This window comes from Pseudomonas sp. GW821-FHT02H06, from assembly GCF_059421525.1.
Genome location: NZ_JBWKVD010000001.1, coordinates 57,395 through 285,843, shown reverse-complemented (window position 1 = coordinate 285,843; position 228,449 = coordinate 57,395). Strand labels below are relative to the sequence as shown.

General features: G+C 60.2%; 212 protein-coding genes, 4 tRNA genes, 5 pseudogenes and 1 riboswitch (1 of these 222 cut by a window edge). Of the genes and pseudogenes, 131 read left to right on the top strand and 90 right to left on the bottom strand.

The genetic code is table 11. The annotated features are described in order from the left end of the window. Positions 1-913, top strand: partial view of an ATP-binding protein gene (locus tag AC07VF_RS01385; RefSeq protein WP_495008804.1) — the 3' portion only. 728 nt of this gene lie to the left of the window's left edge; the window shows 913 of its 1,641 coding nt (coding positions 729-1,641); its start codon lies beyond the left edge, outside the window; it ends in the stop codon at positions 911-913. Further along, the gene (fhuF, locus tag AC07VF_RS01380; RefSeq protein ID WP_495008805.1) at positions 871-1,644 is read left to right on the top strand and encodes a siderophore-iron reductase FhuF; all 774 of its coding nucleotides are present in this window, start codon (positions 871-873) and stop codon (positions 1,642-1,644) included. Before AC07VF_RS01385 ends, fhuF begins: the two co-directional genes overlap by 43 nt. On the opposite strand, the gene AC07VF_RS01375 is transcribed toward fhuF, so the two are convergent. Next, positions 1,595-2,320 (bottom strand): 4'-phosphopantetheinyl transferase family protein, encoded by a 726-nt coding sequence (locus AC07VF_RS01375; protein ID WP_197983905.1) that lies wholly within the window; start codon positions 2,318-2,320, stop codon positions 1,595-1,597. The two genes, fhuF and AC07VF_RS01375, sit on opposite strands and share 50 nt — an antisense overlap. A gap of 858 nt (positions 2,321-3,178) precedes the next feature. On the opposite strand from AC07VF_RS01375, the gene AC07VF_RS01370 reads away from it, so the two are divergent. The 5 genes from AC07VF_RS01370 to AC07VF_RS01350 all read left to right on the top strand — a co-directional run bounded on the left by AC07VF_RS01370 (position 3,179) and on the right by AC07VF_RS01350 (position 8,703). Continuing rightward, entirely contained in the window at positions 3,179-3,607 is a 429-nt protein-coding gene (locus tag AC07VF_RS01370; RefSeq protein ID WP_192172932.1) for a hypothetical protein, read from the top strand. Positions 3,608-3,746: 139 nt separating this feature from the next. After that, the gene (locus tag AC07VF_RS01365; protein ID WP_495008806.1) at positions 3,747-4,424 is read left to right on the top strand and encodes a response regulator; all 678 of its coding nucleotides are present in this window, start codon (positions 3,747-3,749) and stop codon (positions 4,422-4,424) included. Continuing rightward, positions 4,421-5,764, top strand: coding sequence for an ATP-binding protein (locus tag AC07VF_RS01360; protein WP_423574663.1), 1,344 nt, complete (start codon positions 4,421-4,423; stop codon positions 5,762-5,764). The genes AC07VF_RS01365 and AC07VF_RS01360 overlap by 4 nt, the downstream gene beginning before the upstream one ends. A gap of 298 nt (positions 5,765-6,062) precedes the next feature. Continuing rightward, positions 6,063-7,400: a dicarboxylate/amino acid:cation symporter gene (locus AC07VF_RS01355; RefSeq protein WP_192172930.1), complete on the top strand. Its 1,338-nt coding sequence runs from the start codon at positions 6,063-6,065 to the stop codon at positions 7,398-7,400. Between the two features lie 121 nt (positions 7,401-7,521). Beyond that, the gene (locus tag AC07VF_RS01350) at positions 7,522-8,703 is read left to right on the top strand and encodes a CaiB/BaiF CoA transferase family protein (RefSeq protein ID WP_192172929.1); all 1,182 of its coding nucleotides are present in this window, start codon (positions 7,522-7,524) and stop codon (positions 8,701-8,703) included. 328 nt (positions 8,704-9,031) lie between these two features. On the opposite strand, the gene AC07VF_RS01345 is transcribed toward AC07VF_RS01350, so the two are convergent. Both AC07VF_RS01345 and AC07VF_RS01340 read right to left on the bottom strand, forming a co-directional pair. Then, positions 9,032-9,526, bottom strand: a complete 495-nt coding sequence (locus AC07VF_RS01345) for a SprT family zinc-dependent metalloprotease (protein WP_192172928.1) — start codon at positions 9,524-9,526, stop codon at positions 9,032-9,034. Between the two features lie 83 nt (positions 9,527-9,609). Then, the gene (locus AC07VF_RS01340) at positions 9,610-10,212 is read right to left on the bottom strand and encodes a Yip1 family protein (RefSeq protein WP_192172927.1); all 603 of its coding nucleotides are present in this window, start codon (positions 10,210-10,212) and stop codon (positions 9,610-9,612) included. A gap of 316 nt (positions 10,213-10,528) precedes the next feature. Between AC07VF_RS01340 and ttcA the strand changes: the two genes are divergently transcribed. Next, the gene (gene ttcA, locus AC07VF_RS01335; protein ID WP_192172926.1) at positions 10,529-11,353 is read left to right on the top strand and encodes a tRNA 2-thiocytidine(32) synthetase TtcA; all 825 of its coding nucleotides are present in this window, start codon (positions 10,529-10,531) and stop codon (positions 11,351-11,353) included. A gap of 214 nt (positions 11,354-11,567) precedes the next feature. On the opposite strand, the gene AC07VF_RS01330 is transcribed toward ttcA, so the two are convergent. The 16 genes from AC07VF_RS01330 to arsC form a co-directional block, all read right to left on the bottom strand. Continuing rightward, positions 11,568-12,485, bottom strand: coding sequence for a dihydrodipicolinate synthase family protein (locus tag AC07VF_RS01330; protein ID WP_192172925.1), 918 nt, complete (start codon positions 12,483-12,485; stop codon positions 11,568-11,570). Positions 12,486-12,737: 252 nt separating this feature from the next. Then, positions 12,738-13,775 carry a trans-3-hydroxy-L-proline dehydratase gene (locus AC07VF_RS01325; protein WP_495008807.1) on the bottom strand — a complete coding sequence of 346 codons (1,038 nt, stop codon included), beginning with the start codon at positions 13,773-13,775 and terminating at the stop codon, positions 12,738-12,740. 224 nt (positions 13,776-13,999) lie between these two features. Beyond that, positions 14,000-14,722 carry an amino acid ABC transporter ATP-binding protein gene (locus tag AC07VF_RS01320; RefSeq protein WP_065992809.1) on the bottom strand — a complete coding sequence of 241 codons (723 nt, stop codon included), beginning with the start codon at positions 14,720-14,722 and terminating at the stop codon, positions 14,000-14,002. After that, positions 14,715-15,365 carry an amino acid ABC transporter permease gene (locus tag AC07VF_RS01315; RefSeq protein WP_108120509.1) on the bottom strand — a complete coding sequence of 217 codons (651 nt, stop codon included), beginning with the start codon at positions 15,363-15,365 and terminating at the stop codon, positions 14,715-14,717. The genes AC07VF_RS01320 and AC07VF_RS01315 overlap by 8 nt, the downstream gene beginning before the upstream one ends. Positions 15,366-15,375: 10 nt before the next feature. Next, complete coding sequence (locus AC07VF_RS01310) at positions 15,376-16,041, bottom strand: amino acid ABC transporter permease (protein WP_192172923.1); 666 nt, start codon at positions 16,039-16,041, stop codon at positions 15,376-15,378. Beyond that, complete coding sequence (lhpI, locus tag AC07VF_RS01305; protein WP_192172922.1) at positions 16,034-17,806, bottom strand: cis-3-hydroxy-L-proline dehydratase; 1,773 nt, start codon at positions 17,804-17,806, stop codon at positions 16,034-16,036. Before lhpI ends, AC07VF_RS01310 begins: the two co-directional genes overlap by 8 nt. Before the next feature lie 188 nt (positions 17,807-17,994). Continuing rightward, positions 17,995-18,807, bottom strand: a complete 813-nt coding sequence (locus AC07VF_RS01300; protein ID WP_192172921.1) for an ABC transporter substrate-binding protein — start codon at positions 18,805-18,807, stop codon at positions 17,995-17,997. Between the two features lie 380 nt (positions 18,808-19,187). Continuing rightward, positions 19,188-19,940, bottom strand: coding sequence for an AraC family transcriptional regulator (locus AC07VF_RS01295; protein ID WP_192172920.1), 753 nt, complete (start codon positions 19,938-19,940; stop codon positions 19,188-19,190). A gap of 281 nt (positions 19,941-20,221) precedes the next feature. Further along, on the bottom strand, positions 20,222-21,502 hold the full coding sequence (locus tag AC07VF_RS01290; RefSeq protein ID WP_495008808.1) for an FAD-dependent oxidoreductase: 1,281 nt from the start codon (positions 21,500-21,502) through the stop codon (positions 20,222-20,224). Further along, on the bottom strand, positions 21,499-21,735 hold the full coding sequence (locus tag AC07VF_RS01285) for a (2Fe-2S)-binding protein (RefSeq protein ID WP_065992824.1): 237 nt from the start codon (positions 21,733-21,735) through the stop codon (positions 21,499-21,501). The genes AC07VF_RS01290 and AC07VF_RS01285 overlap by 4 nt, the downstream gene beginning before the upstream one ends. After that, positions 21,728-22,864 carry an NAD(P)/FAD-dependent oxidoreductase gene (locus AC07VF_RS01280; RefSeq protein ID WP_342345374.1) on the bottom strand — a complete coding sequence of 379 codons (1,137 nt, stop codon included), beginning with the start codon at positions 22,862-22,864 and terminating at the stop codon, positions 21,728-21,730. The genes AC07VF_RS01285 and AC07VF_RS01280 overlap by 8 nt, the downstream gene beginning before the upstream one ends. Further along, positions 22,861-23,811 (bottom strand): 4-hydroxyproline epimerase, encoded by a 951-nt coding sequence (locus AC07VF_RS01275; protein WP_495008809.1) that lies wholly within the window; start codon positions 23,809-23,811, stop codon positions 22,861-22,863. Before AC07VF_RS01275 ends, AC07VF_RS01280 begins: the two co-directional genes overlap by 4 nt. Positions 23,812-24,380: 569 nt before the next feature. After that, positions 24,381-25,064 (bottom strand): GntR family transcriptional regulator, encoded by a 684-nt coding sequence (locus AC07VF_RS01270; RefSeq protein WP_065992829.1) that lies wholly within the window; start codon positions 25,062-25,064, stop codon positions 24,381-24,383. Positions 25,065-25,154: 90 nt separating this feature from the next. Continuing rightward, entirely contained in the window at positions 25,155-25,826 is a 672-nt protein-coding gene (locus AC07VF_RS01265; protein WP_495008810.1) for a DNA-3-methyladenine glycosylase I, read from the bottom strand. Between the two features lie 146 nt (positions 25,827-25,972). Beyond that, the gene (wrbA, locus tag AC07VF_RS01260) at positions 25,973-26,578 is read right to left on the bottom strand and encodes an NAD(P)H:quinone oxidoreductase (protein ID WP_346630652.1); all 606 of its coding nucleotides are present in this window, start codon (positions 26,576-26,578) and stop codon (positions 25,973-25,975) included. Further along, positions 26,575-26,928, bottom strand: coding sequence for an arsenate reductase (glutaredoxin) (arsC, locus tag AC07VF_RS01255; protein ID WP_346630651.1), 354 nt, complete (start codon positions 26,926-26,928; stop codon positions 26,575-26,577). The genes wrbA and arsC overlap by 4 nt, the downstream gene beginning before the upstream one ends. Positions 26,929-27,063: 135 nt before the next feature. On the opposite strand from arsC, the gene AC07VF_RS01250 reads away from it, so the two are divergent. Then, positions 27,064-27,531: a TlpA family protein disulfide reductase gene (locus tag AC07VF_RS01250; RefSeq protein WP_346630650.1), complete on the top strand. Its 468-nt coding sequence runs from the start codon at positions 27,064-27,066 to the stop codon at positions 27,529-27,531. A gap of 49 nt (positions 27,532-27,580) precedes the next feature. On the opposite strand, the gene AC07VF_RS01245 is transcribed toward AC07VF_RS01250, so the two are convergent. Then, positions 27,581-28,093 (bottom strand): GNAT family N-acetyltransferase, encoded by a 513-nt coding sequence (locus AC07VF_RS01245; RefSeq protein WP_192172913.1) that lies wholly within the window; start codon positions 28,091-28,093, stop codon positions 27,581-27,583. A 359-nt stretch (positions 28,094-28,452) separates the two neighbouring features. Between AC07VF_RS01245 and AC07VF_RS01240 the strand changes: the two genes are divergently transcribed. Beyond that, complete coding sequence (locus tag AC07VF_RS01240) at positions 28,453-29,343, top strand: TIR domain-containing protein (protein WP_192172912.1); 891 nt, start codon at positions 28,453-28,455, stop codon at positions 29,341-29,343. A 636-nt stretch (positions 29,344-29,979) separates the two neighbouring features. Here the strand turns inward: AC07VF_RS01240 and AC07VF_RS01235 are convergent. Together AC07VF_RS01235 and AC07VF_RS01230 are read right to left on the bottom strand one after the other, a co-directional pair. Further along, entirely contained in the window at positions 29,980-30,582 is a 603-nt protein-coding gene (locus AC07VF_RS01235) for a hypothetical protein (RefSeq protein ID WP_192172911.1), read from the bottom strand. 174 nt (positions 30,583-30,756) lie between these two features. Then, complete coding sequence (locus tag AC07VF_RS01230) at positions 30,757-31,677, bottom strand: hypothetical protein (protein ID WP_346630646.1); 921 nt, start codon at positions 31,675-31,677, stop codon at positions 30,757-30,759. 331 nt (positions 31,678-32,008) lie between these two features. On the opposite strand from AC07VF_RS01230, the gene AC07VF_RS01225 reads away from it, so the two are divergent. The 4 genes and pseudogenes from AC07VF_RS01225 to AC07VF_RS01210 all read left to right on the top strand — a co-directional run bounded on the left by AC07VF_RS01225 (position 32,009) and on the right by AC07VF_RS01210 (position 36,722). Next, positions 32,009-33,118, top strand: coding sequence for a DUF3182 family protein (locus tag AC07VF_RS01225; protein WP_495008811.1), 1,110 nt, complete (start codon positions 32,009-32,011; stop codon positions 33,116-33,118). Next, entirely contained in the window at positions 33,102-33,872 is a 771-nt protein-coding gene (locus AC07VF_RS01220) for an alpha/beta hydrolase family protein (protein ID WP_192172908.1), read from the top strand. The genes AC07VF_RS01225 and AC07VF_RS01220 overlap by 17 nt, the downstream gene beginning before the upstream one ends. Positions 33,873-34,519: 647 nt before the next feature. Continuing rightward, a pseudogene (locus AC07VF_RS01215) lies at positions 34,520-35,358 on the top strand (alcohol dehydrogenase catalytic domain-containing protein); the annotation flags it as partial. A 224-nt stretch (positions 35,359-35,582) separates the two neighbouring features. Beyond that, complete coding sequence (locus tag AC07VF_RS01210) at positions 35,583-36,722, top strand: glutathione-independent formaldehyde dehydrogenase (protein ID WP_192172907.1); 1,140 nt, start codon at positions 35,583-35,585, stop codon at positions 36,720-36,722. A 453-nt stretch (positions 36,723-37,175) separates the two neighbouring features. Here AC07VF_RS01210 and AC07VF_RS01205 read toward each other — a convergent pair whose 3' ends face one another. Next, positions 37,176-38,276, bottom strand: coding sequence for a low temperature requirement protein A (locus tag AC07VF_RS01205; RefSeq protein ID WP_495008812.1), 1,101 nt, complete (start codon positions 38,274-38,276; stop codon positions 37,176-37,178). 821 nt (positions 38,277-39,097) lie between these two features. On the opposite strand from AC07VF_RS01205, the gene AC07VF_RS01200 reads away from it, so the two are divergent. The 6 genes from AC07VF_RS01200 (at position 39,098) to AC07VF_RS01175 (ending at position 47,066) form a co-directional block, all read left to right on the top strand. Then, the gene (locus AC07VF_RS01200) at positions 39,098-41,308 is read left to right on the top strand and encodes an EAL domain-containing protein (RefSeq protein ID WP_192172906.1); all 2,211 of its coding nucleotides are present in this window, start codon (positions 39,098-39,100) and stop codon (positions 41,306-41,308) included. A 264-nt stretch (positions 41,309-41,572) separates the two neighbouring features. Continuing rightward, the gene (locus AC07VF_RS01195; RefSeq protein WP_062383845.1) at positions 41,573-41,875 is read left to right on the top strand and encodes a putative quinol monooxygenase; all 303 of its coding nucleotides are present in this window, start codon (positions 41,573-41,575) and stop codon (positions 41,873-41,875) included. 365 nt (positions 41,876-42,240) lie between these two features. Beyond that, positions 42,241-42,786 carry a redoxin domain-containing protein gene (locus AC07VF_RS01190; RefSeq protein WP_192172905.1) on the top strand — a complete coding sequence of 182 codons (546 nt, stop codon included), beginning with the start codon at positions 42,241-42,243 and terminating at the stop codon, positions 42,784-42,786. Positions 42,787-42,794: 8 nt separating this feature from the next. Further along, a complete protein-coding gene (locus tag AC07VF_RS01185; RefSeq protein WP_065991699.1) occupies positions 42,795-43,334 on the top strand; it encodes a DsbA family protein in 540 nt (179 codons plus the stop codon). Positions 43,335-43,612: 278 nt separating this feature from the next. Next, entirely contained in the window at positions 43,613-46,372 is a 2,760-nt protein-coding gene (locus AC07VF_RS01180) for an ATP-dependent Clp protease ATP-binding subunit (RefSeq protein WP_495008913.1), read from the top strand. Between the two features lie 130 nt (positions 46,373-46,502). Next, on the top strand, positions 46,503-47,066 hold the full coding sequence (locus tag AC07VF_RS01175; protein WP_495008813.1) for a hypothetical protein: 564 nt from the start codon (positions 46,503-46,505) through the stop codon (positions 47,064-47,066). On the opposite strand, the gene AC07VF_RS01170 is transcribed toward AC07VF_RS01175, so the two are convergent. Next, a complete protein-coding gene (locus AC07VF_RS01170; protein WP_192172903.1) occupies positions 46,999-47,982 on the bottom strand; it encodes an LLM class oxidoreductase in 984 nt (327 codons plus the stop codon). The two genes, AC07VF_RS01175 and AC07VF_RS01170, sit on opposite strands and share 68 nt — an antisense overlap. Before the next feature lie 283 nt (positions 47,983-48,265). Between AC07VF_RS01170 and AC07VF_RS01165 the strand changes: the two genes are divergently transcribed. Both AC07VF_RS01165 and AC07VF_RS01160 read left to right on the top strand, forming a co-directional pair. Further along, entirely contained in the window at positions 48,266-48,421 is a 156-nt protein-coding gene (locus AC07VF_RS01165) for a hypothetical protein (protein WP_192172902.1), read from the top strand. Positions 48,422-48,630: 209 nt separating this feature from the next. Further along, a complete protein-coding gene (locus tag AC07VF_RS01160) occupies positions 48,631-49,122 on the top strand; it encodes a phosphate-starvation-inducible PsiE family protein (protein WP_495008814.1) in 492 nt (163 codons plus the stop codon). A 96-nt stretch (positions 49,123-49,218) separates the two neighbouring features. Here the strand turns inward: AC07VF_RS01160 and AC07VF_RS01155 are convergent, their stop codons facing one another. Then, positions 49,219-50,079 (bottom strand): LysR family transcriptional regulator, encoded by an 861-nt coding sequence (locus tag AC07VF_RS01155; RefSeq protein WP_192172900.1) that lies wholly within the window; start codon positions 50,077-50,079, stop codon positions 49,219-49,221. A 202-nt stretch (positions 50,080-50,281) separates the two neighbouring features. Here AC07VF_RS01155 and gloA point away from each other — a divergent pair, with 202 nt between their 5' ends. Beyond that, entirely contained in the window at positions 50,282-50,677 is a 396-nt protein-coding gene (gloA, locus tag AC07VF_RS01150) for a lactoylglutathione lyase (RefSeq protein ID WP_282371301.1), read from the top strand. Positions 50,678-51,451: 774 nt separating this feature from the next. Here the strand turns inward: gloA and AC07VF_RS01145 are convergent. Then, the gene (locus AC07VF_RS01145) at positions 51,452-52,339 is read right to left on the bottom strand and encodes a LysR substrate-binding domain-containing protein (RefSeq protein ID WP_192172898.1); all 888 of its coding nucleotides are present in this window, start codon (positions 52,337-52,339) and stop codon (positions 51,452-51,454) included. Positions 52,340-52,441: 102 nt separating this feature from the next. Between AC07VF_RS01145 and AC07VF_RS01140 the strand changes: the two genes are divergently transcribed. The 3 genes from AC07VF_RS01140 to AC07VF_RS01130 all read left to right on the top strand — a co-directional run bounded on the left by AC07VF_RS01140 (position 52,442) and on the right by AC07VF_RS01130 (position 54,993). Further along, positions 52,442-53,440 carry a zinc-dependent alcohol dehydrogenase family protein gene (locus tag AC07VF_RS01140; RefSeq protein WP_282371303.1) on the top strand — a complete coding sequence of 333 codons (999 nt, stop codon included), beginning with the start codon at positions 52,442-52,444 and terminating at the stop codon, positions 53,438-53,440. A gap of 229 nt (positions 53,441-53,669) precedes the next feature. Continuing rightward, complete coding sequence (locus AC07VF_RS01135) at positions 53,670-53,963, top strand: putative quinol monooxygenase (protein ID WP_495008815.1); 294 nt, start codon at positions 53,670-53,672, stop codon at positions 53,961-53,963. Between the two features lie 10 nt (positions 53,964-53,973). Then, positions 53,974-54,993 (top strand): zinc-binding alcohol dehydrogenase family protein, encoded by a 1,020-nt coding sequence (locus AC07VF_RS01130; protein WP_495008816.1) that lies wholly within the window; start codon positions 53,974-53,976, stop codon positions 54,991-54,993. A gap of 439 nt (positions 54,994-55,432) precedes the next feature. Here AC07VF_RS01130 and AC07VF_RS01125 read toward each other — a convergent pair whose 3' ends face one another. Further along, the gene (locus tag AC07VF_RS01125; RefSeq protein WP_495008817.1) at positions 55,433-56,467 is read right to left on the bottom strand and encodes a LysR family transcriptional regulator; all 1,035 of its coding nucleotides are present in this window, start codon (positions 56,465-56,467) and stop codon (positions 55,433-55,435) included. Between the two features lie 140 nt (positions 56,468-56,607). Between AC07VF_RS01125 and AC07VF_RS01120 the strand changes: the two genes are divergently transcribed. From AC07VF_RS01120 to AC07VF_RS01095, 6 genes are all read left to right on the top strand, one after another. After that, positions 56,608-57,342, top strand: coding sequence for an SDR family NAD(P)-dependent oxidoreductase (locus AC07VF_RS01120; RefSeq protein WP_192172893.1), 735 nt, complete (start codon positions 56,608-56,610; stop codon positions 57,340-57,342). Between the two features lie 82 nt (positions 57,343-57,424). Next, complete coding sequence (locus AC07VF_RS01115; protein WP_192172892.1) at positions 57,425-58,192, top strand: SDR family NAD(P)-dependent oxidoreductase; 768 nt, start codon at positions 57,425-57,427, stop codon at positions 58,190-58,192. A gap of 93 nt (positions 58,193-58,285) precedes the next feature. Further along, a complete protein-coding gene (locus AC07VF_RS01110) occupies positions 58,286-58,885 on the top strand; it encodes an NADPH-dependent F420 reductase (RefSeq protein WP_192172891.1) in 600 nt (199 codons plus the stop codon). Between the two features lie 82 nt (positions 58,886-58,967). After that, a complete protein-coding gene (locus AC07VF_RS01105; RefSeq protein WP_133776318.1) occupies positions 58,968-59,381 on the top strand; it encodes a nuclear transport factor 2 family protein in 414 nt (137 codons plus the stop codon). 56 nt (positions 59,382-59,437) lie between these two features. Beyond that, positions 59,438-59,671, top strand: coding sequence for a hypothetical protein (locus AC07VF_RS01100; RefSeq protein ID WP_197983860.1), 234 nt, complete (start codon positions 59,438-59,440; stop codon positions 59,669-59,671). A 24-nt stretch (positions 59,672-59,695) separates the two neighbouring features. Next, entirely contained in the window at positions 59,696-60,070 is a 375-nt protein-coding gene (locus tag AC07VF_RS01095) for a hypothetical protein (RefSeq protein WP_282371307.1), read from the top strand. Between the two features lie 178 nt (positions 60,071-60,248). Here AC07VF_RS01095 and AC07VF_RS01090 read toward each other — a convergent pair whose 3' ends face one another. After that, positions 60,249-61,148, bottom strand: coding sequence for a LysR family transcriptional regulator (locus AC07VF_RS01090; RefSeq protein WP_346630708.1), 900 nt, complete (start codon positions 61,146-61,148; stop codon positions 60,249-60,251). Positions 61,149-61,258: 110 nt separating this feature from the next. On the opposite strand from AC07VF_RS01090, the gene AC07VF_RS01085 reads away from it, so the two are divergent. Then, positions 61,259-62,434 (top strand): saccharopine dehydrogenase family protein, encoded by a 1,176-nt coding sequence (locus tag AC07VF_RS01085; protein WP_495008818.1) that lies wholly within the window; start codon positions 61,259-61,261, stop codon positions 62,432-62,434. 96 nt (positions 62,435-62,530) lie between these two features. Further along, a complete protein-coding gene (locus tag AC07VF_RS01080) occupies positions 62,531-63,529 on the top strand; it encodes an NAD(P)H-quinone oxidoreductase (RefSeq protein WP_192172889.1) in 999 nt (332 codons plus the stop codon). 197 nt (positions 63,530-63,726) lie between these two features. Here the strand turns inward: AC07VF_RS01080 and AC07VF_RS01075 are convergent, their stop codons facing one another. Continuing rightward, on the bottom strand, positions 63,727-64,803 hold the full coding sequence (locus AC07VF_RS01075) for an RES family NAD+ phosphorylase (RefSeq protein WP_495008819.1): 1,077 nt from the start codon (positions 64,801-64,803) through the stop codon (positions 63,727-63,729). Between the two features lie 314 nt (positions 64,804-65,117). Continuing rightward, the gene (locus tag AC07VF_RS01070) at positions 65,118-66,530 is read right to left on the bottom strand and encodes a PIN domain-containing protein (RefSeq protein WP_495008820.1); all 1,413 of its coding nucleotides are present in this window, start codon (positions 66,528-66,530) and stop codon (positions 65,118-65,120) included. Positions 66,531-67,034: 504 nt separating this feature from the next. On the opposite strand from AC07VF_RS01070, the gene tnpA reads away from it, so the two are divergent. The 9 genes and pseudogenes from tnpA to AC07VF_RS01025 form a co-directional block, all read left to right on the top strand. Continuing rightward, on the top strand, positions 67,035-67,358 hold the full coding sequence (gene tnpA, locus AC07VF_RS01065) for an IS66-like element accessory protein TnpA (RefSeq protein WP_197983856.1): 324 nt from the start codon (positions 67,035-67,037) through the stop codon (positions 67,356-67,358). A gap of 74 nt (positions 67,359-67,432) precedes the next feature. Beyond that, positions 67,433-67,690 (top strand): IS66 family insertion sequence element accessory protein TnpB, encoded by a 258-nt coding sequence (gene tnpB / locus AC07VF_RS01060; RefSeq protein WP_495008821.1) that lies wholly within the window; start codon positions 67,433-67,435, stop codon positions 67,688-67,690. Positions 67,691-67,750: 60 nt separating this feature from the next. Further along, positions 67,751-69,273 (top strand): annotated as a pseudogene (gene tnpC / locus AC07VF_RS01055) (IS66 family transposase). 119 nt (positions 69,274-69,392) lie between these two features. Continuing rightward, positions 69,393-69,962 carry a nucleotidyltransferase family protein gene (locus tag AC07VF_RS01050; protein WP_495008822.1) on the top strand — a complete coding sequence of 190 codons (570 nt, stop codon included), beginning with the start codon at positions 69,393-69,395 and terminating at the stop codon, positions 69,960-69,962. A gap of 20 nt (positions 69,963-69,982) precedes the next feature. Next, positions 69,983-70,453 (top strand): bifunctional diaminohydroxyphosphoribosylaminopyrimidine deaminase/5-amino-6-(5-phosphoribosylamino)uracil reductase RibD, encoded by a 471-nt coding sequence (locus AC07VF_RS01045; RefSeq protein WP_192172957.1) that lies wholly within the window; start codon positions 69,983-69,985, stop codon positions 70,451-70,453. A gap of 173 nt (positions 70,454-70,626) precedes the next feature. Next, positions 70,627-71,139 (top strand): hypothetical protein, encoded by a 513-nt coding sequence (locus AC07VF_RS01040; protein WP_192172883.1) that lies wholly within the window; start codon positions 70,627-70,629, stop codon positions 71,137-71,139. 7 nt (positions 71,140-71,146) lie between these two features. Then, positions 71,147-71,587 (top strand): DUF421 domain-containing protein, encoded by a 441-nt coding sequence (locus AC07VF_RS01035; RefSeq protein ID WP_192172882.1) that lies wholly within the window; start codon positions 71,147-71,149, stop codon positions 71,585-71,587. A gap of 229 nt (positions 71,588-71,816) precedes the next feature. Beyond that, positions 71,817-72,878 (top strand): annotated as a pseudogene (locus AC07VF_RS01030) (PAS domain-containing protein); the annotation flags it as partial. Between the two features lie 48 nt (positions 72,879-72,926). Then, positions 72,927-73,163 (top strand): annotated as a pseudogene (locus AC07VF_RS01025) (methyl-accepting chemotaxis protein); the annotation flags it as partial. 112 nt (positions 73,164-73,275) lie between these two features. Here the strand turns inward: AC07VF_RS01025 and AC07VF_RS01020 are convergent. Continuing rightward, complete coding sequence (locus tag AC07VF_RS01020) at positions 73,276-73,659, bottom strand: response regulator (RefSeq protein WP_192172880.1); 384 nt, start codon at positions 73,657-73,659, stop codon at positions 73,276-73,278. Positions 73,660-73,900: 241 nt separating this feature from the next. Between AC07VF_RS01020 and AC07VF_RS01015 the strand changes: the two genes are divergently transcribed. Further along, positions 73,901-75,712 (top strand): ABC transporter ATP-binding protein, encoded by a 1,812-nt coding sequence (locus tag AC07VF_RS01015; protein ID WP_495008823.1) that lies wholly within the window; start codon positions 73,901-73,903, stop codon positions 75,710-75,712. A gap of 100 nt (positions 75,713-75,812) precedes the next feature. Here the strand turns inward: AC07VF_RS01015 and AC07VF_RS01010 are convergent, their stop codons facing one another. Next, positions 75,813-76,379, bottom strand: coding sequence for a tautomerase family protein (locus tag AC07VF_RS01010; protein ID WP_342345373.1), 567 nt, complete (start codon positions 76,377-76,379; stop codon positions 75,813-75,815). Between the two features lie 90 nt (positions 76,380-76,469). On the opposite strand from AC07VF_RS01010, the gene AC07VF_RS01005 reads away from it, so the two are divergent. Continuing rightward, positions 76,470-77,513 carry an MsnO8 family LLM class oxidoreductase gene (locus AC07VF_RS01005; protein ID WP_192172878.1) on the top strand — a complete coding sequence of 348 codons (1,044 nt, stop codon included), beginning with the start codon at positions 76,470-76,472 and terminating at the stop codon, positions 77,511-77,513. Between the two features lie 2 nt (positions 77,514-77,515). Next, on the top strand, positions 77,516-78,637 hold the full coding sequence (locus AC07VF_RS01000; protein WP_192172877.1) for an alkene reductase: 1,122 nt from the start codon (positions 77,516-77,518) through the stop codon (positions 78,635-78,637). A 143-nt stretch (positions 78,638-78,780) separates the two neighbouring features. On the opposite strand, the gene AC07VF_RS00995 is transcribed toward AC07VF_RS01000, so the two are convergent. Next, positions 78,781-79,749 carry an AraC family transcriptional regulator gene (locus AC07VF_RS00995; RefSeq protein WP_495008824.1) on the bottom strand — a complete coding sequence of 323 codons (969 nt, stop codon included), beginning with the start codon at positions 79,747-79,749 and terminating at the stop codon, positions 78,781-78,783. A 103-nt stretch (positions 79,750-79,852) separates the two neighbouring features. Between AC07VF_RS00995 and AC07VF_RS00990 the strand changes: the two genes are divergently transcribed. The 4 genes from AC07VF_RS00990 (at position 79,853) to AC07VF_RS00975 (ending at position 84,696) form a co-directional block, all read left to right on the top strand. Beyond that, positions 79,853-81,103, top strand: coding sequence for an MFS transporter (locus AC07VF_RS00990; RefSeq protein WP_495008825.1), 1,251 nt, complete (start codon positions 79,853-79,855; stop codon positions 81,101-81,103). Positions 81,104-81,312: 209 nt separating this feature from the next. Further along, positions 81,313-82,440 (top strand): acyltransferase family protein, encoded by a 1,128-nt coding sequence (locus tag AC07VF_RS00985; RefSeq protein ID WP_495008826.1) that lies wholly within the window; start codon positions 81,313-81,315, stop codon positions 82,438-82,440. A 160-nt stretch (positions 82,441-82,600) separates the two neighbouring features. After that, the gene (gene katB / locus AC07VF_RS00980) at positions 82,601-84,076 is read left to right on the top strand and encodes a catalase KatB (protein ID WP_495008914.1); all 1,476 of its coding nucleotides are present in this window, start codon (positions 82,601-82,603) and stop codon (positions 84,074-84,076) included. 53 nt (positions 84,077-84,129) lie between these two features. Further along, positions 84,130-84,696, top strand: a complete 567-nt coding sequence (locus tag AC07VF_RS00975; RefSeq protein WP_495008827.1) for an ankyrin repeat domain-containing protein — start codon at positions 84,130-84,132, stop codon at positions 84,694-84,696. Between the two features lie 147 nt (positions 84,697-84,843). On the opposite strand, the gene AC07VF_RS00970 is transcribed toward AC07VF_RS00975, so the two are convergent. The 3 genes and pseudogenes from AC07VF_RS00970 to AC07VF_RS00960 all read right to left on the bottom strand — a co-directional run. Further along, positions 84,844-85,320 (bottom strand): NUDIX domain-containing protein, encoded by a 477-nt coding sequence (locus AC07VF_RS00970; protein ID WP_495008828.1) that lies wholly within the window; start codon positions 85,318-85,320, stop codon positions 84,844-84,846. 153 nt (positions 85,321-85,473) lie between these two features. Next, positions 85,474-85,908 carry a GNAT family N-acetyltransferase gene (locus AC07VF_RS00965; RefSeq protein ID WP_495008829.1) on the bottom strand — a complete coding sequence of 145 codons (435 nt, stop codon included), beginning with the start codon at positions 85,906-85,908 and terminating at the stop codon, positions 85,474-85,476. A 177-nt stretch (positions 85,909-86,085) separates the two neighbouring features. After that, a pseudogene (locus tag AC07VF_RS00960) lies at positions 86,086-86,316 on the bottom strand (META domain-containing protein); the annotation flags it as partial. Between the two features lie 425 nt (positions 86,317-86,741). Here AC07VF_RS00960 and AC07VF_RS00955 point away from each other — a divergent pair. Further along, on the top strand, positions 86,742-88,061 hold the full coding sequence (locus AC07VF_RS00955; RefSeq protein WP_495008830.1) for an AAA family ATPase: 1,320 nt from the start codon (positions 86,742-86,744) through the stop codon (positions 88,059-88,061). Positions 88,062-88,066: 5 nt separating this feature from the next. After that, positions 88,067-88,855 (top strand): HNH endonuclease, encoded by a 789-nt coding sequence (locus tag AC07VF_RS00950; protein ID WP_495008831.1) that lies wholly within the window; start codon positions 88,067-88,069, stop codon positions 88,853-88,855. Positions 88,856-89,672: 817 nt separating this feature from the next. On the opposite strand, the gene AC07VF_RS00945 is transcribed toward AC07VF_RS00950, so the two are convergent. The 4 genes from AC07VF_RS00945 to AC07VF_RS00930 all read right to left on the bottom strand — a co-directional run bounded on the left by AC07VF_RS00945 (position 89,673) and on the right by AC07VF_RS00930 (position 94,516). Then, the gene (locus AC07VF_RS00945) at positions 89,673-90,077 is read right to left on the bottom strand and encodes an META domain-containing protein (RefSeq protein WP_495008832.1); all 405 of its coding nucleotides are present in this window, start codon (positions 90,075-90,077) and stop codon (positions 89,673-89,675) included. Next, on the bottom strand, positions 90,074-90,511 hold the full coding sequence (locus AC07VF_RS00940; RefSeq protein WP_065992852.1) for a hypothetical protein: 438 nt from the start codon (positions 90,509-90,511) through the stop codon (positions 90,074-90,076). The genes AC07VF_RS00945 and AC07VF_RS00940 overlap by 4 nt, the downstream gene beginning before the upstream one ends. 85 nt (positions 90,512-90,596) lie before the next feature. Beyond that, a complete protein-coding gene (locus AC07VF_RS00935; RefSeq protein WP_495008833.1) occupies positions 90,597-91,583 on the bottom strand; it encodes a 2-hydroxyacid dehydrogenase in 987 nt (328 codons plus the stop codon). A 179-nt stretch (positions 91,584-91,762) separates the two neighbouring features. Continuing rightward, entirely contained in the window at positions 91,763-94,516 is a 2,754-nt protein-coding gene (locus AC07VF_RS00930; protein ID WP_192172955.1) for a response regulator, read from the bottom strand. A 442-nt stretch (positions 94,517-94,958) separates the two neighbouring features. Between AC07VF_RS00930 and AC07VF_RS00925 the strand changes: the two genes are divergently transcribed. The 7 genes from AC07VF_RS00925 to AC07VF_RS00895 all read left to right on the top strand — a co-directional run bounded on the left by AC07VF_RS00925 (position 94,959) and on the right by AC07VF_RS00895 (position 103,570). Beyond that, entirely contained in the window at positions 94,959-95,705 is a 747-nt protein-coding gene (locus AC07VF_RS00925; RefSeq protein ID WP_495008834.1) for a response regulator transcription factor, read from the top strand. Positions 95,706-95,713: 8 nt separating this feature from the next. Further along, the gene (locus AC07VF_RS00920; RefSeq protein WP_495008835.1) at positions 95,714-97,090 is read left to right on the top strand and encodes a sensor histidine kinase; all 1,377 of its coding nucleotides are present in this window, start codon (positions 95,714-95,716) and stop codon (positions 97,088-97,090) included. A gap of 227 nt (positions 97,091-97,317) precedes the next feature. Continuing rightward, entirely contained in the window at positions 97,318-98,220 is a 903-nt protein-coding gene (gene cysM, locus AC07VF_RS00915) for a cysteine synthase CysM (protein ID WP_495008836.1), read from the top strand. Continuing rightward, positions 98,220-99,575, top strand: a complete 1,356-nt coding sequence (rlmD, locus tag AC07VF_RS00910; protein WP_495008837.1) for a 23S rRNA (uracil(1939)-C(5))-methyltransferase RlmD — start codon at positions 98,220-98,222, stop codon at positions 99,573-99,575. The genes cysM and rlmD overlap by 1 nt, the downstream gene beginning before the upstream one ends. Before the next feature lie 156 nt (positions 99,576-99,731). Next, positions 99,732-101,975 carry a GTP diphosphokinase gene (relA, locus tag AC07VF_RS00905; RefSeq protein WP_192172862.1) on the top strand — a complete coding sequence of 748 codons (2,244 nt, stop codon included), beginning with the start codon at positions 99,732-99,734 and terminating at the stop codon, positions 101,973-101,975. 192 nt (positions 101,976-102,167) lie between these two features. After that, positions 102,168-103,001, top strand: a complete 834-nt coding sequence (mazG, locus tag AC07VF_RS00900; protein WP_192172861.1) for a nucleoside triphosphate pyrophosphohydrolase — start codon at positions 102,168-102,170, stop codon at positions 102,999-103,001. Between the two features lie 26 nt (positions 103,002-103,027). After that, entirely contained in the window at positions 103,028-103,570 is a 543-nt protein-coding gene (locus AC07VF_RS00895; protein WP_074890960.1) for a DUF2058 domain-containing protein, read from the top strand. Between the two features lie 73 nt (positions 103,571-103,643). On the opposite strand, the gene AC07VF_RS00890 is transcribed toward AC07VF_RS00895, so the two are convergent. The 4 genes from AC07VF_RS00890 to purM form a co-directional block, all read right to left on the bottom strand. Next, complete coding sequence (locus AC07VF_RS00890; RefSeq protein WP_122535701.1) at positions 103,644-103,832, bottom strand: hypothetical protein; 189 nt, start codon at positions 103,830-103,832, stop codon at positions 103,644-103,646. A gap of 282 nt (positions 103,833-104,114) precedes the next feature. Then, entirely contained in the window at positions 104,115-104,831 is a 717-nt protein-coding gene (locus tag AC07VF_RS00885) for a DUF3108 domain-containing protein (RefSeq protein WP_192172860.1), read from the bottom strand. A gap of 8 nt (positions 104,832-104,839) precedes the next feature. Further along, the gene (purN, locus tag AC07VF_RS00880; protein ID WP_192172954.1) at positions 104,840-105,490 is read right to left on the bottom strand and encodes a phosphoribosylglycinamide formyltransferase; all 651 of its coding nucleotides are present in this window, start codon (positions 105,488-105,490) and stop codon (positions 104,840-104,842) included. An 8-nt stretch (positions 105,491-105,498) separates the two neighbouring features. Further along, positions 105,499-106,557, bottom strand: a complete 1,059-nt coding sequence (purM, locus tag AC07VF_RS00875) for a phosphoribosylformylglycinamidine cyclo-ligase (protein ID WP_192172859.1) — start codon at positions 106,555-106,557, stop codon at positions 105,499-105,501. Positions 106,558-106,888: 331 nt separating this feature from the next. Here purM and AC07VF_RS00870 point away from each other — a divergent pair, with 331 nt between their 5' ends. The 18 genes from AC07VF_RS00870 to AC07VF_RS00785 all read left to right on the top strand — a co-directional run bounded on the left by AC07VF_RS00870 (position 106,889) and on the right by AC07VF_RS00785 (position 123,268). Beyond that, on the top strand, positions 106,889-107,950 hold the full coding sequence (locus tag AC07VF_RS00870; protein WP_192172953.1) for a DUF2066 domain-containing protein: 1,062 nt from the start codon (positions 106,889-106,891) through the stop codon (positions 107,948-107,950). Between the two features lie 54 nt (positions 107,951-108,004). Beyond that, positions 108,005-109,078 (top strand): AI-2E family transporter, encoded by a 1,074-nt coding sequence (locus AC07VF_RS00865; protein WP_192172858.1) that lies wholly within the window; start codon positions 108,005-108,007, stop codon positions 109,076-109,078. Positions 109,079-109,294: 216 nt separating this feature from the next. Beyond that, positions 109,295-109,999, top strand: a complete 705-nt coding sequence (gene hda, locus AC07VF_RS00860) for a DnaA regulatory inactivator Hda (protein WP_074890952.1) — start codon at positions 109,295-109,297, stop codon at positions 109,997-109,999. Between the two features lie 8 nt (positions 110,000-110,007). Continuing rightward, a complete protein-coding gene (locus AC07VF_RS00855) occupies positions 110,008-110,781 on the top strand; it encodes an NAD-dependent deacylase (protein WP_192172857.1) in 774 nt (257 codons plus the stop codon). A gap of 66 nt (positions 110,782-110,847) precedes the next feature. Next, complete coding sequence (locus tag AC07VF_RS00850) at positions 110,848-111,537, top strand: C40 family peptidase (protein ID WP_192172856.1); 690 nt, start codon at positions 110,848-110,850, stop codon at positions 111,535-111,537. A gap of 87 nt (positions 111,538-111,624) precedes the next feature. Then, positions 111,625-112,161: a C40 family peptidase gene (locus AC07VF_RS00845; RefSeq protein ID WP_192172855.1), complete on the top strand. Its 537-nt coding sequence runs from the start codon at positions 111,625-111,627 to the stop codon at positions 112,159-112,161. Positions 112,162-112,285: 124 nt separating this feature from the next. Further along, a riboswitch (cobalamin riboswitch) is annotated at positions 112,286-112,511 on the top strand. A 107-nt stretch (positions 112,512-112,618) separates the two neighbouring features. Beyond that, positions 112,619-113,230 (top strand): cob(I)yrinic acid a,c-diamide adenosyltransferase, encoded by a 612-nt coding sequence (gene cobO, locus AC07VF_RS00840; RefSeq protein WP_192172854.1) that lies wholly within the window; start codon positions 112,619-112,621, stop codon positions 113,228-113,230. Further along, on the top strand, positions 113,227-114,528 hold the full coding sequence (locus AC07VF_RS00835; protein WP_192172853.1) for a cobyrinic acid a,c-diamide synthase CobB: 1,302 nt from the start codon (positions 113,227-113,229) through the stop codon (positions 114,526-114,528). Before cobO ends, AC07VF_RS00835 begins: the two co-directional genes overlap by 4 nt. A gap of 165 nt (positions 114,529-114,693) precedes the next feature. Continuing rightward, positions 114,694-115,344, top strand: coding sequence for a 5,6-dimethylbenzimidazole synthase (bluB, locus tag AC07VF_RS00830; protein WP_192172852.1), 651 nt, complete (start codon positions 114,694-114,696; stop codon positions 115,342-115,344). Further along, positions 115,341-116,249 carry an adenosylcobinamide-phosphate synthase CbiB gene (cbiB, locus tag AC07VF_RS00825; RefSeq protein WP_495008838.1) on the top strand — a complete coding sequence of 303 codons (909 nt, stop codon included), beginning with the start codon at positions 115,341-115,343 and terminating at the stop codon, positions 116,247-116,249. The genes bluB and cbiB overlap by 4 nt, the downstream gene beginning before the upstream one ends. Beyond that, positions 116,242-117,246, top strand: a complete 1,005-nt coding sequence (cobD, locus tag AC07VF_RS00820; protein ID WP_495008839.1) for a threonine-phosphate decarboxylase CobD — start codon at positions 116,242-116,244, stop codon at positions 117,244-117,246. The genes cbiB and cobD overlap by 8 nt, the downstream gene beginning before the upstream one ends. After that, a complete protein-coding gene (locus tag AC07VF_RS00815) occupies positions 117,243-118,712 on the top strand; it encodes a cobyric acid synthase (RefSeq protein WP_495008840.1) in 1,470 nt (489 codons plus the stop codon). Before cobD ends, AC07VF_RS00815 begins: the two co-directional genes overlap by 4 nt. Then, the gene (gene cobU / locus AC07VF_RS00810) at positions 118,712-119,233 is read left to right on the top strand and encodes a bifunctional adenosylcobinamide kinase/adenosylcobinamide-phosphate guanylyltransferase (RefSeq protein WP_282367577.1); all 522 of its coding nucleotides are present in this window, start codon (positions 118,712-118,714) and stop codon (positions 119,231-119,233) included. The genes AC07VF_RS00815 and cobU overlap by 1 nt, the downstream gene beginning before the upstream one ends. Further along, positions 119,230-120,282, top strand: a complete 1,053-nt coding sequence (cobT, locus tag AC07VF_RS00805; RefSeq protein WP_495008841.1) for a nicotinate-nucleotide--dimethylbenzimidazole phosphoribosyltransferase — start codon at positions 119,230-119,232, stop codon at positions 120,280-120,282. The genes cobU and cobT overlap by 4 nt, the downstream gene beginning before the upstream one ends. Beyond that, positions 120,279-120,851 carry an alpha-ribazole phosphatase family protein gene (gene cobC / locus AC07VF_RS00800; protein WP_495008842.1) on the top strand — a complete coding sequence of 191 codons (573 nt, stop codon included), beginning with the start codon at positions 120,279-120,281 and terminating at the stop codon, positions 120,849-120,851. Before cobT ends, cobC begins: the two co-directional genes overlap by 4 nt. Further along, positions 120,852-121,589: an adenosylcobinamide-GDP ribazoletransferase gene (locus AC07VF_RS00795; RefSeq protein WP_495008843.1), complete on the top strand. Its 738-nt coding sequence runs from the start codon at positions 120,852-120,854 to the stop codon at positions 121,587-121,589. A gap of 86 nt (positions 121,590-121,675) precedes the next feature. Beyond that, the gene (locus AC07VF_RS00790) at positions 121,676-122,623 is read left to right on the top strand and encodes a GlxA family transcriptional regulator (RefSeq protein ID WP_346630616.1); all 948 of its coding nucleotides are present in this window, start codon (positions 121,676-121,678) and stop codon (positions 122,621-122,623) included. Positions 122,624-122,716: 93 nt separating this feature from the next. Beyond that, positions 122,717-123,268 (top strand): glutathione peroxidase, encoded by a 552-nt coding sequence (locus AC07VF_RS00785; RefSeq protein WP_192172843.1) that lies wholly within the window; start codon positions 122,717-122,719, stop codon positions 123,266-123,268. A 110-nt stretch (positions 123,269-123,378) separates the two neighbouring features. On the opposite strand, the gene AC07VF_RS00780 is transcribed toward AC07VF_RS00785, so the two are convergent. The 3 genes from AC07VF_RS00780 to AC07VF_RS00770 all read right to left on the bottom strand — a co-directional run bounded on the left by AC07VF_RS00780 (position 123,379) and on the right by AC07VF_RS00770 (position 125,817). Beyond that, positions 123,379-124,671 (bottom strand): OmpP1/FadL family transporter, encoded by a 1,293-nt coding sequence (locus tag AC07VF_RS00780; protein WP_495008844.1) that lies wholly within the window; start codon positions 124,669-124,671, stop codon positions 123,379-123,381. A 138-nt stretch (positions 124,672-124,809) separates the two neighbouring features. Continuing rightward, entirely contained in the window at positions 124,810-125,301 is a 492-nt protein-coding gene (locus tag AC07VF_RS00775) for a hypothetical protein (RefSeq protein ID WP_495008845.1), read from the bottom strand. 291 nt (positions 125,302-125,592) lie between these two features. Further along, positions 125,593-125,817, bottom strand: coding sequence for a hypothetical protein (locus tag AC07VF_RS00770; RefSeq protein WP_122535677.1), 225 nt, complete (start codon positions 125,815-125,817; stop codon positions 125,593-125,595). Positions 125,818-126,896: 1,079 nt separating this feature from the next. On the opposite strand from AC07VF_RS00770, the gene AC07VF_RS00765 reads away from it, so the two are divergent. The 3 genes from AC07VF_RS00765 (at position 126,897) to AC07VF_RS00755 (ending at position 130,384) form a co-directional block, all read left to right on the top strand. Then, positions 126,897-128,261, top strand: coding sequence for a DNA recombination protein RmuC (locus AC07VF_RS00765; RefSeq protein WP_282367612.1), 1,365 nt, complete (start codon positions 126,897-126,899; stop codon positions 128,259-128,261). Positions 128,262-128,624: 363 nt separating this feature from the next. Further along, positions 128,625-130,076: an NCS1 family nucleobase:cation symporter-1 gene (locus AC07VF_RS00760; RefSeq protein WP_495008846.1), complete on the top strand. Its 1,452-nt coding sequence runs from the start codon at positions 128,625-128,627 to the stop codon at positions 130,074-130,076. A 182-nt stretch (positions 130,077-130,258) separates the two neighbouring features. After that, positions 130,259-130,384, top strand: a complete 126-nt coding sequence (locus AC07VF_RS00755) for a PA1414 family protein (protein ID WP_122535674.1) — start codon at positions 130,259-130,261, stop codon at positions 130,382-130,384. A 125-nt stretch (positions 130,385-130,509) separates the two neighbouring features. On the opposite strand, the gene AC07VF_RS00750 is transcribed toward AC07VF_RS00755, so the two are convergent. Together AC07VF_RS00750 and speB are read right to left on the bottom strand one after the other, a co-directional pair. Further along, on the bottom strand, positions 130,510-130,800 hold the full coding sequence (locus AC07VF_RS00750) for a hypothetical protein (protein WP_495008847.1): 291 nt from the start codon (positions 130,798-130,800) through the stop codon (positions 130,510-130,512). A 352-nt stretch (positions 130,801-131,152) separates the two neighbouring features. Continuing rightward, a complete protein-coding gene (speB, locus tag AC07VF_RS00745) occupies positions 131,153-132,103 on the bottom strand; it encodes an agmatinase (RefSeq protein WP_495008848.1) in 951 nt (316 codons plus the stop codon). A gap of 166 nt (positions 132,104-132,269) precedes the next feature. On the opposite strand from speB, the gene AC07VF_RS00740 reads away from it, so the two are divergent. Further along, positions 132,270-133,163: a LysR family transcriptional regulator gene (locus tag AC07VF_RS00740; protein ID WP_423572862.1), complete on the top strand. Its 894-nt coding sequence runs from the start codon at positions 132,270-132,272 to the stop codon at positions 133,161-133,163. A 10-nt stretch (positions 133,164-133,173) separates the two neighbouring features. Continuing rightward, positions 133,174-133,764, top strand: coding sequence for a tRNA-uridine aminocarboxypropyltransferase (locus AC07VF_RS00735; protein WP_495008849.1), 591 nt, complete (start codon positions 133,174-133,176; stop codon positions 133,762-133,764). A gap of 12 nt (positions 133,765-133,776) precedes the next feature. Here AC07VF_RS00735 and AC07VF_RS00730 read toward each other — a convergent pair whose 3' ends face one another. The 3 genes from AC07VF_RS00730 to AC07VF_RS00720 form a co-directional block, all read right to left on the bottom strand. Next, on the bottom strand, positions 133,777-133,998 hold the full coding sequence (locus tag AC07VF_RS00730) for a DUF6316 family protein (RefSeq protein ID WP_495008850.1): 222 nt from the start codon (positions 133,996-133,998) through the stop codon (positions 133,777-133,779). Positions 133,999-134,151: 153 nt separating this feature from the next. Continuing rightward, the gene (locus AC07VF_RS00725) at positions 134,152-134,766 is read right to left on the bottom strand and encodes an NAD(P)H-dependent oxidoreductase (protein WP_346630611.1); all 615 of its coding nucleotides are present in this window, start codon (positions 134,764-134,766) and stop codon (positions 134,152-134,154) included. Next, entirely contained in the window at positions 134,759-136,153 is a 1,395-nt protein-coding gene (locus tag AC07VF_RS00720) for a class II fumarate hydratase (RefSeq protein WP_282367543.1), read from the bottom strand. The genes AC07VF_RS00725 and AC07VF_RS00720 overlap by 8 nt, the downstream gene beginning before the upstream one ends. 261 nt (positions 136,154-136,414) lie before the next feature. On the opposite strand from AC07VF_RS00720, the gene AC07VF_RS00715 reads away from it, so the two are divergent. Both AC07VF_RS00715 and AC07VF_RS00710 read left to right on the top strand, forming a co-directional pair. Then, complete coding sequence (locus AC07VF_RS00715; protein ID WP_065992947.1) at positions 136,415-136,951, top strand: DUF2059 domain-containing protein; 537 nt, start codon at positions 136,415-136,417, stop codon at positions 136,949-136,951. A gap of 12 nt (positions 136,952-136,963) precedes the next feature. Further along, positions 136,964-137,260: a BolA family protein gene (locus AC07VF_RS00710; RefSeq protein WP_495008851.1), complete on the top strand. Its 297-nt coding sequence runs from the start codon at positions 136,964-136,966 to the stop codon at positions 137,258-137,260. Between the two features lie 51 nt (positions 137,261-137,311). Here the strand turns inward: AC07VF_RS00710 and AC07VF_RS00705 are convergent, their stop codons facing one another. The 3 genes from AC07VF_RS00705 to AC07VF_RS00695 form a co-directional block, all read right to left on the bottom strand. Continuing rightward, positions 137,312-137,875: a TetR/AcrR family transcriptional regulator gene (locus AC07VF_RS00705; protein WP_495008852.1), complete on the bottom strand. Its 564-nt coding sequence runs from the start codon at positions 137,873-137,875 to the stop codon at positions 137,312-137,314. Positions 137,876-137,980: 105 nt separating this feature from the next. Next, the gene (locus AC07VF_RS00700) at positions 137,981-138,682 is read right to left on the bottom strand and encodes a glutathione S-transferase family protein (protein WP_495008853.1); all 702 of its coding nucleotides are present in this window, start codon (positions 138,680-138,682) and stop codon (positions 137,981-137,983) included. Positions 138,683-138,815: 133 nt separating this feature from the next. Next, positions 138,816-139,442 (bottom strand): FMN-dependent NADH-azoreductase, encoded by a 627-nt coding sequence (locus tag AC07VF_RS00695; protein ID WP_495008854.1) that lies wholly within the window; start codon positions 139,440-139,442, stop codon positions 138,816-138,818. A 224-nt stretch (positions 139,443-139,666) separates the two neighbouring features. Between AC07VF_RS00695 and trhO the strand changes: the two genes are divergently transcribed. From trhO to AC07VF_RS00670, 5 genes are all read left to right on the top strand, one after another. Continuing rightward, positions 139,667-140,638, top strand: coding sequence for an oxygen-dependent tRNA uridine(34) hydroxylase TrhO (trhO, locus tag AC07VF_RS00690; protein ID WP_346626519.1), 972 nt, complete (start codon positions 139,667-139,669; stop codon positions 140,636-140,638). A 36-nt stretch (positions 140,639-140,674) separates the two neighbouring features. Beyond that, positions 140,675-141,277, top strand: a complete 603-nt coding sequence (locus AC07VF_RS00685) for a DsbA family protein (RefSeq protein ID WP_192172951.1) — start codon at positions 140,675-140,677, stop codon at positions 141,275-141,277. 43 nt (positions 141,278-141,320) lie between these two features. Continuing rightward, positions 141,321-143,111: an ABC transporter ATP-binding protein gene (locus AC07VF_RS00680; RefSeq protein WP_495008915.1), complete on the top strand. Its 1,791-nt coding sequence runs from the start codon at positions 141,321-141,323 to the stop codon at positions 143,109-143,111. A gap of 265 nt (positions 143,112-143,376) precedes the next feature. Beyond that, entirely contained in the window at positions 143,377-145,842 is a 2,466-nt protein-coding gene (locus tag AC07VF_RS00675; protein ID WP_346626521.1) for an EAL domain-containing protein, read from the top strand. Between the two features lie 35 nt (positions 145,843-145,877). Next, entirely contained in the window at positions 145,878-146,675 is a 798-nt protein-coding gene (locus AC07VF_RS00670; RefSeq protein ID WP_282367526.1) for an iron-containing redox enzyme family protein, read from the top strand. A gap of 4 nt (positions 146,676-146,679) precedes the next feature. Here AC07VF_RS00670 and AC07VF_RS00665 read toward each other — a convergent pair whose 3' ends face one another. From AC07VF_RS00665 to AC07VF_RS00645, 5 genes are all read right to left on the bottom strand, one after another. Continuing rightward, positions 146,680-147,606, bottom strand: coding sequence for a GGDEF domain-containing protein (locus AC07VF_RS00665; protein WP_282367524.1), 927 nt, complete (start codon positions 147,604-147,606; stop codon positions 146,680-146,682). Positions 147,607-147,892: 286 nt separating this feature from the next. After that, complete coding sequence (locus AC07VF_RS00660) at positions 147,893-148,639, bottom strand: YciK family oxidoreductase (RefSeq protein WP_495008855.1); 747 nt, start codon at positions 148,637-148,639, stop codon at positions 147,893-147,895. A 58-nt stretch (positions 148,640-148,697) separates the two neighbouring features. After that, the gene (gene mupP, locus AC07VF_RS00655; protein WP_495008856.1) at positions 148,698-149,369 is read right to left on the bottom strand and encodes an N-acetylmuramic acid 6-phosphate phosphatase MupP; all 672 of its coding nucleotides are present in this window, start codon (positions 149,367-149,369) and stop codon (positions 148,698-148,700) included. A 3-nt stretch (positions 149,370-149,372) separates the two neighbouring features. After that, positions 149,373-150,071 (bottom strand): bifunctional 2-polyprenyl-6-hydroxyphenol methylase/3-demethylubiquinol 3-O-methyltransferase UbiG, encoded by a 699-nt coding sequence (gene ubiG / locus AC07VF_RS00650; protein WP_192172823.1) that lies wholly within the window; start codon positions 150,069-150,071, stop codon positions 149,373-149,375. 67 nt (positions 150,072-150,138) lie between these two features. Further along, positions 150,139-151,470, bottom strand: coding sequence for a TRZ/ATZ family hydrolase (locus AC07VF_RS00645; RefSeq protein WP_495008857.1), 1,332 nt, complete (start codon positions 151,468-151,470; stop codon positions 150,139-150,141). 163 nt (positions 151,471-151,633) lie between these two features. Here AC07VF_RS00645 and mtnA point away from each other — a divergent pair, with 163 nt between their 5' ends. The 17 genes from mtnA (at position 151,634) to fabF (ending at position 173,521) form a co-directional block, all read left to right on the top strand. Continuing rightward, entirely contained in the window at positions 151,634-152,710 is a 1,077-nt protein-coding gene (mtnA, locus tag AC07VF_RS00640) for an S-methyl-5-thioribose-1-phosphate isomerase (protein WP_495008858.1), read from the top strand. Positions 152,711-153,015: 305 nt separating this feature from the next. Further along, on the top strand, positions 153,016-155,811 hold the full coding sequence (gyrA, locus tag AC07VF_RS00635; RefSeq protein ID WP_495008859.1) for a DNA gyrase subunit A: 2,796 nt from the start codon (positions 153,016-153,018) through the stop codon (positions 155,809-155,811). Between the two features lie 258 nt (positions 155,812-156,069). Then, positions 156,070-157,155: a 3-phosphoserine/phosphohydroxythreonine transaminase gene (gene serC, locus AC07VF_RS00630; protein WP_192172819.1), complete on the top strand. Its 1,086-nt coding sequence runs from the start codon at positions 156,070-156,072 to the stop codon at positions 157,153-157,155. Next, positions 157,155-158,249, top strand: a complete 1,095-nt coding sequence (gene pheA, locus AC07VF_RS00625) for a prephenate dehydratase (RefSeq protein ID WP_192172818.1) — start codon at positions 157,155-157,157, stop codon at positions 158,247-158,249. Before serC ends, pheA begins: the two co-directional genes overlap by 1 nt. 54 nt (positions 158,250-158,303) lie before the next feature. Further along, on the top strand, positions 158,304-159,416 hold the full coding sequence (hisC, locus tag AC07VF_RS00620; protein WP_495008860.1) for a histidinol-phosphate transaminase: 1,113 nt from the start codon (positions 158,304-158,306) through the stop codon (positions 159,414-159,416). Positions 159,417-159,444: 28 nt separating this feature from the next. Further along, complete coding sequence (locus AC07VF_RS00615) at positions 159,445-161,652, top strand: bifunctional prephenate dehydrogenase/3-phosphoshikimate 1-carboxyvinyltransferase (RefSeq protein WP_495008916.1); 2,208 nt, start codon at positions 159,445-159,447, stop codon at positions 161,650-161,652. Next, a complete protein-coding gene (gene cmk, locus AC07VF_RS00610; RefSeq protein ID WP_065992981.1) occupies positions 161,649-162,338 on the top strand; it encodes a (d)CMP kinase in 690 nt (229 codons plus the stop codon). Before AC07VF_RS00615 ends, cmk begins: the two co-directional genes overlap by 4 nt. Positions 162,339-162,459: 121 nt before the next feature. Beyond that, positions 162,460-164,151, top strand: a complete 1,692-nt coding sequence (gene rpsA, locus AC07VF_RS00605) for a 30S ribosomal protein S1 (RefSeq protein ID WP_065992985.1) — start codon at positions 162,460-162,462, stop codon at positions 164,149-164,151. A gap of 201 nt (positions 164,152-164,352) precedes the next feature. Beyond that, on the top strand, positions 164,353-164,652 hold the full coding sequence (ihfB, locus tag AC07VF_RS00600) for an integration host factor subunit beta (protein ID WP_037011901.1): 300 nt from the start codon (positions 164,353-164,355) through the stop codon (positions 164,650-164,652). A gap of 17 nt (positions 164,653-164,669) precedes the next feature. After that, the gene (locus AC07VF_RS00595) at positions 164,670-164,909 is read left to right on the top strand and encodes a lipopolysaccharide assembly protein LapA domain-containing protein (RefSeq protein WP_192172815.1); all 240 of its coding nucleotides are present in this window, start codon (positions 164,670-164,672) and stop codon (positions 164,907-164,909) included. A gap of 196 nt (positions 164,910-165,105) precedes the next feature. Next, positions 165,106-166,479, top strand: coding sequence for a phosphohexomutase domain-containing protein (locus tag AC07VF_RS00590; RefSeq protein ID WP_495008861.1), 1,374 nt, complete (start codon positions 165,106-165,108; stop codon positions 166,477-166,479). A gap of 123 nt (positions 166,480-166,602) precedes the next feature. Next, positions 166,603-167,571 carry a UDP-glucose 4-epimerase family protein gene (locus AC07VF_RS00585; protein ID WP_495008862.1) on the top strand — a complete coding sequence of 323 codons (969 nt, stop codon included), beginning with the start codon at positions 166,603-166,605 and terminating at the stop codon, positions 167,569-167,571. Next, entirely contained in the window at positions 167,568-168,584 is a 1,017-nt protein-coding gene (locus AC07VF_RS00580) for an MraY family glycosyltransferase (RefSeq protein WP_495008863.1), read from the top strand. Before AC07VF_RS00585 ends, AC07VF_RS00580 begins: the two co-directional genes overlap by 4 nt. Before the next feature lie 109 nt (positions 168,585-168,693). Further along, positions 168,694-170,688, top strand: a complete 1,995-nt coding sequence (locus AC07VF_RS00575; RefSeq protein ID WP_407073233.1) for a polysaccharide biosynthesis protein — start codon at positions 168,694-168,696, stop codon at positions 170,686-170,688. A gap of 198 nt (positions 170,689-170,886) precedes the next feature. Then, positions 170,887-171,231 (top strand): ComEA family DNA-binding protein, encoded by a 345-nt coding sequence (locus AC07VF_RS00570; RefSeq protein ID WP_192172811.1) that lies wholly within the window; start codon positions 170,887-170,889, stop codon positions 171,229-171,231. A 171-nt stretch (positions 171,232-171,402) separates the two neighbouring features. Continuing rightward, positions 171,403-172,206, top strand: a complete 804-nt coding sequence (locus AC07VF_RS00565) for an SDR family NAD(P)-dependent oxidoreductase (RefSeq protein WP_495008864.1) — start codon at positions 171,403-171,405, stop codon at positions 172,204-172,206. Between the two features lie 40 nt (positions 172,207-172,246). Further along, positions 172,247-173,521 carry a beta-ketoacyl-ACP synthase II gene (gene fabF, locus AC07VF_RS00560; RefSeq protein ID WP_495008865.1) on the top strand — a complete coding sequence of 425 codons (1,275 nt, stop codon included), beginning with the start codon at positions 172,247-172,249 and terminating at the stop codon, positions 173,519-173,521. A 59-nt stretch (positions 173,522-173,580) separates the two neighbouring features. Here the strand turns inward: fabF and AC07VF_RS00555 are convergent, their stop codons facing one another. Together AC07VF_RS00555 and dsbG are read right to left on the bottom strand one after the other, a co-directional pair. Further along, positions 173,581-174,144 (bottom strand): TetR/AcrR family transcriptional regulator, encoded by a 564-nt coding sequence (locus AC07VF_RS00555; protein WP_495008866.1) that lies wholly within the window; start codon positions 174,142-174,144, stop codon positions 173,581-173,583. 140 nt (positions 174,145-174,284) lie between these two features. Next, a complete protein-coding gene (dsbG, locus tag AC07VF_RS00550) occupies positions 174,285-175,052 on the bottom strand; it encodes a thiol:disulfide interchange protein DsbG (protein WP_495008867.1) in 768 nt (255 codons plus the stop codon). Between the two features lie 201 nt (positions 175,053-175,253). Between dsbG and AC07VF_RS00545 the strand changes: the two genes are divergently transcribed. Continuing rightward, positions 175,254-175,937 carry a response regulator gene (locus tag AC07VF_RS00545; protein WP_282367483.1) on the top strand — a complete coding sequence of 228 codons (684 nt, stop codon included), beginning with the start codon at positions 175,254-175,256 and terminating at the stop codon, positions 175,935-175,937. Beyond that, on the top strand, positions 175,934-177,268 hold the full coding sequence (locus AC07VF_RS00540; RefSeq protein WP_346630590.1) for an ATP-binding protein: 1,335 nt from the start codon (positions 175,934-175,936) through the stop codon (positions 177,266-177,268). The genes AC07VF_RS00545 and AC07VF_RS00540 overlap by 4 nt, the downstream gene beginning before the upstream one ends. Positions 177,269-177,338: 70 nt before the next feature. Here AC07VF_RS00540 and AC07VF_RS00535 read toward each other — a convergent pair whose 3' ends face one another. Beyond that, positions 177,339-177,788, bottom strand: coding sequence for an SgcJ/EcaC family oxidoreductase (locus AC07VF_RS00535; protein ID WP_495008868.1), 450 nt, complete (start codon positions 177,786-177,788; stop codon positions 177,339-177,341). Between the two features lie 357 nt (positions 177,789-178,145). Between AC07VF_RS00535 and AC07VF_RS00530 the strand changes: the two genes are divergently transcribed. Continuing rightward, the gene (locus tag AC07VF_RS00530; protein ID WP_282367477.1) at positions 178,146-179,423 is read left to right on the top strand and encodes a serine/threonine transporter; all 1,278 of its coding nucleotides are present in this window, start codon (positions 178,146-178,148) and stop codon (positions 179,421-179,423) included. Between the two features lie 377 nt (positions 179,424-179,800). Next, on the top strand, positions 179,801-180,583 hold the full coding sequence (locus AC07VF_RS00525) for a DeoR/GlpR family DNA-binding transcription regulator (protein ID WP_495008869.1): 783 nt from the start codon (positions 179,801-179,803) through the stop codon (positions 180,581-180,583). On the opposite strand, the gene AC07VF_RS00520 is transcribed toward AC07VF_RS00525, so the two are convergent. The 4 genes from AC07VF_RS00520 to AC07VF_RS00505 all read right to left on the bottom strand — a co-directional run bounded on the left by AC07VF_RS00520 (position 180,561) and on the right by AC07VF_RS00505 (position 186,732). Continuing rightward, entirely contained in the window at positions 180,561-182,072 is a 1,512-nt protein-coding gene (locus tag AC07VF_RS00520; protein WP_495008870.1) for a sensor domain-containing diguanylate cyclase, read from the bottom strand. The genes AC07VF_RS00525 and AC07VF_RS00520 overlap by 23 nt on opposite strands. A 446-nt stretch (positions 182,073-182,518) precedes the next feature. Beyond that, positions 182,519-183,844 carry an MFS transporter gene (locus tag AC07VF_RS00515; RefSeq protein ID WP_495008871.1) on the bottom strand — a complete coding sequence of 442 codons (1,326 nt, stop codon included), beginning with the start codon at positions 183,842-183,844 and terminating at the stop codon, positions 182,519-182,521. A gap of 164 nt (positions 183,845-184,008) precedes the next feature. After that, positions 184,009-185,562, bottom strand: a complete 1,554-nt coding sequence (locus AC07VF_RS00510; RefSeq protein WP_495008872.1) for a UxaA family hydrolase — start codon at positions 185,560-185,562, stop codon at positions 184,009-184,011. A gap of 216 nt (positions 185,563-185,778) precedes the next feature. Then, positions 185,779-186,732 carry a LysR family transcriptional regulator gene (locus AC07VF_RS00505; protein ID WP_495008873.1) on the bottom strand — a complete coding sequence of 318 codons (954 nt, stop codon included), beginning with the start codon at positions 186,730-186,732 and terminating at the stop codon, positions 185,779-185,781. A gap of 121 nt (positions 186,733-186,853) precedes the next feature. On the opposite strand from AC07VF_RS00505, the gene AC07VF_RS00500 reads away from it, so the two are divergent. The 3 genes from AC07VF_RS00500 (at position 186,854) to AC07VF_RS00490 (ending at position 189,243) form a co-directional block, all read left to right on the top strand. After that, entirely contained in the window at positions 186,854-188,167 is a 1,314-nt protein-coding gene (locus tag AC07VF_RS00500) for an L-fuconate dehydratase (RefSeq protein ID WP_495008874.1), read from the top strand. A gap of 300 nt (positions 188,168-188,467) precedes the next feature. Continuing rightward, the gene (locus AC07VF_RS00495; protein ID WP_495008875.1) at positions 188,468-188,896 is read left to right on the top strand and encodes a YidH family protein; all 429 of its coding nucleotides are present in this window, start codon (positions 188,468-188,470) and stop codon (positions 188,894-188,896) included. 32 nt (positions 188,897-188,928) lie between these two features. Further along, positions 188,929-189,243: a DUF202 domain-containing protein gene (locus AC07VF_RS00490; RefSeq protein ID WP_423572803.1), complete on the top strand. Its 315-nt coding sequence runs from the start codon at positions 188,929-188,931 to the stop codon at positions 189,241-189,243. Positions 189,244-189,357: 114 nt separating this feature from the next. Here AC07VF_RS00490 and AC07VF_RS00485 read toward each other — a convergent pair whose 3' ends face one another. The 12 genes from AC07VF_RS00485 to AC07VF_RS00430 all read right to left on the bottom strand — a co-directional run bounded on the left by AC07VF_RS00485 (position 189,358) and on the right by AC07VF_RS00430 (position 200,739). After that, a complete protein-coding gene (locus AC07VF_RS00485; protein ID WP_495008877.1) occupies positions 189,358-190,953 on the bottom strand; it encodes a gamma-glutamyltransferase family protein in 1,596 nt (531 codons plus the stop codon). Between the two features lie 70 nt (positions 190,954-191,023). Continuing rightward, positions 191,024-191,932 carry an ABC transporter permease gene (locus AC07VF_RS00480; RefSeq protein ID WP_369306443.1) on the bottom strand — a complete coding sequence of 303 codons (909 nt, stop codon included), beginning with the start codon at positions 191,930-191,932 and terminating at the stop codon, positions 191,024-191,026. Continuing rightward, positions 191,932-192,876 carry an ABC transporter permease gene (locus tag AC07VF_RS00475; RefSeq protein WP_037011865.1) on the bottom strand — a complete coding sequence of 315 codons (945 nt, stop codon included), beginning with the start codon at positions 192,874-192,876 and terminating at the stop codon, positions 191,932-191,934. The genes AC07VF_RS00480 and AC07VF_RS00475 overlap by 1 nt, the downstream gene beginning before the upstream one ends. Before the next feature lie 43 nt (positions 192,877-192,919). Next, the gene (locus AC07VF_RS00470; RefSeq protein WP_495008878.1) at positions 192,920-194,419 is read right to left on the bottom strand and encodes an ABC transporter substrate-binding protein; all 1,500 of its coding nucleotides are present in this window, start codon (positions 194,417-194,419) and stop codon (positions 192,920-192,922) included. Then, a complete protein-coding gene (locus AC07VF_RS00465) occupies positions 194,416-195,549 on the bottom strand; it encodes an ABC transporter ATP-binding protein (RefSeq protein WP_495008879.1) in 1,134 nt (377 codons plus the stop codon). Before AC07VF_RS00465 ends, AC07VF_RS00470 begins: the two co-directional genes overlap by 4 nt. Next, a complete protein-coding gene (locus AC07VF_RS00460; RefSeq protein WP_495008880.1) occupies positions 195,546-196,550 on the bottom strand; it encodes an ABC transporter ATP-binding protein in 1,005 nt (334 codons plus the stop codon). The genes AC07VF_RS00465 and AC07VF_RS00460 overlap by 4 nt, the downstream gene beginning before the upstream one ends. Next, entirely contained in the window at positions 196,547-197,284 is a 738-nt protein-coding gene (locus AC07VF_RS00455) for a FadR/GntR family transcriptional regulator (RefSeq protein WP_065993032.1), read from the bottom strand. Before AC07VF_RS00455 ends, AC07VF_RS00460 begins: the two co-directional genes overlap by 4 nt. A gap of 331 nt (positions 197,285-197,615) precedes the next feature. Then, positions 197,616-198,419, bottom strand: a complete 804-nt coding sequence (gene dkgB / locus AC07VF_RS00450; protein ID WP_495008881.1) for a 2,5-didehydrogluconate reductase DkgB — start codon at positions 198,417-198,419, stop codon at positions 197,616-197,618. Between the two features lie 395 nt (positions 198,420-198,814). Then, positions 198,815-199,375, bottom strand: coding sequence for a DUF1003 domain-containing protein (locus AC07VF_RS00445; RefSeq protein ID WP_346626549.1), 561 nt, complete (start codon positions 199,373-199,375; stop codon positions 198,815-198,817). Positions 199,376-199,477: 102 nt separating this feature from the next. Beyond that, on the bottom strand, positions 199,478-199,684 hold the full coding sequence (locus AC07VF_RS00440; protein ID WP_065993044.1) for a hypothetical protein: 207 nt from the start codon (positions 199,682-199,684) through the stop codon (positions 199,478-199,480). 123 nt (positions 199,685-199,807) lie between these two features. Further along, on the bottom strand, positions 199,808-200,290 hold the full coding sequence (locus AC07VF_RS00435) for a GreA/GreB family elongation factor (protein WP_463582919.1): 483 nt from the start codon (positions 200,288-200,290) through the stop codon (positions 199,808-199,810). A gap of 53 nt (positions 200,291-200,343) precedes the next feature. Then, positions 200,344-200,739 carry a hypothetical protein gene (locus AC07VF_RS00430; protein ID WP_495008882.1) on the bottom strand — a complete coding sequence of 132 codons (396 nt, stop codon included), beginning with the start codon at positions 200,737-200,739 and terminating at the stop codon, positions 200,344-200,346. A 123-nt stretch (positions 200,740-200,862) separates the two neighbouring features. On the opposite strand from AC07VF_RS00430, the gene earP reads away from it, so the two are divergent. Together earP and AC07VF_RS00420 are read left to right on the top strand one after the other, a co-directional pair. After that, positions 200,863-202,008 (top strand): elongation factor P maturation arginine rhamnosyltransferase EarP, encoded by a 1,146-nt coding sequence (gene earP / locus AC07VF_RS00425; protein ID WP_495008883.1) that lies wholly within the window; start codon positions 200,863-200,865, stop codon positions 202,006-202,008. Positions 202,009-202,095: 87 nt separating this feature from the next. Next, positions 202,096-202,665, top strand: a complete 570-nt coding sequence (locus AC07VF_RS00420) for an elongation factor P (RefSeq protein ID WP_037011849.1) — start codon at positions 202,096-202,098, stop codon at positions 202,663-202,665. Between the two features lie 348 nt (positions 202,666-203,013). On the opposite strand, the gene AC07VF_RS00415 is transcribed toward AC07VF_RS00420, so the two are convergent. The 3 genes from AC07VF_RS00415 to AC07VF_RS00405 form a co-directional block, all read right to left on the bottom strand. After that, the gene (locus AC07VF_RS00415) at positions 203,014-204,033 is read right to left on the bottom strand and encodes an alpha/beta hydrolase (protein ID WP_346626552.1); all 1,020 of its coding nucleotides are present in this window, start codon (positions 204,031-204,033) and stop codon (positions 203,014-203,016) included. A 51-nt stretch (positions 204,034-204,084) separates the two neighbouring features. After that, the gene (locus AC07VF_RS00410; RefSeq protein WP_065993050.1) at positions 204,085-204,504 is read right to left on the bottom strand and encodes an organic hydroperoxide resistance protein; all 420 of its coding nucleotides are present in this window, start codon (positions 204,502-204,504) and stop codon (positions 204,085-204,087) included. Between the two features lie 155 nt (positions 204,505-204,659). Further along, positions 204,660-205,133 (bottom strand): MarR family winged helix-turn-helix transcriptional regulator, encoded by a 474-nt coding sequence (locus AC07VF_RS00405; protein ID WP_495008884.1) that lies wholly within the window; start codon positions 205,131-205,133, stop codon positions 204,660-204,662. A 236-nt stretch (positions 205,134-205,369) separates the two neighbouring features. On the opposite strand from AC07VF_RS00405, the gene AC07VF_RS00400 reads away from it, so the two are divergent. Next, positions 205,370-206,101 carry a sulfite exporter TauE/SafE family protein gene (locus AC07VF_RS00400; protein ID WP_495008917.1) on the top strand — a complete coding sequence of 244 codons (732 nt, stop codon included), beginning with the start codon at positions 205,370-205,372 and terminating at the stop codon, positions 206,099-206,101. 20 nt (positions 206,102-206,121) lie between these two features. Here AC07VF_RS00400 and AC07VF_RS00395 read toward each other — a convergent pair whose 3' ends face one another. Beyond that, complete coding sequence (locus tag AC07VF_RS00395) at positions 206,122-206,976, bottom strand: LysR substrate-binding domain-containing protein (RefSeq protein ID WP_065993052.1); 855 nt, start codon at positions 206,974-206,976, stop codon at positions 206,122-206,124. Positions 206,977-207,072: 96 nt separating this feature from the next. On the opposite strand from AC07VF_RS00395, the gene AC07VF_RS00390 reads away from it, so the two are divergent. Then, positions 207,073-207,306 (top strand): DUF1127 domain-containing protein, encoded by a 234-nt coding sequence (locus AC07VF_RS00390; RefSeq protein WP_495008885.1) that lies wholly within the window; start codon positions 207,073-207,075, stop codon positions 207,304-207,306. Between the two features lie 49 nt (positions 207,307-207,355). Further along, complete coding sequence (locus AC07VF_RS00385; RefSeq protein WP_495008886.1) at positions 207,356-208,603, top strand: winged helix-turn-helix domain-containing protein; 1,248 nt, start codon at positions 207,356-207,358, stop codon at positions 208,601-208,603. A gap of 237 nt (positions 208,604-208,840) precedes the next feature. Here AC07VF_RS00385 and AC07VF_RS00380 read toward each other — a convergent pair whose 3' ends face one another. After that, the gene (locus tag AC07VF_RS00380) at positions 208,841-210,187 is read right to left on the bottom strand and encodes a class II 3-deoxy-7-phosphoheptulonate synthase (RefSeq protein ID WP_282367418.1); all 1,347 of its coding nucleotides are present in this window, start codon (positions 210,185-210,187) and stop codon (positions 208,841-208,843) included. A 228-nt stretch (positions 210,188-210,415) separates the two neighbouring features. Between AC07VF_RS00380 and AC07VF_RS00375 the strand changes: the two genes are divergently transcribed. Then, positions 210,416-211,171 (top strand): spermidine synthase, encoded by a 756-nt coding sequence (locus AC07VF_RS00375; protein WP_192172778.1) that lies wholly within the window; start codon positions 210,416-210,418, stop codon positions 211,169-211,171. On the opposite strand, the gene AC07VF_RS00370 is transcribed toward AC07VF_RS00375, so the two are convergent. After that, positions 211,172-211,963 carry a crotonase/enoyl-CoA hydratase family protein gene (locus AC07VF_RS00370; RefSeq protein ID WP_495008887.1) on the bottom strand — a complete coding sequence of 264 codons (792 nt, stop codon included), beginning with the start codon at positions 211,961-211,963 and terminating at the stop codon, positions 211,172-211,174. Between the two features lie 416 nt (positions 211,964-212,379). On the opposite strand from AC07VF_RS00370, the gene AC07VF_RS00365 reads away from it, so the two are divergent. Further along, positions 212,380-214,056, top strand: coding sequence for a DEAD/DEAH box helicase (locus AC07VF_RS00365; protein ID WP_133776427.1), 1,677 nt, complete (start codon positions 212,380-212,382; stop codon positions 214,054-214,056). A 227-nt stretch (positions 214,057-214,283) separates the two neighbouring features. On the opposite strand, the gene AC07VF_RS00360 is transcribed toward AC07VF_RS00365, so the two are convergent. Continuing rightward, complete coding sequence (locus tag AC07VF_RS00360) at positions 214,284-215,051, bottom strand: DODA-type extradiol aromatic ring-opening family dioxygenase (RefSeq protein WP_346626556.1); 768 nt, start codon at positions 215,049-215,051, stop codon at positions 214,284-214,286. 105 nt (positions 215,052-215,156) lie between these two features. On the opposite strand from AC07VF_RS00360, the gene AC07VF_RS00355 reads away from it, so the two are divergent. Further along, the gene (locus AC07VF_RS00355; RefSeq protein ID WP_495008888.1) at positions 215,157-215,813 is read left to right on the top strand and encodes a thiopurine S-methyltransferase; all 657 of its coding nucleotides are present in this window, start codon (positions 215,157-215,159) and stop codon (positions 215,811-215,813) included. Between the two features lie 73 nt (positions 215,814-215,886). On the opposite strand, the gene htpX is transcribed toward AC07VF_RS00355, so the two are convergent. Then, positions 215,887-216,774: a protease HtpX gene (gene htpX / locus AC07VF_RS00350; RefSeq protein ID WP_037011815.1), complete on the bottom strand. Its 888-nt coding sequence runs from the start codon at positions 216,772-216,774 to the stop codon at positions 215,887-215,889. A 220-nt stretch (positions 216,775-216,994) separates the two neighbouring features. Beyond that, complete coding sequence (locus AC07VF_RS00345; protein WP_065993069.1) at positions 216,995-218,206, bottom strand: pyridoxal phosphate-dependent aminotransferase; 1,212 nt, start codon at positions 218,204-218,206, stop codon at positions 216,995-216,997. Between the two features lie 192 nt (positions 218,207-218,398). Between AC07VF_RS00345 and msrB the strand changes: the two genes are divergently transcribed. Further along, complete coding sequence (msrB, locus tag AC07VF_RS00340; protein WP_192172770.1) at positions 218,399-218,797, top strand: peptide-methionine (R)-S-oxide reductase MsrB; 399 nt, start codon at positions 218,399-218,401, stop codon at positions 218,795-218,797. Positions 218,798-218,881: 84 nt separating this feature from the next. Then, on the top strand, positions 218,882-219,382 hold the full coding sequence (locus AC07VF_RS00335; RefSeq protein WP_495008889.1) for a glutathione peroxidase: 501 nt from the start codon (positions 218,882-218,884) through the stop codon (positions 219,380-219,382). A 12-nt stretch (positions 219,383-219,394) separates the two neighbouring features. Here the strand turns inward: AC07VF_RS00335 and AC07VF_RS00330 are convergent, their stop codons facing one another. Then, a complete protein-coding gene (locus tag AC07VF_RS00330; RefSeq protein WP_495008890.1) occupies positions 219,395-221,713 on the bottom strand; it encodes a hybrid sensor histidine kinase/response regulator in 2,319 nt (772 codons plus the stop codon). Between the two features lie 86 nt (positions 221,714-221,799). Between AC07VF_RS00330 and AC07VF_RS00325 the strand changes: the two genes are divergently transcribed. Next, positions 221,800-222,693, top strand: coding sequence for an ATP-binding protein (locus AC07VF_RS00325; RefSeq protein ID WP_282367379.1), 894 nt, complete (start codon positions 221,800-221,802; stop codon positions 222,691-222,693). Then, on the top strand, positions 222,690-223,172 hold the full coding sequence (locus AC07VF_RS00320) for a GAF domain-containing protein (protein WP_282367377.1): 483 nt from the start codon (positions 222,690-222,692) through the stop codon (positions 223,170-223,172). The genes AC07VF_RS00325 and AC07VF_RS00320 overlap by 4 nt, the downstream gene beginning before the upstream one ends. A 48-nt stretch (positions 223,173-223,220) precedes the next feature. Here AC07VF_RS00320 and AC07VF_RS00315 read toward each other — a convergent pair whose 3' ends face one another. Next, on the bottom strand, positions 223,221-223,994 hold the full coding sequence (locus tag AC07VF_RS00315) for a hypothetical protein (RefSeq protein ID WP_192172765.1): 774 nt from the start codon (positions 223,992-223,994) through the stop codon (positions 223,221-223,223). A 264-nt stretch (positions 223,995-224,258) separates the two neighbouring features. On the opposite strand from AC07VF_RS00315, the gene AC07VF_RS00310 reads away from it, so the two are divergent. From AC07VF_RS00310 to AC07VF_RS00285, 6 genes are all read left to right on the top strand, one after another. Then, positions 224,259-224,334, top strand: a tRNA-Glu gene (locus tag AC07VF_RS00310). Positions 224,335-224,336: 2 nt separating this feature from the next. Next, positions 224,337-224,412, top strand: a tRNA-Gly gene (locus AC07VF_RS00305). A 103-nt stretch (positions 224,413-224,515) separates the two neighbouring features. Further along, positions 224,516-224,591: transfer RNA gene (locus AC07VF_RS00300), tRNA-Glu, on the top strand. A 3-nt stretch (positions 224,592-224,594) separates the two neighbouring features. Beyond that, positions 224,595-224,670, top strand: a tRNA-Gly gene (locus AC07VF_RS00295). A gap of 239 nt (positions 224,671-224,909) precedes the next feature. Beyond that, positions 224,910-225,911: an ABC transporter substrate-binding protein gene (locus tag AC07VF_RS00290; protein WP_442969437.1), complete on the top strand. Its 1,002-nt coding sequence runs from the start codon at positions 224,910-224,912 to the stop codon at positions 225,909-225,911. 48 nt (positions 225,912-225,959) lie between these two features. After that, entirely contained in the window at positions 225,960-228,248 is a 2,289-nt protein-coding gene (locus AC07VF_RS00285) for a molybdopterin guanine dinucleotide-containing S/N-oxide reductase (RefSeq protein WP_495008891.1), read from the top strand. Positions 228,249-228,449: the final 201 nt, after the last annotated feature.

Genomic DNA, 228,449 nt, shown 5'->3' with positions numbered 1-228,449 from the left:
CATCGCCTTTCTCGGTCTGTGCCTGATCGGCCTGGTGGTTTATTTGCTGGTGCGTCGGCTTGAACATCGGCTGCGCGGGCTGGAAGCGGCGGCCACGCAGATCGCCCAGGGCAGCCTGGAAACCCGCGTGCCCGCAGCGGGCGCGGATTCGGTCGGACGGCTGGCGTTGGCGTTTAACGGCATGGCCGAACACCTGCAGCGTTCGCTGATGATCCAGCGCGAACTGGTCCGCGCGGTGTCCCATGAGCTGCGCACGCCGGTGGCGCGGTTGCGTTTCGGGCTGGAAATGATCAACGACGCCACGACCCCCGAAGCGCGGCATAAATACATGGTCGGCATGGACAGCGATATCCAGGACCTCGACAAGCTGGTTGACGAGATGCTCACCTACGCGCGCCTGGAGCAGGGCGCGCCGACCCTGAATTTCCAGCGCATCGACCTTGACGCCCTGATCGAGCAGGTGATTGCCGAACTGGCGCCGCTGCGGCCGCACATCAGTGTCAGGCGTGGGGAGTGCGTTGATGCGCTGCATCGTGTCGGATCGGACTGCGAGCATTGGGTGGAGGCCGAGCCGCGTTACTTGCACCGGGCGCTGCAGAATCTGCTGAGCAACGCCATGCGCCACGCGGAGTCGGAGGTGCGGATTGGTTATGAACTGGGTGAGGAGCGCTGTCGCATCGACGTCGAAGATGACGGCCCCGGCGTGCCGGAAAGTGCCTGGGAGCGGATCTTCACGCCGTTCATGCGCCTGGACGACAGCCGCACCCGGGCGTCGGGCGGGCACGGTTTAGGGTTGTCGATTGTGCGCCGCATCATTCATTGGCACGGCGGGCGCGCGCTGATCGGGCGCAGTCAAACCCTCGGCGGCGCGTGTTTCAGCCTGGCGTGGCCCCGCCAGCAGGGGGAGGCGTGATGTTCGACGGGGCGCTGGCCGGGTTTGCTCGCACGGTGGTGGTCGATGAAACACGGGCTGTGCTGCCGTTGACCGAGCTGTTGCGGGATAAGGCTCTGGATCGCTTGCTGCTGAAGGTGTATGGGCCGGAGTTGGTAAGGGAGCAGTTGCCGGTGCTGGTGTCGCAGTGGATGAAGTACTACGCGATGCAGCTGATTCCGCCGGTGGTGGTGGCGAGTCTGGCCCATGGCATGGGGTGGCCGCTGGGGCTGGACCGGCTGAGTTTCGCCCTGCATGAACGGGGGTTTCTGGATGGGGTGAGGTTTGACGGGGCCGTGATGCAGGTGCCGTCTTCGGATAACCCGTTCGAGCGTTTTGCGCCGCTGTTGGGGAATCTTCAAGAGGTGATCGACCGCTTGAGTGCCTACGGTGACGTGCCGGCGGCCGTGCTGTGGGGCAACGCCGGGGATTATCTGGAAACCTGCTTGCGGCAGTTGTGCGCGGCGAGCGACGTTTCCGTAGTTGCGGGGTATGGCTTGTTGCGTGAAAGGCTGAGGCCGGATGGGCGGCGCAATCCGCTGTTCCAATCAGTTAGCTATATAGAAAGGGATGGGCAGACGGTTCGGCAGCGGCGCACGTGCTGCTGGAGTTATCGGGTGGAATGGGTGGGGCGGTGTGAGCATTGTCCGTTGGGCGCGGCCGTCAGCCCCGAATCGCCACCAGACTCAACAGCTGCCCGTCCTGCACGCTGAACTGCGCGTCCAGCTCCTTGCCGTTATGCCATTCCGCCGACAGATCAATTTTCAGCCGCAGCCGCGCGTTACCGTCGTCTGACCAATCCAGCAACTCGGCGTCCTCGAAATAGAAGCGCTTGAGCACGATGGGGTAGAGCGCCTTGAACAGGCTTTCTTTCAGGGAAAAGGTCAGGGTGACGACCTTGGCTGCTTGATGTTCGGGCCCGGCGTTCAGGCGCTGCATTTCCGCAGGCGTCAGAATCTCTCCAGCCAGGCGCACGGCGCGCTCGTTGCTCATCAGCTGTTCGACGTCCAGGCCCAATCCGCGCCAGTCCGTTTTGCGCGCGACGATCGCGGCGGCCCAGCCGGTGCTGTGTGTGATCGAACCGGTGATGTCCTGCGGCCAGATCGGCGCGCGGTCTTCGCCAATCAGGGGGACGTGGGTGCGGCCGTCCAACTGGCGCATCGCCTCCCGCGCGCACAGACGACCGGCGAGGAATTCCGTCTTTCGCTTGGCCACCGAGCGCTGAATGGAAGCGGGCGGCTCGATGAGACAGCGCTGAAAATCGCCGTCGATGAGCTTTTGCGGATCGAACCGACCGCTCACCAACACCACCTCCGCCAAGCTGTGCGGCAAGGGCCAGTGAGCGGTGAGGGCAGGGCAACAGTCGGGCAGTGTCGGGGATCGAGTCATGCCCGGCATTCTGCCGGAACCGCGGTGTTGGGCGCAAAACCGGTTTGCGGGCAGGCAAACCGTCTTCGCGAGCAAGCTCGCTCCCACAATGGCCTGCGTTGCCCGGGATTTCAGCGTCATGCGCAGAACTGCATTCCAGTGAATGCAAAATCAAAGGCGAGCACAAAACCTGTGGGAGTCAGCTTGCTGACGAATGAGGTGGGTCAGGCGGAGTGGATGGCACAGGCAGACCGCATTCGCGAGCAAGCTCACTCCCACAGGAGATGTGTGTTGCCCCGAGACTTCAGCGTCATGCATAGAACCTGTGGGAGTCAGCTTGCTGACGAATGCGGTGGGTCAGGCGAGGTGATGGCACAGGCAGGAAGCATTCGCGAGCAAGCTCACTCCTACAGTGGATCGGCGTTGGCCGGGGTTTCAGCGTCACGCAAAAAACTGCATTCCAGTGAATGCAAAATCCAAGGCGAGCACAGAACCTGTGGGAGTCAGCTTGCTGACGAATGCGGTGGGTCAGGCGAGGTGATGGCACAGGCATAAAGCATTCGCGAGCAAGCTCACTCCTACAGGAGATGTGTGTTGCCCCGAGACTTCAGCGTCATGCACAGAACCTGTGGGAGTCAGCTTGCTGACGAATGCGGTGGGTCAGGCGGAGTGGATGGCACAGGCAGACCGCATTCGCGAGCAAGCTCACTCCTACAGTGGATCGGCGTTGGCCGGGGTTTCAGCGTCATGCACAAAACCTGTGGGAGTCAGCTTGCTGACGAATGCTCTGGTCCAGTACATGTTCAGGAGGGGTTCAGCGCTGGCTGCGTATTCTCCAAACCGTACCCAACAAGGCGCCTGGCGCCGGAGGACCTGCTCATGCTGACGTTCAACAAGCTCTTTCTGGCGCTGGCGTTTCTTGGCAGCAGCGCGGCGGCGCAAGCGGCTGATGGCAACGCGGACGTGTCCCGCACCGATTTCGGCAAAAACACCGAACGCGCTGACCGCATCAACGGCCTGCGCCGCAGCCTTGCCAACAGCACCCAGGTCGGCAGCTGGAGCCAGGCGTTCAGCCAGCAACCTGTGGATCACCCCTACGCCACCGGCTACGGAAATCTCGCCGCACGCGTCAACGGCGTGAGCCTGCAAACGGCCAATCTTCCGACCGCTTACCATCCACAGGCGTCCTTGCCAGGCACAACTAGACTGTTCGACACCCGCTTACCGGTCCGCACCGTGCAGCAACCGCCTTCGCTGAGTCTGAGCGAGAGTCAGCACACCTATTTACCCGTCCACCACGTTTTATAAGCCAATTTTTTAAGCCGCCAGCCTGTTTTTCGCGGTGTCTGGATTGCACAATCGCTGCCGGGCTCGTCACACTGCACGCGCTCGGCAGCGTCGTTGAAACTCTTGAAAAAAGAGGGTTGCCTTTGCCTGGGAGAGCGTCATGAAATTGCTGGTTGTCGAAGATGAAGCCCTGCTGCGTCACCACCTGCAGACCCGTTTGACCGAAAGCGGTCACGTCGTCGAAGCGGTGGGCAACGCCGAGGAAGCGTTGTATCAGGCGGGCCAGTTCAACCACGATCTGGCGGTCATCGACCTGGGCCTGCCGGGTGTCGGCGGTCTCGACCTGATCCGTCAACTGCGCGTGCAGAACAAGGCGTTCCCGATCCTCATCCTGACCGCGCGCGGCAACTGGCAAGACAAAGTCGAAGGCCTGGCCGCCGGCGCCGACGACTACGTGGTCAAGCCGTTCCAGTTCGAAGAACTCGAAGCGCGCCTCAACGCCCTGCTGCGCCGTTCCAGCGGTTTCACCCACTCCACCATCGTTGCCGGCCCGCTGAGCCTGGACCTCAACCGCAAGCAGGCGTCCCTGGACGAACAACCGCTGGCGCTGACCGCCTACGAATACCGGATTCTCGAATACCTCATGCGCCACCACCAGCAAGTGGTGCCCAAGGAACGCCTGATGGAACAGCTGTACCCCGATGACGACGAGCGCGATCCGAACGTGATCGAAGTGCTGGTTGGTCGGCTGCGCCGCAAGCTCGATGGGCCTGCCGGTTTTAAACCGATCGACACCGTGCGCGGCCTGGGCTACCTGTTTACCGAGCGCTGTACATGATCCGTTCGCTGCGCCTGCGTCTGATGCTGGGCGCCGCGACCTTGGCCGTCATCTTCATGCTCCTCATGCTGCCGGCGCTGCAAAGCGCTTTCAGCCTGGCGCTGGAAAGCTCCATCGAAAAACGTCTGGCGTCCGACGTCACCACGCTGATCTCCGCCGCCCGTGTCGAAGACGACCACCTGCTGATGCCGTCGTTACTGCCCGGCGAGCAGTTCGCCCTGCCCGACAGCCGCTTGCTCGGCTACATCTATAACCGCGCCGGCAAACTGGTGTGGCGCTCCCGGGCCACCGAAGACGAGGCCATCGACTACCAGCCCCGCTACGACGGCCGCGGCAACGAATTCGCCAAGATCCGCCAACCCAACGGCGAAGAGTTCTTCGTCTACGACGTCGAAATCAAACTGCTCGGCGGACGCAACGCCGCCTACAGCATCGTCGCCCTGCAACCGGTGCGGGAATACCAGGAAACCATCTCCGGCCTGCGCGAAAAACTCTACCTGGGTTTCGGCGGCGCGCTGCTGGTCCTGTTGATTCTGCTGTGGGGCGGGCTGACCTGGGGTCTGCGTGCGCTGCGGGGCATGAGTCAGGAACTGGATCAGGTCGAGGCGGGCTCGCGGGAAAGTCTCAGCGAAGAACACCCCAGCGAACTGCTGCGCCTGACCGACTCCCTCAACCGCCTGCTGCGCAGCGAACGTGAGCAGCGCATTCGTTACCGCGACTCCCTCGACGATCTCGCCCACAGCCTGAAAACCCCGCTCGCGGTGCTGCAAGGCGTCAGCGAGCAGATCGCCAAACGGCCGGAGGACCTGGAGCAGGCGCGGATTCTGCAATCGCAGATCGAGCGCATGAGCCAGCAGATCAGCTATCAGTTGCAACGCGCCAGCCTGCGAAAAAGCGGGCTGGTGCGCTATCACGTGGCCCTCAAACCCGTGGTGCAGAGCCTGTGCAACACGCTGGAAAAGGTCTACCGCGACAAGCGCGTCAACGTGGTGCTCGACCTGCCGGACAATTGCCAGGTGCAGATGGAAGAGGGCGCCTTGCTGGAGATGCTCGGCAACCTGCTGGAAAACGCCTACCGCCTGTGTCTCGGCGAAGTGCGCGTGAGCTGGCGGTCATCGATGATGGGCGACGAGCTGTGCATCGAAGACGACGGCCCCGGCGTGCCGGAAGATCAGCGCGCACGGATTCTCGAACGCGGCGAGCGGCTGGACACGCAAAACCCGGGGCAGGGCATCGGTCTGGCGGTGGTCAAGGACATCATCGAAAGCTACGGCGCGCGGCTCACCCTGGGCGATTCGGAACTGGGCGGCGCGGCGTTCCGCATCCAGTTCGCCATTTAATTTCCGCCAATGGCACTCCCATCAAGGCGGATACCCGCCAGTGTGGCGGACGATTTGCCGGCAAACGGCGGAAAACCGCCACCCTCTTTCGGCCAACGGGTCTATCGTTAACCAGCCGGTTCACGGAATCCGGGCCTGTCACACGATTTAACAACTCTGGCACGGTGCTTGCGATGCACTGGGCAGAGGTCTGCCGCGCGCAGCTCGACAAAAACAAATCCCTCCGAGCAGGAGGGTTCGCACTTTAGGCGTCTCTGCAACCGGAATGTTGCAGACCGATGCTCTTGAGGAAACTGCAATGACGACTCGTCAGCCCATCTATAAATCCCTGTACGCCCAGGTGATCGTCGCGATCATCGTCGGTATCGCCCTCGGTCACTGGTACCCCGAAACTGCCGTAACGCTCAAACCGCTGGGTGACGGGTTCATCAAACTGATCAAAATGGTCATTGCACCGATCATCTTCTGCACCGTCGTCAGCGGCATCGCTGGCATGCAGAGCATGAAATCCGTGGGCAAGACCGGCGGCTACGCGCTGCTCTACTTCGAAATCGTTTCGACCATCTCGCTGATCATCGGCCTGATCGTGGTCAACGTCGTCCAGCCGGGCGCCGGCATGAACATCGACGTGTCCACCCTCGACGCTTCCAAGGTCGCGGCCTACGTGACCGCCGGTAAAGACCAGAGCATCGTCGGCTTCATCCTCAACGTCATCCCGAACACCATCGTCGGCGCGTTCGCCAACGGAGACATCCTGCAAGTGCTGATGTTCTCAGTGATTTTCGGTTTCGCCCTGCACCGCCTCGGCGCCTACGGCAAGCCGATCCTGGACTTCATCGATCGCTTCGCCCACATCATGTTCAACATCATCAACATGATCATGAAGCTCGCCCCGCTGGGCGCGCTGGGTGCCATGGCGTTCACCATCGGTGCCTATGGCGTCAGTTCGCTGGTGCAGCTCGGCCAACTGATGCTGTGCTTCTACATCACCTGCCTGCTGTTCGTGCTGGTGGTGCTCGGTGCCATCGCTCGCGCTCACGGCTTCAGCATCCTCAAGCTGATCAAGTACATCCGCGAAGAACTGTTGATCGTGCTGGGTACCTCGTCGTCCGAGTCGGCACTGCCACGCATGCTGATCAAGATGGAGCGTCTGGGCGCGAAGAAATCCGTTGTGGGTCTGGTGATCCCGACCGGTTACTCGTTCAACCTCGACGGTACCTCGATCTACCTGACCATGGCTGCGGTGTTCATCGCTCAGGCCACCAACACCCACATGGACATCACCCATCAGATCACCCTGTTGCTGGTGCTGCTGCTGTCGTCCAAAGGTGCGGCAGGCGTGACCGGTTCCGGCTTCATCGTACTGGCCGCCACCCTGTCTGCCGTCGGCACGCTGCCGGTCGCCGGTCTGGCGCTGATCCTGGGCATCGACCGCTTCATGTCCGAAGCCCGCGCCCTGACCAACCTGTGCGGTAACGCTGTGGCAACCCTGGTTGTCGCCAAGTGGGTCGGTGAGCTGGACGTTCCGCAGATGCAGTCCGAGCTGGCCTCCGGCGGTCGTGCCATCGACAACACCGCTCCTACCGACGACCTGGGTGTGGCCGAAACTGCGCCTACCCCTGTTGTACGTTCGTAAGCTGCGTTCGTAACACGCGTCAGCGGTAAGGGTTGTTGAAAAAGCCTGTCTTCGGACAGGCTTTTTTTATGGGCGAATCGCACCTACTCTGAGCCCCTTGCCGGCCATCAGAGAACGCCCCATGCACGGTCCGCTGTCATCGCTCAAAGTCCTCGATTTCTCGACATTGCTGCCCGGACCATTCGCTTCGCTGCTGCTGGCGGACATGGGCGCTGAGGTGTTGCGCATCGAATCACCGACCCGCCCGGATCTGCTGCGGGAATTGCCGCCCCATGACCACGGCGTTTCAGCCAGCCACGCCTACCTCAACCGCAACAAACGCAGCCTGGCGCTGGACCTCAAACAGCCTCAGGCCATCGAGGTGATCAAGCGACTGGTGGCGGATTACGACATCGTGCTGGAGCAGTTTCGGCCGGGCGTGATGGAGCGGCTGGGGATTGGCTATGAGGCGTTGAAGGCGATCAATCCGCGGCTGATCTACGTCGCCATCACCGGTTACGGCCAGACCGGGCCCTACCGTAATCGCGCCGGCCACGACATCAATTACATGGCCGTGGCAGGGCTGGCCAGCCACACCGGGCGCCAGGACGGCGGGCCGTTGCCCTTGGGCGTGCAGGTCGCGGATGTCGCCGGTGGTTCGTTGCATGGGGTCATCGGTTTGCTCGCGGCGGTGGTCGCGCGCCATCAAACCGGGCAGGGCCAGTACGTCGACGTCAGCATGACCGATTGCGCGTTCAGCCTGAATGCCCTGGCCGGCGCGGGGTATCTGGCGGCCGGCGTTGAGCCCGATCGGGAGACGCAGATGCTCAACGGCGGCAGCTTCTACGATTACTACCGCAGCCGCGACGGCAGGTGGTTTTCGGTGGGGGGCCTGGAGCCCGGTTTTCTCCACGGGATGTGTGCCGCGCTGGGACGACCGGAACTGGCGAGGCTTGGGCTCTCGTTTTTGCCCGACGAACAGGCCGTGCTCAAGCGTGAGCTGGAAATCGAGTTCGAGCGCCGCAGTTCCGATGAGCTGCAAGAACTGTTCGCCGGCATCGATGCCTGTGTCGAGCCGGTGCTGAGTTTCTCCGAAGCCACGCAGCACCCGCACATCCAGGCGCGCGAGATGCTGGCGCAGGTGCCCCGCGGTGACGGCAGCGCTCAACTGCAGATGGCCTGCCCGGTGAAGTTTTCAGAAGGACTGCCCGCGCCCCGGCACATCGGCGTGGCCGTCGGCGCGCATTCCGCGCAGGTGCTGGCTGAAGCGGGGTTCAGCGCGCAGGAGATTGAGTCGATGGGTGAGGCGGGGGTGTTTGGGTGAAATCTGAAGGCCGGGTCAATCGAATGCCCCGGCCTCTCGTGCGCAACCTCAGTGGCTTTAACAACGTCCCGAGTCCACTCCAATCCTGTGGGAGCAAGCTTGCTCGCGACGACTTGCTTGCAGCTCCTTGAGAAATTGCTGACTGCCCTGGCCCCTTCGTGAGCAAGCTCACTCCCACAAGTCCAGCGGCGTTACCAAGGTCCCGAGTCCACCCCGGTCACTCGTGCGCAACCTCAGTGGCTTTAACAAGGTCCCGAGTTCACTGCAACCCTGTGGGAGCGAGCTTGCTCGCGAAGACTTACTTGCAGCCACTTGAGAAAGCGGGGAGTCACTCCACCCGCGTCTCGCCGCTGAACACCAGAATCTCCCGGCAGCGTTTGCACAGGTAGCGCCGGCCTTTGCGCACCAGCTTGTGGCGCTGGGCGGTGAACGGGAAATCGCTCTCCGGGCACGGGCATCGGTAGATGTAGCGGGTCACGCTGCGGCGCTGGATTTCGTAGGTGTGACAGCGGTTGGGCGGGAGTTCGTAGACGCCGCGCATGATCAGCTGCCATTCCTCGCCGTGGGGCTGAATGGTGTCACCGAACAGTTGATGAGCAACGAGGTGCGCGACCTCGTGGGGGACGGTCTGGCGCAGGAAGTCCTCGCGGTTTTCCAGGTACAGCTGCGGATTGAAGCGCAGCATGTTCTCGTGCAGATGTGCCACGCCGGCCTTCTGACCGCGCAGTTTGACGCTCACGACCGGACGCTTGAAAGGGCGTTTGAAGAAGTCTTCGGCTTGCTGGTAGCAGGATTCGACGCGGGTGTTGAGTGGTTCGAGCATGCTTCATCGGTCTCCAGAGGAGGCGAGTATGCCGCAAAGCTTCTGTGCCGCCAAAACCCAAAGCGCCGAATGGTCACCGGGTACTAACTGGTGAATTCCGGACCGATCCCTACGCCCCACAGCACCACGGTAAACGCCATGATCGCCACCAACACCACCAGCCCGACCGCGAGCACCGAGCTTGAGAACATGAAGCCTTCGTCCGGGTGCACGCCCATGAACACCGGCAAACCGACGTACAGCAGGTACACCGTGTAGCAGACCGCCGCCAGCCCGACCATCATCCCCAGCCACATGTGCGGGTACAGCGCGGCCAGCCCGCCGAGGAACAACGGCGTCGCCGTGTAGGTCGCGAAGGCCACGCAGCGCGCCAGGCTGGGTGTCGCATCATAGGTGCGCGCCATCCAATGGATGAAGCCGCCCATGATGCCGACGCCGGCGAGCATGGCGATGTACGACATCAGCGCCATCCACACTGCGCTGTCGCTGGTCAGCATGACCGGCGGCCGGTCGCCGATCTGCCACCCCACCTGCGTCGTGCCGATGTACGCCGATACCGCCGGGATCGCCGCCAGGATCAGCGTGTGGGTGAAGTACATATGGCCGATGCTTTCTTCACCTTCGCCGCGTATCTGTTGCCATTCCTGATCGGGGTGGGTGAACAGCCCCAAGACGTGATGGATCATATCCGTTACTCCCGTGATGTGTGCCGCCGCTTCCCACGAAGCCCGACTGCAGATGCCGTCAAAACAAGGTCACAATCGATCAAGGGAAATGGCTGGGACCTCTCAGGTCAGTATAGAAAGCTGAGCACCCGTAAACCGGAGGCGTTAGAGCGATTGAGGCGTTCAAGGGCGCTGTTAATAGCGGTTGGCGATCAAGGGCCCTAGAAATCGACGGTGGTTCCACCCGCGACAGCCATTACCCGAGCCGGTCTTTTTGCGTAAAATGCCGACCCTTTCCCCACGTCTCTTCCCACCACAGCGAGCGGATACCAGCGCCATGGGCACCCTTTCAGTCAATCAGAACAAACTGCAGAAGCGTCTGCGTCGGCTCGCGGGCGAAGCGGTGGCCGACTACAACATGATTGAAGAGGGCGACAAGGTGATGGTCTGCCTGTCCGGCGGCAAAGACAGTTACACGCTGCTGGATGTGTTGCTGCATTTGCAGAAAGTCGCGCCGATCAAGTTCGACATCGTCGCGGTGAACATGGACCAGAAACAGCCGGGTTTCCCCGAGCACGTCCTGCCGGCGTACCTGGAGCAATTGGGCGTCGAGTACCACATCGTCGAGAAAGACACCTATTCGGTGGTCAAGGAGCTGGTGCCAGAGGGCCGGACCACGTGCTCGCTGTGTTCGCGCCTGCGTCGCGGCACGCTCTATACGTTTGCGGATGAAATCGGCGCGACCAAGATGGCCCTCGGTCACCACCGTGACGACATCGTCGAGACGTTTTTCCTGAACATGTTTTTCCAGGGCAGCATCAAGGCCATGCCGCCCAAGCTGCGCGCCGACGATGGCCGCAACGTGGTGATTCGTCCGCTGGCGTATTGCGCCGAGAAGGACATTCAGGCCTATTCGGACTTCAAGCAATTCCCGATCATCCCGTGCAACCTGTGCGGCTCCCAGGAAAACCTGCAGCGTCAGGTGGTCAAGGAGATGCTGCAGGAATGGGACCGCAAAACCCCCGGCCGCTCCGACATGATTTTCCGCAGCCTGCAGAACGTCCAGCCCTCGCAACTGGCGGACCGCAACCTGTTCGATTTCACCAACCTGCGCATCGACGAAACCGCTGCCTCGCGGTTTGTGAATGTGGTGAATGTGTAGAGCTCAGTCCGCATTGAGCCAGTGAAATCGCATTCCCGGCTAAAGCCGGTCCCACTAAACCGCGTTGAAACCGTGGAATCGCCTTCCCGGCTGAAACCCGGTCCCCGGCCGAATGCACGACCCTGTGGGACCGGCTTCAGCCGGGAAGAGGCCGGTTTGAACACCCCAGATATACGCCAAAACACGCGGATCGGCTCACCCAAAAAACGACCGATTACAACCCCACATCCGGCAACACCGGCTTGTTCGCCAACGCGGTCTTCATCAACTTCTCCACATATTCCCGATCACTGTCCGGCAGCGCCAGACGCGGTGGGCGGGTGAGGGCGCTGCCGCGTTCCATGATCGCTTCGCACAGCTTGATGCATTGCACCAGGTCCGGACGCGCATCCAGGTGCAGCAGCGGCATGAACCACTCATACAGCGCCATCGCCTCGGCAAAGCGCCCGGCCTTGGCCAGACGGAACAACGTCTCGCCCTCTTTCGGGAAGGCGTTGGACATCCCCGACACCCAGCCCACCGCGCCCACCGCAACGCTTTCCACCAACACATCATCAAGCCCGGCAAACAGCACGAAGCGATCGCCGACTTCGTTGCGCACGTCGATAAAGCGGTTGGTGTTGCCCGACGAATCCTTGAAACACACGATGGTGTCGCAGTCCGCCAGAGAGATGAGGATGTCCGGGGTCACGTCGTTCTTGTAGATCGGCGGGTTGTTGTAAACCATCATCGGCAGGTCGGTGGCGGCGGCCACGGTGCGGAAGTGGGTGGCGGTCTCGAAGGGCTTGGCCGAGTACACCAGCGCCGGCATCAGCATGATCCCGTCGGCACCGGCTTTCTGCACCTCTTTGGCGACGGCACTGGCATTGGCGCTGGTGAACTCGGCAATGCCGGAAATCACCGGCACGCGCCCGGCCGAGGCGTCTTTGGCGGCTTCCATCAGGCTGATCTTTTCGGCGACGCTCAACGAGGTGTTTTCCCCCACGGTCCCGCAGATCACCAGCCCCGACACGCCATCGCGCACCAAATTGGAAATGACCTTATGGGTGGCCTCCAGATTGAGGGAGAAATCGTCGTTGAATTGCGTAGTAACGGCAGGGAAGACCCCGCTCCAGGACACGGACTGGCTCATGATTGACTCCTGATTGGATAAAGGTATTTCGTATACGTTATTGTTTCCGCGGAGAACGCCCGGGTATTGGGTGTTTCGACGGCATCTCAGACTGCCTCGGTCCCCTGTAGGAGTGAGCTTGCTCGCGAATGCGGTGTATTTGTCACCACATCCATCGCAGACGTACCGCATTCGCGAGCAAGCTCGCTCCCACAGGATTTGCATGCGTCCAGCCAAATCGGCTGTGCAATCATTCGCAAACCGACGCAGCATCTACAGCTTCAACCCCACCGGCCAGGTATCACTCAACTTGTACCCCTCTGGCCACGGATCGCTCGGGTCGAGCATGTGCTGGTGCGTGCCGGTGATCCACGCCCGCCCGGACAGGCTCGGGATGATCGCCTTGCGCCCGGCCACCTCGGTCTCGCTCTGAATCCTGCAGTGAAACTCCGAGCCAATAATTGAACGCCCGATAAACCGGTCGCCCACCTTCAGCTGACCCTTTGCATGCAACACCGCCAGCCGTGCCGAACACCCGGTGCCGCACGGCGAGCGGTCTATTTTGCCGGGACGAATCACCACCGCGTTGGCCGCATGGGCCACGCCGCCGTCAAAACTCACCGGCGCTGCGATCTGGCAAAACGAAATGTGATTCCAGTCCTTGTTCAACGGATGGCTGAAACCCAGCTGCTCGTTGGCGGCCTTAGTGATTTTCAGGCCGGTGTCTACCAGGTCCTTCGCCTCATCAGCGGTCAACGAAAAGCCCAGCTTCACCGAATCGACGATGGCAAAACTGTCGCCGCCATAGGCGGTATCCACCTGAATAGACCCCAGCCCTGGCACCTCGATCCACACGTCCAGCTGATCGGCGAACGACGGGTGGTTGTGCACCTCGACGCTCATCACTTTGCCGTCGCGGCACTGGGCAATCGCTTCGATCAAACCGCCCGGCGCCTCCAGGATCAGACGTGTTTCCGGCTCGGTCATCGGCAGAATCCCGCTGTCCAGCAGCACCGTCGCCACGCACAGGGAGTTGGAGCCAGACATCGGCGGCACGTCGGCCGGTTCCATGATGATCCAGCCCATCTGCGCTTTCGGGTGCTTGGGCGGCACCAGCAGATTGACGTGACGGAACACCCCGCCGCGCGGCTCGTTGAGCATGAAATTGCGCAGCACGTTGTCCTTCTCGATCCAGCGCGACTGCTCCCATATCGTCTCCCCCGGCGGCGGCGCAACCCCGCCGACAATCACATCGCCCACCTCACCTTCGGCGTGACAACTGACCACATGAATCACTTTCGTTGAGCGCATGACCTAAGGCCCTCCTGTAAAAAAATACGTATCGATTTGCTTGGGCTCATCAGAAAATGAGGCGAGCCTTCGATCTCACTCACGCTGGATGACGTGTGGGAGTGAGCTTGCTCACGAAGGGGCCGGTACAGTCGCAACCTCTCTGGCGCCTGCAATGCAGTCCTCGCGAGCAAGCTCCTCCTACAGGTGGTGGTTTCCATGCACGCCCTCTTTAAGCCAACCCCCTAATTGATTGATCGCAAAAAATCCGCCGTCTCCGGCCGCTGCGGGTTGCCGATCACTTGGTCCGGCGTGCCGATCTCGTGCACCAGCCCGTTGCGGAAAAACGCCACGCGGTCGGACACGTCCCGGGCGAAGCGGATTTCGTGGGTCACCAGAATCATCGTCATGCCGTCCTCGGCCAGCATGCGCATGGTGTCCAGCACCTCGCCCACCAGTTGCGGATCGAGGGCCGACGTCGCTTCGTCGAACAGCATGTAATCCGGCGACATCGCCAGCGCCCGGGCTATCGCCATGCGCTGTTGCTGCCCACCCGACAACTTGCCGGGAAACACCTTGAGCTTGTCGCCCAGGCCCACATGGGTCAGTTGCTTGACCGCCAGCGCTTCGGCTTCGGCCTTGCTTTTGCCCAGCACGGTGCGCGGGGCGAGCATGACGTTTTCCAGCACTGTCAGATGGGGAAACGCGTTCCACTGCTGAAAGACGATGCCGATTTTCTGCCGCAGCTTGTTGATGTCCGTGCCCCGGGCATGCACCTCGGTGCCATCGACGCGAATGCTGCCGCTCTTGATCGATTCCAGCCCGTTGATGCACATCAGCAGCGTCGACTTGCCCGAGCCCGAACCGCCGATGATCGACACCACTTCGCCCTTGTTCACCTGCAGGCTCACGCCCTTGATGACCTCAAGCTCGCCGAATGACTTGTGCACGTTGTCGATCTCAATCATTTTCCTGCCACCTCGTTTCCAGCCGGGCGCCCAACCGGGCGACCACCAGACTCATGACGTAATAAATCAGGCCGGCGATGCACAGCACCAGCAGCGGCTCCTGAATGCGCGTGACGATGGTTTGCGAGGCGCGCAGCAGTTCGACGATGCCGATCCACATCACCAGCGCGGTGTCTTTCATCACCCCGAGCAGCAGGTTGATCCAGCCGGGAAACGCCACGCGGGTGGCCATCGGCATGACGATCTGGCGCAGGTCCTGCCAGTACGTCAGGCCCAGGGAGCGGCTGGCGCGGCGCAACGTAAGCGGCACCGACAGCACGCCGCTGCGCACGATCTCTGTGCAATAAGCGGTGACATACAGCCCCAGCACCACGCAGGCCACGGCGAAGGCGCTCCAGTTCAGGCCGACGATGCTTTTCAGCGCGTTGAACAGCACGAACTGAATCAGCAACGGCACGCTGCGGAACACGTCCAGCACCCATGCCAGCGGAATCGTGCTGCGCGGCAGGAGGGCGCGGGCCATGCCGCAGACCACCCCCGCCAGCGTGCCGATGAACATCGACACCACGGTCAGCAAAATCGTGACCCAGGCGCCCTGAAGCATGAATTGCAGGTCGTTCCAGGTGAACGTGCTCTCGAACATGCCCATCTCCTCAGTACCGGAACAGCCGCCAGGACAGCAGCCGGGCAACGGCCACGATCAGCTTGGCGATCAGGTAATAGAGCACCGCCGCAATGGCGAAGAATTCGAAGGTGCGGAAGGTCTTGACGTTGTAGTCCTGGGTCACGCCGGTGAGGTCGTTGTTCAGGCCGACGATCACCCCCATCGAGGTCATCAGCACGGCCCACACCATCTGGTTGGTCAGCGGATAGAAAACGATGCGCAGCAACTGCGGAATGACGATCAACCGGTACGCCTGTGGCGCGCTCATGCCCAGCGAACGGGCGGCGCGCAATTGCGTGTCGGGCACGGCCTTCAGACCACCGCGGAAGTTCTCCGCCAGATAGCCCGCGTTGTTGATCGTGATGCCGGCGAGCAACGCGGCCCACGAACTGATGTGCAGGCCGAACGAGCCCAGTCCGAAATACAGGATGTACACCTGAAACAGCGACGGCGTGTTGCGAGCAATGGAAATCCAGGTCGCGGCGAAACCGCGGAACAGAGGGTTCTTGCCCTGGCGCATAAACACCAGAAACAGCGCGATGGTCACGCCGAGGATCATCGACAGCGCCGCGGTTTCGAAGGTGACCCACGCGCCGCTGAGCATGTCGGGCAGGGCCTTGAACGCCGCGCGCCAGTGGAAGTTGTAATCAAACATCTGCGCTGACCTCCGCCTGGTGCGCCGCCATCAACCAGACCGGCAGGCGCCCACTGGCGACACCGGTGATCGCGCTGTCGACGCACTCGGCCAGGCTGGCGAAATGTACGCGACGCCCCACAAGGCCCGGTGCGTAGTGCGCGTATTTGCCGGAGTTGGTCATCAGGTTGCGCGCGGTCGGCGGAATCACCGGCTCGCCGAGCATGCACCAGCAGGTGTCGGTGACGAACTGCACGCCGAAGTTTTCGAGCGTCTCGACATAGCCGGCCTGCTGCGCGCGTTCCAGGGTGGCGCGGCCGCAGGTGATCACGATCGCCACGTTTTCATGCTTGCGCCGGCTGCCACACAGGTGCGCCAGCGTCGCGCATTCGCTCAGGGAAAAATGCGGGTTGCCCAGCGTCACGGCGTCCACTTCCGGTGTTTGCGCGCTGTTCAGCTCGCGCCAGCTGTGCAGCAGGTCCGCCGGGCTGACCCTCAGGGTTTTCTCCGGCGCATGCCCGTCCAGCGCCAGCTCGGCGGTGGTGGCTTCGGGGGTCACGCCGGCGATATGAAACATCGGCGCAGCGGACGTGGTGGCGAACGCCGCGCCGAAGGCCTTGAGGTCATCCAGCGTGGGCGCCTTGTGTTCGAGGCCGCAGATTACCGGGATCGTGGCGCCGCACTGCAGCCCGACGTGATAGCCGAGCAGCGGGTAGAAACTGTCGTCGAGGCCGTCCAGTGCGGGGACGTCGATGCGCAGGGTGGCCAGCCGTTGTTGGGTCAGGTGGCAGCCGATCTTCGGCGCGCGGCCGGTGAGGGCGATGCAGATGTCGAGGTAATCGGGGTACTTCAGGGTACGCGCGCCGATTACGCTGTTGGCGTAGACCACGGCGTTGGATTCGGCCCAGACGATTTGCTCGCCGAGCTCCGGGGCGCTGTCCAGCAGGTACGGCGCGCAGGTAAAACTCACCCGCGCGCCCATCTCCAGATAGGCATCGCCCAGCTGACTGGCCGGCTCGCCGAGGGCCGGATCGACGCCCAGTTCCCGCCAGCGGCGCTTGTCCACGGAGATGGAATTGAGGGTGGTGGGCACGCGGACTTTGCCGCCCCAGGCCACCAGTTGCCGGGCGAAACGCAGGCTGGCCGGGCCGGTGTAGATGCAGCCGTCGATGTGCGCCTGGGTGATGTCCAGCAGTTCGGTCGCGCCTTGCAGTTCGGCCATGCGCAGGATGATGCCCATCGCCACCTGCGCGGCTTTGCCGTAAGCGCCATCGAGAAAGCCCTGGTCGGTTTCGGTCAGGGCGATGGTGCTGATGGCGCGGCGGTCCGCCTGAAGTGGGTGATCGCGAAAAAGTGGAGGCGGAGGGCTGGAAAAGCCGCTCACGCGGTCATCTTCGACCCGCACGAAAGCGACGTCCCGCAGTGCCGCAAAACCCGCTTCGCCGAGGCTGATCACCGGAATCGAATGGCCAAACATCTGCTCGGCGATCAACACGCCGAGGGTGAGGATGTCTTCGACGCGCTCGAAGACCAGCGCGGCGGGGGCGTGGCCGTTGAGGATCAGTTCCAGCAACACGCTGCTGCCGGTACACGAACCGCGCCCGCTGGGAATGGCCAGCACGCGACCGTTGATGAACCGGCCGCTGAGGGGGTGATGGCGGTCGATCACTTCACCGGTAAACGGCTCGACCCCGCCCCAGAAACTCAGGCCCACGTCGGCGTACAGCAATTCGCCCTGAGCGCTGCCGGAAACGAGACAGCGCCCGTTCAACGAGACTTCAGACATCGTGGGCTCCTGAATGAATGACCCGGTTCCGGGATTCGATCGTTTCCGGTGATCGTTCCCATGCTCCGCGTGGTAACGCCGCTTGCGACGCTCCGCGTTTTGGCTTTTTGACGCGGAGCGTCTGGGGCTGCATTCCCACGCGGAGCGAGGGAACGATCATCGTGAGGCGTATTAACGATCAAGCAATCTCAGTAATAGACGCCCGGCACGGTCAGGTCGACCGGCTTGCCGCCCACCCACTTTTCATACAGCTCGGCATAGCGTCCCGAGCGCACTTGCTGGTTCACAAACAGGTTCAGGTAATGGATCAGCCCGTACTCGTTACGCTTGGCCGCAAGAGAAACGTAGTCGATGGTGTAGGGCGCGTTACCGGCAATCTTCAGGCCTTTGTATTTGCCGGATTTGATCGAGGCGGCGGCGACGGTGTTGGTGACCACGGACGCTTTGATGTGGCCCTGGGCGACGGCGAGGATGGTGTCGTTCTGGGTCTGGTAGGCGCGGAAACTGCCGCTGCCCCATTTCTTCTGATCCTTCTCCAGCGCGATCGCCTCGAACGTGCCGCTGGTGTTGCCGACATCCTTGCCCTTGAGGTCGTCGTAGCTGTTGATGCCGGCGTCGTCGCGGGTCAGCACCACCATCTGGAAGGCGAAATACGGGATGGTCATCGCCACCGTTTTTGCCCGCTCCAAGGTGTCCGAAGTCGACGCCACGATCACGTCAGCTCGCCCTGAAACCAGTGCAGGAATGCGGTCCGGAAACGGCGTTTCCACCACCTCGGCAGTCACGCCCAGCACCTTCGCAAGGTCGTTGCAGTAATCGACGTCAAACCCGACCGGGTTATTCTTGTCATCACGGGACCCCATCGGCGGGAAGTCCAGGGTCACGGCGCAGCGCAGTTTGCCGGAGTCGATGATGTCATCGAGCTTGTCGGCCAGCGCGGTGTTGATAAAAGAAGAGCTCATGACGGCGAGGAGGGCGACGGCGACAGCTTGGTTTTTCATAGAAGCCTCGGTGCGTGCAAAGGGGGAAACGGCCGGATAAGTAATTTCGTATACGATATTTGATATGCACGCAGCGTGCCTGTTTTGCCAGTACGGCGTGCAGGGCTTTGGATCAGCGGGCCGGGGTTTAGATGAGTGTTTTTAAGCGCGTGGGGCGGTGTTACATAAAGGAGCAAGAATGCGCGGCGTGCTTCATTGATGCACGTTGCCGTGCGGCAAAGATGCAGATTGCGCCGCACTGCAATCACCGTAGGACCGGCTTTAGCCGGGAACGCGTCATTCGGAACACTGCAAAATCAACGGTGCACACCCCGGCCTCTTCCCGGCTAAAGCCAGTCCTACAGAAGCACCGCGATCATCCAGGGAGGATGGCGGTGGATTCATATGCGCCGTTGCGAATCCCGATACTCACTCGGCGAAGCCCCGGTCATCGCCTTGAACTGGCGACTAAACGCACTGTGATCCGTATACCCACAGCGCAGGGCGATCTCGGTGATCGACAGGTCTTCCTGCAACAACCGCGACGCTTCACCCAGCCGCGCCTTGTGGATCATCTGCCGGGGCGTCAGCTGGAAGATGCGTTTGCAGTGCCGCTCCAGCTGGGCAATGGACAGCCCGGCAATGGCCGTCAGTTGCTCAAGGGTGATGGGCCGCGCGAAGTGCTCGCGAATGTACGCGTCGACCTCGACCAGCTTCTGATACGCCGGGTGGGTCGTCTGCAGAATTTGCAGATCCCGGGAGATACCCGCCAGCCCGATGATCGCGCCCTGACGGTCCCGCAAAGCGATCTTGTGGGTCAGACACCAAATCGGCTGATTGCCGTAATAAAGGTGCAGCTCCAGTTGATCGCTCAGTTGCCTGCCATCGGCCAGCACGCGGCGGTCCTGGGCGGTGTACAGCGGGCCGAAGCGGGCAGGGAACACTTCTTCAGCGGTCAGCCCGACGATCTGGCTTTTCTCCTTGAAACCACAACGCTGCACGAGCGTCTGGTTGACCAGCGCATAGCGCGCCTGGGCGTCCTTGACGAAGAACACGACACCCGGAATCGCATCGAACAGCGGCGCGACCAACGCCAGGCTGGCGAGCAGTTGTTCGAGATCGTGCAAGGGCGCGGCGGGGATGAGGTCGATCATGTTCACGGGCAGGACGGCCGGGCGGGAGATGGGATCGATGATGCGGGATGTTGGATGCGGCGGCTAGTCGAGGGGCGACTGGAGCCGCCGTAACAATAAATCAGTCCTCTTGGAACAGCGCTCTGAGTGCCGAGATCCCTGCAGACGAAAAAACTGTGGGAGCGAGCTTGCTCGCGAAGGGGCCGAGACATCCGCTGGATATTCCGCGTTCGAAACACCGTCTTTGTGAGCAATGTGGAGCGCCACCCCGTTCACTCACGCAATTTAATAAATCAGGCGCTTTAAACAGGGGCACCCTCGTCCAGACACGCCAGCGTCGAGATCCGCGCCGGGCTGAACGGCGGGCGCAACAACGGAGGTTCCCAGCCGAACAACGTCTGCGCCGCCGTCCCACAGATCCGCCCCTGACACGCGCCCATCCCGCAACGGGTGGCGAGTTTGGCCCCGGTCCAACTGCCATGATCCGCCAGGTCCGCGTATCGCACGTCTTCGCAACGGCAGACCAGCGTTTCCGGCATCGCCAGGTGTTTCAGCGCAGGATTGAGGCGGAACGCGGTGTTCAACCGGTCCGCAAAGCCCTGCCAGCGCTGCCGCTCAGCCCACAAGCCTCGCGCTTTTTCCCGTTCACCGACCGCCACCAGCCCGGCAATACGGCCTTTGACCAGTGCCAATTCGCTGCCGCCGAAACCGGTGCATTCACCCGCTGCGAAGTGATCAGCCAGACTGCTCACCTGCCAGTCGTCGACCACAATGGCCTGATCCCGCACGGTGCAGCCCAGTGCCTGGGCGATCTCGGTATTGGGCACCAGACTGAAACCGCAGGCCAGACGCTCGCAGGCCAGCTCTTCAATGGTGTCGCCCAGCTGAACGCGAACGCCTTCCAGCCGATCCGTGCCCAGCGCCGCCAGCACATGGGCCGAGGTTCGGTAGGCGGCACTGGCCAGCGTAATCGCTTGAATCGCCTTGTTCGGCCAGCGCCACAACCCGGCGGCAAATCCGGCGACAGCGCTCAAAGGCGCCTGCTCGGCAACGCGCACGACCTGGGCGCCACGCTTTTGCGCGGTCGCCGCCGATGCCAGCAACAGCGGGCCAGTCCCGGCAATCACGATGCGTTCGTCTGTCACCTGCAGGCCGCCTTTGATCAGCGCCTGCAAGCCGCCGGCGCCGGTGACCCCCGGCAGCGTCCAGCCCGGGAAGGGCAGCAACAGCTCCCGCGCGCCGGTGCACAGAATCAGCCGGTCGTAACTCAACGCCCAGCCGCGCTCGGCGTCTTCCAGCAGCAAGCGCTTCGGCCCCGCCAGCGCAACCACTTTGCAGCCGCTGTGCAGGCGAACGTTGCTGAAACCCTGCAACTGCCCGCGCATATCGTGAGCCTGTTTCGGCACCTCAGCGTTCGGGCCGTCGCGCCAGATCTGCCCGCCCGGCAGCGGGTTGTCGTCGAGCAGGGCGATGCTCAGCCCGCGAGGCGCCGCAGCCAGGGCCGCCGCCATGCCGGCCGGACCTGCGCCGATGATCAGCAGATCGACATGCTCGGTCGTTGTCGCGTTCACGGCCACGGTCATGGCTGAGTCTCGACGCGCATGCCGTCGCGGCAGATCGTCTGGCAGGCCAATCGGCGCAGGCCGTCGATGCTCACCCGGCATTCCTGGCAAATCCCCATGCCGCACAAGGGCGCGCGACGCTGGCCGCTGACCGACGTGCGGCTGCAGCGATCGCCGCTGGACATTAGTGCAGCGGCCACCGTGGTGCCTTGGGCGAAGCGAAAGGGCTGACCGTCGATGCTCAACTCAGGCATGGGCGCGGGCTCCGATAAAACGATGGGGCAAATACGGTTCAACGGCGAGGGGCGGCGGTGTGCGCAGCATTTGCGCGGCGAGCAGGCGGGCGGTACCGGTTGCCGTGGTGACGCCGAGGCCTTCGTGCCCGACCGCCAGCCACAGGCCGGGCTGATGCGGGTGCTGGCCGATCAGCGGCTGACCGTCGGGGCTGGCGGAGCGAAAGCCGGTCCAACTGCGAAGGCCGTTCATGTCGCCGAGGCCTGGGAGGAAATCCATCGCCCGGCGCAGCATCTGCCCGAGCATGGCCGCGTCGACCTCTGGATTATGGTTGTCGAACTGCCGTGATGAGCCGATGAACAATTGGCCGGTCGGGCGCTGCTGCACATTGAACGCCACCGAGGGGCCGTTGCCCTTGTGGGCGCTGGTGACGTAGCCCAGCTCGACCAGCGTGTGGGTGATCTGCGCGGGGTAACGGTCGGTGATCAACAGGTGGCCTTTCTTCGCCTGCAGCGGCAGGTCAGGGCACAGCTCGCGGGCGTAGATGCCGCTGGCAAGCACAACGGCGGGGGCTTGCAGCCATTCACCATTCGCCAGCCGGACACGGTTGCCCTGGACTTCCACGACTTCGGCCTGACGCTGAACCACTCGGGAAGACTGGCGCTGCAACAGCCAGCGCGCGGCATTAGGCGCGTACAGAATGCCGTCGCCGCTGACCTTCAAGGCGCCGAGCAGGCCGGATCGCAACGACGGCTCGGCTTCTGCCAGTTCGGCGCCGGACAGCAACTCGCAGGCCAGACCGTATTCGCTCAGCGCGGCCTGTTTGCGTTCGGCTTCGGCCATTTCTTCTTCGTTGCAGGCCAGCCAAAGGGTGCCGTTGGTGCGCATCGCGCAGTCGTCTGGCATCTGCGAAGCCAGCTCGCGCCAGGCCCTGACGGAATATTCCCCCAGCGCCAACTCGGCAGCACTGTGATCGAGAACAACCAAGTGACCCATCCCCGCAGCGGTCGCGGCGGGGCGCTGACAATCCAGCACCAGCACGTGCAAACCCTGGGACGCCAGCTCATCCGCGCACGCCGCGCCGACAATGCCGCCGCCAATGACGATCACATCCGCGGCATGGCCTTGCAGCGTGGGCGCATCGGTCACGAGCGAATGCCCCAGGCGAACGGGTCTTCGTCGTCCAGCAACAAAGTGGCTTCGGCGCTGATGTAAGCGCGGCCACGAATGGTCGGCACGATGCGGTCGCCCGTCTGCCGTTCACCGTGCTCCCAGACGAAATGGCCTTCGAACTGGCTGCCAATCACGCTGGCCTGCTGCCAAAGGGTGCCGGGTTGAAGTGTGCCGTCCGCCGCCAGGCACGCCAGTTTGGCGCTGGTGCCAGTGCCGCAGGGCGAGCGGTCGTAGGCTTTGCCGGGACAGAGCACAAAGTTGCGGCTGTCGGCGTGGTCGTCGTCGGCGAACAGCTCGATGTGGTCGATGACGCCGCCGTCTTCACCGCGAATGCCCTGGCTTTCCAGCGCCTGACGGACCTTCCAGGTGTAATCGGTAAGGGCGTCGAGGTTGTCGGCGGCGACGCTCAGGCCGTGGTCGGCGATCAGGAAAAACCAGTTGCCGCCCCAGGCGATGTCACCGGTCACGCTGCCCAGTTCGGGCACCTCGACGACGAAGTCCTTGCGGTAGCGGTACGAGGGCACATTGTCGACGCTGACCGAGCGGTCGTCGTGGAGCGTGGCCTGAACCGTGCCGACCGGGGTTTCAATGCGGTGCACGCCGGGGCCGATCTTGCCCAGATGCGCCAGCGACACCACCAGCCCGATGGTGCCGTGGCCGCACATGCCCAGGTAGCCGCTGTTGTTGAAAAAGATCACCCCGGCGCAGGATTCGGGATCCACCGGCTCACACAGCAGCGCGCCGACCAGCACATCGCTGCCGCGGGGTTCAAGCACCGTCGCCGCCCGCCAGTCATCGAACTCATCCGCGAGAAGCTGCCGCCGCTCGGCCATGCTCCCCCGGCCAAGCTCGGGAAACCCGTCGAGCACCAAACGCGTCGGCTCGCCGCCGGTGTGAGAATCGAGAATCTGGATGCGTTTCATGTATTCCCCTGTCGGACTGAGTCTGGAACTGGCTTCGACGATCCCTGCTGGGACCGCGTGCACCCGATGGAACTGGCTACAACGATCTCTAGTGGGACCGGCTTCAGCAGGGAAAGCGTTGGTCGTCACGCTGCAAGATTTATGGTGTTGACGCTGGTCTCTTCCCGGCTAAAGCCGGTCCCACAAGACTGCGTACACCCAATGGAACTGGCTACAACGATCCCTAGTGGGACCGGCTTCAGCCGGGAAGGCGTCGGTCGTCGCACTCGAGATTTATGGTGTTCACACTGGCCGCTTCCCGGCTAAAGCCGGTCCCACTAAAAGCATTGCGTACACCCCGACGTAACTGGCGATCACGATCCTTGTGGGACCGGCTTCAGCCGGGAAGGCGTCGGTCGCCACATCGGAGATTTATGGTGTTCACACTGGCCTCTTCCCGGCTAAAGCCGGTCCTACAGATCGCGGCGCGGAGCAACTTCACTATTGAGGCAAGAGTGCCGGGAACGACGGCCAAGGTCTTGACCGATTTCACCCGCCGCAATGACGAAATCGGCACAGCCGCCAGTCGATCAGATCTCGCTGAGCACCGCGTGGGGGAGGTGGGCGTAGAGGGTTCGGCAGACGCCGATGATGTGGTGTTCGATCAGTTCGGCGGCTTTGTCCACGTCACGATCGGCACAGGCCTTGAGGATCTCGCGGTGTTCCAGGTCGGCGCGCTCTTTGCCTTCTTCAAAGCTCATCTGCACCCGCAGATAGCGTTCGACCTTGTCGTGGATCGAGCGAATCATGTTCAGCAAAAACGGCCGTTGCGCCGCTTCATACAGACAGGTGTGAAATGCCCAGTTCAGCTCGGCCCAGCGCCCGATGTCGTCATCGCGCATGAATTCGTCACAGATGGCCCGGGCCCGATCCAGCTGAGCGGCGGTCATTCTCGGCACCGCGAGGCGGATGGCCTGCACCTCCAGCAGCACCCGCACTTCAAAGATCTGAGCCAGCTCCGGCTCGGAAATCCGCGTGACCACGGCGCCCTTGTTGCGCTGGAACTGCACCAGCCCTTCGGCTTCCAGACGTTTGAGCGCTTCACGCACCGGGATCTTGCTGACGTTGAACACGCGGGCAATGTCGTCCTGACGAATCGGCTCGTCCTCGGCGAACTGGCCTGAGATGATCGACTCGCGCAGGTATTTGGCAATCACCTCGGACGCGGAGGGCGCGACACCGAGGTTGGGGGCGTCAGGAAGAAGGAAGGGCACGCGAATGACTCAGCAGTAGGGGGCGGCGAATATTGTATACGACCTCCGATTTGTTACGCGCTGTGTCTTTTCACTCCACCGGCAAAACGATCAATGGTTGGCGGTGTAAGACAACATCATCGACAACTGACACATCGGCCGTCCGCTCTCGGCATGCCATTGGTTGAACGCCGCTTGCACCGCTGCCTGATCGCGCTGGCTGCTGGGCACGCGGTCGACGATCTTCTGCGCATTCAGCGCAGCGACCACGTCATGGCTGGGGATGAAGGTGTCCTTGCCGACCATGCGCAGGAAGCGCGGCGACGACAGCCCGCCCATCTGATTGCCGTGTTTGAACAGGTAACGCCACAGCCCGACGATATCGGTCACCGGCCATTCAGCGATGAAATTGCCGAAGCTGCCGTGTTCGTGGGCGATGTCGAGGATCAACTGGGCGTTGCGCGGCACGCTCTTGAGCTTGCCCAGGTGACGGATGATCCGCGCGTCCTGCATCAGGCGTTCCAGGTGATCGCCGCCCATCAGCGTGACCTTTTCCGGATCGAAGCCAAAGAACGCTTGCTCGAAGGCCGGCCATTTGGCGTCCACCAGGCTGTGTTTGAGGCCGGCACGAAAGACCCGCAGCGCCATGGTCGACAGGTAACGGTCGTCGCTGAGGGCTTTGAGTTTTTTAGTCGTAGCGGGGGGCGGCAGATGCGCCTCGAGGGCGGCGACGGAACCAAAGCGGTTGAGACAGTATTCATGGAGCCATTTGTAGTCTTGCATGCCCTCTCCAAAACAAAATTCATGTGCGCGATCGCTGACGTAGCGCATTTCCGAGCGCCGACGCAGAACCCCGGCAGGGGCTCTGTGTTTGACCCGGTTTGAGCAAGGGGTTCCAGCAATCGAGCGTGAGCAACGCCTTGAGCTGTCTAGCCCTGCGGCGGGTTAAGCAACAGCGCGGTTTTCGCCAGCCGCTGACCGAGCGAGCGGCACAGCGCGGTTTCGTGCTCATCCAGCGCGCGTTTGCCATCGGCACCGGCGTGATGACTGGCGCCATAAGGCGTGCCGCCGCCACGGGTTTCGATCAACGCCGCTTCGCTGTAGGGCAGGCCGCTGATCAGCATGCCGTGGTGCAGCAGGGGCAACAGCATCGACAGCAACGTGGTTTCCTGACCGCCGTGCAGGCTGGCGGTGGAGGTGAACACGCTGGCGGGTTTGCCCACCAGTGCGCCGGTCAGCCACAGGTTGCTGGTGCCGTCGAGAAAGTACTTCAGCGGCGCGGCCATATTCCCGAAGCGGGTCGGGCTGCCCAAGGCCAGGCCCGCACAGTTTTTCAGGTCATCCAGAGTGGCGTACAACGCGCCTGCGTCCGGAATGCTCGGCGCCACGGCTTCGCAGTCAGTGGACACCGCCGGCACCGTGCGCAGACGCGCTTCCACGCCGGTCATCTCGACACCACGGGCGATCTTCCGCGCCATCTCCGCGGTTGCGCCGTTACGGCTGTAAAACAGAACCAGAATGTAGGGCGCGCTCACGGCAGGATCTCCAGAATGTTTTCCGGCGGACGGCCAATCACGGCCTTGTCGCCGACGACGAGAATGGGGCGTTCGATCAACTTGGGATGGGCCGCCATGGCGGCGATCAGTTGCTCGTCGCTCAGGCTGGCGTCAGCCAGGTTCAGGGTTTTGTACTCATCCTCACCGGTGCGCAGCAGCCCGCGAGCACCGATGCCGAGCTTGCCCAGCAGGTCGCGCAGTTGCGCGGCGTCGGGCGGGGTTTCGAGGTAATGAATGATGGTCGGCGTCAGGCCGCGGGCTTCAAGCAATTCCAGCGTGCCGCGGGATTTGGTGCAACGCGGGTTGTGATAAAGCGTGAGATCGGTCATTTGCGGGTCGCATCTTGCCTGAGGTGGCGGCTATTCTACCTGCGTCACGGTAACGACCGGTAACACGCGGCGAGCGATGCGCAATCGGCGCAGCGTGCATCTGGAAAGAAAGAGCACCTAGAAGGAAACAGCATCATGGCAAGGCGATTGGCAGCGGCGGCAGCACTGATTGGAAGTCTGTTGCTCAGCGGGTGCGGCGTGGACCTCGGCACCGACCAGAATGGCGAGAAAGTCGCCAGCAGCCGCGTCGACAAGCACTGGCTGGTGGTCAATTACTGGGCCGAATGGTGCGGCCCTTGCCGGACCGAAATCCCCGAACTCAACACGCTGTCCGAGCAGGTGAAAGGGCAGAACGTCAGCGTGTTCGGCGTCAATTTCGACAACCTCCAGGGCGAAGACCTGAAGAGCGCCAGCAAGGCGCTGGGCATCACATTCACCGTACTGGCCCAAGACCCGGCCGAACAATTCGACCTGCCGAAAAGCGAAGCCCTGCCGGTAACCTACATCATCGACGACAAGGGCAAAGTGCGTGAGCAATTGATGGGCGAACAGACCGCGGCAGGGGTGATGCAGAAGCTGACGGAGTTGAAAGGGAAGGGCTGAGGCAGATCATGGGCGGTCAGCTTAATTGCGCAACGGCATTGCTCGCTGATTAACGCTCATCGGCCAGAAGTGCCCAGCGCTCGTGATCGCACCAGACCCCGGCGATCTGCAGGTATTTCGGGGAGAACCCCTCTTTCCGAAATCCGAGACGTTTGACCAGCGCGATTGAACGCACATTTTCAGGTTGAATATTGGCCTCGAGACGGTGAAGACCCAACTCTTCAAAGGCATACCTCGTCGTCAGTTCCACCGCCTGTGACATCCTTCCCGTCCCGGCAAACGAGACCATGCCCCAGTAGCTGAGATACGCGTTCTGAAATCCTTTATAGAAAATCTGGCTTAGGTTGGTCACTCCAACGATCTGACCCGATTCTGTATCGCGAGCCAGTAGGCCAACGCTCGCGCCTGTGATTTGAGCGGAGTACCACTCCTCGAAACCTGTGGCGGTTGTGAACGGCTGTACCCAGCGGCCGTGGTAGTCCCGGCTTTCTTGATTTGCGTGTAGGAGCTCGTCGAGATCGGTGCGCGTTACCCGGGCGAGCTTGACGTCTGATGTTTCCATAACAGCTCCTCGTTTCCTACTTTCCTGACCGCTTCTCTGGCTCACTAACGCCCATTCCAAAGAGGCTGCGTCCTGCGAACCTTGTGATTTCATGATGAAGACGAAACCGCACTGAGTCCAACCAGGCTAGAGCGTTGGTGTGCGCTGGCGGCCAATAGTGGGTTGTCACCAGCGTCCGCCATCGACCCAAAGCGGCCGGTGGTAACCGATGAAAAATATTCCCCAACGTTTCTGATCGCTCGAAAGCGCCCGTGTGGCGAATGCTTTGCTTCAGCTAGGCCGAGGACCGCGATATGCCAGCTGTGGCCTTTTCCTATATCTGATAATGTCCTTTATCAAATATAAAAGGATCTGCCGAAATGGCTCGAGCCAAGCCCCCAGCCAATACAAACGCCCCAAAATTACAACTCCCTCCGCAGGGCATAGAGCGGGGCATCACTCGGCTGGATGAATGCATCAGCGAGCTAGAGGCTTTTGATATTCAAACCTTGGGAAACGGCAGCTGCCCTGAATTGAAGGCGTTGGAGGTCAGTATCCAGAGCACTTTGGTTCGCTATTTTGGTGAGGATACGTCGGCTTACAAGCTGTATTCGGGCGCTACGGTGCTGGGCCATTTCCCGATGGTCTGGGCGATAGGAGGAGGGCACGCTCCGCCAGTGGATTATGTAACCCCCGTGCGTCGCAACATTTCCGAGGCGGTAGCGCTACTCAAACAAGCTCAGCGAGCATTGAAAGAAGATCTTGCTGAGCGTGGGCAGTCGATTGAAATCGGCTCCTCAGCCGAGAAAGCGGCGGTACTACCCTCTAATCGCGTTTTCGTCGTGCATGGCCATGATGAGGCTGCACTCCAGGGCCTTGCGCGGTTCCTCGAAAAGCTAGGATTGGAAGCCATTATTCTTAAGGAGCAACCTGATCAGGGCCGCACCATTATCGAGAAGTTTGAGGGAACCGCTGACGATATTGGTTTTGCGGTGGTGTTGTTAACGCCAGACGATCTAGGTGCGTCAGTGAAGGCTGAGACCCCGGACGCACGAGCGCGGCAGAACGTCATCTTTGAGCTGGGCTACTTTGCTGCAAAGCTCGGCCGAGGCCGTGTGTGCCTGTTGCGCAAAGGTCATGTGGAAATACCTTCAGACCTGTATGGGGTCATTTATTCCGACATGGATCCTGCGGATGGATGGAAAGCCAAACTAGTGGGTGAGCTCAAGGCCGCGAAACTGGACTTTGATGCCAACAGATTTTGGCAGTGAACAAGGTCGTTGCTGTTCCAGGCTGATTTACCCGCGTTGATTGCAGTAGTAGGTAAGTCAGCAGAAACCCGGTTTGTCGAGTTTTTCACGGCCAACATCCGCAATCCCAATACGCGGCGGGCCTATGTGCGGGCAACCAACGAATTCCGAAGCTGGTGCATAAGCGCGGGGGTTTAGATCTGCGCGCTGTGACGCCGTTGCATGTGGCGACTTGGATCAAGCTGCAGACGCAAGCGCTAGCTCCGCCTTCGGTGAAACAACGCCTAGCCCCGATGCGGCATTTGTTCGACCGGCTGGGGGGTGGGACAGATCGCTGCTCATAACCCTGCTACGTCTGTGCGTGGCCCCAGTCACCTTGGCGATATCGGCATCATGCTCTAGCGCATTGGTTGCGGCCCTTGGGTTATAGCTTCGTTGGCGCATGAAAATCCTAGCGATAAGGGCGATGGTGTCCGCTTAAAAAAAACGCGGACACCATCGCCCTTAATACTGGGGTTCGGTAGGTGACTTGGCCGGACGATTACTGTTAGGGCAGCTAACGGCCAAAAGTGGACATTTGTCAGGGGCTACAGAAGTCGTCAGGTGGATGATTTATTATTGCATCAGAAAAATAAAAAGGTGCGGAACAGCCGGCTTTTATGAGCGAAATACTCCGCCACTGCCATCGAATCTTACTAAGAGATCATGAATTCTAGCTAACTCATCAACTATTGGCTGGATCTCGTATCGTTCACCTAGCACTTGAAAAATTCCTTCCTTCAAGTAGTAAGCCCTGAATATATGATGGGGCACGCCTGAGTCTTCAGGCTCAGCAAGAATGAGGCTAGGGAAGATGAATCCAACTATCCCCTCTTGAAGATAAAGATCAAGCCGCTCGTCAAAGTGCTCAATCGAATTTCTTAACGCCCTATTCATTAGGGGGCTATCGCCTTTCACACCAAAGATCTTTGACAGATACTGCCCGCGATCTCTGTGAATGGTCTTTCCTTCCGCTCCCTTGACACCATCACGCGAAGGGGAAAAGTATCGCGATATCGCTCCAGATTGATTGATGAGGTTCTGCAAGCAGTCCAGCAATAAGTTCGTCTTCTCTTGCGGGTCAATCTCCTCAATCAAGATTTTTTCGATGATCTTTTCTGCGATACTGCACGACTGGAAGGCAGACGTGGTATTGAAGAGCATCGACTGAATATAGAACGCCTCGTATGGCTTCCAGATACTAAATTCCTCACCTTCCATTCATCACCCAAGATCATATTAGAAATTTAGCATCAATCTACCGAAGAATCGATCCTAGGATCGCTGCTGAATCTTTGAAAATCCATTTGTAGTTGCTTACAGTCGGTGGCGAACATTGCTAAGGACAATACACAATTCTGTTTTTTATCGGTAGAACTTCAGCTCACCAAGTTATTATCCTTTAAAGCTTTTCAAAAACTTAGTTTTGTACTTGCTAGGACTAGTGATAGCTTTGGACAGCTCCGTGCCGCTACCGATTCGTTTGAAGTAACTGATATCCCGATTCATGTGTTTATCCAAAACATCCCAGTCAGGCGCACTACCTAATGAGCGCGCGGAGAAATCGTTCTCCTCTAGCAATCCCAGCATTTCAGGATAGCGCTGTTTGTAGAAGTCCCATGCAGATAAGAACTTAGTGCGGACATGCGGCGCTGGATGATTACGCATCTGGATGTATATATCTTGGAGAAAACGAACCTCCCATGTGACATGGGGCGCAATATCCCCCATATGCATCTGGTAATTTTCGACAGGGAAGCGGCCGCCAGCATGTTCATTCAGTTTCTCTAATGAACGGTTGAGATAGACAAAAGAGAAATCTGCGTTGAAAGGCGCCAACCGGAAAAACCGATTGTGCCTTGCGCACTCCTGGTCCATGAACAAGCCAAGTGATGGGATATCCTTTTCAGCGAGATATGCTGATATCAAGGCAGTACCATAAAAACACTCAACGTGTTTCAGATCGTAGTGGGAGAAATCGCCGGCCACAAGGGCCGCACGGAAGTAGATATTTTGACCGGTAAGTCGGTGATGTAAGTCCTCGGCGAACTCGGTGAGATACCAGACGAGATACTCTCTGTCGGCGTCGTTGGAGGCTGGCTTAATATTGTAGACCAGAACTGTGTCTGAGAAGACTATGGTCTTGAAGCTGTTATGTGTGTGTACATTGAGACTATCTAGAATCGAATAAATACGCGCTACCTTCCTTGGTTCCTTGCGCACCATATCGGTAAACCCCAAAACATCTATATAAAGGAGAAAGCGGTCCGTCATACCAAAGTTCTCTGTTTTACCGGAAGCAGGCATCATCGCCATTTCTGCGCAGCTTTAATAGCCCTCGGCACCAGCCACCAGGCTCCGTAGCCCCAAAATCGGCCGAGGGCTGACCGCCTGAGTGACCGCTTAGGGTCGAAAGCAGCCCTTCGGTGGGCGTATCGTCGGTAGACAATCGGCTGGTCGCCCGCCATAGGGATCAGCTTTTTGTTCGAGGAAGGCGCACCTGCCCAAGTAACCGTTGGTGACCTTCACGTATCGGCCGTTGATCAGCAGCACTGAACCACTGCTTTGGTGGTCATTCCAACGTGCAACGTGACCTCAAACCGCCATTGCTCAGGCAGCTTGCCTGACCAGCGACCGGAGAATCCTGATGACACGATGCAGCAAAGCGGCCGTAGTCCTGCTTGAGGATGAACAGGCTCCCCCTGAGCATGAGCGCCAAGTTCATCGAAAGCTTGGGGAACGGATTGCCCAGGTGATGGGGATTCGCTTCTTGGAAATCGACGAAGCGGCCATGATTGACCCCCTCGCGCTTTATTACCTTCCTGCCCGCACCCTTATCGGCGATGACCGCCAGCGCGAGCTGGGTATTTACACACCCGACGACTTTTTTGGCGGTCTGGTGAGTCAGCCCTACATGGCCACTAAAGCCATCTCCCACCAGCTGCTTGATGGCGCAACGGCCCCGCCAGGCTGGGCAGCCGATTTCGCTCGGCTGGCACGCGATGCGCTGCTCAGGGGTTTTACTGTCTTCAGCGTTGACGATGCCTTACGCGCCGGCAGACGGCTGCTGGAAGACGGTCCGCTTCGGATAAAACCCGTACGCGCCACGGCAGGCCGCGGCCAGCGCGTGGTGAGTTCGCCAACGCAACTAGCAGAAGCATTGGACAATCTCGACAGCAGAGAGCTCGCCGTGTGGGGCCTCGTGCTGGAACAGAATCTGAGCTCGGTCACGACTTATAGCGTGGGTCAGGTAACGATTGCAGGGCTTACGGCCAGCTACTTCGGGACTCAACAACTGACCCACGACCACGCTGGCGAAGAGGTCTATGGCGGTTCGCAGCTGACAGTGGTGCGCGGCGGTTATAGGCATCTCCTCGCCATCGACATCGACCCAGTGGTCCGTACTGCGATTGATCTGGCACAACGCTACGAGGCCGCCGCCTTCCAGGCATTCATTGGTTTTATCGCATCCCGACGCAATTATGACGTGGTGCACGGACGTGATGTTCAGGGCCAATGGCGCACGGGTGTGCTTGAGCAGTCCTGGCGGGTGGGTGGCGCCAGCAGCGCCGAGGTCCTGGCATTGCAGGCATTTGCGGAAGACCCATCGTTGCATCAGGTGTACGCCAGTACCCACGAAGTTTTCGATAACCTGCCGATTCCCGACGACGCGGTGCTGTTTTATCAGAGCGATGATCGTGAAGTTGGACAGATCAGCAAATACGCACGGATCCATGACAATGGGTATTCAAAGTGAACCAATCGACATTCAGGTCGATGATGTCAGCATTTCCGGTACCGTTCTGACCCCCAGCGCGCACGTGCCGGGCATCCTTTTTGTACATGGCTGGGGCGGCAGTCAGGAACGCGACCTGGCGAGGGCTAGAAATATCACCGGTTTGGGTTGCGTGTGCCTGACATTCGACTTGCGAGGCCACGAAAAAACCTTCAATCAGCGCCAGAGCGTCACGCGAGAGCAGAACCTCAACGACCTGCTTGCGGCCTATGATCGCCTTGCCAGCCATCCTTTGGTGGACACTGCCGCCATTGCCGTGATTGGCAGCAGCTATGGAGGTTATCTGGCCACGCTGCTAACGCGACTGCGTGCTATCCGCTGGTTGGCGTTGCGAGTGCCTGCTCTGTATTGGGACGCCGAGTGGAACGTGCCCAAGCATGCCCTCGATCGCGAGGGCTTGGCACGCTACCGTCGCACCAGTCTGACGCCCACGGATAACCGCGCGCTGGCCGCATGTTCAGAGTTTGCGGGAGATGTGTTGCTGGTTGAATCCGACCAAGATGACTACGTGCCGCACGCCACCCTGATGAACTTTCGCTCAGCCTTCGTTAACGCGCATTCGTTAACTCATCGCATCATCGACGGCGCCGACCACGCGCTGAGCACCGATGCCGCTCAAAAAGCCTATAGCTCGATCCTCACCGCGTGGGTTGGAGAAATGGTAGTGGGTGACCGACTGATTAATTACCCCCATCACTCGCCTCGGTATTCTTAGGCGGTATTGGCCATGGACGGCCGATACGTTTGCCGGGCAGCACACTCTAAACGTGATGTGTAGAACGTGGGTGGCATTGGCTCTCGCCAAAGGTATGCAAGAAGTCAATCACGGCCCTTTCACCCATGGAAGTGTTTTTGGTCAAGGACGTGAACCCTGGGCAAAGGGCTGGAAGATTGTTGCGGTGGTGTCCCAGGTGATGCCTAATGCCGCCGATGATGGCCCGGTGGCCTGCTGTGTGCTGGCCGCAAAAAGCCCAAGCCCGCCCCAAATATCTCAGCGGCCGCCCTGGCCAAGGCTAACGAGGGACTAAGCCGTTGATGCGTTACGCATAACGGGTACTTATGTTTAGGTGCGGATGCGTGCCCGGGATAACCACTTGGGCAAAGTAGATTGTGTCGTAGCCGTTATTGGCTCGGCATAATGTGCCAGCATGTGCTGCACATATTCCATTAAGAAGCTAAGCACTCCGCTTATTAATTACGATGAGAAATAACTAAAGTAATCACGCAGCCGTTTGTCACGTTTTTGGGAGATCACCACGTATACAACTGGAACTTGCAACTGTTACGACTATTTTTATGCGGGGACGGCTCGTGCAATGAGGTTATCTCTTAATTGCTGCACGGCCCCATAGGAGGGCTACTATGAAAGCGTTACGCTGGCATGGAAAGAAAGACATCCGATGTGATGACCATTTACCTGACCCTGCGATAGAGGACCCACGTGACGCAATTATCAAAGTCACGTCATGCGCCATTTGCGGCTCGGACCTGCATCTTTATGGCGGTTTCATGCCCGGCATGAAGCATGGAGATATCATGGGCCACGAGTTCATGGGCGAAGTGGTCGAGGTGGGGTCTGCCAACAAGAAGCTAAAGATTGGCGATCGCGTGGTCGTGCCCTTTACGATTTGCTGCGGTGAATGCGATCAATGCCGCCGGGGTAATTTTTCTGTATGCGAGCGCAGCAACCGAAATAAGGACCTCGCCGCTAAGGCCTTCGGCCACACCACTGCTGGTTGTTCGGATATACCCATCTGACCGGCGGCTATCCTGGTGGCCAAGCCGAATACGTGCGCGTGCCTTATGCGGACTTCACGCCGGTTCTAATCCCGGACGGCCTTACCGATGAACAAGTACTTTTCCTCGGAGATATTTTCCCCACCGGCTGGCAGGCCGCCGTGCAATGCGATATTCAACCAACCGACACCGTGGCTATCTGGGGTGCAGGCCCTGTAGGCCAGTTCACGGTGCGCAGCGCGGTGATCCTCGGAGCTAAGCAGGTGGTGTGCATCGACAATGTGCCCGAGCGCCTTGCAATGGCCACGGCCGGTGGCGCCATCGCAATAAATTTTGATGAAGAAAGTGTGCTAGACCGCTTAGCCGAGCTTACGGGCGGTAAAGGGCTGGAGAAATGCATTGATGCGGTAGGCATGGAGTCCCACGCTACCCGTTCGTTTGACTCCGTCTACGATCGCGTGCGGCTATCGCAAAACGTTTCGCAGGGTGGGTGCACTGCACATTATATATATCGTATAAATGGAAGGCTCTGACTTAACGTGGAGCTGTAGATGCAGTGCTTGTGATCGCCGGTGGTCCGGATCGCCGCCGGTCCGGTAGTCACCCGAATCTTTGATCGAACGCAGGTACCGACCAGCCAGATATCTCGTAGCAGACGAATCCAATTCAGTTTGAACGGGAGAATATAATGAAAGCCATCGTGTACAACGGGCCACGCGACGTCAGCGTGCAAAACGTCCCCGACGCCAAGATCGAAAAGCCTACCGACGCAGTAGTGCGCGTTACCACCACCAATATCTGCGGCTCCGACTTGCATATGTACGAGGGCCGCACCTCCATGGAAACCGGTCGAGTCTTTGGTCACGAGAATCTCGGAGAAGTCATTGAGGTCGGTGTCGGCGTAGATCGCGTCAAGGTGGGTGATCGTGTCTGCCTGCCTTTTAACATCGGCTGCGGATTCTGCGAGAACTGCGAAAAAGGACTGACCGGTTTTTGCCTCACGGCCAATCCCGGCACTGCCGGTGCTGCTTATGGTTTTGCCGACATGGGCTCTTATCAGGGCGGCCAGGCTGAGCTGCTCCGGGTGCCCTATGCCGACTTCAACTGTCTGGTTCTGCCAGAAGATGCGCAGGAAAAAGAAAACGACTACGTGATGCTGTCGGACATTTTTCCTACCGGTTGGCATGCAACGGAGCTGGCCGGCCTGATGCCGGGCGAAAGCATTGCTATTTACGGCGCGGGGCCGGTGGGACTCATGGCTGCACATGCCGCGATGATCAAAGGCGCTTCGCAGGTGTTCGTAGTCGATAATCATCCGGATCGATTGAAGCTGGCGGCGCAGATTGGTGCCACGCCGATCAACTCGCTGGAAAGGGAAGCGGTCGACCAGATTCTCAACCTGACTCACGGCAAAGGTACTGATCGGGGCTGTGAATGTGTTGGGTATCAATGCTGTGACAAACACGGTCATGAAGCCAATCATCTGACCATGAACAACTTGGTGGCTTCGACCAAGGCCACTGGTGGTATTGGCGTCGTCGGGGTGTTCGTGCCTCAGGATCCAGGTGCACAGAATGAACTCGCCAAAGAAGGGAAGATGGCGTTCGACTTCGGTGCGTTCTGGTTCAAGGGTCAGCAGATTCGCACCGGGCAAGCCAATGTGAAGGCCTATAATCGTCGGCTCGCGGAGCTTATTCACCATGACCGCGCCAAACCTTCGCAAATCATTTCCCACAGCCTGAAACTGGCTGAAGGGCCTGATGCGTACAAGCATTTTGATGCGCGGGATGAGGGTTGGACTAAGGTCATTCTGAAGCCGGCAGCGTGATGGCCATCCTCATGGCTTGAGCCGACAATTTAGCGGCATTGTGGAGATGTCAGATGATGCGCACCGCATTGCCGCCTATTGCTTGCGGGCCCAGAAATCTATACAGCTGCCACTCACGATCCTTTGCGGGTACCGCTCATTGGATAAATTTATTCGATGAGCCGGTGCAGATTGTCCTCATGGCGCATCTCGGTGGTACGGTGGCGGGGCTCATCGCCGCTAGCTTTTCGGCAGGCAGTGGTCCCCTGATGCAACCGATTAGATTCGTTCGAATAGGCTCGGTCTGTGTGGTAGAACGCTTTCTGGCAAAGGAATCGATCGCCAGCGGGTGAACTGGGTTCAGGAGTAGGGATTGAACAACGCGCCAAAGACATCAGTTTAGCCGCTTGGAAGTTCAATCCCCTCTGCGGGGTGTCGCGGAACTCTCCCAAATCTCTGGTCAACAAGAATCACTCAACGATACCTGAAATTCAGCAAAACATAACTGATCATGGTTAACGTTAGACCGATCAATATGTATTCGACACGAGGCAGCCATATAAATGAGCCACCTAAAGAAAATACGATCAACGTGTTTTGAAGTATGTATTTCCTGATCTTAGGTACGGCTATGAAGTAGCCATATTGCTTGCCTACGAAAAATAAGACCATGCCGATGACTGACATAATTTGAAAATCGTGTATCGCAATGTCGTTCAAGATCGCATGTCTGATCAAGTTAGCGAGTAGGGCCAGCCCTAAAAACAGGAAAAGGTGCGAGTAGATCAAGGAATGCCCACTCATGCTGCTTTCATTTCTGCTCAGCAGGTAAAAGCTATCAAAATAGATCCACCATATACTACATGTCATGACAAATCCGGTAATTGCCGCCATTACATTATAAGGATTCCATTGAATGTCAGATAACCCTCCAGCAAGGCTGATCACTGACTCGCCCAATAAGATAAGGGTAAGCAAGCCTAGTCGTTCAACCAAATGGTCTGTATGCGCTGGCAGGGGTTTTAGTTTGCTCCAGGGGAAAACAGGAAGCAGAATATCAAGAAAAATTCCAATGTAAGCTACAATGTATCGAATCGGAGGGTCAAAAATAAGGGATGAAAGACTGATCGCTGAGCTTACCAAAAGGGCGAAGCCAAGCCTGGAGGCGTATTCGCTACGGCCGTCGACCGTATTGATGGTCGAGATGTACATGATGCTGATGATGGCACGTATACCCACATAGCAGACGATAACAAGCGGGTAGTATACTTCCAGTTCTTCCCCAATCCGTGCGGACAGCACAATGAGCAACAGCATTATAAATAATGTTGACAGACGGTGAAGATTACTGTCCGTGTCAAACCTGTTGGAGTAAATAGTGTGGCTTGACCAGATCCACCATAATGGAACGAAAAGCAGTAAGAAACTCCATATCTGCTCAGGTTCAAAGTGGCCTTGATGTAGATGCCCGAGCGTATGAGTCACCTTGCCAATAGTCACGACAAAAATCAGGTCAAAAAACAACTCTAACCAGGTGGCGTGTCGATTTTGTTCATGATACTTTAAAGATTTCATTCGCTGCTGGCTCCGCGTGCATCTAGAAGAGTCCATTGCCTGAACCTTGATAGATGGGTGATTAGGGCATGCTTAGCGGGATACAACGTGCCCGGCGGGATCACTCAATCCACTATCAGTGGATTCACAAAAGAAACGGGCCCTAATCTCAGCCTGAGCCTGAGTGTTTTAGGCAGCCAGACGTTCAAGTTTCGCGGGAAGAAGCATGAGGTAATCCTCCGTGTCTTCGCGGTATTGGATTGAGGGCCAAGTGTGTAGCAGAACGGTTGGATGCCCCTTGACTCACCAGTGACTATAGTCGTGTTTGGCACCTACCGTAGCCGTAGAACGAATTTTCGGCATCCGATACCACCAGCAGTTCGCGCACTTTTCTCGCTGCAGTTTTAGGCGACTTTTTTCAGTCGATGGTTTTTGCAGCTGTTTAGCTACCTAAGTCGAGGGTACTTCTGCATTCTGAAGGACAATCGCTGCCCGTTACGGCACCCAGAAATTGACCAGAGCCACGTCTCGAACGTGTGACGATCAGGTAAAAACCCTGGGCCAAGGTGAGGAAATTCGCGCACCTCTGCCTTGTTCATTCGATAGTGCGCTTCATGATGATCGTTCGGGCAGAGGGCGATCACATCGGCCGAATGGTCGTGGTCCGTTCACCGCCAAACGGCGTCAATCTGACACTGCTTTTTATGTCACCTCTGAGCCTTTCTTCAGCGGGGCGCCGCTGCCTACAGTGCGCGACCGACGCACTAGTGGACACTGATCGGCCGCCCATTATTTCTGGCTCTTTGTAGAGCGGACGACCTCGAGAGTCTTCAGGAACCACCATGAATACTCGTCCCGATTTTCACAGCAATACGTTCCCCGAGTCGCAACGTGACATTCTCGGCATGATCGCAAGCGACCAGCATCTGGACGAAATACTTTCCGCTATTTGCCAGATGCAAAACGCCCTAAGCCCCGATACGTTCTGTTCCATTCTCCTCACTGACGCCGAGGGTAAGCACTTGCTCAGCGGCGCAGCGCCCGGCCTGCCGGCCAAATACAGTGAGGCGATTCATGGAATGGCGATCGGTCCAACGGAAGGCACCTGCGGCACGGCAGCTTTCCGGCGCGAAATGGTGGTCACTGAAGACATCGCTCAAGATCCGAATTGGGAGCGTTTCCGCAGCCTGGCGCTTGGGCATAACTTGCATTCGTGCTGGTCGGTTCCTTTGCTCTCCCATGAAGGCAGCGTTCTGGGCACATTTGCCCTGTATCAGAATCGCACCCATACGCCAGACGAAGTACAGATTCAACAACTTGCGTGCGCGGCCCAACTGGCAGTCATCGCAATCCGCCATGAGCGTGACGGTCAGCGTCTGGAGGAGAGCGAGCAACGCTTTCGTTCACTGTTCACCTATAACCCCAACCCGGTGTTCGCGCTCGATCTGCTCGGCAACATCCAGAGTGTGAATCCCGCAGGCCTGAAGCTTAAGCCGCAGACTGCAACCCAGTTCATTGGCCATCACTTTTCCCGTCTGGTGCCTGAGGAAGACCTGATGCGGGTCAGTCGGCATTTTTCCGCAGCGCGCGCCGGAGCCCCTCAACGCTTCGAGGCACGGCTTCGAGACGAGAATGAAAAACTGTTGACCATGGACATTTCGAACCTGCCCATCATGGTCAACGGCGAGATCGTTGGTGTGTTTGGCATTGCCCGTGACATCAGCGATCAGAAGCATTTCGAGCGCCAGTTGAGTTTCAACGCCAGCCATGACCAACTGACCGGCTTGCTTAACCGTGTGTCGCTTGAAGACCAGCTTATTCTGGATTGTCACCTCAGTCGTCGGCGTAAGCGGCTGTTGGCGGTGATGTGCATAGATTTGGATGGTTTCAAATCCATCAATGATTCGATCGGCCACTACTTTGGCGATCAGGTGCTGGTCGAGGTAGCGCGACGCATGGCCGAGCAGGTTAGGCCCGGGGATACGATCGTGCGCATGGGCGGTGACGAATTCATCGTTCTGTTGCCGGACCTGCTGCGTGATGAAGACGTCGTGCCGGTGGCCGAGCGATTGATGGCCAGCATTGCCAGACCCTACTGCATCCAGGGCATCGACCTGCACGTAAGCGCAAGTGTCGGCATCACTCTGAGCGATGGTCACCTTGAGCAGCCGATGCAGTTGATCCAGCAGGCTGACATGGCTATGTACAAAGCCAAACAACAAGGGCGTAACAACTTTCAGTGGTACACCAGCGACCTGAATCAGCGAGTTTGCGAGCACGCCACGCTGCGCAATGACCTGCAAAAGGCTATCGAGACTCAGTCGTTACAGCTGCATTATCAACCGCAGATCGACGCACGCACCGGGCGTGTGGTCGGGATCGAAGCGTTGCTGCGCTGGGAGCATCCGGAAAAGGGATTTATCCCCCCAGCGGTATTTGTACCGGTGGCCGAGGACAGCGGTCAGATCATCGCGCTTAGCCTTTGGGTGCTCGATACGGCCTGCGCTCAGTTGCGCCTGCTGGACGAGCAGGGCATCACGGGCATCTCGATGGCCGTCAATATCTCACCGATGCATTTTCAGCGTGGCCATTTCGTGCAGTATGTCCAGGCCACGCTGGACAAACATGGTCTGCGAGGTGAACAACTGGAGCTGGAGATCACCGAGTCGCTGCTGTTGCACAACGCTGAACAGGCGATCGAGACGTTGCACCGGCTCAAGGCATTGGGGGTGCGGATTGCACTCGATGACTTCGGCACCGGTTTTTCCAGCCTCAGCTACCTCAAGCGTTTGCCGATCGACAAAATCAAGATCGACCGTTCGTTCATCCGGGAAATCGCTACCGATCATCACGATGCGGCGATCACCCAGGGCATTATTTCCATGGCCCACCACCTCAGCCTCATTGTAGTCGCCGAAGGCGTTGAAACGGCGTCCCAAATGGAATTCCTGAAAGGCAGTCGCTGCGATATTTTTCAGGGTTATCACTTCGCCAGACCGATGCCGTTTGCCGCCCTCGAAGAGTTCCTGAGCCATCCAGAGTTTCATCGCTGACCGGCCGTTCGGTTGTCAGCGTCTTGAACATCGGATGCTGAGGGAAAGGGCGCCGCTGTCGAGTAAATGGGCTGGGTGCAGCTAATGACGGGTGCGAGGCAGTCCGGCGTCTGCTTCTGGCCGTTTGCTCTGCCGGCGGAATGACTCGACGCTATCTCCCATCCCCACGACGCTGGAGCTTGCTGCCAAGTCGGCAAATATCCCGTTGGGCTTACTGGAAAGCATGGCGCATGATGACCAGGTCATAACAAGAGGACACACGTCATGGTCAACGTAGCGTTGTTCGTTCGTCTCGAAGCAAAACCCGGGAAAGAGAAAGAGGTTGAGAGCTTTTTAGTGAGTGGTCTTGCAATCGTGGCGGAGGAGCCAGCCACCACGGCCTGGTTCGCCATCCGCTTGGGACCTTCCACCTTTGGCATCTTTGACGCCTTCCCGGATGAAGCAGGCCGACAGGCTCATCTTTCGGGCAAGGTCGCCGCCGCGCTTATGGCAAAGGCTGCCGAGCTGTTTGCCGAACCGCCGTCAATCGAGAAGGTTGACGTCCTTGCGGCAAAGCTGCCCGGCTAGGCAAGCCCGACGAGGCATTCCAACCCGTCCCTGCCGCCGTTTGCCGCGTCAGGGACGCGGCTGAGTCTGGACGTTACCGCGGGTCTCTTTTCGCGGGGGAGGTGCCAACAGCGACTATAGTCATTGGTGCGTCAGATCAAATCAGCCGTTGTGCTGCCAACCTGGCCTCAACCCCATTCCGAGAAAGCACGGCGGATCGCCTCGTGCTCGTTGATGCGGACCATAACCCTCGCAGCCGAAGACACTCAGGCTTGTATCGAGGCCTCTTCGCCACTCTGAATCCCTTGACGGTGGATGGAGTTATCCCGCCGGGCGAGTTGTATCCGGCTGAGCAGAACCCACCCCCATCTATCAGGGCTCAAGCAATGAACACTTCAGCATTGGATGATGCAAAAGAAACGACCGACGGCCCGGTTCAAGAACCACTTCCAGCCGGCACTGTCGCCCCCGATTTCTCCCTGTACGCGACCCCCGATCAGCGGCTGTCCCTGCACGAGCTAAAGGGAAGTCCCGTAATATTGGCGTTCTATCCCGCTGACTGGAGCTCGGTGTGTGGCGACCAACTGACCTTGTACAACCAGGTGCTCCCCACATTCAGAGAGTACGGCGCGACGCTGCTGGGTATTTCCGTGGACAGCGCTTGGTGTCATCAGGCCTTCGTCAAAGACCGTGGTTTTCACTTCAGCCTGCTTGCCGATTTCGAGCCCAAAGGAGCGGTGGCGCGACAGTATGGCGCGTACGAATCCCACCTTGGAGTTTGTAAGCGGGCGTTGTTCGTGATTGACAAGGAGGGGGTGGTCGCCTGGAGTTACGTTTCACCGATGGCAATCAATCCTGGAGCGGACGGCATTCTGGATGCGCTGGATGCTCTGGCGGATTCCCCACACAGCACGCCCTCCAAAAACCAGTAGGTGATCACATGGCCACTCTCAAAGTCCCGGTAACTGCAAACGACCATCGCCAGGGAAGGGCGCATGCCAAGGTCACACTGGTGGAATATGGCGACTACGAATGCCCCTATTGCGGTTTGGCGTACTGGGTCGTCAAGAAGCTGCAGCAGCATTTTGGCGAGGATCTGTTGCTTGTTTTCCGCAACTTTCCACTAACCACTGCTCACCCGCATGCGCTGGGTGCAGCTGTCACCGCTGAATATGCCGGGAGTCGAGGATTCTTCTGGGAGGCCCACGACGAGTTGTATGAAAATCAGGATCGATTGGGCGTGCCGCTGTATGGCGCCATCGCACTGAGACACGGCCTTTCCAGCGATGAACTCGTTGTTGCCATGCAAACCGATATCTATCTGCCCAAAATACAATCCGATTTCAATGGCGGCGTACGTAGCGGGGTAAACGGCACGCCCGCGTTCTACATCGACGGGCTTCGCTATGACGGGCCTCCCGAGGTCACCGAGATGAGTCAGGCGATTGAGCTTTCCTCGATGCGTGGACTCAATCGCTAGCTAGCGCCTGGGTTGATAGCTAACGACAGGCTGTTTATTTACACGAAATGTCTGGTCGTCGTTCGTCGGTAATCAAGTAGCCGTGGCGCGCTTTCATGAGATCGCGACTATGTTGAACGGGTGGCATCGTTTCCCAAGGCTGCCATTCCCTCCCACCTCATCGTCTTGGCGACCAAGCTCAGCGTATTGCTGGTCTCATGCCCCTGTTTCCTGAGCATCGTTGAGGGCACGTAGATCCATCTGTATGAGTCCGTGTTATCCATTTTTGGAGACAACTCATCATGGCTACTCTCTGTGAAATATGTAACGCCAGACCCGCTGTCGCGCGAGTGACCGTGTCGCAAAATGGTCAGGCCAGAACCATGTCAGTTTGCGACCACGATTACCGTCAACTTTTACGCCATCAAAGCATGTTGAACCCCTTCGACTCTTTGCTGGGCGGTGGCGTGTCCCGCTTTTTCGACAGCATTGGCGGAGCGGCGGAACAGGGGGGGGATGACTTAAGGCTCTCTGCGCATGTGCCTCGCGAATCTGTCGATGCAACTGATGCATTCAGCTCCCAGACGCTGGAAATCCTGCAACGCGCTGGAGACAAAGCCCATGAGTTCAACCGCAGCGAGCTCGATACTGAGCATCTGTTGTATGTGCTTGCCGATACCGACGTAGGCACAGCGTTGCTCAAAGAATTGAAGCTTTCTGCGGACGACATCAAAGGCTACATCGATCAACACGCTCAAAGGGGCGCAGCGGAGGCGCAGGCTCCGGTGGATCAGATGAGCATCTCGCCTCGACTGAAGAAAGTGTTCAATTTTGCGTTCCAGGCATCTCGTGATTTAGGGCACTCGTATGTTGGCCCCGAGCATCTGTTGATCGGGCTTTCCTCGGTGCCCGAAAGCATTGCCGGAACGCTGCTCAAAAAATACGGCGTGACCCCTGAAGCTTTGCGGCAGAAGGTGGTCAAAGTGGTGGGTAAGGGGGCTGAGGACGGGAGAGTCGAGACCCCCACGGGAACACCGACACTCGACAAGTTCGGTCGCGACCTGACGTCATTGGCTCGTGAGGGCAAGCTGGATCCCGTATTGGGCCGCGCGCTGGAAATCGAAAACACCATTGAGGTGCTGGCCCGCCGGAGGAAGAACAATCCGGTCCTGATCGGCGAACCCGGGGTTGGCAAGACAGCCATCGTTGAGGGGCTTGCACAGCGCATAGTAAAGGGCGATGTCCCGGAAATTCTGCGTGGCAGACGGCTAGTTGAAGTCAATCTGAACTCAATGGTCGCGGGCTCCAAATACCGTGGTGAATTTGAGGAGCGCGCCAAGCAACTGCTCGATGAAGTGGCTGCAAAGAGCTCGGAGCTGATTCTGTTCATCGATGAGCTGCATACGATCGTTGGCGCGGGGCAGGGAGGTGAAGAGGGCGGCTTGGACATTGCCAACGTATTGAAACCCGCACTGGCACGCGGGGAGCTCAGTCTGATCGGTGCGACGACGCTCAATGAGTACCAAAAGCACATCGAAAAGGATGCGGCGCTCGAAAGACGTTTTCAGCCCGTCCTGATATCCGAGCCCACTGTAGAACAGACCATCATTATCCTGCGTGGGCTGCGCGATAAGCTTGAGGCGCACCATCAGGTGACGTTCGCCGACGAAGCATTCGTGGCAGCGGCGGAGCTGTCGGATCGTTACATTACCTCGCGCTTTCTGCCGGACAAGGCCATTGACCTGATCGACCAGGCTGCGGCCCGCGTGCGCATCAGCGCCTCGTCAAGGCCCGCTGGCATTCAGGAGCTGGAAGCAGAAATCACCCAGCTCAAACGCGAACAGGACTATTCATCGTCGCGAAAACGCTTTGATGAATCCAAAGGCTTCCAAGAGCGCATCGGTCAAAAACAAGCCCAGTTGGGAGAGGAGACAGAAGCCTGGGAGCGCAAGACGGGTTCCGAAACCCTCGAGGTGACCCTTGAGTCGATTGCCGAAGTACTCTCCCGTCTGACCGGTATTCCGGTAACCGAACTCACCCAGGAAGAGCGTCAGAAGCTGCTGAACATGGAAGACACTTTGCGTGATCGGCTGGTCGGGCAGGAAGACGCCGTGCTTGCGGTCAGCGATGCGGTTCGTTTGTCCCGCGCCGGCCTTGGACAGGCCAACAGACCTATTGCCACGTTTCTCTTTCTTGGTCCAACCGGCGTGGGCAAAACCGAATTGGCCAAAGCGTTGGCAGAGACGGTGTTTGGCGACGATCAATCGATCATTCGCATCGATATGTCGGAGTACATGGAGCGTCATGCGGTTGCCCGGTTGATCGGTGCGCCACCCGGTTATGTGGGATACGAAGAAGGTGGTCAGTTGACAGAGCGTGTCCGCCGCAAGCCCTACAGTGTGATTCTGCTCGACGAGATCGAGAAGGCGCATCCCGATGTGAGCAACGTATTGCTGCAGGTGTTCGACGATGGTCGTCTCACGGACGGCAAGGGACGTATTGTCGACTTCAGCAATACGATCATCATCGCCACCAGCAATCTGGGCTCACCCGTTATCATGGAGAATCTTGAGCGCCCGGAAGATGAACGCCTTACGGATAAAGCGTTACGTGATGAATTAATGGGAGTCTTGAAAGGGCATTTTCGTCCCGAATTCCTGAACCGTATTGATGACATCATCGTGTTCCATGCCCTTACCCGTGACAACATCAGATCGATTGTAGGCATTCAGCTTGATCGGGTCATTCGAACTGCGGCTGCCCAGAACATCACGGTGAAAGTGGCTGACACCCTCATTGATCATCTGGCGGATGTTGGTTATCAGCCCGAGTTTGGCGCGCGCGAGTTGAAACGTCAGATTCGCCAGACCGTCGAAACGTGGCTTGCGAAGGAAATGCTCGCTGGCAAGCTACAGGCCGGCGACAGCGTTGAGCTGGGTTACGACAAAGCGCGTAACGAAGTGCTCTTCAATAAGCTGGATGCGCCAAACGCCTCGGCAAACATGAGTCCGCCCGACCAGCCTGATGATCGCGTGTCTATCGCGGGGACAGGGACTTAGCTCAACGTGCTCCCGTCATTGGGTAGCAGGACTGTTGATGACGTCGTGCAATGAAGCACTGGATCCTCGGATGCCTGGACGAGCCCGGCAGACGAAGATGCGTTCTTGATGCAGGCTCAGGAGGTGCCTGATGCTGAAGCTTTTTTCGGGACTGACCACTTATCTTCCTCTCTGCATTACCGGTCCTGACGTGTCCGCCCCCCAGTTGGAGGCCGCCATAGAATCGTTTCGTGGCCTGCTGCTGGCGCTGTTCTTTCTCGGCGTCGACATGACGCTGGATCTGCAAGTGATGGCCAGAAACTGGACGCTCATCACCTCCGGCGTGCTGTCGCTGATGGCGGTCAAGGCGTTGTGTATATGGCGTCGCGCTTCGCTAAAAGCAGCCACAGCGACGCACTGCATCCCTCCATTGATGGCACAGGGCGGCGAATTTGCGTTTGTGCCATTGCGAAGCGCTCAAACTCAGAGTCATCAGTACCGAAGTCAACGCCAACATGACGGCTACCGTGGTGCTATCCATGGCGCTGGAACAGCGCCAGCCTGGCAGGCTTCGCTTTCGGGTGAAAGCAACTCATGGTCACCCAGCCGTAGATCACATCGGCCGGGCGTGGCGATGGTTGCGTGTATCAGTCCACTTCAGGACGCGGCTGTACTGCGAATTCCGGAACAATGTGAGTACCCAGCTCCTCAATGACATCCTCAGCAGGGCGCTTTCCGTATTTGAGATTCAGGATAACGTGGTCCACCCCGATCTCCTCAAGCGACTCCAGCAAAAACCGCAGATGGTAGCGTCCCAGTTTGAACCCTAAATGAATGCGGGTGGGCGGCGTGGATGGAGTCTCGTCGAGGTCGATATAAAGCGACTGAGCGAAGGGCTTATAGACGGCGCCACATTGCTTCATGACCTCACGTCGCCAGTCTTCAACGATCAGCCGCTGCATGTTCGGTATGCGTGGATAGTTGATCCATCCGAGGCTTTCGCGCGCGATCCAGTCCAGCGACTGGCGACTGTTTCCAGTCACCAGCATTGGAATGGATTGGGTTGTGGGTTTGGGAATCAAGTCAGCGCCCTGCATCTCACCACCGCTCCAGCGGATGGGTTCGAAGCTGGTGCTGTGGGCTTTCCTAATAACCTCGTAGTGCTCCCGAAAGAGCTCTCCACGCCTTTCGGGATCGACGCCGAAAGCTAAAAACTCCACCGGACGATCGCCGGAAGCCACCCCCAGAATCAAGCGACCTGCGCTCAGTTGATCGACGCTGGCAGATGCCTTGGCGGTATGCAGCGGATGGCGCAACGGTATGGCAATGGACGCAGTGCCAAGCGCAATCTCAGACGTATGCGCGGCCATGTAGCCCAGATAAACCCAAGGGTCGAACAGTTGGCCAACATCGCCGAAACCGGGATCCCGAAGAGGCACATCACGAAACCAGAGCGCGCAGAAACCCAACGCCTCCGCTCGTTTGGCCAAAGCGACCTGGTTGAGCATGCTGGGCATGTCCCCATCGAAAGCCTCCAAAGGGAAAAACAATCCAAGGCTCAAATGACCCTGAGTGAAGGTCCGGCTGAACCCTCGATGCTGCTGATAAGTAATGGTGCTCGGCCGATACATACTGATTTTCCTCAATGGGAGAACGTGAACAGCGGCCTCATTTCCAGAGGTGCTGCGGCATCGGTCGCTTGAGAACGACAGGTGGGGGAGTGCGTAAAACGTTTACCCGTTGTGCGGTAAATGTTGGTCGGGCGGGACGTATTAAGGAGCCAGTGGCTGGTGATACACGCGGGCAGGTCCAGATCGCGGCAAGCGGACAGTCAGAAGGGAATCTGATTGCCCCAGCCTTTGCCTCAACTGAGTAAAGGCGTGGGGTCATCCAACAAGCGTAGGCGGGTTTGCAATGAATCGCCATGCGGGTTGTGACGATGATTGCTACGCGTCGATGAACCAGCCGCGATCGCTGGCGGCGATACTGGCGCAGGGGATTGAGCGAGTTGAACAGATCACGCTCGCAATCATCGAGCGCAACGACAAGATCTCCATTATCAGCAACTAGAACCCAGACCAGCTCACGTCAACAGCCTGGGTTCACTGTTGCCGAGGCGGTCGGGCAGACTCCGATGCGGGTAGCGCATCGAGAGCACTGGGAATGATTCGGCCGTACCCCCGAAACTCTGCTTCACTCAACTATCTGGCGCGCTGGATCAGCGGCTACAGGCGAGCCATGCCGACAGCTGAAACCACACGTGCTGGAGCAAAAACCTAATGAAGAATCCGGACCCCTCAGCCCCACTGCCTCCGAGATCGACGTTGAAAAGCCTTCGTGTCCAGTGGTCACTGATGAACGCCTATGAGCGATTCGAGCAGATCATCGTGCTGGCGCTTGGCGTGATGATCTCGTGCGTCATCGTCATTGCTTTGTTCCAGCTCTATAGACGAGTGCTGCCGCTGGTGGTAGGCGGCGCGATTGATCCCTTGGATCACGGCGATTTCCAGTTACTGTTCGGTTCGATCTTCACTGTATTGATCGCCTTGGAGTTCAAGCACTCCATCATTCGTCCGGCGTTCAGGCACGGGAGCATCGTGCAGCTGCGAACAGTGATTCTTATCTCGCTCCTGGCCCTGAGTCGCAAATTCGTGATTCTTGATTCCGCTTCAACGCCCGCCGCCACTATCGCTGCATTGGGGTTTGCAACGCTGGTCTTGGGGATCATCTATTGGTCGTTCACAAAACGCGGCAGATTGCCTGAGGAATAAAAGGCCCAGCCCTATTTCGTTGGGGATTACGACCACGTCCCACCAAGAGACGCCGTCGGGGTTTGACGAGTTCGAATCGTTTAGACGTGGTTGCAATTAAACACCCAGACTGTCGATGACCTCGATGAAGTTTCTGATCAGGGGTGATTGCTGGTTCTTTCTCCAGACGAAATAGATATCGCTTGAATCCAGACTGGGCACCTGGTCAGCCTGAAACGTGTGCGCCTGACTGGCAAAACGATCCACGTAACTCTCTGGTATGCAGGCGAAACCTATCCCTTGCGCGATACAGGCGAAGATACTCGGATACGATTCGATTTCCAGAATAGCCCGAGGCTGGATACCGCTGCTTTCCAACCAGTTATCGACCTGTTGTCTGTAGTGACACGTGCGACCGAATACATATAGTTCGAGCCCCGACAAATCTTGGGGAGTGGGCGAGGAAAGAGCTTTGGGCACTACTCTGATCAAGCGCTCACGAAACGCTAGTCGGCTATCCAGCAAAGGATGCTGGATCGGGCCGTCAGTAAGAATCAAATCAAGCTCGCCATCCATCAAAAGTCGCTCAAGGAATAGCGAGTGCTCCGGGCGAATGTGAAGTTCTACCCCCGGCGCCTCAAGGCGATAACGTACGAGGCGCTCCGGTAGATGATTGGCCAGCGCTACATCTAGCGCTCCGACGCGAAGCACTCCCTGCATGGAATCGTTTGAGAACAACGAGCGCGTTTCAGCTGCCAGGTCAATGAGCTGTTTGGCTTTTCGGTATACCAACCTGCCCTCGGGAGTGACCAGCAATCGGTTATTTTCGCGATTGAACAAAACGACGCCGAGTTGAATTTCGAGCTCTCGCAGTCTGGCCGTGATGTTCGACGGTACACAATGCAGCGATGCGGCGGCTGCGGCTATCGTGCCGTGGTCGACGACAGCGCAAAAAAAGCCCAGCTGCGAAAGTTTCAAGAGAATCTCCTTTTGTGATGGCCTGGCTCACTTCTGATCACTTTTAGTGATTGGCTTTGCAGCTTAACATTGTCCCGTCAAATGCATCCAGCCTTAAACAGACTGGCTATTGGCTGAGCACCAGAGCTGAAATCGGGCTTACGATGAAAGTATTTTTAGAGATGTTGGCTATGCAATGGCCGACGCTGCCGCGGAGAAGTAGATGCGCATACTGCATACCATGTTGCGTGTAGTGAACCTGGACAAATCCATTCACTTCTACACGAGGCTGCTTGGCATGAGCCTCTTAAGACGCAAAGACTACCCAGAGGGCGAGTTCACACTGGCTTTCCTTGGTTATGGTCCGGAGACCGAGGCGGTCGCCCTGGAGCTGACGCATAATTGGGGACAAAACAGCTATGAGCTTGGTGATGCTTACGGGCATGTCGCTATCGAGGTTGAAGATGCAGACGCATTATGCAGCCGTGCTGCGATCATGGGATATCGCGTTCCGCGACCAGCAGGTGTTATGAAACATGGGCGTACGGTCATCGCGTTCATTGAGGACCCCAATGGATATAAGGTTGAGCTGATTCAAAAAGGTACGCAATTCGACTGAGCGAGCGCCGCGATCGCGCGATAAGGATCATTACCATATATCCACTCAACACCTCATTTGCATGAGGCTTGAAGTTTTAGGTGCATCATTGAATAAACTGATCCTCCACTGCCACATCTTCAAGCCGGTAACGAATCCTACCGCTTTAAAACAGCACCCTGACTGCCGATAAAAATATCAACTTCGCCGAAAACGCCGCATTAAAATGGCGGCGTATGGGCTCAAATAATCAGGATGCACTGGGTCGTTCGGAAACTCCTGTATGTTCTGATGCACGCGCGTATCTCTGATCCCCAAATTTGTCAGTGTCAGAAATCAATTACCCTTCATAATCCAACCTCTAATGCTATAACTGTCATTCAGGTCTCTTACGACGCGCACTGCGTCCCTCCCGTTTTTGTACGGGCCGATGACAACGAAGTTGTTTTCTCTGCGCGCCACTGACAATTGCATGTTCTTGATAGCTTTGGTTGCGCGATTTCGGCTGGGTGTATTCATCGCTATCTCGATGATCCATACGCCGATCAAGGACGTGGCGAGAGCAGTGTGTCCAACGGGAGGAACCACGTTTGCGCATGTCAAACAATGGCGTTGCAGTGTAATGAGCGACAATGGCCCTGTGCGAAAGAGGTGCCATTGAGGTTGGGTGTTTTTTTGCTAGCGATGAGTGCTAGGCATATACCGACGAGCGTAATCAGAACAGTGAGGGCGAGGGTCCATCTGGTCTTCTTACTCCATCCGGCAGGATTTATCGTGGCGGCACTGTCGCTTTCTTCAAACGGGGTGGGCCGCGACCCACTCTTTGAGATGAGCAACAAAGCTCAGGACAGTCGGAGCAATGTTTTCTCTTGAAGGGTAGACCGCATAAATTCCCACCGGCGGCTCAATGGCCCAGTCGGACAATGCCTCCACCAGAGCGCCTGAATCAAGATCATCTCGTACATGCCAGTCCATGAGCAGCGCTATTCCATGTCCATCTATCACCATCTGGCGAACCACTTCCCCAAGACTGGATGAAAACCGTTTGCGTATTTTGCAGGTTTTTTTGATGCCTCCCCGGGACATGGCCCAGCTGGAATCCTTACCAACGATCAGCCCGTCCAGCATGGCCAGTTCTTTTGGAGAGATAGGCATGCCCTGTTTTTCCCAATACTGGGGGGCGGCGCATATCAGACGTCGAGAGGCAGCAACTCTTTGCGCGATCAGGGACGAATCGGCCATCACGCCGTGCCGAATCGCAAGATCGGTACCATGGGCGGCCAGATCAACCAGTTGATCCGTTGGATGAAGATCGACGATGACGCCAGGGTAGCGTTTGAGATAACTGCTTACGACGCTCGATAAATAACCTTGGGCAAATGTCGCGGAAGCGGTTATGCGCAGATGACCGGTAATCTCGGTCTTCTGGAAAAATCCTCCCTCGGCCTTCTCGACGCTTTCGAGGATGCTCAGGGCATGCTGATAAAGCTTCTCACCGTCAGAAGTGGGGCTGAGTTTACGGGTGGTTCGGTTAAAAAGTCTCCGGCCCACGCTGTCTTCAAGGGCCAGAAGACGCTTACTTCCACCCGCAGCTGTCATCCCCAGCCGTTCGGAAGCCGCACGGATGGATCCCTCTTCAAAAACGGCAACAAACAAACGCAATTCATCGATGGAATCCAGCACTTATTACCAACCAACAGGACCGAAAGATTCAACAACTCTAACGTACTTATCCAATTTTATTGATGATAATTTGGTGGCCTATAGTTCCTCGGAGTTAAACCCTTGAAAGCCATTGTGATAAATCAGCATGGTAGCTCAGACCTTTTTGTCGAAATTCAGACGGACAATCCCCGCGCGCGAGCAGGTCATGTGATTGTCGATGTGCGGGCGACAAGCGTGAATCCAGTGGACACGAAAATTCGCCGTGGCAGCGAAGGTACGGCTGGTCTGACTTTCCCGGCCACTCTTCACATTGATGTTTCAGGGGTGGTCAGCTCCGTCGGTACTGGCGTGACTCGCTTCAACCCAGGCGATGAAGTCTATGGCTGTTTCGGCGGCATCGTGGGGATTCCCGGTGCGCTGGCAGATCAGATGGAGGTCGATGCCAATATGCTGGCGCTAAAACCCACGTCACTCTCTTTTGGCGAAGCAGCAAGCTTGCCGCTCGTGGCGATTACTGCATGGGAGGCGCTGATCGACCGTGCTTCGATCAAACCCAATGACAATGTCCTTGTACATGGTGGCACCGGCGGTGTAGGGCACATAGGGATTCAATTGGCCAAGGTTCTGGGAGCCAAGGTATCGACGACGGTTTCCACACCGGAAAAAGCGGAAATTGCCCGTCGGTTGGGCGCCGATGAAATTATTTTTTATAACGGCGAGACGCCTGAGGAATACAGTCAGCGAATCACTGGAGGAAAGGGATTCGATACGGTCTTCGATACCTTGGGCGGCGAGGTCTTACAGAACTCGCTGAAAGCCGCGAAGCTCAAGGGCCACGTCGTCTCGATCATCGGTTACGACACCTACGATCTGACCGAAATGCACTTCAAGGCATTGAGACTCGACCTGGTATTTATGGCTGTTTCGATCATTCATAACCAAGACCGCAAGCACCATGGCGAGATCCTGCAAAGACTGGCTGCCCTGGTTGATCGCGGCTTGGTCAAGCCACTGATCGATGAGCGCCATGATTTCACTGCTGCGGGCGTCAGTGCGGCACATGATCGCCTAGAGTCAGGTCGTGCCATTGGCAAAGTCGTCATTGAGCGAAAGGCTTAGTCACGCCGACACAGGATCGTGTGCACCGGGCCTAGAAGACAGTGACTCAGTCTTCCCCTGCGACGAGTTCATGTGTGTCGTGCCGATAACCTGGATCTCGACCAGGCCGCCATCTCGCAGCACCGCGGATTCAAATTGTTGGTCGCACGGCCGACGGCATGGATATCTTCGATACACCCGTGCCAGCCAATGCGCTCTCTCTTTATAACGCCCACAAGCAGGAGGTTTGATGACCACCCCTTTGACACTGATTGCCACTTTGACCGCCAAGGCCGGGTTTGAATCCGAACTCGAGGAGACGCTGCAGCGCCTGCAAGGCCCGAGCCGAGCCGAAGCGGATTGCATCCAGTACGATTTCCATCGTGATGCCGAGCAGGCTCGCACTTTCCACATGATCGAACAGTGGCGCACTGAAGCGGCGCTGACTGCTCACGAAGCGACACCGCATTTTCAGGCCGCGCTCCCTTTCATCGAGCGTGCTGCTGAAAAACTCACCATCACGAAAATGTATCGCATCTCCTGAGGTTCTTCGAATGAAAGCCATTGCACACTTCAAATGCCTGCCTATCGAACATCCCAACGCTTTGGTGGAGATCGATATACCCGAGCCAGTGACGAAGCCGCGCGACCTGCTCGTAGAGGTAAAGGCCGTATCGGTCAATCCTGTCGATACCAAGGTGCGACAGGGCTACGTACCGCACGAAGACGAAAGCCAGCCCCGTATCCTCGGATGGGACGCTACCGGTGTGGTCAAGTCGGTCGGCAGCGACGTGACGCTGTTCAAGCCTGGTGACAGGGTCTGGTACGCCGGATCGTTGATCCGCCCGGGCAGCAACAGTGAGCTGCAACTGGTGGACGAGCGTATCGTCGGTTCAATGCCCCAGTCGCTGGATTTCAGCCAGGCTGCGGCATTGCCACTGACTTCCCTGACCGCCTGGGAGTTACTCTTCGATCGCCTCGGTGTTGCAAGTGATACCACCGACCGGGGCGAAACGCTGCTCATCGTCGGCGCTGCGGGCGGGGTGGGTTCGATCCTGACTCAGTTGGCGCGTCAACTGACCGGACTAACAATCATCGGCACGGCTTCGCGCCCGGAAACCCAGGCTTGGGTCGCCGAGCTGGGTGCGCATCACGTCATCGACCATACCAAGCCACTCAGCGAAGAGCTCAAGCGCATTGGCATTGGACAAGTCAGCTATGTCGCAAGCTTGACCCAGACTGATCGGCACTACGAGCAAATCATCGAATCACTGAAGCCTCAGGGCAAGCTGGGCCTGATCGATGATCCGGCCACGCTTGACGCTGTACCGCTGAAGCGTAAGAGCCTGTCGTTGCACTGGGAGCTGATGTATACCCGCTCGCTTTACGAAACCGAGGACATGCAGGAGCAGCACAACATCCTCAACGAAATTGCGCGGCACGTTGATTCGGGTCTCTTGCGCACCACTCTCGGCGATAACTACGGACGCCTCAGCACAGAAAGTCTTCGTCGTGCCCATGCTCTACTGGAAAGCGGCAAGGCGAAAGGCAAGATCGTTCTGAAGGGCTTCTAAGAGGTACTACAGAAACGACTGGGTAATTTCCAGCTCCAGGTACCCATTGCGCAAACCGTGTTGCTTCAGGCGCTTGGACACGCACGGAAAGCATCGAAGCCCGAGACTGCCGGGCCGCGATCGGCCTCAAGCAACGCGATAAAGACCAAACACAGCGGAGCCATGGGGCCCTCCTCACAGACAGCTTTCGACCCATAGCGGCCTCTCGATCCCACCGCGTCGCAGACTCCGATGACCAATTCGTCGACCCTCGTCGCGGCGTTGTCCAGCAGTGTCGTTTGCTGAGGAATCAGATTCGCTGGTCTCCCACGGCAGGCAACCCATACGCGACGTCGAATGCGTTCCTCGCGCAGGGTAACTGGAATCGGCCTCACGCCAGCTTCCACGACCTCTTAGCTATCTCGCGGATACGACTGAACAACGTGCTGGGCTCATACAGCTAGACGGTCGTGCGCGATCTCTCGCCCTGACCGCGTGCGGCTGCCGGCCCTGACTCGGGCGCTGACTGAGATTGCATCCGGTGCCTATCTGCCGCTGCCGTCGCTGGGCTTCCATCGCGGCCGCAGGGCGGACCGTGCGCGGTATCGCCGTTCAACACCTCCAGGTAGCCCTCCTCGATATTCAGCCGCTCGACTAGAAAGTCGACGAAGGCACGCACTTTCGGTGACTGCACCTGACCGCGCGGGAACAGTGCATGCAGGTCGAGGTCCGTGCCACGCCAGCCGGTGAGCACGCGCTGCACCAGACCCTGCTCGACGAACGCCCGCACAAAGACGTCACTGGTCAGCATCAGGCCTTCTCCATCCATCATCACAGTGCGAAGGGCGCTCGGATCGCTGGCGATCACGACGGGGTCGACCGGGAACTCGCGCAGCTTGCCGTTTCCATCATCGAGGGTCCAGGCGAAGCCGTGGGCGCTTCGGTGATTGGTCTGCACGGTTGCCCGGTGGTTAATCAAATCGTCGGGATGCAGCGGCTCGCCGAAACGCTCGATGTAACCGGGGGTGGCGTAGATCGCGGTACGGAACACGGCGAGCTTGCGCGCCGCCACGTCGATTTCGCCGGCGATGATGTCGACCTGGTCGTTGCTCAGCAGCAGTTCCACGCGAACGTCCGGATGGCGTGCGTGGAATTCGCTGAGTAAGGGCGCGACCCAAGTGTTGCCCACCGGATGAGATGCAGTCACGCGCAGCCAGCCTCGCGGCCCGCTCTGCAACTCACTGACGGCGCTCTCCGCCTCGTCCAGGTCGCGCGCAATGCGCTGGCAATGCGCGAAATAGATGTTGCCCGCCTCGGTCAAGCCGAGCTTGCGGGTTGTGCGATGCAATAGCTGCGCACCCAGTCGCTCTTCCAGCTCCCGCACCTTACGACTCACGGTCGCCTTGGGCATGTGCAGCGTGTTCGCGGCAGCCGTGAAGCTGCCCAACTCCACAACCTTGACGAACACCAAAGTGTCATTGAGATCTCGATTCATGGAGCATTCTAGCGATTATTCCATTGATGGAACAATTATTCACAAAAAGGCCGACTAATACACTGGCAGCGGCTGCACTACATTGGTCTCAACAGCAAACGGAGGTCACTGCCTCCACCGCTTGAGCCAAGGATACGAACATGAACAGACTAACTGGCAAGACCGCGGTAATCACCGGTGGCGCGACCGGCATCGGTCTCGCGGCGGCAAAGCGCTTCATCCAGGAAGGCGCCTTCGTCTTCATCTACGGCCGTCGGCAGGAAGCGCTCGACGCTGCCGTGGCCGAGCTTGGTCCAAAGGCCCGCGCCATAACGGGCTCGGTCTCCGATGAGGCCGACCTAGACCGACTCTATGTGGCAGTGAAGGCCGAGCGCGGAACCCTCGACATCCTCTTCGCCAATGCCGGCACCGGCAGCCCACTCAAGCTGGGCGAGATCACCGCCGCCCATATCGACGAAACCTTCGAAACCAACGTGAAGGGCACCATCTTCACGGTCCAGAAGGCGCTGCCGCTGATGGGCGAGGGCGGTTCGATCATCCTGACCGGATCGAGCGCCGGCACCACGGGTGCTCCCGAATTTACCGCCTACAGCGCGAGCAAGGCGGCCGTGCGCAACTTCGCTAGGACCTGGGCAGAGGATCTGAAGGGCACCGGCATCCGGGTCAACGTGCTGTCGCCTGGCGCTACGGCAACCGAACTCGCGAAGGCGGCGCTCGGCGAGGAAGGCCAGAAGTCCTATGGCGCGATGACGCCCCTGCTGCGCATGGCCGAGCCCTCGGAAATCGCGGCGGCAGCGGTGTTTCTCGCCTCCTCGGACAGCAGCTTCATGACCGCGAGCGAACTCGCTGTCGACGGCGGCCTGGCGCAACTCTGACCCACGACGCGTCGGCGCTCCGTTCGATGGTTCGGAGCACCGCAGGGTCTGCTCAATAACGAACATTAGAAAGGCAAAATATATGAACAACCATAGTGCACAAAAATTGGCGGGAAAAATTGCGGTCGTGACCGGTGGAAGCAGCGGGATTGGCCTGGCCACGGCCAAGCGCTTCCTTGAAGAAGGTGCGCACGTCGTTATCACTGGGCGAAGGGAGGACGAACTGAAGGAGGCGGCAGCCACCTTGAAGGGAAACGTTACGACGGTCGTGGGCGACGTGTCCCGCCTGGAAGATCTGGACCGGCTCTTTGCTGTCGTGAAAGAGAAGCATGGTCACATTGATGTGCTCTTTGCCAATGCGGGCGCGGGTACGGTCGCGCTGCTGGAGGCCGCTACCGAGGCTCATTTCGACCAGACCTTCGACGTGAACGTCAAGGGCACCTTCTTCACGGTGCAGAAGGCCCTTCCGCTGTTCAGAGACGGCGGCTCGATCATAGTGACCTCTTCGGTCACCAACGTCCTGGGAACGGCTGGATTCAGCGCTTACGGTGCAAGCAAAGCGGCTGTGCGCAACTTCGTGCGTGCCTGGACGATGGAGCTGAAAGATCGCCAGATCCGCGTGAATTGCATCAGTCCCGGGCCCACCGAGACGGGCGCTTTGCAAAAGACGGCGGGCCTTACCGCCGACCAGGCCAAGGAAGCGGCCGCCCAGTACGCCTTGCAGATTCCCATGGGTCGCTGGGGCAAGCCGGAGGAAATCGCGGCTGCCGTCGTATTCCTCGCTTCCGAGGAAAGTTCGTTCGTCACGGGTATCGATCTTCCCGTCGATGGCGGCCTGGCGCAGGTCTGACCCCAGCGCGGCCCCTTGGCTGGCCACCCTAGCGGCAAGCCGTGGGGCCGCGCTTATCCAAGCAGGATCCAACCCAACTCAGAGAAAACTCCTATGACCTATTCAATTATCGGCTTCGGCCCTATCGGCCAGGCACTGGCCAAGGCGTTTGCCCGCAAGGGCATCGACGTATCCGTGGCCACCGCGCGCGACCCGGAAAGCTTTGCCTCCGTCGCCGCTGCGATCGGTCCCACCATCCTTCCCAAAACACTGGCGGAAGCGGTCAAGGCGGACATCATCTTTTTGGCCGTCCGTTTCGACTCGCACCAGGATGTCGCCAACGCGCTGTCGACCTGGAAAGGCAAGACCATCGTCGATGTAACCAACACCCAAGTGCCCACAGAGGAACTGGGAGGACAGCCTTCTTCCATGGTCGTTGCGCGGTCCTTCACGGGTGTCAGGCTGGTCAAAGGCTTCAACCATCTGGGTGCATCCGTCCTCGCCCAGGATCCGGCCGTGCATGGCGGCAGGCGGGTCGTGTTCCTGGCCAGCGACGATGACGAGGCCGCGGCCGAGATCGGCGCGCTTGCAGAAAATCTCGGTTTCTCGCCGGTCCAACTTGGCAGGCTTTCCGAGGGCGGGCTGCTGGTCCACGCACGCGGAAATAGCTGGGGTCGACTGATCTTCAAGGACCTCGTCACTTTCGCCGGTTGAGCAGGACGTACCCAACGATAACAACACAACGAACGCGCTCGGGTCGAGCGCAAGTCGACTCGATCGACGCGGAGAAATCCCCATGAATACCGAGAAAAACGTCCAGACCGTGAAGGACTTCTTTGCGGCCATTGGCCGCGGCGACAAGGACGGTCTGCTGGCGCTGGTCGCCGAAGACATCGAGTGGATCATCCCGGGCGAAGACTGGCCTCTGGCCGGTACGCGCCACGGCCATGCGGGGCTTGCGGATTTGCTCGAGACCGCATCCAGGTCGATGGAGACGTCCACCGAGCCCCGGGAGTTCATCGCGCAGGGAGACCGGGTGCTGGTCGTCGGTTTCGCCAAGGGGAAGATCAAAGCCACCAATAAGACGTTCGAAGATGACTGGATCTTCGCCATCACGGTCCGCGACGGCAGACTGACGAAGATCCGCGAGTACATTGACACGCAGGCACTGGCACGAGCCTCGCAGATCGACGCATCCGGGCTCACGTAGCAAAAACCGTTTGGGGCCCCTCGCCATTCGAATACCAAACTTTGTAGGAGGTCCCCATGTACGACACATCCAAGCTATCCGAGTTGATCCGCTTCGCACGCGTTGATCCAGGCGCCACCGTCATCGACGTTTACCCGGGCGACGGCGACTGGACGCGTCTATTCTCTGACGCCGTGGGACCCAACGGACGGGTCTATAGCTTCGTGCCTGCCGAAGTCGCCCACTTCAAGAACGATCCTGTCGGCAACATGCGTACGTTGGCGAAGGAGCCGGGCCGGGCAAACGTCTAGGCGGTTTCGGCGAACCTCGTGGCCATGCCGGAAGTCACGCAGCCCGCGGATGTCCTGTGGATGCACCTGTTCTACCACGATCTCCACACCGCGCTGGTGCAGTCCAAGGACGCGACGGCGGCCGACTTCAATCGCGCCATGTGCGATAGGGTCAAGCCGGGTGGGTACTACGTCATCGTCGACCACGCCGCCGCTGGCACAGCGGGCACCAGTGTTGCCCAGTCGCTGCACCGGATCGACCCCGCCTCCGTTCGGAAGGAGGTGGAGGCGGCCGGCTTCCTGCTGGACGCGGAAAGCAACATGCTCGCGAACAAGGATGATCCGCGATCAGTCAAGGTGTTCGATCCCGCGATCAAGGGCGAGACCGATCGCTTCGTCTACCGGTTTGTGAGGCCGTGACGGCTGCCAGCGACGGCCGCTTGGCGGGGCACACTCCGGCCACGACGAACGTCTCTTGTTGGCCGAATGCTGCCATTCACGAGGGGCGGCTTTGGGTCGAAAGCAGCCGGTCGTGGCTGACCGCTTCCGACCTAGATCGGCCGCTCGTTGAGGTCAGCTAGCGGCCAAAAGAAGACAGTCAGCGCCCTGACTGATCACGCAATGCATCCAGAAGCAAACGAAAAGCCGGTTTGTGTTGGCGCCGGCTTGGGTAGTAAAGGTGATACCCGGTGACGGTGCCAGTCCAGTCCTCCATCAGCCGCACCAGGCGACCCTGTGCCAGATCCTGCTCGACCAGATGCTCCGGGAAGTAGCCCAGTCCGGCGCCCGCCCTGACAAAATCGCGCATGAGCCAGATGTTGTTACTCACCAGATGCCCGTCGGCGCGTACTTTGATTTCTCTCCCGTTTTTTGCGAAAGGCCAACCCCACAATCCTCCCGAGGTGGGCTGGCGCAGGTTGATACAGGCGTGCTCGGTCAGATCCTGTGGCGTCAGGGGGTTAGCACGGTGTTCCAGATAGGCGGGGGCGGCCACTAGTGCCAGGCGAAAATCCCGGCCTATGGGCATGCTGATCATGTCCTGAGCCAACTGCGCCCCCAGGCGGATACCGGCATCGAAGCGCTCTGCAACGATGTCGACCAATGCGTAGCTGTCGTTGATTTCAACCTTGATGCCCGGATAGTCGATCATCAATTGCAGCGCAGCCGGGGCAAGGACGAGATGGGTTGCGTGCTCCATGGAGGTGATGCGCAGGCTACCCGCCGGCATGCCGCTCAGTTCGCTCAGCTCGTTGAGGCCTGACTCGATCCCGTCAAAATGCGGCCCGATGCTGTCGATCAGGCGCGCGCCGGCTTCGGTCGGTGCGACGCTGCGGGTACTGCGGGTCAGCAATTGCACACCCAGGCGCGATTCCAGTTTGGTGATGGTGCGGCTCAGCGCAGGCTGGGAAACGCCAAGCTGCGCCGCCGCTTTGGTAAAACTGCCCTCACGGGCGACCCGCAGGAGGGCCAGGAGGTCGGTGACGTTGTCGCGCACGATTGATGCTCTGCGGTTATAGGTCTATTCCAACCATACCATCTAATCATTTGTAGGCAGGATGGCTAGAGTGTCGCCTTTGCTTCGCGGCGCTTTCAGGAATCATCTTTCCCATGGATAAACAAACATTCGATGTGATCATTTTTGGCGCCACCGGGTACACCGGTCGGCTGGTTGCTGAATACTTCTTCACTCAATACGGCGTCGACGGCCCTGTTAAATGGGCCATTGCCGGTCGCAGCTTGAGCAAGCTGCAAGCCATTCGGGACAGTTGGGCAAATGCTGCAGCGCTGCCGCTGATCGTGGCCGATGCCCAGGACCAGGCGTCCGTGCGCGACATGGTTGCCGCAACCAGGGTCGTGATTACCACCGCAGGGCCGTTTTCGGTCTATGGCTCGGACCTGGTAGCAGCCTGCGCCGAGTCGGGGACGGACTACGTCGACCTCTCGGGGGAGATCCCTTGGATTGCCCAAATGATCGGCAGCCATCAGGCTCAAGCCCAGGCATCGGGCGCGCGACTGGTGTTCTCCTGTGGTTTCGATTCGGTGCCGTTCGACCTCGGCGTATGGTTCACCCAGCAGCAGGTCATGAAGAAGTTCGCTCGCTACGCGCCTCGGATCAGGGGCCGCGTGCGCAGCATGCAAGGCGTGCTGTCCGGTGGCACGTTCCTGAGTGTCGATGCTGTGGTTGCAGCGGCAGCGCAGGATCCTGCTCTCGGTGAACTGGTGGCCGATCCGTTTGCCTACACACCGGGATTCAAAGGTGTCGAGCAACCTGATGATCAGACCCCCTACCGGGATGAACTGGCTCAGAGCTGGGTCGGCCCTTTCATCATGTCCGGCATCAATTCCAAGGCGGTGCATCGCACAAACTTGCTGGAAGGGCACCTGTGGGGCACGTCGTTTCAATACGACGAAATGCTGATGCTCAGTGCGCAACCGAGCGAAGACGATGAGCTTGGTCTGGCAGGCTTCTCTTTCAATGAGGGCGGTCATCCGCAAGCGGGGCAAGGGCCCACACAGAAGGAGCTTGATGCAGGCTTTTATGATGTGTTGTTCATCGCAGAACTGGCAGACGGTCAGGTGCTCAAGGCATCCGTGAGTTGCGACGAGGATCCGGGCTACCTGTCGACCTCCAAAATGTTGGCCGAGTCAGCGATGGCGCTGGCGTTCGATGTGACACGTGAGGAGACCCCGGGCGGTTGCTGGACGCCCGCGGCGGCGTTGAATGAGGCGTTGCTCAAACGCCTGACTGAAAAAGCCGGACTGAGGTTCACAGTCGAGGGTTGATTCTATGGGCCGCTAAAAAAGCTGAATGTCTTTGACGTTCAGCTTTCAGAGTCTTCAGCCCTCTCAACAATTAGCCCTCTCAACAAAAGGTGAACCATGAATCTGCCAAACCGTATGAACTACATCGAGATCACCGAACCCGGTGGCCCCGAAGTATTAAAGATAATGCAGGCCGATGTGCCGACGCCCGGTGATCACGAGCTGCTGATCCGGGTTCACGCCGCCGGCATCAATCGTCCTGATGTCATACAGCGTTCGGGCAAATACCCGATGAAACCCGGCATGACCCCTGTGCCCGGGTTGGAAGTGGCCGGTGAGGTCGTTGGGGTTGGCGCAAAGGTGGCCAACTTCAAGCTGGGCGACAAGGTATGTGCGCTGACCAATGGCGGTGGTTACGCCGAATACTGCGTTGTGGCGGCCACCCAATCATTACCGGTCCCCGACGGCGTGGACATGATTCAGGCCGCGGCCATTCCGGAAACATTCTTTACCGTGTGGGCCAACCTTTTCGAGCTGGGCCGTGCCCAAAAGGGCTGCACCGTATTGATCCATGGCGGCACCAGCGGCATCGGCACGACCGCGCTGATGCTGTGCAAGGCCTTGGGGATCAAGGCTTTTGCAACGGCCGGCAGCCAGGAAAAGTGCGACCGGATCCGCGAACTGGGTGGCGAAGCGATCAATTACCGCGAGGTGAACTTCGCTCAAGAGATCGCCCGGCAAACCCACGAGAAGGGCGTGGACGTCATTCTCGACATCATGGGCGGGAGCTATTTCGAGAGCAACGTAGCGTCACTCGCACGACGCGGTCGACTGGTCATTATCGGCTTTCTGGGCGGCAGCTCCGTCAAAGACTTCAATCTGCTGGCGTTGATGGAAAAGCAAGGCTCGGTGACAGGGTCGATGATGCGTTCGCGCAGCGCGGAGGAAAAAGCCGAGATTGCTCGCGCCGTACTCGCCAATGTCTGGCCGCTGCTCAGTCAAGGCGAATGCCTGCCGATCATTGACCGTGTTTTCCCTCTCGCCGACGCAGCACAAGCGCATCAGCGAATGGAGCAGGGCGACCATATCGGCAAAATCGTGCTGAAGGTGGTGTGAACGGGAATCGCCCGGTGCGTGTCATTAACTGCCGCCGGGCGTTGTTCTTTTTTTGTTTGAGGTGTTCGTGGTTGTGTGGGGGCGAGCGGCTGCCTTGGGTCGAAAGCAGCCTTCCGCCATTGACCGCTACCGACCCGAAGCTACCCTTCAAGGAAGGGCAGTAGCCGCCTTTAATCTGAGCACCTCTAACATTTCGGTCAATACTGCACGGGGCCAAAGTGTCCTCTATATCCGACCTGAGTGAGTACCAAACGATTAATGCATTGGATGCTTACCAGGTCGTTCTCCAGCGGACGTCCAAACAAGGCAAAATTTTTGATTGTGTATGCCTCTGCGTATTTTTCCCGATCAGGGTGACAGCGCCGCAGCGACATGCCATAGGCGGTTTCAAAAGGATGGCCGCCAGTGCGAATCAAACTAAAGAACGACGGGTAAATTATGCCGTCGAAGCCCGCTTCTTTGGCTGCTAATGCGATTGCTCTGGAAAACTCGTAGGAGTGGGAACGTGCCAGGAAGAGCATATGGATAGCCATATCCAAGCTTTCGAACTCCGTCACATCTTCTTCGAGTAGGTGAGTAAGATCCAAAAGCCGTAAGTTCCGCTTGGGCTCCAGGGTAGCAACGTAGATGTCGTCATCTGTCGATGCTCGACATTCATGGATGCAAACGTCGATGTCCTGCGATCCGTACATGATAGGAAAGCCTGGCGAATCGAGTCGCCCCTTTCCAGCGAGTGCAATAGGTGGGCTGTCGTACTCTATCGGATCACCTGGACGTTGTGGGCAGATTCGTAGGCGATAAAATTTCTGCCCCATTTGAAGTGTCTTTTCTGGGTATTCCTTCATTACGCGCTTGATGATTTTCGACCGCTTCGATTCGTCCTGAAGATCCTTGAGTGGCTCGACTTCGCCAACCATCCAAAGGCGTGGGCCGTAGTAGAAGAAGCCAATCTGACCAGCCTCCTCAAGAAGCCTGATGTCATCTTTGAGCCAGATCGAGGGCGATATATCGCTCCTCCCAAAGTGATGCTCGTTGCACTGAATAACAGGCGCTGCACCGTAGTCGCAACGGACGGTAGTACCACCCACAAAAAAACGCCATGCAAGAGCCTCAATAAGCTCCTTCGTCAGCTTTCGGCCTTCTTGGCTGTGGCAGTTCGGACATTTCACATGCTCCTCGGTGCCGAGCTTGAATGCATCTATCCGCAGTCCTTCATCCGTGAAGCATTCAGAACAAAGGAGGGTTTGATTCGACTTCGCAGTTTCTTCTGCCATAGTCCTACCGTAGAAAATTTATGGGGGGAAACTCAAACTTTAGACCAAGCGGATCGCTCGGGTTTTGGGCTTAATTGAGCCCGGCTGCTAGGGTCCGAATTTGGTCGAAAGCAGCCTTATTACCCGTTCACGCTGGATCGAAAACTGTCAGTTCACCCATTAGCCGCTTCATTGCAAACACTCGCTATCAGTTGGAAAGTGAGACTGCCGACAGTGTTGGCATCTTACATATTTAACTCTCGAACTCTAGACATCCACCTATCCTGCTAAGCAGGCTAGGTGGATGTCTAGAGTTAGATGATCGAAGCTCCCCGTTATTCGAGACCGTCGGCTAAATTATCATGAGAAGGGCTCACCCCAATGTCCATCAAGTCATCGTATACAATCCACTCTATGGGGAAGAACTCTTGTGGATCCGAGTTAAAGTGCCCAACAATAATTCCGGTGGAAGCATGTGAGGAAATCGAATAGTGTTTCCTCATCAATCCGATTGTCTCCTCGACATCTAGCTCATCCAAGCACGCGTAAACAATAATCACCGCGTCAAGTTTGTTTTTAGTTAACTGATAACTGGCCTGAGACTGAAGCAGTGGAAGCCGACGGAGTATTTGTGCTGCCAATCTCTTGCCTGGTAGCGGTTCGACAATGATGCCCACTGTCTTGTCGTTTTTGTAGACAACAAAGTCTGGTTCTCTATAGCCGCTCAAAACTTCATAAGTGTAAATAGAGGCAACCCAATTCTGAACTGCAGCTTTTGCACTAGCATGAACTTCATCCATGCCAACCCTAGAAGGCATGACCGCATTGTCTGATATATCCCTAACTTCCGTAAGGGTTTCGTCTGAGACGCTGGCCTTCAGCATTTGCTTAGCATGAGACAGGAACTGCTCTGGGGAATACATCAAGAAGTGCCGAACGCCTCCTAAGGAGATAGCCTCATTAATAAGCTCCGGTCGCGGACCGAGGATTTTATTTGAATCTCCCTTCAGCCACCAATCCTCTTTTCGATCATCAGTAACGTATATCAGCCAGTTGCTTGATTCGGATTTAGCCTGTTCCAGCATTTGTCTCCATACTAAATAATCACCATATTTTCTTTTGTAAATTATACCGTTATGGAGGTATTCATCGGGCTGTGCTTTATCCTTTTCCTTATCCCTGTATCCCGGAGGAATCTTCAAATCATAGCGAGCTTGCGCCAACTTATAGAGACCATCTACATCTTTCTGCTCCGCGGGACTGGCCCCGACACGCCCTTCGAATAGCTGCTCTATTGCGTCCTTAATAAAATCTACAGAAGTAGGTGGTTGGTTTGCCTCCTCCAGCACCTTAAGCTCCTCAAGAAATCCGGTAATTGCATCATTTACTTTACTTTGGAGATCTTCTGTTCTGATCGACGAATGGCGCTTTCTAAGATTAAGATTCGCAATCCTGTTGTGCAGGTCGTCAACTGAAGTAATGACAACCTCGCGGACCTGTCGGTATTTTTGATGTTGCTCAGATATTACCCCAGAGCGGTTTCTGTAAAACTCGAGGGCTACATGATGAGGAATCCATATCCGCTTAGACAATGATTTAAGGACGGTAATTAATTCATCACGTGTCGCCGCTTGATATCTGTAGAGGTTTAACAACACATTGGTGTCAAAAACCAAAAGCCCACGCTTCCAGGCGTCTTGATATTCTTTTTCTGTTAGCGCTTTGAATTCAGGAAATAAAGACTTCATCGTTCCATCCTTGTTTTGTGGCCAATCATATCAAAACCCAGGACAGCGATCGACAACACCTGCGCTCCGCTGTTGGCACCCAACTGACCAAATCGGGCTAAGCTGACGCATTCGAGGGCTAACCAGTCGTTCCATTGCAGGTCCCTAATACCTTTCGCCCGTCTATCGAGAATGCTACGGCACTTGGTTTCGGGTCGAGAATTCCGCAGAAGGAATCCGAGCGAGAGTTCATATTAAGATCAATAAGGTTATGGCCTGTGAGCCGCTGCAATTGAACCAATACAGACCGAGACCAGGGTGCCCTAAGGATCAAAAACTGCGCTCTTCAAATGGCAGCTCCTGGCCGATAGCGGCCGGTTGTCACCGGCGGCTTCGACCAAAAGCGGCCCTTAGCCTTATCGTATGCGTCCGGCAAAGTCATCTACCCAGCCCGGCAAAGCAAAGACATGGTGTGCACTTAAATTTTAAGTGGGCACCAGTTCTAGCCTTTTAAGCGGGTATTTCATGCAGCAGACGCGCCGTTCGTATTCCAAATCCTTCAAGGCCCAGGTCATTAAAGAGTGTGTCCAACCCGGCGCTTCGATTGCCAGCGTTGCCCTCAGCCATAGCCTTAACGCGAACCTTGTCCACAAATGGATTCGGGTGCAAGCACAGAAAAGCACGGCGCTCCAGCCTGCATTCATCCCGTTGCCTGTGCACGAAACAGGCCACGGATCCTCACCGAATATCAGCATTGAGATTCTGCACCCGCGCGGTACCGTCAAAGTGAACTGGCCAACCGATAATGCTGCCGCCTGCACCGCATTCCTTCGAGAGCTTTTGCGATGATCCGCATCGACGCCATCTGGCTTGCCACCGAGCCCATGGACATGCGCGCCTGAACTGAAACGGCTCTGGCCAGAGTGATCGCGGTGTTCGGTGCGGCGAAGCCGCACTGCGCCTATCTGTTTGCCAATCGCCGCGCGACTCGGGTCAAAGTGCTGGTACACGATGGGATTGGTGTCTGGCTGGCGGCACGTCGCTTGAACCAAGGTAAATTTCATTGGCCAGGTGTTCGGCAAGGCAGTGAATTGCAGTTGGATGTAGAGCAACTTCAGGCCTTGGTGCTTGGCCTGCCTTGGCAACGGGTTGGCGCTGGCGGTGCAACCACGGTGCTTTAGAAACTGTAATTAGCATCTTGGTTTGCTGTCGCAGACGGTCTGCTTGGTAAAATCCAAGGCATGACTTCCTCACCCAATCTCGATCAAATGACTCCCGACCAACTGCGTGCATTCGCTACGCAATTGCTGTCGCAAGTCGAGACCATGGGCAAGAAGATCAACCGCGATCAAACGGTGATCGAGAAGCTGACCCTCGAGATCGCACAGCTCAAGCGTTTGAAGTTTGCCAAGCGCAGTGAGCAGATGAGTCCTGATCAGGCCAGCCGGCTTGATGACCTGATCGATACTGATATCGCGGCGATTGAGGCCGAGCTTCAGGCGTTGCAAATAGCACCAGCGGCGACCGAGGAAAAGCAAAAGCCCAAGCGCACGACATTGCCGGCAGAATTTCCGCAAACGTTGATCCATCACGAACCAGACAACACTCACTGCCCATGCGGGTGCGCACTGAAACGCATAGGTGAAGATGTCAGTGAAAAGCTGGACTACACACCGGGCGAGTTTACCGTTGAGCGCCATGTTCGTGGCAAGTGGGTTTGCGATGACTGCGAAACGCTGATCCAGGCACCTGTGCCGCCGCAGGTCATCGACAAGGGCATCCCGACTGCCGGGTTACTTGCTCACGTCATGATTGCGAAGTTTGCTGACCATCTTCCGCTTTACCGTCAGGAATCGATTTTTGGTCGTGCCGGCTTGGCGATTCCACGCTCCACGTTGGCTCAGTGGGTTGGCATGACAGGCGTGCAGTTACAGCCCTTGGTCGATGCCTTGCGTGACGTAGTGATCGGGCAACAGGTCATGCACGCGGATGAAACACCCGTGCAGATGCTCGCTCCGGGCACCAAGAAAACCCACCACTCGTATGTTTGGGCTTATGCCACCAGCCAGTTCTGCGACACAGCCGCTGTCGTCTACGACTTCAGCCCCAGCCGCGCTGGCGAGCATGCTCGTAACTTCCTTCAAGGCTGGAAAGGCAAGTTGGTCTGCGATGATTTTGGCGGCTACAAGGCCAGCTTCGAACTCGTCGTGACCGAGATCGGCTGCATGGCCCATGCCCGGCGCAAGTTCTTTGAGTTGCATGCAACCAACAAGCGCCAGATCGCCGAGCAGGCCCTGCACTACATCCAGCTGTTGTACGAATTCGAGAGCGAAGTGCGTAACCTGGAGCCGGATTTACGGCGCCGAATACAGAAAAAGCCGGGCCGGTGATGGATAGGCTGCATGCCTGGATGATCGCGCAGCGTGATCTTGTGCCCGAAGGTTCGGCTATCAGCAGAGCACTCAATTACAGCCTCAAACGCTGGGCAGCGCTGTCGCGCTACCTCAATGACGGGGCTGTACCCATTGACAACAACTGGGCGGAGAACCAGATCCGGCCGTGGGCTCTTGGACGCAAAAACTGGCTCTTCGCCGGGTCGCTACGCAGCGGAAAACGGGCGGCGGCGATCATGAGCTTGATCCAGTCAGCGCGGCTGAATGGTCATGATCCGTACACTTATCTAAAGGATGTTCTCACGCGCCTGCCGACGCAGCGGGCAAGTGAAATCGATCAGTTGCTGCCACATAGGTGGCAACCGGATTAATTACGAAAGACAGGATGCCCGGGCGGACACCTGTGTAGAAAAGTTGTCTTTCGGGAAATCTTAAAAAGCGATGATGTATTGTCAGTCGCTAGGACTAGATCGATTCCAAAGGGATGAAAATGACATTACCTGTCGAAAGGTTGGTCAGGATAGCAATGGCCAATCCAATAAACGCTGAAATCACCTCACGCTTACCTTCACTCGGTTTGAATCAATGCATGCTCACTGCGGGATGCCTGTTCCAAGCCGTCTGGAATCATCAGTCGCACCTGCCGTCGGATTGGGGTGTGAAGGATTACGACGTTTTTTACTTCGATAGTGATCTGTCTTGGGAGGCTGAAAATGAGGTCATCAACTCAGCTCAGTCTCTCTTCCAAGACCTTGAAGTTAACGTTGAGATCAAGAATCAGGCCCGCGTCCACCTTTGGTACAGTCAGCGGTTTGGCAGGTCTTATTCTCAGCTTCAGTCGGCAAAAGATGGTATTGATCGTTACCTGATTGCCGGTACGTGTATTGGGCTAGACCCTGAAACGGGTGAAGTCTATGCGCCATATGGCCTGACCGACGTAGAGCAAGGCGTTCTTCGTATCAATCCGAAAAATCCTCAGCCAGACTTGTTCGACCAGAAGGCCAAAAGTTACCAAGCTCGTTGGCCTTGGCTCAGGATCATAGAACCTCACATTTCATGAACCCTGCGGATCATTACGGTATGCCTAACCCTTCTTCCAACACCGATTTCATGCGTCTTGCGCTCGCTCAGGGGCGATTAGCCTTACCTGAGTGCCTTCCGAACCCGCCGGTAGGTTGCGTGCTGGTAAAGGATAATTTGGTGATCAGCCAAGGCTACACACAGCCACCTGGGCTATATCACGCGGAAGCAATGGCGTTGAGCCAATTACCTAGTGATTGCTCTGGGGTTACCGCGTTTGTCACGCTTGAGCCATGCTCCTTTCATGGTCGAACGCCGTCATGTGCGCTGGCACTGTTAAACAGCGGTGTCGAGAAAGTGTTTGTTGGGCTGCTTGATCCCGATCCGAGAAACTCGGGAGCGGGCATAAAAATGCTGCGAGATGCGGGCATTACTGTTGTTGTCGGGCTCTTGGCCGAGGAAGCCATTAAGGACTTGGGTGGTTTTTTCGTAAACAAACCAGGTGAATCAGTGGATCGCAACGATGAGTAGATCGTCTTAGCTCATCGACATCGCAGCACAAGGTGGAATGCCGGACGGTTACGCCTTATCGAAGCGCTGAACCCAAAGACAACCCCCCCACGGAATCAGCAGCACACGCTTACCCCACCAGAACTTCCCACAGACCAAAGCAGTCACATCGCTAGTCCCGACGAGTGATGCGTATGAGCCTCTTAGAGCAGGAAATGCAGGACCGTGAACACCCCGTGGCAGAGGACATTGCGCTGCAGCGCAAAGTCTGGAAGTTCCAGAGGGTTGGCTGGTATGTGCTGACAGCGGTGGTCATCCTGACATTGCTTGGTTTGTTTTCCAGAGGCCCGCTCAGCACGCTCGAGTCGGTGAGTGAGCAGGGTGACCTGACGGTGCAGTACGAGCGTTTCCACCGAGCGGGTGGGACCAATCCAATGATCGTTCAGGCCACGGGGCAGCCGGGCAAAGAGGTCACACTGTCGATCAGCAAGCCTATGCTGGATGGCTTCAGCATCGAGTCTCTCCAGCCGCAGCCGGTCAGCTCGGTGGGCAGTCCCCAGGGTTTGAGCCTTACGTTTCCCACCGACAAGAGCGGGCACGTCACGCTCTTCATCTCATGGCGCAGCGACGGCATCGGGCTTTTCAAAAGTCAGATCAGTGTCGTGGGCGGCGGCCACATTCCAGTCACTCAGTTCATTTACCCATAGGTGCTCAATGGATGCCGTACTACGCGCGGGCGCGATTTATCTGGCACTGATGGTGCTCTTCAAGATTTCTGGCCGACGATCATTGGGGGAGCTAACGTCGTTTGATTTCGTGCTGCTGATGGTCATTGGCGAAGCCACCCAGCAAGCGCTGCTGGGCGATGACTTCTCCGTGACCAATGCGATTTTGGTCATCGTGACCTTAATGGTGATCGACATCGGGCTTTCCCTCGTCAAGCGGCGGTCCAAACGCTTGGCCAAGCTGATCGATGGGGGGCCGACGATCATCGTTGAAAACGGCGCTTTCCTGCGACATCGCATGCACGAGGCCCGTATTCAGGAAGACGACATCTTGGAGGCCGCACGAATAGAGCAGGGTTTCGAGCGGGTGGAGCAGATCAAGTACGCGATCCTTGAGCGGAACGGCACGATCTCGATCATTCCTGCCTGACTCTCTGCCCCGTTACGGCGCTGATAAGAAGCGCTATCCAGCATCGCGAACGGCTTGGTCAGGCGGGGCATGCCAAAGCCAGGAAAACAGATCTGACCATGGTTCCCTCCGCGTGGCTCGTTAGACACACACCTCGTAAGCAGATCCTCTATTACTGAGGAATTTCAGCGGGTTGACGGCCATTTATTCAGCCAGACAGATAAAGTTTCTGGCGCTCAAGACGATAAGAATGGCAAGGTGCCATGGAGGAGGCCCGTCACGCATTTCGAGCTTGTACAACATGCCCAATTTTTTCCTTCTTCGCCGCGATCGTCGCGCCCTGAAGCAATTGCTGACGTCGATCATGAGCGGCGAACATCCTGAGGTCGCCCAGTGCAAAGAAGGTCCAGCAGTGCTGGATGCCTGGCGCCTGATCCAGTCCTCCAATGATCAATACCAATCCCGCGTAGCCCAACTCGAAAAGGAGCTTGAGGATGCCCGCGAGTTGCTTCGCGAATCAGCAGCCTCCGCGTCAGCTCACGAGATCAGATTCGATTTGGTCAATCGCGCGTCCAGTGAAGGTCTTTGGGACATGGAGGTCGTGGCCGGCGACCCGGTCAACCCCGGAAATCGCTTTTGGTGGTCGCAGCAATTCCGCAGCCTGCTGGGCTTCAAGGACGAAAGAGACTTTCCAAATGTGCTCGCCAGTTGGGCCGATCGGCTCCATCCGCAGGACAAGCAGGCAACACTCGACGCCTTCGCTCGCCATCTCAACGACAAGTCCGGAATGACCCCATACAAAGTCAATAACCGGCTCGCCATGAAAGACGGTTCATATCGCTGGTTCCACGCACAGGGTGAGACACTCCGCGACGAGCGAGGCACGCCCATCCGGGTCGCTGGCTCGCTCCGGGATATCCATGACCAGCTGGAGCGGGATCAGGAGCACGACGTCATCATCACCAGATTCGAGCTGGCTCGGGAAATGCTCTCGGATGGGCTTTGGGATATGGAGGTCATTGCCGGAGACCCTGTAAACCCCAAAAACCCGTTCTGGTGGTCACCTCAGTTTCGTCGGCTGCTGGGTTTCGAAACGGTTGAGGAGTTTCCAGATGTGTTGGACAGCTGGGCATCCAGGTTACACCCGGATGATAAGGACAGAAGCCTCAGCGCTTTCGGGGCTCATCTGAATGATAGATCAGGCAAGACACCCTTTGATATCGAGTACCGGCTGAGGATGAAAAGCGGCGAATATCGGTGGTTCCGTGCGCGAGGCCAGACCAGGCGTGACCCCGCCGGCCTGCCGCTGCGAGTAGTCGGTGCGCTTGTGGACGTCAACTTGCAACACGAGCAGGACGTGCTGAGGGAAACAGAGGTCAAGCATCAGCAGACGCTTGAGCACAATATCGCGCAATTGTCCCAGATCGTGGGGACGATCCAGAGCATCGCGAGCCAGACCAATCTTTTGGCCCTGAATGCGGCCATTGAGGCTGCACGTGCGGGTGAGGCGGGTCGTGGCTTCGCAGTGGTTGCCGACGAGGTTCGCAAGTTGGCGACGCGTACCACTGAAGCGACTGAACAGGCAGCCGGCATGATTGCCCGCTAGACCTTACTTTCTTCGAACCCCTGGTTCCTTGAACCGGGTTGAGGTCTGAAAAGAAGTGGTTCGGAAAAGACTCTCCAACGTAACCGCCATGGGGTCGGCAGCATCACTCTCGGTTAATCGCCAGAGCTAATGCGCGCCGACAAATGGTGCCGATATCCAGGGAGTGCCAAGGTTTGGGGATGAAAAGAGGAGCATATCCAGACTCCAGGATTTGTTGCCCTCGTCCTCCCGAGGACAAGATCACCGGGATGCGGGGCCATTGAGCTTGCACCCGGTTTGCCAAGCCAATACCGCTCAGCCCACCCGGCATATGGATGTCGGACAGGATGAGATCCGCCCCTCCCGAGGTCTTGCACAACCAGTCCCAAGCGTCGTCGCCTGTCTCTGCTGTGACGACCTCGAAGCCTTCCGTCTCTAAAATTTCATGGATCAAACTGCGAATGAGCCAGTCATCTTCCACCACTAAAACGGTTGATAACACTGTCATTTGCCCATCCTGGTTTGTTGTGCGTTTTGGACTGGGCCGCTGTCTGCGGGTTCCCATTTCCGTTACATCCGTAGCTCAAGTCTCTCTGCACGGTTATACCGCCCTGACGGAGTGGCCTGCAGTTCTATGCAAAGCCTGAATCGCCCCTGATTATCCAGATGGCTACCCACAAGACCGGGGAAGCGTGCCGAACTAGCCGCTACAATCCCCCGTCACCGCCAATCCGGAGCCTGCGCCTTTGATGTCGTTGTTCAATCGTTTGACTGCATTTTCAACCCAGAGCGGCAGGGCGGTCGGCCTTGTTTGGGCGACTTCCCGCCCCTTGTTCGCCGGCTTGATCGTGGCGACGCTGATCGCCGGCATTTTGCCCGCGCTGGCTGCCTGGATCGGCCAGCGGATCGTCGATGCGGTGGTTCAGGCGATGCAGATCCACGCCAATGGCAGCCAGGCGCCGGTGTGGCCTGTCCTGCGTTACGTGTTGGCCGAGGCGGGCGTATTGGCGTTGCTGGCCGCGGCGCAACGGGCGCTTTCAATGCAACAGGCGCTGCTGCGGGTGCAGTTGGGGCAGAAGGTCAATCTGATGATCCTGGAAAAGGCCCAGACCCTTTCGCTGCTGCAGTTCGAGGACTCGACCTTTTACGACAAATTGGTGCGCGTGCGCCGCGATGCATCGACCCGGCCATTGGGCCTCGTCACCAAAGGCCTGGGGCTGACGCAAAACCTGATCTCGCTGGTCAGCTTTGCGGTGCTGCTGGTGCATTTTTCCCCTTGGGCGCTGCTGATCCTGGTGCTCGGTGCGCTGCCGGTGTTCTTCGCCGAGACGCATTTCTCCGGTAATGCCTTCCGCCTGTTTCAGCGTCGCGCCCCGGAAACCCGCCAGCAAAATTACCTGGAGGCCTTGCTGTCCCAGGAGGCGCATACCAAAGAAGTGAAGCTGTTCGGCATGGCGCCGTTGTTGCTGCAACGCTATCGCGACAATTTCACGCGCCTGTACGCCGAAGACCGCCGACTCACCGTGCGACGCGACACTTGGGGCTTTGCCCTCGGGCTATTGGGTACAGCCGCGTTCTACGTGGCCTACGCCTGGGTGGTCATGGACACCGTGCGCGGCCAGACCACACTCGGGCAGATGACGATGTACCTGGTGCTGTTCAAGCAAGGCCAGGTCGCCATCACTGCCAGCCTCAGCGCGATTGCCGGTTTGTACGAGGACGGCCTGTACCTGTCTGACCTCTACGAATACCTTGGGGTGCCGGTCGCACCTGTACGCGGCACGCTGAAGGCCGGTGCACGCCCGGGCGATGGCCTGCGCTGCGAGGGCCTGGGGTTCCGCTACCCGGGTGCTGCGAATCCCACGCTCACCGACATCAGCCTGCACCTGACGCCCGGCATGAGCCTGGCGCTGGTGGGCGAAAACGGCTCGGGTAAAACCACATTGATCAAACTGCTGACCCGACTCTATACGCCCGACCAAGGCAGGATCCTGCTGGACGGCAGCGATTTGCAGGACTGGGACGAACAGGCCTTGCACCAGCGCATCGGGGTGATCTTTCAGGACTACATCCGTTACCAGATGACGGTCGGCGAAAACCTCGGCGTGGGTGACGTCGACGCGTTCGATGACCAGGACCGTTGGCGCGATGCGGCCACCCAAGGAATCGCGGCCGACTTCATCGAACGCTTGAGCAACGGCTATCACACGCAGTTGGGGCGCTGGTTCGCCGGTGGGCAGGAATTGTCCGGTGGGCAATGGCAAAAGCTGGCGCTGTCGCGGGCGTATATGCGCCGTGATGCCGATCTGCTGATTCTGGACGAACCGACGGCCGCCCTCGACGCTGCCGCCGAGGCCGCCGTGTTCGAGCACTTCCGCGAGTACGCGAAGGGGCGCATGACGTTGCTCATTTCTCACCGATTCTCCAGCGTGCGCAACGCCGATCACATCATCGTGCTGGATCAGGGCCGGATTCTGGAACAGGGGACTCACGTGCAACTGATGGCTGGCGGCGGGCGCTATGCGAGCCTGTTCAGCATCCAGGCGCGTGGGTATCGGTAGTCGCCGACCCGCATAGTTCCTGCGGGCGACTGGATGAAGCCGGCCATAGCTGCCGGCTATCGGCCCATTAGCGGCCCGTCCGCACGTCTACTTGTTTATTTCAGGGCGCGTACTGCATTTCCCCGTTTCCGAAGGACCAGTTCTCCTTCTTGTTATCAATCAGACTGATCCAGATGTCTTCCTGTCTGTGCCCGGTCCTGTCATGAATGCCTTGGGCGATAGCCTTATAAAACGCCTTCTTCACGTCAATGGTTCGCCCTTCGTTCCAGGCCACCTGAATGAACACGATGTTCTTTGTGTAGGTAATGCCCAGATAGCCCTCAGCCGGATACACCAGTTCATCGCTGGCATGGCGGTGAATGATCTGAAATCGGTCATGTTCGGGCACGTTCGCCGTGCTGATCATTGCTTCGTAAATCACGTCACCGATTGCGGCAACTGTCCCATCGGGTGTGTCGGCGGAGATATCAATCCGTACAAGCGGCATAGCGTATTCCTCTTCAGGCAGTGATGAAGTGACGGACGTAATACTAAAGGGAAATGGAGCCTGACCCACGCCTCCAATTGCCCCATGTCCTGTCTTCTTGATGCGTTTTTGTAGACGAGCAGGTTCGCCAGTTGCAGTGATACCACTGTGAAGGTCCTCTAGCCGGGTAGAAAAGCTCATTGGTGAATTGAATTCATGTGATTCGGTAAAAATGAGCCGAAATCTCGCATCGTTTCTCCAATAGGCTGTGTTCTTTGTCCGGAGGGCGCAGTGAGACTTAGCATTCTTGACCATTCCCCAGTAGACGACGGCTTTACCGCCGGCGATGCGCTATGGGCCACTACGCGGCTGGCGCAAGCAGCCGAGTCTTTGGGCTACGAACGCTACTGGGTGGCGGAGCACCATCAATCCAGGGTTCAGGCGGGAAGCAGCCCCGAGCTGTTGATGATGCAGATTGCCGCCCATACGGAGACGATCAGGGTTGGCTCGGGTGGCATCATGCTGCCGCATTACAGCGCGTACAAAGTTGCCGAGACAGCGCGTGTGCTGGAGGCGTTGTACCCGGGGCGGATAGACCTGGGAGTAGGGAGGGCGCCCGGAGCGGACCAACGCGTCACTCGTGCCCTCAATGATGAGAAGACACACCAGATTCCTTTCCCGGCCAAGCTCAAGGACCTCAAGGCTCTGCTCCTTGATGACAAAGAGGGGGCAGGCGATCAGCCGCAGCCGATCTACGCTGCACCTCGGATCACGACCCTCCCTGAGTTGCACATACTGGGTGCCAGCGGCAGTACCGCTGAACTGGCCGCTCTGGAAGGGATGGGCTTCACGTTTGCGCACTTCATCAACCCCCATCATCAGCAAGGTGTGCTGGCCGCCGAGCATTATCGCGCCAACTTTCGTCCATCAAAACTGCATGCCGCGCCCAGTGTCATCGTTGCTGTATTCGCAGTAGTGGCCGACACCGTCGAGCAGGCCGAGCGGCTGGCGACCAGCTTTGATGACTGGTTGCTGCGGGCAGAGTCTGTTGCCCCAGCCGAGGCGTTGGCGCTGCCCGAGGCGGTCGACCCTACGCAATACAGCGCTGAAGCACGCGATCGAGTCGCGCTCAACCGCATGCGCGTGGTTGTTGGCGACGGTCCGTTGGCGATTCAGCAACTGCAGCGCATCGCGTCGCAGTATCAGACCGATCAGATGATGGTCATCCCCATGATCCCCGGCGAAGCAAACCGACAGCGTGCTATCGAGCTGCTCGCTCGCGCCAACCACGAATCCAACCTTCGCGCCCCACAGCGGGCACTTCAGGAGAACTAATCATGACCTTATTTGAAGCATACGAACTCGGCGCCACAACGCTTGGCAACCGCATCGTCATGGCACCGATGACCCGGTCGCGCGCCCCTGACGACATTGCGACGGAGCAAATCGCCCTGCACTACACCCAACGCGGCACCGCCGGTTTAATTGTTTCGGAAGGCACGCCGATCTCTCGTGAGGGCCAGGGTTATCTCTTCAACCCGGGCATCTATACCGAAGAGCAGATCAAAGGATGGAAGCTGGTCATCGACTCGGTCCACAGCGTCGGCGGGAAGATGTTCGCCCAGCTGTGGCACGTTGGCCGCGTGTCCCACACTTCCATTCAGATCGACGGCAAAGCGCCCGTCAGCGCTACCAGCAAACAAGCCCAAGGCGCAGTTGCCTTTGGTTACACGGAAGACGGGGAGCCGGGTTTTGTGGCCACATCCACGCCACGACCGTTGACCACCGAAGAGGTAGCACGCGTGGTTGAAGATTTCGCCCAGGCTGCTGAAAACGCTATCGCGGCCGGGTTCGACGGGGTGGAAATTCATGGCGCCAACGGCTATCTGCTTGAGCAATTCCTGAATCCGCTGGTGAATGACCGAACCGATCGCTACTCAGCAGACACGCTGGAAAATCGTTTGCGTTTCGTATTCGAGGTCGTCGATGCGGCAGCCGCCAGAATCGGCGCTGATCGAGTGGGTATCCGGATTTCGCCATACGGCCAGTTGTTCGATATGCCGCTGTATCCGCAGATCGACGAAACCTACTCAGCGCTCTGTGCGGGCATGAGCCAGCGCGGCATCGCTTACGTTCACGTAATGGATCAGACCCACTTCTTCATGGCAGAGGAAGGCTCGGCTGCGCAGGAGCAAGCGCTTCGTGACCTGCTCAAAGACTGCAAAACCCAGCTGGGCAAGACCGCATTGATTCTTGCCGGGGACATGACCCGTGAACGCGCTGAAGAGCTGCTCCACGCCGGCCTGATCGATCTGGCGGCATTCGGGCAGCCCTTCATTGCAAATCCTGATCTGGTCGCTCGGCTGAAAAACGGCTGGACGTTGACCGAGCCGGATCGCGACACCTATTACGGCGGCGATGCAAAAGGCTATGTCGACTATCCGCCCTACATGGGCTGATTGAAGAAGCGATGCGTGCCTGTAAGCGTTCAGCGCGAAGGCTGCGATGTGATGCCGAAGGCACGCTTCAGCCAGCGTGCCGTCTACCGATTGTCAATGTTCCATCACGTGGACGTAGGTAGTAACGCTACCTTCACCCAGCGTCAGGTCGCAGCCGCCTGGCTCAACCTACGACCCAACCCGGGCGTTTTACCCGTAACACGCTTGAACGCCCGGCTGAACGCTGCCTGAGACGTATAGCTCAAACGCTGCGCGACCTCTTCAATCGGTACCCTTTCCAGCGTCAGCCACTGGCTGGCAAGCCGCATTCGCACTTCAGTGACGTAGCGCAGCGGGGTCATGCCAATCGTCAGTTGAAAACGCTCTGCAAAGACCGAGCGGGACGTATTGCAGTGCGCCGCCAGTTGCTCGACGGTCCAGTCGAGGCCCGGTTGCTGATGCAGCGCCAGAAGGGCACCTGCCAGCCGCGGATCGCGCAGAGCGGCGACCAGGCCGGAAGCGTTGCCGCAAGCGCACTCGACCCAACCGCGAACGACCATGGCGGCGACCACGTCGGCCAGTCGCGCAAGGATGCCAGCGAAGCCGACGCGTGCGGCGCTGACCTCGCGCTCCATGGTGGCGAGAATAGGCACCAGCCCGGGATAACGCTGGCCGCCGGCATCGATCAGCATGAGGCCCGGCATCAGCTTCCCAAGGCCATGCAGGCTACCCAACTCGAATTCCATGCAGCCACTGAACACCAGCGTGGTCGGCGTGGAGCCGGCATCGGTTCCGGTATCTACGGCGCTGACGGTGTCGCCAAGGGGCTCGCCGTTCAGAAGGTCGATGTCCTGCACGGGCGCGTGCGCATGCGAGAGCAACTGATGGGCTGCGCCGTGGGAGATGAACACGGCGTTACCGGCGGACAGCGCATAGGTCGTCCCGTCATCCATGCGCAGCACCGCATTGCCGACCGCCAGGAAGTGGAACCAGGCATGTCCGGGTTTGGCATCGAAGCCCAGGCCGAAGGTCGGGCCCGCCTGGATGCGCCGGTACTCGACACCGCGCAGGCGCATGCCGCGCAACAGCTCGTTGATGAGATCGGAAGAAAGAGCAAATTGATCTGGTGGCATTGTTCAGGAGTTTCAGTCAAAAAAACGGGTTTTTCGATCATAGATCATCCGGATTCACCCGCCTAGACTGCGGGTCGCAATTGAAGATTGGGAGATCTGTGCAATGACCGACCTTACATGCAATGCCGTACCCGACAGCCGTTCCGGCACCGGGCCGGATGTAGAACCTGCAACCCCCGCGTGGATGGCCGTGTTCTCGTTGGCCATGGGCGTATTCGGTTTGCTGACTGCCGAGTACCTCCCGGCCAGCCTGTTGACGCCAATGGCGAAGGAGCTGGCGGTGTCCGAAGCGCTGGCTGGCCAAGCGGTAACGGTAACCGCTGTGGTGGCACTGTTCGCGGGCCTGTTGGTGCCCGGCCTGACTCGCAGCATTGATCGCCGCTGGGTGCTACTGGGTTTTTCCACGTTGATGATCGCTTCCAATCTGTTGGTCGCGGTTTCCTCCAGTTTCGCGGTGCTTTTGGCGATGCGTATCCTGCTGGGCATCGCGCTTGGCGGGTTCTGGAGCATGGCGGCGGCGGTGGCGATGCGCTTGGTGCCGGGGGCCTTGTTGCCGCGAGCGCTCTCGATCATTTTCAGCGGCATCGCCATCGGGACAGTGGTTGCAGTCCCGCTGGGCAGTTATCTGGGCGGGCTATATGGCTGGCGCAGCGCGTTCTTTGCAGCGGCAGCGGTGGGGGTGGTGACCCTGGCATTCCAGTCGTTCACGCTGCCGAGTCTCGCGCCACGCCGTCCGGCCCGTCTGCGCACGGTACTTGAAGTGCTGCTGCGCCCGGGCATCGCCATGGGGATGTTCGGTTGCGTGCTGGTGCACAGCGGCCACTTTGCGATGTTCACGTATATCCGGCCATTCCTCGAAGGCACGACTGGCGTTGGCCCGCAGGGGCTGTCGCTGATGCTGCTGGGTTTTGGTGTGGCGAACTTTGTCGGCACGTTGGTGGCGGGGTGGTTGCTGACTCGTCACCCGCTGGCCACCCTGGTGTTGATGCCCGCGCTGGTAGGCGTTGCGGCACTGGCGTTGGTCCTGTTGCCAGCCTCTGTGCCAGGGCAGGCCGTCCTGCTGGCGGTCTGGGGCTTGGCGTTTGGCGGTGTGCCGGTGGCGTGGTCGAACTGGGTCGCCAGCGCGGTCCCTGACCAGGCGGAAAGCGCCGGGGGCATGGTGGTGGCGTCTGTACAATCGGCCATCGCCACAGGCGCAGCTGCGGGTGGTGCCATGTTCAGCGTCGGTGGCAGCGCAGGCGTTTTTCTGGCGGCGGCCGTGCTGATGCTGCTGGCCGCGTTGCTGATTGCACTGCGTGTACGAGTTCCTTCGGCAGATGGCGCTGTGCTTAAAGGGCCAGCACTGCATTTGTGATTTGGCGCTCCAAGGGGCGCCGATCGGCCCTAGCGGCTTATCTCTGCCTAGATACCTGCGGCCCCGGGATTCAACTCGGTTACATCTTCGACCAACGCTCCTTGCACAAACCCATCCCTGCACTATGGTTCTGCCTGAGGTAGTACGCGACCGAACCCGATGGGTTGCTTTAGGCGCTTTCGAGCGATGGCAACCAATCGGGGGTTTACATGCAAGAAGTGACACGATTTCACGCGCTGGACAGCCTGCGCGGTCTCTGCGCAATAGCGGTCGTCCTTTATCACACCCATGTCGTCGGCAGCATCACGGAGTGGACGTTCTTCTCCAACGCCGACCTGTTCGTCGAGTTCTTCTTTGTCCTCAGTGGCTTCGTGATGGCTCACGCCTACGGCAGCAAGCCTCATCTGGACGTCAGCCACTTCCTGGTTTCCCGCACCTTTCGCCTGCTACCCCTGCATGTCTTCATGCTGGCGGTATTCATTGGCCTGGAATTTCTCAAATACGCCGCCTACAAAAAAGGTTTTTCCTTTAACCAGCCGCCGTTTACCGGCATCTATGCACCGTCGGAGATCCTGCCCAATCTCCTGCTGCTGCAAAGCTGGACGCACCTGACGGAAAACCTGTCATTCAACACCGCGTCCTGGAGCATCAGCATCCAGTACTGGACCTACATGGTCTTCGCCGCAACCCTGTTCATGGCGTCCACTCGCCGATACCTGCTGTGGACCGTCATCGCCCTCGGCGGATTTGCGCTGCTGTACAGCCAGATTGATGTACTGACCGTCTACGCGCAAAAAGGCCTGGGCTGTTTCTTTGCCGGGGCCTTGGCCTACGGCTTTTTCAACCGCCTCAGACGCTGGATTGCGCCGGGCTTTGCGCTGCTTAGCGTGCTGGAAGCCTTGGCAGCCATCTGCATCTGGTGGGTGCTGACCAGTGAGTTGCCGCAAAAGGTATTGGCGGCGAGCGCGGTGTTTTGCGTCACCATCGTGCTGTTTGCCTTTGATGGCGGGGCGCTGTCGCGGGTGCTCAAGCACGAATGCTTCGCCCGTCTGGGGCGGTGGTCCTACTCCATCTACCTGACCCATCTGGCCGTGCTGTTCTTCGTGATTTCGGCTTTTATGGTGGTGCAGAAAAAAACCGGTTTTGCTGCCGCGCCGATGCTGGATGACATCCGCTACCTGGACACCGGGCACGGCTGGTTGAATAACCTGATGGTGCTGCTGATTCTGGCGGTAGTCGTGACGATTTCCAGCGCGACTTATCACTATGTCGAGCTCAGAGGGCAAGCGCTGGGCAAGCAGCTGTTGCGGCGCAGGATGGTGATGCCCGTCGGTTGACCGTCAATATTTTTAAACCTATCAAACGCATAGCCAGAACTAATTCAGCAATCGCGGGCTCTAGCCGTAGGCTTTGACTCTCAGAACAACCAGAAAGAGAGAGTCCGCGATGTACTTACCCCGCTCCCATATTGCCGCCAGCCTGATTGGCGCGAGCCTGATGGTCAGTTCTGCAGCGTACGCTGACACCCTGACCCGCGACAACGGCGCCGCCGTTGGCGATAACCAGAACTCCCAGACTGCCGGCCCAAACGGTCCGGTCCTGCTGCAAGATGTACAGTTGCTGCAAAAACTCCAGCGCTTTGATCGTGAACGCATTCCGGAGCGTGTCGTGCATGCTCGCGGTACTGGCGTGCATGGCGAATTCGTTGCATCCGACGACGCCTCCGATCTGAGCAAGGCCACGGTCTTCCGCAAAGGCGAGCACACCCCGGTGTTCGTGCGGTTCTCCGCCGTTGTCCACGGCAATCACTCCCCTGAAACCCTGCGTGACCCGCGCGGCTTCGCCACCAAGTTCTACACGGCCGACGGCAATTGGGACTTGGTCGGTAATAACTTCCCGACGTTTTTCATCCGCGACGCGATCAAGTTCCCGGACATGGTCCACGCCTTCAAGCCTGACCCGCGCACCAACCTGGATGACGATTCGCGACGTTTCGATTTCTTCTCCCACGTCCCGGAAGCCACGCGCACGTTGACCTTGCTGTACTCCAACGAAGGCACACCCGCCAGCTATCGCACCATGGACGGCAACGGCGTACACGCCTACAAACTGGTGAACGCCAAGGGCGAAGTCAACTATGTGAAGTTTCACTGGAAAAGCCTGCAGGGCCTGAAAAACCTCGATCCCAAGCAGGTCGCTGAAGTGCAGTCCAAGGACTACAGCCACCTGACCCACGATCTGGTGGGCGCCATCAACAAGGGTGACTTCCCGAAATGGGACCTGTACGTCCAGGTGGTCAAGCCTGAGGACCTGGCGAAGTTCGACTTCGACCCGCTGGACGCCACCAAAATCTGGCCCAATATTCCCGAGCGCAAAATCGGCCAGATGGTCTTGAACAAGAACGTGGATAACTTCTTCCAGGAGACCGAGCAGGTCGCCATGGCGCCCGCCAACGTTGTGCCGGGTATCGAGCCTTCGGAAGATCGCCTGCTGCAAGGCCGAGTATTTTCCTACGCGGACACCCAGCTCTATCGCGTGGGGCCTAACGTGTTGAGCCTCCCGATCAACGCGCCACGGGTCAAGGTCAACAACGGCAACCAGGACGGCCCGCTCAACACCGGTCACACTACGACTGGCGTGAACTACGAGCCAAGCCGACTCAATCCGCGTCCAGCGGCTGAAGAGGCGCGCTACAGCCAACTGCCACTGTCCGGCAGCACACAGCAAGCGAAGATCCAGAAAGAGCAAAACTTCAAGCAGGCGGGCGACTTGTATCGTTCCTACAGCGAGAAGGACCGCAAGGACCTGATCCAGAGCTTTGGTGAATCCCTGGCGACCACCGATACCGAGAGCAAGAACATCATGCTGTCGTTCCTCTACAAGGCAGATCCGGAATACGGCACCGGCGTGACCAAGGTTGCCAATGGCGATCTGGCCAAGGTCAAGCAACTGGCCGCGGCACTGCAGGACTGACCGATCACCCCGACCCGTTTGCACGGCGGGTCGGGGTTTCTGGAGGACATCACATGCGCAGAACCCTTTATGTGTTGCTGCTGTGTCTGGCGGCGGGCGTGGCCCAAGCCAGCCCATCCTATAGCGGCAACGGTGCCGACACTGCCGGCGACACCCAGGCGCAACTTCGGGAGCTGTTTTTCCAGGCCGCCCGAGACGGCCGCCAAGACATGCTCAACGAATTCATCAACGCGAAGTTCGACCTGAACATACAGGACGAAAAAGGCTACACCGCCCTGATTCTCGCCGCTTACCACGGCCAGCAATCGACCGTCACCCAACTGCTCAATGCGGGCGCTGATCCCTGCGCCAAAGATCTGAGGGGCAACACGGCGTTGATGGGGGCGATCTTCAAAGGCGAACTCAGCATCGCTCGCCAACTGGTCGACGCCAATTGCGCGCCCGATCAACGCAATAACGCGGGTCAGACCGCCGCCATGTACGCGGCGCTGTTCCATCGCAAGGATGTTCTTGACGCACTGGCCGCCAAAGGCGCGGACCTCAATGCGACGGACGCCATGGGCAACCGGGTGCAAAACCTGGAACGCGGCGAGTTTCAGCCGTTGTCGTCGAACAGGTGACGGATGCGAAGCGCGTCCGTCAGCCTAGTCAGTCACATCAAACAACACCGCAGATGGTTCTGCCGATGCACGAAATTGTGGGAGCGAGCTTGCTCGCGAAGATGCCAAGGAGTTTGAGCTAAAAGGAACATTGGATGCCGCGCTCATTCAGTTGGGAACAGCTTCGCCAATGGCGCGCGACCATAGTTGATCAACACTGAGAAGACATTCCGCATTTGCGCCGTAAGTCAGCAATGACAGCGCCTCGGTAAGCCGAAGCCAGCGAAATGATGTGTGCTCCGCTGAGAGGACGGGATCTTCCATGCCCGAAACATCTACAGTAAAGACGCGCTCCTCTACTTGCTGAGGCTCCGCACCATAGTGCTTTCGCCATTGCTCCTTGATCGGATAGTGGTGACTGAATCCAGAGTAGATTGGGCTGTTGATGCGCAGCTCAGTTTCTTCGAACACCTCGCGAACTGCCGCGTCCTGGAAGCTTTCCTGATCTTCAAGCGCGCCCGATATGCCCTGAAAGAACGCTGGCAAGTCTAGATCGTTGCGAGCCGCACGCTGGAAAATCAGATACTGGCGTTCGCCTCCCAAAGAACGGGTCAGAAAAACGTGGACTGAGTAAGCACGTCGCATTGAAGTTTTCCTAGGCAAATGCTGGGTGTTGAACGCGCGTTTAGCTTTGCCAGGTTTTGGGTCTCTCACCTGTGCAACAGTGCAGCCTTCGTGCGTGGGAGCGTAGAGCGTAAATAGCCTGATCTGGTTAAGGTGACTCGGGCAAGTCGCCCCTCAAGCACCACTTTCCGGATTCAGTGTTTTCAAAAGCGTGTGGCGACTCCAAGGCCCGCAGTATCCCGGAAGATGCGCAACGATTCGGTAACCGCAGCGTTTATACCAGTCAGCCACCCCGTCATCGAGGGTCTCAATGAGTGCTTCCCGGCATCCACGCGCCAGAGCCAGCGCCTCAAGTCGGTGCAAAAGCTCAGTACCGAGTTTCCGCCCTCGGCAAGCGGCGTCTACCCACAGGTAATTGATAAAAAGACGTCGGAATTCAGTACGGCCCGTCACACCGCCTATCAAGATTCTATCTTCCAATACCATGCAAGCCATAGGGTCTGCAACGCCGCCCCGTCCACGGGACAAGTTCTGACCGTGTTTTATAACGCCTTCCGACACGGCCTGCAGTTGCTGCTCGCTAATGCGGCATGTTTGCCATTCCTTCATGTCATTTCCTTATGTCCGGCGTCTCGACATCCTGTGCAAGTGCCGTTCCTATCGGCGCTCGATTGGCTGTTTGTGACCGCTAATGGTCTTTAGCAAGGAAAGCGCCAACGCCGGATCAACCCCTGGCCGGTTCCCAGATCGCGGGGCAGGCCACGCTCCTGAAAATGCAGGCCAGCCTCAGTCCTCTTCCAACCAAAACCGCAACGGTCCGCCCTGCGCAGGCAGCAGCCGCAATTGCTCGATGGGCGAAACATCCCACCGCTGCACTTTGCCCATCCCTTCAAGGAACCGATGCTCCTGCTCCATCAACGCCGGCGCGCACAATTTGCGGGTGCTGCCGACCGGGCCGAAAGTGATGGCATTGCCATGCAACTGGTATGACGCGAACCAGTGATTGCAGCCGGCGCTATCCCTGATTACTGATTTTGCGTTAGCGCTGATACGTTCAGACGGCCCCTAGGTCATTGGAATTGCGTCACACTGACAGAAGGTAGATGACTTGTTTATTGCTCGCTACTAAGTTGGTATCACTTCGAATGTCCAGCGACGCTCCTTGAAGAATTAACTTGAATTAAAACACGATTACTTGCATACCGCTCATTGGCTATCTGTGCAGTTTAAAAGTGGGGTCGAAGTATTGAATCTGATGCGCGAGGGAAGTATTGTGCATGTATTCTTTCCTATTCGTCGCTAGGATTGGTTGTGGCTTAATTGAGGCTGGCACTACCAGACTTTAAGTTGGCGATGGTTGTGCATTGCTATTTTTTGTCTGACGCTATAAGGTTGCACATTCAGCCTTGCCGTGGCTTTTAACCGGTAATCTTGGGGGTAGTATGTATTTAAAGCGATTAAGTATAGAAAACGTAAGAGCTCTTTCTAATGTGTCGATGGAGTTTGAAAAGGGGAAAGAGGCCGGTTGGCATGTTATTTTGGGTGCTAATGGGTCAGGTAAATCCTCTTTAATAAAATCCCTTGCTCTAATTATAATAGGGGAGAAGGAGGCATACGCCGCTCGCCAGGATTTCAATCGGTGGATAAAGATAGGGGAGTCGAAGTGCAGTATATCAGCAGCATTCAGTAAGGATGGTGATTATGACTATCTGGTGGGTGCGGGGCCGTGGCCATCTAAGTCGATAAATGGGCATGTGCTGATAGAGCAGACTGATGAGCAATTCGGGCGCCCCGTTGAGTTGCGTTTTACTGGGGAGCGTACTCAAAGAACGGTATGGGGAGGTGGTGAGGGTTGGTTTGCTGCTTCTTTCGGACCATTTCGAAGGTTTTCAGGAGGAGACCGAGATTATGATAAGTTATTTGTCACAAATAAACGGCTTGCACCGCATCTTACCGCCTTTGGCGAAGAAGTTGCCCTTACTGATGCGATGACTTGGCTGACATCCCTATTTAGTAAAGCGCTACGGGAAGAGAGATCTGGCGGTTCATCCGATGCGCGAACAACCCTAGATCTAGTGGTACGCTTCCTCAATATCAGTAATTTTCTAGCGCATGGTGCAAGGATTATCGACGTAACAGATGATGAGATAGTAATCAAGGATGGCAATGGAGTCAGCGTAACATTGTCTGAATTGAGCGATGGATACCGCTGCGCGTTGAGTATGGTGATTGAATTGCTCAGGCAGATGTTTGAGATGCACAGCCTAAAATCGATGGTTAAGGCCATGGATAACCAAGAGGGCGTGGTATTAGTCCCAGGCGTCGTTGCCATTGACGAAATTGACACGCATCTGCATCCAACCTGGCAGCGGGACATTGGTGTCTGGCTAAGATCCCGCTTTCCGAAAATTCAGTTCATTGTGACGACCCATTCTCCCATCGTTTGCAGGGCGATTGCAGACAGTGATGGCGTGATGGCAGGCACGGTCTGGAAACTTTCGTCGCCAGGTATGGATAACTCATTTAAGAAGGTCATGGATTTAGAACTGGAACAATTAGTCTATGGCGATGTTCTTGATGCATTTTCGACGGAGCTGTTTGGTCGAAATGTAATCAGGTCCGAGGCGGGAGATAATAAATTGAATCGTTTGGCGCAGCTCAACGCGATCGCCATCGATAGAGATCTGAGTAGTGATGAGACCCTTGAACGTAGCACTCTACGAAAGATATTTCCGGCGAGCGCAGGAAGGCTTGAGGGATAGTTATCATGTTGAAATGTATCTGTGAAGATTTGGAAAATACCTCGCTGCGAAGCCTTTCCGATTTGCAGAGTCAGGTAGATTCGTTGAGTTCGCATGCCGAGAAATATAAAAAAGCAACGTTGTTATTTACGAATAAGAGCAGTAAGGCGTTCAGGGACGTAAAAGCAAAGTTGGCTAAGGCAGCGCCACCAGGGGATGCCTGCGTGTACTGTGAACGGGATCGCTATAGGGATATCGACCACATTAGACCCAAACGGCACTATCCGGAAGAGGCATTCAGCTGGCTAAACTATATTTATGCCTGTGTGATTTGCAATCAGGATGAGAAGAAAGACACGTATGCTGTATTTGATGCCAATGATGAAGTTGTTAAATTTGATCGCACCTATCCGATGGATACTCCGGTACCGCTTGGAGATCATGTACTGATTGATCCGAGAGTGGACGATCCGCTTCTATTGTTAAGGTTGGAATTAGCTACCGGAAGGTTCGTAGCGGTGGGGTCTGATCGGCAGAAAAAGCGTGGCGATTTTACTGTAGAATTGTTTGATTTGAATAATTCGGGCCTCGCTAGGTTGAGGCAGCAGGCGTACAACAGCTTTGTAGATTACTTGACTCGATACTCCGCTCGGCTGGCTGCTAATGATATACCGGGCAGTGAGCGGCTAATAGCTGAGCTTCTTGAACTTCCACATCCAACGGTGTTAGTTGAAATGCGTCGGCAGATCAGTGACTTTCCAGTACTGTCCGCGCTTTTTTCAGGCGTCCCCGCCAGTATAGGCGCAAGGAAATAGCCTAAAGTTCTCAACAAGGTGGTTAAAGCGAGAAGCCTCAAAGGTCTTGAAGAAATGTGCTGACGCGGAGGTCAGGCAAACGGGTAAGCGACGGTCGGGATGGTGCACTTCTGCATAAGAGTAGATGAGCATTAGCGAGAATGTAGTGCGCCAACCCGCTTCGGAGCAGCCCCACCCCAAAACAAGTTAGGCTTCTGTCCGTGTCGCGGTACAGGAAACGCAAGTAGATGGGGCTCAAGTGATATTCGGGATATTACTTACGAGGCACGCTCTGAATAATGGGGTGGCAGGATTCGGCCAGAGCTTGATGTTTCAACTGCCTAGCTCTTGGCTGATCGCTGACTCTGACGATCGGCAGTAATTTAGCCATCGTTGCCGGTTATCGGGACATGTACTTCTTATAAGATTCATAAAGCATTGATGACGGCATGCATAGCTGAGCACCTTTCCACACACTTACCACTGTCTTTCGGCCTCAAAAACGCATGGGTCATTTGTTCAGCGTTCGCTTCTGGCGCGAAAGTAGACACCAAAGAGCGCCAGTTTTGGAGACTGGAACCGCATACCGAGGCCTAGCTCTCCTTTCTGTGCTAAACCTTTAACTGACATCACGGCCAGCATTAGTTAGGACTTGGGGGGGCGCTCCTAGTACCGCGCAAATTAGCTTAGAGAGGTTTAATTCGCATGCCACAACTTTAGTTCTCTAACACAAGAAGCCGTTAAATGAACGTGTCCGACGTAGCCGATGTCACGCTGCTTCGCACCAGACGCCGCCACGAGGCACGCTCCTGTAGCTATTAACCGGAAGCAGCCAGCCTCAGTCCTCCTCCAGCCAGAACCGCAACGGTTTGCCCTGGGCAGGCCACAACCGCAGTTGCTCGATGGGCGACACATCCCACCGCTGCACTTTACCCATCGCTTCAAGGAACCGGTGTTCCTGTTCCATCAGCGCAGGCGCGCACAGTTTGCGGGTGCTGCCGACCGGGCCGAAGGTAATCGTATTGCCCTGCAACTGGTACGACGCGAACCAGTGGTTGCAGCCGGCGTTGCCGTAGGCGCGGCCGTCGTTCCCCAGGGTCATGGTCAGGTGACTGTTGTCGATCAACGGACGTTCACCGATCCATTCCAGCACGTAACCGTGGTCCTGCTTAAGGGCAGGGGGTTTGGTGGCGCATCCTGCCAGCAGCGTGGCCGCCAGCAGTGTCAGCAAAAGCGGTTTCATGCGGCTTTCTTCGCGCAGGCAGGGCAGAGGTGGTTTTCGCCGACGACCTTCCAGCCCAGTTCCTCGATGCGCGCTGTGGCGGCGGGTTTGAGGGCTTTTTTGCCGTCCTTGCCGTCGACCATGAACTCGATGTCGCGCTCTTTGCCGCAGTCGTTGCAGTTCACTTTCCACTGATGGATCGCCAACTCGGTGAACGCCGGGCCATTGGCAACGGCCACCCACTGACCGGTCGGGTTGATCAGGTGGCGGACTTTTTCCACGTTCAAGCGCATGAACAGCTCTTTGCTGCCTTTGACGGTGACCAGCAGCACGTCGTCGGGCTTGATCGAGCCGCCGTTGCCGGTGACCTGGTAGCGACCGACGGCCAGGCTGCGGCATTCGATCAGGGTGTGTTGCGGGGTGAGCATGCTGTAACGGAAATCGTGTTCGGCCATGGGGGTCTCCAAATAGGCGCGCATGCTAACACTTTAGAGTGGGGATTCTCGCTGCCGACCGGCCCGGGATCGGCAGAGAACGCGCTCACTGCACCAGATTCTGCGGGCTGCCCGCCGCCCAACCGGTGATGTTATCCAGCGTAGTCTGGGCGATGGCGCCGAGGGCTTCTTTGGTCAGAAACGCCTGATGGGCGGTGATCACCACATTGGGGAACGTCAGCAGGCGCGCCAGCACATCGTCCTGCAGCGGCAGGTCCGAGCGGTCTTCGAAAAACAGCTGCGCTTCCTCTTCGTAGACGTCCAGCCCGAGGTAACCCAGCTGACCGCTTTTGAGCGCGTCGATCAGCGCCGGCGTATTCACCAGCGCGCCGCGCCCGGTATTGATCAGCATCGCGCCGTGCTGCATGCGCGACAGCGAATCCGGGTTGATCAGGTGCCAGGTGTGCTCGTTGAGCGGGCAGTGCAGGCTGATGATCTGCGCTTCGGCGAGCAATTCGTCGAGGGGCAGATAGCGGGCGCCCAGTGCTTCGACCAGCGGGTTCGGGTACGGATCGTAGGCCAGCAGTTGGCAGCCGAAGCCGGCCATGATCCGTGCGAACGTCGCCCCGATCTGCCCGGTGCCGACCACGCCGACGGTCTTGCCCACCAGATCGAACCCGGTCAGGCCGTGCAGGCTGAAATCGCCGTCGCGGGTGCGGTTGTAAGCACGGTGCAGATGGCGGTTCAACGAGAGGATCAACGCCACCGCATGCTCGGCCACGGCATGGGGCGAGTAGGCCGGAACCCGCACGACGCTCAGGCCGAGGCGCTTGGCGACGGCGAGGTCGACGTGATTGAAGCCGGCCGAGCGCAGGGCGATCAGCTTGGTGCCGCCTGCGGCCAGTTGCTCAAGAACCGGCCCGCTCAGGTCGTCATTGATGAAGGCGCAGACCACCTCGTATTGATCGGCCAGCGCCACCGTGTCCAGGGTCAACCGCGCGGGCTGGAAATGCAGTTCGATGTCCGGCGCGATCTGCGCGCCGAGAAAGCTCTCGCGGTCGTAAGTCTGGCTGCTGTAAACAAGCGTGCGCATGGTTGTTCCTTTACAGATGGGCCTGCAATGTCGCGTCGAACGTGAGATTTAGGCACCCCGCATATCCACTGTAGGAGTGAGCTTGCTCGCGAAGGCGTTCTGTCAGTGCCCTCATTTGACCTGACCCACCCCGAACCCTGCAGCCTATCCATCACAGAACAAAAAACCAGTGACCCAGATCAAGCACTCACACGGGCCTCGGTTTCCAGGCGGTTGATCGCCTTCTCCAATTCATCCAGTGCCTTGTCGCTGTCCGCCGATTCCTGCTTCAACAGGGTCTCGCTGCGTTGACAGGCCGCGCGCAATTGCGGGACGCCGCAGTAACGGGTCGCGCCGTGAAGGCGGTGGACGCGTTCGATCAGTGCGACGTTGTCCCTGGCCTCGCGGGCAGTGAGGATGGCTTCGCGGTCGGTGGCGAGGGAGGCCAGCAGCATCGCCAGCATGTCCGCCGCCAGGTCGGCTTTCCCCGCCGCCAGCCGCAGCCCTTCCTCGTGATCGAGCACCTGCAAATTGATACCGCCCTGGGCGATTTCGACGTGCCGCTCCGGCGCCTGATTGCGCAGCGCCAGCCCGGTCCACTTCAGCACCACCTGCGCCAGTTGACGTTCGCTGATCGGCTTGGTCAGGTAGTCGTCCATGCCGCTCTGCAACAGCGCGCGCTTTTCGTTGGCCATGGCGTGGGCGGTGAGGGCGACGATCGGCAGCGACGAGGCCTGACGTTCGCTCTCCCAGCTGCGAATTTCTTCGGTGGCCTGACGCCCGTCCATGCCCGGCATCTGCACGTCCATCAGCACCAGATCGAAAGGCTCATCCTGCACCGCTTGCACCGCCGCATAACCACTGTCGACGGCCTTGACTCTGGCGCCCATGTCTTCGAGCAAGGTCTGCACCAGCAACAGGTTCGCCGGGTTGTCGTCCACACAGAGAATGCGCGGCGGCCGGCTCGACAGCGGCTCCGGTACCTCGTTGCGCAACTGCTTGGGCTGGATCAGCTCCGACAGCGCGCGGCGCAATTTGCGCGTGCACGCCGGCTTGGCCTGCAACTGGTTGTAGGCGTCGGGCACGGAAAACTGATACAGCGCCTGTTCGGTGGTGGGGCACAGCACCAGCACTTTGCAGTTGAGGTTTTCCAGGTCCCAGATCTGCTGGCGCAGACGCTCGGGCGGCAGCTCGTGGGCAGTCACGCCGAGCACGGCCATGTCGATGGCGTGGGGCGTCTGGTGCACCACGGTCACGCCATTGATGAGGTTTTCCAGATTGTTGAAGACCATCGGCTGCAGGCCGCAGTCTTCCAGTTGATGCTCAAGGGCCTGGCGTGACAGGTCGTGATGCTCCAGCACCGCCACGCGCCGGCCCAGCAGCGGCGGGGCGGGCAGGTCTTCGAGGTCGTCGCGGGTTTTCGGCAGCGTCAGGCTGATCCAGAATTCCGAACCTTCGCCGGGTGTGCTCTCGACGCCGATCTCGCCGCCCATCTGCTCCACTAGCCGCTTGGAAATCACCAGCCCCAATCCGGTGCCGCCGGAGTGCCGCGACAGCGAATTGTCCGCCTGACTGAACGCCTGAAACAGTGCGCGCACGTCCTGGCTGGAAAGACCAATGCCGGTGTCCTGCACGCTGATGCGCAACTGCACGGTGGTGTCGTGTTCCTCCTCCAGCATCGCCCGCGCCACGATGGTGCCCTCGCGGGTGAACTTGATGGCGTTGCTGACTAGGTTGGTCAGGATCTGCCGCAGCCGCAGCGGATCGCCCACCAGCGACAGCGGCGTGTCGCGATAAACCAGACTCACCAGCTCCAGCTGTTTGGCGTGGGCGGCGGGGGCGAGGATGGTCAGGGTGTCCTGCAACAGGTCGCGCAGGTTGAACGGAATCGCGTCGAGGACCAGCTTGCCGGCCTCAATCTTCGAGAAATCCAGAATCTCGTTGATGATACTCAGCAAGTTGTCGGCGGATTTTTCGATGGTGCCCAGGTAATCGTACTGGCGCGGCGTCAGTTCGCTTTTCTGCAACAGGTGGGTGAAACCGAGAATGCCGTTGAGCGGCGTGCGGATTTCATGGCTCATGTTCGCCAGAAACTCGGACTTGATCCGGCTGGCTTCCAGGGCTTCCTTGCGCGCCAGGTCCAGCTCGATGTTCTGGATCTCGATGGTTTCCAGGTTCTGGCGTACGTCCTCGGTGGCCTGCTCGATGCTGTGCTGCAATTCTTCCTGGGCGTTCTGCAACGTCGCCGCCATGCGATTGATGCCCGAACCGAGTTCGTCCAGCTCGTAACTGCCCATGGGCGGCAATCGCGCTTCCAGATTGCCATCCTTCAGTTGAGCGACGACGTGTTTGATCTGAGTGATCGGGCCGTTGATGGTGCGGCTCATGCGCAGGGAGAGCATGGCGGTCAGGCCGAGGCCGATGACAATCAGGATCAGGCTGGCAAACAGGCTGCGATAACCGCGCAGCAGGGTGCCGTTGTGGGACAGTTCCAGCTCGACCCAGCCCAGCAGACGGTCGGCTTCGGCGGGAACGACATCGCCGGTCAGATGACGGCTGCGCCCGAACACCGGCATCAGGTAGCGGGTGGCATCATTTTCCGAGCGCTGCAGCATGTGCGTGCTGTTACCGATGGGGGCCTGGTTGATCATGCTCGGGCCGGCATGGGCCAGCATCGCGCGGTCGGCGTCAAGGAACGACACCGCGCGCACGTCGGCCTGTTCCAGCACCTGCCCGGCGATGCGTTCGAGCATGGCCTGATCGCCGCTGGCCAGCGCGCCGGCGGACAGCGGCGCCAGCTCGTTGGCAATCATTTCGCCACGCTTGAGCAACTGGGTCTGCAACTCGGTCAGTTGCATCCAGGTGAAATAACCCCCCAACAACGCCGCCATCAGGCAGGCCGGGAGCAGGGTCAGCAGCATGACGCGGCCTTTGATGCCCACTTTTCTCAGCACACTTCTTCTCCACCAACCCGGCACGAATTCAGGCAATTGCTGCGTCAATGCAGCGTGTGACGCGCAATCACTGCGCAGTGTAGTCATTTGTGCCTCGTGCACACAGTGGGACTGGCGCGCGCACACCTGATGGATTTGGACACTCCCCTTGTAGGACCGGCTTTAGCCGGGAAAGCGGCAGTCATCACACCGCAGATTGATGGCGCCCAAACCGGCCTCTTCCCGGCTAAAGCCAGTCTCACTATAAAAATGCGTATCTCTAGTGGGACCGGCTTTAGCCGGGAAGGCGTCAAGTGTTACGCCGCAGAATTGATGGCGCCCACACTGGCCTCTTCCCGGCTGAAGCCGGTCCTACTAAAGAACGCATAGCCGGCAGGCCAGCATTGCCCCGTCGCGCGCAATCTTGAATAATCCTCTTCTTGAGAATCAGTCGCAGACGCCAATGACTCCCGCCAGCATCCACCGCCCCCACATACTCGCCATCGAGGACGATGTCGTGCTCGGCGCTTTTGTCCACGATCAGCTCGATCGCTGCGGGTTTCAGGTGACCTGGTGCCAGAACGGCGCCGAAGGACTGGCCTGCGCGCAACGTGAACCCTTTGATGTGGTGCTGATGGACATCCTGCTGCCGGGCATGAACGGCCTCGACATCCTCACCCATTTGCGCCGCCACCACACCGTGCCGATCATCCTCATGTCCGCCCTCGGCGCCGAGGCCGACCGCATCACCGGCTTCCAGAACGGCGCCGACGATTACCTGCCCAAACCCTTCAGCGTCGATGAGTTGCGCGTGCGCATCGAAGCGATCCTGCGCCGGATCGAGCTGGAAAGACGCTTCCATGCCCTGACCGCCCACGAGCCCGATGCCGGCGTGGAGAAACCTGAAGAGGACGGCCTGACCTTCGACGACGGGCGCTGCGATGTCTTCTTCGCCGGTAGCCCCGCGCAATTGACGGGCAGCGAGTACCGCCTGCTCGATACCCTTTGGCGCAATCAGGAAGACGTCCTCAGCAAGGCCTTCCTCTATCAGCACGTCCTGCAGCGCGGCTATTCCCAGCACGACCGCAGCCTGGACATGCACATCAGCCAGATTCGCCGCAAGCTCAAGGCTGTCGGCTATCAGGCGCGGCAGCTGCGCACGGTCTGGGGCAAAGGCTACGTGCTGACGGCGGCGGTGCAGGATGCCTGAGGTGTCGAATGGTTGAGCCGCGCAAACGGATGCCTGGCCGGCATTCGCTGTTCTGGAAACTCGCGGTTCTGCTGGTCGGCTTCTGCCTGCTGATGATCTGGCTCAGCTGGTATTGGGGCCGATACATCGAGACCCGCAACGCCTATCTGAATGCCGAAGCCCATCAGGTACTGAACGACTATGCGGCGCAGGCCGAAAGGGCGTGGAACAGCGGCGGTCAGCCCGGCATCGACGAATGGCTGAAACAGGTCCGTCTGCAGGAAACCGGCTGGGTCGGGGTCATCGGCGGCGACTTGCAGTCTCTTGGCAGCACGCCGCTGACCCGCGATCAGTCGCAACGGCTGACGTTCATGCGCGGCATCGACTGGCCGATGAGCACGCGGCAGAAGACCGTGCCCTGGCTGAAGATCGCGTTTCCCGGCAACCCGGACGCGGGCAGTCTGGTGATCGAACTGCCCGAGCGCTTCAAACCGGGCCGTTACGCGTGGGTCGGGCAAATCCTGACCAATGTGCTGATTCCCGCGCTGTTTACCTTGCTGCTGTGCGTTGGGCTGTATCGCCTGCTGATTCGTCCGCTGAACCAACTGCGCGAACAGGCCAACGCGTGGCGCGCCGACCGATTGTCGAGCCGACTGTCGCCGCAAATGACCGAGCGACGCGACGAGCTGGGCGAGCTGAACCGCGCCTTTGATCACATGGCCGCGCGCCTGCACTCGACGGTGCAGGTTCAACAGCAGTTGTTGCGTGACCTCTCCCACGAACTGCGCACGCCCCTCAGTCGCCTGCGCGTGGCCTGCGACAGCGAGCAAACCTTGCCCGAATTGCGCGAGCGCCTTAGCCGGGAAGTGGACGGCATGCGCCGCCTGGTCGACGACACCCTACAACTGGCCTGGCTCGACACCGAGCGCGAAAAACTTCCCGGCGAAGACATTCAGGTCGTGGCGCTGTGGGAGATGCTGGTGGACGACGCCTGTTTCGAAACCTGCTGGCCGTCCCGTCAGTTGCGCTGCGATCTGGACAGCGAGTGCTGGGTCAGTGGACATCTCAACACCCTGGCCCAGGCGCTGGAAAACATTCTGCGCAACGCCATCCGCCATTCTCCGCCCGAGGGCATCGTGCGCCTCGACGGTCGCCGCGAAGGGGATGACTGGCTGTTGTGGCTGGAAGATCAGGGCGGAGGGATCGACGAGGGCGATCTCGAGCGGATCTTCGCGCCGTTCATCCGCCTGGACGGCGCTCGCCCAGGTGACGGTGGGTTCGGGCTGGGGCTGAGCATCGCGCGCAATTCGCTGCGCCTGCAGGGCGGGGATTTGTGGGCCGAAAACACGGGGCAGGGCTTGAGGATGATCATGCGTTTGCCGGCCCGAGGGACGCGACCTTTTTAGGAAGCGCCTCGAGGTCCAGGCGCCGCTGTATCGGGCGAATAACGCAGTCCCACAGGTTTTGCAGCGGCAGGGCGATGGCGTGTTATCCCGGATATCTCCGGTTCGCCTGTGCAGAAATCCTCTGCCTTATTCCATTCAGCGATAACCCCCTCACTTTGCGTGATATGGGCTGGCAACGATTGCCGGTATGATAGGCGACCCCCGCACGTCTGGATCGCGAAAACGCCATGACCCTGCAGTATCCAACCATCGCCGATTGCGTCGGCAACACCCCGCTGGTGCGTCTGCAACGCATGGCCGGGAACACCAGCAACACGTTGCTGCTCAAGCTCGAAGGCAATAACCCGGCCGGTTCCGTGAAGGACCGCCCGGCGCTGTCGATGATTACCCGTGCCGAATTGCGCGGGCAGATCCACCCCGGCGATACCCTGATCGAAGCCACCTCCGGCAACACCGGCATCGCCCTGGCCATGGCCGCGGCGATCAAGGGCTATCGCATGATTCTGATCATGCCCGACAACTCCAGCGCCGAGCGCAAGGCTGCCATGACTGCCTATGGCGCCGAACTGATTCTGGTCAGCAAGGAAGAGGGCATGGAAGGCGCCCGTGATCTGGCCGAGCGCATGCAGGCGGAAGGTCGCGGCAAGGTACTCGACCAGTTCGCCAATGGCGACAACCCGCAGGCGCATTACGTCGGCACCGGCCCGGAAATCTGGCAGCAGACCGGCGGCACCGTCACCCATTTCGTCAGCTCCATGGGCACCACCGGCACCATCATGGGCACCTCGCGTTTCCTCAAGGAACAGAACCCGAACATCCAGATCGTCGGCCTCCAGCCTATGGACGGCGCGTCGATTCCGGGCATTCGCCGCTGGCCAACCGAATACCTGCCGAGCATTTATCAGGCCGACCGTGTCGACCGGATCATGGATATGGGCCAGGCCGAAGCCGAGAACGTCATGCGTCGTCTGGCGCGGGAAGAAGGTATTTTCTGTGGCGTGTCGTCGGGCGGTTCCGTGGCCGGCATGCTACGTCTCTCCCAGGAAGTCGAGAACGCGGTGATGGTCGCGATTATTTGTGACCGCGGCGACCGTTACCTGTCGACCGGCGTCTACGATGCGCCCAACTGATGGCCAAGCGTGATGCAGGCCTGCGTTTCCAGCCCAGCGGCGGCACCCGGACCACGCAGGTTCCTACCGGTAAAAAACAACGCCTGAACATCGAGCGCCTGGCCAACGACGGTCGCGGCATCGGTTTCGTCGAAGGTCGCACCTGGTTTGTCATGGGCAGTCTGGCCGGCGAAGAGGTCGAGGCCCGCGTGCTTAATGCCCACGGCAAAGTCGTCGAAGCCCGCACTGAGCGGGTGTTCCAGGCCAGCCCGATACGGCGCCCCGCAGCGTGCCCGCATTTCGGCCGTTGCGGTGGTTGCAGCACCCAGCACATGCCCCACGCCGAACAGCTCGCCCTGAAACAGAGCATGCTCGCCGAGCAATTGAGCCGCATCGCCGGGGTCGAGCCGGAGCAATGGGCCGCGCCGCTGACCGGCGAGGAATATGCCTACCGTCGTCGCGCCCGCGTCGCCGTGCGCTGGGACGTCCGCGCCAAACGCCTGGACGTCGGATTCCGCGCCGCGGCGAGTCAGGACATCATCGCCATCGAACAATGCCCGGTGCTGGTACAGGCCTTGCAACCGATCATGACGTCGCTGGCGCCCATGCTTCGCAGCCTGAGCAAACCTCAAGCGCTGGGGCATGTCGAGCTGTTCAGCGGGTCGGCCAACGCCGTGCTGCTGCGCCACACCGCGCCGTTGCCTGAAAGCGATCTGGCCATTCTCAAAGCATTTTGCGAAACCCATGACGCGCAGCTGTGGTTGCACGGCGAAGGCGAGCCACAACCGGTCGACCCTTCGGCGCAACTGGGCTACCGCCTGGAACCGTGGAATCTGTCCCTGGCCTATCGCCCCGGCGACTTCGTGCAGGTCAACGCTCAGGTCAATACCGCGATGATCGAACAGGCCCTGGACTGGCTCGCGCCCGGCAAGGACGAACGAGTGCTGGACTTGTTCTGCGGGCTTGGTAACTTCGCTCTACCGCTGGCGCAAATGACGCGCGACGTGGTGGCCGTGGAGGGCGTCGACGCCATGGTTCAGCGGGCGACGGCCAATGCCGCCAGCAACGGTTTGAACAACGTGAAGTTTTATCAGGCCGATCTGTCGCAGCCACTGGACAAGGCGGCCTGGGTGGCGGAAGGTTTCGCCGCAGTGCTGCTCGATCCGCCGCGTGACGGTGCGTTCGAAGCAGTGGGCAAGCTCAAGTCACTGGGCGCTCGGCGCGTCCTTTATGTGTCGTGCAACCCGGCTACGCTGGCCCGCGACACCGTTGAATTGATCAAGCAGGGCTACCGTTTAAAACGTGCCGGAATCCTCGATATGTTCCCGCAGACAGCGCATGTCGAGGCGATGGCGTTATTTGAAGCGAGCAAGTGAGGCGGCGGCTCAGGAAACGCCGATGCCTTACACGGAGTCTCGTTTAATCCGACTGGCCCGCGCGTACGCGACCTTGCATGGCCCGCAAGGCGCACGCGCTCAAGAAGGCCGGCGACTGAAGGCGCATTTCATCGCGCCGTAGGGAAGGTAAGCAACATGGTACAGGTGAGACCCCACCAGCCGATCAACACAGACGGCAGTATCAACCTCGACGCGTGGCTGGATCACGTGGTCAGCGTCGACCTCGCGGTGGACCGACAGGCCCTCAAAGAGGCCTGTGAATTTGCCCGGCACGCCGAGCAACAGGACAACGCCGCCAAGAACCTCTGGGCGGAGGGCACGTCGAGTTTTCAGACGGGCCTGGAAATCGCTGAAATCCTGGCGGACCTCAAGCTCGATCAGGATTCACTCGTCGCCGCCGTGATTTATCGCGGCGTGCGCGAAGGCAAAATCTCGCTGCCCGACGTCAACCAGCGCTTCGGCCCCACCGTCGCCAAGCTCATCGACGGCGTGCTGCGCATGGCGGCGATCAGCGCCAGTCTCAGCCCGCGCCAGTCCCTGGTGCTCGGCACTCAGGCCCAGGTCGAAAACCTGCGCAAGATGCTGGTGGCCATGGTCGATGACGTGCGCGTCGCGCTGATCAAGCTGGCTGAACGCACCTGCGCCATCCGCGCGGTGAAGAACACCGACGATGAAAAGCGCAATCGCGTGGCCCGGGAAGTCTTCGACATCTACGCGCCGCTGGCCCACCGCCTGGGCATCGGTCATATCAAGTGGGAGCTGGAGGACCTGTCCTTCCGCTACCTGGAGCCCGAGCAGTACAAGCAGATCGCCAAGCTGCTGCACGAGCGTCGGCTCGATCGCGAGCGCTTCATCACTGACGTGATGTCGCAGCTGTCGAACGAATTGCTGGCCACCGGCGTCAAGGCCGACATCAGTGGCCGGGCCAAGCACATCTACTCGATCTGGCGAAAAATGCAGCGCAAAGGCCTGGAATTCAGCCAGATCTACGACGTTCGCGCCGTTCGCGTGCTGGTGCCGGAGATGCGTGATTGCTACACCGCCCTCGGCATCGTCCACACCCTGTGGCGGCACATTCCCAAGGAATTCGACGACTACATCGCCAACCCCAAGGAAAACGGCTATCGCTCGCTGCACACGGCGGTGATCGGCCCGGAAGGCAAGGTGCTGGAAGTGCAGATCCGCACCCACGCCATGCACGAAGAGGCCGAACTGGGCGTCTGCGCGCACTGGAAGTACAAGGGCACCGACGTCAAGTCCGGCTCCAATCACTACGAAGAGAAAATCTCCTGGCTGCGTCAGGTGCTCGAGTGGCATGAAGAGCTGGGCGACATCGGCGGGCTGGCCGAACAGCTGCGCGTCGACATCGAGCCCGACCGCGTCTACGTGTTCACCCCGGACGGCCACGCCATCGACCTGCCCAAGGGCGCGACGCCGCTGGACTTCGCCTATCGCGTGCACACCGAGATCGGCCACAACTGCCGTGGCGCCAAGATCAACGGCCGCATCGTCCCGCTCAACTACAGCCTGCAGACCGGCGAGCAGGTGGAGATCATCACCAGCAAGCACGGTACGCCGAGCCGCGACTGGCTGAACTCGAACCTGGGTTACATCACCACGTCCCGGGCGCGGGCGAAGATCGTGCACTGGTTCAAGCTGCAGGCGCGCGACCAGAACGTCGCCGCCGGCAAGGTATTGCTGGAGCGTGAACTGGCGCGTCTGGCACTGCCTCAGGTGGACTTCGACAAGCTGGCCGAGAAGGCCAACATGAAGATGGCCGAAGACATGTTCGCGGCCCTCGGTGCTGGCGACCTGCGCATTGCGCAGTTGGTCAATCTGGCCCAGCAACTGGTCGAGCCTGAACGCGGCAACGAGCAACTGGAGCTGATTCCGCGCAAGGCCACGGGTTACAAGCCGGGCAAGCGCGGGGATATTCAGATACAGGGCGTCGGCAACCTGATGACGCAGATGGCCGGCTGCTGCCAGCCGCTGCCGGGCGATGCGATCGTCGGTTACATCACCCAGGGCCGCGGCGTGAGCATTCACCGTCAGGACTGCGCCTCGGTGCTGCAACTGGGCGGGCGCGAACCCGAGCGGATCATCCAGGTCAGCTGGGGCCCAGTGCCGGTGCTCACCTACCCGGTGGACATCATCATCCGCGCCTACGACCGGTCGGGCCTGCTGCGCGACGTCTCGCAGATCCTGCTCAACGAGCGCATCAACGTGCTGGCGGTCAACACCCGCTCGAACAAGGAAGACAACACCGCGCTGATGTCGCTGACCATCGAGATCCCGGGCCTGGACGCGCTGGGCCGACTGCTGGGACGCATCTCGCAACTGCCGAACATCATCGAAACGCGGCGTAATAGAACGCCGTGATTTTACGGCGGTTGATCGTTCCCACGCTCTGCGTGGGAACGCAGTCCGTGACGCTCCGCGTCACTCGTGGGACGCAGAGCGTCCAGGCGGGCATTCCCACGCAGAGCGTGGGAACGATCAGCTTCAAGCCGTACGCGGATAACTTGAAGCTTGTGGCTTGTCGCTTACCGCTGCGAACTAAGAGAGACCCCCATGTATAGCCTCCAAGACCTGCTCACGCTCATGGCCCGCTTGCGCGATCCGCAATTCGGTTGCCCGTGGGACGTGAAGCAGAATTACGCGAGCATCGTGCCGCACACCCTTGAAGAAGCCTACGAAGTGGCCGACGCCATCGAGCGTGGCGACTTCGATGACCTGCGCGGTGAGCTCGGCGATCTGCTGTTTCAAGTGGTCTATTACTGCCAGCTGGCGCGGGAAGAAGGGCGCTTCGAGTTCGACGGCGTGGTCGACGGCATCACCCGTAAACTGATTCGCCGGCATCCCCACGTGTTCCCGACCGGCGATCTGTACGCGCCGCTGGAAACCCCGCGCCTCAGCGAAGAGCAGGTCAAGCATCGCTGGGAACAGATCAAGGCCGAGGAGCGTGCCGAAAAGGCCAGTGCCCCGGAGCAGCTTTCCCTGCTCGACGACGTGCCGGGTGTACTCCCGGCATTGTCGCGGGCAGCGAAGTTGCAGAAGCGCGCCGCCCAGGTCGGGTTCGATTGGCCGGACGCATTGCCGGTGGTCGATAACGTGCGCGAGGAACTCGACGAGGTCCTCGAAGCCATGGCCGACAACGACAGCGCGGCCATCACCGAAGAAGTCGGCGATCTGCTGTTTGCCGCCGTCAATCTGGCCCGGCACCTCAAGGTCGATCCGGAAAATGCCCTGCGCGCCGCCAACGCCAAATTCGAGCGGCGCTTTAGATTTATCGAACAGGCCTTGCGCGACACCCGGCGCCCCATCGAAGATTGCAGCCTCGAAGAGATGGATGCGCTCTGGGGCGAAGCCAAGCGCCAGGAAAAGATCACGCCCAACTGCGGTTGAGTTGACTATTTAGAGAGAGAAGACAGATGGCGGGTATTTCCCTTCGTGACCAGTTGCTGAAAGCCGGCCTGGTCAATGAAAAACAGGCGAAGCAGGCCAGCAAGAGCAAGCAGAAGGAACAGCGTCTGGTGCACAAGGGCCAAGCAGTGGCGGACGACACCAGCCAGCGCGCGGCCCAGGAAGCGATGGCCGAGAAAGCCAAACGCGACCAGGAGTTGAATCGTCAGCAGCAGGAAAAGATCGAGCAGAAAGCCCGTGCCGCCCAGGTCAAGCAGTTGATCGAAGCCACGCGCCTGCCGAAGCTGACTACCGAGGATTACTACAACTTCGTCGACGACAAGAAGGTCAAGCGCCTGTCGGTCAACGCCCTGATGCGCAGCAAGCTGAGCAGCGGCGCGCTGGCCATCGTGCACCACGGAGGCACCTACGAGGTGATACCCCGCGAAGCCGCCCTCAAGGTGCAGGAGCGCGACCCGCGTCGTATCGTCATGCTCAGCGCCCCGACCGAGGAGCCGGAGGGCGACGATCCGTACGCCGCGTACAAGATCCCGGATGATCTGATGTGGTAAGCGTCTGTCGCGCACTCCGCTAAAACAACAAAACCCGCCAACAGGCGGGTTTTGTTTTGCTGCGATTCCGAAATTACGAGTGACTGGCCTGTAGCTTGGCTTCTTGCTCGGCAAGCTCTGCTGCGTAACGCTGTGCGTCCGATTCGTGATGAAACATCCCTACCAGCTGGTCTTGTTGGCGTACATCCCAGATCTGGATGCCATCGGCGATGGTCTCGTGGGAGATATGGGCGTCGTCGCGTTCAGTAACAGTTACGGTCATAGTGCAAACTCCTGACTCTTGGATATCTGCGGCAGGACGTCGCAGGCCTTCTTTATAGTTTTTGATAGCCGGCTAAGTAAATGTGCACATCTGGCAACAGTTATTTACCGAATTCGTAACAGTGCGCTAAATGCTTGTATTCGAAGGGTGTGTGGCGTTTTGTCACACCCGGTTGAAGGCCATGAAGAATCTTTCATGTAGGCCTGACTCACCTTCCGACGCCAAAAAAAAACCCGCCATGAAGGCGGGGTTTTTCGTATGACGCTCGATGTCAGGCGTGCATCAGCTGCCTTTGACCGACTTACCGTTCACCGTGCCGTCCTGCAGCATGATGTTGTATTCCTTGCCGTCGGTTTCGACCTGTTGCAGGCGAACCAGCAGGTAGTCGTAGTCCTTGGCGAACCACATCACGGTGATGCGCTTGTTCTGCGTTGGATCACGAACGCGCTCGACCTTGATGGCGTCAACCGAGCCGACTTTGGTGTCGACCTTTTCAGTGCCCAGCACGCGGAAGTCATAGGTGTCGATTTCGTCACCGTCGACGACCTGATACGACATGCTCTTTTTGCCCGCCGCCACGTCATGCTGCAGCGCGAGCTGATAGGTGGACTTGTCGAGGATGCCGGCATTCAGCGGGATTTTCACCGCGTTGCCACGGTCCGAGCCGGTGATGAATTTGGTGGGCCAGTCGAATACCAGATCCACCGTCTTGCTCTTGCCGAGGCCGCCACGTTCGAAGTGGTAGGTCTGTGGCAGCAGTTGATCCTTGTCGACCTTGAGGGTGCTGACTTCGGTCAGGCTGGCGATCATCATCGACGCCTTGAAACTCAGGGTCCAGGTGCCGTTGGCGTTCTTCTCGAGGCTGCGGCTGGCGCTGCCACCGCTCATGGGCAGCTGTTTCCAGTCAGCGGTATAGCTGGCGGAGAAAGGTTGAAGGTCTGCCGCGTTGACTGCGGGAAGTGCGAAAAGGGCGAAAGCGAAGAGCAAAGCGCGACGCATAATATCTCCTAAGGTCGGATCAAGTGGCCGCTGGGCCCTAAGGGCTGGCCGTCCAGTGAGGCGCCATGTTCGTTGAGGGTCAAACGTCCTTCGGCGAACCAGCGAATGGCCAGGGGATAAATCAGGTGTTCCTGGGCGTGAACCCTCTGTGCCAGCGTGGCGGGCGTGTCGTGCAACTCTACAGAAACAACTGCCTGTACGACCAGAGGCCCCCCATCGAGTTCCTCCGTGACAAAGTGCACGCTGCAGCCATGCTCGGCATCGCCGGCGTCGAGCACCCGTTGATGGGTGTGCAGGCCTTTATACAGCGGAAGCAGGGACGGGTGGATGTTCAGCAGGCGCCCGTGATAGTGGCGGACGAACCCGGGCGTGAGAATGCGCATGAAGCCGGCGAGCACCACCAGCGACGGCTGAAACGAATCAATGGCCTCGATCAGCGCCCCATCGAAGGCCTCGCGACCTTCGTAGCCGGTGTGATCGAGCACCAGGGTGTCGATCCCTGCGCGGGCGGCCCGCTCGAGCCCAAACGCATCGGCGCGGTTGGAGATCACCGCGCGGATGCGGGCAGGGCTCGCGCTGTCCTGAAAGCTGTCAATCATCGCCTGCAGGTTACCGCCAGTGCCGGACAGCAGCACCACCACGTCACAGGGTTGGGGCATGTCAGGCATTAATGAGCCTTGACGTTCTTCAGCTCGACTTGCGCAGCGCCTTCGGCAGCCGTGCCGATCTGGCCGATCACCCAAGGCTGCTCGCCGGCTTCACGCAGGGCGTTCAGCGAGACTTCAACGTGTTCCTGGGCGACGCAGATGACCATGCCGACGCCGCAGTTCAGCACGCGGTGCATCTCGTGCTCATCCACGTTGCCTTTTTCCTGCAGCCAGTCGAAGACTGCCGGACGGGTCCAGCTCGCCACGTCGACGATGGCCTGTGCGCCTTCGGGCAGCACGCGCGGAATGTTGTCCAGCAGGCCGCCGCCGGTGATGTGGGCCATGGCTTTTACCGCGCCGGTGTCTTTGATCAGCTTGAGCAGTTGCTTGACGTAAATGCGGGTCGGCGCCATCAGCAGTTCGGTCAGCGGCTTGCCGTCGAGCTGGATGTTTTCGATATCGGCACCTGCCACTTCGATGATCTTGCGGATCAGCGAGTAGCCATTGGAGTGCGGACCGGAAGACGGCAGGGCGATCAGCGCGTCACCGGCGGCAACCTTGGAGCCGTCGATGATATCGGCTTTCTCCACGACGCCGACGCAGAAGCCGGCCAGGTCGTAGTCTTCGCCTTCGTACATGCCGGGCATTTCAGCGGTTTCGCCGCCGACAAGGGAGCAGCCCGCCAGCTCGCAGCCCGCGCCGATGCCAGTCACCACTTGAGCCGCGGTGTCGACGTTCAGTTTGCCGGTGGCGTAGTAGTCGAGGAAGAACAGCGGCTCAGCGCCGCAGACCACCAGATCGTTGACGCACATGGCGACCAGGTCGATGCCGATGGTGTCGTGTTTGTTCAGGTTCAGTGCCAGGCGCAGCTTGGTGCCGACACCGTCGGTGCCGCTCACCAGAACAGGCTGCTTGTAGCCGGCCGGGATTTCGCACAGAGCGCCGAAGCCCCCGAGGCCGCCCATCACTTCCGGGCGCTTGGTGCGCTTGGCGACGCTCTTGATGCGTTCGACCAGCGCTTCACCGGCGTCGATGTCAACACCGGCGTCTTTGTAGCTCAGGGAGGGTTGCTTGCTCATGATCCAGGCCTTTAGGGGGGGATTCGGGGTAACGACCGAGTGGCAACGACGCGGGGCCTTGTCATCGCCGGTCTGCGAAGGCGCGCGATTTTATCAGGGTTGGGCGCAAGCGGCCATCCTTGGGCCGACGGGCAGGACTGTCGTGAAGAAAAAATAACCCGGTTTATCCCGCCGCACCCGTTCGTCGCTGGCGGGATCCGGTGTAACGTTGGCGCCTGAGTGAGCGATTCGGGCGCGTCTGCGGTCAGAGTCGGGTCACTCGTGTTCATGCAGCTATTTATAGCGTTGCCTTTTTACCCAGCGGGAATCCTTCATGCGTCCACCTTCCTTCATGCGCCTAAAAAACTGCCTGTTCGTGGGTTGCCTCTCATTGATGAGTCTGCCGGCGTTCGCCGAGACGGTGAACAATCTCTATCAGGTGCGCGAGCCCGTCAGCGGCCAGACCCCGGACGAGAAAACCCGCGCCACCCAGGCCGCGCTGGAAACCCTGGTCATCCGCCTGACCGGCGACCCAAAGGCCGTGCAGAACGGCGGCCTCGCCGAGGTGCGCAAGGACCCTCAGCAAATCATCAGCCAGTACGGCTACGACGCCGGCCCGCCCGAAACCCTGCAGGTTGATTTCGACCCGGCGAGCACCGAACGCGTGATGCGTCAGGCGGGGCTGTCGTTGTGGGGCACCAACCGTCCGGTGATCATGGCCTGGTGGCTGAACGACGCCACTGACGGCGCCAACCTGGTCGGCGACGGCCAAGCCTCTGCCGAGCCTCTTCGCCGCGCCGCTCAGCATCGCGGTCTGCCGTTACGTCTGCCGCTGGCAGACCTTGGCGAGCAGGGCATCGGCAACGCCAAGACCCTCGACGGCAACAACGTCGGCCCGCTCAAGGAGGCTTCCGAGCGTTACGGTTCGGACGCGATTCTGGCGGTTCACGCGCAGGAAAACGGCGGCCAGTGGCAGGGCAAATGGCACCTGTGGCTGGGGGACAAGATGGAGCAGGGCAGTGCCAGCGGCGCGAGCTCGGCGGAACTGGCGGACGCGGTACTGTTGGCAGTAAGCCAGCGTCTGGCGCCGCGCTTCGTGGTCAAGCCGGGTGCCTCGACGGGCATGGTGCTGGATGTGCAGGGCATGAATCTTGAGCGTTACGCGCAGCTGTTGCGCCTGCTCGAACCGTTCGGCGGCCGCCTGAAATCAGCCGACGGTGATCGCATCGCGTTCGACGTCAGCGGCAGCCCCGATCAATTGCGTTCCCAACTGGCGCTGGCGAAACTGCAGGAAGTGCCGGCCGGTGAAATCGCCAGCGCGCCGGTCAACGCCGCGCCCGTTGCTGCGGACGGCACGCCGGTAGCACCGCAGCCGCCTGCTGTTTCGGACAGCGCATTGCACTTCCGTTGGTGAACAGGTTCATAACGACGTTGCTCGAAGCACATCATCCTGGGGAAAGAGGCAGTAATGACTGATACGCGTCGTTGGTTCTGGCTGGGCGGGGTTGTCCTGGTCTGTTTGTTCGTCTGGCTGCTGCACTCGATTCTGACGCCGTTCCTCGTGGCGCTGCTGCTGGCGTACATGGGCGATCCGCTGGCAGACCGGCTGGAAAAACTGAAGCTGTCCCGCACCATGAGTGTGGTGACCGTGTTCCTGTTGTTCACCCTGATTTTCATGGGCCTGCTGCTGGTGCTGGTGCCAATGCTGGCCAAGCAGCTTTACCGCCTGTACGAACTGGCACCGCAAATCCTCGACTGGCTGCAACACACCGCCATGCCGTGGGCGCAGGCCAAGTTGGGGCTGGCAGACGGCTTCTGGAAGTTCGACAAGGTCAAGGCGGCGATCTCGGAGCACATGGGCCAGACCGGCGACATCGTCGGCATCGTCTTGTCCCAGGCCACGACCTCGACCCTGGCGCTGATCGGCTGGCTGACCAACCTGGTGCTGATCCCGGTGGTCTGCTTCTATCTGTTGCGTGACTGGGACGTGATGATGGCGAAGGTGCGCAGCCTGCTGCCCCGTCACCGCGAGAAGAAGATCGTCGCGCTGGCGGACGAGTGCCATGAGGTATTGGGTGCGTTCATTCGCGGCCAGTTGCTGGTGATGGTCGCGCTGGGCGTGATTTACGCCGCCGGCCTGATGCTGGTCGGGCTGGAGCTGGGGCTGTTGATCGGTGTCATTGCCGGCCTGGCCGCCATCGTGCCGTACATGGGTTTCGTGATCGGCATCGGCTCGGCGATTCTGGCGGGTTTCTTCCAGTTCGGCGGCGACATGTATCCGATGCTGGGCATCGTCGCGGTGTTCATGGTCGGTCAGGCACTGGAAGGCATGGTGCTGACCCCGTTGCTGGTGGGTGACCGCATCGGTCTGCACCCGGTTGCGGTGATCTTCGCGATCCTGGCGGGCGGCGAGCTGTTCGGCTTCACCGGCATCCTGCTGGCCCTGCCGGTGGCGGCGGTGATCATGGTCCTGGTGCGCCATGTTCATGACCTGTACAAGGATTCGGACATCTACGGCGGTCTGGACGACCCGGATCTCTGATTCCCGCGAATCAGGATGCGTACCGGCGCGCGGTGCTCACCGCGCGCCTCCTTTCTCGGCGGGTTTTGCCCGTATTCCCCAGTGATACCAGTGACATACGCAAGCCTTTGATTTTGCTGGCGGTCTGCCGCATTGTGCGGCCAGCCCTGCGGGTATAGACTTTACGCACTTTTCACAGAGGCCCCTTGGCGGTTCGTCACGAACCGTTCAGCCAGCATGAAACCAGTTCAGCTGCCCCTGAGTGTGCGTCTGCGTGATGACGCCACCTTCATCAATTACTATCCAGGCGCCAATGCCGCTGCACTCGGCTATGTCGAGCGGCTGTGCGAAGCCGAGGCCGGCTGGACAGAAAGCCTCATCTATCTGTGGGGCAAGAACGGGGTAGGGCGCACGCACCTGTTGCAGGCTGCCTGCCTGCGATTCGAACAGATGGGCGAGCCGGCGGTTTATCTGCCGATGGCCGAACTGCTCGATCAAGGCATCGGCCTGTTCGATCATCTGGAGCAGTACGAACTGGTGTGCCTCGATGACCTTCAGGCGGTGGTCGGCAAGCCTGAATGGGAAGAGGCGTTGTTCCACCTGTTCAACCGGCTGCGCGACAGTGGCCGACGCTTGCTCATCGCCGCTTCATGCTCGCCCCGAGAGCTGCCGGTCAAGCTGGCGGACCTGAAATCACGGCTGACCATGGCGCTGGTGTTCCAGATGCGCCTGTTGTCCGACGAAGAAAAACTCCGCGCCCTGCAATTGCGCGCGTCCCGCCGCGGGCTGCACCTTACCGACGAAGTGGGGCATTTCATCCTCACCCGCGGCAAGCGCAGCATGAGTGCGCTGTTCGACCTGCTTGAACAGCTCGATCAAGCCTCACTGCAGGCCCAGCGCAAGCTGACCATTCCGTTCCTGAAAGAAACCCTCGGTTGGTAAGCGCGTCCGTGGTCGATCAGGCTTTGGTCCTGCAAACTGCCGCGGCCCTGCGCCATGCCACACGCATCCTGATCATCACCGGTGCTGGCCTTTCGGCGGATTCGGGTTTGCCGACCTATCGCGGTGTCGGTGGTCTGTACAACGGCGAGACCGACGACGGCCTGCCGATCGAAATGGCGTTGTCCGGCCCGATGCTGCGTCGTGATCCGGCGCTGTGCTGGAAATACATTGCACAATTGGGCAGCGCTTGCCTGGGCGGACGTCCCAATGCGGCGCACTATGCCATCGCCGAATTGCAGCGGCGCAAGCCGGAATGCTGGGTGTTGACGCAAAACGTCGACGGCTATCATCGCGCTGCGGGCAGTCCGCCAGAACGCCTGATCGAAATTCATGGCCAGTTGGCGCCGCTCTACTGTCAATCTTGTGGCGCCGAGGATCCGCTGTTGAGCGAGCGCCTCAACCGACCACTGCCACCGCTGTGCGCCCGCTGTACTGGCGTTTTGAGGCCATCGGTGGTGTTGTTTGAGGAGATGTTGCCAGAGTTGGCACTGAACGTGCTTCAGGAAGAGATGGCAAAAGGCTTTGACGCTGTGCTCAGCATCGGAACCACCGCCAGCTTCCCATACATTCATGAGCCCATGCTGCGCGCTCGGGTGACGGGAGGCTTTACTGCCGAGATAAACCCTTCGCCGACCGATCATTCCGCGCACATGGATGCGTTTCTGAGGTGTAGAGCCTTAGAAGTGATGGACGACATCGTAAGTCACATTTGTTTCGATTGAATTTGCAAATGGGTACGATTGAAGGCATAGTCTCGGCTTCTTTACACTTCAGCCACGGTCGTGCACATGCTAAACCGCTTCGCACCCCTCGTGCCTCTCGCACTCGTAACGCTGTTGTTCGGCTGTGCGGCCCAGATGCCGACGTCGCAACAACAGTCGCAAAGCCCCCAGTTCCGGGACTCTGCCACCGCTCAATCCGCCAGCAAGCGTGCCGATTACGCATCCTCCGTACTGGATGACGAAGTCGCCACCGAAGACGAGCTCGCTCAATTTGCCGATAACAAGCCGTACCGCCTGCCGGTTCTGGCTGACAGCATCCTCGAGCGCGGCAAATCCCTGATAGGCACTCGCTATCGGTTCGGCGGCACGTCGACCACCTCTGGTTTCGACTGCAGCGGTTTCATCGGTTATCTCTTCCGCGAAGAGGCGGGCATGAGCCTGCCGCGTTCCTCCCGCGAAATGATCAACATCGATGCCCCTCTCGTTAAACGCAATGACCTCAAGCCAGGCGACCTGCTGTTCTTCAGCACTGCCGGCCGTGGTCGTGTCAGCCATGCGGGCATCTACCTGGGCGATGATCAATTCATCCACTCCAGCAGCCGCCGCAGCGGTGGTGTCCGCGTCGACAGCCTCGACGATGCCTACTGGGCCAAGACGTTCATCGAAGCCAAACGCGCGCTGGCGATGGCACCTTCAACGGTACCTGCAACCACTACCGCGATGAGCTCGACTACAATCAAGCGCCAAACCCGTTAATTCCGGGCGCGCAAAGGGCTAACCCCTCTTGCGCGCGACCCCGGCCCTCGGCAAAGTAAGCTGCATCCCGCACAGGTTGTCGTGTTTATGTCGTTAACGGTTCGCCTGATCGTCGCCTCTCTGGCTGTGCTGCTGGCCGCATGTTCCAGCACTCCACCGCCTGCTCCACGCAAGGTCGTCTACCGGCCAGTGGTCTCCGCTCCTCCCCAGTTTTCTTCACCGCTCGCCGACGACGTCCTGTTGCGCGCGATCGGCCTCGTTGGCACGCCCTATCGCTGGGGCGGCAACACGCCTGATTCGGGTTTCGATTGCAGTGGCCTGATCGGCTATGTCTACCACGACGCCGCCGGTATCACTTTGCCGCGATCGACGCGGGAAATGATCACGCTGCGCGGCCCGGACATCGACCGCAGCCAGTTGCAGACCGGTGACCTGGTGTTCTTCGCGACGGGCGGCGGCTCCCACGTCAGCCATGCCGGCATCTACGTCGGGGAAGGGCGATTCGTTCACGCGCCGGCCACCGGCGGCACGGTCAAACTCGACAGCCTGGACAAGCCTTATTGGCAAAAGGCCTGGCTGAATGCCAAGCGCGTTATCCAGCCATCGAATCTTGCCAGGCAATAGTCGTTTTTGAGGCAACGTGTTCATGGGCTGCTGCAGGAACACCTGTGCATTCCAGGGTGAAATCCCGTAAACCCGTGGGCGCTCTGCCCACGGTTCGATTGACGCTCCCCAGTCAACCCTCTAACCTTCGCGCCATGTTTCAGGTGCCCGGGACCTTGTTGGTCCACAGGGTGAAACAGGGAAGCCGGTGCGATTGCTCGTGCGATCAATTCCGGCGCTGCCTCCGCAACGGTAAATGAGTCAAGGCCACGCACAATGCCACTGTGTTCGCTGAACATGGGAAGGCGCCTGGCCTGCCACGGTTGTGGCAACTCATGAGTCCGGAGACCGGCCTGATCCATCGAACAGCATCACGGAGGGCGATGCTCTGCTGCAGGCCGGGCCATGTCCGGTGCCTGCTGACAGTCTTTGCCTGTGCCCTCCGTTTGCCACACCTGCCCTCAAGCGGAGAGCTGAGATGAGCGAATCCCCCGAACGTGACGAACGCCACCTGGCGCGCATGCTGCGCAAAAAGGCGGTGATGGACGAGCGCATTTCCAGCGCGCCAAATGAATGCGGATTGCTGCTGGTCCTGACCGGCAACGGCAAAGGCAAAAGCAGCTCGGCGTTCGGCATGCTTGCCCGCGCCATGGGCCACGGCATGCAGTGCGGCGTCGTGCAGTTCATCAAAGGCCGCCACAGCACCGGCGAAGAGCTGTTCTTCCGCCGCTTTCCCGAACAAGTGCGTTACCACGTGATGGGCGAGGGCTTCACCTGGGAAACCCAGGACCGCCAGCGTGACATTGCCGCGGCCGAAGCCGCCTGGGCCGTGACCCGGGAAATGCTCAAGGAGGCCTCTATCGGCATGGTCGTGCTTGATGAGCTGAACATTGCCCTCAAGCACGGCTATCTGGACCTGGAGCAGGTGCTGAGCGATTTGCAGGCACGCCCGCCGATGCAGCACGTGATCGTCACCGGTCGCGGGGCGAAACAGGAACTGATCGACCTCTCCGACACCGTTTCCGATATCGGCGTGGTCAAGCATGCCTTTCAAGCCGGCATCAAGGCGCAGAAAGGCATCGAACTGTGAGTGAGCGCCAGCCCCGGCACTGCCCGGCAGTATTGATCGCCGCGCCTGCGTCCGGTCAGGGCAAAACCACCGTCACCGCCGCACTGGCCCGTCTGCATCGCAATCAGGGGCGCAAGGTGCGCGTGTTCAAATGCGGGCCGGACTTTCTCGACCCGATGATTCTCGAACGCGCCAGCGGCCATCCGGTGTACCAACTGGACATGTGGATGATCGGCGAGGCCGAAAGTCGGCGCCTGTTGTGGGAAGCCGCCGCCGACGCCGACCTGATCCTCATCGAAGGCGTCATGGGCTTGTTCGACGGTACGCCCTCCAGCGCAGACCTGGCCCGGCGCTTCGGCGTTCCGGTCCTCGGGGTTATTGACGGCACGGCCATGGCCCAGACCTTCGGCGCACTGGCGTTGGGATTGGCGCGCTATCAGCCGGACCTGCCATTTGCCGGCGTGCTGGCCAATCGCGTCGGCACGGTGCGCCATGCGCAGTTGCTCGAAGGCAGCCTGACCGAAGGCCTGCGCTGGTACGGCGCGCTGTCCCGTGAAACCGGCATTGAGCTGCCCAGCCGGCACCTCGGCCTGGTGCAGGCCAGCGAATTGAATGACCTGGACATGCGCCTTGACGCCGCGGCCACCGCGCTGGCCAGCACCTGCGACGCCACGTTGCCACCGTCCGTGACCTTTACCGCGCCGGAATTCGTGCCGGCCGAACCGCTGCTGGCCGGCGTGAAAATCGCCATCGCCCACGACGAAGCGTTCGCGTTTTTCTACGGCGCCAGCCTCGACCTGCTACGGGAGATGGGCGCCGAACTGTCGTTCTTTTCGCCGATCCGCGACCGCGAACTGCCCGACGCCGACAGCCTGTATCTGCCGGGCGGTTACCCGGAACTGCATCACACGGCGCTGGCGGAAAACCACAGCATGCTGGCCGCGATTCGCGCGCACCACGCCGCCGGCAAACCCTTGCTCGCCGAATGCGGCGGGATGTTGTATTTACTCGATGCCCTGACCGATGTCGACGGCCAGCGCGCCGAAGGGGTGGGCTTGCTCAAGGGGGAAGCCGTGATGCAAAAGCGTCTGGCCGCCCTGGCCCTGCAATCGGTCGAACTGCCGGAAGGCATCCTGCGTGGCCACACCTATCACCACTCCCTGACCAGCACCGAGCTGACCCCCATCGCCCGCGGCCTCAGCCCCAATGGCGGGCGCGGCGCCGAAGCGGTGTACCGCGAAGGGCGCATGACTGCGTCGTATGTCCACTTTTACTTTCCCTCGAATCCCCAGGCGATGGCGGCGCTGTTTTTGCCATGAGCCCATCTAATTCAACCGCCGCATTCTGTGGGAGCGAGCCTGCTCGCGAAGTGGGCGCGTCCGATCCCACTCCTTTTCTGAAAAACCGCTTTCGCGAGCAAGCTCACTCCTACATGGGGCGCATCGCAGGTGATTGCTGTGTTTCACGCGCGGGACAGGCGAGCCATGACTGAACACACCTTCACTGACCCCGAACGCGCCGCCGTTTACCGCGCCATCGCCGAGCGTCGCGACATGCGTCACTTCTGCGGGGGCACCGTCGCGCCGGAGTTGCTGGCCCGTCTGCTCGAAGCCGCCCACCACGCGCCGAGCGTCGGTTTGATGCAGCCGTGGCGTTTCCTGCGCATCACCGATCCGGCCTTGCGCACGCAGATTCAGGCGCAGGTGGAGGAGGAACGCATTCGCACCGCCGAAGCCTTGGGCGAGCGGTCCGACGATTTCATGAAGCTGAAGGTCGAGGGCATCAGCGACTGCGCCGAGGTATTGGTCGCTGCGTTGATGGACGACCGCGACAAACACATCTTCGGCCGCCGGACCCTGCCGGAAATGGACATGGCGTCGTTGTCTTGCGCGATCCAGAACCTCTGGCTGGCGGCCCGTGCCGAGGGCCTGGGCATGGGCTGGGTGTCGCTGTTCGATCCCCAGGCCCTGGCGGATCTGCTGAAGATGCCAACCGGTTCAAAACCCCTGGCGATCCTGTGCCTCGGCCCGGTCAAGGAATTTTACCCGGCGCCGATGCTGGTGCTGGAGGGCTGGGCGCAGCCGCGCGCGTTGCAAGAGTTGGTCTACGAGAACACATGGGGAGTGATTGCATGAGTGTGGCGTTATTGAGCGTCGCCGGGGTCGCGCTGGACGCGTTGCTCGGCGAGCCAAAACGGAACCACCCGCTGGTGGCGTTCGGCCGTTTTGCCGAGCGCATCGAACAGCGCCTGAATGCTGCCGGCCGGGGCTGGCGCAGCCATGGCGTGACGGCGTGGTTCATCGCCGTGATTCCGCTGACCCTGATCGCCACGTTGCTCAGCTGGCTGCCGTTCGTTGGCTGGCTGGTGGAAGTGCTGGCGCTGTACTGCGCGTTGGGTCTGCGCAGTCTGGGCGAGCACGTCGAGCCGGTCGCCCAGGCGCTGCGCGGCGACGATCTGCCCGAAGCGCGTCGGCGCGTCGGCTATCTGGTCAGTCGCCAGACCGCCGAGCTGGACAGCACCGAAGTGGCCCGTGCGGCCACCGAATCGGTGCTGGAAAACGGCAGCGACGCGGTGTTCGCGGCGATCTTCTGGTTCGTCGTGCTGGGCGCGCCGGGCGTTGTGCTCTATCGCCTGAGCAACACCCTCGACGCCATGTGGGGCTATCGCAACGAGCGCTTCGAACGCTTCGGCTGGGCGGCGGCGAAAATCGACGACCTGCTCAACTACATTCCGGCACGCTTGGTGGCATTAACCTACGCGCTGCTGGGCAACACCCGACTGGCCCTGCGCTGCTGGCGCACCCAGGCCCCGAAGTGGGACAGCCCCAACGCAGGCCCGGTGATGGCCGCCGGCGCCGGTGCGCTGGGCGTCGAGCTGGGTGGCCCGGCGATTTATCACGGCGAGCTGCATGAGCGCGCGACCCTGGGCGAAGGCGTGCCGGCGGACGCCGACTCCATCGATCGAGGCTGGCAACTGGTGCAGCGCGGCGTGTGGCTGTGGTTGCTGATTTTGTGTCTGGGGACAGAATTCTATGCTTGAACACGGCGGCCGATTGCGTGGCGCAGTCCTGAAATACGGCATTGATGAGGCGGACTGGCTGGACCTGTCCAGCGGGATCTCGCCGTGGTCATGGCCAATCCCGGCGATCCCGGAAGCGGCCTGGGCGCGCCTGCCGGAAACCGATGACGGTCTGGAAGCCGCCGCCCGCCGCTATTACGGCGTCACGGACGTGTTGCCGGTGGCCGGTTCCCAAGCGGCGATTCAGGCGCTGCCGCGTCTGCGTCAGGCGGGCAAGGTCGGTGTGCTGTCGCCGTCCTACGCCGAGCACGCCGAGGCCTGGCGCAACACCGGTTTTCTGGTGCGCGAGGTGCTGGAGCACGAAGTGGAGCGGTTCATCGACACCCTTGACGTGCTCGTCGTGGTCAACCCGAACAACCCCACCGGCCTGAGCCTCACGCCCGAACGCCTGCTGGAATGGCACACGCGGCTGGCCCAGCGTGGTGGTTGGCTGGTGGTCGACGAAGCGTTCATGGACAACACGCCGGAGTTGAGCCTAGCGGCTTACACCCAGCGTTCGGGGCTCATCGTATTGCGCTCGTTCGGCAAGTTCTTCGGGCTGGCCGGTGTGCGCCTGGGTTTTGTGCTGGCGGAGCCGCGCTTTCTCAAAGTCATGGCGCGGCAGATCGGACCTTGGTCCGTCAGCGGGCCAACCCGCATCATCGGTCAGGCCTGTCTCAACGACGTGGCCGGGCATCAACGCCAGCGCCAGCGCACCGAGCAGGCCAGTCAGCGTCTGGTTGATGTGCTCAGCCGCCACGGCTTCGCGCCCAAGGGCGGCTGCGCGCTGTTTCAGTGGCTGATCACGCCGCTGGCGGAAGAACTGTATGAGTTCTGCGCACACCGGGGCATCCTTCTGCGGCTTTTTATTAACAACAGCAACAACAACAGCAGCCTGCGGTTCGGCCTGCCCCGCGAGGACGCCGACTGGCAGCGTCTGGAACAGGCACTGAGTGAGTTCTCCCGGGAGCGCCCATGAACATCGGCAAAACCCTGATGGTGCAGGGCACCACGTCCGACGCCGGTAAAAGCACGCTGGTGACGGCGCTGTGCCGCTGGCTGACCCGACAGGGCGTGCGAACCGTGCCGTTCAAACCGCAGAACATGGCGCTCAACAGCGCAGTGACCGCGGACGGCGGCGAGATCGGCCGCGCCCAAGCCGTGCAAGCCCAGGCCTGCGGCCTCGAACCCCACACCGACATGAACCCGGTGCTGCTCAAACCCAACAGCGACACGGGCGCGCAAGTGATCATTCACGGGCGCGCCGTCACCACCATGAACGCCGTCGCCTACCACGACTACAAAGCCATCGCGATGCAGGCTGTACTCGCTTCCCATCGCCGCCTCAGCGAAGGCTGGCCGGTTGTCATGGTCGAAGGCGCCGGGTCACCGGCGGAGATCAACCTGCGCGCCGGCGACATCGCCAACATGGGCTTTGCCGAAGCGGTGGATTGCCCGGTGCTGCTGGTGGCGGACATCAATCGCGGCGGGGTGTTTGCCCATCTGGTCGGCACGCTGGAATTGCTGTCGCCCAGCGAACAGGCGCGGGTCAAAGGTTTCATCATCAATCGTTTTCGCGGCGACATCGCGCTGCTTCAGCCCGGCCTCGACTGGCTCGAACAGCGCACCGGCAAACCGGTGGTGGGCGTGCTGCCCTACGTGATGGACCTGCATCTGGAGGCTGAAGACGGTCTTGATCAGCGCCAGACCGACAAGGCCGAGCAGGTGCTCAATGTCATCGTGCCGGTCCTGCCGCGCATCAGTAATCACACCGACTTCGACCCGCTGCGCCTGCACCCCCAGGTCAATCTGCAGTTCGTCGGCCCTGGACAGGCGATTCCTGGCGCTGACCTGATCATCCTGCCCGGCTCGAAAAGCGTGCGCAGTGATCTCGCTTACCTGCGCGCCAATGACTGGGACACCGCTATCCACCGCCACCTGCGATACGGCGGCAAAGTGCTGGGCATCTGCGGTGGCCTGCAAATGCTGGGCGAAGAGTTGCACGACCCGCACGGACTGGAAGGCGCGGCGGGTTCAAGCCCGGGCCTGGGGCTGCTGGCCCTGAGCACGGTGCTGGAAGAAGAGAAACAGCTGCGCAATGTCAGCGGTCGTTTGACCCTCGAAGACGCCGACGTCAGCGGCTATGAGATTCATGCCGGCGTGACCACCGGCGCGGCGCTGGAGCGTCCGTTGGTCCAGCTGGCCGACGGTCGTTGCGATGGCGCGTGCAGTCCTGACGGCCAAGTGCTCGGCACGTACTTGCACGGGCTGTTCGAGAATCCTGCGTCGAGCAGCGCGTTGCTGCGATGGGCCGGGCTGCAGAATGTGCAATCGGTGGATTACCACGCCCTGCGCGAGCGCGACATCGAGCGCCTGGCCGATCTGGTGGAAATCCACCTGGACGGCAAATTACTGCGTGAACTCTGCGGACTGGAGCAACCCTGATGCTGCAATTGATCCTCGGCGGCGCACGATCCGGCAAAAGTCGGCTGGCTGAAAAGCTCGCCAGCGACAGCGGCCTCGACGTCATCTACATCGCCACCAGCCAGCCTCTGGACGGCGAAATGAACCAGCGCGTCGCCGTGCACCGCGAGCGTCGTCCGGCGGAGTGGGGGCTGGTCGAAGAACCTGTCGAACTGGCGCGCGTTCTGCGGGAAAACGCCGGGGAGGGGCGCTGCCTGTTGGTGGATTGCCTGACCCTGTGGCTGACCAATCTGCTGATGCTGGACGATCCGCAGCGGCTGGTTCAAGAGCGCGAAGCCTTGCTCGATGGCCTGGCGGAACTGCCGGGCGAAATCATTTTTGTCAGCAACGAAACCGGGCTGGGCGTCGTGCCCCTCGGTGAGCTGACCCGCCGTTATGTCGATGAAGCCGGCTGGCTGCATCAGGCGCTGGCCGAACGTTGCCAGCGCGTGGTGTTCACTGTCGCCGGACTGCCCATGATCCTGAAAGGACCCGCACTATGAGTAACGCCTGGTGGCTCGCGCCTGCCCAAGAAGTCGATCACGCCAGCCGCGAAGAAGCGTTGGCCCGTCAGCAGCAACTGACCAAACCCACCGGTTCTTTGGGTCGACTGGAAGACGTGGCGGTGCAACTTGCCGGCCTGCAGGGTCGCCTGAAACCGGAGGTCGATGAGGTCTGGATCGCGATTTTTGCCGGCGATCACGGCGTGGTCGCTGAAGGGATTTCGGCCTACCCCCAGGAAGTCACCGGGCAGATGCTGCACAACTTCATCATGGGCGGCGCGGCCATCAGCGTGTTGGCGCGGCAGCTGTCGGCGCAGCTGGACGTAGTCGATCTGGGCACCGTTGCCCCATTGGACTTGCCGGGCGTGCGGCACCTCAACCTCGGCCCGGGCACCGCGAATTTTGCCCAGGGCCCGGCGATGACTGAGGCGCAACTTCACGCTGCGCTCGATGGCGGTCGCGACAGCGTGCTGCGCGCCAAGGCCGCAGGCGCCGAGTTGTTTATCGGCGGCGAAATGGGCATCGGCAACACCACCGTCGCCAGTGCGCTGGCGTGCGCGTTGCTCGATTGCCCGGCCACCTTGCTGGTCGGCCCCGGCACCGGCCTGGATGCCGAAGGCGTGAGCCACAAGGCGCAAGTGATCGAACGTGCCCTGCGGCTGCATGCCGCTTCTGTCGGTGACGCGCAGTCCAGTCTTCGCGCCCTCGGTGGTTTTGAAGTCGCGGCGCTGGTCGGCGCCTATCTGGCCTGCGCGCAGGAGGGCATCGCTGTACTGGTCGATGGTTTTATCTGTTCCGTGGCGGCGCTGGTGGCGGTGCGCATTAATCCGTCGTGCCGGGAGTGGTTGTTCTTCGGCCATCGCGGTGCCGAGCCGGGCCATCGCCTGGTGCTGGACGCGCTGCAGGCCGAGCCGTTGCTGGACCTGGGATTGCGTCTGGGCGAAGGCAGTGGCGCGGCGCTGGCGGTGCCGTTGTTGCGTCTGGCCTGCGAGCTGCATAACGGCATGGCGACCTTCGCCGAAGCCGCCGTGGCAGACCGCCCGGCATGACCTTGCATCTGGACCTGCTGCGCCACGGCGAAACCGAATTCGGCGGCGGCCTGCGCGGCAGCATCGACGACGCGCTGACCGACATCGGCTGGCAGCAGATGCGTGCGGCGGTGGCTAATCGTGGCCCTTGGGACCGGATCGTCAGCTCGCCGCTGCAACGCTGCGCGCGCTTTGCCGACGAGCTGGCCGGGCGCCTGGGCTTGCCCGTGGAATTGGAAGCCGGTCTTCAGGAATTGCATTTCGGCGACTGGGAAGGCCAGAGCCCTGCGCAATTGATGGAAACCGATGCTGCCGGGTTGGGACGTTTCTGGGAAGATCCGTACGGATTTACGCCGCCCAATGGCGAGCCGGTTCAGTTATTTGCCACCCGCGTGTTGGCTGCCGTCGAGCGGTTGCAGCGGGCGTATGACGGAGAGCGCATTCTGCTGATCAGCCACGGCGGGGTGATGCGTCTGCTGCTGGCCCGCGCCCGCGGTCTGCCCCGCGAACAATTGCTGCAGGTCACCGTGGCCCACGGTGGTATGTTCGGTCTCGCCGTTCAGGCCGACGGTGAGTTGACGGAGGTTTAAATGCTGCCGTTCTGGATCGCCTTGCAGTTCCTCAGCAGCCTGCCGATTCGCCTGCCGGGCATGCCGACGCCCCAGGAGTCGGGGCGCTCGCTGCTGTTTTACCCGCTGGTGGGGTTGTTGTTCGGCGTTCTTTTAATGGTGTTGAATCACCTGCTCGACGGCGCGCCGATGCTGTTGCATGCCGCTTTGCTGCTGGCGGGATGGGTAATGCTCAGCGGTGGGCTGCACCTGGATGGCCTGGCCGACAGCGCCGACGCCTGGCTCGGTGGTTTCGGCGACCGCGAACGCACGCTGCTCATCATGAAGGATCCGCGCAGCGGCCCGATTGCGGTGGTCACGCTGGTGGTGGTGTTGTTGTTGAAATTCACCGCGCTGTTGGCGTTGATTGACGCGTACACGGATGTTGGCCTGCTGCTGGCCCCGGTGATTGGCCGCGCGGCGATGCTGGCGCTGTTTCTGAACACGCCGTATGTGCGCGCCGGCGGGCTGGGCCAGGCGCTGGCCGATCACCTGCCGCGCAAGACGGGCGTGCGGGTGCTGGCGGCGGTGGCGGTGGTCTGCGTGCTCATCGGTGGCGGCGCGGCGGCGTGGGTGCTGGTGGTGACAGCGTGTGGCTTCTTCTGGCTGCGTCGGGTGATGATGCAACGGCTGGGCGGCACTACCGGCGACACCGCTGGCGCGATGCTCGAACTGCTGGAAACCCTGGTGCTGGTCACATTGGCGTTGATGTGCGATTGATGCAGCAAAGATAACCTGTCCATGTGGGAGCGCCACCCCGGTCGCTCCCGTCATTCATTAGTCGGCAGACCAACCTGAGAGGTGTCATGCATAGCGTTGCGCTGGTGGTGTACCCGCAATTCCAGTCCCTTAGCCTGTCGGTCGGGTCCGTGCTGACCTGCGCCAACCTGATGCAGGGCGAGGCGGCGTACTCCTTTCATCTGGTGTCCGAGAGCGGCGGGGCCGTCATGTCGTCCGAAGGCTTTTCGGTCAATACCACGCCATTGCAGGCCGACGGTTACGACACCATCATCGTCAGCGGTTATATGGACCTGCAATTGCCGACTCCCAGCCTGCTTGAGTTCGTGCGCACTGCGTCGGCTCAATCGCGGCGGGTGGCGTCGCTGTGCACGGGCGGGTTTGTGCTTGCAGAGGCCGGTCTGCTCGACGGCAAGCGCGCCACCATGCACTGGATTCATGCCCCCGAGTTTCGCAAGCGCTACCCGAACGTTCGCGTCGAGGACGACAAACTGTTTACCGTGGACGGCCAGATCTGGACCGGGGCGGGCATGAGCGCCGGCCTGGATCTCGCTCTGGCGATGGTCGAGAACGACCTCGGCGCCGACATCGCCCGGCAGGTCGCGCGCAAGCTGGTGATCTATCAACGTCGTGGCAGCGAGCATTCCCAGTTGTCGACGCTGCTGGAACTGGATCCCAAGTCCGACCGCGTGCAGCTGGCGCTGGCCTACGCCCGCGAGAACCTCAAAAGTGATCTCTCCATTGATGCACTTGCCGCCATCGCCCGCTTGAGTCCTCGCCAGTTCAGTCGGGTGTTCCGCGGGGAGACCGGCCAGACCCCGGCGAAAGCCATCGAATGCCTGCGGGTGGAAGTGGCACGGGCGATGATGGAAACCAGTCGGCACCCCATTGAAGTGGTCGCCCGGGAGACCGGTTTCGGCGATCGGGAAAGGATGCGCCAGGCGTTTCTGCGCAACTTCGGCGAACCGCCCCAGGCGATCCAGCGGGCGTTCACGGCCACCGACAAAGCCAGCTGATAGCCCGTTTGGTTGGCGCTAGGCATTCATCGCGCGGCGGAGTAGCGTAGCGGCAGCCCCACCTTTCCTGCCCGCTCATGAATGGACGTCGCCATGGCCCTACGCTGGATTCACGCGCCTCTGTTGTTGCTTGCCCTCAGTGGCGCCGCGGCGGCCGCCGATTGCCCGCCACTGCTGCAGGGCGACCTGCCCAAGCTGCGGGCGAAACAGGATATCGACCTGTGCAAACAGTTCGCCGGAAAGCCCATGCTGGTGGTCAACACCGCGAGCTTCTGTGGCTTTGCGCCGCAGTTCAAAGGGCTGGAAGCGCTCAATCAGCGCTTCAAGGGTGAGGGGCTTGAAGTCCTTGGGGTGCCCTCGGACGACTTTCTGCAGGAATCCAAAGACGCTGCCGAGACCGCCAAGGTCTGCTACGTGAACTACGGCGTCACGTTCACCATGACCGAACCCCAGCCGGTGCGTGGCGCCGATGCCATCAACCTGTTCAAGGTCCTCGCCGAGCAAAGCAATCCGCCGCGCTGGAACTTCTATAAATACGTGGTCGACCGCAAAGGCAACGTGGTTGCCAGCTTCTCCAGCAACACCGCGCCGGACGATCCCGAACTCATCTCAGCCATCGAAAAGGCCATCGCCTCCAAGCCGTAAAAACGCGCTGACGCAAATCAGACCGGCCACAACGAAAAACCCCGCAGCCATCACTGGTTGCGGGGTTTTTGGTCTGGCGAACAGGTGATCTGCCTGTCCCGCCCACTGCATCAGAAGCGGTAGGTCATGCCGACGCCGAAACCGTTGGCGCTGTTGTCGTACTTGGCGTTGTAGCTTTGACCCAGAGCGTTCGAGTCGGCGACCTTGACCTTCTCTTCCTGCAAGTAGGAGTAGGCCACATCGATGGTGATGTCGTCGGTCGGGCTGTAACCGGCGCCCAGACTGAAGATCGTGCGATCGCCTGTCGGGATGCGCGGCGAGCGGTTCTCGTTGTTGGTCGGCGACTGGTCGAACGACAGACCGGTACGCAACACCCACTGCTTGTTCAACTGATACGACGTACCCACGGCGTAGGCCCAGGTGTCGTGCCAGTTCTGCTCTTCGGTGATGGTACCGACCAGGCTTGGCGCAGCAACGCCACCCGCGCGAGTGACGCCCGAGTTCTTCACGGTGATGTCTTCCAGACGGCTCCAGCGTGTCCAGGTGGCCCCCGCGTAAAGTTTCCAGGCATCGTTCATCTTCTGCGTGACCGAGAAGTCCACGGTTTCAGGCGTGTCGATGTTCAGCTTGGCGTCGTATCGACCCGCGCCCAGTACTTGGGCAGGCACGCCTGCGCCCGGAGTCACTTCGGTGTGGCCTTCGAGCTTGTAGGTCACTTTGGAGTGGTAGGTCAGGCCGACGCTGGTGGTATCGGTGGCTTGCACCAGAATACCGGCGTTGAAACCGTAACCGACGTCATCACCCTTGACCTGCACGCGGCCGTCGCCGGTGCGGGCACCCAGCAGCGGGCTGACATTGAGTGCCGATTCCAGCGCACCGGAAATACGGTTGATGGTCGGACCGAAGCCTATCGACACCTTGTCGTTGAATGCGTAGCTGACGGTCGGCTGGAAGGTTACGACCTTGACGATGCTCTTGCTGCCGAAGTTGCGGCCCTGGAAGTTGTCTTCATAGTCGGTGACCAGGCCGAATGGCGCGTAGACACCGAAGCCGAACGCCCAGTGCTCGTCGACCGGGTTCACGTAGAAGCCCATCGGCACGGCGATGAAAGGAACCATGTCGCCTTTGTTGGAACCGGTGCTGCGGCCGCTGGTGTCGGTGATGTCGGTCGAGGCATCGATTGCGGCGACCCCCACGGTCGCCTGCGCGCGCTTGAGACGCGACATGCCGGCCGGGTTGCCGTAGACGATGCTGGCGTCATCGACGGACGAGGTACGGCCCGCAAAACCGGTCCCCATGCCGCTGATGCTTTGTTCGTTCAGGGCAAAGCCGGAGGCGAAAATCTGAGTAGAGGCAAGAGTGATGGCGAGACTGAGGCTGGATTTGATCATTGTTTTTTTCATTGTTAGAACTCCTGTTGATCACCGCGCGGAAATTACCAATATTTCTGCCAGCGCGCTATAGCCTGGATCAGCCGATTTAGAGCGGTTCTTGTAGGACAATCCTGAAAGTTCGCAGCTTCTTCAGTCAATACCAATCGGTCACGAAATGGCCGTCGAGGGCTGAAACAAGGGGCTGACCCATGTTTGCCAGGCCGAGGTGAAATCCTGCAGTTGGCCGCCGGGCTGAAATATCTCGCGCCACATTTGCGCCATGGCCAACGAATCATCTGCATCCGGAAGCGAAATATGGCTCGCCTCGACCATCAACCACGCGATGGCAGTCGAATAACGCAGGTTGACCGTCAGTTCCAGATCGGGGCCAGTGAGGAACGCGTGCTGGCTCGCCAGGCCCCGGACGAGGCTGGCAAGGTCCGGATCGCGCGCGAGGTATTCGTCCCAGAGCTGGCGGTGCTGAGTGTCCGCAATGCTGTAAAGCCCATGGCCGCGCGGGTTATCCAGCTCGGCGCCTAACGCGGACTGGCTGGCGGCGATCCCCAGCAGCAAGGATTCGGCGGCCCGATTGGCTCGGCCGAGATAGAGAAGCGTCGGGCGGATGACGTAGCGACACAGTTCACTGGCGGCGATTCCCATAACACCCTCGGGGAGTTGATGAGTCGGCGGGCCCTGGCGCTTGGCAGCAGTGATGGAGTGGGCCCACCGGCAGCGACCTGCGCCGCTGACTTGAAGTGTAGTGTGATATTTACGGTGTAAAGGCCTGTTTTAAGGTGAGTTCCCGGTCGGCATGTACGGCGCGACTGGTATTCATTACTGCATCTGTCGCTTTTTCTGTAAGTAAAACAGATACAAAAAAGCCCCACCGTTATCGGGTGAGGCCTTGTCGATGCAGCGATATTTACCGACGGACGGTATCAGGCAACGGTATCAAGCAACCAGGGCCTGACGCGTACGGTCGATGACAGCCTGCAGCGGAGCATCGGTGGAGTATTGATCCGGGTACAAGCGCTCGCTATGGCGGGCGATGCCGTGCTCGTTGACGATGGTGAAGCTGAAGCAGCCTTTGCGGGTTGCCATGATCAGGCAGTTCATCGGGGCAAAAGCGTTGGTCAGTGTACGAATAGCGTTTTGAGTCTGGATATGAGTAGTCATGTTATGGGTGTTTCCTGAATCGACACGCAATAAGAGGCGTGCAAAATAAAAACGTTCCAGTAAACGCGGACCGATGCTCGAATGCGAGTCAGTGGCAGGGCGCAGAACCTGTCTGGAACAAAAAGCAGCCAGTTGAGCGCATTTAAAATGTGGCGCGGGGCTGACTGGTAGGTACTTAGGAGGGCAGGCAACACAACGCGAGCTAAGGTTCGATGCTCGAGGTGAAGATCCTGATCAATTTGCAGGCTGGTTGATAAGAGCATGAATGATCTGCACACCCCTCCGTTTCTTCGGCAGGTCGTGTGAGTTCATGTCTGGAAACCATCGAGGTGATCGATCCCTGTTTTCAATCCGTTCGCTCAGTTGGCGGACCTGGATTGGGGGATTTGTTCGATCAGAATTGACTTTCAGCTTGGTACTAACGGCGGCGATGCTAATGGAGTTACAGGAACAACGCAAGCGCTGACTTGCAATAGGTTAGCTAAGCGGCATAACGCGGGGCAAAAAGACTACAGCATATGGAGCGGGAAGGGTGGCCCCGTGCCTTATTTTCGCGAATTTTGAGCGAATGCCATCGCTATGGAAACCGGCTTAGGTACAGACGAAATTCACTTGTGCACATTGCGAAAGGTATTTGTCATGTCACTGTCACGTCGTCCGCTAACCGCTTGATTTAATGCAACGAATTATTAAGTCAATGAAAACCATCGTTTTTTTACGCTGGTGAAAAAATCGTCAGTTTGAACGCAGGCCCCATTCTACGTGCGTTTGCGAGAGCTTAGGGGGTGTTGTCCACTGAGTTATCCACAGGTTCTGTGGATTGTCCCAAGCGCTGGCTCTACGACGCTGCTTCTGAAGCATTCGCTAGTATTTTTGTCTTGGCCGGGCACTGATTAACCCGGATCGGACGTCGAGCTCGCTTCTGCGCATAATGCTGCCTGCCTGAATGTCGGAGTCTGGATTTTATGGTGTTTGAGTTAACCAGCCTGTTGCTGGGATTGGCGGTGGCGGCGGTGCCTTTGCTGGGGCTGGCGTGGCAGTTGCAGCGGCGCCTGGCGCAACGGGAGGCGGACGCCGCGTTGCTCGACGAGCGCTTGAGTAACGCTCAGATGGCGCAGGATGGGCTCAATGCTCAGTTGGATGCCAGCCGCGACGAGATCAGTGATCTCGCCCAGGCCAATGCAGTGAAGCAGGCAGACCTGGCGGCCCTGCGCCGGGAAGTGGAGTTGCTGCGCCAGCAGCATGAAGGCGCGCGCGAGGCCCAGGAAGACTGGGGCCGCGAACGGACCGCTAGAGAGGCCGAGCTGCGCCGACTCGACGCCCAGTGCGCATCCCTTGGCGCCGAGCTGCGCGAACAACAGGACAGTCACCAGCAGCGCCTTACCGATCTGCAGGGCTCCCGCGATGAGCTGCGTGCGCAGTTCGCAGAACTGGCCGGCAAGATTTTCGATGAGCGCGAACAGCGCTTCGCCGAGACCAGTCAGCAGCAGCTGGGGCAGTTGCTCAATCCGCTCAAGGAACGCATCCAGTCGTTTGAAAAGCGCGTCGAAGACAGTTACCAGAACGAAGCCCGCGAACGTTTCTCTTTGAGCAAGGAGCTGGAGCGCTTGCAGCAGCTCAACCTGCGCCTGAGCGATGAGGCAAACAACCTGACCCGTGCGCTGAAGGGCCAGAAGACCCAAGGCAACTGGGGCGAACTGATTCTGGAGCGGGTGCTCGAACATGCCGGTCTTGAAAAGGGCCGCGAGTACCAGACCCAGGTCAGCCTGAAGGGGCCCGACGGCGAGCGCTTCCAGCCTGACGTGTTGATCATGCTGCCTGGCGACAAGCAGGTCGTTGTCGACGCCAAGGTCAGTCTGACGGCCTATCAGCAGTACGTGTCGGCCGACGATGAGGTGATTTCCCAGGCGGCGCTGAAGCAGCACGTGCTGTCCCTGCGCAATCACGTCAAAGGCTTGTCCGGCAAAGACTACAAACGCCTAGAAGGGCTGCACAGTCTCGATTTCGTTTTGCTGTTCGTGCCGATCGAAGCGGCGTTCTCTGCAGCGTTGCAGGCCGAGCCCAACATGTTCCAGGAGGCCTTTGATCGCAACATCGTGATCGTCAGCCCGACCACGCTGCTGGCGACGTTGCGGGTCATCGACAGTCTGTGGAAGCAGGAGCGGCAGAGCCAGAATGCCCGGGAGATCGCCGAGCGGGCAGGGTGGCTCTACGACAAATTCGTGCTGTTCATCCAGGACCTGGACGAGGTCGGCAACCGTCTTCAGCAGCTGGACAAAGCTTACGGCGCCGCGCGTAACAAGCTCGTCGAGGGGCGCGGCAATCTGGTCAGCCGCAGCGAACAGCTCAAGCTGCTCGGCGCGCGGGCCAGCAAGAGTCTGCCGGCGGATCTGCTGGAGCGGGCGATGACTGACCCGGATGGACTGGCGCAGTTGCCCGAGTGAATCGGGACTGTTTCTTACGAGGATGCGGCAGCACGCGGGCTGATAAGTTGGAACAAATCTCGCGGTGATCGTATACACATTTTGCCTCTCCCTTTTGCCCGTCTCCTGCCCCATGAAAACGCACCGACATTGGTCACGGTGCACTGCGGGCAGGCGCGGCGTCTGCAATCCCCCGTTTTGAAATCTAAAATTTCGGTGTCTTCGGTTGGTGGAAACCCGCTGTTTTGGCGCCTTGCCAGCGGTTTTGGTCCGCAATGGCACGCATTCTGCCTCTCGCTTCGTATACAACCCACACTCGCTCCCGTACGCAGTGTGCGCACGTGTGATGTCGGGAGCCGGTTCGTCCTTTAAGGGAGAAATGCGATGACCGAGCCATTGCCCAAGGGCTACAGCCCCCGCCTGTACAACGAGGACCTGGGTCCCGTGCCGCAGAAGTGGACCTGGTACAACATTTTTGCGTTCTGGATGAGTGATGTGCACAGCGTGGGCGGCTACGTCTTCGCTGCCAGTCTGTTCGCCCTCGGGCTGGCGAGCTGGCAGGTGCTGATCGCGCTGCTGGTGGGCATCTGCATCATTCAGGTGATCGCCAACCTGTTGGCCAGGCCCAGTCAGCAGGCGGCCGTGCCGTATCCGGTAATCTGCCGTCTGGCCTTCGGTGTGTTCGGAGCGAATATTCCGGCGGTGATTCGTGGCCTGATCGCCGTGGCGTGGTACGGAGTGCAGACGTACCTGGCTTCAAGCGCGCTGATCATCGTAGTGCTGCGCTTTTTCCCACACATGTCGGTCTACGCAGAACCGCACTTTGCCGGCTTGTCCTACCTCGGGTGGATGGGCTTCCTGGCGCTTTGGGTGGTACAGGCTGCGGTGTTCTGGACTGGCATGGATTCGATCCGCCGGTTCATCGATTGGGCCGGCCCCGTGGTCTACGCCGTGATGTTCATTCTGGCGGGCTGGATTGTCTGGAAAGCGGGCTGGGCCAACATCAGCTTCACCCTCTCCGAGAAATCCCTGACCGGCTGGGAAGCGTTCTCCCAAGTGATCATGGCCACCGCCCTGGTGGTGTCCTACTTCTCGGGTCCTACGCTCAATTTTGGCGATTTCAGTCGCTACTGCCGGAGCATGTCTGAGGTGCGTCGCGGCAATTTCTGGGGCCTGCCGATCAACTTTCTGGCGTTCTCGCTGGTCACCGTCGTCATTGTTTCGGGAACGCTGCCGGTGTTCGGCGAGATGCTCCATGACCCGATCGCCACCGTGGCCCGCATCGACAACGACGTTGCAGTACTGCTCGGAGCGTTTGCCTTCGTGACCGCCACAATCGGCATCAACATCGTCGCCAACTTCGTGTCACCGGCCTTCGACTTCGCCAACGTCGCCCCCAGCAAGATCAGCTGGCGTGCAGGCGGGATGATCGCGGCAGTGGCGTCGGTCTTCATTACACCCTGGAACCTGTTCAACAACCCCGCCGTCATCCATTACACGCTGGACGTGCTGGCGGCGTTCATCGGACCGTTGTTCGGCATCCTGCTGGTGGACTATTACGTCATAAAGAAGCAGCAGATCGACGTCGATGCGCTGTTCAACGATGGGCCGACCGGGCGCTATTGGTACACCGGCGGGGTGAACTACACGGCGGTCAAGGCATTGATCCTGGCAACGGTGGCGGGCATTGCGATCACCTTTGTCCCGGCGTTGCAGCCGATGGCCAACTTCGCATGGTTTACAGGATGTTTCCTTGGCGGCGGGTTGTTCTATCTGTTCGCCAGACGCCGCCAGGCCCATGAATGCGCGGCGCTGACGCCTGTGGGCGCCGGTTGACCGCCCTGCCGTCTGTCGCGTCAGGTCTTCGAATGGGCGATTTGCAGTGTCATAGCGTCATGTAGGGCAAAAAATTCCTGCCGCGACACTCGGTAGCAGGCGTAAAGTGCGCCTTAGCACTATGATCTGCTCTAAGCAGTTCGGACATTGGCTGCCGAGTATTTCCCTGAAGGGGGCGTTATATGAACAGCAAATTGCAAGAATGGCTTCACGATGTAGGCGTCGCGCTCGGGTTGATCGAAAAGCCAAAGCTGCAACCCATTCCCGTGCGCAGCAATGATGATGAGCGTCGTCGTCCACGGCGCTAAGCGCTCTTCGCCAGGCGCGCTGAAAAGCGGCGCTATCGCCCGATAGCCCGCTCTGTTTCCTCCGACCGTTCGGTCAAACACCCAGCTCGCCTCACTATCTTTTCTAAATCGATCCCATCTGCGGCTCAGTGATGAGTTCTGCGTTTCATCTCGACGAGAATCAGGTCGACCAGGCCCTGCACGGTCAGTTGGCCATTGGGTGAATGTGCTGACATCCCTGCAACATCGGCTTTGATCTGGTTGGGGAGGACGATGCCGAAGTCGCTTTGCAGAATCGAGAAGAACTCTCTGAAGTCTTCTTCATCCAGCTCAAGCGCATTTAGCATCACGTCGTCTTCTTCCTGAATGAGGGTCTTGTCGACCAGGATCTTTCCGATCGTGTCGATCACATGCTGTCTGACTTCGCTCCGCTTCATGGCAGGCCTCTGCTTTGATTTAAGTGGTAATCACCCCAGCATCAAAATACAGAGGGTTGTGGCAGGAATCCCCAAAAGCAACCACCCTGAAAAACCCGCGCTGCGTTGCACAACGCCGACGGTCTCGCATTAAGGCTAGCCCAAGTTCGCGGAAGGGGAATGACAGGTGTGGGGAGATTTTTTGTATCGGCGCGCAATGGAGGAGCGGCGCGCCCGATGCAGGGCACTCATTGAGGGACCGGCTTCAGCCGGGAAAGCGTCAGCCGTCACGCCGCGCAAATTGAGGGCACTCGGACGGGCCTTTCCCGGCTGAAGCCGGTCCCACTAAAAAGCGAAGCGTACCGGCCCGCTGTCAGCGGTGCGCCACACCCGGCAGCACGCAGAGCATTTCATACAGCAGGTTCGCGCCCAGTAGCGAGGTGTTGCCGGTGGTGTCATAGGGCGGCGAGACTTCAACAAGGTCACAGCCAATCAGGTCCAGCCCCTGGCACCCACGAATGATTTCGATTGCCTGAATCGTCGTCAGCCCGCCGATTTCCGGTGTGCCAGTGCCCGGTGCCCAGGCCGGGTCGATGCCGTCGATGTCGAAACTGAGGTACACCGGACCGCCGCCCACCTTCTCGCGCACCTCGGCCATCAGCGGCGCCAGCGACTTGTGCCAGCATTCCTCGGCCTGGACCACCCGGAACCCCTGCTTGCGACTCCAATTGAAGTCTTCAGCGGTATAACCCTGAGCGCGCAAACCGATCTGAACCACGCGATCGCAGTCCAGCAGACCTTCCTCCACCGCCCGCCGGAACGTGGTGCCGTGGGCGATCTTCTCGCCAAACATGTGATCGTTGACGTCCGCATGGGCGTCGATGTGCACCAGCCCGACCTCGCCGTGCTTCTTCTTCATGGCGCGCAGGATCGGCAACGTGATGGTGTGATCGCCGCCGAGGGTCAGCGGGATGATGTCGTGCTCGAGAAAACCGTCGTAGGCCTCTTCGATGATGCGCACCGCATCCAGCAGGTTGAAGGTGTTGATCGCCACATCACCGATGTCCGCCACGGAAAGCGAATCAAAAGGGGCGGCGCCGGTGGCCATGTTGTAGGGGCGAATCATCACCGATTCGGCGCGGATTTCCCGCGGGCCGAAACGGGTGCCGGCGCGCAGGGACGTGCCAATGTCCAGCGGCACGCCAACAAAGGCCGCGTCCAGACCGGCCGCCGTTTGCAGGTGCGGCAGGCGCATCATGGTGGCGATGCCGGCGAAGCGCGGCATTTCGTTGCCGCCCAGTGGTTGATGGAAAATCTTGTCCACGGGAATGCCTCATCGGTGGTAATCAAAAGGGGCGGAAGCGGGCTTCCAGCATGGCCCCGATTTTGTTTACCGCGCCCGCTGCGAACAATCGGCCAGGCGAAATACTTAGTTCAGATATTCCTGAAGTATCGGGTAAGCTGCGCGCAAAACCCACCCTGGAACGACCATGGCCAGCGCGCTTCCCGACCTCAAATTGCTGCGCATCTTTGCCTGCGTGGTGCGCCATCAGGGCTTTGCCAGTGCTCAGCAAGAACTCAATCTGTCGACGTCGGCGATCAGCACCTACATGAGCCAGCTCGAAGCGGCGTTGGGTATCGTGCTCTGTCATCGCGGGCGCGGCGGGTTCAGCCTGACCAGCAAGGGCGAGCTGTTTCATCAGGAAACCCTGCGCCTGCTCGGCGAGCTGGAAGGTTTCGAACTCTACGCTGCGGCGCTCAAAGGCGAGCTGCGCGGCACGCTGAACCTGGGGGTGCTGGACTCGACGGTCAGTGACCGCGCTTTGCCCTTTGCGGAAGTCATCGGCGCCTACAGTGCGGAGCATCCAGCCGTGCATTTGCACCTGGCCGTGATGAGCCCTTATGAATTGCAGCTGGGCGTGCTGGACAACCGACTGGACCTGGCGATCGGCTCGTTCTCCACCCGCATGAACGGCCTGCTCTATCAGCCGCTGTACCGCGAGCAGCATTGGCTGTACTGCAGCAATCGCCACACGCTGTATGCCGAACGGCGCATCCCGGAACCGGTCATCACCCAACAACGCATGGTCGGACGCGGCTACTGGAGCCAGGCCGAGCTCGCCCGACACGGCTTCAAGCACAGCGCCGCGACCGTCGAGAGTATGGAAGCGCAGCTGATTCTGGTTTTGTCCGGCGCCTACATCGGTTACTTGCCCGAGCACTACGCCCAGTCGTGGGTGGATTCGGGGCACCTTCGCGTGTTGCTGCCGGCGACCTTTGGCTATCAGGCACCGTTTTCGATGATCCTGCGTCGCGGACGCAGCCGTGAGCCGTTGATTCAGACCTTTCGCGATCTGCTGAAAGCTCAGCTCAATCCACTGTAGGAAACCGACGATGTCCCGTGCCCGCTGCGAACGCTGCCTGCGTCCGACCGATCACTGCCTGTGTGCGCTGATTCCTGCGTTGGGCAGCCGCACGCGCGTGTTGATTCTGCAGCACCCCAGCGAAGTCAATCACGCGCTCAACACGGCGCGCCTGGCAGCACTAGGCCTGACGAATGCGGAATTGCAGGTGGGGGAGGTGTTTGAGGATCTTGCGCAATGGCTGAGCCAGCCCGGTTACCAAGCGTGTTTGCTGTTTCCGGGGGAGGAGGCTGTTTCGCTGAAGGCTAACCGTGTCGACGATGCACCCGTGCTGCTCGTCGTACCCGATGGCACCTGGCGCAAGGCGCGCAAGCTGCTGCACCTTAATCCGCTGCTGGCGGCGCTGCCCAGAGTGGTGCTAACCAACGCGCCAGCGTCGCGCTACCGATTGCGCAAAGCACCGGGCCCCGAGGCGTTGTCGACACTCGAGGCCATCGTCCATGCGCTGCACACGCTGGAGCCGGAGACGTCATTCGATGGCTTGTTGCGTCCCTTCGATGCACTGATCGACGGACAGATCGCAGCAATGGGCGAGGAGACTTTTCGCCGCAATCATTCGTGAAAGCGGGCTGAATCAGCCGTTGAGCGAGGAGGGCATGGCTGGCTGATACGCGCTGGCGGCCTGCATGCGACGGACATAGACCTCGGTTTCCCGAGCAGCGTCTTCCTTGCTCATGAATGGACCCTCGAGGGTGTTTTCCCGGGTGCTGAAGAAATAAAGGCCATTGACGCGGGATACGCGGTCGCTGCGAAAACGTACGGTGGGAGCTGGATCTTGTTCACGCTTGCTTAACATGGCCTTCTCCGGGCATTAGGTCGGTACGCGAGTGATCTGGGTGGGCGACAAGTGTCGCCACAGGTAAGTCAGAGCATTTGAATAGCAGCGTTCTTAACGGTTCCATCAACGTGCGAGCCCGCGCAACCTGCCTGGCGGTGCGGGCCTCGGGTTTCAGTGTTTGCCCAACGCCTCGGCGTCGCGAATCCACTGTTGACGCTGCTCTTCGGTAGAGGTGCGTACCGGCGAGAACTCCGTCAGCCGTGTGGTCTTGATCCCACAGAACTCAAGGATCGTCCTGACCATCTGCCGGTGGGCAGGGGCCTTGAAGACCCAGCGAAAATAGCGCGACGGCGTGTCCATTGTCACCAGCAACTCTGCTGTTCGGCCCTTCAGCAGCTCATTGGAGGGGTGATGCCTGCCATGGGCCTTGAAGGCAAAACCGGGCATGAACACCCGGTCGAAGAATCCACCGAGCAGGCTCGGCAAACCGCCCCACCAGACCGGATAAACGAACACCAGATGCTGGGCCCAGTGCACCTCGCGCTGGGCTTCAAGCAGATCGTGTTCCAGTGTCTGGGCGGATTCGTAGCCACCGCGCAGCACCGGGTCGAAATCCATCTCGTCAAGTTTGAGCACCCGCACCACATGACCTTTGCTCCGCGCGCCCTGGGCATAAGCCTCGCCCAGCGCGTGGCCGAGGCTGATGCTTTTCGGCGTGCCGATGATCATCAGAATGCGTTTGCCGTAGCCTTCCAGTGGCGTGGCGCCGCTGATGGGTTCAGCCATTGCTGCCGGCCTCGAGCATCTTTTCCGGGCGCACCCAGGCGTCGAACTCGGCGTCGGTGAGGAAACCCAGTTGCAGCGCCGCTTCACGCAGGGTCAGGCCTTCGCTGTAGGCTTTCTTGGCGATCTGCGCCGATTTGTCGTAACCGATGTGAGGGTTCAGCGCGGTCACCAGCATCAGGCCGCGTTCCAGATGCTCGGCCATCTTGGCGGCATCCGGTTCCATGCCTGCGATGCAGTGCTCGTTGAAGTTGCGGCAGCCATCGCCCAACAAACGGATCGATTGCAGCAGGTTGTGGATGATCACCGGCTTGAACACGTTCAGCTGCAAGTGGCCCTGACTGGCGGCGAAGGTGATCGTGGTGTCGTTGCCCATGACCTGACACGCCAGCATCGACAGCGCCTCGCACTGGGTCGGGTTGACCTTGCCCGGCATGATCGAGCTGCCTGGCTCGTTGGCTGGCAGCTTTACTTCAGCCAGGCCCGCGCGGGGGCCGGAACCCAGCAGGCGCAGGTCGTTGGCGATCTTCATCAGGGTCACGGCGAGGGTTTTCAGCGCGCCGGACAACGCGGTCAGCGGCTCATGCCCGGCCAGCGCGGCAAACTTGTTCGGCGCGGTGACGAAGGGCAGGCCGGACAGCGCAGCCAGTTCGGCGGCCACCGCTTCGGCGAATCCATGGGGCGAGTTCAGGCCAGTGCCGACGGCGGTGCCGCCCTGGGCCAGCTCGCACACGGCCGGCAACGCGGCGCGAATGCTTTTTTCGGCGTAGTCCAACTGAGCGACGTAAGCCGAGAGCTCCTGGCCGAAGGTGATCGGTGTGGCGTCCATCATGTGCGTGCGGCCGGTTTTCACCAGCTTCATGTGCCGCGAAGACTGCTCGGCGAGGCCGGTGGACAGTTCGGCGATGGCCGGCAGCAGTTGCTCTTTAACTGCTTGCACGGCCGCGATGTGCATGGCGGTGGGGAAGCAGTCGTTGGAGCTTTGCGAGCGGTTGACGTGATCGTTGGGGTGAACCGGCGATTTGCCGCCGCGAACGCCACCCGCCAGTTCGTTGGCACGGCCGGCAATGACTTCGTTGACGTTCATGTTGCTTTGCGTGCCGCTGCCGGTCTGCCAGACCACCAGAGGAAACTGGTCGTCGAGTTGGCCCTGCAGCACCTCATCGGCGGACTGCTCGATCAGGTTGGCGATGTCGGTGGGCAGGTCGCCGTTGCGGTTGTTGACCCGGGCGGCGGCTTTTTTGATCAGCGCCAGCGCGTGCAATACCGGCAACGGCATGCGTTCCTGGCCGATGGCGAAATTGATCAGAGAGCGCTGCGTCTGCGCCCCCCAGTAAGCGTCTTCGGGGACTTCGATCGGACCTATGCTGTCGGTTTCGGTACGGCTCACTGGACTCTCTCCTTAAGATCGATTTGCGCAGTTTAGTAACCGGGGAGCCGGTGGGGTTCCCCGTGGCTGCTGTGCGGTCGGAACAGGTGCGGACAGTGTGCGACAAAAGCCCCGGACTGGTCGCCCTAAACCTTCGTGCGCGCGAGTGCGTCAGGTCCGCGGGATAACCGCTCGTAGGGTCAGGGGTTGAGGGAAATGCGCAAAGGGGCGCAGAATGGCCGGCCTTGGGGTTCTGCCTCGCCTGCTAGATAAGGAAACTCGATGACCCGTCTTCGTGCCATTTGTGCTGCGGTTGCTCTGGTATGTGCCAGCGGCCAGGTTCTTGCCGATACCGCCAGCCATGAAGCCAGTGCTGTAGCGTTCCTCAAACTGGCTCACGCCGATCAACTGGGTGCGCCGGTTTACATGCAAGTCCAGCAGATGTTCGCTCAGCGCTTCGCTGAAACCAAAGCACCTGCGTCCAAGCAAGCCACCCTCGAAACCTATCAGGGCAAGGCCAATGCCGCGCTGGATCAGGTGATCAGCTGGCCAAAGCTGCAGCCTGACATGGTCAAGCTGTACACCTCCAACTTCACCGAAAGCGAGCTGAAAGATCTGGTTGCCTTCTACCAGTCTCCACTGGGCCAGAAAGTCCAGGCCAAGATGCCGCAGATCAGCCAGCAGTCGTTCCAGCTGACCCAGAGCAAACTGGAAAGCGCGGTGCCTGTGGTCAACAAGCTGCTCGCCGACATGACCAAGGAACTGACCCCGGCTGGCGCCAAGCCTGCTGCACCGGCTGCTCCTGCCAAGAAGCCATAAGCGAAGCCTGACATGAGCATGCAACAGCGAATCGAATCCGCGTTGACGGTCTTTCAGCCCGAGTACCTTCAGGTGCTCAATGAAAGCCACATGCACAGTCGCGGCATGGACACTCACTACAAAGCGGTGGTGGTCAGTGAGCAGTTCACTGGCCTCAACGCGGTCAAGCGTCATCAGAAGGTCTATGGCCTGCTCGGTGGCCTGATGGGTGAGTTCCACGCGCTGGCGCTGCACACCTACACCCCGGAAGAATGGGCGAAGCTCGGCGCCGCGCCGTCTTCCCCGACCTGTGCGGGTGGGCACGACTGACGCGCGCCGCCCGAAGAAGGTGTTCAGCCTTCTTCGGGCGGCAAGCGACTGTTACGCCGGCAGGGGACCATAGGCACGGTAGGCTTCAATCAGCGTGTCGAAAACCGAAATGTCTGACGTGCTTCTCGCGATCAGTTGCGCACCCGCGACGGCCGAGAAAATGGCGCGCGCGCGGATGTTGCTGTCGGCTTCCTCGCAGTATTTCGCCGAGACGAGCAGTCGGCTCAGCCATTCAACGTTCACCTGAGCGAAAGCCTGCATCTCCTTGACCATTGCGGGGGGAAGATTATCGGCTTCAGCCCCTACAAAACTTCCCAGGCACAGCCGGTTGTCGGCCTCCAGCGAGCGACGAAAAATTTCGGGGAATCGGCGCAATGCCTCCACCGGATCCGGCGTCTGCTCGCTGAGCGTTTCCAATGCGGCCGCACCGTCCTGCCAGTATCGTCTGGCGACAGCAATGCCCAGATCGGCCTTGCTCGGGAAGTGGTAGTAGATACTGGCTGCCTTGATGCCAACCTCATGGGCCAGGTCGCGAAAATTCAGGCCATTGTAACCCTGTGACTGGGCAATGTTTCGGGCAGCCAGGAGTATGGCCTCGCGGGCGTTGATGCTCATTGTCGTGCCTTTCATGGGTCGGACGAGTTGCAGTGGAGCCGGCCATCTTAAAGCAAAAGCTCCAGCCCTCGTCCTCTCAGATCATGACGTGCCCATCCAGTCGGATCACGCGGAAGGCGAATCCAGCTCCGGTATGCCACTGCTGCGATCGGCGTAGGCGGCCTGGAAAGCTGGACGTTTCTGCCAGCGCTGCCAGTAGCTGTCCAGGTGCTCGAAGCGCTCGTCCAGCGGGGTCGCGTTTACCGGGAACTTGGAAAAGGCAATGGCGGTGGCCAGCGTGATATCGGCAAACGTCGGTTCAGCCCCGCCCAGCAGCCATTCGCGACCGTCGGCCAGATGGCGATTCACCAAAGCAGCATGCATCAGTGCCTCTTTGCGGCAGTGCTCACCCCATGCCTCATTCTTTGTCAGCTCCAGCTTGAAACCCAGCCCGGTGTGCAAGACATGAAAAGCCGTGACGATCCGATAAAGGATATGCACCCAGATGCGGTTATCCCACATGTTGTCCAGGCCCTGCTCCAGCGCGGTTTCGCCCATGATCTTGCGGCCGGGATAAGACTGGTCGAGAAAACGGGCAATGGCCGGTGTTTCGGAAATAAAGCTGCCATCCGCCAACTGCAGCGTAGGGGTTTCTCCCCACGGGTTCATATTCAGGTGACGCCAGCCACGCTGCTCGCCACCGGGCGCCATGTCATAGATGGTTTCATCGAACTGATCGGCGATGCCCTTTTCGTGCATAAACAAGCGCAGTCGCTGGGGATTGGGGAACGCCGAAGGAGAGGTGAATAGCTGCAGTTTGGTCGTCATGGCGCTGTCCTGTGGGGGAAGATTAACCACCTAACGGTTGTTAGGTAGGCCAACCTTAGGCTTGAATACCGCCTCGGTCAATAGGCTAACTAACATTCGTTAGGTAAGAATGCATCCCTGATTTGACGGGCGTTCATGTCAGGTCGGCAGCCAGCTTCGAGGCCTGCGCCAGCGCCGCGTTGAAATTCGTCTCCGCCGTCGTCGCATCCGCGAGGGTGGCTTCCGACACCACCGCATCGATGGCCGGAATACCCACCATCCGGGCCCAGGTTTTCAGGTAAGCGACCTGATGGTCGTAGTCCTCTGTGGGGAAGTCCTCCCCAAGCGCTACCCCACGGGTAGCAAACACCACCACTTTCTTGCCTTTGAGCAGACCGCGCATGCCCTGAGCGTCGAAATCGAACAGCACGCCCCGCTGCGACACGGCGTCGATCAGATGCTTAAGACGGTAAGGAATACCGAAATTCCACATCGGCACGCTGAAAACGATGACGTCGGCGCGATGGAAACGCTCGCCCAATGTGTGGATCTGCTCCCACACCGCCTGTTGCTCGGCGTTCATCTGCACGCCTTGCAGATCGGCGTATTTGGCCTCCAGCGCGGCACCGTCGAAGGGCAGCAGATCGGTCGTCCAGACGTCCAGGACATCCACCGTGGCGTCGGCGTGAAGCGAGGTCAGGGTTTCGAGGTAGCGCGCAGCGAGTTTGAGAGAGGCAGAGCGATCGCCGCGGGGAGAGCTGGCAAGGTGAAGAATATGCATGGGATTCGTTCCTGTGGGGGTGGGCAAGCGATGTCATTTAGTCCGTGACGCTCGGGCCGATGTTCCCGGCAGGTAGACGGGGTGATGAGGCGATTGATCAACCCTCCTGCCTGCCCACGTTCGATTCTTGATAGAATCCGCGCCGCGTTGCCCGGTCGGCACGCGTTCATCTGAATCATTCACCCGGTAGGCCCTTTGCGAGGGTCACCACCTGGAGACGCCACATGACCCAACCCGCACCCATCGTCGTCGCGGCGCTGTACAAATTCGTCACCCTTTCCGATTACGTCGCACTGCGCGAGCCACTGCTGCAGGCGATGGTCGACAACGGCATCAAAGGCACCTTGCTGATCGCCGAAGAAGGCATCAACGGCACGGTGTCCGGCAGCCGCGAGGGCATCGACGGCTTGATGGCCTGGCTGAAGAAAGACCCGCGCATGGTCGACATCGACCACAAGGAATCGTACTGCGACGAGCAGCCGTTCTACCGCACCAAGGTCAAACTCAAGAAAGAGATCGTGACCCTCGGCGTCCCGGGCGTTGACCCGAACAAGGCGGTCGGCACCTATGTCGATCCCAAGGACTGGAACGCGCTGATCGCCGACCCTGAAGTGCTGCTCATCGACACGCGCAACGATTACGAAGTGTCCATCGGCACTTTCGAAGGCGCGATCGACCCCAAGACCACTTCATTCCGTGAATTTCCCGATTACATCAAGGCGAATTTCGATCCGGCCAGGCACAAGAAGGTCGCGATGTTCTGCACCGGCGGCATTCGCTGTGAGAAGGCCTCCAGCTACATGCTCGGTGAAGGGTTCGAAGAGGTCTATCACCTCAAGGGCGGCATTCTCAAATACCTGGAAGAAGTGCCCCAGGAAGAAACCCGCTGGCAGGGCGACTGCTTCGTGTTCGACAATCGCGTCACCGTCCGCCACGACCTGACCGAAGGCGACTACGATCAATGCCATGCCTGCCGCACGCCGATCAGCGCAGAGGACCGTGCCAGCGAACATTATTCGCCGGGCGTCAGCTGCCCGCATTGCTGGGATTCGCTGAGCGAGAAAACCCGTCGCAGCGCCATCGACCGGCAAAAGCAGATCGAACTGGCGAAGGCGCGAAATCAGCCGCACCCGATCGGTCGCAATTACCGTGCCCTCGACGGCCAAGCCACTGAAACTCAAAACAACGAGGCCTGAGCCATGTCCACTCGCCTGCTGTATGTGATGGACCCGATGTGTTCGTGGTGCTGGGGTTTTTCTCCGGTGGCCGAAGCATTGGTCGAGCAGGCGGCAGCGGCGGGGGTGCCGTTGCATCTGGTGGTGGGCGGATTGCGCACGGGCAGTGGCGCGGCCCTGGAGCCGACGACCAAACGCTACATTCTTGAACACTGGCAAGCGGTGCACGACGCCACGGGGCAGGCATTCCGTTTCGACGGCGCCTTGCCCGACGGTTTCGTCTACGACACCGCGCCGGCCTGCCGTGCCATCGTTGCGGCGCGCAGCCTGGCGCCGGATGTCGCCTGGCGGCTGGTCAAAGAAATCCAGCAGGCCTTCTACCTGCACGGCCGCGACGTCACCCACGGCTCGGTGCTGGCCGAGCTGGCGGAAAAAGCCGGCCTGCCGCGCATCGAGTTCGCCGAAGCCTTCGACAGCGTCGAACAGCACACCGCGACCGCGTCGGATTTCTCCTGGGTTCAGGACTTGGGCATTGCCGGCTTCCCGACGCTGCTCGCTGAGCGCAATGGCCAGCTGGCGCTGCTGACCAACGGCTATCAACCCCTCGATGTCCTCGGGCCTTTGCTGGGTCGTTGGCTGGAGCGCAACGCCAGTGCCTGACGCCCCCGACCTGGAACATCGCAGTAGCGCCGCATCGGCACATGTGCGTCCGGCCGGTGATCGCCTGAACTGGGCGCAGATCCGCCGCCTCGTCCTGCAGCACAAGAAGGCGCTGTGGGTGGCCAATGGTGTCGCTGTCCTGGCGGTCCTCTGCTCAGTGCCGATCCCGCTGCTGCTGCCCTTGTTGGTCGATGAAGTGCTGCTGGGCAAAGGCAATTCGGCGCTGATCTTCATGAATCAGTTCCTGCCCGACAGCCTGCACAAGCCTGTCGGCTACATCGGGCTGATGCTGGTGGCGACACTCTGCCTGCGACTGGGCGCGCTGGTCTTCAACGTGATTCAGGCACGATTGTTTGCCGGACTGGCCAAGGACATCGTCTACCGCATCCGCACGCGCCTGATCGAACGGCTCAAGCGCATCTCGCTGAGCGAATACGAAAGCCTGGGCAGCGGCACCGTCACCGCGCATCTGGTGACGGATCTGGACACCGTGGACAAATTTGTCGGCGAGACGCTGAGCAAGTTTCTCGTGGCGATGCTCACCCTCACAGGCACCGCTGCGATCCTGATGTGGATGCACTGGCAACTGGCGCTGCTGATCCTGCTGTTCAATCCGCTGGTGGTGTTCGCCACGGTGAAACTCGGCAAGCGCGTCAAACACCTCAAGAAACTGGAAAACGACAGCACCTCGCGGTTCACCCAGGCGCTCACCGAGACCCTCGACGCCATTCAGGAAATCCGTGCCAGCAACCGTCAGGGCTATTTCCTCGGTTTGCTCGGCCTGCGCGCCCGGGAAGTGCGCGATTACGCGGTGTCATCCCAGTGGAAAAGCGATGCGTCGGGCCGCGCCAGCGGCTTGCTGTTTCAATTCGGCATCGACATCTTCCGCGCTGCGGCCATGCTCACGGTGCTGTTCTCCGACCTGTCCATCGGCCACATGCTCGCAGTGTTCAGCTACCTGTGGTTCATGATCGGGCCCGTCGAACAACTGCTGAATCTGCAGTACGCCTATTACGCGGCTGGCGGCGCCCTGACCCGTATCAATGAACTGCTGGCTCGCGCAGACGAGCCTCAGTACCCGGGAAAGACCAATCCGTTCGTGGGGCGCCAGACGGTGAGCATCGACGTGCGCGGTTTGAGCTTTGGCTACAACGACGAGCTGGTCCTCGATCAGCTGGACCTGTCGATCAATCCCGGCGAAAAAGTCGCGATCGTGGGGGCCAGCGGCGGCGGCAAAAGCACGCTCGTTCAGTTGCTGCTTGGCCTGTACACCGCCCGATCCGGGGTCATTCGTTTCGGAGGTTCAAGCTTGCAGGAGATCGGCCTGGACACCGTTCGCGAGAACGTCGCCGTGGTGTTGCAGCACCCGGCGCTGTTCAACGACACCGTCCGCGCCAACCTTCTTATGGGCCGCGAGCAGGATGACAACGCCTGCTGGCAAGCGCTTGAAATCGCTCAGATGGATGCGACGATCCGCGCGCTGCCCCTGGGGCTGGACAGCGTGGTCGGGCGTTCGGGGGTTCGCCTCTCCGGCGGGCAACGGCAGAGGCTGGCCATCGCGCGCATGGTGCTGGCTGACCCCAAGGTGGTGATTCTCGACGAGGCCACTTCTGCGCTGGATGCCGCCACCGAGTACAACCTGCACCAGGCCCTGAACCGTTTCCTCAGCGGCCGCACGACGCTGATCATCGCCCACCGGCTGTCAGCGGTGAAACAGGCCGATCGCGTGTTGGTGTTCGATGGCGGGCGCATCGCCGAAGACGGGGATCATCAGCAATTGATTGCAGACGGCGGGCTCTACGCTAGGCTCTATGGACACCTGCAACAGGTGTGATACGACCGGGCGAGCTACGGGGCAGTACGCAATAGCGTATTGCCACTGGAGCACGTCAATTCTTGGGCTATGCTTGCTCAGGCGCTTACCGAAAATGTGAAAAGCGTCATATTTACGTCTTCGCACCCAATTGGCTGGTTACGTCTTGTAAAAGATGTGAGAGATTGTCTGCTGCGTCGTGGAATTAGCGAAGTCCCTCAGGCTCCAGGAAGGTTGCCTGGCGTGGGGGGACTGAGAATCTGGCAGTGCTGATCAAAGGGACACCATGAAGCAAAAGCGGATCCTCGGGAAGCCTCGTCTTCTGGGCATCGTCTGGCCGTTTATCGCTGTTGTGCTGTTACAGGCACTGCTCGGCTGCGTCAGCTTGTACATGATGTCCGCGGTCCGCAGCTACATCGGCGGTGAGAGCCTGTGGTCGAAGGGCCAGAAAGACGCCATTTATTATCTGAATCTCTACGCCAACAGCCGCGACGACATCAACTACCTGAAATACCAGCAGGCGATCGCCATTCCCCAGGGCGGGCATGATTTGCGCCTGGCGATGGATCAGCCGGTGCCCGACATCGTGCGCGCCAAGGCCGGGATTCTGCAGGGGGGTAACCATCCCGACGATGCGCAGAGCATCATCTGGCTCTATCTGAACTTCCAGCACTTCAGCTACCTGGAAAAGGCCATCGACCTGTGGAAGGTCGGTGACAACTATCTCGTGCAGCTCGATGAAGTCGCCCGTGAAATGCACGCCCGGATTCAGGAAGGCAACGTCACCAACAGTGAAGTCCTGGGCTGGCGCCAGCGCATCAGCGCCATCAACGAAGGTGTCACGCCGGCGGCCATGGCTTTCAGCGACGCACTGGGGGAGGGCTCGCGGGTCATCCTGCGGATTCTGCTGGTGGTCAACCTCGCCACGGCGCTGTGCCTGATCATCCTTGCGCTGCTGCGCACCCATAAACTGCTGGAGCAGCGCCACGCCTTTGCGATCGCGCTGCAGGCGGAAAAAGAGCGCGCGCAGATCACCCTGGAGTCCATCGGTGACGGCGTCATCACCACCGATGTCGACGGCTCCATCGTCTACATGAACCCCGCCGCAGAGCTCATGACCCACTGGAAGAACGAGCAGGCGGCCGGTCTGCCGCTGGCCGCGCTGTTCAGCCTGCTCGACGAGAACGATCAGAAAGACACCTCGACCCTGATCGAGCGCATGCTCAGTGGCAATCTGGGCGGCGGCAGTGAAAGCTCACGACTGATTCAGCGCCTGGACGGCAGTACCGTTTCGGTCGCGTTGGTCGGCTCGCCGATCCGTACCGAAGGCAAGGTCAGTGGCGCCGTGCTGGTGTTGCACGACATGACTCAGGAGCGTCAGTACATCGCTAATCTGTCCTGGCAGGCGACCCACGATGCGCTGACCGGACTGACCAATCGCCGCGAGTTCGAATACCGCCTCGAGCTGGCCCTCAACGGCCTGGCCGAGCAGCCGGCGCAGCATGCATTGATGTTCCTTGACCTCGATCAGTTCAAGCTGGTCAACGACACCAGCGGCCATGCCGCGGGTGATGAGCTGCTGCGGCACATTTGCACGCTGCTGCAGCAGGGCGTGCGCGAAGGCGATACGCTGGCCCGCCTTGGGGGCGACGAGTTTGGCATCCTTCTCGAACACTGTGCGCCGGAGGCCGCCGAGCGCGTGGCCGAAAGCCTGCGGCAAACCGTGGAAAGCCTGCACTTTGTCTGGAAAGGCCGGCCGTTTGTCACCACCGTCAGCATCGGTCTGGTGCACATCGACGATGTCCCGACCACGCTGGAGACCTCGCTGCGCGCCGCCGACATGGCCTGCTACATGGCCAAGGAAAAGGGCCGCAACCGGGTTCAGGTCTACCACGACGACGACTCTGATCTGTCCACCCGCTTTGGCGAAATGGCCTGGATTCAGCGCCTGCACATGGCCCTCGAAGACAACCGCTTCTGTCTGTACTCCCAGGAAATTGCAGCACTGGGCCGCAACGCCGTGCAAGGCCCTGGCCATATCGAGATTCTGCTGCGGCTGCGCGACGAGTCCGGGCGCATGATCCTGCCGGACAGTTTCATCCCCGCCGCCGAGCGCTACGGCATGATGACCACCCTGGACCGCTGGGTCGTGCAGCACGTCTTCATGATCATCGCCGACTGTCTCAAGTCCGGACACGGCAAAGGGCCGATGGCCGTGTGTGCGATCAACCTGTCCGGGACCAGCATTGGCGACGACGCCTTTCTCGAGTATTTGCGACAGCAGTTCCAGATCTACGCAATCCCTCCTGAACTTATCTGTTTTGAAATCACCGAAACCAGTGCGATCGCCAATTTGGGCAGCGCCATTCGGTTCATCAATGAACTTAAAAGTCTGGGATGCCGTTTCTCTCTGGATGACTTCTGTGCAGGCATGTCGTCATTCGCTTACCTGAAGCACTTGCCTGTGGACTTCCTGAAGATTGATGGCAGTTTCGTAAAAGACATGCTCGACGATCCGGTCAACCGGGCGATGGTGGAAGTGATCAACCATATCGGGCACGTAATGGGCAAACAGACGATCGCCGAGTTCGTCGAAAGCCCCCAGATAGAGCAGGCGTTATTGGAAATCGGTGTGGACTACGCTCAGGGGTACGTTATCGAGCGACCGCAATTATTCACCTGTGAATGTCTGCACGCACGGCCCGCGAGGCAGACCCCACTGTTGTTCAGCGCTCCCGGGACTTTTCGCTGAACACATCCTACGCAACTTACATAAGGAGCTACACAGTGATCGATATGTTCATTAGAACCGGTCCGCTGATGGATGCCAGCAGTTACCCCGCTTGGGCACAGCAATTGATTGACGATTGCAGTGACGCCAAGGCCAAGGTGGTAGGGCATGAACTTTATCAACGCATGCGTGACGGGCGGCTCAGTTCTAAGACCATGCGCCAGTACCTGATTGGGGGATGGCCGGTCGTCGAACAGTTCGCGGTCTATATGGCGCATAACCTGACCAAAACCCGATTCGCCCGACACCCGGGTGAAGACATGGCGCGACGATGGTTGATGCGCAACATTCGGGTCGAACTCAACCACGCCGATTACTGGGTCAACTGGAGCGCTGCCCACGGGGTGACGCTGGAAGACCTGCAGGCGCAGTTGGTGCCCTCGGAACTCCACGCACTGAATCACTGGTGCTGGCACAGTTGTTCGTCGGATTCACTGGTAGTCGCCATCGCGGCGACCAACTACGCCATCGAAGGTGCCACCGGTGAATGGTCGGCGGTCGTCTGTTCCCAGGACACCTACGCGGACATGTTCCCGCCGGACACACGAAAGCGGGCAATGAAGTGGCTGAAGATGCATGCGCAGTACGACGATTCCCACCCTTGGGAAGCGCTGGAAATCATCTGCACCCTGGCCGGCAACAACCCCAGCGAGCAATTGCAGAGCGACCTGCGAATGGCGGTCTGCAAGAGCTACGAGTACATGTTTCTGTTCCTTGAGCGGTGCATGACGCTGGAACGATCCCAGGAAAGTAGCGGCTCGGTCCGTGAACACCGGATCCCCGCCCGCGCCTGATCGGTCAGCCCGCCATTTCCAGGCGGTTGCGGCCCTTGCGCTTGGCGGCGTACAGGGCCGTGTCGGCACGGCGCAACATGCTGTCGGACGATTCGCCCGGCAGCAGCGTCGAGCAACCGAGGCTAACGGTCAGATCCAGAGGCCGTCCTGTCACCGGATAACTGAGTTGCAGTGCCGCACTGCGCAGGCGCTCGCCCACCAGCGCGGCTGACTCACGGCTGGTGTTGGTCAGCACGATGAGAAATTCCTCACCGCCAAATCTGAACACCTGATCGATATTGCGCAGGCGATCCTTGACCGCGTTGGTCACGGCCCGCAGCACTTCATCGCCCGTGGCATGGCCATGGGTGTCGTTGATGCCCTTGAAGTGGTCGATGTCGAGCATCAGCACCGACAGCGGTTGCTGCTGGCGGCGTGCGATCTCGAACTCCCGAATGAGCGACTGCTCCATGGCGATCCGGTTACCGGCGCCGGTCAGCGGGTCACGCAGCGCACTCAGGCTGGCGTGGCGATACAGCAGGGCGTTGCGCAGGGGATACAGCAGGCTGGACAGCAACGATTCGAGTTGCTCAAGCTCATCCTCGGCGAAACGGTGGTCGCGCTGGAACGACAGCTCGCCCAACTGCTCGCCTTCGTGGGTCATGCGGTAGATAGCGCTGTGCCGGGCGCGCTCCCCAAGTTCCAGGCGCAGATCGGTGGGCAGGTGTTTGTAGCTGAGGGCATTCAGCGGGATGAGTTGCTGAACGCTCTGGAAAAGCATCGACAGGATCTTGTCCGCTTCGAGACTGGTCTGCAGTTGCAGATCGAGCTGACGCCTGAGCTGTTCGTAATCGAGGGCAGGCCGGACGAGGCTGTGGGGCGGCGCGAAACCATGGCGTTGCAGCCGGGCGCTGTCGAAATCTATGGCATTGGTGTTGGTTGGAAAACTCATGGTTCCGCTCCTTCGCCTCTACGGGCTTGAAATGGAGAGAGCGAAACTCGTGCCAATTCGACTGCCTGCGTGAAAAGTATTGTCAATCAATAAGTTGCGGCGGATTGTGACAGGTTTGATACCTTTCCGCGCCTTGGATTTGACTAACGTATCGATCCTGAAGGCATTCTGCTACACAAGACGGCAGGAAACTGCCGAGTGGAGGGTGCCCGGCGTTGTCTGATATTCAGATGAGGGAGCGCGTTTGGGAGCGCTCCTTGTGGTTAGCGGACGACTGGCCCCAAAGTCAGCGAGTCTGCGCATCCAGTGCCTGTCCGTTGATGCCTGTGCTGTCCGGGCCCATCAGATACAGATACACCGGCATGATCTCGTCCGGCGTCGGGTTGTTGGTCGGATCTTCCGCCGGGTACGCTTGGGCGCGCATGTCGGTGCGGGTTGCGCCCGGATTGATGCTGTTGGCGCGTAGCGACCCAAGCCCGTCGATTTCATCGGCCAGCGTCTGCATCAGCCCCTCGGTGGCGAACTTGGACACACCGTAGGCGCCCCAATACGCGCGGCCTTTACGCCCGACGCTGCTGGAAGTGAAGGCGATGGAGGCGTCACCCGAGAGCTTGAGCAGCGGCAGCAATGCGGTGGTCAGCATGAAAGTGGCGTTGACGTTGATGTGCATCACCTGCATGAACTGCTCGCCGGTGAGCTGCTCGATCGGCGTGCGCGGGCCAATGATCGAGGCGTTGTGCAATACGCCATCGAGCCGGCCGAACTCCGCTTCGATCATCGCAGCGAGTTCGTCATATTGATGGGGCAGGGCGGTCTCGAGATCGAACGGGATGACCACCGGCTGCGGATGACCGGCAGCTTCGATCTCGTCATACAGCGCGCTCAGGTTCGCTTCGGTCCTGCCCAGCAGCAAGACCGTCGCGCCGTGGGCGGCGTAGGTTCTCGCGGCAGCGGCACCAATGCCACGGCCGGCGCCGGTGACCAGAATCACCCGGTCCTTGAGCAGATCGGGGCGGGCGGAATAATTGAACATGGGGGCTCCTCTCTCTATGTAGTGCGCTGTGTCTATGCCGAGCTGCGCTGATGAGCGATCAGCAGCTGCACAACGCATCATCCAGCACCCGGCGCAGCTCCAGTGGGTGATTCACCACCACGTCCGCGCCCCAGTGATCGGGATTGTCGTTGGGATGGATGTAGCCATAGCGTACGGCGGCGGTCTTGGTGCCGGCGTCGCGGCCGGATTCGATGTCACGCAGGTCATCGCCCACGAACAGCACGCTGGACGGGTCCAGATCGAGCATCTTGCAGGCCAGCAACAGCGGCTCCGGGTCGGGTTTGCTCCTGGTCACATGGTCCGGGCAGATCAGCACCGCGGAACGCTCCGACAAGCCCAGCTGCTCCATGATCGGCTGAGCGAAACGCACCGGCTTGTTGGTCACCACGCCCCAGATCAGCTTGGCTTTTTCGATGTCGGCCAGCAATTCGGCCATGCCGTCGAACAGCTTGCTGTGCACGGCGCAATCGGTCTGGTAGCGCGCCAGAAATTCCAGTCGAAGCGCCTCGAATTCAGGCGCCTCGGGGGACATGGCGAACGCCGCCGAGACCATCGCCCTGGCACCGCCGGAGATCTCGTCGCGAATCAGTTTATCGTCCACACGCGGGAAGCCGCGTTCGGCCAGCATCGCCTGGCAGATCGCGATGAAGTCCGGCGCGGTGTCGAGCAGCGTGCCGTCCATGTCGAAGAGAACTGCCCTCAAGCGCATGGCTCAGACGCCTCTCAATGTCTGGATCATGTAATTGACGTCGACGTCGGACGCCAGCTTGTAGTGCTTGGTCAGCGGGTTGTAGGTCAGGCCGATGATGTCCTTGACCTGCAGCCCGGCATCGCGGCTCCACGCGCCCAGCTCGGAAGGGCGGATGAATTTTTTGAAGTCATGGGTGCCGCGCGGCAGCAGGTTCATGATGTATTCGGCGCCGATGATGGCGAACAGGTACGCCTTCGGGTTGCGGTTGATGGTGGAGAAAAACACCTGACCGCCCGGCTTGACCATCTTGTAGCAGGCGCGAATCACCGACGACGGGTCCGGCACGTGCTCCAGCATTTCCAGGCAGGTCACGACGTCGAACTGCTCGGGCATTTCGTCGGCCAGTGCTTCGGCGGTGATCTGCCGGTATTCCACGTTCACGCCAGATTCGAGCTGATGCAGGCGCGCCACGGCCAGCGGCGCCTCGCCCATGTCGATGCCGGTCACGGTGGCGCCGCGCAAGGCCATGGCCTCGCTCAGAATGCCGCCGCCGCAACCGACGTCGAGCACCTTCTTGCCGGCCAGATTCACGCGCTCGTCAATCCAGTTCACCCGCAACGGATTGATGTCGTGAAGCGGCTTGAACTCGCTGTTGCGATCCCACCAGCGATGGGCGAGGGCTTCGAATTTGGCGATTTCGGCGTGGTCGACGTTGCTCATGTGTGATCCTCTAAAACTTGAATTCGGTGTCCGGCCACGGTATCTGACCGTGGCGGTGCTCAATGGGTCAGGCTTTGTCTGCCGCGATGCGGTTGCCCCAGGCCTTGGCGGTTCGGGTCAGCGCTTCTTCGTCCATGCGGGTCAGGCGTTTGTCCTGCAGCAATGGCTTGCCGGCGACCCAGATGTGGGTGACGCAGTCGCGACCCGTCGCATAAATAAGTTGTGACACCGGGTCGTAGACCGGCTGTTGCGCCAGGCCCGAGAGGTCGAACGCGACCATGTCGGCGGCCTTGCCGATCTGCAGCGAGCCGGTGTGATCGTCGATGCCCAACGCGCGGGCGCCGTTCAGCGTGGCCATGCGCAGCGCACGGTGGGCGTCCAGCGCAGTGGCCGAGCCGGCCACCGCTTTTGCCAGCAGCGCGGCGGTGCGGGTTTCGCCGAGCAGGTCCAGGTCGTTGTTGCTGGCCGCGCCGTCGGTGCCGATGGCGACGTTGACCCCGGCCTGCCACAGGCGCTCCACCGGGCAGAAGCCGCTGGCCAGTTTCAGGTTCGATTCGGGGCAGTGAATGACGCTGGAGTTGCTTTCGACCAGCATCGCCAGGTCGTCATCGCTGATCTGGGTCATGTGCACCGCCTGGAAACGCGGGCCCAGCAGTCCCAGACGCTGCAGCCGGGCGATGGGCCGTTCCTGGCGTTGCTGAACGGCCTCGTGTACTTCAAAAGCGGTTTCGTGAACGTGCATCTGGATCATTGCGTCCAGCTCATCGGCGATGACCCGGATCTTCTCCAGGTTCTCGTCGCTGACGGTATAAGGCGCGTGGGGGCCCATAGCGATCTTGATGCGATCGTGGTGGGCGAGGTCGTTGAACAGCTCGATACCGATGTGCAGCGATTCATCGCTGTTGCGCGCGCCGGGTATCGGGAAGTCCAGCACCGGCACGGTGATCTGTGCGCGAATGCCACTGTTGTGCACCCGCTCGCAGGCGACCTTCGGAAAGAAATACATGTCGGAGAAGCAGGTGATGCCACCTTTCAACTGCTCGGCAATGGCCAGATCGGTGCCGTCGCGGACGAAATCCTCATCGACCCATTTCGCCTCGGCTGGCCAGATATGGTCCTGCAGCCAGGTCATCAACGGCAGATCGTCCGCCAAGCCGCGGAACAGCGTCATGGCCGCATGGCCGTGGGCGTTGATCAGCCCAGGACTGAGCAGCATGCCCGGCAACTCGCGCACTTCGATGGCCGGCTGGCGCAGGGCCTCGGCGCGGGGGCCGATGTAGACGATCAGGCCATCGCGGATGCCGATTCCGTGCTGCTTCAACACAACGCCGGCGGGTTCGACCGGTACCAGCCAGTCCGGCAGCAACAACAGGTCGAGCGGGGCAGCGGAATGGGGCATGGGGCGGGCATCCAATGGCTTATTACGGGGACGGCGAAGTATACCCGAGCGTCTTCGCAGGCGGCTCGCTATAATCGGCGGCTTTTTAAGGTGCTGGCGATTTGCTTCTTTGCACCGTCGCTGTGGCGGCAGCTTTTCAAAAATTCATCAAGTGGGGTGTGCAATGCGCGATCGATTACTGGCTGCGGAGAAGGTAAAGGCCATCGATTGGCGGGACGGCACGTTGCATCTGCTGGATCAGCGGGTCCTGCCCTTCGAAGAAACCTGGCATCCCTACACCACAGCTGAAGGCGTGGCCGAAGCCATTCGCACGATGGTTGTGCGCGGCGCGCCAGCCATCGGTATCAGTGCGGCCTACGGCATCGTATTGGCGGTCATTGATCGTCTGGCAGAAGGCGGCGACTGGCAAATGGCCCTGGAAGAAGACTTCGACCTGCTGGCCAACTCCCGGCCCACGGCGGTCAACCTGTTCTGGGCGCTGAATCGCATGCGCGAACGCCTGTATCGCCTGAAGGATCATGAAGATCCGCTGAAGGCCATGGAAGCCGAAGCTGTGGCCATTCACTTGAGCGACCGCGAAGCCAATCTGACCATGGCGCAACTGGGTGCCGAGCTGATCCGCAAGCACCAGGGCAATCTGCAGACCGTGCTGACCCACTGCAACACCGGCGCGCTGGCCACAGGCGGTTTTGGTACCGCGCTTGGCGTCATCCGCGCGGCACACCTGGAAGGCATGATCGAACGCGTCTACGCCGACGAAACCCGTCCCTGGCTGCAGGGCTCCCGTCTGACCGCGTGGGAATTGTTCAACGAAGGCATTCCGGTCACCCTCAATGCCGACTCCGCGGCCGCGCACCTGATGAAAACCAAAGGCATCACCTGGGTCATCGTCGGCGCCGACCGCATCACCGCCAACGGCGACGTCGCCAACAAGATCGGCACTTACCAGTTGGCGGTGGCGGCGATGCACCACGGCGTGCGCTTCATGGTCGTGGCGCCGAGCTCGACCATCGACATGAACCTTGCCAGTGGCGACGATATTCCCATCGAAGAGCGCGACGGCCGTGAATTGCTGGAAGTGGGCGGCAAGCGCGTGGGTGCCGACGTCGACGCCTTCAACCCTGTGTTCGATGTGACGCCCGCCGATCTGATCGACGCCATCGTCACCGAGAAGGGCATCGTCGAACGCCCCGACACGACCAAAATGGCCCTGTTGATGTGCCGCAAACGCCTGCATTGATCACCCCGCAGCCGATAATGCCATTCGTCGCCAAACGCGCTATCGGGCTCTGTGAGCGCGTATCAGGCGTCTGCTGGCGAAATGGCGTGTTCACGGCGCCTGCAAAGACTTCGTGCCTGACGGCGATTGTGGTACCATCCGGCGGTTTCCAAAGGGGCGCATGGCGACCCTTATGACTGCGCACATTCATGGCATAACTCGCTGATTTGTCGTAAGTCGTTGCCTGACAATCGTCGGCAGCGGCAAGCCTTGTTCATCCCGGATGGCTGAGCGAGGTTTCACCAGAAAAAGGAATCAGGCTTCTCATGGGCGAACTGGCCAAAGAAATCCTCCCGGTCAATATCGAAGACGAGCTGAAGCAGTCCTACCTCGACTACGCGATGAGCGTCATCGTCGGACGAGCTCTGCCCGATGCGCGCGACGGCTTGAAGCCCGTGCACCGGCGGGTACTGTTCGCGATGAGCGAACTGGGTAACGACTGGAACAAGCCGTACAAGAAATCCGCCCGTGTGGTCGGTGACGTTATCGGTAAGTACCACCCGCATGGCGATACCGCGGTCTACGACACCATCGTTCGTATGGCCCAACCCTTTTCCCTGCGCTACCTGCTGGTAGACGGCCAGGGCAACTTCGGTTCGGTGGACGGCGACAACGCCGCTGCCATGCGATACACCGAAGTGCGCATGACCAAGCTGGCCCATGAGCTGCTGGCCGACCTGCACAAGGAAACCGTGGACTGGGTGCCGAACTACGACGGCACCGAACAGATTCCTGCGGTCATGCCGACCCGTATTCCCAACCTGCTGGTCAACGGCTCCAGCGGCATCGCCGTGGGCATGGCGACCAACATTCCGCCGCACAACCTCGGTGAAGTCATCGACGGCTGTCTGGCGCTCATCGACAACGGCGACCTCACCGTCGACGAGTTGATGCAGTACATCCCCGGCCCGGACTTCCCGACCGCCGCGATCATCAACGGTCGTGCCGGCATCGTCGAAGCCTACAAGACCGGCCGTGGCCGCATCTATATGCGCGCCCGCTCCATCGTCGAAGACATCGACAAGGTCGGTGGTCGCCAGCAGATCGTCATTACCGAGCTGCCGTACCAGCTGAACAAGGCCCGTCTGATCGAGAAGATCGCCGAGCTGGTCAAAGAGAAGAAGCTCGAAGGCATCACCGAGCTGCGCGACGAGTCCGACAAGGACGGCATGCGCGTGGTCATCGAGCTGCGTCGCGGCGAAGTGCCTGAGGTCATCCTCAACAATCTCTACGCCCAGACCCAGCTGCAAAGCGTCTTCGGCATCAACATCGTTGCGCTGATCGACGGCCGCCCACGCATCCTGAACCTCAAGGACCTGCTGGAAGCCTTCATTCGTCACCGTCGCGAAGTCGTTACCCGTCGCACCGTGTTCGAACTGCGCAAGGCCCGCGAGCGGGGTCACATCCTCGAAGGTCAGGCCGTTGCCCTGTCGAACATCGACCCGGTCATCGCCCTCATCAAAGCCTCGCCGACCCCGGCTGAAGCCAAAGAAGGCCTGATCAGCACGCCGTGGGAATCCAGCGCCGTGGTCGAGATGGTCGAGCGCGCAGGCGCCGAATCGTCCCGCCCGGAAAACCTCGATCCTCAGTACGGCATGCGTGACGGCAAGTATTTCCTGTCGCCGGAACAGGCTCAGGCGATCCTTGAGCTGCGTCTGCACCGCCTGACCGGTCTGGAACACGAGAAGCTGCTGACCGAGTACCAGGAAATCCTGACTCAGATCGGCGAGCTGCTGCGCATCCTCAACAGCGCCACGCGCCTGATGGAAGTCATCCGCGAAGAGCTGGAGCTGATCCGCGCCGAATACGGCGATGTGCGTCGCACCGAGATCCTTGATGCGCGCCTGGACCTGACCCTCGGCGACATGATCCCCGAAGAAGAGCGCGTCGTGACCATCTCCCACGGTGGCTACGCCAAGACTCAACCGCTGGCCGTTTATCAGGCCCAGCGTCGCGGCGGCAAAGGCAAATCGGCCACCGGCGTCAAGGATGAGGACTACATCGCTCACCTGCTGGTCGCCAACAGCCACACCACGCTGCTGATGTTCTCCAGCAAAGGCAAGGTGTACTGGCTCAAGACCTACGAGATCCCGGAAGCGTCCCGCGCTGCCCGTGGTCGTCCGTTGGTCAACCTGTTGCCGCTGAGCGAAGGCGAATACATCACCACCATGCTGCCGGTCGACCTCGAAGCCATGCGCAAGCGCGCTGACGAAGAAGAAGCCGAAGGCGTGGACGCCGACGCCGAAGACCTCGAGAACAGCAACGAGACCGAAGAAGAGCGCAAGGCGCGCATCAAGGCCGCCGACAAGAAGAAGGCGCCGTTCATCTTCATGTCGACCGCCAACGGTACCGTCAAGAAGACCCCGCTGGTGGCCTTCAGTCGTCAACGCAGCGTCGGTTTGATTGCGCTTGAGCTGGACGAAGGCGACATCCTGATTTCCGCGGCCGTCACCGATGGCGAGCAGGAAATCATGCTGTTCTCCGACGGCGGCAAGGTCACCCGCTTCAAGGAATCCGAAGTGCGCGCCATGGGCCGTACCGCTCGCGGTGTGCGCGGCATGCGTCTGCCTGAAGGGCAGAAGCTGATTTCGATGCTGATTCCGGAGCAGGGCAGCCAGATCCTCACCGCTTCCGAGCGTGGCTACGGCAAGCGCACGGCGATCACTGAGTTCCCTGAGTACAAGCGTGGCGGCCAGGGCGTCATCGCCATGGTCAGCAACGAGCGTAACGGCCGTCTGGTTGGCGCGGTTCAGGTGCAGGACGGCGAGGAGATCATGCTGATTTCCGACCAGGGCACGCTGGTGCGTACCCGCGTCGGCGAAGTATCGAGTCTGGGCCGTAACACCCAGGGCGTGACCCTGATCAAACTGGCCAAGGACGAGAAACTGGTCGGTCTGGAGCGTGTTCAGGAGCCATCGGAAGTCGAGGGCGAAGAGCTGGAAGGCGAAGCGTTCGAGAGCGAAGAGGTTGATGGCGACGTGATCGGCGCCGTTGACACCGACGAGTCCGCTGACGATGTGCAGGCGGATCCCGCGGCTGACGAAGAAGAGCCGCAGGAGTAACGCTGAGAGGGGGCTGGTGATCCGGCCCCCTCCTTAGAATCATGGGACGCATGCTGTCAGGCAGACCGCTTTCGCGATCGTCGCAAACTCCGATTGCTCCTACAGTCGATCTCAGCGCCCGACCAGAGAACGTCTGTAGGAGCAATCGGAGGCAACGACGGTCGCGATGCGGATCTTCTGACACAATACAGTCCCTGTTTCGCACTTCCCCGCATTTCACCCGTTCCAAATTAATTCAGTGACACGACGAGAGTGGATATGAGCAAGCGAGCCTTTAACTTCTGCGCAGGTCCTGCTGCGCTCCCTGAAGCTGTTCTGCTGCGCGCCCAGGCCGAACTCCTGGACTGGCATGGCAAAGGCCTGTCCGTCATGGAAATGAGCCATCGCAGCGACGAGTTCGTCTCCATCGCCACCAAGGCGGAGCAGGATTTTCGCGATCTGCTGTCTGTCCCCTCCAATTACAAAGTGCTGTTTCTTCAAGGTGGCGGCAGTCAGCAATTCGCTCAGGTTCCGTTGAACCTGCTGCCGGAAAAAGGCACGGCCGACTACATCGACACCGGCATCTGGTCGCAGAAAGCCATTGAAGAAGCATCGCGCTACGGCAACATCAATGTCGCCGCCAGCGCCAAACCTTCCGACTACTTTGCCATTCCCGGTCAGAACGAGTGGAAGCTGTCGAAAGACGCGGCCTACGTTCACTACGTGCCCAACGAGACCATTGGCGGTCTGCAATTCAACTGGATTCCGGATACCGGTGACGTGCCGCTGGTGGCAGACATGTCCTCGGACATCCTCTCGCGCCCTGTCGACGTCTCGCGTTTCGGCATGATCTTCGCCGGTGCCCAGAAGAACATCGGCCCGAGTGGCATCGTCGTGGCAATCATCCGCGAGGACCTGCTGGGTCGCGCGCGTTCGCTGTGCCCGACCATGCTCAATTACAAGGTCGCGGCCGACAACGGCTCCATGTACAACACGCCACCAACGCTGGCCTGGTACCTGTCCGGTCTGGTCTTTGAATGGCTGAAAGAGCAGGGCGGCGTCGAGGCCATGGCCACGCGCAATGAACTCAAGCAACGCACGCTGTACGACTTCATCGACGCCAGCGGTCTGTACAGCAACCCGATCAACCCGTCCGACCGCTCGTGGATGAACGTGCCGTTCCGTCTGGCCGATGATCGCCTGGACAAGCCGTTCCTCGCGGGTGCCGAAGCGCGCAACCTGCTCAACCTCAAAGGCCACCGTTCTGTCGGCGGCATGCGCGCGTCCATCTACAATGCCATCGACCTCAGTGCGGTCAACGCCCTGACCGCGTACATGGCAGAGTTCGAGAAGGAACACGGCTAATGTCTGAACAAGAGCTCAAGGCACTGCGGGTCCGCATCGACAGCCTGGACGAAAAGGTTCTGGAACTGATCAGCGAGCGCGCCCGCTGCGCCCAGGAAGTCGCGCGGGTCAAGATGGCCGAACTGCCGGCAGGCGAAGAGCCGGTGTTCTATCGGCCCGAGCGTGAAGCGGCGGTGCTCAAGCGCGTCATGGAGCGTAACCGTGGCCCGCTGAGCAACGAAGAGATGGCGCGGCTGTTCCGCGAAATCATGTCCTCGTGCCTCGCGCTGGAGCAGCCGCTCAAGGTCGCCTATCTCGGCCCTGAGGGCACGTTCACTCAAGCCGCTGCGCTGAAGCATTTCGGCCACGCCGTGATCAGCAAGCCCATGGCAGCGATCGACGAAGTTTTTCGTGAAGTGGTCGCCGGTGCGGTCAACTTCGGCGTGGTCCCGGTGGAGAACTCCACCGAAGGTGCGGTCAACCACACCCTGGACAGCTTCCTTGAGCACGACATGGTCATCTGTGGCGAAGTCGAGCTGCGCATTCACCATCATCTGCTGGTGGGCGAGAACACCAAGACCGACAGCATCAGCCGCATCTACTCCCACGCCCAGTCCCTGGCGCAATGCCGCAAGTGGCTGGACGCGCATTACCCGAACGTCGAACGCGTCGCCGTTGCCAGCAACGCCGAAGCGGCCAAGCGGGTCAAGGGTGAGTGGAACTCGGCGGCGATCGCCGGTGATATGGCGGCGGGCCTTTATGGCTTGACGCGGATTGCCGAGAAGATCGAGGACCGTCCGGACAACTCCACGCGCTTCCTCATGATCGGCAATCAGGAAGTGCCGCCGACCGGCGACGACAAGACGTCGATCATCGTCTCGATGAGCAACAAGCCGGGCGCGCTGCATGAGCTGCTGGTGCCTTTCCACCAGAACGGCATCGACCTGACGCGCATCGAAACGCGTCCCTCGCGAAGCGGTAAATGGACCTACGTGTTCTTCATCGATTTCGTTGGCCACCACCGCGACCCGCTGATCAAGGCCGTTCTCGAGCAGATCAGCCAGGAAGCCGTGGCGCTCAAGGTGTTGGGTTCCTATCCGAAAGCAGTGCTTTGATCCTGCGTCCGGACTTGCAGCCCCACGGGTTTTTCTGAAGAGGTAAAGCGGTACATGAGCGGCGACTTCCTCGCGCTGGCACAGCCCGGCGTGCAAAAACTATCGCCTTACGTTCCCGGCAAACCGGTGGACGAACTGGCGCGTGAACTGGATATCGATCCGGCGCGCATCATCAAGCTGGCGAGCAACGAAAACCCCATGGGCGCCAGCCCCAAGGCGTTGCAGGCGATCAAAGACGCACTGGCGGAGTTGACCCGCTACCCTGACGGCAACGGTTTCGAGCTCAAGCAGCGTTTGTCGAAAGCCTGTGGCGTGCCGCCCGAACAAGTGACGCTGGGCAACGGCTCCAACGACATTCTGGAAATTGTCGCCCGTGCCTACCTGGCGCCGGGGCTCAATGCGGTATTCAGCGAACACGCGTTTGCGATCTATCCGATCGTCACCCAGGCCGTGGGCGCCACCGCCCGCGTCGCCAGGGCGAAAGAGTGGGGTCACGACCTGCCGGCCATGCTCGCCGCCATCGACAGCAACACCCGGGTCGTCTTCATCGCCAACCCGAACAACCCCACCGGGACCTGGTTCGGACCGAGTGCGCTGGCTGACTTCCTCGCGCAGGTGCCCGACAACGTGTTGGTCGTGCTGGACGAGGCCTACATTGAATACGCCGAGGGCGCTGACCTGCCAGACGGTCTCAACTTCCTGAGCGATCACTCGAACCTGCTGGTGTCGCGTACGTTCTCCAAGGCCTATGGTCTGGCCTCTTTGCGCGTTGGTTATGCCCTGTCCTCGCCGGTCGTGGCCGACGTGCTGAACCGCGTGCGTCAGCCATTCAACGTCAACAGCCTCGCGCTGGCCGCCGCCTGCGCCGCGTTGGACGACGTTGACTATGTTGCGCAAAGCCGTCAGTTGAATGAAGCCGGCATGCAGCAGCTGGAAGCAGGGCTTGGTCAGATGGGCCTGAGCTGGATTCCTTCCAAAGCCAATTTCATCGCCGTGGACCTGGGCCGCGAAGCCGCTTCGGTCTATCAAGGATTGCTGCGCGAAGGCGTGATCGTTCGCCCGATCGGCGGTTACGGCATGCCCGATCACCTGCGGGTGAGCATTGGTCTGCCGGCCGAGAACAGTCGTTTCCTCGAGGCGTTGAGCAAGGTTCTGGCGCGTGGTTGATGTCACGTCGCTGCAACCCGCTGCGCCTATGATCGGCCGCCTGGTGGTGGTCGGCCTCGGATTGATCGGTGGTTCGTTCGCCAAAGGGTTGAAGGAAAGTGGCCTGTGCCGCGAAGTCGTGGGCGTCGATCTCGACCCGCAATCGCGCACGCTGGCCGTCGAACTGGGCGTGGTCGATCGCTGTGAAGACAATCTCGCTGCCGCCTGCGTGGGGGCTGACGTCATTCAGTTGGCCGTGCCGATCCTGGCCATGGAAAAGCTCCTCGGCGTGCTGGCAGGCCTGGACTTGGGCAATGCCGTGCTGACCGATGTCGGCAGCGCCAAAGGCAATGTGGTCCGCGCTGCCCGCGAAGCGTTTGGCGTGATGCCGGCGCGCTTTGTGCCGGGTCACCCGATTGCCGGCTCCGAGCAGAGCGGGGTGGAAGCCTCCAACGCCGAGCTGTTCAAACGGCACAAAGTCATTCTCACCCCTCTGGCGGAAACCGATCCGTCGGCGCTGGCGCTGGTCGACCGTCTCTGGTCGGCTCTGGGCGCAGACGTCGAGCACATGCAGGTCGAGCGCCACGATGAAGTGCTGGCGGCGACCAGTCATCTGCCGCACCTCCTGGCGTTCGGTCTGGTGGACTCGCTGGCCAAGCGCAACGAAAACCTCGACATCTTCCGTTATGCCGCGGGCGGTTTCCGCGACTTCACGCGCATCGCCGGCAGTGATCCGGTGATGTGGCATGACATCTTCCTGGCGAACCGCGAGGCCGTGCTGCGCACCCTCGACACCTTCCGCAGTGATCTCGATGCGCTGCGCGACGCCGTGGATGCAGGCGATGGACACCAATTGCTCGGTGTGTTCACCCGGGCTCGCGTCGCCCGGGAGCATTTCGGCAAGATCCTCGCCCGTCGCGCCTACGTTGAAAAAGCAGCGGGCGCCGACCTGACGTTTATGGCGCAGCCCGGCGGTGTTGTCCGCGGACAGGTTCGCGTGCCGGGTGACAAGTCGATTTCCCATCGGGCGATCATGCTCGGGTCCCTGGCCCAAGGCACCAGCGTCGTTGAAGGCTTTCTCGAAAGTGAGGACGCGCTGGCAACGTTGCAGGCGTTCCGCGACATGGGCGTGGTCATCGAAGGGCCGCACCACGGTCGCCTGACCATTCACGGCGTCGGCCTCAACGGGCTTCAACCGGCGCCGGGGCCGCTTTATCTGGGTAACTCGGGCACGTCGATGCGCCTGCTCTGTGGCCTGTTGGCCGCGCAGCGATTCGACAGCGTGCTGACCGGCGATGCCTCGCTGTCGCGGCGCTCGATGACCAGCGTCGTTGAGCTGCTGCGCCAGATGGGCGCCGTGATTGAAACCGCAGAGGACGGCCGGCCGCCGCTGACCATTCGCGGCGGGCAGGGTCTTCAGGCCATCCGCTACGACATGCCGTTGCCCAGCGCTCAGGTGAAATCCGCGCTGTTGCTCGCCGGTCTCTACGCAAATGGCACAACGATGGTGCATGAGCCCGCGCCGACCCGGGACCACACCGAGCGCATGCTGCAAGGCTTCGGTCATTCGGTTGCCGTTCATGACGCGACAGTGGCGCTGCATTCAGGGGTTGAGCTCAAGGCCGCACCCATCGAAGTGCCCGGCGACATCTCCTCGGCGGCGTTCTTTATGGTGGCAGCGTCCATCGCCGAAGGCTCCGACCTGATTCTGGAAGGCGTGGGTGTCAACCCGACGCGCTCCGGCGTTATCGATATCCTGCGCCTGATGGGCGCGGACATCACGCTGCACAACCCGCGCGATGCGGGCGGCGAGCCGGTGGCTGATCTGCACGTGCGACCTGCGCGCCTCATGGGTATCGCCGTTCCACGGACGCTGGTGTCTCTGGCGTTTGACGAGCTTCCAGCACTCTTTATTGCCGCAGGGTGCGCGGAAGGGCGAACAGTGTTTAACGGTGTCCGGGGCTCACGCGTCAGGGAATCCGGCCGTCTTGAGGCCATGGCCGACGGTCTGGCGACGCTCGGTATAAACGTTGAATCCACCGCAGATGGCATCATTATTGATGGTGGAACCGTTGGCGGTGGTGAAATCAATGCGCAGGGTGATCACCGTATCGCCATGGCATTCAGTATCGCGTCGTTGCGCGCGGCCAGTCCGATCCGCATCCGGGACTGCGCCAATGTGGCGACTTCATTTCCCAGTTTCCTGACGCTGTGTGCTCAGGTGGGTATTCGTGTAACGCAAGAGGGGCAATCGTGAAAGTTCAAGCTCCGGTCATTACGATCGACGGACCCAGCGGTTCCGGGAAGGGCACGGTGGCCGGCAAGCTGGCCAAACGTCTGGGCTGGTCCCTGCTGGATTCCGGCGCGCTGTATCGGTTGCTGGCCTTTGCGGCCGTCAACCATGGCGTCGACCTGACCAATGAAGAAGCATTAAAGCTGCTGGCTGCGCATCTGGACGTGCAGTTCATGGCAGCGACCGACGACCACGGTCAGCGCATTATCCTGGAAGGGGAGGACGTCACGTCAGCCATCCGCAATGAGCATGTCGGCAGTGGCGCGTCGCAGGTGGCCTCGTTGCCGGCTGTTCGCGAAGCACTGCTGCAGCGCCAGCGGGCTTTTCAGGAGTTTCCGGGCCTGATCGCCGACGGCCGCGACATGGGCACGGTGGTCTTTCCCGGCGCGCCACTGAAGATTTTTCTGACGGCCAGCGTCGACGAGCGTGCCCGTCGGCGATATTTGCAGTTGAAGGCCAAGGGTGACGATGTTAGTCTGCCGAGTCTGCTAGATGAGATCCGTGTCCGCGACGAGCGCGACACCCAGCGAGCGGTAGCCCCGCTCAAGCCGGCGCATGACGCCATTCAGCTGGATTCCACCGAATTGTCCATCGAGCAGGTGCTTGAACGCATCCTGAGTGAAGTCGCACTCCGCGATCTCGCCGGATGACCAGAAAGTCATGTGGGAGACCAGTCATAGTCCCGCAGGCTTTCTTTCATATGAACGAAACCCACGTTGTCTGGAGCGTGGCAGATGGGCGTATTCTTCGCCCTTATCAACAGGAATTAAAATGAGCGAAAGCTTTGCTGAACTTTTCGAAGAAAGCCTAAAGACTCTTAACCTTCAGGCCGGTTCGATCATCACCGCGATCATCGTCGATATCGATTACCAGGCTGGTTGGGTCACCGTTCACGCTGGTCTGAAGTCTGAAGGCCTCATCCCGCTGGAGCAGTTCCACAACGATGCTGGCGAGCTGACCATCAAGATTGGCGATGAAGTCCACGTTGCCCTGGACGCGGTCGAAGACGGCTTTGGCGAAACCAAGCTGTCCCGCGAAAAAGCCAAGCGTGCTGAGTGCTGGATCGTTCTGGAAGCGGCTTTCGCAGCTGAGGAAGTGGTCAAGGGCGTTATCAACGGTAAGGTTAAAGGCGGCTTCACAGTCGACGTTAACGGCATCCGTGCGTTCCTGCCAGGTTCTCTGGTTGACGTCCGTCCAGTGCGCGACACCACGCACCTGGAAGGCAAAGAGCTGGAATTCAAGGTCATCAAGCTGGACCAGAAGCGCAACAACGTTGTCGTTTCCCGTCGCAGTGTCCTGGAAGCCGAAAACAGCGCCGAGCGCGAAGCTCTGCTGGAATCGCTGCAGGAAGGCCAACAGGTCAAGGGTATCGTCAAGAACCTCACCGATTACGGCGCATTCGTCGATCTGGGTGGCGTCGATGGCCTGCTGCACATCACCGACATGGCCTGGAAGCGCATCAAGCATCCATCGGAAATCGTCAACGTTGGCGATGAGATCGATGTAAAGGTCCTGAAATACGATCGCGAGCGCAATCGTGTTTCCCTGGGTCTGAAGCAACTGGGTGAAGATCCATGGGTTGCTATCAAGGCTCGTTACCCGGAAGGCACTCGCGTTACCGCGCGTGTTACCAACCTGACCGACTACGGCTGCTTCGCAGAGCTGGAAGAAGGCGTGGAAGGCCTGGTACACGTTTCGGAAATGGACTGGACCAACAAGAACATCCACCCGTCGAAAGTCGTTCAGGTTGGCGACGAAGTGGAAGTCATGGTTCTGGACATCGACGAAGAGCGTCGTCGTATCTCCCTGGGCATCAAACAGTGCAAATCTAACCCGTGGGAAGATTTCTCTGGCCAGTTCAACAAGGGCGACAAGATCTCCGGCACCATCAAGTCGATCACCGATTTCGGTATCTTCATTGGTCTGGACGGCGGCATCGACGGCCTGGTTCACCTGTCCGACATCTCCTGGAACGAAGTGGGCGAAGAAGCCGTACGCCGTTTCAAGAAAGGCGACGAGCTTGACACCGTGATCCTGTCGGTTGATCCAGAGCGTGAGCGCATCTCGCTGGGTATCAAGCAGCTGGAAAGCGATCCGTTCTCCGAGTACGTCACTGTCAATGACAAAGGCGCTATCGTCCGCGGTATCGTTAAAGAAGTTGACGCCAAAGGCGCCATCATCACTCTGGCCGACGACATCGAAGCGACCCTCAAAGCCTCCGAAATCAGCCGTGACCGCGTTGAAGACGCGCGTAACGTTTTGAAAGAAGGCGAAGAGATCGAAGCCAAGATCATCAGCGTTGATCGCAAGAGCCGCGTGATCAGCTTGTCCATCAAGTCGAAAGACGTTGAAGACGAGAAAGAAGCGATTCAGAGCCTGCGTAGCAAGCCTGAAACCGCTGAAAGCACTGGTCCTACCACTCTGGGTGACCTGCTGCGTGCTCAAATGGAAAAACAGAACTGAGTTCTGTCTGACCATTGAAAAAGGGCGACTTCGGTCGCCCTTTTTTGTGGGCGGGTGATTTTGCGCTGTGTTCGGCCAATGCCTGTTGAGGATCTTCAATCTCCACTCATTTAAGTCTGGACATACTCTGTTCAAATCCTTCTGGTCATGCTAAAACCTTCAAAGCGCTTTACCTAGCTGCTTGAAAAAGAAGGGAAAAATATGACGAAGTCGGAGTTGATCGAACGAATTGTCACCCATCAAGGACTGCTCTCATCCAAGGATGTGGAGTTGGCCATCAAGACCATGCTCGAGCAGATGTCGCAGTGCCTGGCGACGGGCGACCGTATTGAAATACGCGGCTTCGGCAGCTTTTCCCTGCACTATCGCGCACCTCGCGTAGGCCGCAATCCGAAGACAGGTCAGTCTGTCAGCCTCGACGGCAAGTTCGTACCTCACTTCAAACCAGGCAAAGAGCTCCGCGACCGGGTGAACGAAGAAGAGGAGCATGAGCTCCAATAGCTCTTTGAGGAGTTCTCATGCGAAATGTGAAGCGTCTGATCTTTCTGGCTATCGCCCTGTTGATCGCAGCGGTGATTGTCGTATTTGTGCTGGAAAACCAGCAGAACGTCGCCCTGGTGTTCTTTGGCTGGAACGCACCCGAGCTGCCGGTCGCCGTGCCGGTGATCTTTGCATTGCTGGTGGGCATGTTGATTGGCCCCCTGTTGGTTTCAGTTGCGCGTCTGCGCAGGAAACCCAAGGCGTCACGTCTACCCTGATAGAATCCCCGCGCGCCAGACACCTCGACGCTTGCGTTGAAGATAATTACAAGCGCACCTATAACTAATCTCCTTTTTCAATGCCTAACCCACGCCTCAAGCTTTCAGGCGCGAGGGTTGCGTGCAGTTCATCATTCGAGCTGCTTCTACTGAACAGAGGAACCTTCGGGTTTTTTCGTCGCATAGGTTTTTACACATGAATTCCGACTATCCCGCTCTTCAGACTCGCTGTTTCAAGGCCTACGACATCCGTGGTCAGGTACCCAATGACCTTGACGATGACATTGCTTACCGCATCGGCCGGTCCATGGTGGTTGAACTGGGTGCCAAAAATATCGTAGTGGGCCGAGACATGCGTCTTGAAAGCCCGGCCCTGGCTCAGGCGTTGATCAAGGGCATTCAGGAAGCCGGCGCGGATGTCATCGACATCGGCCTGTGCGGCACCGAAGAAGTCTACTTCGCCACCAGCCACTACGATGCAGACGGCGGCGTAATGGTCACGGCCAGTCATAACCCGAAGGGTTATAACGGCATGAAACTGGTCCAGAAATCGTCACGTCCCATCAGCGGTGATACCGGCCTTGATGCCATTCGCCAGCGCGTGGATGCGGGCGACTTCGGTCAAGTGGCCGCTCAGCACGGCAGCGTTCAGTCCAAGCCGGACAAGACCGCCTACATCGAGCACCTGCTGACCTACGTCAAAGGTGCCGACCTTCGTCCATTGAAGATCCTCGCCGACCCGGGCAATGGCGCCGTCGGTCCCGCACTGGACGCGATCCGCTCCCATCTGCCATTCGAGTGGGTGATCATCAACGCCGAACCGGATGGCAACTTCCCCAACGGCGTGCCGAACCCTCTGCTGCCGGAAAACCGCAGCATCACCCGCGACGCGCTGCTTAAGCACGGCTGCGATCTGGGCCTGGCGTGGGACGGCGATTTCGACCGCTGCTTCTTCTTTGACGAGCAAGGCCGTTTCGTCGAGGGCTACTACCTGGTGGGCCTGCTGGCCGAAATGCTGCTCAAGCAACACCCGGGGTCGAAAATCATTCATGATCCGCGCCTGACCTGGAACACCATCGATCAGGTCAAGCAGGCGGGCGGTACGCCGGTGCTGTGCAAAACCGGTCACGCGTTTATCAAGGAGCGCATGCGCCTGGAAGACGCCGTGTATGGCGGCGAAATGAGTGCTCACCACTACTTCCGCGATTTTGCCTACTGCGACAGCGGCATGATCCCGTGGCTGTTGGTCGCCGCGCTGATGTCGGTGTCCGGCAAGAAGTTCTCGCAGCTGGTTGATGAACGCATGGCGGCCTACCCGTGCAGCGGCGAAATCAACTACAAGGTCGACGACGTCAAATCCATCATCGCCAAGATCCTGGAACACTACACGCCGTCTTGCTCGAACATCGACAGAACCGACGGTATCAGCCTCGAGTTCGCCGAATGGCGTTTCAACCTGCGCGGCTCGAACACCGAGCCGTTGCTGCGTCTGAACGTTGAGAGCCGTCGTGACCCAGCGCTCGTTGAAGCCAAGGTCAAAGAGATCGAAGCGCTGATCAACGGCAAGTGATGCACCGGGCGCGCGGTCCCGCTTGCTGATTGGCGGGGCCGCACGCCAATCGTCTACAATGGCGCCGCTGTTTCGCAGCGGCCGTCGTGATGGACGGCGAATTCTTATGTGCATGGATCGGATATGACCAGAAAAATCCTGGTAACAGGGAGTTCGGGATTTTTGGGAACAGCGCTGGTTGACCACCTTGCACACCTGCCTGACGCGCACATTGTCGCGGTCAGCAGAGGGGCGCCGCCCCATTCTTCTCCAAACGTGACGACGGCCATTGTTGCCGGGCTGACTGCCGACACCCCATGGCAGGAAGTTCTGCATGACGTCGACACGGTCATTCACGCCGCAGCGCGGGTGCATGTCATGCACGACACCGCGGCCGATCCGCTTTCGCTGTACCGGGAGGTCAACACCCTCGGCACGCTGAATCTGGTTGAGCAGGCCGCCGCCGCAGGCGTTCGGCGTTTTATCTTCATCAGCACGATCAAGGTCAACGGTGAGTCCACCGCGCGGGGCGACTGCTTTCGTCCGGACGACGCGCCCAATCCGAGCGACCCCTACGCCATCTCCAAGCACGAAGCGGAACAAGGCCTTCAGGCCCTGGCCAAAACCTGCGCGATGGAAGTCGTCATCATTCGCCCGGTGCTGGTTTACGGCCCCGGCGTCAAAGCCAACTTCCTGCAACTGATGCGCACGTTGCGCAAAGGCGTGCCGCTGCCGCTGGGCGCGGTAAACAATGCGCGCAGCCTGGTCTCGCTGGACAACCTGACAGACCTGATCCGCGTCTGCATCGATCATCCTGCCGCCGCGAATCAGGTCTTTCTGGTCAGCGATGGCCAGGACCTCTCCACGACCGAACTGGCCAGCCGGCTCAAGGCGCAGATGGGGACATCCGGTTGGCTCATTCCCGTACCCGAATCCCTTATCATGCTCGGCGCCACACTGTTGGGTCGCAAATCGGCGGCCGAGCGTGTGCTGGGTTCGCTGCGCGTGGACATCAGCAAAACCCGCGAGCGGTTGCAGTGGCAGCCGCCGGTGTCGGTAGAGGACGGCCTCAAGAAGACCGTCGAGCATTTTCGGGTGACGGATCGAGCATGAATTATTGGTGGGTCGCGGTTGCGGTTGTGGTGTTTTCGTTTGCGCTGACGCATGTATTGCGACGCTATGCGCTGCACAAAAGCTTGCTTGATATCCCGAACGGTAGAAGCTCTCACACCCTTCCGACGCCACGGGGCGGCGGCGTGGCGATTGTCATCAGTTATCTGGTCGCGCTGGTCTGGATGCTATGGGCGGGGCTGATGGGCCGCGACCTGTTCCTGGCCATGTTCGGCGCGGGCGCGTTGATCGCGGCGCTGGGGTTTCTCGACGATCACGGCCACATCGCCGCGCGATGGCGTCTGCTGGGGCATTTTTTCGCGGCGGCATGGGCGTTGTCCTGGTTAGGCGGCCTTCCGGCAATCAGCGTGTTCGGCATGACCCTCGATCCGGGCTTGATCGTTAATGTGCTGACGGCGTTCTACCTGGTGTGGCTGCTCAATCTGTACAACTTCATGGACGGCATCGACGGCATCGCCAGCGTAGAGGCAATCTGTGTCTGCGTTGGCGCTGCGATCATCTACGCCCTGAGCGGCGTTGCCACTCTGGTGTGGCTGCCGATCCTGTTGGCGTGCGCCGTCGCGGGCTTTCTGTTCTGGAATTTTCCTCCGGCGAAGATCTTCATGGGCGACGCCGGCAGCGGATTCCTCGGCATTATGCTCGGTTGTCTGTCACTGCAGGGGGCGTGGATTTCCTCGCAGTTCTTGTGGGTATGGCTTATTCTCCTCGGGGTTTTCATCGTAGACGCTACAGTAACCCTCATCCGTCGGCTCGTTCGGGGCGACAAGGTCTATGAGGCGCACAGAAGTCACGCTTATCAATTCGCCTCGCGACGATTTGGCAAGCACCTTCCGGTGACGTCCGCAGTCGGTGTAATCAATCTGTGCTGGCTGTTGCCGGTCGCTGTGTGTGTCGCCCGTTTCGGGCTGGATGGCGCACTCGGCGTGATCATTGCTTACGCTCCATTGCTCGCTCTGGCAGTCATCTTCAAAGCAGGGGCGCTTGAAAAGGGCTGAGCCTGGACATTGCTGCTGATGCTGTTGATCCGATTCCCCCGCGGGGCAGGAATCAATGGCCGGTGCAGGGGTCGACTGAAAGGAGTTTGAACGCGTGCTTGAGGGGATGATGGGAAAAATACGCACTTCGCTGCTGGCGCTGCCTCGTCGGCACAAGCGGATCATGCAGGTCGCCGCAGACGTCTGTCTGATCTGGTTCGCGTTGTGGATGGCGTTTGTCGTCCGCCTGGGCATCGATGAACTCATCAACCCCCTGGAAATCCATACCTGGCTGTTCGCAAGCGCGCCTGTGGTCGCGATCCCGTTGTTCATTCGTTTCGGCATGTACCGCGCGGTGATGCGCTATTTCGGCAACGACGCGCTGATCGCGATCATCAAAGCCGTCAGCCTGTCGGCCCTGATTCTCGGGGTCGTGGTCTATCTCTACAGCAACCACCAGCATGTAGTGCCGCGATCGGTGATGTTCAATTACTGGTGGCTGAGCATGGTCATGATCGGTGGCCTGCGCCTGGCAATGCGTCAGTATTTTCTCGGTGACTGGTTTTCCGCCGCTCGCCATGTGCCCTTTGCAACCCGCGACGATGGCCTGCCAAAAGTCGCCATCTACGGTGCCGGCGCGGCAGGTAACCAATTGGTCGCTGCACTGCGCATGGGCCGGTCGATGCGTCCGGTAGCGTTCATCGATGACGACGACTCGATCTCCAACCGGGTCATTTCCGGGCTGCTGGTCTATAAGCCCAAGCACATTCAGCAGATGATCGACGTCACCGGCGCCCAGGAAATCCTGCTGGCGATTCCGTCGTCGGCACGAGCCCGTCGCCGGGAAATCCTCGGCTTCCTGGAAGGCTTCCCGCTGCATGTTCGCAGCGTACCGAATTTCTCTGATCTGGCGGCTGGTCGAGTGAAGGTTGACGATCTCCAGGAAGTCGACATCGCCGACCTGCTCGGGCGCGACGCCGTGCCTGCGCAAGAGGAGCTGCTCGAACACTGCATCAAGAACCAGTGCGTACTGGTCACCGGGGCCGGGGGGTCGATCGGTTCGGAGCTGTGCCGGCAGATCCTGCTGTTGAAGCCGACCACGCTGTTGCTGCTCGATCACAGCGAATTCAACCTGTACACGATTCTTACCGAGCTGGAGCGGCGGGTGGCCCGCGAGTCGCTCAAGGTCAAACTGCTGCCGATCCTGGGCTCCATTCGCAATCACGCCAAGCTGCTGGATGTGATGAAGACCTGGCAGGTCAACACCGTGTACCACGCGGCGGCCTACAAGCATGTGCCGATGGTCGAGCACAACATCGCCGAAGGCGTGCTCAACAACGTGGTCGGTACGCTTAACGCGGCCCAAGCGGCGCTGCAGGCGGGCGTGGCCAACTTCGTGCTGATTTCCACCGACAAGGCCGTGCGTCCGACCAATGTGATGGGCAGCACCAAGCGCCTGGCCGAGCTGACGTTGCAGGCACTGAGCCGGGAAACCGCGCCGGTCATGTTCGGCGACCGCTCCAATGTGCATCAGGTCAACAAGACGCGATTCATCATGGTGCGATTCGGCAACGTACTGGGTTCATCCGGCTCGGTGATTCCGCTGTTCCATCAGCAGATCAAATCCGGTGGCCCGCTGACGGTGACGCACCCGAAAATCACCCGCTACTTCATGACCATCCCGGAAGCGGCGCAGTTGGTGATCCAGGCCGGCTCCATGGGGCAGGGCGGCGACGTGTTCGTGCTCGACATGGGCGAGCCGGTGCGCATCATCGAGCTGGCCGAGAAGATGGTGCACCTGTCGGGCCTGAGCATCCGCTCGGAGCACAATCCCCAAGGCGACATTGCCATTGAGTTCACCGGGCTGCGCCCTGGCGAGAAACTCTATGAGGAGCTGTTGATCGGCAACAACGTGGCGGCGACTCGCCACCCGATGATCATGAGCGCGCAGGAAGACTTTCTGTCATGGGACGTCTTCAAGCAGAGCCTCTCGCAGCTGCTCAAGGCACTGGACGACGACGATTACACCCGCGTTCGGCAGATCCTCGGCGACACCGTCGCTGGCTATGCGCCAGAGGGCGATATCGTCGACTGGATTCATCAGCAGCGTCGCCGGGAACCGTAGACGCTCGCGTTCCGGAAATCTTTTCTTACGCAGCGACATGGGGCACTGCAACCGGCGCGAGGCCCGGCGGTACGGGGCCTGCGAGTCGATACATATCCGGTCACCGATCCCTGCGTTGACGGTCTGTCGCCATCGGCTAGGTTTGGGAAGCAGCTCAGGAATGCTGCTTCCACTTACGATGCCCATGGAGCATGACTCATGCGTACTTCTTATCTGTCCTCCCTGATCTTCGCGCTGCTGGCGGGTACGTCCCTCGCTGTGACTGCCGCGCCTTCTGCCACCCCTGCCGTCACCCCGGCAGACGCCACCCAACCTGCCATTTCCGCGCCAGCGGGTGCGCAGGGCTCAAAGGTTAATCTCAACGCCGCGAGTGCGGAAACCCTTCAGAAAGAGCTGTCCGGCATCGGCGCCGCCAAAGCCAATGCCATCGTGGCTTACCGCGAAGAACACGGCGGGTTTACAGCCGTGGATGAGTTGATCGAAGTGAAGGGCATCGGCAAGGCGCTGCTGGACAAGAACCGCGACAAGCTGGCAATTGACTGAGACCCCATGAGCTCAAGGCCGATCTTTTGATCGGCCTTTTTTATGCCCGTCATGACTCCAGGTTCACCGTTTCCCCACCAACATAGAAAAATGTCGACCGACATATTATTTTTTAAATTACGGGCGTAATATCCCTCCGCAGCTACGCTCACTTTCCCACGGAGAACGTTCATGACTACTCAGACTCAAGGCAAAGCTGTCATCACCGGCGCGTCGTCGGGCATTGGCTTCACCTATGCGGACCGCCTGGCGCAGCGCGGATTTGATCTGCTGCTGGTGGCCCGTGACCAGTCGCGACTGGAAGCACTGGCGACGGATCTGCGCGCAAAACATTCGATCAATGTCGAGGTGATCAAAGCCGACTTGACCCAGCCCGCCGATGTCAGCGTCCTTGAGCAGCGTCTGCGCTCGGACGCATCGCTCACGCTGCTGGTGAACAACGCCGGAGTTGCGCTGAGCACGCCCCTCGCCGAATCGGATCTGGGCGAAGTGGACCGCCTGATTCAACTCAACATCGTTGCGCTGACCCATCTGGCGTCCGCCGCAGCCGCCGGTTTTGCGGCGCGCGGTACCGGGGCGATCATCAATATTGCGTCCGTGGTGCCACTGTTGCCGGAGCGCTTCAACGCGGTGTACGCCGCCAGCAAGGCTTATGTGTTGAGCCTGACCCAGTCGCTCGCTGCCGAGATGAGCGAAAAGGGCGTGCAGGTTCAAGCCGTGCTGCCCGGCGCCACTCGCACTGAAATCTGGGAGCGCGCCGGTCTGGACATCAACGCCTTCCCGCCGGAAATGGTCATGGACGTCAACGAAATGGTCGACGCTTCGCTGGCCGGGTTCGATCAGAAAGAGCTGATCACCATTCCATCGTTGCCGGATGCCGCTGACTGGCAGGCCTTCACCCAGGCACGCCTGGCGCTGGGCCCGAATCTGTCGCTGCAGCACGCGGCGCAACGTTATAAAACGGCTGGCGCTTAACGGTGTCGGCGACTGCCAAAAATGAGGAAAAGGTGAACCCATGAGCGAGCGTCGCATCGTAGTGACGGGTATGGGGCTGGTGACGCCATTGGGCTCCGGCGTCGAAGCGGTATGGAAACGGTTGCTTGAAGGCCGCTCCGGCATTGTGCAGTTGCCTGAGCAGACGGTGGCTGACCTGGCAGGCAAGGTCGGCGGCCCGGTGCCGACCCTGGAGCAAGACCCTGAAGCCGGGTTCGACGCTGACGCCGCCGCGCCGCCCAAGGAGCAGAAGAAGATGGACCGCTTCATCCTGTTTGCCCTGGGCGCTGCGCAGCAGGCGGTCAAACAGGCAGGCTGGGCGCCATCGACTGAAGAGGAGCGGGAGCGTACTGCGACCATCATTGGCGCCGGCGTAGGTGGTTTTGGTGCCATCGCCGAGGCGGTTCGCATTACGGATACCCGTGGGCCGCGGCGGTTGTCGCCGTTCACCATTCCTTCGTTTCTGGTCAATCTGGCGGCCGGGCATGTGTCAATCCAGCACGGTTTCAAAGGCCCGCTGGGCGCTCCGGTGACGGCATGTGCGGCGGGCGTTCAGGCGATCGGCGATGCCGCGCGGCTGATCCGCAACGGCGAAGCGGACGTGGCCATCTGCGGTGGCGCCGAAGCCTGCATTGATCGCGTTGCTCTGGGTGGTTTTGCTGCGGCGCGGGCGCTTTCCAATGGCTTCAATGACACACCGGAACGCGCCTCACGGCCCTTCGACCGTGACCGCGACGGCTTCGTCATGGGCGAGGGCGCGGGGATCATCGTCATCGAAACCCTGGAGCACGCACTCGCTCGCGGTGCAACGGCCATCGTTGAACTGGTCGGTTACGGCACCAGCGCGGACGCCTATCACCTGACGGCCGGGCCTGAAGATGGCAGTGGTGCGCGTCGGGCGATGCAGGCAGCGATTCGCCAGGCCGGCATTCAGCCCTCCGATGTCCAGCACGTCAACGCCCATGCCACGTCCACCCCGGTGGGCGACAAGGGTGAAATGGCCGCGATCAAAACGGTGTTCGGCGACCAGAACGGCGTCGCCGTGACGTCGACCAAATCAGCCACCGGGCACTTGCTCGGCGCGGCAGGCGGCATCGAGGCGATCTTCACGGCATTGGCGATCCGCGATCAGATCGCGCCGATGACCCTCAATCTGGAGAACCCTGACGAGGCGGCAGCAGGCATCGACATCGTCCATGGCAAGGCGCGTCCGATGAGCATCGAATACGCACTGTCCAACGGTTTTGGCTTCGGGGGTGTGAACGCCAGCGTGCTGTTTCGTCGCTGGCATTCCTGAGAGGCATCGCTGAAACAAGCGTGACGCTTCCCTGCCAAGAAAGGGCAGGGAAGTGAGCGTCAGCCTTCGATCAGCTGCTTGAGCTGATCGCGGGTGGTTTCCAGAATTCGCTCGGCCAGCGCCGGATCCTTTGCGCTGCGTGCCAGCACCATTGCCCCCACCAGCCCGGACATGAGCATCACGCTCTTGTCGCTGCTTTGTCCGTTGGCCGGCATCCCTGCTTCGAGGGTCGCCAGCATGCGATTGATCAACTCGTCGGTGATCTCGCTTGGTTGCCCGCGCTGGCCCAGCTCGGACGCCATGGTCGGCAATGGGCAGCCCTTTTCCGGGTGATCGCGATGGGCGGTCGACAGGTACATGTCGATGAACGCCTGGGTCGAGCTGTCTTCGGCCAGTTTCTCGGCGCGTGAGGCCTGCAGCTGGTCGACGGCGCAGCGCAGGGATTTCTCGACCAGATCATCCTTGGATTTGAAGTGGGCATAAAAACCACCGTGTGTCAGGCCCAATGCCTTCATCAAAGGCTGCAAACCGGTGGCGCCGATGCCGTCACGGCGAAAGCGTGCGGCGGCTTCCTGAAGGATGCGCTGGTGGGTCTGGGCTTTGTGATCTTCGGCGTAACGCATGGAGCGAGCCTCCTGACTGTGGCTCTTGAAATGGTGATCGACATTTTTACACGGATGACCCGCCGGCGCAGTACCCACGTTGTCATGCGTGTCGCCACCGGTCAGAAGGCCCCACGCCAGACGGCCTCACTCATGCGCAGCTATTTGGGACCCATCATCTTCGCCAGTGCCTCAGGCCGGGGCGCGCCTTGTTGCCGCTGAAGGTGTCCGGCCTCGTCCTTGTAGAAGATCGACGGTGTGGCGGACAGGCCCATGTCTTCCATCAGTTTCATGTTGGCGTCGAGTTTGGCCTGAATGTCTTTGGGAATGTTCTGCATGGCCTTGAGCGTGCTGGCTTTGCCCGCCTGTTCGTGGTTCTGCAAGGCCACTTCCGGGTTCGCGTCGGCCAGCAGGCTCGCGGCTTTGGCGGCGCTGTCTTCGCGGATCACGCCGACCATGATGTGACGCAATTGCACGTTGCCGGACTTCACCCAAGGCCGCGCCTGCTCCCAGAACAGGTTGCAGTATGGGCAGTTGGCGTCGCTGAACAGGTAGATGACTTTGGGCGCGGTTTTGGCGCCGTCGGCGATCCAGGTGCTGTTTTCCATGCGGCCCCACATCGCCTCGGCCATCGGCCCATAGACCAGCTTCTGCAGGGGCGCGGTGCTCAGGTCCTCGCCCTTTTCATCGAACAGATTGCCGGCCAGCACGTGCGTGCCGTCAGGGGTCAGGTACAGCGCCATGCCTTGATTCTGATACTCGGCGGCATAACCCTTCAGCCCGCCCGGTGCGTCGAAGCTGCCTTTGATGGTTGCGCCCTTGGCTTCGAGCGCCTTGATCGGGGCGGGGAGATCTTCGGCGTGAACCAGCGCGCCTGGCAGGCTGAGCGAAACGGCGATGGCGATAAGCGCAGGGCGCATGAAGTTCATGGGGTGGTCCTTGCAGAGAGGAGGCAGACATGCGCTGATGCTGCGGGATGAGTGTGTGCAGCGCGTGCTCGGTTGCCCGATGCTGAGCAGTGGCGATTAACAGTCGATTAACCCTACGGGGCGCGTCGCGTCTGCGGCGGCTGGTGCATAATCCGCCGTTAATCCCTCTGCGCTTCAATCGCCTTTTTTTCGGGGCCGACCATGCACGTACTGCTTTGTGAAGACGACGACCTGATTGCCAGCGGCATCGTCGCGGGCCTCGACGCCCAGGGCCTGACGGTGGATCGCGTGGCCACGGCCTCGTCCGCGCGGGCGATGCTGTCTGCCGCACATTTCGACGTGATGATTCTCGACCTCGGCTTGCCCGATGAAGATGGCCTGAAGCTGTTGCGGCAGTTGCGCCAGCAGGGGGTCGAAATCCCGGTGCTGATTCTCACCGCTCGCGACACCGTGACCGACCGCGTCGACGGCTTGCAGGCCGGGGCGGACGATTACCTGCTCAAGCCCTTCGACCTGCGTGAACTCAGCGCGCGCCTGCACACCCTGGTGCGCCGCATGGCCGGGCGCAGCGTCAACGTGATCGAACACGGCGTGCTCAGCTACGACCCGAGTAGCCGCGAAACCCGCCTTGCCGGTCAGCCGGTTGATCTCTCCCGCCGTGAACAGGCCTTGCTGCAAGCGTTGCTGAACAACAGCGGCCGCGTGCTTTCTGGCGAACAGTTAAAGGACTGCGTGTACGGCTTCGGCGACGAAGTCGAGAGCAACGCCCTTAACGTTCACATTCACCACCTGCGGCGCAAACTGGGCGGCCGGATCATCGAAACCGTCCGCGGTCTGGGCTATCGCCTCGGCCCGGCCGGCCTTGATTCGGAGTCAGCGCCATGATGAGCCTGCGCACGCGGCTGAGTCTGATCCTGGGCTCGGCGTTCATTCTGATCTGGGTGCTGGCCGCAGCGTGGATGCTGAGGGACTTGCGCACGCAGATGATGCAATCCCTCGATCAACGCCTTGAGGCCTCGGCGCGCATGGTGGCCGGGCTGCTCGAACAGATGCAGATGCCCACCGGCAGTGAAACCCGCTCGCTGCGGGCCGACGACCCGGCGCTGCCCAGTGGCATGGCCTGTCAGCTGAGTTCCCTGCGCGGGCAGGTCCTGGCGCGCACCGACAGCTCGCCGAGTGAACCGCTGAAGGCCGACGCCAGCGGCTTCCATGACCAGATGATCAACGGCGACCACTGGCGCGTGTACACGATGATGCATGACAACGTGCGGGTGACCACCGCCGACAGGCAGATCGAGCGCGACGTGCTCGGGCATTCGGTGCTCCTGGCCGCATCGGTGCCGGTGCTGGTCGCGTTATTTGGCAGTCTGGCGCTTGTCTGGTTCGGCATCGGCCGGGGACTGGCGCCGCTCAACCGCATGCGCGACGCCTTGAATCGCCACAGCGCCGACTCGGTCGAACCGCTGGACGTGCCGAACCTGCCCAGCGAGTTGCAGCCGCTGCTGGTCAGCCAGAATCAGCTGTTTCAGCGCATCGCCCAGACCCTGGAGCGCGAGCGGCGGCTGACCGGGGACGCTGCCCATGAACTGCGCAGCCCGCTCACGGCCATCAAGACCCATCTGCAAGTGGCGCGCATGACCGACGGCCAGAAGCGCGACACGGCGCTGGCTCATGCGGAGGAGGGCGCCGACCGGATGCACCGCACCCTCGAACAGCTGCTGCTGTTGGCGCGTGTCGAGGGCAGCCTGTCATTTGACGACGGCGTGCAGTGCGACGCCGAGCAGGTCGCGCGGCTGGCCATCCACGATGCCAGTCACGGCGACGAACAGCGCATCGAACTGATCCTGCCGTCGCAGTTGTCCCGCGCCGCCGTGCAGATGCCGGCGGCACTGGCGGTGGCCGCGTTGCGCAATCTGCTGGACAACGCGCTGCGCCACAGCCAGGCCGATGCGAAGGTGGAACTGAGTGTCGAAACCTTCGACGGGCAGGCCCATTTCCGCGTTCGCGATCACGGCCCCGGCATTCCCGAGCCGGACCTGGACAAGCTCACCCAGCGCTTCTGGCGCAACGGCAAGAGCCCCGGCGCCGGGCTGGGTTTGGCGATTGTTCAGGCCATTGTTCAGCGTTGCGCGTGCTCGCTGCGCTTTGACAGCCGTCATGACGGTTTGCGGGTAGAGTTGAGCATGCCGTTGCGGCGGGATGTCGCAGGCGAGTGACGTGTGGGAAGGGTCTGAAAGTGGAGTCGGCCGACGTTGGACGTCAGGCCGAGTGTTTGCTGAATGTTCGCTACTCCGGCATGGCCGAAGAGTGGTGAGAGGTAATCAGCCATTGGTTATTCACAAGTGCGTAGGTAAAGGTGTAACGCGCTTGGACTTCTGAATTGTCGCTGAAACGAAACGTGTAAAGGCCGGTATCGATTGCATTGTTGCAACTTGTAATAACAGTGCTGCTGTCGAGGGTGCCGACCGGTTTGTTTTTAAGGAAGTGATTGAAGTAATCGACTTTGCCGGCAAGGTCTGTTCTGGGCTGGTTGGAGAGGGTCGGCAACAGCACGGCGTCTGGCGTGTAGTTCGCGGCGACCTTTCCGGAATCGCCAGTCTGCAGTGCGTTGTTCCAGCGGTCGAACAGGATTTTCGCTTGTTGCTCATCAAGTGTTGCGCATTGTGCGGGAGCGTTGTTTGCACTCGCGTAAGTGCTTGCAGTGAGAAACGTGATGACGGCAAAAGTCTTGAGCACGCGTTACCTTCCATGGGCGGTTGAATGTGGGTCGAGAGCCTAATGGAGGGTTAACGGAAGTTGTACTCCCATGGATTTACAATACGTTTCGCACACTAATTCGTCCGTTTTCGGTGTGGGAATTGTCTGGTTTGTTAGGTAAGAAGCGTTGCTGATTTGTGCAGGAAGTTAAGCGGGTTTGTAACTTCCATCATCCGGCCCCGCAGGCTTTTGGTCCGACAAGCCTTTGATTCTGCTCTCTAATCCCGGACAATCGCGCCCCTTTCCCTGTAGAGAACCGGTCAGGGGCGCCGACTGCCACGTTTTTCGACGCGCTTTTGACCATGTAGCTATCACCGGCAACGGAGAATCGACCGGATGAATGATCAGGCCAACAGCGTCGAACACACCGTCGACGCCGCACCCGCGAGCGTGACTACCTGGAACCGCAACGACACCACCTGGATGCTCGGACTGTTCGGCACCGCCATCGGCGCGGGCACGTTGTTTCTGCCGATCAACGCGGGTATCGGCGGGTTCTGGCCGCTGGTGATTCTGGCCCTGCTGGCCTTCCCGATGACCTTCTATGCGCACCGCGGGCTGACCCGGTTCGTGCTCTCGGGCCGGGATGGCGCGGACATCACCGAGGTGGTCGAGCAGCATTTCGGCAAGAAAGCCGGTGCCCTGATCACGCTGCTGTATTTCTTCGCCGTGTTTCCGATCCTGCTGATCTACAGCGTGGCGCTGACCAACACGGTCGGCAGTTTCATGGAGCACCAACTGCACGTGCAGCCGCCGCCGCGAGCGCTGCTGGCGTTCGTGCTGATCCTCGGCCTGCTGGCGGTAGTACGTTGCGGTGAGCAGATCATCGTCAAGGCCATGAGCCTGATGGTGTACCCGTTTATCGTGGCCTTGCTGTTCCTCGCGGTGTTCCTGATTCCCCACTGGAACGGCGGCATTCTCACCACGGCAAGCAGCCTTCCGGCACCTTCGGCGCTGCTGCACACGCTATGGCTGGCGATTCCGGTGATGGTGTTCTCGTTCAACCACTCACCCATCATCTCGGCCTTTGCCGTCGACCAGAAGCGCCAGTATGGCGAGCAGGCCGAACCCCGTAGCGCGCAGATCCTGGCCCGTGCCCATCTGCTGATGGTGGTCATGGTGCTGTTCTTCGTCTTCAGCTGCGTGCTGACCCTGGCGCCGGAACAACTGGCGGAAGCCAAGGCGCAGAACCTGTCGATCCTGTCCTATCTGGCCAACCATTTCAGCAATCCGACAATCGCGTTTGCGGCGCCGTTGATTGCTTTCGTTGCAATCACCAAGTCGTTCCTGGGCCATTACATCGGCGCCAGCGAAGGCCTCAAAGGTCTGGTGATAAAGACCGGCCGCCGTCCTTCGCCACGTACGCTCGATCGGCTGACCGCAGGCTTCATGCTGGTGGTCTGCTGGCTGGTGGCAACCCTCAACCCAAGCATTCTCGGGATGATCGAAACCCTTGGCGGCCCGGTGATTGCGGCGCTGCTGTTCCTCATGCCGATGTACGCCGTGCGCAAAGTGCCTGCCATGCGCCGCTACGCGGGAAAACTGTCGAACGTGTTCGTGGTGGTGATAGGGTTGATCTCGATCTCGGCGCTGGTTTATTCGTTGATGCAGTGAAGTCGAGACGGGGTAGTGTGGCTGGCGCGATATGTGTGTGAGCTTGCTCAAGAAGACGGCATTTCAGCTGCTGGAAATTCGGCGGATGTACCGGCCTCTTCGCGAGCAAGCTCGCTCCCACATGGTGTTCTATTTCCTTGGAAATCGGCGTGAGTTGAGAGACCGGGAAGTGCCGGCCCTTTATCCAGGCAACCGCGATGTCCGACGGCAAAAACTGGCCATGTGGGAGTGAGCTTGCTCACGAAGACGGTGGTCTGGCCGCAGTAGATTCCCTGCCCCGCCCGGTCTTCTCAACTCGCTGCCGCATTGACTTTGCCAATTGCGTCGCCCCATGATCCTGCTCGTTTCTGATCGATTCAGCTCTCTATCGAGGCCTTATGTCTGCCAACCCCGAAGCATTCCCCGGCGAGCGTCAGCGTTTGATCTCCGAGCGTCTGGCCGTGCGCGGTCGGGTGATTGCGGCGGAGCTGGCGGCCGAGTTCAATGTGTCCGAGCATTCCATTCGCCGCGATCTCGGCGCGTTGGCGTCCGCCGGCCTGTGCAAACGCGTGTACGGCGGGGCGATTTCTCTGGCGTCGGACGGGCCGATCGCTGCGCGTGTCGAGCATGAGCCCGGGCGCAAGCGTCAGTTGGGTATCGCGGCGGCGGGATTGATCAGCGCCGGGCAGCACGTGTTTATCGACGGCGGCTCGACCAATCTGGCGATCGCCAAAGCCCTTGATCCGCACATGCCGTTGACCGTCACCACCAACGCGCCGCTGATCGCCGTCGAGCTGATGAAGCTGCCGTCGGTGGAGGTGATCCTGCTCGGCGGGCGCCTGAGTCCCGTGGCGGGCAGCACCTACGGCTTCACTACGATTCAGCAACTCACCCACTTCAACTTCGATCTGTGCTTTCTCGGCGCCTGTGCGCTGGATGCGCTGAAGGGTGTAACCGCGTTCGACATGGACGTCGCCGAGTTCAAGCGCGCCGTGGTGGCGCGCAGCGGTCAGGTGGCGGTGGCGGTGATCAACGAGAAGCTCTCCAGCATCGCGCACTATCAGGTCGCGCAGTGCGAGGAAGTCGGCGCGCTGGTGGTTGAACATGACGCGCCGGCTGACCGGCTGGAGCTGTTTCGCGGCAAGGTCGCGCAGATCGTTACGGCGCGGGCAGCGCACTGAGCACCGTCGATTCCTGCCAGGCCACGGTGCGATTGCGGCCCTGGTGCTTGGCGGCATACAGCGCGGCATCCGCGCGTTTGACGAAGTCTTCCATGGTCTGGCATTCCTGCGCTTTACAGCCATAAACCCCCAGGCTGATGCTGACGATGCCGATCGGATTGCCCTGATGTTCGAGGGCTCGGGTGAGCACGGCCAACCGGATCTTTTCCGCCAGGCTCACGGCGCCGTGCACGTCGCTGTAGGGCAGGAACACGGCCATTTCTTCCCCGCCGTAGCGCACCGCGAGGTCGCCGGTACGGTTGAGGTTGCTGCGAATGCACTCGGCCACGGCGACGATGCATTTGTCGCCGGCGACGTGGCCGTAGTTGTCGTTGTAGCTCTTGAAAAAATCGATGTCGATCATGATCAGGCTCAGCGGATGCAGGTTGGGCTCACCGTTGCGAAACTCCAGGCTGAGGATCTCCTGAAAATGCCGACGATTGGCCAGGCCGGTGAGGCTGTCCTGCAGCGCGAGTTTTTCCAGCGAGTGGCTGGCGATGCGCAGCTGCGATTCGGCGTTGAGGCCGAAACGGATCTGCTGGAACAGCAAGACGCCAAACAGCAGGTTGGCGACCACTACGCAGATGATGATCGCCAGCGAGCGCCATGCGTATTGCCGCCACTCGTCGAGCACTTCGCGCTGGGACAGGCCGGCGAGCACCACCATCGGGTAGCGGTCCAGTTTCTTGTAGCCATACAAGCGCTGTTCGTGGTCAAGCATCGACACGACGTTCGCCGTGCCTTCGTAGTGTTCCCTGACGTGAAGACGGAACAATTCGCCGTCGGCGATGGACGTACCGCGTACGTTTTCGAGAAGCGGGCGTCGCGCCAACAAGGTCCCGTCGGCCATTGCCAGGGTGATGACACCATGCTTGCCTATTTCGAAGCGCTCGAAGAACCGTTCGAAGTAGTTCAGCTCGACGGTGGCCAGCACCACACCGGCGAAGTTGCCCATCTCATCGTTCACCCGTCGCGACACCGGGATGATCCAGTCGCCGGTGGAACGGCTCTGGATGGCCGCCCCGATATGGGGGAGGGTGCTGTCGATGGATTGGTGAAAGCGGAAATATTCTCGGTCCGCGTTGTTGGCGTTGGCCGGCATGTGGTTGAGAGAGGTGGCCGCCCAGTTGCCGTCCTTGTCGTAGATGAACAGGCCCTGGATCTGCTCGACGCTGGCGGCGGTCGCACGCAGATAATCGTGCATGCGCGAACCACTGGCGGCGCCGAAGCCATCGAAGGAAAGCCGTTCGACCACCGACGACACGGCGATGTGGGCCTGGTCGAAGGCGTCATCGGCGTGCTGCGCCATTGAGCGCGAAAGGTTGGCGACGTTGGTATTGGCGATTTCCAGCTCGTGCATGCGCGTCTGGCGTAATTGCCAGACGGTGATGCTGGTGATGGAGATGCACACCAACAAGGTAAACAGCCCCGCCAGCCACAACACCGGCATGCGTTTGAGTCGTCGGTTTCTGACGCCGAACTCCGATCCTTCTACCTGTCTCAAACCCCACCCTCGCTGACTGCCACGATTTCAGACCCGCCACTGTGACGAACAATCCTCTCGTTCGGACACGCAGCATCGCAACAGCGACCCGTCTGACTCACAGCGTAGGACAAGTGCGGGATTTTGAAGGGAAATTTATGGCGTATAAATCATCTGCGGGAGATGTGCTGCGGTGTGGGCGTGACGTGGTTATAGGGCCGTGTGCGAGTTTGGCTGAGGTTGACATGTAGGAGCGAGCTTGCTCGCGAAGGGGCCAGTACATCCGCTAAATGTTCAGCGGGTGGAATGCCGTCTTCGCGAGCAAGCTCACTCCTACAGGGATCGCGTTCACCGGGCTATAACTGCGTTCTTGGGGCCGGGTGCGTTCCCAGCAATACGTTGCAGGTTATCAATCAGACCCGACGCCCTTGCACCTCATCCAGATTCGCCTGCCAGTCCTTCTGCGCCATGGTGGTGTGTTCGGGGATCGGTGCCTTGAGCAGCACGAAGTAGGCGACCGCTGAGAGCAACGCGACGATGGCGCTGACCGCGAAGGCGGTGGCGAAGGTGCCGGAATATTGCACGCTGAACCCGGTGACGATCGGCGCGATGGAGCCGGCGATGTAGCCGCCGAAATTCTGGATTGAACCCAGGGACGCCACGCGTTTGGTGTCGACCACGGTATTGACCACCATCCACGCCGTGGCGCTGGACAGGTTGATGCCGAAGAGCGCCAGGCAGAGTAGCGCGACGCAACCGCTCAGGCCGGTGACGAAGGTCAGCGGCAGGGTGAAGACGGCGGCAAACACCAGCCCGCCAATCACTGTGTATTTACGGCTGTTGAGCACGCCGACGCCGCGCTTGACCAGCCGATCGCAGATTCGCCCGGCGGCGATGGTGCCGATCGCGCCGAACACGTAGGCGAACGACACCACCCAGGCGGTTTGATAGGGGTCGAGGCCGTGTTCGCGCTGGAAGTAGCCGGGCAACCAGGTCAGGTGCAGCCAGAGCATGTAGATCACGCCCATGAAACCGAGGAACGTGCCCCAGGTGCTGCGGTGTTTGAACAGGTCTAGCCAGCCGGCGAAGAACGAAGCCTTCGGCGCAGCATCGGCCTGAACCACCTGAACGGTCGGTTCGCGTCCCTCGGCTGCTAGTTCCTTCAGGTACTGCGCACGGCTTTTGTAGAACATCAGCCAGCACAGCGACAGCACGATGCCGAGCACGCCGGTGATGATGAACATCCCGCGCCAGCTGAAGTTGACCATGAACAACGTCAGCAGCGGCGGCGCCAGGCACGGACCGATGCACGTTGCCGACCAGACGATGCCCGTCGGCGTGCCGCGCTCGTGCTCTTCGAACCACTCGTTGAGGGTTTTGGCGGCCGACGGAAACATCGGTGCTTCGCCAATCCCCAGCAAAACGCGCAGGGCGAAGAAGCCGCTAAAGCTGTTGACGAAGCCCGACGCCGTCTGCGCGATAGACCACACCATCAGCGCGCCACCCAATGCGATCTTGCTGCCGAGCTTGTCGATGATCATGCCCATCGGCAACTGCGCGAAGGCATAGGCCAGCGAGAACGCCGACAACAGAATGCCCATCTCTGACGGGCTGATGAGCATGTCTTTCTGGATCGTCGTGTTGGCAATGGACAGCGCGCTGCGGTCCAGATAATTGACCACGCCGAACAGCATCAGAAAGACGATGGTGATCGTCTGGTAGGTCTTGAGGGATTTCATTGCGCACCTTTTTTATTGTTGTAAGGCTTGAAAGCTTTGCTCGTGTAGGACCGGCTTCAGCCGGGAAGGGGCCGGTTTGAGCACCCTCGATCTTGCGGTGTGACGCTTGAAAAGCTTCCCGGCTGAAGCCGGTCCCACGAAGAGCGTCGATTGCTCGACAGACCTCAGGTCACCGCACCGATGTGCCACGGAACAAACTCGTTTTGCCCATAACCGTGCTGCTCGCTTTTGCTGCGGGCGCCGGAGGCGATGTCCAGCATCATCTGGAACACATACGCGCCGCGTTCTTCAATGGTCGTGGTGCCATCGGCGATGCCGCCGCAATTGACGTCCATGTCCTCCTGCTGAAATTCGAACACGCGGTTATTGGTCGCCAGCTTGATCGACGGCGTCGGCGCGCAACCGTACGCAGAACCGCGACCGGTGGTGAACGCGATCAGATTAGCGCCGCCGGCCACTTGCCCCGTGGCAGAGACCGGGTCGTAGCCGGGGGTGTCCATGAACACCAGGCCTTGGGCGCTAACGGCTTCGGCGTATTCATACACGCCCATCAGGTTGGTCGAGCCGGCCTTGGCCACGGCGCCTAAGGATTTCTCCAGAATGGTCGTCAGCCCGCCGGCCTTGTTGCCGGCAGACGGGTTGTTGTTCAGCTCGGCGTTCATGCGCTGGCAGTAGTCCTCCCACCAGTGAATCCGCTGGACGAGCTTCTCGCCGATGGCCTGACTGGCCGCACGCCGCGTCAGCAAGTGCTCGGCGCCATAGATTTCCGGGGTCTCCGACAGAATCGCCGTACCGCCCGCCGCCACCAGCCGGTCCACGGCATTGCCCAGCGCCGGGTTGGCGGTGATGCCGGAATAGCCGTCGGAGCCGCCACATTGCAGACCGACGATCAAGTGCCGGGCGCTGACGGTTTCCCGGGTGATCCGGTTGGCCTGGGGCAGCAGCGATTGCACCTGGGCGATACCGCTGGCGATGGTCTTCGACGTGCCGCCGGTGCCCTGAATGGTGAATGCGCGCAGTTGGTCACTGGCTTTCAGGCCCTGGCTGTCGAGCATGTCCTGAATCTGATTGGTCTCGCAGCCCAGGCCCACCACCAGCACCGCCGCAAAGTTCGGGTGCACGGCGTAGCCCGCGAGGGTGCGACGCAGCAGGTCGATGGCCTCGCCTTTGGAATCGATGGCGCAACCGGAGCCGTGGGTCAGCGCGACCACGCCGTCTATGTTGGGGTAGTCCGCGAGGGCTTCCGGGAAAATATCGCGACGAAAGCGGTCGGCGATGGCCCGGGCCACGGTGGCCGAGCAGTTCACCGAGGTGAGAATGCCGATGTAGTTGCGCGTCGCCACACGGCCGTCGGCGCGCACGATGCCTTGAAAGAACGCCTCGGTTTTCGGCGTCTCGTGGGCGTCGACGCCAAAGGCGTAGTCACGGGAGAAGTCACCCATCTCGACGTTGTGCACATGCACGTGCTGCCCGGCGTCGATGGGCTGTGAAGCGAAGCCGATGATCTGGCCGTAACGCCGCAGCGGCTGACCCTGCTCGAGCCGGACCGCCGCGACCTTGTGCCCGGAAGGAATCGGCTGCGAGACCGTGACGTTTTCTTCGTCCAGGTGCGTGCCTTCGTTCAGCGCCTGGCGAGCGATCAGCACGTTATCGAGGGGGTTCAGGCGGATGAACAGCGCGCTGCTGTCGAACGCGGCGGTTTTGGCAATGAGTTCCATGCGGCCTCTCATGACGGTGGCGGCCTGCGTCAGCAGTGCGAGGCGACGGCTCCCCCTGGGAAGCGCACCGTGGCTGGCCGGTTATTGTTATCACGACGTGCACGACGCCGCTTCATAAGCGCGGACGTTGTTGGCCGATTTTCAGCCACTCTATGAAGCCAGCGGGTAATTTCCCAATGAAAGGTTTCGATTACGCGATAACGCAGGGTTATCGATTCATGCCGCTATCGGAGACTTTAGAAATGTCAGCAGTGCCTTCACCGCTGCCGACGTCGGTCGGGCTTTCGACGTCATCAGCCCAAGATTGACCATGCTCAGCGGCAGCTCGACCGGCAGGATGGCGATCATGCCGTAACGTGCGTAATGCTCGGCGACGTCATTGGGCACCACGGCGATCATGTCCGAGAATTCGAGCATCGAGGTGGTGGCCAGAATCGAACGGGTTTCGATGATGTCCAGCGGCTCAATCAATTGCGCCGCCTGCAACGCATTTTCAACCTGGCGCCGCATGGGGCTGCCGATGGGATGAAGGATCCAGGTCAGTGGCGCCAGCTCCGTCAGGGTCATGCCGCTGTGGTCGACCAGCGGGTGCCTCGGCCGGGCGATGATGCGCATGCGTTCGCCCTGTTCGAACAGCTGAATGTCGAGGCTCTGGCCGTCGAGCTGATCGGGCAGCCGACCCAGCACCACATCGAAATCGCCACGAATCAGTGCGGGCAGCAGCTCATCGCTGGTGCCGACTTCCAGGGCGATGCGCACTTTCGGGTGCGCGGTCTTGAACGCCAGCACGCCGCGGGTCAGCAGCGTCGGGACCGGGCCCATGACCGTGCCGATGCGCACCATCCCCGTCGCCCCTCGTGCCAGCTCGGCCAGCTGCGCTTCGGCGTATTCGAATTCATGCAGCGCGCCCTGGGCGTAGCGAATCATCACCTCGCCGAACAGCGTCGGCTGCATGCCGCGCGGCAAGCGCTCGAACAGCTGCACGCCGAGGCGTTCTTCCAGCTGTTGCAACAACAGGCTGGCGGCGGGCTGGGTGGTGTGAATGGCAGCGGCGGCCTTGCGCAGATTGCCCAGTTCGCCCAACGCGTTGAGCAATGCGATCTGCCGGCTGGAGATTTTCAGCATCGGGAAGGTGCCAGGCAGACCGGCGGAGGGTGACGTGTCTGACATATCGAATTTGGTATCGATGATTAGGATTTGGCGATTATGCCTGTATCGCGGTTCGGCCTACAGTGAGTCCATCAAGGGCTGCCTTGCTGCTGCCCTATTCTAAAAACAACAAGGGTCTTCCATGCAGATCACCTCCATTTCCGTCCGCGACATCCGCTTCCCCACCTCCCTGTCCCTCGACGGCTCCGACGCGATGAACAGCGCGCCGGACTATTCAGCCGCCTATGTCGTGCTGCACACCGATTCGTCCGACGGGCTGGAGGGCCATGGCCTGACGTTCACCATCGGCCGTGGCAACGAAATCTGCGCGGCAGCGATTCACTCACTGGCGCCCTGCGTGGTGGGGCTGACCCTGGAATCGATCACTGAAGACATGGGCGCCTTCTGGCACAGCATCACGGCAGGCGACAGCCAGTTGCGCTGGTTGGGGCCGGAAAAAGGCGTGATCCATCTGGCCACCGCCGCGCTGGTCAATGCGGTGTGGGACCTGTGGGCCAAGGTCGAGGGCAAGCCGGTCTGGAAGTTGCTGGCCGACATGACCCCCGAGCGACTGGTGAAATGCCTGGACTTCAGCTACGTCACCGACGCCATCACCCCTGAAGAGGCCATCGCGCTGCTCCGTCGGCAAGTGCCGGGCAAAGCGAAGCGCGAGGCGCAGATGCGGGAGGAGGGCTATCCGGGCTACACCACCGCGCCGGGCTGGCTGGGTTATTCGGAGGAGAAGATGCGCCGGCTGGCCCGCGAAGCCGTGGCCGAGGGCTGGACCCACATCAAGCAAAAGATCGGTTCGGACATCGAAGAAGACATGCGCCGCGCCGCGATCCTGCGGGACGAACTGGGCTGGGAACGCACGCTGATGATGGACGCCAATCAGGTCTGGAGCGTCGAGCAGTCGATCAGCAACATGCGCCGGCTCGCGGCGTTCGAGCCTTGGTGGATCGAAGAACCGACCCACCCCGATGACATCCTCGGCCACGCGACGATCCGTCAGCGCATCACGCCGATTGGCGTGGCGACCGGCGAGCATTGCCACAACCGGGTGATGTTCAAACAGATGTTCCAGGCCGGCGCGCTGGATTTCTGCCAGCTCGACGCGGCCCGGCTGGGCGGGCTGAACGAAGTGCTGATCGTGCTGCTGATGGCGGCCAAATTCGACATCCCGGTATGCCCCCACGGTGGCGGCGTCGGGTTGTGCGAATACGTGCAGAACATCTCGCTGTTCGATTACATCGCCGTATCGGGCTCCCTGGACAACCGCGTGCTGGAATACGTCGATCACCTGCACGAGCATTTCCTTGATCCGGTGGTCATCCGCCGCGGCCGCTACATGCCGCCGCAACGGCCGGGGTACAGCATCGAAATGCACGCCGAAACGCTGGAGCGGTATCAGTATCCCGATGGCGCAGTGTGGGTGGAGCTGGCTGCCAACAGATGATTTAAATGTTGGTCACTCCGTCTCACGGATGCTGCACGGTGGCGCAGCAAACATAGACCCTGCGGGAGTGAGCTTGCTCACGAAGACTGCGTTTCAACCGCTGAAGATTTAGCAGATGTACTGGCCCCTTCGTGAGCAAGCTCACTCCCACAAGCTCATCATCGCCACGAATATCGGCGGCATGGCCCTATTTGAGAAAGCGCGCGCTGCGCCAACAGACACCCCCATGTCGTTGTGGACACGGGCCTTTCCCGGGCATGACCGGTATGATCCGTCGCATCTACCCGACCACGGTGCGACATGAATTCCTCCGAGCCCGGCAACGTCATCCCTCCCGCCCATGCCCCTGTCACGCCGCCGGAGCGTGATCGGCTCTCGGCTTCGCTGCTCGGTGGCGGCTGCGAGCCTGACCCGCGCTTCACCCTCGCCAACGAACGCACCTTTCTCGCCTGGATCCGCACGGCATTGGCGTTTCTCGCCGGTGGCATCGCGGTCGAAGCCTTTACCAGCGACGTGTTCAGCCCCGGCCTGCGTCGGGCCGTGGCCCTGTCGTTGCTGGTGCTGGCCTTGTTGGTGAGCGCCAGTGCCTGCGTGCGCTGGCTGAAGGTCGAGCGGGCGATGCGTCAACGCAAGCCGCTGCCGTTGCCGGTGCTGGTGCCGATTCTGTCGATGGGGGGCGCACTGGTGGCGGCGGGGCTGATCGTCTTTCTGATTTACGGCGCGGCGTGAACCGGCGCGGACATGCCGTATCGTCGACGCCCGTGCGCCACGACGATCCCGGCCTGCAACCCGAACGCACACTGCTGGCCTGGCGCCGCACGCTGCTGACGTTGATCGGCGTGTGCCTGTTGTTCCTGCGCTGGATTCCGCCGTTTGGATGGGTGGCCCTGCTGCCGGTCATCCTTTCGCTGATGGCGGGCATCCTGATCCAGATCGGCCTCAACGCCCGCTACCGCAAAAGCGCCCGAGGGATGACCCAAGAGCGCATTCCACCGCCGTTGCGTGAGGTGGCGGTGCTGGGTTGCACGGTGATGGTGTTGAGTCTGGTGGGGATTGTTGCGGTGGTGTCTGGCTGATCAATCTGATCAGGCAGACACCTATTTCTCCGGATTGACGCATCAGCCGCAACATAATTGGCCAGCAGGACCTGCCTCTTCCCGGCTGAAGCCGATCCTGCAATGCCGGGCGACTTAATAAGCCGCCACCAACCCATCTTTCCTCGGATCGGTCCCGCCCACATACCCATGGGCCGTGCTCTGGATGATCTGCGCGCCGCCAAACGCAAACACGCCGCTCGGCTCTTCAACCTCCACGTCATGACCCTTGGCGCGCAGCGCTTCAATCACCTTCGGATCAAACGAGCGCTCCACCGCGACCTTCAGGCCTGACTCGATACGCCAGCGCGGTGCGTCGGCGGCGGCTTGGGGGTTCTGCTTGTAGCGCAGAATGCGCAGCATCATCTGCAAATGCCCCTGGGCCTGCATCGGCCCGCCCATCAGGCCAAAAGACATCAACGGCGTGCCGTCGGCGTTCATCACGAAGCCCGGAATGATGGTGTGAAACGGCCGCTTGCCGGGTGCCACGGTGTTGACGTGATCAGGGTCCAGGGTAAAACCCGCCCCGCGATTCTGCAGGCTGATGCCCGTGCCCGGCACCACCACACCGGAACCGAAACCCATGTAGTTCGACTGGATGAACGAGACCATCATCCCGCTCTCGTCCGCCGCCGACAGGTACACCGTGCCGCCGGCCTTGGGCGCGCCGTGCAGCGGGTCTTGCGCCTGCTCGCCAACCAATGCCGCGCGGTCGCGAAGGTAGGCCGGGTCGAGCATGTGTTCAGCGGCGACGCGCATGTGATCGTTGTCGGTGACGTGCTGGTTGAGATCGGCCAGCGCCAGCTTCATCGCTTCCAGCACAGGGTGCACGGTCTCGACGCTGTCCACCGGCTGCTCACCCACGCCCAGCGCTTCCATTATTCCAAGGCCCGCCAGCGTGGCGATGCCCTGGCCGTTCGGCGGCAGTTCGTGAACCACGGCGCCGGCGTACGGCACCGACAAGGTGTCGATCCAGTCCACCCGGTGGTTCGCCAGATCCTCAAGGCTCATGACGCTGCCATTGGCGTTGGCGTGAGCGATCATCGCCTTGGCCAGCTCGCCGCGATAGAACGCTTCGCCCCTGGTCTGAGCAATCAGCTCCAGGGTTTTCGCGTGATCCTTCAGCGTGACTTTCTCGCCGGCCCTTGGCGCTTTGCCGCCTTGCAGAAAGCACTCGGCAAAGCCCGGTTGATCCTTCAGCAGCCCGGCGCCGCGCCGCCACAGTTCGGCAATGATCGGCGTGACCTGATAACCGTCCCGCGCATAGCCGATGGCGGCTGCGGCAAGGGTGGCGAAGGGCAGCTTGCCGTAGCGCTCGGACAACGCGACCCAGGCCGACACTGCTCCCGGCACCGTCACCGAGGCCCAGCCGCGCTGGGGCATTTCCTGCTGACCGGCAAAACGCTCCGGCGTCCAGGCGTTCGGCGAGCGGCCCGAGGCGTTCAGGCCCTGCAGCGTCTTGCCGTCCCAGACGATGGCAAAGGCGTCGCTGCCGATGCCGCAGCCGGTGGGTTCGACCACGGTCAGCACCATGGCGGCGGCGATGGCGGCATCAACGGCGTTGCCGCCCTGACGCAGCATGTCCAGCCCGGCCTGTGCGGCCAGCGGTTGCGAGCAGGCGACCATGTTGTTGCCCATCACTGGCGAGCGGGCGGACGCGTAAGGTTGGCTGTAATCCAGATCATCGAACATGCAGTCGTTCTCTTCTTGGCAGTTGATCGGTTATCGAGTGGGCGGCTTCGGCGGATGAGCGCGAGCGCTGTCAGCTTTTCGGGTCGAGGGCATCGCGCAGCCCGTCGCCCAGCAGGTTGAAACACAGCACGGTGATGTAGATCGCCACGCCCGGGGCGATAGACATCCACGGGGCCTGTTCCATGAAGTTCTTTGCGGTGTTGAGCATCGAGCCCCAGGACGGCGAGGGCGGTTGCTGGCCCAGGCCGAGGAACGACAGGCTCGCTTCCGCCAGAATCGCCGAAGCGATGGTCAGTGTTGCTTGCACCACCAGCGGTGAGAGCACGTTCGGCAGCACGTAGCGCAGGATGATCCAGCGGTCCGGCAGGCCGATGGCGCGGGCGCCTTCCAGGTAATCTTCGTGACGGATTGCCAGCACCTGACCGCGGGTCAGGCGCGAGAAGATCGGCATCGCCGACAGTCCGATGGCGATCATCGCGTTGCTCAGGCTTGGGCCGAGAAACGCGCCCAGGGCAATCGCCAGCACCAGAAACGGACACGACAGCAGCGCTTCCATGATGCGCGAAATCACCGCGTCGAGTTTGCCGCCAAAGTAACCGGCCAACAGGCCCAGCGGCACGCCGATGACCATGGCAATCGCCACCGAAACCCCGCCGGCCAGCAGCGAACTGCGCGCACCCCAGAGCAGGCGGGAAAACAGGTCACGGCCCAGCTCGTCGGTGCCCAGCCAGTAGATCAGCGAAGGCGCCTTGCGCACGGCGAGGAAGTTGGCCTTCAGCGGATCATGGGGCGCAATCCACGGCGCCAGCAGCGCGGCCAGAATGAAGACGATCAGCACGACCGCGCCGACCACCGCGCCCTTGTTGGCGAGGAATTTCTTCACGAACGGCGAACGGGTGCGCGGCCGCAATGGTTCTCTCAACGGTGCCTGAGACGGCGCGTTCAGCGGCGCTGAAGGATGGGTCGCAATCGAAGTCATCAGGCAGTCCTCAGACGCGGATTGATCAGGCGATAGAGCACGTCCGCCAGCAGATTCAGCAGCAGGAAGCCGATCGCGACGCACAGCACCACGCCTTGCACCACGGCGTAGTCGCGGTTGAACACAGCATCGACAATCATCTTGCCGAAGCCCGGAATGCTGAACACCTGCTCGGTCAGCACCGCGCCGCCGAGCAGTTCACCGAACAGCAGCGTGGTCAGCGTGACGATCGGCATCAGCGCGTTGCGCAAGGCGTGCTTCAGAATTACCGTGCGCGGAAACAGGCCTTTGGCCCGCGCCGTGCGCACGTAGTCGGCGCGCAGCACTTCGAGCATCGCGCTGCGGGTGTGGCGCATCAGCACGCCCGACAGCCCGGCGCCCAGCACGAAGGCCGGCAGGATCAGGGTTTTCAGGTTCTGCCCGACGTCTTCACCCAGAGGCACGAAGCCCGACGCCGGCAGCCACTGCAGCTTCACGGCGAAGATCATGATCAACAGAATCCCCAGCCAGAAGTGCGGAATGGAGATTCCCGACAGGGCGAACACGTTGGCCGCGTAGTCCACCGACGTGCCCTTGCGCACCGCCGAAATCACTCCGGTGGGAATGCCGATCACCAACGCGATGATCAACGCCAGCACCGCCAGCTCGATGGTCACCGGCAGCTTCGACGCCAGCAGCACGGTCACCGGTTGTTCGGTACGCAGCGAAGTGCCGAAGTCGCCCTGCAGGACATTGCCGACCCAGTGCACATATTGCAGCGGCAGCGGGTCGTTGAGCCGGTATTTCTCGCGCAGGTATTCCATCACCGCCGGGTCGCGCTCCTCACCCGCCATGGCCTGGACCGGATCGCCCGGCAGCAGCTTTTGCAGGGTGAAGACGAACAGCGAAACCAGGATCAGCGTCGGAATGGCACTGAGCAGGCGTCGCAGGATGAAAGTCAGCATGACGAATCCTCGCGGCCGAAGCGGTTGTCCACGCGTGCCGCTGTCATTTGAAAGCGACGTTGGTCAAGCGAATCAAACCATCGGGATTGGGCACGAAACCGGTGAGGTTGCTGCGCATGGCGATGATTCGTGGATCGAAATACAGGTAGCTGGTCGGCACGTCTTCGGCGAGCAGGCGCAGGGCCTCGAAGTAGATGGCCTGACGCTGGGCCTGATCGTTCACGGTGCGCGCCTTGTTCAGTAGTTCGTCGAGTTTCGGGTCACAGAAATGCCCGTCGTTCTGGCCGCCCTTGCAGGTCACGAACTGGTGGATATCGCCATCCGGATCAGGACGGCCCGACCAGGCACTCATGCCGATCTGGAAGTTGCCGGCCTGTTGCTCGCTGAGCAGCGTGGCGTATTCGGTGGCGATCAGATTGACCTTGAAGCCGGCCTCTTCAGCCATCGCCTGAATGATCTGGCCGACCTGCTGGGCGATGGGGTTGTTGGCCACTTTCAGCTCGACGCTGAGGGGCGTCTTCACCCCGGCTTCGGCGAGCAGTTTTTTGCTGGCCTCGACGTCGCGGGTCGGGACCGGCAGATCCTTGTCGTAATACGGGCTGTTTTTCGGGAACGGCTGGGCGCTCGGCGCGTACAGGCCTTCGAACACCACCTGATTGATCGCGTCGCGGTCGATCGCCAGCTCGAAGGCCTTGCGCACGCGCTTGTCCTTGCCCAGCGGGTTGTTGGCCTTGTCGCCGTTGTTGGTGTTGTACATCAACTGCATGTAGCCCAGGCCCGGCGTGCTGAACACCTGGACGTGGCTGTCCGCCTTGGCGGTCTTCACGTCGGTGGGCGCGACGCGCTCGATGATGTCCAGGTCGCCGGAACGCAGGTTCGCCAGGCGCACCGAGGTGTCCGGAATCGGCAGGAAAATCACTTTGTCGAAGTGGTACGCCTGCTTGTTCCAGTAGTTGTCGAAGCGCTCCAGCACGATGCGGTCCTGCTGCACGCGCTGAACGAATTTGTACGGCCCGGAACACACCGGTTTCGAAGCCACGTCGGTCGCCGAGGCCTTCGGTGCGAGCATCATCCCGGCGCGGTCTGACAGTTGCGAGATCAGCGTCGCGTCGGGCTGCTTGACCTTGATCGCCACGGTTTTCGCGTCGATCACCTCAACGCTGTCCACCGACGCCAGTTCGCTCTTGCGCAGGGAGTCGGGCAGGGTGCGCGCGCGGTCGAGGTTGAACTTCACGGCGGCGGCGTCGAACACCTCGCCGTCGTGGAAGGTCACGCCGTCGCGCAGAGTCATGGTCAGCGTCTTGCCGTCCTCGCTCCAGTTCCAGGCGGTGGCCAGTTGTGGCGCGTAGGTCAGATCAGGATTGACGTCCACCAGCTTGTCGCACAGCGCGGTGTAGACCAGACGCCCCGAGTAGGTGCGCGAGCGGTGCGGGTCGAGCATGTCAGGGTCGTCCTGGATGCCGATGCGCAAGGTGGTTTCGGCGACAGCCGCATTCGCAGCGAGTAGCAACAACGTGGTTGTCATCAGGTGGGCGAATTTCATGGCTGACTCTCCAGAGAAAGGGCTTGATGGCTTTTGAACAGATTCAGGCGCTGGCTGTAGGCGGCGCTGGGCGTCGGCACGATCAGCGAACCGGCGCCGGCGTTGGCGATTTCGCGCCAGTAATGGCAGGCCACCTGACGCCCCGGCTCGACGGTTTCGAAAAGCGGCTTCACTTCTCGGCACAGCGCTTTTGCGTGGGGGCAACGGGTGTGAAAACGGCAACCGGACGGCGGCTTGCTGGGGCTTGGCATGTCACCGCCGAGCAGCGGGCGCGGGCGACGCAGGTCCGGGTGACTGACCGGCACGGCGGCCATCAGCGCCTGGGTGTAAGGGTGAAACGGCGTTTCGAACAGCGCGTTGACCGGCGCCAGTTCGACGATCTCGCCGAGGTACATCACGGCCACGCGGTCGCTCATGTGGCGAATCACCGCGAGGCCGTGGGCGACGATCAGCAGGGTCAGGCCGAACTGGTGCTTGAGGTCTTCCAGCAAATTAACCACCTGGGCCTGCACCGAGACGTCCAGCGCCGACACCGGTTCGTCGCCGAGGATCAGCCGTGGCTCCGAAGCCAGCGCCCGGGCGATGCCGATGCGCTGACGCTGACCGCCGGAAAATTCGTGGGGGAAGCGGCTGCCGTGCTCCGGCGCCAGACCCACCGTGCGCAGCAGCTCGGCAACCTTGTCCTGACGCGCGCTGCGGCTGTCGTCACGGTGCAGCCAGATCGGCTCGCCGATGATCGATTCGACACTCATGCGCGGGTTCAGCGAGGCGAACGGGTCCTGGAAAATGATCTGCAGATCCCGGCGTACTTGACGCAGCTTGTCGGCGGGCAGGTTGCCCAGATTGCGGCCTTCATAAATAACGTCGCCCGCCGTCGGTTTGAGCAGGTTAAGCAGCACCCGGCCGAGGGTCGATTTACCCGAGCCGGATTCACCCACCAGCGCCAGAGTCTCGCCCCGGCGCACGGCCAGGGACACCTCGTTGACCGCCTGAACCGGCGGCTTCTTGCGCTGGAACAAGCCGGCTTCGCTGTGAAAGTGTTTGCTCACCGCGATGCTTTCCAGAATCGGTTTGTCGAGCGCCGTTTCCACGCTCCCGACTTCAACGATCTGTTGTCCTGACAGGCTCATGCGCTGACTCCCAGATGCTGTTCAAGTGGCACGCGGATGCACGCAGCGAAATGCCCGGCGGAGACTTCCAGCAACGGCGGACAGGCTTCCCGGCAGGCGCCGATGACGAACGGGCAACGGCTGGCAAAGCGGCAGCCGCTGGGCATTTCAGCCGGCGTGGGGACGCGGCCGTTGATCGTCGCCAGCCGTCCTTCGCGGGGGCCGACCGAGGGCATCGAGCCCATCAGGCCGATGGTGTAAGGGTGCTGCGGATCGTCGAACAGGGTTTTCACCGAACCGCTTTCGACGACGCGCCCGGCGTACATCACGATGACCTCGTCGGCCACTTCGGCGACCACGCCGAGGTCGTGGGTGATCAGCATCATCGAGGTGCCGGTTTCGGCCTGGAGGCTGGCGACCAGCGAAAGAATCTGCGCCTGAATGGTCACGTCCAGGGCGGTGGTGGGTTCGTCGGCGATGATCAGTGCGGGGTCATTGGCCAGCGCCATGGCGATCATCGCGCGCTGACGCATGCCGCCGGACAGCTCGTGGGGGTAGGCATCAAGGCGCTGGAGGGCGTCGGGCACGCGGACCTTTTCCAACATTTCCAGCGCGCGCTGGCGGGCGGCGCTGGCGGACAGGCCCTGGTGGCGAATCACGCTTTCGGCGATCTGATCGCCGATGGTGAATACCGGGTTCAGCGAGGTCATCGGCTCCTGAAAGATCATCGCCATGCGATTGCCGCGTACGTCCAGCAGATGCTCGTCGGACATGCCCAGCAACGGCTCGCCCAGCAGATTCGAAGCACTGGCCTGTACCGTCGCGGTGTCGGGCAGCAAGCCCATCAACGCCATGGACGTTACACTTTTGCCGCAGCCGGACTCGCCAACGATGGCCAGGGTCTTGCCTGGCTGAATGGCGAACGACACGCCGTCGACGACGTTGGCCGGGGCATCCTTGAAGCGCACGGTGAGGTCGCTGACGCTCAGTACCGATGGGGTGTTCGCGGGTGAAGCACTCATACGCTGGCCTCGAGGTCTTGCTGGATGACGTGATCGAGCGCCTGTTGCAGCGCACGCAGATGACCGCGCATGGCGGTGGCGGCCTTGGCCGGGTCGCGACTTTCGATGGCGCCGATGATGTCGTGGTGATCGTGGCTGTAGGTGCTCAGGCGATCGGTGTTGCGCGCGCGTTGGCGCAGGTCGCGCCATGCCGGATCAAGCCGGATCGCGTCGAGCATTTCGAATATGTCCAGCATCAGCCGGTTGCCGGCGGCTTCAGCGATCCCGCGATGCAAGGCGCTGTCCCACAGCTCGATGCCTTCGGCGTCGGGTTCGCTGGCGTGTTGCTGATGGGTCGTGCGCTCGGCCAATCGGCGCAGGATCGCCATCTGTTCGCCGCTGGCGCGCAATGCGGCCAAGGAGGCCAATGCCGGCTCCAGATAGATACGGGCTTCCATGACCTCGCTGAAATTGGTCCGGCTCGACAGCTTGGCAAAGCTCATGGCCGCGCTCGGCGGGGTAGGGCCGACGAACGTGCCCTTGCCCTGCCGCCGCCAGATATGACCCTCGGCTTCCAGCACCGCCAGCGCGCGGCGAATGGCCCGGCGACTGACGCCGAAATCCACCGCCAGGTCGCGCTCGGTCGGCAACGGCCGCTGGGGAAACGCCGCCTGCTGCGCAACCAGCTGGCGCAGCGCGTCGAGGGCCATCTTCGACGAAGTGTCGTGGGTTGCGTCGGTGTCGATGCTGTCCATCTGCGTCTCTCGTCACGGGGTGAACCGGAGGCCTGGCCGCTTTGTGAAGCACGGCTGGGCTTTAGAGGACGAGTGCAATAGCGATGCCAATGGAAATTGGTTCACTGGCGAGGTCCGATGGCCGGGCGTGCGGACAGGCGTGATCCCGGCGCTTCGGGCCAATCGGCAATGGTTCGGAAGTCTGGTTCGCGGGGAGGGGCGGGATTGGTTCAGGCGGTAAGCGAACCAATTTCGTGAAGGTGCCAGGCAGGGCGCCTGTTTATGGTTCGGGTGCGTCATTAAGGGGCGTTGATTGGGGTGATTCTGGCTGAAGCCAGAATCAGGGCTGACATCAATCCCACTGCGGCGCGAGGCTGGCCGGACTGGTCAGGCGATGACCGCGGTCCAGCTGGGCAATCTGCGCCATGTCGTCTTCGCTGAGCTTCAGGTCCACGGCTTTCAGGTTGCTTTCCAGATTGGCGCGTTTGGTCGACGACGGGATCACCGCGTAACCCAGCTGCATCGCCCACGCCAGCGTCACTTGTGCAGGCGTCGCATTGTGGCGCTGGGCGATCTGCTCGATCACCGGGTCCTTCAGCACTTCGCCGTAGGCCAGGGTCATGTACGACGTAATCTTGATCCCGTGCTGTTTGGCGAAATCGGCCACGGTGCGGTTTTGCAGGTAGGGGTGCAACTCGATCTGGTTGGTGGCGATGTTTTCGGCGCCGACCGCGGCAATGGCTTCTTTCATCAGCGCGACGGTGAAGTTAGAGATACAGATCTCGCGAGTCAGGACTTGCTGTTTGGCTTCCAGCAGCGCGCCCATGAATTCGGCGACCGGCACCTGGCCCTTCGGCGATGGCCAGTGGATCAGCGTCAGGTCGACGTGATCGGTTTTGAGCTTGGTCAGGCTTTCCTTCAGGCTCGGGATCAGCTTGTCGGCGGCGAAGTTGTCGGTCCAGATCTTGGTGGTGATGTACAGCTCGTCACGGGGCACGCCGCTTTGCGCGATGGCCTGACCGACCTCGGCTTCATTGCCGTAGATCTGCGCGGTGTCGATCACGCGATAGCCCAGGTCGAGGCCGTTGCTTACCGAGTCGATGACGACCTGATCTTTCAGGCGGAAGGTGCCGAGGCCAAATGCGGGAACAGTCATGGGAAGACTCCAGGGTTCAAGGGGGAAGGGGAGGTATGAATCAGATGCCCAGTATCCCGCGTCGGCTGGCAGGGAAAAACCACAGCGCGAGCACGGGACTTTTGACGGGGGATCATGAATGCCATGGAGTTTGGGGCAGCGTGTGAGCTTGATCGTTCAACGGAATATGTGCATTACCCAGTTGCTGCAGTGTCATCCAGAGACGCAGGACCAGTGGGAGCGAGCTTGCTCGCGAAAGCGGTACTTCAGGCGACCAAGACTTAGCGGATGTGCGCACATCCTGTGGGAGCGAGCTTGCTCGCGAAGACCCTATTTCAGCCAAAAGAAATTCAGCGGATGTACCAATGCCTTCGTGAGCAAGCTCACTCCCACAGGGTTCTGCGACCGGCTCCAGATCAAACATGCCCATCGCGTTTCACGAAATGCTTGTGCATGTCCGCCGTCAGCGCTTCCACCCGTTCGGTCAGCACTTTGGTCATTTCGGTGAGTCGGGTGTTCTGCTCCAGCAGCTCGAGCATCTGCGCGGTGTTTTGCGCCGCGCGGGCCATACGCTCTTCGTTGGCCGTCGCCAGCGCTTCACGGTGCTCCGCGTCGGCATCGGCACTGGCCTTGTCCCGGGCGGCCTGTCGGGTCTGGGCCAGTAGAATAAGCGGCGCGGCATAGGCCGACTGCAGGCTGAATGCCAGATTGAGCAAGATGAACGGGTAGAGATCGAACGACACCAGCCCGCTCAGGTTGGCGCCCACCCACAGCAACACCAGCAGCGTCTGGGCGCCGAGAAAGGTGGGCGTGCCGAAGAAGCGTGCGAACGCCTCGGCCTTGAGGGCGAAGGCATCGGTGCCAAAGGTCGGCGCCAGGTGCGCGTGGCGTTTGTGAAAGCGCAGGTGATCCACCGGCGCGTTGGCGGCGGGCGTGCCCGGTTCTGCGGGCGAAGGGACAGGCGGTGCAGTGGGCATGAGACTTTCCTGAAGACAGAAACATCTGCCCACTATAGGCCCACGCCCATTGGCGTTGTACTGAACCTCTGCTGAACCGGCGTCTGTCGCGAGTGAGCGGCGTCAGTCCACCGGTTCGGGGTACAGCGGCTTGGAGCGCTGCATGATGCTGGCGTAGTCGTAAACGTACTGGCGGCCGGCGTGACTGGTCATGCGCAGGCGGTCGATCAGTTGTCGCTCTTTCTTGTTCAGGTATCTCAACCCGTGGTGGTCACTGGACTTGAGGCGATCACGTTCATGGGCGTCAGGGAAAGTGATGACGTTCGTCATGAAATATCTCCTTGGTTAAATCCGTGTCCCCGGCTCCGTGTTCCGGGGTTCACCCTTTGTGGTGCGACCCTGCACCTTACCCACAAAAAGTCAGACGCTACAACCCTGCAAATGATCAGTGGGTCACAGGATTTGCGTGATCTCGAACGATTGACGGCTGCCGTTCACCACCACTTCCACCTCATCGCCATCTAGCTTGCCAAGCAGGCTCTGACCCAGCGGCGAGCGTGCCGTGATCACCGTTATCACCTGCTCGTCGACCGTGATTTTTAGCCCCGCCGCGTCAGGCGCCAGAAACAACCGCTGTTCCGCACCGTTGTCCGCCAGGAGGGCAATAAGATCGCCGGTCTGGATGCCGCGCTGTTCATCGAAGGGCTTGAGCACCAGGTTGCGACACAGGTTCAGCGACTGGCGGATTTCCTCCACGCGCCGCGCCTGACCCGCCGCCAGATACGATGCTTCCAGCCCAAGGGTGTCGTACTTGTTCTCGGCGATGTTCTCTTCGTGAGTCGCGGTTTCGTAGGCGGTTTGTGCGGCCCGCACCGCCACATCGAGATCGACCTGGAGCTTCTCGACGATGCACTGCAGGACGGTTTGCTTGTTCACGGGCATGGCGGGCATGGAGTGTTCACGGACATGGAATGGCTCGACAAAGGGATTCAACCGCAGAACTGATAGACGCTCGCACGGCTTTTCTCGCTGGGGGCGGTCTGGTTCTGCTGCATCCAGAACTGGCACTTGGGCCCGTTGAAGCTGCGTTGCCGCTCCGCCTGTTCGGTCTCCTGGGTCTGTCGCGCTTCGCTGTCGCGCAGAATCTGCCGGTACTGATCGAACATCGGGTTATCACTTTCAGGCTTAGGCTTGGCCGCAGGCGGGGCGGTGATCTGCGCGGCCGCATTGCTCAGCGCCTGGGTCTGCTCGGCGGGGAGCATTTTATAGATCAGCCACAGGCTCACCAGGACGGCGAGAAAGCCCAGCCAGATACCGGCGGCAATCGACAGGATCAGCTTTAGCGGGCGCAGCGTGACGGACAGTTCGCGGTGGTTGACGTACATGACAGACTCCAGACTTGTATGCATGTGGCCAGCGGTGGCAGCGATTGTCGCACGACCGGGGCTGGTGATTCTGCGCCGCAATGAAGGACAATCGGTTTTTTTGAACATCCTCAGGGAGCCCGGATGAAAGCCTCTTGGGATATTTTCTGCAGCGTTGTCGATAATTTCGGCGACGTCGGCGTGACCTTTCGCCTGGCCCGACAACTGGTCGCCGAACACGACCTGAATGTTCGCCTCTGGATCGATGACCTGAACGCCTTCGCGCGGCTGTGCCCGGGCGCCGATCCGCTGGCGCAAGAGCAAGTACGCGATGGCGTGACCGTCTGTCACTGGCCGAAGGAATGGCCCAAGACCTGGCAACCGGCCGAGCTGCCGGACGTCGTGGTCGAAGCCTTCGCCTGTCGTCTGCCGCCGGACTACATCGAGGCCATGCTCGGGCGGGAGAAGCGGCCGCTGTGGTTCAACCTCGAATACCTCAGCGCCGAGGACTGGGTCTCCGGTTGCCACGGCCTGCCGTCGATCCAGTCCTCGGGCCTGCGCAAATATTTCTTCTTCCCCGGCTTCACCGACAAGACCGGCGGGTTGCTGCGTGAGGCGGGCCTGATCGACAAGCGTCGGGCGTTTCAGGCGGATTCTGCCGTGCGGCAGTCCTTTCTCCAGCGCCTGAACATTGCGCCCCACGCCGATGCGCGGCTGATGTCGCTGTTTGCCTACGAACACGCCGGCCTCGGCAGTTGGCTGGATTGCCTGGCCCGGGCTGATCGGACGACCCATTTGCTGGTGCCTGAAGGCCGCATTCTGGGCGACGTTCAGCGTTGGTTGGGCGTGGAAGAATTGAAGGCGGGCGCCGTGCAGGTGCGCGATGGCCTGACGATTCAGGTGCTGCCGTTTGTGCGCCAGGAAGACTATGACCAGCTGTTGTGGTGCTGCGAATTCAATGTGGTGCGCGGCGAAGACTCATTCGTCCGCGCGCAATGGGCGGGGCGGCCGCTGATCTGGCACATCTATGAGCAGGACGACGACGCCCACTGGGCCAAACTCGATGCGTTTCTGGAGTTGTATCTGGCGGGATTGTCGGAGGAGGCGCAGCAGGCGCTGACCGAGGTCTGGCGCAGCTGGAATGGCGGAACAGACATGACTCAGGGCTGGAATGCGCTGGAACAACACGCCGACGAACTGGCCGCCCATGCCGAGCGCTGGTGTCTGGAACAGGCCTTGCAGGACGATCTGACGACTGCGCTGGTAAGGTTTTACCAAAGTTGGATATGATACGCGGCCTTGTATTAAGCCCTGTACGAAAAGTGGCTTTTCGTACAGGGCTTAGAAAGATCTTTCATCCAAATTCGGATACTCGTAATGAAAACTGGTAAAGAGCTTAAACCCGGTACCGTGATCAAGCTGGAAAACGATCCTTGGCTGGTTCAGAAAGCTGAATTCACCAAGTCGGGCCGTAACAGCGCGATCATGAAGACCAAGCTGAAGAACCTGCTGACCGGCTACAAGACCGAAATCGTCTATAGCGCCGATGACAAGCTGGAAGACGTGATCCTGGACCGTAAAGAAGCCACGCTGTCTTTCATCAGCGGCGACACTTACACGTTCATGGACACCACCGACTACACCATGTACGAACTGAACGCTGAAGACATCGAAGCCGTTCTGCCATTCGTTGAAGAAGGCATGACCGACGTTTGCGAAGCGATCTTCTTCGAAGACCGTCTGGTTTCCGTAGAGCTGCCGACCACCATCGTGCGCACCGTCGACTACACCGAAGGTTCGGCTCGTGGCGACACGTCGGGCAAGGTCATGAAGCCGGCCAAACTGGCCAACGGCACCGAGCTGCAGGTAGCTGACTTCATCGAAATCGGTGACAAGATCGAAATCGACACCCGTGAAGGCGGTTCCTACAAAGGCCGTGCCAAATAAGCACTGCGTTTGTAATGCCGGTAATGTGATGCCGGAAACGAAAAAGCCCGACCATCGAGTCGGGCTTTTTTGTGGGTGATGTAAAAGCGAGCTGCGAGACACGCTGACCTTGTAGGAGCAGGTGACGCCGCCGCAGATGCAGCTGTCGACAAAGAACTGGGGGAGCGAGCTTGCTCGCGAATAGGCCGGTACATCCGCCAAGTCTTCAGCGGCTGGAAATACGTCTTCGTGAGCAAGCTCACTCCCACAGGGACTGCGAATGCTGCGCGACAGTGCGGGATATGAACGACGGAATCCAGCAATGCAAACGGGTCGACCATTGCTGATCGACCCGTTTTTATACTGCGTTTACTTCAGATGAACCTTCAGCTCTTGCGACGCCTGCAGCAGCGCCGAGCGGACTTCCGGCACCTGGCTGACCACGTTCAACAGCCCGTAATCGTGAATCATGCCGTTGTAGCGAACCGCTGTTACCGGCACACCGGCCTGGTCCAGCTTGCGAGCGTAGGCTTCACCTTCGTCGCGCAGCACGTCAGCACCCGCCGTTTGTACCAGGGCAGGCGGCAGACCTTTCAACTGATCGGTCGTGGCCCGCAGCGGTGAGGCATAGATCTCGGCGCGCTGTTTCGGATCGGTGGTGTAGTTGTCCCAGAACCACTTCATCATGTTGCGGGTGAGGAAGTGACCTTCGGCAAACTGATCGTATGAACCGGTATCGAAGTTGGCATCGGTCACCGGCCACAACAGCACCTGGTAACGGATGGCCGGGGTGCCTTTGTCTTTGGCCATCAGGCTGACGACCGCCGCCATGTTGCCGCCGACGCTGTTTCCCGCCACCGCCAGACGCTTGCCGTCGACGTTGATTTCCTTGCCATGCTCGGCAACCCATTTGGTCGCCGCATAGGCCTGGTTGATCGCCGTCGGGTAGTGGGCTTCAGGCGAAGGCGTGTAGTTGACGAACACCGCCACTGCGCCCGAACCCTCCACCAGATCCCGCACCAGACGTTCGTGGGTCGGATAATCGCCGAGCACCCAGCCGCCGCCGTGGAAGTACATGAACACCGGCAAGGTGCCTTTGACGCCAGCCGGACGAACGATCGTCAGGCTGATGTTCTGGCCGTCCACCGAAATGGTCTTCTGGCTGACATCGGCCTTGGGCAGGGTCAGCTTGACCCCGGCCTGGGCACCGGTCAGTACGGCGCGGGCATCTTTGGGCGAAAGCTGTTCGATCGGCTTGCCGCTTCCCGAATTCAATGCGTCCAGAAACGCCTGCGTGTTGTGCTCGACGCCCGTGTCGGTCGCTGCGAAAGCGTTGCCGATGGACAGTGCGAGGAGCGAGCCAGCCAGAATCTTGCCAAACGTGTTCATGTTCTTCTCCCGGTCAGACGAGGTGTGGGGCGTAGGTCTTACGCCAGGTTTTTACACAGTCACGTGCAGACGAACGTCGACGTTGCCGCGTGTGGCGTTGGAGTAAGGGCAGACCTGGTGGGCTGCATCGACCAGCGCCTGGGCTTCGGCTTGTTCAAGGCCCGGCAGGCTGATGTGCAGGTCGATGTCCAGACCGAAACCGCCAGGGATCTGGCCGATGCCGACGTGGGCAGTGATCGACGCGTCAGCCGGGATGGTTTTCTTGCTCTGACCGGCGACGAATTTCAGTGCGCCGATGAAGCAGGCCGAGTAACCGGCAGCGAACAGCTGCTCAGGGTTGGTGGCTTCGCCGCCTGCGCCGCCCAGTTCTTTCGGGGTGGCCAGTTTGACGTCGAGGATTTTGTTGTCGGAAACAGCGCGGCCATCACGGCCACCGGTTGCGGTTGCGACTGCAGTGTAGAGAGCTTGCATGGTAATTCCTCACGTGCTGATGGTTAGGGATTCAAGCTTAAGCTTGGCGCTAAATGTTTGTGCGCTAAGCAAGTGGGAGAGAATGTACTGCGCTAATGTTTAGCGCGCAAGATAAATTTTTGAGATTTTTTCAGATGGGCCGATTACGCGGTTGATCAGATGCTTTCGTGCAGATTTCCACGCAGCGCAAGCAGGTCCTTCTGCAGGGCTTTGAGCTGCTCAAGGTTGATGCCGCTGGCGGCCAGAATGCATTGCGGAATGCTCTGAGCTTTTTCGTGCAGCGCCTTGCCTTGCACAGTCAGGGTCAGCAGCACAACGCGCTCATCTTCCTTGCTGCGGGTCCGGCGGATCAGGCCTTCGACTTCCAGACGTTTGAGCAGCGGCGTCAGCGAGCCAGGATCGGTGAGCAGGCGGGTGCTGACTTCTCCGACGGTCAGGCCGTCGCGCTCCCACAACACCAGCATCGCCAGGTATTGCGGGTAAGTCAGGTTCAGCGCCTGCAGCAACGGCTTGTAGACCTTGGTCATCATTAGCGACGTCGAGTACAGGGCGAAACACAGCTGGTTATCCAGCAGCAGTTCGTCGCAACTGCCAGCGCCGGCCGTGTGGGTGGGCTCGTTGGCATTCATGGGTGTCCCTCGCTCAGTCAGTAATGCCCGGTAATTTAGTGCCCTGATGTTTAATGCACCAGATAATTTCAGTAATCGCCCGGCGTGTGGCTCTCTATCGACTGGAGGTAACGCCGCTGTTTGTGCGTCGGTTGGACACCTGGATATCGCCAAAGCGGATTTCCTCGGCTGCGCTGACTGCGTAGCATGCGCGCTGAAATCGGTTCAGAGGATCGCCCGTGATTGTCGATGTATTGATGTACCTGCTGCTGGGCGCCGCCATGGGCACGCTTGGCGGACTGTTCGGCATCGGCGGCGGGCTGGTGGCCATTCCCGCGCTGGGCGTGTTGTTCGGGCTCGATCAGCAACTGGCCCAAGGCACGGCGTTATTGATGGTGCTGCCCAATGTGCTGCTGGCGCTGTGGCGTTACAACCAACGCAATCGAGTGTCGGTGCGTCATGCGCTGATGCTCATCGTGCCCAGTTTCACGATGTCCTGGCTGACCTCGCTGTGGGCCGTGCGCGTTGACCCGCAAAGCATGCGCCTGGGCTTCGTCGGGTTTCTCATCGTGCTGACGCTGTTCAACCTGATCCAGATGGTCTGGCGCAAAGGCATCGCCAGCGCCGAGCTGCGTCACACCCGATGGTTGTGGCTGCTGGGCCTCGGTTCGGGTGTCACCGCCGGGCTGTTCGGCGTTGGCGGCGGAGTGATTGCGACGCCGATTCTGACCGGCCTGTTCGGCGCGACCCAGGTGGCGGCCCAAGGCCTGGCGCTGGCACTGGCGGCGCCGAGCACCACGATCACGCTGGCGACCTACGCGTTGCACGGCCACGTCGACTGGCTGATGGGCATTCCGCTGGCGATTGGCGGGCTGGCCAGCATCAGTTGGGGCGTCGCGCTGGCCCACAGTTTGCCGGAGCGCGTACTGCGCTCGCTGTTCTGCGGCTTTCTGGTGATCTGCGCGATCATGCTGTGCTTCAAGCTGTGATCTAACGCGATGAGTACTTGTTACAGCCTGAACCCTTCAGCAATGTGATCGGCCAGGCATTCGGTGATCGGCGATGGGTTATTGGGGTTGCGCAGCAGCACGATGCTCGCCGACGGCAATTGCGGCAGCCCGTGCTGTTCACCCAGCACTTCCAGGTCCGAGGTGATCAGGCTTTGCAGCTGAGCCGTTACTGCCAAGCCGGCGCTGACCACTGCCATGATCGCTGACAGGCTCGCGCTGGTGTAGGCCACCCGGAATTCACGGCCGGACGCCTGCAGCGCGTTGATTGCCCACTGCCGGCAAAAGCAGTCGGTGTTGAACATCGCCAGTGGCATCGGCGTCTGCTCCTGTGGGCAAAAGCCTGCGCCGACGGCCCAGACGAAGCGCTCCTGGCGCAGGATCTGCCCGATTTCCTTGCCCGGCTCACGGGTGACGATGCTTAAATCCAGGTCCTGGCGTTGCAGTAACTGTGACGACGATTCGCAATGCACTTCCACCTGCACCAGCGGATACGCTTGGGCAAAGCGCTGCAGAATCCCCGGCAGAAAGCGCATCACGTAATCATCCGGCGTACCGATCTTCACCGTGCCGACCATGTGCGGCTCGCGCAGGGTATTGAACACTTCGCTGTGCAATTTCAGGATCCGGCGCGCGTAGCCCAGCAGCACCTGGCCTTCCGCGGTGAAGCTGATGGTGCGACCGTCTTTGAGAAACAACGGGCGCCGCACCACGTCCTCCTCCAGCCGTTTCATCTGCATGCTCACGGCCGATTGCGTGCGATTCACCACCTCGCCGGCCTTGGTGTAACCGCCTTCATCGGCGATCGCGACGAAGGTACGCAGCAACTCGCTGTCGATACTCGGATAAGTGGTCATGCATCAATCTCCCAGATGCAGTGCATAAGAAACATTCGTTGGATTGATCTTAGGGGCGGCGAGAGAATCTGCCCATCCCCACTGGAGGGCAAGACGATGAAAGGTCAAAAAGGTTACGTACTGGTCGCAAAACCTCTGTCGCGGGAATCCGCGCTGGAACGTTGGTGGAAATCGGCCGTGGCGCAGGTCGCTCGCTGGCGCAAGCTGCGTCACCAGCGTGTCGAACTGGCCACGCTGAGCGATGACGCGCTGAAGGACATGGGCCTGAGTCGGGCGGATATCTACGAAGAAGTGGAGCGTCCTTTCTGGGATGACCCGATGAAGCACTGACAGAGCAGCGGGTGATCGGTTAGCGTTGGGCACCGCCATGGAGGTCGAAATGCCCGCCGAACCGCCGCTCAACCCGCCACTTTCCCTCAAGCACGCGCGCCGTCTGGCGCTGGCCGCCCAAGGTTTTAACAGCCGCCAGCCGCTTGCGACGATCAAGGCGGCGCACGTCACGCAGTTGATCCAACGACTCGGCGTGCTGCAGATCGACTCGGTCAATGCGCTGGTGCGATCCCACTACTTGCCGCTGTTTTCCCGGCTCGGTCCTTATTCGCGCACATTGCTGGAGCAGGCGGCGTGGAGCCAGGGTCGGCACCGCAATCTGTTTGAATACTGGGGCCACGAGGCGTCGTTGCTGCCGGTCGAGTTGTACCCGCTGATGCGCTGGCGGATGCAGCGCGCGTCCCAGGGCGAAGGCATTTATCAGCAACTGGCGAAGTTCGGCCGCGAGCAGCAGACCCTTATCGCCCGGGTGTTGCAGACCGTCCGCGAGCAGGGTGCGCTGGGCGCGGGCAGCATCAGCACCCGGCAGGATCGCGCCGGACCCTGGTGGGACTGGAGCGCCGAAAAGCATGCGCTGGAATGGTTGTTTGCAGCGGGTGAGGTCACGGTCGCCGGCCGTCGCGGTTTCGAGCGGCTGTACGATTTGCCCGAGCGGGTTCTGCCGTCGGCAATCGTCAATCACCCTGACATCGAGGAAGCGGATGCCCAGCGTGGCTTGCTGCTGCATGCGGTCAAAGCGCTGGGCGTCGGTACCGAAAAGGACGTCCGCGATTATTTTCGGCAGGACCCGGCACCGGCCAAGCGCGGGTTGGCGGAACTGGTGGAGGAGGGCGCGGTTCAGCGGGTTCAGGTGCAGGGCTGGAAGCAACCGGCGTACGCTCTTCCGGGTCTGACCGTGCCGCGCAAGATTGCCGCCAGCGCGTTGCTGTCGCCGTTTGATTCACTGATCTGGGAGCGGGCGCGCACCGAGCGGCTGTTCGATTTCCGTTACCGGCTGGAGATCTACACCCCGGCGCACAAGCGGGTTTACGGCTATTACGTGCTGCCGTTTCTGCACAACGAACGCATCGCCGCGCGCATCGACTTGCGGGCTGAAAGGGCGGCGGGGCGTCTGGCAGTTCATGGGGTTCACGAAGAGCAACCCGGACTGGATGACGAAGGCATGCACGCCCTCGCATTCCACTTGCGGCAACTGGCCAACTGGCTGGAATTGCCAGATGTGCTGATCAACTGCCAGCGCGCCAGTGCGGCGCGCTTGCGGGAGGCGTTCGTGGCCAGCGGCTTCGATCATCTGTGACGGCAGCTGCCTGATTTTGTAGGACCGGCTTCAGCCGGGAAAGGGCCAGCGCGAGCACCCTCAATTCTAGGGTGTGACATCCGACGCTTTCCCGGCTAAAGCCAGTCCTACAGAAATAGCGCGCCGTTGTGGGACCGGCTTCAGCCGGGAAGGGGCCAGCGCGAGCACCCACAATTCTATGGTGTGACATCCGGCGCGTTCCCGGCTAAAGCCAGTCCTACAGACGCACCAACCCCTTTACCGGCGCACCTGCTTCAACGTCTCGGCAATCAAAAACGCCAGTTCCAGCGACTGATCGGCATTCATCCGTGGATCACAATGGGTGTGGTAACGGTCCGACAAGCCATCTTCGGTAATCGGACGCGCGCCGCCGATGCATTCGGTGACGTTCTGACCGGTCATCTCGATGTGGATGCCACCGGCGTAGGTCCCTTCCGCCTGATGCACCTGAAAGAACTGCTTCACTTCCGCCAGGATCTGGGCGAAGTCGCGGGTCTTGTAACCGCTGCTGGCCTTGATCGTGTTGCCGTGCATCGGGTCCGAACTCCACAGCACCTTCTTGCCTTCGCGCTCCACGGCACGGATCAGCCCCGGCAAATGGTCGCCGACCTTGTTGGCGCCCATGCGCGCAATCAGGTTCAGGCGGCCCGGATCGTTGTCCGGGTTGAGGATATCGATCAGGCGAATCAGGTCATCGGTGTTCATGCTCGGGCCGACCTTGACGCCGATCGGGTTCTTCACGCCGCGCAGGAATTCCACGTGAGCGCCATCCAGTTGCCGCGTGCGGTCGCCAATCCACAGCATGTGCGCCGAGCAATCGTAGAAGTCATTGGTCAGGCTGTCGCGGCGAACGAAGGCTTCTTCGAAATTCAGCAGCAGCGCTTCGTGGGCGGTGAAGAAACTGGTTTCGCGCAACTGCGGCGAGGTGTCCATGCCGCAAGCGCGCATGAACGCCAGGGTCTCGTCGATGCGATCGGCGAGCTGGCTGTATTTGTCCGACAGCGCCGAGTTGGCGATGAAATCCAGGTTCCACTTGTGCACTTGATGCAGGTCGGCGAAACCGCCCTGGGCGAAAGCGCGCAGCAGATTGAGGGTGGCGGTGGACTGGTGATACGCCTGCAGCAGACGATCCGGGTCGGGCACGCGGCTCTTCTCGTCGAAACCGATGCCGTTGACGATGTCGCCGCGATAGGCCGGCAGCGTGATGCCGTCTATTGTCTCGTCGTTGGAAGACCGCGGTTTGGCGAATTGCCCCGCCATGCGCCCGACCTTGACCACCGGGCAGCCGGCGGCAAAGGTCATGACGATCGCCATTTGCAGCAGCACCTTGAAGGTGTCGCGGATTTTTGCAGCGGAAAACTCGAAGAAGCTCTCGGCGCAGTCGCCACCCTGCAGCAGAAAAGCCCGGCCCTCGGTCACCTCGGCAAACTGCCGGCGCAGCTCGCGTGCTTCCCCGGCAAACACCAGCGGGGGATAGCTGGCGAGGGTCTGCTCGACACGGCGAACATGGTCGGCGTCAGGGTATTGAGGTTGCTGCTGGATAGGCAGGTTCCGCCAGCTGTCGGGGCTCCAGGGTTGGCTCATGTTGAACTCGAAGTCAGTGCGATCGGACAGGCATGTTAGCAGCTCACCCCGAGAATTTGCGTGACCTGCGGGGCGCGATTCGCCGACAATCCGCGCTTTTCCGGGGCGCCTATTGCGCCCGTCTGCACCCGAGGTCCGCCGCGCGGCTACGGCGATCGCTGAGTGCGGCGATGCTGATCCCCGCGGGGGCGATCCCGAATCACTCTGACCATGGGCACGAGAACAGCAATGACCGAGGAACGCGTAGAGCACGTATTGGCCGAAGTTCACGACGAATTCGGCAAGATCCGTGTACTTGAAGTGGCCGACTACCGCTTCCTGGAGTTCGGTGACGCCATCGAGCAGAGCTGCACGTTCACGGCCGATCCGGCCTGGCTCGAATACGACTACACCCGCGCCATGTTCATTGGCGCCCTGTGCCATCCGGCCCCGGAAAGCGCGCTGTTCATGGGGCTGGGCGCGGGCACGCTGACCCAGGCGTGCCTGAAGTTTCTGCCGCTGGACGACGTCGAGGCCATCGAACTGCGCCCCGACGTGCCGCGTCTGGCCATGGAATACATGGGCCTGCAGGACGATCCCCGGCTGTATGTGCGCATCGGCGATGCGCTCGACCTGCTGCCGACCGCCGAAGACGCGGACCTGATCTTCGTTGACCTGTATACCGACACCGGACCTGCCGTGGGCCATCTGGCCTGGGGGTTTCTCGAGAAATGCCAACAGCGCCTCAACCCCGGCGGCTGGCTGATCATCAATCAGTGGGCGTCGGACGATGGCAAACCTTTGGGCGCGGCGCTGCTGCGCGGTTTGTACCACCGTCATTACTGGGAGCTGCCGGTGAAGGAGGGCAACGTCATCCTCATCGTGCCTGCCGACCTGGACCAGACGCTGGACATCGACGCCCTGACCCTGCGCGCCGAAAACCTCGCGCCGCACCTGGGCTATTCGCTGTTGCCGCTGATCAAGACGCTGCGGCCTGCGACCTGATCAGCAACCCCTGAACAGCGGCGGGCGTTTTTCCAGCAGCGCCTGCAGGCCTTCTTTGGCGTCCTCGCTGTCGAGCACCCGCCGGACCAGCGCCGGCAACGCCTCGGCCGCCACGTTCTCACCTTCGAGCAGCGCCTGACGCGCGGACTCCAGAGTGGTGCGAATCCCCAACGGTGCGCGGTCGGCAATGTGTTGGGCCAGGCGCAGCGCCGAGGGCAGAAGGTCCTCGGGTGCCATCACTTCCTGCACCAGGCCCATGCGGCAGGCTTCGTGGGCGTCGAATTCATCGCCCGTCAAAAGCCAGCGCATGGCATTGCCCCAACCTGCGATCTGGTGCAGCCGCAGAGTCGCGCCGGCGCAGGCAAAAATGCCGCGCTGCACTTCCAGATGGGCGAAGCGGGCATTGCTCGCGCACAGGTTGATATCGGAGGCGAGCATCAGCTCGATGCCCATTGTCAGGCACCAGCCCTGGGCCGCGACGATCACCGGCTTGCTCACCCGCGGACCGATCGACAGCCCCCAGGGATCGTAACCGCCGGGCGGCAGCGTCCAGCCCTCTCTCAATGCCGGCCCGGCCTCGGCCAGATCGAGCCCTCCGGTGAAATGCTCGCCATGGGCAAACACCACCGCGACCCGTGCCTGGTCGTTACGCTCGAACTCGCCGTAGGCCAGGCTCAGTTGATTGAGCATGTTCAAGTCGAAGGCGTTGCGTTTGGCGACCCGGTCCAGGCCGATGAGCATGATTGCGCCGCGCTGTTCCCGGCTGACGTGGCCTTTGATCGAAGAGGTCATGTCGCTATGTCCTGCAGATGAGGAGAAAGGGAGGGTGGGGTGTCGCACTGTCTGGGTGAATCGTTTAAGCTCTGCTCGCAACCGATACCGGGCACTTGAAAAGTAGACACTGACGCAGCTTTGCGCAAAGCCTGTGACAGTTGGCCGCAAGGGGCTGTTTCGCAAAAAAAATCCTCACTTGTTTCAGCAATTCCGGTATAGTGCGCGCCGGCCTTTCATAGGGCCCTCGTCACGGTTTAGGTTCGCGAAGCCATCTTCTCGAACCGGTTCGGTCACGAACCACCCCATGACGATCCATTCATCAATACGTTTTCGCAAATCCCCGCCGACAAAGCAGCCAGGGTGACTCTAGGGTCTTACACGGCACGCGCAGCTTTGAAGCATGGGTCTTTGCGGATGCACTCAGAGGCAGACCCATGACCCAGGAATCCGGCGGCTTCGCCGCTCTTAACCTTCACCCGACCATTCTTGCAGCTGTTATCGCTACCGGCTACGAAGAGCCTTCGGCCATTCAGCAGCAATCGATCCCGATTATTCTCGCTGGTCACGACATGATCGGTCAGGCGCAGACAGGTACCGGTAAAACCGCCGCCTTCGCTCTGCCCATTCTGAGCCTGATCGACCCGACGAAACGCGAGCCGCAAGCGCTGATCCTCGCGCCGACTCGTGAGCTGGCCCTGCAAGTGGCCACCGCGTTCGAAACTTACGCCAAGCAAATGCCGGGCGTGACCGTTGTGGCTGTCTACGGCGGCGCGCCGATGGGTCCGCAGCTGAAAGCCATTCGTAACGGCGCTCAAATCGTCGTCGCTACCCCGGGCCGCCTTTGCGACCACCTGCGTCGTGACGAGAAAGTCCTGGCGACCGTGAACCACCTGGTTCTCGACGAAGCCGACGAAATGCTCAAGCTGGGCTTCATGGATGACCTCGAAGTCATCTTCAAGGCCATGCCTGAGACGCGTCAGACCGTACTGTTCTCGGCGACCCTGCCGCAGTCGATCCGCGCGATCGCCGAGCGTCACCTGAAAGACCCGAAACACGTCAAGATCCAGAGCAAGACCCAGACCGTCACCGCGATCGAGCAGGCTCACCTGCTGGTTCACGCTGACCAGAAGACCTCTGCCGTACTGAGCCTGCTGGAAGTCGAAGATTTCGACGCCCTGATCATGTTCGTGCGTACCAAACAGGCCACTCTGGACCTGGCCAGCGCCCTTGAAGCCAAAGGCTACAAGGCTGCTGCGCTGAACGGCGACATCGCCCAGAACCAGCGTGAACGCGTCATCGACTCCCTCAAGGATGGCCGTCTGGACATCGTTGTTGCGACTGACGTTGCTGCCCGTGGTCTGGACGTTCCGCGTATCACCCACGTGTTCAACGTTGATATGCCGTACGACCCGGAAGCCTACGTTCACCGTATCGGCCGTACTGGCCGTGCCGGTCGCGAAGGTCGCGCGCTGTTGCTGGTAACGCCGCGTGAGCGTCGCATGCTGCAAGTGATCGAGCGCATGACCGGTCAGAAAATCGCCGAAGTCCGCCTGCCGGATTCCCAGGCCGTTCTCGATGCCCGCATCAAGAAACTGACCAACAGCCTGTCGCCGCTGGTCGCTGATGCCGAAGCAAGCCATGGCGAATTGCTGGACCGCCTGACTGCCGACATCGGTTGCACCCCGCGTGCCCTGGCCGCTGCTCTGCTGCGCAAGGCCACCAATGGTCAGGCGCTGACCCTGGGCGCGATCGAGAAAGAACGTCCACTGGTGCCGAACAACGCGCCACGTGGTGATCGTCCTGAGCGTCCAGCCGGCGACCGTCCTGATCGTGGCGACCGCGAACGTCGTGCCCCGGTGCCGTTGGCCGAAGGCCGTGCTCGCTGCCGTACCGCGCTGGGTGCCCGTGATGGCATCGCTGCGAAAAACCTGCTGGGCGCCATCCTCAACGAAGGTGGTCTGGCTCGCGAAGCAATCGGTCGCATCCAGGTGCGTGACAGCTTCAGCCTCGTCGAGCTGCCGGAAGACGGCCTCGAGCGCCTGCTGGCCAAGCTGAAAGACACCCGCGTTGCCGGCAAGCAGCTGAAGCTGCGTCGCTATCGCGAGGACTGATCTGCTCTTGAGCTGATCGTCTGAATAAAAAATCCCCGACTGGTTCGGGGATTTTTTTTGTGTGGGACTTGGGTTTTTCTTGTGCGTAAACCCGAGCACGCAGGCTTTTGATGTTGGTAGGACCGGCTTCAGCCGGGAAGGCGTCATATGCCGCAGCGCAAAATCGATGTCGCCTAGGTTGGCCTCTTCCCGGCTAAAGCCGGTCCTACAGGGTTGTATCCATCCCCTCAACCAAACCGATAAATGTCCATCCCCAGCGCACCCATCGTGAACCCCTGGTGCTCAATACTGAATTCCCCGCCCGCCGCCCGCGCGAAATACAGCGGCAGCAGGTGTTCATCTGTTGGGTGATTGCGCGCGGCGTGGGGTGCCCGGTTTCGATAGTCGTGCAGGGCTCCAAGGTCGTCCACCGCCAGCTTGTCCACCATCCAGTCGCGAAACGCCAGAGCCCACGGTGTGATGCTCTCCGGCCCCGCCTGCCAGTCCAGCTCTCGCAAGTTATGGGTGATGCTCCCCGAACCGATCAGCAACACGCTCTCCTCGCGCAGTCGGTTCAATGCCTGCCCCACCTTCGTCTGCAGGGCAGGGCCCATGCGCGAGGGCAGTGAAACCTGCACGATGGGGATGTCCGCGTGCGGGTACATCAACGACAGCGGCACCCAGACCCCATGGTCGAACGGCCGTTGGGTGTTCATGCGCGCCGGCAGGTCCGCCTCCGCCAACAGTTCCAGCACGCGGTGAGTCAGCTCCGGCATGCCGGGCGCCGGATACTGCACGGCGAAGAGTTCAGGAGGGAAGCCGCCGAAGTCATGCCAGGTCTCCGGCTGCGGGTTGCCGTTGACCAGCAGTTCATTGCTTTCCCAGTGCGCCGAGACAATCACGATGGCCTTGGGGCGCGGCAGGGCGGCGGCCAGACGCGCGAGTGCAGGCCCGCTCTCGCCCGGTTCGAGCGCAAGCATGGGCGAGCCGTGGGAAATGAACAGGCTAGGCAGCATTTGCAGTGTCCTGAGCGTATAAGGTGAGTGGCATGATCGGGCAGTACATCCATCTAAATCTAATATAAGTTTTCGTCCGTTTTGATCGGGATATCAGGAGTGTCTATGGAGCCGCGTTTTTGGCATGAGCGCTGGGCGATCAATCAGATCGGTTTCAATCAGGCGTCTGTGAATTCGCACCTGTTGCGCCTGTGGCCAGAGCTCACCGCCATGCCGGGGGAACGCGTGCTGGTGCCGTTGTGCGGCAAAAGCATCGACATGGTCTGGCTGCTTAACCAGGGTTTTCACGTGGTGGGCGCGGAATTGTCTGAGATAGCGGTGGCGGGATTCTTCAGCGAGAACGGCTTGCAGCCGACGATCGAGGAGCGTGGCGCGCTTAAGGTTTATCGTGCGGAGGGCTGCGAGATCTGGTGCGGCGACTTCTTTGCCCTCAAGCCTGAAGACGTTGGTGACTGCACCGCATTCTACGACCGAGCCGCCCTGATCGCGCTGCCACCGGACTTGCGCTGGCGTTATGTCAAACAGCTCAATCACTTACTGTCCAACGACGCCTGCGGCTTGCTGGTGACGCTGGACTATGATCAGTCGCTGATCGCCGGTCCGCCGTTCTCGGTGGATGAGGATGAGGTGCTGCAGCTGCTGTCCCCCGATTGGCGGGTCAAGCGCGTCGCGGATCTGGACGTGCTGGAGCAGGGCGTGAAGTTCAAGCAGGCGGGCGCGACGTCCCTGATGGAATATGCGTATCGGCTGTATCGCCGATAGCGCAGCGCCAGGAAACGAGCACTAAAGAAAAGGGCGACTTCACGTCGCCCTTTCTCGTACAGCTATCACGGAATCAACCGCGGCGACGAAGCGCCTCGATGCGTTCTTCCAGCGGCGGGTGGCTCATGAACAGCCCGGCCAGGCCGTGCTTCAAACCACCGTTGATGCCGAACGCCGTCATGCTCTCAGGCATTTGCACCGGAACGCCCTGTTCCGAACGCAGACGCTGCAGAGCGCTGATCATCGCGCCCGTACCGGCCAGGCGGGCACCGGCGTCGTCGGCGCGGTATTCACGCTTGCGCGAGAACCACATGACGATGGCGCTGGCGAGGAAGCCCAGCACGATTTCAGCGAAGATGGTCGCGATGTAGAACGCGATGCCACGGCCTTCTTCGTTCTTGAAGATCACCTTGTCGACGAAGTTGCCGATGATCCGCGCGAAGAACATGACGAAGGTGTTGACCACGCCCTGGACCAGCGCCAGCGTGACCATGTCGCCGTTGGCCACGTGACCGATCTCGTGAGCCAGCACCGCCTTCACTTCATCGGGCGAAAAGCGCTCCAGCAGGCCCTGACTCACCGCAACCAGCGCGTCGTTCTTGTTCCAGCCGGTGGCAAAGGCGTTGGCCTCGTAGGCAGGGAAAATACCCACTTCCGGCATCTTGATGCCCGCATCGCGGGACAGTTGTTCTACGGTCTGCAGCAGCCATTGCTCATGGCGGGTGCGGGGTTGGGTAATGATCTCGGTGCCCGTGCTCATCTTCGCCATCCACTTGGAGATGAACAGCGAGAACAGCGAACCGGCGAAACCGAACACAGCGCAGAAGATCAGCAGCTGATTGAGGTTCAGATCAACCCCGTTGGCCGCCATGAACCCGTTGAAGCCAAAAAGGCTCAGGGTGATGCTGGCAATCAGCACGACCGCAAGGTTAGTGGCCAAAAACAGCAAAATGCGCATCATGGTTAAGAGTTTCTCCTCAGGAAGAATATGTAACGTACTGCGGGGGTATATAAGGTGATGTCGGGGCGTATTCAACCGGGCGATCATTTCAAACTGTGTCGTTTGCTGTCGCCCCGGCGATAAGTGTCATCGGCGAGAGGGTAAGGGCAGAGCGATTGCGCCTGAATCGGCCTGAGCCGGCTTGCGGGCGGGCACCTGCGAGCCGGCTCCATCAGGTCCGTTACTGCTTGTAAGTCTTCAGAAAATTGCCGATCCGGCCAATGGCCTGTTCCAGGTCATCCACCCGCGGCAGCGTCACCACGCGGAAGTGGTCCGGCCACGGCCAGTTGAATGCCGTGCCCTGAACGATCAGCAGTTTTTCCGAGAGCAACAGGTCCAGCGCGAACTTCTCGTCGTTGTGGATCGGGCAGACTTTCGGGTCGATGCGCGGGAAGGCATACAGCGCACCCATCGGCTTCACGCAACTGACGCCCGGGATGTCGTTGAGCAATTCCCAGGTACGGTTGCGCTGTTCCAGCAAGCGGCCCGGCGGCAGGATCAGGTCATTGATGCTCTGATAGCCACCCAGGGCGGTCTGGATCGCGTGCTGGCTGGGCACGTTGGCACACAGCCGCATGTTTGCCAGGATGTCGATGCCTTCGATATAGCTCACTGCGTTGTGCTTGGGCCCGGAAATGGCGATCCAGCCCGAACGGAAACCCGCCACGCGGTAGGATTTCGACAGCCCGTTGAAGGTCAGGCACAACAAGTCTGGAGCCAGAGACGCGGTGCAGATGTGCACGGCGTCGTCGTAGAGAATCTTGTCGTAGATTTCGTCGGAGAAGACCACCAGATTGTGCTGACGGGCAATCTCCAGCATCCCCAGCAACACTTCACGGGAATAGACGGCGCCGGTCGGGTTGTTCGGGTTGATGATCACCATTGCCTTGGTGTTCGGCGTGATCTTGGCCTTCATGTCTTCCAGATCAGGCCACCAGTTGGCCTGCTCGTCACACAGATAATGCACCGGGTTGCCGCCGGACAATGCCACGGCTGCGGTCCACAGCGGGTAGTCCGGCGCCGGCACCAGTACTTCGTCGCCGTTATTGAGCAAGGCCTGCATCGACATCACGATCAGTTCCGAGACGCCATTGCCCAGATAGATGTCTTCGATGCCGACACCTTCGACCTGCTTCTGCTGGTAGTACTGCATCACCGCCTTGCGCGCGCTGAACAGGCCTTTCGAATCGCTGTAGCCCTGAGCCATGGGCAGGTTGCGGATAACATCCTGCAGGATTTCGTCCGGCGCCTCGAAACCAAACGGCGCCGGGTTGCCGATGTTCAGCTTGAGGATGCGATGGCCTTCCTCTTCCAGGCGCTTGGCGTGCTTGAGCACCGGCCCGCGAATGTCGTAGCAGACGTTGGCGAGCTTGTTCGATTTGCTGAACTGCATGGTGATTGGTCCCGAAAAGAGACGGCCCGCTGTGTGAAGAAGCGCAGACCGCTGAGCATGACGCCATCAAAATGGGTTTGTACGCGAGAAACGCGGGTGACAGACTGGCGTCCAACGAAGGCGCAATCATACGTGCCACCCGATCCGTGGAAAAGACACAGATCGGGCTTTTTCATTTACGGAGGTCTACCCGTGGCTAAGCTGGATAAAACCCTTGAAGAATGGAAAGCGATGCTCGATCCGGAGCAGTACAACGTCTGCCGGCTGAAGGGCACGGAGCGTCCATTCAGCGGCAAATACAACGAGACCAAGACCGACGGCATTTACCACTGCATCTGCTGCAACGAGCCCCTGTTCGATTCGAAGACCAAGTTCGATTCGGGTTGCGGCTGGCCGAGCTTCTACGCGCCGCTGGAAGGCAGCGCAGTGGTCGAAGTGCGCGACGTCAGTCACGGCATGATCCGCACCGAAGTGGTCTGTAGCAAATGCGATGCTCACCTCGGTCACGTGTTCCCGGACGGTCCGCCGCCTACCGGTCTGCGCTATTGCATCAACTCCGTGTGCCTGGACCTGGTGCCGCGCAGCGCCTGATGCAGGCTTATCACCGGCAACAATGGGATAGCGCGCCGGACAATGGCGCGCTAGCTTGGCGGTTTACAATTTCGAGGCATCGCCATGAGCGACGAACTGCTGAACATTCCGGTGCAAACGATCAAGGGCGAGCAAAAGACCCTGGCTGATTTCGGCGGCAAGGTGGTACTGGTGGTGAACACCGCCAGCAAGTGCGGTTTCACCCCGCAATACAAGGGCCTTGAGGAGTTGTGGCAGGGCTACAAGGATCGCGGGCTGGTGGTGCTGGGCTTTCCGTGCAACCAGTTCGGCAAGCAGGAGCCGGGCAACGAAGGCGCGATTTCCGACTTTTGCGAACTGAACTACGGGGTGAGCTTTCCGCTGTTCAAGAAGATCGACGTCAACGGCAGCCATGCCCACCCGCTGTTCGTGCAGCTCAAGAAGCGCGCGCCGGGGCTGCTGGGTTCGGAAGGCATCAAGTGGAACTTCACCAAGTTTCTGGTGGGCCGTGACGGCAAGCTGGTCAAGCGTTATGCCCCATTGACCAAGCCGGAAGACATCAAGGCCGACATCGAAGCGCTGTTGAAAGAACACGCGACCGGTTGATCGAAGCAGCCTTTAATGCGGCTGTTCCACGGGGATCCACTGATCCAGCAATGCCATCAATTCCTCGCGACGAAACGGCTTGGCCAGGTAGTCGCTCATGCCCGCGGCTTTGCAGTGTTCGCGTTCTTCCGGCATCGCGTTGGCCGTTAGCGCGATGATCGGCAGATCCGACCAGCGCCCGATTTCCCGGATTCGGCGGGTGGCGTCATAGCCGTTCATCACCGGCATGTTGCAGTCCATCAGCACCAGATCGAAGTGGTCCTGCTCGAGTTGCTGCAGCGCCTCGGCGCCATTGCTGCTGATGACCACATCGCAGCCGAGCTTGCCGAGCATGCCCTTCGCCACCAGTTGATTAACCGGGTTGTCCTCCACCAGCAAAATACGCGCCCGATGGGTGGGTGAGGGGCCACCCTGTTCGTGGCTGATACCTGCCTGACCGTCGGCATCCAGAATGCGCTCAAGGCTCTGATGCAGGACGTTGCGCGGCAACGGCCGCGCCTGCTGCTGCAGCGGTGCCAGGATTGCAACCTGCTCGCCGGGCATGAAATTGCCGTACGCCGTCACCAGCAACACCGGCACCGTGCAGGCCTCGCGGATGGCCACCAGGCATTGCGGGCAATCGGTGATCAGCAGGTCGGCGTCGGCGTCGGGTGGCGCGCCTTCTGCCAGCGGCTGACAGGTAACGCCCCATTCCGGCAGCAGTCCGCTGAGCATTTCCAGCAAACCGCTGCCTGCGTCGCTGGCCACCAGTACCTTGCCCTTCAGCAACGGCCATTGCAGCGCGGGCGTGTGTGCCGGCAGCGGCAGGTCCACACGAAAGCGGCTGCCGACGCCGACAGCGGACTCGATACTCAATTGCCCGTTCATGGCATCGGTCAGGTTGTGGGTCAGGGTCAGGCCCAGGCCGGTTCCGCCGTACTGCCGGGTGATCGCGGCTTCGGCCTGGGTAAACGGCTGGAAGATTTTCGCCTGAGCGTCCTGCGCGATGCCGATGCCGGTGTCGCAGACCTCGATGCGCACGTGGTCGCCGTGCTGACTGAGGCGCACGTCCACGCGGCCGGCGCGGGTGAACTTCAGCGCGTTCGAAAGCAGGTTGCTGACGATCTGCCGCACCCGGGTCGGGTCACCCAGCACGGACGCCGGAAAGCGCGGGTCGATCAGGCAGGTCAGTTCGACATTCGGCGCCGCGTTTTGCGACAGCAGGCTGGCGGTGTCTTCGATCAAGGCGGCGAGATCGAACGGAATGCGCTCAAGCTCTACCTGGCCGGCGTCGAATTTCGACAGGTCGAGAATGTCGTTGAGCAGTTCGACCAGCACCTTGCCCGAGTCGTGGGCGATGGACAGCTGCTGGCGCTGTTCTGCACTCAGCGGGCCATCGAGGGACAGCGCCAGCATGCCCAACAAGCCATTGAGCGGCGTGCGGATTTCATGGCTCATGTGGGCCAGAAACGCCGAGCGCGCGTGGGCCATGTCTAGCGCGGTACTGCGCGCGATCTGCAGTTCTTCGTTGGACTGACTGAGCCGGGCGTTGCTGGCTTCGAGCTGATTGGTGCGCGCGGAGACGATGTCTTCCAGCTCGTTGAGATGATCGGTGAGCCGGTTTTCCGCCTCCCGCCGCCGTGCGAACTCACTGGCCACGCTCTCGAACTGCCGATTGGTGACCGCCACCAGCACGCCGATTTCGTCTTGCTCATGGCCGCGCGGGCAGGGCACTGGCCGCTGAACGGGGCTACGCGGATCCCGTTCGGACAGTGCACGGATCATGCCCGTCAGCGGTTTGGTGAGGGTGAAGTAAAACAGCGCCAGCAACAGGCCAGCCAGCACCAGGCTGCGCACGAAGCCGTTGACCAGGGTGATCACGGCCCGCTGCAGGAAATGGCTGCCGAAGGCGAAGGTGTCGACGTCCAGGTGCAAGGTGCCGATCGACTCGTCAGGCATGTGGTCCAGATGCAGCATGTCTTCGAACTGCCGACTCCCGCCGAACAGGAAATCACTGACCATCCGGTAAGCGCTGTTCGCCAAGGGTCGAGACACGGCAGCGAGCTGAACGTTGTTGTTATCGGTCAGCCGCGCGCCGACCACGGCCGGGGAGTGCAGCAGGCCGAGGGTCAGCTCTTGCGCCAGTTCTGCGTCCAGGTTGTAAGCAATGCGCGAGGCGGGGTTGTGGCTGATTTGCAGCAAGGAGCGAATTTCACGATCGATGGACGCGTCTTCGCTGGCATAATCGAGGGCAATTTGAAACAGGCTGAGCAGCGTGCCCAATACAAAGCCGATCAGCACAGTCAAACGGGCCTGTTTGAATGACAGCCGGTGGGTGATCGGTATATCCATAAAGGCACTGTCACTTCTTGTGTCCGTCGCATGGCAAGCATAGCTGATCGCGGCCGGGCGTTAACCCGTTAAATCAAGGAGAAACCGTGGATTCTCGATTGAACGCATTTCTGGAGCGCGCCGAGTCGGTACTGGCGCGTCTCGAACCTCTGTTGCCGGCGGTGCGTCAGCCCGTCGATTGGGAGACGACGCTGGCCGCGCGCTGGGTGCACGAAGGCCGCGGCGGTTACCTGATGCCGCTGGAAGTCACGCTGGACATGCGCCTGTCCGACCTCATCGGCGTCGACCGCCAGCGCGAGCAACTGGGCCGCAATACCCAGCAGTTCATCGACGGCCTGCCCGCCAACCATGCGCTGCTCTGGGGATCCCGTGGCACGGGCAAGTCGTCGCTGGTCCGCGCCTTGCTGGCCGAGCACGCCAAAGCCGGCCTGCGCCTGATCGAGATCGAGCGCGATCATCTGGGCGATCTGCCGCGTGTGGTCGAGCAACTGCAGAAGTTGCCCCAGCGCTTCGTACTGTTCTGCGATGACCTGTCGTTCGAATCCGGTGAAGGCGACTACCGGGTGCTCAAAAGCGTGCTCGACGGTTCGCTGGAGCAAGCGCCGGACAACGTCCTGCTGTACGCCACGTCCAACCGCCGTCATCTGGTGCCGGAGAAGGAGAGCGATAACGCTCACTGGCAGCGTGGTGACGACGGCGAGATTCACCCGAGCGAAGCGGTCGAGGACAAAATTGCGTTGTCGGACCGTTTCGGCCTCTGGCTTTCGTTTTATCCCTTCACCCAGGAGCATTTCCTGGATGTGGTGGAGCACTGGATTGGCGAACTGGCGACCAAGGCCGGCCTGCAATGGCAACGCGATGAAGCGCTTGAGATCCACGCCGTGCGCTGGGCGACCGGCCGTGGCAACCGCAACGGTCGTTGCGCGTATCAGTTCGCCCGTTATTGGGTAGGTTTGAAAATGCTGGAGCAAGACGCATGATCGATTTGAATTCTGCAGGGGAGGGCCTTGATGGCTACCGCCTGCTGGCTGCACAACTGGAATCCCTGCTGGCCGACGAGCGCGACTTCATCGCCAACGCGGCGCAGTTTTCGGCCTTCCTTTATAGCCAGCTCGACGACTTGAACTGGGCAGGCTTCTACCTCAATCGCAACGAAGAGCTGGTGCTGGGTCCGTTCCAGGGCCAGATCGCCTGCGTGCGCATTCCGTTCGGCAAGGGCGTCTGCGGCACGGCGGCACAGAGCCGCGAAACCCAGCGCGTGCACGATGTCCATGAGTTTCCCGGACATATCGCCTGCGACAGTGCTTCCAATAGCGAGGTGGTGGTGCCTTTGATAAAGGACGGAAAGCTGATTGGCGTTCTGGATCTGGACAGCCCGAGTGTCGGGCGCTTCAGCGAGGAAGATCAGGCGGGGATTGAGCGGCTGGCGGCGATTTTCCTGGAATCAACCGATTGCTGATATGAAGTCCTGACGCACCGTGTTGCGCGGTGCGTCAGGCGTCAGCCATCAGTCGTAGATAGCTTTCTTTTTCCACTCGGCGTCGGCGTCCACGACCTTCAAGCCTTCGGTCAGCTCGTTATTGTCGTCTTCAGTCGGTGCAATGGTGTCCAGTACCATGGAGTTGGCCTTGGCCAGTTGCCGTTCCATGGCCTGCAAGTGGGCTTTCCACGGCGCGGGCTCAGGCTGATTTTTCAGGTATTGAACGCCGCGCTCAAAGGCCAGACGGGCCTGGCCAGGCTGCTCCTGACTCATCGCGTGCTGGCCCAGGTTGTTGAAGAACTCGATGTGCAGCAGCACCAGCAAATTGCGGATCTCGCGAATCCAGTGCTTGGCTTCAGCCGTTTGCAGGAAACCATCGTGGGCCGCTCGCGTGACCTGGCCGTGCATGGCTTCTAACAGAAAGCGCACGTCCTTGGCCTTGGCTTCGGTCTGAATCGGGCTCGCCGGGTTGCTGACCGTGATCGCGTCACCCTGGGCCACCAGCGCTTCCAGTTCAGCCTGGCGTTCCTGAAGGTTCGGGTTGTTCCTTTTTTCCAGAGCGAGCAGGCGCTTGACCACGTTCAGCTCCAGGCGCACCAGCAGCAGCTTGAGCGCCGGTGTCATCAGCTGACCGGGGAAGGTTTCCGACAGCTCGCTGCAGCGACGCAACCGATCATTGAGCTCGACCATGCTTCGCGCGCGCTCGACCTTTTTGCCTTCTGCGACATGATTCAGATAGCCCACCGCAATGAGGAGCACGATGCCTGCTACAACCAAGAAGGTGATAAAGAGTGGTGTCACCGCACAAGCCTCAGTCAAGTAATTTGCGCGAGTGTAGTGGCTATCCACTATCGCGGGAAGGTGGTCCTGTCACTCCGCCTGATATTCCCCATCGCGGCTGACACGTGTGTATCGGCCGTCCATTGCCTAAATAGAGGGCGAAGTCATTGATTTGAATATATTTTCACTGAGGGGTTGACGACCCCTATATCCATCCATAGAATGCGCGCCACTTGCAGCGTAAAGCACACAGCAGAGCGTAGCAGGGAGTGAATGTTGTAGCGTGTCCCCTTCGTCTAGTGGCCTAGGACACCGCCCTTTCACGGCGGTAACAGGGGTTCGAGTCCCCTAGGGGACGCCATTGCGGGAATAGCTCAGTTGGTAGAGCACGACCTTGCCAAGGTCGGGGTCGCGAGTTCGAGTCTCGTTTCCCGCTCCATTTTTAAGCAGCTTTGCTTTCGGGCGAAGTTGAGTGAAACCAGAAAGCGTCTTCGGATGTGTTTCTGGAACTGGAACACAACACCATGGTGTTTCCAGGCTGTGTCCCCTTCGTCTAGTGGCCTAGGACACCGCCCTTTCACGGCGGTAACAGGGGTTCGAGTCCCCTAGGGGACGCCATTTGCGGGAATAGCTCAGTTGGTAGAGCACGACCTTGCCAAGGTCGGGGTCGCGAGTTCGAGTCTCGTTTCCCGCTCCAAATTCTCAAAAACGCCGCTCACTAGAGCGGCGTTTTTGTTTGTGCGGGATTTGGGTAGTGATCCAGTCTACCGCTACCTTGATCTGCACATTCCGCATATTTCCATATAACTATATTGAATTTATTTAATATAACGTTCGATGCTATGGTTCTGATCCCTGACGCTGCTTCACCCGGCGCAGGCCCAAGAATCGGCTACCGCACAGGCGGACCGGCGTTCATTTCATGGTCCGGTTCCGATGGAGCCTCCCCGGAGATTGCCTGTGTCGATCAAATCCCTTCTGTTGCGCCCTGTGTTATCACTTCTCCTATTCACCGGCTCACTCAGCGCGGTGCATGCCGCAGAACTGGTGGTGGGCGATCAAAGCTATGGCGCCCGAACCGTCATGGAAGCCGCTGGCGTTCTCAACGATTTGCCCTACACGCTGGAATGGAAACAGTTCACCGCCGGCTCACCCGTCGCGGAAGCGCTGAATGCCGGCAGCCTCGACGTCGGCTTGCTGGGTGATGCGCCGGTGTTGTTTCTCGGCGCGTTAGGGGCGCCCATCAAGGTGATTGGCGTTTCACGGCAGAACCTGGCGGGGGTGGCGATCGTGGTGGGCAAGGATTCGCCGATCAAATCGGTGGCCGACCTTAAAGGCAAGCGGGTGGCGATCTGGAAGGGTTCGTGGAGCCAGCAATTGATGCTGACTGCGCTGGACAAGGCCGGCATCGCGCGGGATGCGGTGGAATATCGATATTTGAGTGCGCTGGACGCTTCCCATGCTCTGGACGGTGGTTCGGTTGACGCCATCGCCACGTGGGATCCCTACGTGATTCAGCAGGAGCGCCAGGGCGGGCGGGTGATCACCACCGCGCAAAACCTGATCCCGGCGCAGAGCTTTGTCGTCGCCAATGACCGCTCGATCAAAGACAAGCGCCCGGAAATCACCGACTTCCTCCAGCGCCTGCAAAAAGCTCGGGCCTGGTCGGTCGCCAACAAGCAGAACACCGACACGTACGCTAATGCGTGGGCGGTCCTGTCCAAGGCCGACCCCGAGGTGGCGCGGGGCTGGTTCGAGCGTTCGGCGACGGTGGTGCTGCCGATTTCACCCCAGGTCATTACCCAGGCGCAGCAGACCATCGACTTTTTCAACGCTGCGGGGCTGACGAAGTCCTATCCGGCTGGCACTGTGTTCGACGACTCCTTTGCCGCTGCGCTTGACGCCGGGGCTGACGCGTCGGCACAAGCGGCGCGTTGATCGATCACGGCAGTCACCGCACAGGCCCACTTGCTGGAGCATTGACCCATGAGTTTCACCTCGTTGCATTGGGGCGCTTACCGTCCGCGGGTTGTTGACGGACGGCTTCAGGCCATGGATCCGGTGGAGTGGGACGCGGACCCTTCGCCGATTGGTTCGTCTATTCCCGGGGCAATCGACTCGGCCACGCGTATCCGTCGGCCGGCCGTGCGCCGCAGTTTTCTCGAGCGCTTCGACGATCATCCGGCCCTGCGCAACCCGCACTTGCGCGGCCACGAAGCCTTCGTCGAGGTGCCGTGGGATGTTGCGCTGGATCTGGTCGCCACCGAGTTGTCGCGGGTAAAGAGTGAGCATGGCAACAAAGCGATATTCGGCGGCAGTTACGGCTGGGGCAGCGCGGGGCGGTTTCATCATGCGCAAAGCCAGTTGCACCGTTTCCTCAACAGCTGCGGCGGCTACGTCTACAGCGTTGACAGTTACAGCCTCGGCGCGGGCCGGGTGTTGATGCCGCACATCGTCGGCAACATGGACTGGCTGCTCGCAGCGCACACCTCCTGGCAGAATCTGGCGGAGCATTGCGAGCTGTTCGTCGCGTTTGGCGGGTTGCCGTTGAAGAACGCGCAATGCAGCCCCGGCGGTGCCAGCGATCATCTGGTCAGCAACGGCATTCGCAGGATGTCGGACGCTGGCGTGCAGTTCGTCAATATCAGCCCGCTGCGTGATGATTTAACCGGACCGCAGCGCAATGAGTGGCTCGCCGTGCGGCCCGGCACCGACACTGCGCTGATGATGGCGCTGTGCTGGGTGCTGGTGGACGAAGGACTGCACAACGTAGATTTTCTGCGTCGTTATACGGTGGGGCATGAGCGCTTCATCGAATATGTGCTCGGCGCGGTAGATGGCGTGGCGAAGACGCCGGAGTGGGCGGCAGCGCTGACGGATATTCCGGCGCAACGGATCGTCAGCCTGGCGCGGGAGATGGCCGGCAAGCGCACGATGATCAACGTCGCCTATTCGCTGCAGCGGGCACAGTTTGGCGAGCAACCGTTCTGGATGACCGTGACGTTGGCGGCGATGCTTGGGCAGATCGGTCTGCCCGGCGGCGGCTTCGGGCTGGGTTATGGCTGCATGAACAACACCGGCAGCGGGCGCAAGGCGTTTTCCGGGCCGCGCTTTTCCCAGGGCGTGAACCCGGTCAAGGATTTCATCCCGGTGGCGCGGGTCACTGACATGCTGCTCAATCCCGGCGAGGCGTTCGATTACAACGGCAAGGGTTATCACTACCCGGACGTCCGACTGGTGTACTGGGCCGGCGGCAACATTTTTCATCATCACCAGGACATCAGTCGACTGCTGCAGGGCTGGCAGCGTCCGGAAACCATCATCGTTCACGAGCAGTTCTGGACCGCTCAGGCCAAACACGCGGACATTGTGCTGCCTGCGACCACTGCGCTGGAGCGTGATGACATTGGTAGCGCGGCGTCCGACCGCTTCATGATCGCCATGCACAAGGTGATCGAGCCGGTGGGGGAGGCGCGGGACGATTATGCGATCTTCGCCGAGCTGTCCCGTCGGCTGGACTGCGAGCAGGTGTTTACTGAGGGCCGTGATGCCGGGCAATGGCTGCGCTTGCTGTATGAAGAGTCGCGACCACGTGCCGGAAGCTTTGCCATCGAGCTGCCGGATTTTGAGGAGTTCTGGCGCAAGGGCGTGTTCGAAGTGGATTACCCGGCAGACGATACTGTGCTGCTCAAGGCCTTTCGGGATGATCCTCAGAGGAATCCGCTGCAGACGCCGTCGGGCAGGATCGAGATTTTCAGTGAGACGATCGCAGGCTTTGGCTATGCCGACTGCCCCGGCCATCCCGTTTGGCTGGACAAACCCGCCCAGCCGCTCCCCCTGCATCTGCTGTCGAACCAGCCGAAGACGCGCCTGCACAGTCAGTATGACCACGGCGCGTACAGCCAGTCCTCGAAAATTCAGGGGCGGGAGCCGTTGACGATCAACCGGCAGGACGCCGTGGCGCGCGGGATTGCCGAGGGGGATGTGGTCAGGGTGTTCAACGATCGCGGTGCTTTTCTGGCGGGGGTGATTGTGTCCGACGACATTCGCCCGGGCGTGGTACAGATCGCCACCGGGGCCTGGTTTGATCCGTTGGTGAAGGGTCAGCCGAACAGCCTGGAGAAGCATGGCAACCCGAATGTGCTGACTGAAGACATTGGGTCTTCGAGTCTGTCTCAGGGCTGCTCGGCGCAGACAGTGACGGTTGACGTTGAAAAGTGGCACGGCGAAGTACCGCCGATCACCGCGTTCGAGCCGCCTGAAATGCTGGCTTGATCGGCGAAAGTAGGACTGGCTTTAGCCGGGAAGACGTTGGACATGACGCTGCAAGATTGAGGGTGTCGCAACTGGCCTCTTCCCGGCTGAAGCCGGTCCCACTAAAAACAATGCGTACACCCGGTAGGACTGGCTTTAGCCGGGAAGACGTTGGACATGACGCTGCAAGATTGAGGGTGTCGCAACTGGCCTCTTCCCGGC

Bases quoted from the DNA above. Each gene is read 5' to 3' on its own strand.
- AC07VF_RS01375 (WP_197983905.1), bottom strand. From the start codon at position 2,320: ATGACTCGATCCCCGACACTGCCCGACTGTTGCCCTGCCCTCACCGCT.
- AC07VF_RS01370 (WP_192172932.1), top strand. From the start codon at position 3,179: ATGCTGACGTTCAACAAGCTCTTTCTGGCGCTGGCGTTTCTTGGCAGC.
- AC07VF_RS01365 (WP_495008806.1), top strand. From the start codon at position 3,747: ATGAAATTGCTGGTTGTCGAAGATGAAGCCCTGCTGCGTCACCACCTG.
- AC07VF_RS01360 (WP_423574663.1), top strand. From the start codon at position 4,421: ATGATCCGTTCGCTGCGCCTGCGTCTGATGCTGGGCGCCGCGACCTTG.
- AC07VF_RS01355 (WP_192172930.1), top strand. From the start codon at position 6,063: ATGACGACTCGTCAGCCCATCTATAAATCCCTGTACGCCCAGGTGATC.
- AC07VF_RS01350 (WP_192172929.1), top strand. From the start codon at position 7,522: ATGCACGGTCCGCTGTCATCGCTCAAAGTCCTCGATTTCTCGACATTG.
- AC07VF_RS01345 (WP_192172928.1), bottom strand. From the start codon at position 9,526: ATGCTCGAACCACTCAACACCCGCGTCGAATCCTGCTACCAGCAAGCC.
- AC07VF_RS01340 (WP_192172927.1), bottom strand. From the start codon at position 10,212: ATGATCCATCACGTCTTGGGGCTGTTCACCCACCCCGATCAGGAATGG.
- ttcA (WP_192172926.1), top strand. From the start codon at position 10,529: ATGGGCACCCTTTCAGTCAATCAGAACAAACTGCAGAAGCGTCTGCGT.
- AC07VF_RS01330 (WP_192172925.1), bottom strand. From the start codon at position 12,485: ATGAGCCAGTCCGTGTCCTGGAGCGGGGTCTTCCCTGCCGTTACTACG.
- AC07VF_RS01325 (WP_495008807.1), bottom strand. From the start codon at position 13,775: ATGCGCTCAACGAAAGTGATTCATGTGGTCAGTTGTCACGCCGAAGGT.
- AC07VF_RS01320 (WP_065992809.1), bottom strand. From the start codon at position 14,722: ATGATTGAGATCGACAACGTGCACAAGTCATTCGGCGAGCTTGAGGTC.
- AC07VF_RS01315 (WP_108120509.1), bottom strand. From the start codon at position 15,365: ATGTTCGAGAGCACGTTCACCTGGAACGACCTGCAATTCATGCTTCAG.
- AC07VF_RS01310 (WP_192172923.1), bottom strand. From the start codon at position 16,041: ATGTTTGATTACAACTTCCACTGGCGCGCGGCGTTCAAGGCCCTGCCC.
- lhpI (WP_192172922.1), bottom strand. From the start codon at position 17,806: ATGTCTGAAGTCTCGTTGAACGGGCGCTGTCTCGTTTCCGGCAGCGCT.
- AC07VF_RS01300 (WP_192172921.1), bottom strand. From the start codon at position 18,807: ATGAAAAACCAAGCTGTCGCCGTCGCCCTCCTCGCCGTCATGAGCTCT.
- AC07VF_RS01295 (WP_192172920.1), bottom strand. From the start codon at position 19,940: ATGATCGACCTCATCCCCGCCGCGCCCTTGCACGATCTCGAACAACTG.
- AC07VF_RS01290 (WP_495008808.1), bottom strand. From the start codon at position 21,502: ATGACCGTGGCCGTGAACGCGACAACGACCGAGCATGTCGATCTGCTG.
- AC07VF_RS01285 (WP_065992824.1), bottom strand. From the start codon at position 21,735: ATGCCTGAGTTGAGCATCGACGGTCAGCCCTTTCGCTTCGCCCAAGGC.
- AC07VF_RS01275 (WP_495008809.1), bottom strand. From the start codon at position 23,811: ATGAAACGCATCCAGATTCTCGATTCTCACACCGGCGGCGAGCCGACG.
- AC07VF_RS01265 (WP_495008810.1), bottom strand. From the start codon at position 25,826: ATGCAAGACTACAAATGGCTCCATGAATACTGTCTCAACCGCTTTGGT.
- arsC (WP_346630651.1), bottom strand. From the start codon at position 26,928: ATGACCGATCTCACGCTTTATCACAACCCGCGTTGCACCAAATCCCGC.
- AC07VF_RS01250 (WP_346630650.1), top strand. From the start codon at position 27,064: ATGGCAAGGCGATTGGCAGCGGCGGCAGCACTGATTGGAAGTCTGTTG.
- AC07VF_RS01245 (WP_192172913.1), bottom strand. From the start codon at position 28,093: ATGGAAACATCAGACGTCAAGCTCGCCCGGGTAACGCGCACCGATCTC.
- AC07VF_RS01240 (WP_192172912.1), top strand. From the start codon at position 28,453: ATGGCTCGAGCCAAGCCCCCAGCCAATACAAACGCCCCAAAATTACAA.
- AC07VF_RS01235 (WP_192172911.1), bottom strand. From the start codon at position 30,582: ATGGAAGGTGAGGAATTTAGTATCTGGAAGCCATACGAGGCGTTCTAT.
- AC07VF_RS01230 (WP_346630646.1), bottom strand. From the start codon at position 31,677: ATGGCGATGATGCCTGCTTCCGGTAAAACAGAGAACTTTGGTATGACG.
- AC07VF_RS01225 (WP_495008811.1), top strand. From the start codon at position 32,009: ATGACACGATGCAGCAAAGCGGCCGTAGTCCTGCTTGAGGATGAACAG.
- AC07VF_RS01220 (WP_192172908.1), top strand. From the start codon at position 33,102: ATGGGTATTCAAAGTGAACCAATCGACATTCAGGTCGATGATGTCAGC.
- AC07VF_RS01210 (WP_192172907.1), top strand. From the start codon at position 35,583: ATGAAAGCCATCGTGTACAACGGGCCACGCGACGTCAGCGTGCAAAAC.
- AC07VF_RS01205 (WP_495008812.1), bottom strand. From the start codon at position 38,276: ATGAAATCTTTAAAGTATCATGAACAAAATCGACACGCCACCTGGTTA.
- AC07VF_RS01200 (WP_192172906.1), top strand. From the start codon at position 39,098: ATGAATACTCGTCCCGATTTTCACAGCAATACGTTCCCCGAGTCGCAA.
- AC07VF_RS01195 (WP_062383845.1), top strand. From the start codon at position 41,573: ATGGTCAACGTAGCGTTGTTCGTTCGTCTCGAAGCAAAACCCGGGAAA.
- AC07VF_RS01190 (WP_192172905.1), top strand. From the start codon at position 42,241: ATGAACACTTCAGCATTGGATGATGCAAAAGAAACGACCGACGGCCCG.
- AC07VF_RS01185 (WP_065991699.1), top strand. From the start codon at position 42,795: ATGGCCACTCTCAAAGTCCCGGTAACTGCAAACGACCATCGCCAGGGA.
- AC07VF_RS01175 (WP_495008813.1), top strand. From the start codon at position 46,503: ATGCTGAAGCTTTTTTCGGGACTGACCACTTATCTTCCTCTCTGCATT.
- AC07VF_RS01170 (WP_192172903.1), bottom strand. From the start codon at position 47,982: ATGTATCGGCCGAGCACCATTACTTATCAGCAGCATCGAGGGTTCAGC.
- AC07VF_RS01165 (WP_192172902.1), top strand. From the start codon at position 48,266: ATGAATCGCCATGCGGGTTGTGACGATGATTGCTACGCGTCGATGAAC.
- AC07VF_RS01160 (WP_495008814.1), top strand. From the start codon at position 48,631: ATGAAGAATCCGGACCCCTCAGCCCCACTGCCTCCGAGATCGACGTTG.
- gloA (WP_282371301.1), top strand. From the start codon at position 50,282: ATGCGCATACTGCATACCATGTTGCGTGTAGTGAACCTGGACAAATCC.
- AC07VF_RS01135 (WP_495008815.1), top strand. From the start codon at position 53,670: ATGACCACCCCTTTGACACTGATTGCCACTTTGACCGCCAAGGCCGGG.
- AC07VF_RS01130 (WP_495008816.1), top strand. From the start codon at position 53,974: ATGAAAGCCATTGCACACTTCAAATGCCTGCCTATCGAACATCCCAAC.
- AC07VF_RS01125 (WP_495008817.1), bottom strand. From the start codon at position 56,467: ATGAATCGAGATCTCAATGACACTTTGGTGTTCGTCAAGGTTGTGGAG.
- AC07VF_RS01120 (WP_192172893.1), top strand. From the start codon at position 56,608: ATGAACAGACTAACTGGCAAGACCGCGGTAATCACCGGTGGCGCGACC.
- AC07VF_RS01115 (WP_192172892.1), top strand. From the start codon at position 57,425: ATGAACAACCATAGTGCACAAAAATTGGCGGGAAAAATTGCGGTCGTG.
- AC07VF_RS01110 (WP_192172891.1), top strand. From the start codon at position 58,286: ATGACCTATTCAATTATCGGCTTCGGCCCTATCGGCCAGGCACTGGCC.
- AC07VF_RS01105 (WP_133776318.1), top strand. From the start codon at position 58,968: ATGAATACCGAGAAAAACGTCCAGACCGTGAAGGACTTCTTTGCGGCC.
- AC07VF_RS01100 (WP_197983860.1), top strand. From the start codon at position 59,438: ATGTACGACACATCCAAGCTATCCGAGTTGATCCGCTTCGCACGCGTT.
- AC07VF_RS01095 (WP_282371307.1), top strand. From the start codon at position 59,696: ATGCCGGAAGTCACGCAGCCCGCGGATGTCCTGTGGATGCACCTGTTC.
- AC07VF_RS01085 (WP_495008818.1), top strand. From the start codon at position 61,259: ATGGATAAACAAACATTCGATGTGATCATTTTTGGCGCCACCGGGTAC.
- AC07VF_RS01080 (WP_192172889.1), top strand. From the start codon at position 62,531: ATGAATCTGCCAAACCGTATGAACTACATCGAGATCACCGAACCCGGT.
- AC07VF_RS01075 (WP_495008819.1), bottom strand. From the start codon at position 64,803: ATGGCAGAAGAAACTGCGAAGTCGAATCAAACCCTCCTTTGTTCTGAA.
- AC07VF_RS01070 (WP_495008820.1), bottom strand. From the start codon at position 66,530: ATGAAGTCTTTATTTCCTGAATTCAAAGCGCTAACAGAAAAAGAATAT.
- tnpA (WP_197983856.1), top strand. From the start codon at position 67,035: ATGCAGCAGACGCGCCGTTCGTATTCCAAATCCTTCAAGGCCCAGGTC.
- AC07VF_RS01050 (WP_495008822.1), top strand. From the start codon at position 69,393: ATGACATTACCTGTCGAAAGGTTGGTCAGGATAGCAATGGCCAATCCA.
- AC07VF_RS01045 (WP_192172957.1), top strand. From the start codon at position 69,983: ATGCCTAACCCTTCTTCCAACACCGATTTCATGCGTCTTGCGCTCGCT.
- AC07VF_RS01040 (WP_192172883.1), top strand. From the start codon at position 70,627: ATGAGCCTCTTAGAGCAGGAAATGCAGGACCGTGAACACCCCGTGGCA.
- AC07VF_RS01035 (WP_192172882.1), top strand. From the start codon at position 71,147: ATGGATGCCGTACTACGCGCGGGCGCGATTTATCTGGCACTGATGGTG.
- AC07VF_RS01020 (WP_192172880.1), bottom strand. From the start codon at position 73,659: ATGACAGTGTTATCAACCGTTTTAGTGGTGGAAGATGACTGGCTCATT.
- AC07VF_RS01015 (WP_495008823.1), top strand. From the start codon at position 73,901: ATGTCGTTGTTCAATCGTTTGACTGCATTTTCAACCCAGAGCGGCAGG.
- AC07VF_RS01010 (WP_342345373.1), bottom strand. From the start codon at position 76,379: ATGAGCTTTTCTACCCGGCTAGAGGACCTTCACAGTGGTATCACTGCA.
- AC07VF_RS01000 (WP_192172877.1), top strand. From the start codon at position 77,516: ATGACCTTATTTGAAGCATACGAACTCGGCGCCACAACGCTTGGCAAC.
- AC07VF_RS00995 (WP_495008824.1), bottom strand. From the start codon at position 79,749: ATGCCACCAGATCAATTTGCTCTTTCTTCCGATCTCATCAACGAGCTG.
- AC07VF_RS00990 (WP_495008825.1), top strand. From the start codon at position 79,853: ATGACCGACCTTACATGCAATGCCGTACCCGACAGCCGTTCCGGCACC.
- AC07VF_RS00985 (WP_495008826.1), top strand. From the start codon at position 81,313: ATGCAAGAAGTGACACGATTTCACGCGCTGGACAGCCTGCGCGGTCTC.
- katB (WP_495008914.1), top strand. From the start codon at position 82,601: ATGGTCAGTTCTGCAGCGTACGCTGACACCCTGACCCGCGACAACGGC.
- AC07VF_RS00975 (WP_495008827.1), top strand. From the start codon at position 84,130: ATGCGCAGAACCCTTTATGTGTTGCTGCTGTGTCTGGCGGCGGGCGTG.
- AC07VF_RS00970 (WP_495008828.1), bottom strand. From the start codon at position 85,320: ATGCGACGTGCTTACTCAGTCCACGTTTTTCTGACCCGTTCTTTGGGA.
- AC07VF_RS00965 (WP_495008829.1), bottom strand. From the start codon at position 85,908: ATGAAGGAATGGCAAACATGCCGCATTAGCGAGCAGCAACTGCAGGCC.
- AC07VF_RS00955 (WP_495008830.1), top strand. From the start codon at position 86,742: ATGTATTTAAAGCGATTAAGTATAGAAAACGTAAGAGCTCTTTCTAAT.
- AC07VF_RS00950 (WP_495008831.1), top strand. From the start codon at position 88,067: ATGTTGAAATGTATCTGTGAAGATTTGGAAAATACCTCGCTGCGAAGC.
- AC07VF_RS00945 (WP_495008832.1), bottom strand. From the start codon at position 90,077: ATGAAACCGCTTTTGCTGACACTGCTGGCGGCCACGCTGCTGGCAGGA.
- AC07VF_RS00940 (WP_065992852.1), bottom strand. From the start codon at position 90,511: ATGGCCGAACACGATTTCCGTTACAGCATGCTCACCCCGCAACACACC.
- AC07VF_RS00935 (WP_495008833.1), bottom strand. From the start codon at position 91,583: ATGCGCACGCTTGTTTACAGCAGCCAGACTTACGACCGCGAGAGCTTT.
- AC07VF_RS00925 (WP_495008834.1), top strand. From the start codon at position 94,959: ATGACTCCCGCCAGCATCCACCGCCCCCACATACTCGCCATCGAGGAC.
- AC07VF_RS00920 (WP_495008835.1), top strand. From the start codon at position 95,714: ATGGTTGAGCCGCGCAAACGGATGCCTGGCCGGCATTCGCTGTTCTGG.
- cysM (WP_495008836.1), top strand. From the start codon at position 97,318: ATGACCCTGCAGTATCCAACCATCGCCGATTGCGTCGGCAACACCCCG.
- rlmD (WP_495008837.1), top strand. From the start codon at position 98,220: ATGGCCAAGCGTGATGCAGGCCTGCGTTTCCAGCCCAGCGGCGGCACC.
- relA (WP_192172862.1), top strand. From the start codon at position 99,732: ATGGTACAGGTGAGACCCCACCAGCCGATCAACACAGACGGCAGTATC.
- mazG (WP_192172861.1), top strand. From the start codon at position 102,168: ATGTATAGCCTCCAAGACCTGCTCACGCTCATGGCCCGCTTGCGCGAT.
- AC07VF_RS00895 (WP_074890960.1), top strand. From the start codon at position 103,028: ATGGCGGGTATTTCCCTTCGTGACCAGTTGCTGAAAGCCGGCCTGGTC.
- AC07VF_RS00890 (WP_122535701.1), bottom strand. From the start codon at position 103,832: ATGACCGTAACTGTTACTGAACGCGACGACGCCCATATCTCCCACGAG.
- AC07VF_RS00885 (WP_192172860.1), bottom strand. From the start codon at position 104,831: ATGCGTCGCGCTTTGCTCTTCGCTTTCGCCCTTTTCGCACTTCCCGCA.
- purN (WP_192172954.1), bottom strand. From the start codon at position 105,490: ATGCCCCAACCCTGTGACGTGGTGGTGCTGCTGTCCGGCACTGGCGGT.
- purM (WP_192172859.1), bottom strand. From the start codon at position 106,557: ATGAGCAAGCAACCCTCCCTGAGCTACAAAGACGCCGGTGTTGACATC.
- AC07VF_RS00870 (WP_192172953.1), top strand. From the start codon at position 106,889: ATGCGCCTAAAAAACTGCCTGTTCGTGGGTTGCCTCTCATTGATGAGT.
- AC07VF_RS00865 (WP_192172858.1), top strand. From the start codon at position 108,005: ATGACTGATACGCGTCGTTGGTTCTGGCTGGGCGGGGTTGTCCTGGTC.
- hda (WP_074890952.1), top strand. From the start codon at position 109,295: ATGAAACCAGTTCAGCTGCCCCTGAGTGTGCGTCTGCGTGATGACGCC.
- AC07VF_RS00850 (WP_192172856.1), top strand. From the start codon at position 110,848: ATGCTAAACCGCTTCGCACCCCTCGTGCCTCTCGCACTCGTAACGCTG.
- AC07VF_RS00845 (WP_192172855.1), top strand. From the start codon at position 111,625: ATGTCGTTAACGGTTCGCCTGATCGTCGCCTCTCTGGCTGTGCTGCTG.
- cobO (WP_192172854.1), top strand. From the start codon at position 112,619: ATGAGCGAATCCCCCGAACGTGACGAACGCCACCTGGCGCGCATGCTG.
- bluB (WP_192172852.1), top strand. From the start codon at position 114,694: ATGACTGAACACACCTTCACTGACCCCGAACGCGCCGCCGTTTACCGC.
- cbiB (WP_495008838.1), top strand. From the start codon at position 115,341: ATGAGTGTGGCGTTATTGAGCGTCGCCGGGGTCGCGCTGGACGCGTTG.
- cobD (WP_495008839.1), top strand. From the start codon at position 116,242: ATGCTTGAACACGGCGGCCGATTGCGTGGCGCAGTCCTGAAATACGGC.
- AC07VF_RS00815 (WP_495008840.1), top strand. From the start codon at position 117,243: ATGAACATCGGCAAAACCCTGATGGTGCAGGGCACCACGTCCGACGCC.
- cobU (WP_282367577.1), top strand. From the start codon at position 118,712: ATGCTGCAATTGATCCTCGGCGGCGCACGATCCGGCAAAAGTCGGCTG.
- cobT (WP_495008841.1), top strand. From the start codon at position 119,230: ATGAGTAACGCCTGGTGGCTCGCGCCTGCCCAAGAAGTCGATCACGCC.
- cobC (WP_495008842.1), top strand. From the start codon at position 120,279: ATGACCTTGCATCTGGACCTGCTGCGCCACGGCGAAACCGAATTCGGC.
- AC07VF_RS00795 (WP_495008843.1), top strand. From the start codon at position 120,852: ATGCTGCCGTTCTGGATCGCCTTGCAGTTCCTCAGCAGCCTGCCGATT.
- AC07VF_RS00790 (WP_346630616.1), top strand. From the start codon at position 121,676: ATGCATAGCGTTGCGCTGGTGGTGTACCCGCAATTCCAGTCCCTTAGC.
- AC07VF_RS00785 (WP_192172843.1), top strand. From the start codon at position 122,717: ATGGCCCTACGCTGGATTCACGCGCCTCTGTTGTTGCTTGCCCTCAGT.
- AC07VF_RS00780 (WP_495008844.1), bottom strand. From the start codon at position 124,671: ATGAAAAAAACAATGATCAAATCCAGCCTCAGTCTCGCCATCACTCTT.
- AC07VF_RS00775 (WP_495008845.1), bottom strand. From the start codon at position 125,301: ATGGGAATCGCCGCCAGTGAACTGTGTCGCTACGTCATCCGCCCGACG.
- AC07VF_RS00770 (WP_122535677.1), bottom strand. From the start codon at position 125,817: ATGACTACTCATATCCAGACTCAAAACGCTATTCGTACACTGACCAAC.
- AC07VF_RS00760 (WP_495008846.1), top strand. From the start codon at position 128,625: ATGACCGAGCCATTGCCCAAGGGCTACAGCCCCCGCCTGTACAACGAG.
- AC07VF_RS00755 (WP_122535674.1), top strand. From the start codon at position 130,259: ATGAACAGCAAATTGCAAGAATGGCTTCACGATGTAGGCGTCGCGCTC.
- AC07VF_RS00750 (WP_495008847.1), bottom strand. From the start codon at position 130,800: ATGAAGCGGAGCGAAGTCAGACAGCATGTGATCGACACGATCGGAAAG.
- AC07VF_RS00740 (WP_423572862.1), top strand. From the start codon at position 132,270: ATGGCCAGCGCGCTTCCCGACCTCAAATTGCTGCGCATCTTTGCCTGC.
- AC07VF_RS00735 (WP_495008849.1), top strand. From the start codon at position 133,174: ATGTCCCGTGCCCGCTGCGAACGCTGCCTGCGTCCGACCGATCACTGC.
- AC07VF_RS00730 (WP_495008850.1), bottom strand. From the start codon at position 133,998: ATGTTAAGCAAGCGTGAACAAGATCCAGCTCCCACCGTACGTTTTCGC.
- AC07VF_RS00725 (WP_346630611.1), bottom strand. From the start codon at position 134,766: ATGGCTGAACCCATCAGCGGCGCCACGCCACTGGAAGGCTACGGCAAA.
- AC07VF_RS00715 (WP_065992947.1), top strand. From the start codon at position 136,415: ATGACCCGTCTTCGTGCCATTTGTGCTGCGGTTGCTCTGGTATGTGCC.
- AC07VF_RS00710 (WP_495008851.1), top strand. From the start codon at position 136,964: ATGAGCATGCAACAGCGAATCGAATCCGCGTTGACGGTCTTTCAGCCC.
- AC07VF_RS00705 (WP_495008852.1), bottom strand. From the start codon at position 137,875: ATGAGCATCAACGCCCGCGAGGCCATACTCCTGGCTGCCCGAAACATT.
- AC07VF_RS00700 (WP_495008853.1), bottom strand. From the start codon at position 138,682: ATGACGACCAAACTGCAGCTATTCACCTCTCCTTCGGCGTTCCCCAAT.
- AC07VF_RS00695 (WP_495008854.1), bottom strand. From the start codon at position 139,442: ATGCATATTCTTCACCTTGCCAGCTCTCCCCGCGGCGATCGCTCTGCC.
- trhO (WP_346626519.1), top strand. From the start codon at position 139,667: ATGACCCAACCCGCACCCATCGTCGTCGCGGCGCTGTACAAATTCGTC.
- AC07VF_RS00685 (WP_192172951.1), top strand. From the start codon at position 140,675: ATGTGTTCGTGGTGCTGGGGTTTTTCTCCGGTGGCCGAAGCATTGGTC.
- AC07VF_RS00675 (WP_346626521.1), top strand. From the start codon at position 143,377: ATGAAGCAAAAGCGGATCCTCGGGAAGCCTCGTCTTCTGGGCATCGTC.
- AC07VF_RS00665 (WP_282367524.1), bottom strand. From the start codon at position 147,606: ATGAGTTTTCCAACCAACACCAATGCCATAGATTTCGACAGCGCCCGG.
- AC07VF_RS00660 (WP_495008855.1), bottom strand. From the start codon at position 148,639: ATGTTCAATTATTCCGCCCGCCCCGATCTGCTCAAGGACCGGGTGATT.
- mupP (WP_495008856.1), bottom strand. From the start codon at position 149,369: ATGCGCTTGAGGGCAGTTCTCTTCGACATGGACGGCACGCTGCTCGAC.
- ubiG (WP_192172823.1), bottom strand. From the start codon at position 150,071: ATGAGCAACGTCGACCACGCCGAAATCGCCAAATTCGAAGCCCTCGCC.
- AC07VF_RS00645 (WP_495008857.1), bottom strand. From the start codon at position 151,470: ATGCCCCATTCCGCTGCCCCGCTCGACCTGTTGTTGCTGCCGGACTGG.
- mtnA (WP_495008858.1), top strand. From the start codon at position 151,634: ATGCGCGATCGATTACTGGCTGCGGAGAAGGTAAAGGCCATCGATTGG.
- gyrA (WP_495008859.1), top strand. From the start codon at position 153,016: ATGGGCGAACTGGCCAAAGAAATCCTCCCGGTCAATATCGAAGACGAG.
- serC (WP_192172819.1), top strand. From the start codon at position 156,070: ATGAGCAAGCGAGCCTTTAACTTCTGCGCAGGTCCTGCTGCGCTCCCT.
- pheA (WP_192172818.1), top strand. From the start codon at position 157,155: ATGTCTGAACAAGAGCTCAAGGCACTGCGGGTCCGCATCGACAGCCTG.
- hisC (WP_495008860.1), top strand. From the start codon at position 158,304: ATGAGCGGCGACTTCCTCGCGCTGGCACAGCCCGGCGTGCAAAAACTA.
- AC07VF_RS00615 (WP_495008916.1), top strand. From the start codon at position 159,445: ATGATCGGCCGCCTGGTGGTGGTCGGCCTCGGATTGATCGGTGGTTCG.
- rpsA (WP_065992985.1), top strand. From the start codon at position 162,460: ATGAGCGAAAGCTTTGCTGAACTTTTCGAAGAAAGCCTAAAGACTCTT.
- ihfB (WP_037011901.1), top strand. From the start codon at position 164,353: ATGACGAAGTCGGAGTTGATCGAACGAATTGTCACCCATCAAGGACTG.
- AC07VF_RS00595 (WP_192172815.1), top strand. From the start codon at position 164,670: ATGCGAAATGTGAAGCGTCTGATCTTTCTGGCTATCGCCCTGTTGATC.
- AC07VF_RS00590 (WP_495008861.1), top strand. From the start codon at position 165,106: ATGAATTCCGACTATCCCGCTCTTCAGACTCGCTGTTTCAAGGCCTAC.
- AC07VF_RS00585 (WP_495008862.1), top strand. From the start codon at position 166,603: ATGACCAGAAAAATCCTGGTAACAGGGAGTTCGGGATTTTTGGGAACA.
- AC07VF_RS00580 (WP_495008863.1), top strand. From the start codon at position 167,568: ATGAATTATTGGTGGGTCGCGGTTGCGGTTGTGGTGTTTTCGTTTGCG.
- AC07VF_RS00575 (WP_407073233.1), top strand. From the start codon at position 168,694: ATGGGAAAAATACGCACTTCGCTGCTGGCGCTGCCTCGTCGGCACAAG.
- AC07VF_RS00570 (WP_192172811.1), top strand. From the start codon at position 170,887: ATGCGTACTTCTTATCTGTCCTCCCTGATCTTCGCGCTGCTGGCGGGT.
- AC07VF_RS00565 (WP_495008864.1), top strand. From the start codon at position 171,403: ATGACTACTCAGACTCAAGGCAAAGCTGTCATCACCGGCGCGTCGTCG.
- fabF (WP_495008865.1), top strand. From the start codon at position 172,247: ATGAGCGAGCGTCGCATCGTAGTGACGGGTATGGGGCTGGTGACGCCA.
- AC07VF_RS00555 (WP_495008866.1), bottom strand. From the start codon at position 174,144: ATGCGTTACGCCGAAGATCACAAAGCCCAGACCCACCAGCGCATCCTT.
- dsbG (WP_495008867.1), bottom strand. From the start codon at position 175,052: ATGAACTTCATGCGCCCTGCGCTTATCGCCATCGCCGTTTCGCTCAGC.
- AC07VF_RS00545 (WP_282367483.1), top strand. From the start codon at position 175,254: ATGCACGTACTGCTTTGTGAAGACGACGACCTGATTGCCAGCGGCATC.
- AC07VF_RS00540 (WP_346630590.1), top strand. From the start codon at position 175,934: ATGATGAGCCTGCGCACGCGGCTGAGTCTGATCCTGGGCTCGGCGTTC.
- AC07VF_RS00530 (WP_282367477.1), top strand. From the start codon at position 178,146: ATGAATGATCAGGCCAACAGCGTCGAACACACCGTCGACGCCGCACCC.
- AC07VF_RS00525 (WP_495008869.1), top strand. From the start codon at position 179,801: ATGTCTGCCAACCCCGAAGCATTCCCCGGCGAGCGTCAGCGTTTGATC.
- AC07VF_RS00520 (WP_495008870.1), bottom strand. From the start codon at position 182,072: ATGCCGGTGTTGTGGCTGGCGGGGCTGTTTACCTTGTTGGTGTGCATC.
- AC07VF_RS00515 (WP_495008871.1), bottom strand. From the start codon at position 183,844: ATGAAATCCCTCAAGACCTACCAGACGATCACCATCGTCTTTCTGATG.
- AC07VF_RS00510 (WP_495008872.1), bottom strand. From the start codon at position 185,562: ATGGAACTCATTGCCAAAACCGCCGCGTTCGACAGCAGCGCGCTGTTC.
- AC07VF_RS00505 (WP_495008873.1), bottom strand. From the start codon at position 186,732: ATGTCAGACACGTCACCCTCCGCCGGTCTGCCTGGCACCTTCCCGATG.
- AC07VF_RS00500 (WP_495008874.1), top strand. From the start codon at position 186,854: ATGCAGATCACCTCCATTTCCGTCCGCGACATCCGCTTCCCCACCTCC.
- AC07VF_RS00495 (WP_495008875.1), top strand. From the start codon at position 188,468: ATGAATTCCTCCGAGCCCGGCAACGTCATCCCTCCCGCCCATGCCCCT.
- AC07VF_RS00485 (WP_495008877.1), bottom strand. From the start codon at position 190,953: ATGTTCGATGATCTGGATTACAGCCAACCTTACGCGTCCGCCCGCTCG.
- AC07VF_RS00480 (WP_369306443.1), bottom strand. From the start codon at position 191,932: ATGACTTCGATTGCGACCCATCCTTCAGCGCCGCTGAACGCGCCGTCT.
- AC07VF_RS00475 (WP_037011865.1), bottom strand. From the start codon at position 192,876: ATGCTGACTTTCATCCTGCGACGCCTGCTCAGTGCCATTCCGACGCTG.
- AC07VF_RS00470 (WP_495008878.1), bottom strand. From the start codon at position 194,419: ATGAAATTCGCCCACCTGATGACAACCACGTTGTTGCTACTCGCTGCG.
- AC07VF_RS00465 (WP_495008879.1), bottom strand. From the start codon at position 195,549: ATGAGCCTGTCAGGACAACAGATCGTTGAAGTCGGGAGCGTGGAAACG.
- AC07VF_RS00460 (WP_495008880.1), bottom strand. From the start codon at position 196,550: ATGAGTGCTTCACCCGCGAACACCCCATCGGTACTGAGCGTCAGCGAC.
- AC07VF_RS00455 (WP_065993032.1), bottom strand. From the start codon at position 197,284: ATGGACAGCATCGACACCGACGCAACCCACGACACTTCGTCGAAGATG.
- dkgB (WP_495008881.1), bottom strand. From the start codon at position 198,419: ATGACTGTTCCCGCATTTGGCCTCGGCACCTTCCGCCTGAAAGATCAG.
- AC07VF_RS00445 (WP_346626549.1), bottom strand. From the start codon at position 199,375: ATGCCCACTGCACCGCCTGTCCCTTCGCCCGCAGAACCGGGCACGCCC.
- AC07VF_RS00440 (WP_065993044.1), bottom strand. From the start codon at position 199,684: ATGACGAACGTCATCACTTTCCCTGACGCCCATGAACGTGATCGCCTC.
- AC07VF_RS00430 (WP_495008882.1), bottom strand. From the start codon at position 200,739: ATGTACGTCAACCACCGCGAACTGTCCGTCACGCTGCGCCCGCTAAAG.
- earP (WP_495008883.1), top strand. From the start codon at position 200,863: ATGAAAGCCTCTTGGGATATTTTCTGCAGCGTTGTCGATAATTTCGGC.
- AC07VF_RS00420 (WP_037011849.1), top strand. From the start codon at position 202,096: ATGAAAACTGGTAAAGAGCTTAAACCCGGTACCGTGATCAAGCTGGAA.
- AC07VF_RS00415 (WP_346626552.1), bottom strand. From the start codon at position 204,033: ATGAACACGTTTGGCAAGATTCTGGCTGGCTCGCTCCTCGCACTGTCC.
- AC07VF_RS00410 (WP_065993050.1), bottom strand. From the start codon at position 204,504: ATGCAAGCTCTCTACACTGCAGTCGCAACCGCAACCGGTGGCCGTGAT.
- AC07VF_RS00405 (WP_495008884.1), bottom strand. From the start codon at position 205,133: ATGAATGCCAACGAGCCCACCCACACGGCCGGCGCTGGCAGTTGCGAC.
- AC07VF_RS00400 (WP_495008917.1), top strand. From the start codon at position 205,370: ATGTACCTGCTGCTGGGCGCCGCCATGGGCACGCTTGGCGGACTGTTC.
- AC07VF_RS00395 (WP_065993052.1), bottom strand. From the start codon at position 206,976: ATGACCACTTATCCGAGTATCGACAGCGAGTTGCTGCGTACCTTCGTC.
- AC07VF_RS00390 (WP_495008885.1), top strand. From the start codon at position 207,073: ATGAAAGGTCAAAAAGGTTACGTACTGGTCGCAAAACCTCTGTCGCGG.
- AC07VF_RS00385 (WP_495008886.1), top strand. From the start codon at position 207,356: ATGCCCGCCGAACCGCCGCTCAACCCGCCACTTTCCCTCAAGCACGCG.
- AC07VF_RS00380 (WP_282367418.1), bottom strand. From the start codon at position 210,187: ATGAGCCAACCCTGGAGCCCCGACAGCTGGCGGAACCTGCCTATCCAG.
- AC07VF_RS00375 (WP_192172778.1), top strand. From the start codon at position 210,416: ATGACCGAGGAACGCGTAGAGCACGTATTGGCCGAAGTTCACGACGAA.
- AC07VF_RS00370 (WP_495008887.1), bottom strand. From the start codon at position 211,963: ATGACCTCTTCGATCAAAGGCCACGTCAGCCGGGAACAGCGCGGCGCA.
- AC07VF_RS00365 (WP_133776427.1), top strand. From the start codon at position 212,380: ATGACCCAGGAATCCGGCGGCTTCGCCGCTCTTAACCTTCACCCGACC.
- AC07VF_RS00360 (WP_346626556.1), bottom strand. From the start codon at position 215,051: ATGCTGCCTAGCCTGTTCATTTCCCACGGCTCGCCCATGCTTGCGCTC.
- AC07VF_RS00355 (WP_495008888.1), top strand. From the start codon at position 215,157: ATGGAGCCGCGTTTTTGGCATGAGCGCTGGGCGATCAATCAGATCGGT.
- htpX (WP_037011815.1), bottom strand. From the start codon at position 216,774: ATGATGCGCATTTTGCTGTTTTTGGCCACTAACCTTGCGGTCGTGCTG.
- AC07VF_RS00345 (WP_065993069.1), bottom strand. From the start codon at position 218,206: ATGCAGTTCAGCAAATCGAACAAGCTCGCCAACGTCTGCTACGACATT.
- AC07VF_RS00335 (WP_495008889.1), top strand. From the start codon at position 218,882: ATGAGCGACGAACTGCTGAACATTCCGGTGCAAACGATCAAGGGCGAG.
- AC07VF_RS00330 (WP_495008890.1), bottom strand. From the start codon at position 221,713: ATGGATATACCGATCACCCACCGGCTGTCATTCAAACAGGCCCGTTTG.
- AC07VF_RS00320 (WP_282367377.1), top strand. From the start codon at position 222,690: ATGATCGATTTGAATTCTGCAGGGGAGGGCCTTGATGGCTACCGCCTG.
- AC07VF_RS00290 (WP_442969437.1), top strand. From the start codon at position 224,910: ATGGAGCCTCCCCGGAGATTGCCTGTGTCGATCAAATCCCTTCTGTTG.
- AC07VF_RS00285 (WP_495008891.1), top strand. From the start codon at position 225,960: ATGAGTTTCACCTCGTTGCATTGGGGCGCTTACCGTCCGCGGGTTGTT.